Here is a 230,686-nt window from a genome sequence, read left to right as displayed (position 1 = left end):
GGCGTGCTCTTGACGACGAGCTCGACCGGCGCCAGCTCGCCGACGACGGCGTCCGCGTCCGCCTGTCCGGCGCTCGCGGACGTCGTCTTGGTGTCCGCTTCCGTCGCGGCCACGGTGTCCGCCACGGTCGCGGTGTCCGCGTCCGTTGCGGTCACGGCGTCCGGGCGGGCGGCGAAAGCGACGTCCACGACGACGTGCGCGGCGGCCAGCGTCATGAACGGGAATATGCCGGCCAGCGCCGCGCCGACGGCACCCTGCCAGCTCTGCGGGCCCGCGTCCCAGGCGTGCGCGGCGTTGATCGCGGACGAGACCTGGTGAGCACCCACACGAGCGTCCACGCGGGCCGGGCGCTCTGTCCGCGGTGCGCGCGCGGGAGCGCGGCCCGGCCGAGGGCATCCCGGTGCGGGCGTGGATCACGCAGCGCTAGAGCGGCGAGGCGCGCGTCGACGGTGAGGCTGTCGCGTGGGCGGGCCGCCAGGTCCACGTGCGCTACCTGTTAGCGGCTATCGGCACTGTTTGCGCAGGTCAGGCAGCCGAGTGGAGCTCTGACGTTGCCCGTAGCGCCTGCTGCAGAGCCGGTCGGGTCGGGGTTTCCCGAGACAAGGATCACGGTCGGGCGTACTGTCCCAGGCACCAGCAGGGGCTGCAGGAGTTCGCGCACGCTCCCGATGAGAGAGGAGCGTAGAAATGAACGAATCGATCGCTTTGCGTACACGCAAGGGGTTGATCCCCCTTGCTGTGCTGGCAACAATCCTGGTTGCCCTACTCGTTGGCGCTCGCCCGGCAGCCGCAGCAGCGGCGTGCGCAGCTGCTGAGAACGCCCAGGCCGAGGTTGCCCAGCTTCACGTCGCCAGCGAGCTCCAGGGCATCGATGAGCGGAGCGCTGTCGACACCGATGACGGCGGGGTCATCGTCACGCCGCAGGTCATCACCTGGACGCCCTACGACGGTTTCCACATCACGTCGTCTGCGAACTGTCAGTCCCGTATGGCGTACCTGAAGAAGGTGGCACCGGACTTCAAGTCATGGAAGTGCCAGCGGTTCTACGTGCCGGGCTGCCCGACCGGGTACTACTACTGGATGGTCATGGTGGGGACGAACTACTGAGCGCCATCACCGTGATCGAAGGGCTGCAGCCGGGGTCACGAGTGGTGGCCGCCGGACTCCCCATTGTGGTCGAGGGCGAGACAGGCCTCGCCCTGGACCCGGAACATGCCCAGACTGCCCCTTACGACTCGCCATGGACGGTAAGGGCCACGTGGCCCGATTCACCCGAGCTCACCCTGCGGCCTAACGAGCTGCTGAAGGTGCACGGGATCTGGGACGGCTCCGGCATCGCAGTTTCGCGCGTCACGGTCACGCGCAAGGAGCGCAAGCCCCGCCAGCAAAGAGCCCCTGCCGGCAGACCGATCGAGCCATCGCGCTACGCCATCCTGCGAAAGGCGCTCGACGCGCTCACGGCCGCGGACCTGCTCGCCGCAGTGCACACCACGTCACGGAGCGACCTCGTCGGCAGCTTGTGTGTGTTCGACGCCCGCACCGCCCAACGCGTGCTGCGCGCGGAGGGCATATCAGTCACCCAGTTCCGGATCGTCCGGTGCCGGTGGAGCCGAACCGAGCTGGGGACGGCACGCGGCCTGTACGCGCACGTCCCCGACGAACTGCTCAGCGCCTTTGGCGAAGCGGTGACAGAGCAGGTGCAGCCGCAGGTCCTCCTCGAGGTGAAACTCGTGACACTAGACCTTGCGCGAGCGGTCTCTGATCTTCCAACGGGCCTTGTCAAGGTGACCCCGTACATCCGACCTGATGCCTGAGGGCACGGGCGTGGCACCGACGCATGAACCCGACGAGGACCATTTAGCCGGGGAATACGTCTCGCGCGAGGGGCGCGAGGGCTGCGCGTGGCTGTGAGCCGACGCCGTCGAGCGGCGCTGACCCGCGCGGGCAGACAGACGCGGGTCCGCCCGCGCGGGAGGTGTCCTACACGGCGAGCAGCACAGCGTCCGTGTCCGGCGTCCGGGTGTCCGTCCGCCCGGCCTGGACCGCGGACACCCGAGCGCAGACGCTCGTCCGGCCGAGGCCGAGCGCGTCCGCGATCGCGCGCCCGGACAGGTCCGTCGTCTGGGCGAGGCGGTCAATCTCGTCGAGGCGCTCGGCCACGCGTCTGCGCGCGGCAGTCCGGATCGACCGGACACCGTCCAGGTGTCCGCCGTCCGCCGCGGTGTCCGTCGCCTCGGTGTCCACGGCGCGCAGCGCAGGTGCGCGCTCGACGACGACCGCAACCGGCGCGAGCGCGCCGACCGCAGCGGGCGTCTCCGGCGCTCGCGGCGACCGTCGTGGTGTCCGCGTCGGTCGCGGCCTCGGTGTCCGTGTCCGTCGCGGGGGCGGTGTCCGTGAGCGGCCGAGGGCGACGCCGGCGACGACGTGGGCGGCGGCGAGCGTCATGAACGGGAACCCGGCGGCGAGGGCGGCGCCGACGATGCCCTGCCAGCCCTTGGGCCCGGCGTCCCAGGCGTGCGCGGCGTTTGATCGCGGACGACACGGTGGTCAGGGCCCACACGAGCGTCCAGGGCAGACGTGCGCTCTGGCCCCGGTGGGTGCGGACGAACGCGGCGATGACGTACCCGAGCATGGCGACCTCGAGCGCGACGGGCACGAGCCAGGCGAGGCGGACGGGGATCGCGGCCCAGGGCGCGGCCGCGGACAGGCCGGTGAACGAGAGCGTGAACGAGGCCGCGGCGACGGCGACGAGCACGACGAGCAGACCGGCGAGCACGAGGCGGTTGTCGGGGTTGATCCGGGCGGCCGTCGTCGGGCGGGGCGTGGCTGTGGTGGTCATGGCGGTGGTCCTCTCGTGCGTGTGGGCAGCGGGCGGTGCGCGCCAGGCGGCGGCGCGAGCGGCGGCGAGCGTCTCGGGCGACGGCGGTGCGGCCGCGTGGGCGGCGTCGTCCCTGGCGACGAGACCGCGGGTCGTTGTGACGGGGCGGTCGGCTGCCCGGGGCGCGGGCGGGGGCGTGGGGCCGGACTGCGCGAGCGCGGTGCGGCGGTAGCGGAGCAGGCCCGCGCCGCGGGCCCCGGTGAAGTTCTGGGCGGCGAGTTCGCGGGCGACGTCGTCGGGCGTCCACCCGGCGGCGCGCAGCTCGCGGGCGTGACGGCGGACCGCCGTGGCCGTCAGGCCGCGGGCGAGGGGGTGGGAGCGGATCTCCTCCACCACCCCGTTCAGCAGGGCGTCCCGCTCGCCTACGACTTCCTCGACGACGGCGAGCGACCTGGTGGGGGATGGGGCAGGGGATAGGACAGGGGATCCGGCACGCCTCGCGACACCCTTTCGTCGCGAGGCGACACGAGTTCGTCGCGAGACGACACCTGTCGCGGCGCTCACGGCTCGTGCTCCTGGTGCTCGACGACGTCGACGTCGTCAACCCGGTCGTCGTCGTGCTCGAGCTCGACGACGTCGGCGCCGGGCGTCGTGAGCGCGTAGCGGGTCGTGGAGCCGCGCACGCCGGTCGAAGTGAGGGCGAGCCACCCGGCGTCGCGCAGACGCCGCAGTGCGGCCGTCGTGGCGGTTCTGCCCAGGCTCGTGCGTGCCTGCAGGCGCTCGGCCGCGACCCACACCCGCAGCGGCCCGGTGGACGCGTGGTCGGCGTAGGCGAGGGCGACGAGCTTGTTCGTCGCGGAGAGGGTCGACGTCCACACCGCGTCGCGCCACGCGTTCACGTGGCGGCGCGCGGACGTCGTCGGGTCGGGCGCCACCGGCGCTACGGGAAGGGTGCTGATAGCGTGAGCGAGAGCCATCTCGGAGGGTCCGTTCCTCTGGTGGTGGTCAGGCCCCGCTCGGTGTTCCAGCACCGGTCGGGGCCGTTCTGTTGTGGGCCTACGGGGTCGCGGGCGATTTTGAGTTGGTGGACCGCGCGCGCGGCGCGTCGACGCCGTCGGGGTCGCCGAAGCGGCCCGCGGCGGCGGATGCCGCGCGAGGCGCCATGTGGTGGGGAGCGGGGCGCTTGCGGCGCAGAGCTGCAACGCATCTGCAACGCAAGGGCCAGAGCAGGGGAGGAGTGCCTGGCGTTCTTGCAGGTCAGATAGTGGGCCCCGTGGGGTTCGAACCCACAACCTACGGATTAAAAGTCCGCAGCTCTGCCGATTGAGCTAGAGGCCCTGGACGCCGGTGGCGTCCACGCACAGGCTACCCGCGCCCCGCCGTCGGCAGTCCCGACCGAGTTCGGCAGCCCCGACTCAGATCGGCACGTGCGACCGCCGAACGCGGCAGAAAGTGCCGACCCCGACAGCGGGTGCCGATCTCAGACCCCGACCCCCGCGGGCGCGCACCCTATGCGGCGCTCCGCGACGTGTCACCCGCGGTCTTGCTCCGTGAGAAATTCGGTGAGAACCGGGCGTTTCGCTTGCGACGGTCGCGGGTTCTTGTTTCGGTGGAGAAGACCGAGGAGCCCGCGGGAGGGTGCACCGACGGCAGGTCACGCCGGCCAGGCGTGGGCCGCACGGACGTGTCCCGCAGGTTCCGCCCGGCGACGAGAGGAGCTCTCGTGCTTACCCTGACCGACAACGCCCGTACCGCTGTCCACGACCTGCAGACCCAGGCCGGCGTCCCCGAGGGAGGCGGTCTGCGGATCGCCGAGTCCGCGGACCAGGCGGGCAGCTTCGAGCTCGCGCTCGTCCCCGCCCCGCAGCCCGACGACACGGTCGTGGAGAACGGCGAGGCGAAGGTGTTCGTGGAGTCCGCCACGGCCCCGACCCTCGCGAACCTCACGCTCGACACGGACCCGAACGCGCAGGGACCGGCGTTCGTCCTGACGCCGCAGGGCTGACGGGACGTTCCCGGCGCTCGCGCCGGACCATCTCGACGACGCGTCCTCCTCCTCCAGGCGCGTCCTCGGTCCCACGACGGGCCGCTCGCTCCGGCGGGCGGCCCGTCGTCGTCTCTCGACCGGCCTGCGAAGGCCGCTCGACCGGTGCGCGTCGGTCAGGCGGCGGGCCCGACGATCCACGACCCGCCGAGCACGGCGGCGCCGACCGTCACGACGAGGAACACCCCGACCCAGAACAGGCCGGGCAGGCGGGTGAGGCGCGCGAGGATGTCGGCGTCGGAGGTGCTCGCCCTGCCGCGCGACCGCTCGGACTGCAGCTCCAGCACCGGCCGCACGGCGCCCAGCAGCAGGAACCACGTCACGGCGTAGGCGACGGCGCTCTGCACGGGCGGCGTCGCCCACCACGACACCCCGACGAGCGCGGCGCCGGTGACGAGCACGGACCAGAGCCCGAACCAGTTGCGGATCTGCAGCAGCATGAGGGCGAGCAGCACGACGAGCAGCCACAGCAGCCCGACGGCATACCCCTGGCGGAGCAGCGCGGCCGCCCCCAGGCCGATGAGGCCGGGGCCGACGTACCCCATGAACGCGGTGAGGACCATGCCGAACCCGCGCGGGCGCCCGGACGACACGGTGAGCCCCGACGTGTCGGAGTGCAGGCGGATGCCCGCGAGCCGACGGCCCGTGAGCAGGGCCGCGATCGCGTGCGACGCCTCGTGCGCGATGGTCACAACGTGCCGGGCCACGCGCCACACGGGCGTGACGAGCACGACGACGAGCGCGAGGAGGCCCATCGCGACGACCACGGCGGCCGCCGGGGGAGGGACGGGCGTCGTCGCGGCCTCCCACACCTGCCCCACGACGTCCCCCACGGACGCGGCGACGTCACTGCCCGCGGTGGAGGCATCGTCGGGCGCTCCCGCGACCCCGCCGCGAGGGAGGGCGGGCAGGACGGTGAGGGCGTTCGCCAGGGCGTGCACGCGCGACATTCCACCACAGGGCCCTGTGCCCGAGAGTGCCGAGACGCACCTCACCCGGCCGCCCGTCGTCGGGCATGAGACACTGGACCTTCGAGGGCAGCGCGATCCCGCGCGCCCGGCGTCGTGGAGATCCCCCCGGATTGCGTGCGGCGGACCCCGACCTTGAGCCCCGAGAGGCCCATCACCTGTGACTTCCTTTGCCGACTTCGGCCTGCCCACCCCTGTCGTGCGCGAGCTCTCGCGCCAGGGCATCGACTCCCCGTTCCCCATCCAGACCGCCACGCTGCCCGACTCGCTGAAGGGCCGTGACGTCCTCGGCCGCGGCCGCACCGGCTCCGGCAAGACGCTCGCGTTCTCGCTGCCCACCGTCGCCCGCCTGTCGTGGGCGAAGTCGTCGCGCCACCCCCGCCGGCCCCGCGCGCTCGTGCTGTGCCCGACGCGCGAGCTCGCCAACCAGATCAACGCCACGATGGAGCCCGTCGCCAAGGCACTCGGGCTCGTGACGACGACGATCTTCGGCGGCGTCGCGCAGTCGCGCCAGGTCGCCGCGCTCGACAAGGGCGCCGACATCGTCATCGCGTGCCCGGGCCGCCTGGAGGACCTCCTCAACCAGCGCCTGCTCACGCTCGACGGCATCGAGATCACCGTGCTCGACGAGGCCGACCACATGGCCGACCTCGGGTTCCTGCCGGGCGTGAAGCGCATCATGGACAAGACGCCGAAGCAGGGGCAGCGCATGCTGTTCTCCGCGACGCTGGACAACGGCGTGGACCAGCTGGTCAAGCGCTACCTCAGCAACCCGGTGCGCCACTCGGTGGACGACGCCGCGGCCGCGCCCCCGCAGATGACGCACCACATCCTCGCGGTGCGCGACGCGGACGCGAAGAAGCAGATCGTGCACGAGCTCGCCTCGGGCACGGGCCGTCGCGTGCTGTTCATGCGCACCAAGCACCAGGCGAAGAAGCTCGCGAAGCAGCTCACCGCGGCGGGCGTGCCCGCCGTCGACCTGCACGGCAACCTCGGCCAGGGCGCGCGCGAGCGCAACCTCGAGGCGTTCTCGTCGGGCGCGGTCAAGGTGCTCGTCGCCACGGACATCGCGGCGCGCGGCATCCACGTCGACGACGTGGAGCTCGTCGTGCACGTCGACCCGCCGGCGGAGCACAAGGCGTACCTGCACCGCTCGGGCCGCACCGCCCGCGCCGGGTCGGAGGGCGTCGTCGTCACCGTCATGCTCCCGGAGCAGCGCGGCGACGTGCGCGACCTCACGCGCAAGGCGAAGATCACCGCGCAGCCGCAGCCGGTCGCGCCCGGCGACGCGACGATCAAGGGGCTCGTCGGCGAGGTCGCGGAGTACGTGCGCCCGTCCGACATCACGCCGCCGCAGACGCAGGCGAAGCGCGGCACGGGCTCGTCCAACGGCGGGTCGCGCGCGTCGCGCCGTGGCCGTGGCGGCCAGGGCGGCGCACGCCCGGCCGCGCAGCCCGCGGGCCAGGGCACGACGGCGTCCCGCGGCCAGGGCGGTCAGCGCCCCGCGCAGCGCGCGACGGGTGCGGGTCGCCCCGAGGGCGGCGCACGGGACGGCCGCGGCACCTCGGGCGCCGGGAACGGCGCAGCAGGCCAGGGCGGCGGCCGCCGCCGTGGCGGCCGCGGCCGTGCGCAGCGCCCCGCCGGCGGGTCGAGCACCGTCTACTCGACCTCCAGCCCGCGCTGACGCCCCCCACGCTGAGTGCAGGAAAGAGTCGCGGTCGAACCGGTTCGGCCGCGACTTTTTCTGCGCTCAGCGGGTGAGGCGGGGCGGGAACACGGGAGCGGTCGGCGTGGTTGGGACCGTCGGAGGTGGACCATGACCAGCCAGACCCACGAGAACCAGCCCTACGAGGTCGTGAAGACCGACGACGAGTGGCGCGCCGAGCTGTCCCCGCAGGAGTACGCCGTGCTGCGGCAGGCCGGGACCGAGCGCGCGTGGACGGGCGAGCTGCTCGACGAGAAGCGCGTCGGCGTCTACGCGTGTCGCGCGTGCGGCAACGAGCTGTTCCGCTCCGACACGAAGTTCGACTCGCACTGCGGGTGGCCGAGCTTCTTCAGCCCGCTCGCGGGTGACCGCGTCGAGCTGCTCACCGACCGCAGCCACGGCATGGTGCGCACCGAGGTGCGCTGCGCGCGCTGCGGCTCGCACCTGGGCCACGTGTTCGACGACGCGCCCCAGACCCCGACGGGCGACCGGTTCTGCATGAACTCGGTCAGCCTGACGTTCGAGGCCGGCGCGGAGTAGCCGACCGGGCGCCGACGCCCGCGTCGACCACGCACGCGAGCGCCACGCCCACCAGATAGCAGACCAGGTCCCGCACCGCGAACGTGCTGCCCAGCAGCCACGCCGCGGGCGGGACCGCGTCGTTCACGGCGGCGGCGACGCCCGTCGCCTGGAGCGCCTCGACCGCCCAGCACCACCCCAGCGCGACGGCGCCCGCCACGAGCGGGCGCACGCGCGGCGCCACGAGGACCACGAGGACGAAGGTCGCGACGGCGTAGAGCACGTCGCCGCCGACGTCGCCCCACGGGTCGGGGACGCGCGTCGCGACGACGAGGCCCGCCACCACGACCAGCGCGAGGACGAGCGCGACGACGGGCTGCCGTCGGACCCGGGCCGCCCCGCGACCGCGCGGGGCGACGTGGGGCGGGCGGGCGCCGTCGGGCACGGTCATGCTGCGCCGGGGGCCAGGGTCACCGGTTGGCGGCCCAGCGCACGACGTCCTCGGAGTACCGGTGCAGGAGCGTCGCGAGCGTCGCGACGTCGCGTTGGTCCCAGCCCTCCAGCGCCTCGGTGATCGACGTGACCCGCCCGCTGTGCGCGGCGTGGAGCCGCGCCTCGCCGTCGGGCGTCAGGGTGATGAGCTGGCCGCGCGAGTCGTCGGGGTCGACCTCGCGCGCGACGAGGCCGAGGTCGTGCAGGCGGCTGAGCTGGCGCGAGATCGTCGCGCGCCCCACGCCGAACTGCGCCGCGAGCTCCGAGCCGCGGACCCCGGGGTGGTCGGCGATGTGGGCGAGCAGCGGGTACGCGCTCGCCTCGAGGTCGGGGTGGATACGACGGGCCATGCCCGTGGCGACCGCGCCGGCGCGGCGCAGCAGGATCCGCAGCTCGCGTTCGAGGTCGACGTACGCGTCGTCGTCGACGTGCGCGGTGTCGGGAGCGGGGCGGGCCGGAGCGGTCTCGGGGGGCACAGGGCCATCATGGCGCGAAGGGCACGGCCCGGTCACCTTCCTCCCCGGAACCTCACCCGCACGGGGCGACGGGAGCTCCCCGCGCACGACCGAGGGGGCGGTCCCGGACGGTCCGGGACCACCCCCTCGGGGTGTGTCGGCGGTGCCCCCGTGCGGCGGGGACGCCGACCTCAGCGCGACCGGCGCGCGGTCGCCTCGTCGTCGACCACGCCCGCGGGCTCGTAGGCGCCGAGCAGCGTGGACTCCGTCTCCTCCGCGAGGGTCACGCGACCGGGGGTCGCGTCGACCGGGGCGTCCGTGCCGAGCAGGGCCGCCTCCTTCTCGAGGCGCTCCTGGAGGCCGGTCTTGGTGCCGAGCGGCACCTCCTTGAGGAACGACACGGCGATGAGCGCGACGAGCGCGAGGGGTACCGCGACGAGGAAGATCTCGGCGATCCCGTCGCCGTAGGACTTCTCCACGAGGTCCTTGATCGGCGCGGGCAGGGTCGAGACGTCGGGCACGGCGTTGCCGCCGCCCATCGAGCCGGCCGGGACGCCGAGCTGCGTGAGGCCGTCCTGGATCGACGTCGTGACCTTGTTCGCGAGCACCGCGCCGAGCACGGACACGCCGATCGCACCGCCGAGGCTGCGGAAGAACGCGACGGTCGAGGTCCCGGCGCCCATCTCCTCCACGGCGAGCGTGTTCTGCACGGCGAGCACGAGGTTCTGCATGAGCATGCCCATGCTCACGCCGAGGAAGAACAGGTAGACGCTGATCAGCGTGAAGCTCGTGTGGTAGTCGATCGTCGACAGCGCGAAGAGCGACGCGACGAGGACCGCGCCACCGGTGACCATGAAGGCCTTGTATCGGCCGTAGCGCGTGATGAGCTGGCCGAACAGTGTCGACGCGACGAAGGTGCCGACGATCATCGGGATCGTGAGGAGGCCGGACTCGGTCGGGGTCTTGCCGCGCGCGACCTGCATGTACTGGCTGAGGAACACCGCGGTCCCGAACATCGCGACGCCGACCGCGACGGACGCGACGACCGCGAGGACGAACGTGCGATTCTTGAACAGGTGCAGCGGGATGAGCGGCTCGGGCGTGACGCGCTCGACGAGCACGGCACCGACGAGCGCGACGACCGCGCCGCCGACCATCGCGAAGGTCTGCCACGAGAGCCACTCGAAGTTCTGCCCGGCGAACGTGACCCACAGCAGGAGCGAGGACACGCCGGCGCTGATGAGGATCGCGCCCCAGTAGTCGATCCGGACGACGCGCCGCGCGACCTTCGGCAGGTGCAGCGTGCGCTGGAGGACGACGATCGCGGCGATGGCGAACGGCAGGCCCACGAAGAAGTTGAGGCGCCAGCTCACGGCGTCGGTGAGGACGCCGCCGAGGAGCGGCCCGCCGATCTGGCTGACGGCCATGATGCCGCCCATGAGGCCCATGAACTTGCCGCGCTCGCGCGGCGAGATGATGTCGGTGATGAGCACCGTGGCGAGCGCCATGAGGCCACCGGCGCCGATGCCCTGGAACGCGCGCAGCGCGATGAGGGTGCCGACGTTCTGCGAGAGCCCCGCGAGCGCGGAGGACACGACCGCGACGACGAGCGCGATCTGGATGAGGACCTTGCGGTTGGTGAGGTCGGCGAGCTTGCCCCAGATGGGGGTCGAGATCGTCATGGCGAGGAGGGTCGAGGTGACGACCCACGTGTACGACGACTGCGAGCCGTCGAGGTCGCTGACGATCTTCGGGAGCGAGCTCGAGACGATCGAGCTCGCGAGGATCGCCACGAACATGCCGAGGAGGATCCCGGAGAGGGACTCCATGACCTCGCGGCGGGTCATCGGTGCGGGGGCGCCGGCGCTGCCGGGCGGTGCGGTGCGTTCTGCGGGGGTGGTGGTCATCAGGCGTTGGGTTCCTTGCTCACGAGGCCGGGGCGGGGCGCACGCGTCGGGGGGCGGTGTCAGGTGGTCGGAGGCCGGTCCGCGGTGCGGCCGGTGGTCGGGGCGCGTGCCCGACGGCGCAGGGCCGCCGGGCGCCGTCGGTCACCCGGTGGTGCGGGGGGAGTCGTGGACCGCGACGACCGCCGCGGCGACGCGCTCGATGTGGCGCGTGGCCTCGACGATCTCCTCGTCGCCCCAGTCCGCGAACGTCGTCGCGGCGAGGACGTCGATGTGCTCGGACGCCCGCACCAGGAGTGCGCGGCCCGCCTCGGTGAGCTCGACGGTCCGGGCCCGCCGGTCGTCGTCGTCCACCGTGCGGCGCACGAGGCCCGCGTCGACCAGGTGGCTCACCTGTCGGCTCGCGACGGAGAGGTCGACCCGGAGCTTCGCCGCGACGTCCCCGAGCTGGACGGGCCCGCAGTGCTGGAGCATCCGGAGCAGGCCGAACGACGCCCGCGGCATGTCGAGGTCGCGGGCGATCCGGACGGCGGACTCCCGCTGGGCGCGCGCGAGGTCGTCGAGCGCGCGGACGAGACCCGCCGCGGGTGACGGGTCGGGGGTGAGTCCGGGGTCCGCGACGTCGGTCGCGGGAAGGGCGGTCACAGGCACAGGCACTCCTTGGTTGCTGCAGGCAAGCATACTCCGCGAAGTTGCTTTCAGCAACCATTGTGTGAGGCAAGGAATTCCTGGCCCGGCAGAGCCGGTGGCGGGAACGACGGAGCCCGGGCCCGTCCCCGCCGTCGCAGCGGTGTAGGAGGACCCGGGCTCGGCGCGGACCCGGAGGGGGGATCAGCGCCCGGAGCGGCTCTTGGCCTGGTCGCCCATGTCCTCCAGCTCGACACCCTTCGTCTCCGGCACCTTGCTCAGGACGAAGACGAACGAGAGCGCCGCGAAGATCGCGTACATCAGGTAGGGGATCGAGGCGCCGAAGGCGGCGAGCATCGGCGGGAACGTCAGGGTGATGGCGAAGTTTGCCAGCCACTGCGCCATGGCCGCCACGCCCAGGGCGGCGGCCCGGATCCGGTTCGGGAACATCTCGCCCAGGAGGACCCAGACGAGCGGGCCCCACGACGCCCCGAAGAACACGACGAACGCGTTCGCGGCCACGAGGGCGATCGGGCCCCACGGGTCCGGCAGGCTGATGTTGTCCCCGCTCCCGCTGGCCTGTGTGAAGGCGAGCGCCATGATCCCGAGCGAGAGCGTCATCCCGGCGGAGCCGATGAGCAGGATCGGGCGTCGGCCCACCTTGTCGACGAGCGCGATCGCGATGAACGTCACCGCGACGTTCGTCACGGACGTGATCGTCGAGACGAGGAACGACTGGCTCTCGTCGAAGCCGACGGCCTGCCACAGCGTCGTCGAGTAGTAGAAGATCACGTTGATCCCGACGAACTGCTGGAACACCGAGAGCAGGATGCCGACCCACACGATCGGCTTGAGGCCCAGCGCCGAGCCCTTGAGCGTGCCCTCCTGCGCGTTCTTCTCGTCGACGGCGATCGAGCGGTGGATCTGCGCGATGCGGTCGTCGACGTCCTCGTCCGGGCCGAGCACGGACTCGAGCACGGCGCGCGCGTCGTCGTCCCGGCCCTTCGCCACCAGGTACCGGGGCGACTCGGGGATGCGCAGGGCGAGGATGCCGTAGACCGCCGCGGGGACGACGCAGACGAGGAACATCCAGCGCCACGCCTCCCACCCGAGCCACAGCTCGTTGGACGCGCCGCCCGCCGTCTCCGCGAGGAGCTGGTCGGAGAGCAGCGCGGCGAAGATACCGATCGTGATGGCGAGCTGCTGGAGCGAGCCCATGCGGCCGCGCAGCCGGGCCGGCGCGATCTCCGCGATGTACGCGGGCGCGATGACCGAGGCGATACCGATGCCGACGCCCGCCATGAACCGCCAGATGGCCAGGTCGAAGGCCGACCACGCGATCGCCGAGAGGATCGAGGAGACGAAGAACAGGACGGCGCCGAACACCATGACGCGCGTGCGGCCCCACCGGTCGGCGAGGCGGCCGCCCGACCACGCGCCGAGCGCGCACCCGAGGAGAGCGATCGCGACGACGAGGCCCGTCACCGCGGAGTCGAGGTCGAACTGGCCCTCGATCGCCGCGACGGCGCCGTTGATGACCGAGCTGTCGAACCCGAAGAGGAAGCCGCCGACCGCGGCCGCGACGGCGAGGCCGATCGCCTTCCGGTGGGCGCTCCGCTCGCTCACGGTCCTCTGACCTGCTGCGCCGCTGCTCGACATCTCGCCCTCCGCTCCGTCCCGGAGCCGGTGGCAGCTCCTGTCGTCCCTCTGTCGTCACTGTAGGGCGGGGTGCTGACCGTGGCGCGGCGAACGAGGTCCGGCCCCGAGCACCCCCCGGAGGCTGCGCGCGTCGCGGGCCCGGGTGGAGACTGGGCGGGTGCCAGACGACGTCCCCACCCCCGGAGCCCGGCCCGACCCTGGTCGGTCCGACCGCACGCAGCGACCCCGCCGCCCCGCCATGCTCGACCCGCGCGACGCCGACGAGCTGCCCGGCGAGCTCGACCCCGCGCTCCGCGACCGGGTCGCGCACACCACCGCGCACGCGATCGTGCACCGCGCCCGCGACACCGAGGACCCGGAGGTCGTCGAGCGGCTCGTCCACCTCGTCGAGACCGAGGGCCTCGACGTCGTGGCCGGCCTGTGGTCCGACGCCGCCCCCAACTCCCTGCCGGGGGCACTCTGGCGGCTCTACGTGCTGCGCGAGTGGGTGCGTCGCGACCCGCAGACCGTCACCCTCCGCTACCGGCTCGGCGTCGACGCGGCGCCCGTCCACGAGGCCATCGCGGGCGTGCCCCGGCCGCCGGGGCCGCAGGACGTGCGCGACCTCGCCGACGCGGTGCTGTCCGGCGTCTTCACGGGCGACCTCGCGGTCGCGCTCGAGCGCGCGGGGTCGTTCTGCCGCATCCTCGCCACCGGCGCCGCGTTCGACGCCGACGCGCGCGAGGTCGCCGACCCCGACGGCGCCCTGCGCACGACCCGGGGCGCGGGCTCGCTGCTGCGGACCGCCCAGGAGCTCGAGCACGCCGCCGAGCTCTGGCGCGCCGACCGCCTCGACTGAGCGCGCGTCCCTCCCGCCGCGGAGGCCCCGGTCGTCGCCGAGCAGGCGAACCTGGCGCGTCCGTGCCACCTGACGCGCCCGGACCGCCTGCTCGACCGACCGGGACCACCTGGTCGGGCCCGTCCGGACCCCGCGGGCGCGAGGGTGCGGGATCGACGGCGCGCCCGCACGGCGGGCGAAGGCGGTCTCGCGGAGCGCGAACACGGGTACCCCGAGCGGGGTGCGGCACGTACGATGGATCTCGACGCCGGGCCGCGGTAGCCCCGGGCTCCACACTCAGCCGCTACGAGCGGCCACGCGCCGAGAGGCGCTCCCGGTCCGGCGTCACTAACTTCCCCCTCGCGCCCACCGCGCACCGCCTCTCGTGCGGTGCGCGGGCGCGGTGGTCGCACCGGCGACGAGGCCGGGCGCAGGCTGTGGGCGTCCTGAGCATCCGGGACCTTGGGCCCGACGATTCCAGCATCGCTCCGCGCGTCGGCTACATTTGACGAGAGTTCGACGTGCGTTCACCGAGAGATCATCCGACCAGAGATCGTGACCACCCCGGCCGTCCGGTCCTCCCGGCGGTCGAGCGGCCCCCGCGGCCGACGCCAGCTCAGACCCCTACCCCGCGTCCCTTCCGGAGCCCCCCGTGCGCCTGCGCCTGACACCGCGCGACACCTCGTTCTTCGACCTCCTCGCCGCCTCGGCGCAGCACCTGGTCACAGGGTCCACGCTCCTCGCGGAGCTGCTGGGGGCGGACCGCCCCACGCGCAAGCAGCTCGCGAAGCAGCTGAGCGAGACCGAGCACCTCGCGGACGACGCGACGCACTCGATCATGCGACGCCTCAACCAGACGTTCGTCACGCCGTTCGACCGGGACGACATCTACGCTCTCGCGTCGGCGCTCGACGACTGCATGGACTACATGGAGGAGGCGGCCGACCTCATCGTCCTCTACAAGGTCGACGAGCTCCCGGCCCGCGTGTCCGAGCAGGTCCAGGTGCTCCAGCGGGCGTCGGAGCTCACGGCCGAGGCGATGCCGCGCCTGCGCTCGATGGACGACCTCCCCGAGTACTGGGTCGAGGTCAACCGCCTGGAGAACCAGGCGGACAAGGTCCACCGCAAGCTGCTCGCCGAGCTCTTCGACGACGTGTCCGACCCGGTCCTCCTCATGAAGCTCAAGGAGATCGTGGAGGTCCTCGAGCAGGCGGCCGACGCCTTCGAGAAGGTCGCCAACACGGTCGAGACCATCGCCCTCAAGGAGTCCTGAGCCCCGTGGAGGCAGTGCTCGTCGTCGTCGTCGTGGCCTTCGCCCTGGCGTTCGACTACACGAACGGGTTCCACGACGCCGCGAACGCCATCGCGACCTCGGTGTCGACCCGGGCCCTCACACCGCGCGCGGCGCTCCTCATGGCGGCGGTGTTCAACCTCATCGGCGCGCTGCTCGGCACGGCCGTGGCGCAGACCATCGCGGAGGACATCGTCGCCGTCGGCGACGTGCCACCCCACCAGGGTCTCGTCATCGTCCTGTGCGGGCTGGTCGGCGCGATCACGTGGAACCTCATCACGTGGTGGCTGGGCCTGCCGTCGTCGTCGACGCACGCGATCATCGGCGGCCTCGCGGGCGTCGGCCTCGCGTCCGGGATCACGGTGCACTGGGACGCGATCCTCGACAAGGTCGTGCTCCCCATGATCTTCTCGCCGCTGATCGGCTTCGGCCTCGCGTTCGCGCTCATGGTCCTGCTGCTGTGGGTGTTCCGGAACGCGGCGCCCGCCCGGGCGTTCCGCCGGTTCCGGATCGCGCAGACGGCCTCCGCCGCCGCGATGGCGCTGGGCCACGGCCTGCAGGACGCGCAGAAGACGATGGGCGTCATCGTGCTCGCCCTCGTGGCGGGCGGGTTCCAGGACGACAACACGATCCCGCTGTGGGTCAAGCTGTCGGCCGCGACGGCGATCTCGCTCGGCACCTACGCGGGCGGCTGGCGCATCATGCGCACGCTCGGCCGCAAGATCATCGAGCTCGACCCGGCGCGCGGCTTCGTCGCCGAGTCGGTGTCCGCCGTCGTGCTCTACGCCAACGCGTTCATCTTCCACGCGCCCGTCTCGACGACCCACACCATCACCTCGGCGATCATGGGTGTCGGCGCGACCAAGCGCCTGTCCGCGGTGCGCTGGGGCGTCGCCAAGAACATCGGCGCCGCGTGGGTGCTGACGATCCCCGCCGCCGCGCTCGTCGCGGCCGTCGTCTACTGGATCCTCAGCCCGATCCTGCTCTGACCCCAGGGCACCGGGGACGCCGGTCCCCCCGCACGACGACGGCGCCCCGTCGGAGGCCTCGCGGCCGCCGGCGGGGCGTCGTCGTGCGACCGGACGTCGCCCGCTGGGGGACGCCGGCGCGCGGGTCTCAGTGCAGCGGCGGGGCGACCTTCTCCGCCGCGACGACGCGCGGGCCCTTGGGCGTGCGTGCCACGTGGGCCACGATCATCTCGCCGGGATCGAGGAACGGGTCGTGCGCGGGCAGGGCGTTCGCGACCGGCCGCCGCGAGTGCTGGCCGAGGACGTCGAGCACCGTGGGCAGCACGGGCCGGTGCGTGCACAGCACCGACGACCGCTCGGCTTCGAGCAGCTCCCGGACCGTCCGCGCGACGCGCGCGGGCGAGCGCTCGTGCTGCGCCTCGGTGAGGTGGTCGATGCTGACCGTGGCGAGCCCGGAGGCGGTCGCGTACGGCGCGATCGTCTGGGCGCAGCGGTCCCACCGGCTCGTGACGATCGTCTCGACGCCGTAGGCCGCGAGCACCGGCACGAGCGCGACCCCTTGGGCGTGGCCCGCGGGCGTGAGCGGGCGGTCCTGCTCGTCGCCGTGCCACGCCGACCGCGCCACGGCCTTGCCGTGGCGCGCGATGACGACGACGTGCGTCGCGAGCCGGCCCTCGTCGCGCTCGCGCACGAGCGCCTCGAGCGGCGCCCGGTCGGCCTGCCGCGTGAGGCGCCGCGCGGCGTCGTCCGTGGAGAGCCACGCGGCGCGATCGATCTCCTGGGGCGACACCGGCGGGACGGGGGCGCGCGCGGCGAGCGCGCCGGCGTCGGACCGGCTCGACGCCCGGCGGGCGGCCCAGTAGTGCACGCGCTTCACGCGGCCCTCGGGCGTGAGGTACTGCAGCCCAGGGAGCGGGACGCCCAGCACGACCGGCTTGCCCGTCTCCTCGGCGACCTCGCGCGCCGCGGCCGCCTGGAACGTCTCGCCCGGGTCGAGCTTGCCCTTGGGCCACGACCAGTCGTCGTAGCGCGGCCGGTGGACGAGGCGCACCTGCAGCTCGTCGTCGCGCACGCGCCACACGAGGGCACCGGCCGACTCGATGACGGGCGCGTGCGACACGTGCGTCGGGCCGAGCGTGTCCACGAGCGGCACGCCGCCGCGGAGCGCGGAGGACGGCACTCCCATCCGCTACCGCCTCCCGACGAGCCGGCGGCGCTGTCGCTGGACGAGGCTGGCCTGGAGGTCGACGAGCGGCGAGCCGTCGGGCGCGGTGTCGGGGCGGTGCCACGTGCCGTCGGCGTCGAGGTGCCACGACGCGGTGCGCTCGGACATCGACGCGTCGAGCAGGTCGAGCAGCTCCATGACCTGGTCGGGGTCGGTGATGCGCACGAGGGCCTCGACGCGGCGGTCGAGGTTGCGGTGCATGAGGTCGGCCGACCCGATGAACACCTCCGGGCCGCTCTCCGGCCCCTCGCCGATGGCGGGGCCGGCGGAGTTGGCGAACGCGTAGATGCGCGAGTGCTCGAGGAAGCGCCCGAGGATCGAGCGCACGCGGATGTTCTCGCTCAGCCCGGGCACGCCCGGGCGGACGGCGCAGATGCCGCGCACCACGAGGTCGACCTTCACGCCGGCCTGCGACGCCCGGTAGAGCGCGTCGAGCGTCGTCTCGTCGACGACGGAGTTGACCTTGATCTTGACCCACGCCTCGTGGCCCTCGCGCGCGGCGACCGCCTCGCGGTCGATCCGCTCGACGAGGCCGGAGCGGACGGTGCGGGGCGCGACGAGCAGCCGGTGGAACCGCGACTGCGGCGCGTACCCGGAGAGCTGGTTGAACAGGCGCGTGAGGTCCTGCCCGACGTCGGGGTCGCACGTGAGCAGGCCGTGGTCGGTGTAGAGGCGCGCCGTCTTCGGGTGGTAGTTCCCGGTGCCGACGTGGCAGTAGCGGCGCAGGCCGTCCGACTCCTGGCGCACGACGAGCGAGAGCTTGCAGTGCGTCTTGAGCCCGACGATCCCGTACACGACGTGCACGCCCGCCTGCTCGAGCTTGCGTGCCCACGAGATGTTGGCCTGCTCGTCGAACCGGGCCTTGATCTCGACGAGCGCGAGCACCTGCTTGCCCGCCTCGGCCGCGTCGATGAGCGCGTCGACGATCGGCGAGTCGCCCGACGTCCGGTACAGCGTCTGCTTGATCGCGAGCACCGCCGGGTCGGCCGCCGCCTGCTCGAGGAAGGTCTGCACCGACGTCGAGAACGAGTCGTACGGGTGGTGCAGCAGGACGTCGCGCTCGCGGATCGCGGCGAACACGTCCGTCGGTGACGAGCTCTCCACCTCGGCGAGGAGGCGGTGCGTCGTCGGGACGAACGGCGGGAAGTGCAGGTCGGCGCGGTCGAGGTCGGCGATGACGTTGAGCCCGGTGAGGTCGAGCGGCTCCGGGATCTCGTACACCTCCTCCTCGACGACGCCGAGCTCGCGCACGAGCAGCGCGCGGATGCGCGGGCTGATGCCCGGCGTGAGCTCGAGGCGCACGGGCGGGCCGAACCGGCGGCGCAACAGCTCCTTCTCCATCGCCTGGAGCAGGTTCTCCGCGTCGTCCTCCTCGACCTCGACGTCCTCGTTGCGCGTGACGCGGAACAGGTGGTGCTCGCGCACCTCCATGCCGGGGAAGAGGTGGTCGAGGTGCTGCGCGATGACCTCCTCGATCGGCACGAACGACGTCGGCCCGCGGTCGGGCGACGCCGTCTGCGACGTCGGCGCGCTCGGGCGTCCTCGCGCGTCCACGGCGATGAACCGCGGCAGCAGCGGCGGCACCTTGACGCGCGCGAAGTGCTCCTTGCCGGTCGTCGGGTTCGCCACCACGACCGCGAGGTTGAGCGAGAGCCCCGAGATGTACGGGAACGGGTGCGCCGGGTCGACGGCGAGCGGCGTGAGCACGGGGAAGATCTGCTTGCGGAAGAACTTGTGCAGGCGCTCCTGCTCGCGCGTCTCCAGCTCGTCCCAGTGGACGAGCGTGATGCCCTCGGCGGCGAGCGCCGGCTGGACGTCGTCGGCGAAGACCCGCGCGTGCCGCGCCATGAGCTCGTGCGCGCGCTCGCTGATCGCGTCGAGCACCTGGCGCGGCGACAGCCCGGAGGCGGCCGTGACCGCGATGCCCGTCGCCATGCGGCGCTTGAGGCCGGCGACGCGGACCATGAAGAACTCGTCCAGGTTCGACGCGAAGATCGCGAGGAACCGCACGCGCTCCAGGAGCGGCTGGCTCGGGTCCTCCGCGAGCTCGAGCACGCGCTGGTTGAACGCGAGCCAGCTGAGCTCGCGGTCGGCGAACCGGTCGTCGGGCAGCGGACCGAGGTCGAGCTCCGCACCGACCGGTTCGATCTCGGGTTCCTCGGCGATGTGCTCCGCGATGTGCGCGGCGAGGTCCGGGTCGAGGGTGCGCTGCGTGGACGTGTCGGTCATGGGTTCATGGTGGCACCAGTTGATGAACGGTGCGTGACGCGGGTCACCGTTCGGCCGGTGCGGGGGTCAGCGGGCAGGTCGGGCGTACTGCACGTGCACGGCGCGCCGCACGAACCCCGCCCGCTCGTAGGTCCGCACCGCCGGCACGTTGTCGCCGTCCACGTACAGCACCGCCGTGCGTGCCCCGCGCGCTGCGAGGTGCGCGAGCCCGACGGCGGTCAGCAGCCGCCCGAGCCCCTCGCCCTGGGCGGACGGGACCACCCCGAGGACGTAGATCTCGCCCTCGCGCGCGGCGTCCGGCTGGCCCGTCGGGATCTTGGTCCAGACGAACCCGACGAGCTCGGGCGCACCGTCGCCGGGCGCCGGGTCGCGCTCGAGGAGCAGGAGCCCGGCGGCGTCGAACCAGTCCTCGCGCATCCGCGCGCGCAGGTCGTCGACCGTGAGCCGCCCCTGCTCCGGGTGGTGCGCGAACGCGAGCGCGTTCGCCCGCACCCACGCCGCGTCGTCGTCCCCGGGCACGAACGCGCGCAGCCGCAGACCCGCCGGGACGGCGGGGCGCGGGTGCTCCGCCGGGCCGCCCAGCGGGCGCTCGAGCACGAGCAGCTCGCGCACGACGCCGTACCCCGCCCGCGCGGCGAGGGCCTGCGCCGCGGGCAGGTCGCCGTGGGCCCACACGCGCAGCGGCGGGACGTCCCTGCCGGGGGAGGGCGCGCCGTCCGTCGCGGCCCCGTCCGGGCCGTGCTGGTCCGTGGTGCGCTCGGACGGGCGCGGCTCGACGGCACGGTCCGCGGCGCTGCCCAGGAGGTGGAACCCGAGGCCGTGGCCACGGTGCGCCGGGCGCACGACGAGCTCCGCGCTCGGCGCGTCGCCGCGCTTGTCCACCTGGGCGTAGCCCGCGAGCTCGCCCCCGCGCCACGTGAGGAGGTGCACGACGTCGTCGGTCGCCTCGCGCAGGTTGAGCAGCGGCTGCTCCGAGAGGGGAGCCACGCCGTCCTCCCGCTCCGCCGCCGCGGCGAGGTCGTGGACCTGCGCGATCTCGACGTCGTCGATGAGCGGCCCGGTGTGCCAGAGGATCGCGGTCTCCACCGGTCCATCTTGCCCCCGGCGCCCGCGCACGACCGAACGCGCGCCGCCGGCGCCCGCGGGACGCCGTCCTCGTGGCGGGAAGGTTCGGAACCGAGTGACGGTTGTCACGTCCGTGAGCGAGCGGCCGTGAGGCGCGGGACCCGGGGGGGCCGCGTCGGCCTGCCCGCCCCGCCGACCTCCGGCCGGTCGGACGGCAGCGAGGGGCCGGAGAGGCAGGGCGGCATGGGCGCGTGCGCGGTCGAGGAGGCGGCGGAGGCCGCAGCAGGGCGGGTCCCCGTCCCGGTGACGGTCCCGGCCCGGCCGGTCGGGGAACCGACGGAGCCGGCCGTCTGGTCGCGGGACTTCCGGTACTACTTCACCGCGCGCAGCGCGGGGCTGCTCAGCTGGGCGATACTCCCGGTCGCGGTCTCGGCCGGGCTGCTCGCGTCGGGCTACGGGCTCGCGGTCGCGGGGTACGCGATGGCGTTCCTCGTCGCGCCGTTCGCGGGGCTCGTGCTCTTCGGCGGCGTGCTCGCCGACCGGTTCACCGCGCGCCGGATGATGATCGTCGCCGACCTCGCGAACCTCGCCGCGCACGTGCTCCTCGCGGTGCTGTTCGTGCGGGGGATCGACCACCTCTGGCACCTCTACGCCCTCCTCGCGGTCGCCGGCACGGCCAACGCGCTGTTCCAGCCCGGCGCCGCGTCGACCGTGCCGCTCGTCGCGCGCGACGTCCAGGGGGCCAACGGCGTCCTGCGGACCTCCGAGGCGATCACCGGGCTCGGCGGCCCGGCGCTCGCGGGCGTCCTCGTCGGGTTCGGGTCGACCGGCGGGGTGATGATCCTCTCCGCCGTCGCCTATGCGACGAGCGCGCTGTGCCTGCTCGCGCTCCGGCTCGGCGTCGTGCCGGCGCCCCCGGCGGGCGCGGGCCTGTGGCGCAGCCTGGCGGTCGGGTGGCACGAGTTCCGCTCCCGCACGTGGCTGTGGGGCGTCGTCGTCATCTGGATGGTCTACGCGGTGCTCGCCTGGGGGCCGCAGCTCCCCCTGGCGGCGAGCGTCGTCGTGCCGACGCACGGGGCGACCGCGTTCGGCGTGCTCAACAGCGCGCTCGGGGTCGGGACCGTGGTCGGCGGGCTGCTCGCGATCCGCTACCGGCCGCGGCGGCCGCTCGCCGCGGGCGCCGTGGCGCTCGTGGCCTACCCGCTCTACCCGCTCGGCCTCGTGCTGGGCTGGCCGGTCTGGGCGCTCGCCGTCGCGCAGGTGCTCGTGGGCGTCGGGGTCGGGGTGTGGGGCGTCATGTGGGCGACGAGCGTCCAGACGCAGGTGCCGGGCGACGTGCTCAACCGGGTCCACGCCTACGAGGTCGCGGGGTCGGTCGGGATGTACCCGATCGGGGCCGCGCTGGCCGGTCCCGCCGTCGCCGCGTTCGGGACGGACCGGGTGCTCCTGGTGGGCGCGGTCGTGGGGACGCTCACGGTGGTGGCGCTCCTCGCCGTCCGGCCGATCCGCACGCTCGGGCGGGTCCCGGACCTCCCCTGAGCGCGGGCCGCACGCGCGGCGGCGCGAAGCCGAGCACGGGGTTGCCCGCCGTCGACCACGGGGTTGTCGTCGTGAAGAGTGCGATGACGACGGCAACCCCGTGTTCGGCACCTCACCTCGGGCCGGGGAAGGTTCTGTCGGGGCGGGTCGTTGTGGTCGGCGTGAGCGAGCGGAACCAGGGGCGAGAGACGGCGGCACCGGGCACGGCGGGCGCGGACCTGCTCGGCCCGGGCGGGGCTGTGCACGACGTCGTGGTCGTCGGTGCGGGCCAGGCCGGGCTGTCGGCGGCGTACCACCTGCGGCGCGCCGGGCTCGACCCGCTCGTGCTCGACGGCGGTCGCGGCCCGGGCGGCGCGTGGCAGGACCGCTGGGACTCGCTCACCATGGCCGAGACGCACGCGGTGCACGACCTCCCGGGCGTCCCGCTCCGGGCCGGCGACCCCGGCGAGCGCGCCAACGTCGCCGTCCCGCGCTACTACGCCGCGTACGAGCGGGAGAACGACCTGCGCGTGGTGCGGCCCGTCACGGTGCACGACGTGCGCGACGACCCCGACGACCCCGCGCTCCTGCTGGTCCGCGCCACGGTCGGCGCCGGGCCGGACGCGCGCGACGTCGTCGTCCGCACGCGCACGCTCGTCAACGCGACCGGCACGTGGACCCGCCCGTTCTGGCCGCGCTACCCCGGGATGGAGACGTTCCGCGGGCGCCAGCTCCACACGCACGACTTCCGCGCCGCCGAGGACTTCGCGGGGCAGCACGTGGTGGTCGTCGGCGGCGGGGCGTCGGCGACGCAGCTCCTGCTCCAGATCGCGCCGCACGCGTCGGGCACGACGTGGGTGACGCGCCGCGAGCCGGTGTGGGTCGAGGAGGAGTTCTCGCCCGAGCTGGGCCGGGCCGCCGTCGCGCGCGTTGCGGAGCGCACGGCCGCGGGGCTGCCGCCCGGGAGCGTCGTCTCGGTCACGGGCCTGCCGCTCACGCCCCGCTACCGCGCGGGGATCGCGAGCGGGGTGCTGCGGCGTCGGCCGATGTTCGAACGCGTCACGGCGACCGGCGTCGAGTGGGCACCCGGCGCGAACGACGACGGGCTCCTGCACCAGCCCGCCGACGTCCTCCTCTGGGCCACCGGGTTCCGGGCCGCGCTCGACCACCTCGCGCCCCTCGGCCTGCGCGCGCCCGGCGGCGGGATCGTGCTCGACGGCACGACGGCGGCGAGCGACCCGCGCGTCCAGCTCGTCGGCTACGGGCCGAGCGCCTCGACGATCGGGGCCAACCGGGCGGGACGCGAGGCGGCGCGCGGCGTGCTGCGGGCGCTCGGCCGACAGCCCGGTCGCAGCCCTGCGGCAGGATCTCGGCGGCCGGTGGCGGTGTGAGGGCTCGTCAGCGCCCGCCGCGGAGCCCTAGCGTGCACCCGTGAGCACCGAGTCCTCCCCGGCCCCCGACCCGCACCCCGCCCGCGGGCCCGCCCCGACCGCCGTCGACGCGCCCGCCCTCCCGACGCAGCGCCGCACCCTGACGACCCTCGCCGCGACCCAGGTGCTGTCCGGTGTCGGGGTCGCGAGCGGCATCGCCGTCGCACCCCTCGTGGCGTCGGCGCTGTCCGGGTCCGACGCGATCGCGGGGCTCACCTCGACCTCGGGCGTCGTCGGCGCGGCGCTCGTCGCGCTGCCGCTCGCCCAGGTCGCGGGCCGGCGCGGCCGGCGGCCGTCGCTCCTGCTCGGCTTCGGCCTCGCGACGGGCGGCGCGGTGCTCGCGACGGTCGCCGTCCTGCTGGGCTCGTGGCCGCTGCTCGTCGTGGCGATGCTGCTGTTCGGCTCCGGCACGGCTGCCGGTCTCGCCTCCCGCTTCGCCGCGACGGACCTCGCGACGCCGCAGCGCCGGGCCCGCGACCTGTCCGTCGTGGTCTGGGCGACGACCGTCGGGTCCGTCGTCGGGCCGACGCTCGCGGGCGTCGCCGACCGGGTCGCCGGGCCCGCCCTGCGCCTCGGGGACGCGCACGCCGAGCACGGGAGCGCTGCGGGGAGCACCGCCCCGAGCGCGGCCCCGTTCGTGCTCGCGACGCTCGCGTTCGCCCTCGCGGCGACCGTCGTCGCGGTGTGGCTGCGCCCGGACCCGCTGCTCGCGTCGCGCGCACCGTCGGGGGCGGGTGCGGCGGGGTCTGTCGCGGAGGGTCCCGGCGCGGCGGGCTCCGGTGCGGCCGGTGGCGACGGGGGTGCGCCGGGTGCGGGCGGTGCGCCGGGCCCGGCGTCGTGGCGCGACGGCCTGCGCGCCGGCTGGGCCGTCGTCGCGGCCAGCCCGACGGCGCGCCTCGCGCTCGGCGCGATCGTGCTGAGCCACCTCGTCATGGTCGGCCTCATGTCCATGACCCCGGTCCACATGAACCACGGCGGCGCGACGCTCCAGGTCGTGGGGCTCGTGATCAGCGCCCACATCGCGGGCATGTACGCGCTGAGCCCCGTCGTCGGGTGGCTCGCGGACCGGCTCGGGCACGCGCGCGTGCTGTACGCCGGGGGCGCGCTGCTCCTCGCGGCGGCGGTCGTCGTGGCGGGCGCGCCGGGCGAGGACTCCGCGCGCCTCACGGTCGGCCTGGTGCTGCTGGGGCTCGGGTGGTCGTGCGGGCTCGTCGCCGGGTCGGCGCTGCTCGTCGACGCGACGCCCGGGCCGTCGCGCACCGCCGTGCAGGGCCTGTCGGACCTCGCGATGAACACGGGCGGCGCCGTCGGCGGCATCCTCGCCGGGGCGATCATCGGGTTCTCGTCCTACGGCGCGCTCGCGTGGGGAGCGGCGGCGCTCGTCGTCGTGTGCGCGGTCGTGGCGGCCCCGCTCGCGCGGCGGGCCGCGCTCCGCTGACGACCGCCGCCGAGATCGGCACCCTGAGGTGGGATCGGCGGTCGCGACTGCCGATCCGGTCTCCCGGTGCCGATCTCGCGGGTGCGCGGCCGCGGGATGCGTCAGGCGAGCACGGCCGGGAGCGCCGTGCGCTCGTCCCGGCGGACGGCGCCGACCTGCGCCGGGGTGAGGAACAGCGCCCGGGAGAGGTCGGTGCCGCGGGCGTTGGCGCCCCGCAGGTCGGCGCCGAGCAGGTCGACGGCGTCGAGCCGGGCCCCGCGCAGGTCGGCACCGAGGAGCAGCGCGCCCCGCAGGTCCGACGCCGTGAGGTCCAGCCCGCGGAGGTCCGCGCCGACGAGGTCCGCCCCCGGCCGCAGCCGACGACGCACCCCCGCGCTCGGAGCCCGGAGTGCCGTCGGGGCGTCGGACCGGGCGGTGCCGTACGGCGACGCGGCGCCGCGGCGGCCGGCCCGGCGCTGGCCGTCGCGCGCCTGCCAGCCGTCGCGGGCCGCGTCGCGCACGAGCGCGCTCGCCCGGTCGACCAGCGGGCCGACGGCGCGACGGAGCTCCCCGACGTCGAGCGCGAGCAGGTCCGCCGCGGCGAGGTCGGCCAGGGGTGCGGTGCGGTCGAGCGACTGCCGGGCGTCGTCGTGCACGGCGGCGGCCGCGGGGAGCGCGAGCACCTCCGCGAGGTACCAGAGCAGCTCCTGGAGCTGCGTGACGACGGGCAGGGCGGCGAACGCGTCGCGCGCGGCGGCGGGGTCGTCGCGCCAGGTCGCGCCGTCGTGCGCCGCCCGGACGGCGGCCGTCACGCGCTGGCCCGCGCCCAGGCAGTCGTAGGCGACGCAGCCGGGGAAGCCGGACTCGGGCAGCCGGGCGTGGATGCCGCAGCCGAAGTCCGTGCGCAGGTTCGGGCAGGGCGTGCCGGCGGGCTTGTCGATCGCGAAGTCGGCGGACCGCACGAGGTGCAGGCCCACGCAGCACAGGCCCGTGCAGCGGGAGCAGTCGCTGCGCAGGTCGAGCTGCTCGACGAGGAGGGCGCGGCCGTCGGCCGCGGGGACGCGGGGCACGCCTCGACGCTACGCCGTCGCGGGGATGCCGGGCACGGGCATATCGCCGTGCGCAGCGGCCGGGCGGTCGGCGCACGAGAACGGGGCCGGTGCCGTCATCGCGCGGACGACGGCACCGACCCCGTGGTCGGCGAGCGGCGCGTCAGTCGTCCGACGACGACGGCTTCTGCAGGCCCGCCGAGATGAGCTCCATCACGGACGAGTCCGCGAGGGTCGTGGCGTCGCCCACCGTCCGGTTCTCCGCGACGTCCCGCAGGAGGCGGCGCATGATCTTGCCGGACCGCGTCTTCGGGAGCTCGGGCACCACGAGGATGCGCTTCGGCTTGGCGATCGGGCCGATCTCCTTCGCGACGTGGTTGCGCAGCTCGGTCTGCACGGCCGCCGCGCCGTCGGCGTCGGACGCCCGGCCGGCGTGCTCGCCGCGCAGGATGACGAACGCGACGACGGCCTGGCCCGTGAGGTCGTCGCTCGCGCCGACGACCGCGGCCTCCGCGACGATCTCGTGCGAGACGAGCGCCGACTCGATCTCCGTGGTGGACAGGCGGTGGCCCGAGACGTTCATGACGTCGTCGACCCGGCCGAGCAGCCAGATGTCGCCGTCCTCGTCCTTCTTGGCGCCGTCGCCCGCGAAGTAGATGCCCGGGAAGCGCGACCAGTACGTGTCCTTGAAGCGCTCGAGGTCGCCCCAGATGCCGCGCAGCATCGACGGCCACGGCTCGGACAGCACGAGGTACCCGCCGCCCCCGTTCGGCACGGAGCGCGCCTCGTCGTCGACGACGTCCGCCACGATGCCCGGCAGCGGCACCTGGGCGGAGCCCGGCTTGGCCGCCGTGACGCCCGGCAGCGGCGAGATCATGATCGCCCCCGTCTCCGTCTGCCACCACGTGTCGACGATGGGCGTGCGGTCGCCGCCGATGACGCGGCGGTACCACATCCAGGCCTCGGGGTTGATGGGCTCGCCCACCGACCCGAGCACGCGCAGCGACGACAGGTCGAACTTCGCGGGGATCTCCTCGCCCCACTTCATGCACGCACGGATCGCCGTCGGCGCGGTGTAGAGGATCGAGACCCGGTACTTCTCGACGATCTCCCACCAGCGGCCCTGGTGCGGGGAGTCCGGGGTGCCCTCGTAGATCACCTGCGTCGCGCCGTTGAGCAGCGGGCCGTAGACGACGTACGAGTGGCCCGTGACCCAGCCGATGTCGGCGGTGCACCAGTAGACGTCGGTGTCGGCCTTGAGGTCGAACACGTTGCGGTGCGTGTACGCGGCCTGCGTGAGGTAGCCGCCCGTGGTGTGGAGGATGCCCTTGGGCTTCCCCGTGGTGCCGGACGTGTAGAGGATGAACAGCGGGTGCTCCGCCTCGACCCACACCGGCGTGTGCGTCGTGTCGGCGGCCTCGAGCGCGTCGTGCCACCACACGTCGCGGCCCTCGGTCCACGCGGTGTCCTGGCCGGTGCGGCGCACGACGAGGACGTGCTCGACCGTCGTCGGCTCCGCGCCCTCCTTCGGCGCGAGCGCCTCGTCGACCGCGGGCTTGAGCGCGGAGGCCGCGCCGCGGCGGTAGCCGCCGTCGGCCGTGATGACGAGCTTCGCCTCGGCGTCGGCGATGCGGCTGCGCAGCGCGTCGGCGGAGAACCCGCCGAACACGACCGAGTGCGGGGCGCCGATGCGCGCGCACGCGAGCATCGCCACGACGGCCTCGACGACCATCGGGAGGTAGATGACGACGCGGTCGCCGGTCTCGACGCCGAGGGCCGCGAGCGCGTTGGCCGCGCGCGAGACGTCGCGCTGCAGCTCGGCGTACGTGACCGTCCGGGTGTCGCCCGGCTCGCCCTCGAAGTGGATCGCGACCCGGTCGCCCAGACCCGCCTCGACGTGGCGGTCCACCGCGTTGTACGCGGCGTTGAGCGTGCCGTCGGCGAACCAGCGCGCGACGGGCGCCTGCGACCAGTCGAGGGTCTCGGTGAACGGGGTCTGCCACGTGACGAGGTCGTTCGCCTGCCGCGCCCAGAACGCGAGCCGGTCGGCCCGCGCCTCCTCGTACAGCTCGGGCTGCGCGTTCGCCTGCGCGGCGAACTCGGGGCTCGGGGGGAAGCTCCGGGTCTCGTGGAGGAGGTTCTCCAGGCTGGACGTGGTGGCCGCTGCTGCGGCCTCGGGCTCGTTCTCTGGCACGCTGACCTCCGGTGCGCATCGACTCTGGTGCGGTCCCGCCGACCGCGGCGGCCGCCCGGGGGCGGCGTGACGGTACGACGGTACGACGGGGCGGACGGCCGCACGACCGGGGCCCCGACCTGGCGAGTGTAGACCTCCTGCGGTGAGCGCGGTCACATCCGTCCGGGATTCGGCGAGAGTGCTCGCAAAGGAACGGGCGAGCGCCCCGGACGGCGGGGGAGCGCGCCGTCGGGCGACCCGCCGGGCACCCCGGCGCGCTGTTGCCGCGCACGGGGTGGTGACCCACCATGGGCTCACGTTCCTCGCGGAGCGTGCGGCCTCACGGCGAGGCACAGGGGGCGGGTTGGCGTACGCGGCGGTGCGGGGCGCGCGGTCGCGCCCTGCCGCGCCCGCACGCCGGGACGACGGTGTCGACGTCGCGTCCCGGGACCGCGTGCTCGCCGTCGCCGTGGCCGCCGGGCTGCGCGCCGTCGGCCGCTGCGGGGCGCGCACGGTCCCCGAGGACGCCCTCCGGCCGGGGTCCGGCGGCCGCCGCGGGCTCGTGCTCGTGGCCGACGACGCCGGGTCCCTCCCCGGCCCGCCGCTGCTCGCGGTCCTGCGGCGCCCGGGCCCGGTCGTGGTCGTGGGCGGCGCGGTCGCCGCGGACCGGCTGCTCGTCGCCGCGCGCGCCGGCGCGCTGGTCGTCGCCGCGGAGCGCCCGTTCGGCGACCAGGTGCGGACGGTCGCCCGCATGCTCGCGGGGGACGTGCGCGCGGGCGACGCGCTGCTGGTGGACCAGCTCGTGGGGGTCGTGCGCGACCGCCGGGCGGTGGCGTCGCTCACGGGCCGGGAGACCGAGGTGCTGGAGCACCTCGCGGGCGGACGGTCGGTGGCCGAGATCGCTGCTGCGCTCGTGCTGTCGGTCGCGACCGTGCGCGCCCACGTCCGCTCGATCCTCGGCAAGCTCGGCGTCTCGTCGCAGCTCGCGGCCTCCGCCGCCCTGGCGCGGGCACGGGGCGGCCGTCCCGTCCGCGGATAGTCAGAACTGACGATGTGGGGCGGTCGGCGCCCGGCGGATCCTGGCGACGGACCCGGACGAAGGCACCGGGCCGACGGCGGGGCGACGCAGCCCCGCCGACGCACGAGAGGGGGCACGACATGCTGGTGGTCTGCACACAGGACGACGACATCCGCGAGGCCGTCGAGGAGCACGGTTCCGGGGCGGACGCGTGGGGCGAGGTCGTCCTGCTTCCGAAGGGCTCACGGGCCGCGGCGGAACGGGCGCTCGTCGCGGCGCTCGCGACGGCGCGGGGCCCGGTCTGCCTGTCCGCGCACGGCAACGACGAGGAGATCGGCGACGAGGGGAACGGCGCCGACGACTGGGGGTGGAACCGGCGGCAGGTCGCCCGGCTCCTCGCCCGGGCGCCCGGGCCGGTCGGCCCGGTGCTCGTGCACGCGTGCGCCGAGAACGTCTCCAACTTCTCGGCGGGGCTCGCCCTCGCGCTCGAGGAGGAGCGGGCGCTCGAGGGCGTCTGGGTCTACGGCTACAACCGGCCCGTCCCGGCGGACGCCCGCTACCCGCGGCCGGACGCGCTGAGCAGGCAGGTCGACCTGCAGGGCACGCAGGTCGTCTTCTGACCTCGCGCCACGGGGGCGGGGCGGTCGCCGCGCTCCGACACCGCACCACACGTCATCGGAGGAAGTCATGTCGCTCGTGAGAGACATCGTCAAGCAGTTCGACAACAGCGACGAGCTCGCGCAGACGCAGCGCGAGGTCGTGGAGTCGCTCGCCCGGCTCGGCGAGACGAAGGCCGAGCTGTTCGAGGCGAAGATCCAGGAGTCGCTCCGCGGGGCGGGAGGCACGAACTCGACCGTGCCCATCACGTCCATCCTCGCGTCCAAGAAGGAGGTGCACGCCTTCACGTCCACGTCGACGGAGCACCTCGCCGACACCGTGAAGTCGTCGCTCAAGTCGTTCGTCTCGGGGACGGCGGACAGCATCATCGACGGGGTGGGCGGCCTCATCTCCGAGGCCCTCACCGTGTTCCTCGGCGGCGCGTCGGCGTCGACCGGCACGATGGAGGAGTACTACGTCGTGACCGAGGGCCTGTCCATCGTCCGGGTCGACCTCAAGGCGTGGTACCTCAACGTCTCGGCCCGCGGCATCTACGAGAAGATGGAGCGCATCAGCGCGTTCGTCGCGGTCAAGTCCACGGTGGACCTGACGAAGATCGACTTCAACACGTTCCTGTACCTCTACCAGAACCAGCTGACCGCGGCTCACCTCGACAAGAACCAGGTCAAGCAGGCGCTGCAGGAGGCGAAGGAGATCTACCAGGAGTTCAACGGGGCCGGCCTGCGCACGCAGGCGGTGCACCACATCACCCGGGCCCCGGGCAGCACGGCGCCGCGCTCGTCCTGACGCGGGGACGACGGCGGGTGCGGCGCCCCCCGGGACGCCCCACCCGCCGTCGGGCGTGCGCCGACCGACGCCGTGCGTGCCGTCAGCGCGCCCGGCGCTGGCGCACGGCCTCGTACAGCACGACCGTCGTCGCGCTCGCGGCGTTGAGCGAGCTCGCCGAGCCGAGCATGGGGATGCTCACCATGACGTCGCACGCCTCGCGCCAGCCCGCGCTGAGGCCGGTGGTCTCGTTGCCCGTGACGACGAGCGTCGGTCCGGTGAGGTCGTGGTCGGCGAGCTCGACGTCGCCGTGCTCGTCGGTCCCGAGCAGGGTCAGCGGGACCCCGGAGGAGCGCTGCGCGGCGACCCAGTCGAGGACGTCGCGCCCCGCGGGGACGCGGACGGTCGGGACGGAGAAGATCGAGCCGGTGCTCGCGCGCACGGCGCGCGGGTCGTACGGGTCGGCCGCGTGCCCGGCGACGACGAGCCCGCTCCCGCCGAACGCGTCGAGCGACCGCGCGACGGTCCCCACGTTGCCCGGGCTCGTGGGTCGGTCGAGCACGACGCCGAGGAAGTCGGCGTCCACGGTGCCGCCGCCGATCCGGCCCAGGTCGTCGGGCGGCGTCGCGACGACGGCGAGGAGCTCGGGCGTCTCGTCCTCCTTGCCGCCGAGCTCGCGGAGGAGCGCGGACGACACGGCGAACCGCTGCGCGCGGACCCGGTCGAGCATCGCGTGGGCCCACGACGACAGCGACCGGTCGGCGTCGACGAGCCACGTCCGCACGGTCCACCCGGACTCGACGGCGAGCGTGATGGGCCGGACCCCCTGGACGACCATCTCGCCCGCCCGGTGCCGCTTCGTGCGGTTGGTGAGCAGGGCCTCCCACTGCTGGAACGCCGCGTTGCGGGTCGTGACGCGCTGCACGCTCAGGCCTCCGGGGCAGTGGTCGGGGCGGACGTCGTGGTCGCGACGCGCGTGAGGCCGCCGGTCAGCGCGGGAGGCTCGGCGACGCCGTCCTCGCGCGCGGCGCGCTCGACCGCCGCGGCGACGAGCGTCGTCACCTCCGGGTTGAACACGCTCGGGATGATGTAGGTCGGGTTGAGCTGGTCCTCGTGGATCGCGGACGCGAGCGCGCGGGCGGCGGCGAGCAGCATCGCGTCGGTGATCCGGTGCGACCGCGCGTCGAGCAGGCCGCGGAACACGCCCGGGAACGCGAGCACGTTGTTGATCTGGTTCGCGAAGTCGGAGCGCCCGGTGCCGACGATGGCCGCGTGCTCCGCCGCCTCGACCGGGTCGACCTCGGGCCGCGGGTTCGCCATCGCGAAGACGATGGCGTCGGGGGCCATGCGCGCGACGTCGTCGCCCGTCAGGACGTCGGGGGCGGAGACGCCGATGAACACGTCCGCGTCGACGACGGCCTCGCGCAGCGTGCCGGTGACGCGCCGCGGGTTCGTGTTGACCGCGGTCCACGCGAGGGACGGGGACAGGCCCGGGCGGCCCGGGTGCACGACGCCCTCGATGTCCGCGACGACGACGTCGTGCGCGCCCGCCGCGAGGAGCAGCTTGAGCACCGCGGTCCCGGCCGCACCCGCGCCCGAGAGGACGATGCGCACGTCGGGCAGCTGCTTGCCCACGACCTTGAGCGCGTTGGTCAGCGCGGCGAGCGCCACGATGGCCGTGCCGTGCTGGTCGTCGTGGAACACGGGGATGTCGAGCTCGGCCCGCAGCCGCGCCTCGATCTCGAAGCACCGGGGGGCCGAGATGTCCTCGAGGTTGATGCCCGCGAACACGGGCGCGATCGCCTTGACCGTCCGCACGATCTCGTCGACGTCGGTCGTGTCGAGCGCGATGGGGAACGCGTCGATGTCCGCGAACCGCTTGAACAGGGCCGCCTTGCCCTCCATGACGGGCAGTGACGCGAGCGGGCCGATGTCGCCCAGCCCGAGCACGGCCGACCCGTCGGTGACCACCGCGATGGTGTTGCGCTTGATCGTCAGGCGGCGGGCGTCGTCGGGCTTGGCGGCGATGGCCTCGCACACGCGCGCGACGCCCGGCGTGTAGATCATCGACAGGTCGTCGCGGTTGCGGATCGGCACCTTGGACTCGATCTTCAGCTTGCCGCCCAGGTGCAGCAGGAACGTGCGGTCGGAGACGCGGTCCACGACGACGCCCGGGAGCGCGCGCAGCGCCTCGACGATCTGCCCGGCGTGCTCCTCGCCGCGCGTCGCGACCGTGACGTCGACGGTGATGCGCTCGTGGCCCGACGCCGTCACGTCCAGGGCGGTGACGATGCCCCCGGTGTGCTCGATCGCCGTCGTCAGCTCGCTCACGGCGGTGGGGCGGGCCTCGACCTGGAGGCGGGCGGTGATGGAGGAGGAGACACTCGGCGCTGATGTCATGGGCCCCAGTATCGCCCGGCCGGCGGGCCGCGACGCGGGAACGGGGCGCGTGAGCCCGGACACGACGACGGCGCCCTCGCGGACGCCGTGGTCGCCAGCGGCGGCGGTGAACAGGCGCGCTCGCTCCAAGTCGCTGCAACGGGTCGGGGGCCGTCGTGGCCTGGTCCGCTCCGGTCAGCGCGTCCTTCGGTGGACTGCCCTGCGCGTGGGTACCGCCGCGGTGCTGTTGTCCTTCCATCACAGCCCGCCGGGGCGGCGGGCGCAAGCGCTCCGGGGGTTCTTCCACACCGTGTTCTAGCGGGGTTCGAACACGCCGGTGCGGTTGGTCCGGGAGGTCCGGATCGGGCCCTTCGGCGGTCGTCCGCGCGGGCCGGACGGGCGGCTCAGCCGCGCGGGCGGCGACGCTGAAGAGGGTCAGCCGCGCGAGCGTCGGCGCCAGGCCCGCCACACGAGCCACCCGACGACGCCGAGCCCGACGAGGCCCGCGGCGGCGAGCACCGGCGTCGGCGCCGCGAGCTGCGAGCGCAGGGCGACGGGCCGCGAGAACGTCAGCGCGCCCCACCCGTGCTCGGCGGCGAGACGACGCAGCGTCCGGTCGGGGTTGACGACGAACGCGTGGCCGACGGCGCTCAGCATCGGCGCGTCCGTCACGGAGTCCGAGTACGCGTAGCTCGCCGCGAGGTCGTAGCCCTCGCGCTCCGCGAGCTCGCGCAGCGCGACGGCCTTGTTCTCGCCGTACGCGTAGAAGTCGATCGCGCCGGTGTAGCGACCGCCCTCGACGGCCATCCGGGACGAGATGGCGTGGTCGGCACCGAGCACCGCGGCGATGGGCTCCACCACCTCGCTCCCCGAGGCGGAGACGATGACGACGTCGTGCCCGTGCTCGTGGTGCGACTCGATGAGCTCGACCGCCTCCGCGTACACGACCGGGTCGATGTGCTCGTGGAGCGTCTCCTCGACGATGCGGGAGACGGTCGCGACGTCCCAGCCGGTCACGAGGTTCGACAGGTGCGCACGCATGCGCTCCGTCTGGTCCGCGTCGGCCCCGCCCACCATGAACAGGAAGTGCGCGTACGCGCTGCGCAGCACGTCCCCGCGGTTGATGAGCCCGCCCGCGAAGAACGGCCGCGAGAACGCCGCGGCCGACGACGTCGCGATGATCGTCTTGTCCAGGTCGAAGAACGCGGCGACCCGGCCGGCGCGCGGCGGGTCCGTCGGGTCCGGGAGCGGGGTCACGGTCGCGAGCCTAGCGGCGGAACGTGGCCGTCCCCAGGAGCGCTCGCCGACCGGCCCGTCCCCAGGGCGGGTCGGGGGCCGACGGCGGCCCTCGCCCAGAGGGCACGGTGGTCCCCGGTCGACGGAGGGCGGGGGAGCGCGATGGACGGAGCGGTCGTGGCGGTGGTCGGTGCGCGCGGCGGGGCGGGGGCGAGCGTCGTCGCCGCGTCGTTGGCCCGGGCGGTCGCGCGGCGGCGGGCGCCGACGTGCCTGGTCGACCTCTCCCTCGTGGGCGGGGGCCTCGACGTCCTGCTCGGCGTCGAGCAGGACCCGGGCGTGCGCTGGCCGGACCTCGCCGACGCGCGGGGTCGGATCGACGGCGACGACCTCCTCGCGCGCCTGCCCCGCTGGGGCACCGTGCCGGTCGTCAGCACCGAGCGCGGCGGAGGCCCGGAGCAGGCGGCGCTCGCCGACGTCGTCGCCGCGCTCGCCGAGGCCACGGCGGCGAGGTCCGGGGTGCTCGTGCTCGACGCCGACCGCGCGGCCCTCGGGGCGGGTGCGGCCGGGGCGTCGCTGCTCGAGGCGTGCGACGAGGTGCTCCTCGTGACCCCGCTCGACGTCGCCGGGGTCGCGGGCGCCGCTGCGGTGCGCGACCGTCTGCCGGGCCGGGCCGCCCTCGTCGCGCGCGGCCCCGCACCCGGTCGGCTCTCGCCGCCCGAGGTGGCCGCCGCCGTCGGGCTCGACGTCGCCGCCACCGCCGGGTGGGACCGCGCGCTCGCCGGCGCGGTCGAGCGGGGGCACGGACCGTGCGTCGGGCGCGGGCCGGTCGTCCGGGCCGGTCGCGAGCTCGCCGCGCGCTACCTCGGGCCCGCCCGGTGAGCGGTCGGGAGGCGCGTGCGCCGCGCGGTGGGCGTGGTCGTGACGGGGGTGCCGCGGACGGGGCGCAGAGCCGAGGAGAGGTGCCGCCGCGTGCCGAGCGCGGCCGGGTCGCCCTGCTCGACGGGGTCCGGGACCGCCTCGTGCGGTCGGGCGACGAGCCGGGCGGCGCCACCGAGGCGCTCGGCGACGCGGCCGTCGCGGACGCGCTGCGGGCGTCGGGCCGGGTGCTCGGCACGACCGCGCTGCGCGAGCTGACCCGGACGGCCCACGCGGAGATCTTCGGGGCCGGGCCCCTCCAGCGGTACCTCGACGAGCCCGGCGTGACGGACGTGCTCGTCAACGGGCCCGACGACGTGTGGGTCGACCGCGGCGCCGGGCTCGAACGGGTCGAGGTCGCGCTCGGCGGCCCCGAGGCCGTGCGGGCGCTCGCGGTGCGCCTCGCCGCGGCGGGCGGGCAGCGGCTCGACGACGCGTCGCCCGTCGTCGACGCCCGCCTTCCGGACGGGACCCGGTTGCACGCCGTCGTCGCGCCCGTGTGCGCGACGGGGGCCGTCGTCTCGCTGCGCGTCCTGCGGACCCGGACGTTCCGGCTCGACGACCTCGTGGCGGGCGGCACCGTCCCGCACGCGTGGGAGCCGGTGCTGCGCGGCCTCGTCGCGCGGCGCGCGAACGTCCTCGTCTCCGGCGGCACCGGCACCGGCAAGACGACGCTCCTCGCCGCCCTCCTCGCGCTCGTCCCGCCCGACGAGCGGGTCGTCTGCGTCGAGGAGGCGCGCGAGCTCGACCCGGACCACCCCCACGTCGTCCCGCTCACCGCGAGGCGTCCCAACGTCGAGGGCGCGGGCGGCGTGGACCTCGCCGACCTCGTGCGCGCCGCGCTGCGCATGCGGCCCGACCGCATCGTGCTCGGCGAGTGCCGCGGGCCGGAGATCCGCGAGGTGCTCATGGCGCTCAACACGGGCCACGACGGCGGCCTCGCGACGATCCACGCCAACGACGTCGGGGTGGTCCCCGCCCGGCTGGAGGCGCTCGCAGCGCTCGCCGGGATGGACCGGGCCGCCGTCGCCGCGCAGGCCGCGGCTGGCCTCGATGTCGTGCTGCACCTGCGCCGCGTCCGCACGGCGGGCACGACCCGGCGCGTCCTCGCGCAGCTCGGCGTCGTGCGGCAGGACGAGCGCGGCGCCCTGCGCGTGGACGTCGCGGGGTCGTGGGACGGGACCGTCGTGCCGCCGGGCGCTGGGTCGCCGCGCGGCGGGTCGCCGGGCCTTGGGTCGACGGCAGGCGGGTCGCCGGGAGGCGGGTCGCCGGGCGGCGGGTCGCCGGGCGCGGCGGGGCCGGTCGCGGGACCGGCGTGGGACGAGCTCGTGGGGCGGTGGTCCGCATGACGCGATGGCGTGCCGGGGGCCTCGGCATCGGTGCGGCGCGGACGGTGCGCGGTAGGGGAGTACGCGCATGACGGTCGTCGTGGGTCTCCTCGTCGGTGCCGCGGTCTGGTGCGCCACGGCCCGGGGCGGCCGGTCGGCGCGCCAGGTCGTCGGACGGTCGGCGTCGCGGTCCGTGCGGTGGCCGGTCCTGCGCCGCCCCTCCCGACCCCAGGCGGTACCCGAGCTCGTGCGCGTCGTCGTGACGCAGGTCGGGGCGCTCCTGCGGTCCGGAGCCGCGCCGGGCGTCGCGTGGGGTCGTGCGGTCGGCGTCCGGGTCGACGGCGGGGGTGTCCCGCGGGTCGCGGACCTCGCGCCGCACGTCGGCGGCCCGGCGACGGCGCGTGCCCTCGTCGTGGCGTGCCGGCTGGCCGCGGAGCTCGGTGCGCCGCTCGCGACCGTGCTCGACGAGGTCGCCGCGTCCGTGGCCGCGGACGCCGAGGCGCGGGCCGAGCGGGAGGCGGCGCTCGCCGGACCGCGCGCGACCGCCCGCGTGCTGCTCTGGCTCCCGGTCGTCGGGGTCCTGCTCGGCTACGTGCTGGGCGCCGACCCGCTCGGCACGGCGACCGACGGCGGCCTCGGGACGGCAGGCGTGCTCCTCGGGGTCCTGCTGCTCGTCGCGGGCCGCACGTGGTCAGCTCGGCTCGTCGAGCGGGCGCGCACCGCGGGGGACGACCGGTGACCGCCCGGGGTGTGGCGCGGCCCGCCCGGGGAGGAGGTAGCCGATGACCCTCGTCCTCGTGGCGCTCTGCGTCCTGGCGGGCGTGGCGCCGTGGTGGTCCGCGCGCACGGAGGCCGGACGGCGCGCCGTCGCCGTCGGGCGGGCAGCGCCCGAGCCCGACGATCCCGCCGACGGCCCGGGCGGCCGACGGCGCCGGGGCGACGACCGCGAACCCGGCATCGAGACCGGGGTGCTCCTCGAGCTGCTCGCGGCCGCCGTCGGGTCGGGTGCGGCGATCCCGCGAGCGCTCGACGTCGTCGGGTCGTGCGTCGGGGGCCGCGACGGTGCGGGGTTGCGCGCCGCCGGCGCGGCGCTCCTCCTCGGGGCGTCGTGGGATGGCGCCTGGGCGGGTGCACCGCCGCGGCTCGGGGTCGTGCAGCGCGCGTTGCGGCCCGCGTGGCTGCACGGCGCTGCTCCGGCGTCGTCGCTGCGGGCGGCGGCCGGGGCGTCGCGCCAGGACCGGACCGGAGCGGCCAAGGCTGCCGCGGCGCGGCTCGCCGTGCACCTCGTGCTCCCGCTCGGTGCGTGCTTCCTGCCCGCGTTCGTGCTCGTCGGGCTGCTGCCCGTCCTCGTCTCCCTCGGGGCGGGTCTGCTCTCCGGATAGGCGTCGGAGGTCCGGAGGCAGAGGCGGGCGTCGGTGTTGTTTTCGGGCCGGGGCCGGGGCCGGGGCCGGGGCCGGTGTCGAGTCGGGTCGCTACGGTGGCCGCATGGACCCGTCCCCTGTCTCCGATGTGCCTGCTGCGCTCCGGGACGACGCCTGGCGGGACGTCGGGAGCGGCGAGTCCTCGGCCCGCGTGCTCGTCAGCGCGGACGGCGCACGGCACGCCAAGGTCGTGGGCCCGGACCAGGCGGCCGACCTGGCGGACGAGCGGGACCGCGCGCTCTGGGCGGCTGAGCGCGGGATCGTCGTCCCCGAGGTGCTGGCGTGGGAGGACACCGGGGAGCAGGCCGTCCTCGTGACGCGCACGGTGCCGGGCGTGCCCGCCGACACGGTCCGCCCCGACGAGGTCGACCGCGCCTGGACGAGCGTCCTCGCGGCGGCGCGGACCCTCCACGACCTCCCCGTGGTCGACTGCCCGTTCGACCGGAGCCTCGACGCCATGGTCGCCCTCGCCCGCGACGTGGTCGACGGCGGCCGCGTGCACCCGGAGTTCCTGCGGCCGGAGCAGGAGTCCCGTGACCCCGCGGACCTCCTCGCGGAGCTCATCGCCGAGCTGCCGTGGCGGCAGGAGCAGCAGGCGACGGACCTCGTGGTCTGCCACGGCGACCTGTGCCTGCCCAACGTCCTGCTCGACCCCGAGACGCTGGAGCTCCGCGGGTTCGTCGACGTCGGGCGGCTCGGGGTCGCCGACCGGCACGCGGACCTCTCCCTCCTCCTGGCGAACGCCCAGGACACCTGGCCGGAGCACGCGCGTGCCCTGGAGGAGTCGCTCGCGCCGCGCTACGGGTCCCCGGTCGACCCGGGCAGGCTCCGCTTCCACCTCGAGCTCGACCCGCTCACCTGGGGCTGACCGCGCCCCGGTTGGCTGGGGCTGGTCTATCGACCCGTCGCCGGGGGTGCTGCTCGCGCGACCTGACGACGGGTGCTGATCGTACGACGGGTTGCCGGTGGCTCGACCTTTCGACTGGGTGCTGATCGTGCGACGGAGTGCTGGTGGCTCGGCCCGTCGACGCGGGCGGAGGGCGCGCTGCCGTGCACAGGTCGTCGTCTTGAGAGCCCCGTCCACTGACGCCCCGCGGTGGGGTGCGTCAGGTCTGCAGGTCCCGGCAGGGTCTCCCCGACCGCCCGCACGACGCGGGCCACACGAGGGGAGCCGGAGATGACACGACAGCCGCGGCGCGCGCTCGCGCGCCTGACGGGGACGAGCACGGGGCAGGACGGCGAGGCGGGACTCGCGACGGCGGAGTACGCCATCGCGACGGTCGCGGCGGCGGGCTTCGCCGGGCTGCTCATCGTCGTGCTGAAGAGCGGCGAGGTGCGCGAGATGCTGCTCGGCATCGTGCGCAGCGCGCTCTCGCTGGGCTGAGCCCGTGCGACGGGACGCCGGGGCGGAGAGCCGCCGGCCGAGGGGTCGGGTCCGTGAGGGCGGCGAGCGCGGTGCGGTCACGGCCGAGCTCGCGGTCGCCCTGCCGGCGGTCGTCCTGGTTCTCGTCGTGGTCCTCACCCTCGCCGCGGCGGCGGGCGCCCAGATGCGCTCCGCCGACGCGGCGAGGGCCGCCGCCCGCGCGGTGGCCATCGGTGAGGACGACGCGACCGTGCGCGCGACCGCGCTCCGGGTCGCCGGAGCCGGCGCGACGGTCGGCGTGCAGCGCGGCGACCCGTGGGTCGAGGTGCACGTCACGACGCCCGTCGTGGGCGGGTGGCTCGCCGGGTCGCCGTTGCGCGCGAGCGGCGCGGCCGTCGCATGGGCCGAGCCGTGATCGCGGCGCGGCCTCCGGAGGGACGGTGCACCGAGACCGAGACCGAGACCGAGACCGAGACCGAGACCGAGACCGAGACCGAGACCGGGACCGGGACCGACGGACGACCGGGTGCGAGGCCGGCGGCGGCTGACCATCTCGACGTCGAGCACGGAGCAGGCACGGTGCTCGTGCTCGGGGTCGTCGCGGCGGTCCTCGTGCTGGCGCTCGCGCTCGCCGGGCTCGCGCAGGCGCAGGCGGCGCGTGGCACCGCTCAGACCGGAGCCGACCTCGCGGCGCTCGCGGCGGCGACGGCAGTCCGCGACGGGTGGGAACCCTGCGGCCGGGCGCGCGAGGCCGCGGCGCGCAACCGGGCCGTGGTCGTCGCGTGCACGGAGCAGGGCGCCGGGGTCGTCCGGGTGGACGTCGAGTCGAGAGCCGGCGTGACGTTCCTCGGCGCCACGCTCGGCCGCGCGACCGCCGCCGCACGGGCCGGCCCGGCGAGCGCGCGATGAACGGTCGCCACCGTCTGCTCCGGCTCGGCACACGCGAGAGGCCGGCGCTCCTGACACGGGCCGGCGAGGGCGCGACGAGGGTCCGCGACCGGCACGGTCAGCGGTCCGCCGGGTCGTGCGAGCGGAGCGTGACCTGGGGAGAGCGGCCCTTCGCGCGGCGGGAGCGACCGGACGGCACCAGGCCTCGACCTTGCGGAGGTGCCGTGCCCTATCGCGGGAGACCTGCGGTCCGTCCCGCAGTGTCGGCGTCGGCTTCAGCTGCCGTGGCCGGGGCGTGCGCCAGCACGGCATCGAGCAGCCGGACGGCGGCGGCCTTCTCGAGCGGGGCGTTGTACGACCCGCACTTGGGCGACTGCACGCACGCCGGGCAGCCGTCGTGGCACGGGCAGCGGGCGATGGCGTCGCGCGTCGCGCGGAGCCAGGTCGCGCCGAGCTCGAAACCGCGCTCGGCGAAGCCGGCCCCGCCGGGGTAGGCGTCGTGGACGAACACGGTGGCCTCGCCGGTGTCGGCGTGCAGCGCGGTCGACACGCCGCCGAGGTCCCAGCGGTCGCACGTCGCGAGGAGGGGGAGCAGACCGATCGACGCGTGCTCGGCGGCGTGCAGCGCACCGGGCAGCTCGTCGGCGTCGACGCCCGCCTCCTCGATCACGGAGGCGGGGACGGTCCACCAGACCGCCATCGTCGGCAGCGTGCGCTCGGGAAGGTCGAGGGTCTCCGTGCCGAGGACCTGCATGTCGAGGAGGCGGCGTCGCTGGAAGCTCACCACCTGGGAGCACACGTCGACCGGGCCGTAGCCCCAGCCGACCGGGCCCCAGCTGCGCTCGACGACCTCGCGGCCCGTCGCGACGTCCCCGTCCGTGGGCTCGTCGACGATCGTGATGGACGTGGTCGACCGGGACCACGTGCCGTGGTCGACGTCCTGCCGACGCACGAGCGCGACGTGGTCCGCGAGGTCGAGGTGCTCGACGACGTAGGTGCGGCCCTGGTGGACGTACACCGCGCCGTCGTGCACGGAGCCGTCCGCGGAGGCGGCGTCGACGGTCCCGAGCAGCCGGCCGGTGCGTGCCTCGGCGACCCGGACGGGCGCGCCGCCGGAGCCGCGCAGGTCGGTCATGCCCGACGCGGGCTGCGCGTGCGTCCAGTACCAGCCGGACGCCCGGCGGCGCAGGGCGCCGCGCGCGACGAGCACGTCGAGGAGGCCGCGCACGACGTCGGGCGTGCCGAACGCGGCGAGGTCCTCGGACCGCAGCGGCACCTCCGCCGCCGCCGCGCACAGGTGCGGCGCGAGGACGTAGGGGTTCGCGGGGTCGAACACGGTCGCCTCGAGCGGTGCGTCGAACACCGCCTCGGGGTGGTGCACGAGGAACGTGTCGAGCGGGTCCTCCCGGGCGACGAACGCGACGAGGCCGTCGGCGCCCGCCCTCCCGGCGCGGCCCGCCTGCTGCCACACCGACATGCGGGTGCCGGGCCAGCCGGCGATGAGGACGGCGTCGAGCCCCGAGATGTCGACGCCCAGCTCGAGCGCGTTGGTCGTCGCGAGGCCGAGCACGTCGCCGGTGCGCACCGCGTCCTCGAGCTCGCGCCGCTCCTCGGGCAGGTAGCCGCCGCGGTAGGCGGCGACGCGGCGCACGAGCCGGGGGTCGACGACGCGCACGCTGTCCTGCGTCTGGACCGCGACGGACTCCGCGCCGCGGCGCGAGCGCGTGAACGCGAGCGTGCGGGCGCCCGCGATGACGAGGTCGGCGAGCAGGTCGGCCGTCTCGGCGGTGGCGCTGCGGCGCGGGTGCTCCGGCCCCTCGGCGGGCGTCGCGACCGCCGGGTCGTCGTCGTGACCCTCCGCGGGGCCGTCGTCCGCGGACGCCTCGAAGCCCACCACGACGGGCGGCTCCCACAGGGCGAACGTCTTGCGCCCCGCGGGGGAGGTGTCGCGCGCGACGGTCACGACGTCGTCGGGCTCGACGCCGACGAGCCGCGCCGCGCTCGTGGCCGGGTCGGCGGTCGTCGCCGACGCGACGACGAACGTCGGAGGCGGGTCGTCCTCGCGCGCGTAGTGCGCCGCGAGCCGGCGCAGGCGCCGCAGGACGAGGGAGACGTGCGCGCCGAACACCCCCCGGTAGGCGTGCCCCTCGTCCACGACGACGTACCGCAGGTCCCGCAGCAGCCGCGTCCAGCCGCGGTGGTGCGGCAGGAGCGCGAAGTGCAGGAAGTCCGGGTTGGTGAGCACGACGTCGGCGTGCTCGCGCACCCACCGGCGCTCGTCCTGCCCGGTGTCGCCGTCGCACGTCGCGACCCGCACGTCGCGCGTCCCGGCGGCGTCGAGGAGGCGCTGGAGCCCGGAGAGCTGGTCGGCCGCGAGCGCCTTCGTGGGCGAGAGGTAGAGCACGGCGCCGCGCCGTGCGACCGACTCGATGCGGCCGGGGTCGAGCACGCGCGTCGCGGCGTCGGCGCGCACGGCCGTGAGCGCCGGGAGCCAGAACGCGAGCGACTTGCCCGAGCCCGTGGAGGTCGCGAGCGCGACGTGCCGGCCCGACCACGCGGCGTCGGCCGCCTCGACCTGGTGCTCCCAGGGGCGCTCCACGCCGAGCGCGCGGTACCCGGCGACGAGCGACGCGTCGGCCCACGCGGGCCACTCGCCCTGGGTGCCGGGGCGCGCGGGCAGCTCGCGCACGTGCCGCAGCCGCTCGTCGCGCCGTCCGCCCGCGCGCAGCACGTCGAGCAGCGTCGCGCTCGTCGGTCGCGGGGAGGTGGTGGGGGCGTGCAGCACGTCTCCGAGTGTCCCACCTCGGGCCCACGGTTCGGCCGAGGGCCGTGCTCGGGACCTCCGGCCCTCGCGCGGGGAGGGGCGCACGGCCGACGATCGACGCATGGCAGCGTGGCGTGGGATCCGGGTCCTGACGACGACGGCGCTCGCCGCCGGGGCGCTCCTGCTCACCCGGCGCATGACCCAGACGTGGGGCACCTGGGAGGGCGAGCACGAGTGCGTGCTCCCCGGCGACGACCTCGTCCCCGACGCGCGCGCCGTCGTCGCGACGCGGGCCGTGACGGTCGGCGCGCCGCCGGCCGACGTCTGGCCGTGGCTCGTCCAGCTCGGTCAGGGGCGCGGCGGCTTCTACTCCTACGACGCGCTCGAGAACCTGGTCGGCCTGGGCATCCGCAGCGCGGAGTCGATCGAGGAGCGCTGGCAGGGCCTCGCCGTGGGCGACGACGTCCACCTGGCCGACGAGGCCGTCCTCCGGGTGGCGGCGCTCGAGCCGGGCTCTCACCTCGTGCTGCTCGGCGCGCCGGGGCCAGGGCAGCCGGACACCATGCCGTTCCGGTTCTCGTGGGCGTTCGTCGTGCGACCGCTGCCGCCGGGGTCGGACGGCACCCCGCGGTCGCGCCTGCTCGTCCGCGAGCGGTATCTGCCGCTGGGCGCCGCGGGCCGCGCGGTCGTCGAGGCGGTACAGCCGGTGAGCTTCCTCATGACGCAGAAGATGCTGCGCGGCGTCCGCGCCCGCGCCGAGCGCCCCTGACTGGTCCCGACCAGGCGATCGCGGCTGCCCGACCAGGCGGTCTTGGTCCGTCCCGCGCCCAGGACGAACCAGAACCGCCTGCTCGGCCGGTGGGGTGGGCCCGGACCTCAGCCTTGGAAGATCTTGAGCACCGCGCGCGAGAGGTACCACGGGTCCACGACGGCGGTGAGCTCGCGCGCGGAGTGCATCGAGAGGATGGGGACCCCGACGTCGACCGTGCGGATGCCGAGGCGGGTCGCGGTGAGCGGCCCGATGGTCGAGCCGCACGGCACGGTGTTCTTCGAGACGAACTCCTGGCTCGGCACCCCGGCCCGGGCGCAGGCGCGCGCCCACGCCGCGGCGCCGTGCGCGTCGGTCGTGTAGCGCTGGTTCGCGTTGATCTTGAGGATCGGCCCGCCGCCGGCGAGCGGCCGGTTCGCGGGGTCGTGCCGCTCCGGATAGTTCGGGTGGACCGAGTGGCCGACGTCGCTCGACACGCACAGCGACCCCGCGAGCTGACGGTGCCGCTCCTCCTCCGTCGCGCCGAGGCCGGCCGCGACCCGGTCGAGCACGTCCGCGAGGAACGGGCCGGACGCGCCGGAGCGCGACTCCGACCCGATCTCCTCGTGGTCGAACGCGGCGAGTACGGGGATCGCAGCGCCCTCGACGGGCCGGTCGGGCGTGCCCGCGACCTCGAGCAGCGCGACGAGACCGGCGTGCACCGACAGCAGGTTGTCGAGCCGCCCGGACGCGAGGAACGCGTCGTGCGCGCCGAACACGCGGGGCGACTGGGTGTCGGCGACCACGACGTCGTACCCGGCGACCTCGCTCGCCCGCACGCCCGCGTGGTGCGCGAGCTCGGCGAGCACGTCCCCGCCGCTCGTCCCGTGCGGCGCGCCCGCGACGTCGGACCCGGCCGGACCCGACGCCGACGCGAGGCCCCACACGGGCTGCGTGTGCTGCTGCTTGTCGAGCGTGAGCCCGTCGTTCGCGGCGCGGTCGAGGTGGATCGCGAGCTGCGGGATGCGCAGCAGGGGGCCCGTGCGCACGAGGTGCTCCTCGCCGTCGGCCGTGACGAGGCGACCGGCGAGCTCGAGCTCGCGGTCGAGCCACGAGTTGAGCAGCGGGCCGCCGTAGATCTCCACGCCCGCCTGCCACCAGCCCTCGCGGCCGACGCTCGGGCGCGGCTTGAGCTTGAAGCCGGGCGAGTCGGTGTGGGCGCCGAGGATCGCGAACGGCGTGGTCGCCGTCGCGCCCGCGGGCACGGCCCAGGCGATCACCGCGCCGTCGCGCACGACGACGTACCGCCCGCCCGCGGGCCCGTCGCCCTCGGTCACCGACGGCCAGGCCGCGGTCTCGTCCAGGCGCTCGAAGCCGACGGCCTCGAGCCGGCGCGCGACCTCGTGCGCCGCGTGGTACGACGACGGGGACGCCTCGACGAACGTCGCGAGATCGTGCGCGTGGGCGAGGGCGCGGTCGTGGAGGGTCGGGTCGGTCACGGGGGTGCTGGGCGTCGACACAGGCTCCACCCTACGCACGCCCAGGAGCGCTCCGTAGGGTGGTCGCGCACCGCGAGAGAGGGAGTCCGCATGACCTGGGTCGTCCTGCCGGGCCTGGCGCTCACGCCCGAGGACTTCGCCCCGCTCGCGCGCGCCCTCGGCACCGCGTCCGGCACCGACGACGTCCGCGTCCTCGACGCGTGGCGCGTGCCCGTGACGGGACCGGTCGACGTGGTGCGGGAGGGCCTGGGCGTCGACGGGTCGCGGCCCGTGGACCTCGTGGGGCACTCCGTCGGCGGACTCACCGCGATCGAGTGGGCGCTGCGGCACCCGGACGAGGTCCGCCGGCTCGTGCTCCTCGACCCGACGAGCCCGTGGGAGGCCCATCTCCCGGCCCTGCACACGGGACGGGTCACGGCCCGGGCCGGCACCGCGGCGGCGGGCGTGCTCGCGACCGGGCTCGCCGTGACGGGCGCGAACCTGCGCCGCGTGGGCGTCCGGGTCGTCACGCGCGCCCCGGACCGCCTCCCGCACGACGTCGCGCACGCCCGCTACGGCTCGCGCGAGGCGTGGACTCTGCTCGCCCACCAGTGGTTCGCGAGCTGGGAGCAGGCGCCGCGCGTGCGCGACCTGCTCGACGACGGCCGCCGTCTGCCCGCGGGCGCCGAGCCGCTGCTCGTCACCGGGCTGCGGGCGAGCGCCCGGTTCCTGCGCGCGCAGCGCGAGCTGTCGGACCGGCTCGGGGTCCCGCGGGTCGGGCTCGCGGGGGAAGGCCACCTCTACCCGCTCACCCGGCCCGACGCCGTCGCGCGCCTCGCGCTCGGCACGACCGCTCCGTAACGGGCGCCGGTCGGGCGGGTCACCGCCGCGAGTGATCGACCCGTCGCGCACCGACGCCGCCGGCCCGACGCTCGCCGCGATGACGACAACCTCTCGTCTCCCGTGTCCGTGAGTGTCGTGTCGGCGAGCGACGTCGGGTCGTCAGCCGACATCCCCGCGCGAAGCGGGTGTCTCTGCAAGCCAGGGCGACCGGCCGCCGACGCCGTCGAGCGTCGCCCGACGGTCTGCCACCTCGATAGTGACGGGCCCCGCGAGGACGGGAATCTCGCCCGTCCCGGGCAGGAGCGTCGCCCGGGCGTACACGTCGTACGCGCCCGGTGCGAGGGGGCCGCCGGACTCGCACGAGACGAAGTGCACGCCGACCCGGGGACCGGAGGTGCCGTTCGCCTCGGCGGACTCCTGGGACGGGACGACCGCTTCGCCGGGAACGCCGACGACCTCCAGCCCTCGTGCGGCGACGAGGTCCACGTCGACGAGCCGCACCGTGTCGCCGGGGCGGCTGGACCCGCTCGTGACGCGGAGCATGCCGTTCCAGCGGGACCCGGCGGCGACCTGGGTGTCTCCGTCGAGGGCCACGGCGTAGGCGGGGATGAACGGGGGACTGTCGGGCCCAGCCTCCGGCAGGGGGTCGAGGTCCACGGTCGTGCCGCACGCGGCGGCGACCGGCGTCGGGGGCTCCGCAGGCAGCGGCCCGCGCGTGTCCCACGCGGGGAGCTGCGTCGCGCCGAGGGCGAGCAGGGCCACGACACCGAACGCCGCGGCGCCGAGCGCCGTCCTCTTCGCCGAGCGTCGCCGCCGCACGCGGGAGCGGACGGCGTCGAGCCGGACCGGGACGTCCGCCGAAGCTGCGGGTGCGTCATCGGCGATCGTGCGCAAGGCGCGCGCGAGAGCCTCCCCGTCTCCCGGGGGCGGGGGCGACTCCCGGTCGTCGCGCGCGTGGTGCGTGATCATCGTGCTCGCCTCTCAGCGGGGTGGTGATGCGGGTCGGGCGTTGGCGCGGTCGTCGTGCAGCGCGCCGTGCATCGCCGCCATGGCGTCGTGCAGGTGACGCTTGACGGTGCCCTCGGCGCTGCCGAGGGCGGCCGCGACCTGCGGCACGGTCAGGTCCTCGAAAAACCGCAGGACGACGCACGCGCGCTGTCGTGGTGTCAGCCCGGCGAGAGCCGCGGCGACGTCAGCACGCGCGGTGGCCGGGGCCTCGGGACCACGCGCGGCGTCGTCCGTCGCGACGAGGTGCCGCACGCCCGTCCACCTCCGTCGTCGCCGGTAGCCGTCGAGGTAGAGCGTGAGGATCGCGCTGCGCACGTACCCTTCGGTGCTGACGATCTCCGGCCGCCCCGGCGGGTCCGCGTCGAGGTCGACGGTCCGGACGGCGCCGGGCCGCCCCTTCAATGGTCTGCGCAGCTGCGAGAACACCTTGACGAGCGCATCCTGAACGAGGTCCTCCGCCTGCTGCGCGTCGCCGCACAACAGGTAGGCGTAGCCGTTCAGCGCACGACCACGCCGGGCCACCAGGTCGCCCAGCTCGTCGTCCCACCGTGCCACGCCCGTGCTCCCTCGCCGTCCTCGACCCGTCTGCCCGATCATGACGTCCGCCGGACCGGAACCGTTGGGGGGCGACCGCGAGCGGTCGACGGAGCGCGGTTCTCCCCAGTGCTCTGAGCGGTCAGGAGATCGTGAGCCGGACCGGCGCGGACACGAGCCAGCCCTTGTGGGGGCTGCCATCCGTGGTCTCGGCGCCCCAGGAGCCGTCGAGCTGCTGGAGGGCGTACGACGTGACGACCCAGGGGTGCACCGCCTGCACTGTGTATTCGCCGGGCGGGAGCGAGTTCCCCGAGGGCAGTCCCCACTCGCAGGCCACCGTAGCCCCGACAGCATGATCAAGCTGCTCGGTCGCGCCCGGCTCGAGGACCGTGTACGCCTCGGAGTCGGTGGCCGGTGCGGTCGAGCTGACGATCACGCCGTCCCGAGAGACGACGTACGCGCGGACCCAGCGGAAGTCGACCGTCTCGGTGCGCGCCGTGGGCAGCCCGGCGAGCCGCACGGGCAGGGTGCTTTCGGTCCCGGTCACCACCGAGAGAGCCTCCGCGGTCTCGAGCCGTGCGAGGAGCTCGTCGCCCGTCGGGGCCGGCGCGGGCATGCCGCACCGGAGGTCCTCGTACGACAGCGCTGCGGGGAACGTCGTCGTCGGGCCGGGGAACGCGCCGGGCACCGGGTCGGTGGCCGGCGGTGCCTCCATGTACGGATCGGGCGCGACCGTGAACGGCACTGTCGCGGACACGAGCCAGCCGTCAAACAGCGGTTCGCCGCCGGGGGAGGTGACGGGCTCGCCCCAGGCACCGTCGTGCTCGAGAGCGTACGACGACACGAGCCAGGGGACGACCACCGCGAGCTCGTAGTCGCCCGGCGGGAGCGACGGCGAGTGATCCGTGACGCCGGTGGGGTCGCAGGAGGCGAACGAGTCGATCGACGCGGCGAGGTCGAGCACGTCGCCCTCGGCGAGATCGACCTGCGGCGCCCCGTCCAGGTTCGAGGGCGTCAGGGACGACGCGATGAGCCCGTCCTGGACGACGACGTACCCGACGAGCCCGGCCGGGTCCAGGGCGCTGACCCGCGCGCTGGCGTCGACGGAGACGCGGGCCGTGACCTCGACGAGGTCGGGGGACGTCACGGAGACCGCGGCCGGGGCGACCGACGCCGTCGCGAGCAGGTCCGTGCCCGTCGCCGCCGGTGCGGGCGCGCCGCACTGGAGCGCGTCGGTCGTGACGGGCGAGGGGAACGTGGCCCGGTGCGTGGGTGTCGGGCTCGGCGTGGGCTCCGGGCTCGGCGCCGGAGCGGGCATGACGGGGCGCGGATCGTCGTCGAGCAGGGCGCTCGCGCCGACGCCCACGACGGCGACCGTCAACACGGCGGCGGTGCCGACGACGAGCCCGGCGCGGCGGCGGCGGACACGCCGTACCGCGCTGTGCAGGCGCTGACCGGCGACCGCGTCGTCGGTCGTGGGCTGCACCGCGTCCGCGGCGGAGCGCAGCGCCCGCTCGAGGTCGAAGGGCTCGTCGGTGATGGGCCGGTTCATCGCGCACCTCGCAGGTTCTTCACGGTCAGGTCGTCGTCGTCGGTCGCTCGGACCGGCCCGAGCCGGGCCGCGAGCTTGGTGGTCGCGTCGCTGAGGTACCGCTTGGCGGTCCCTTCGGTGATCCCGAGCTGCGCGGCGACGTCGCGGACGGGCAGGTCGCTGAAGTACCGCAGGACGACGCACGCGCGCTCCCGCGGCGAGAGCGTGGTCAGCGCCTCCAGGATGTCGAGGCGCACCTCGGGAAGGGCCGGCCCGTCCACCTCGGGGCGCGGGCCGAGGAGGTGGCGCACGCCGTCCCACCGCTTGCGACGGCGGGTCCCGTCGACGTATGCCGTGAGGATCGTCCGGCGGACGTAGCTCTCGGCGAGCTGGAAGTCCGTCGCCGCCCGCCCGCGGCGAAAGGTCCGGAACAGAGCTTCCTGGACGAGGTCCTCCGCCTCTGCGGCGTGCCCCGTGAGCAGGAAGGCGTACCCCACGAGCGCCCTCCGCCGGGTGCGGACGATCTCGTCCAGCACCGTTTCCCAACGCGCCATCGCGCATGCCTCCTGCCTGTCGTGAACACCGTCGCCCCTCTCAACGCCCGCCGCGAGAGTTCGGTTGGGGCCACATCCTGACTTTCACCCGACCGCTCGCCGGAGTCGGGCGAAAGACGCGCTCGTGACGTCCTGCACGAGTGGTCGTGACGTACGACACACGTGCGTAGACTCACCCCCATCGCTCCGGCAGGGGACCGGCGCGACGGTCGCGCGGTTCGTCAAGGAGGACGGATGCTCACGCTCGGTACGGAAAGTCTCACCATCGTCGCGGTCATCGCGGCGATCGCCCTCGTGGCCCTCGCCTTCGCGGTCGTGCTGCGCAGACAGGTCCTCGCCGCGGACGAGGGCACGGCGAAGATGCAGGACATCGCCCAGGCCGTGCAGGAGGGTGCCGGCGCGTACCTGAGCCGCCAGTTCCGCACGCTCGCGCTGTTCGCGGCGATCGTCTTCGGCCTCCTGTTCCTGCTGCCGGGCGACGGCGGCATCCGCGTGGGGCGCTCGGTCGCGTTCCTCGTGGGCGCCGGGTTCTCGGCCGCGATCGGCTACCTCGGGATGTGGCTCGCGGTGCGCGCGAACGTGCGCGTCGCGTCGGCCGCGACCCGGCCGGGCGGACGCTCGGAGGGCGCGCGCATCGCGTTCCGGACGGGCGGCGTCGTCGGCATGTCGGTCGTCGGCCTCGGCCTGCTCGGCGCCGCGGGCGTCGTGCTCGTCTACAAGGGCGACGCCCCGGCGGTGCTCGAGGGCTTCGGGTTCGGCGCCGCGCTGCTCGCGATGTTCATGCGCGTCGGCGGCGGCATCTTCACCAAGGCGGCGGACGTCGGCGCGGACCTCGTCGGCAAGGTCGAGCAGGGCATCCCCGAGGACGACCCGCGCAACGCCGCGACCATCGCGGACAACGTGGGCGACAACGTCGGCGACTGCGCGGGCATGGCGGCCGACCTGTTCGAGTCGTACGCGGTGACGCTCGTGGCGGCGCTCATCCTCGGCAAGGCGGCGATGGGCGAGGAGGGCCTGGTGTTCCCGCTCGTCGTGACGGCGCTGGGCGCGCTCGTCGCGGTGCTCGGCGTGTTCATCACGCGCGTGCGCGGCCAGGAGAACGGCCTCAAGGCCATCTACCGCGGGTTCTACCTCTCGGCGCTCATCGGCGCGGTGCTCGCCGCCGTCGCCGCGTTCGTCTACCTGCCGTCGTCGTTCGCCGCGCTCGACGGCACGGCCGACCTCGGCGACCTGTCCGGGATCGCGGCCGACCCGCGCGTCGTCGCGAGCCTCGCCGTCGTCATCGGGATCGTCCTCGCGGGCATCATCCTGTGGATCACGGGCTACTTCACCGGCACGACGTCGAAGCCCACCCTGCACGTGGCGGCCACCTCGCGCACGGGCGCGGCGACGGTCGTGCTGTCGGGCATCGGGGTCGGGTTCGAGTCGGCCGTGTACACGGCGGGCGTGATCGCCGCGGCGATCTGCGGGCTGTTCCTCCTCGCGGGCGGGTCGGTGTGGCTCGCGCTGTTCCTCGTCGCCCTCGCCGGGTGCGGCCTGCTGACGACGGTCGGCGTCATCGTCGCGATGGACACGTTCGGTCCCGTCTCCGACAACGCCCAGGGCATCTACGAGATGTCGGTCGGCGAGTCGGGCGACGGCGACGCAGAGGCCGCGCAGATCCTCACGGACCTCGACGCGGTGGGCAACACGACGAAGGCGATCACCAAGGGCATCGCGATCACGACGGCCGTCCTCGCGGCGACCGCCCTGTTCGGGTCGTACGCCGACGCCGTGAGTCACGCGCTCGCGGACGTGCAGGGCGTCGGGAGCGGTCTCGTCACGGCGATGCTCGACTACCAGATCATCTCGCCCATCACGCTCGTGGGCGTGATCCTCGGTGCCGCGACGGTGTTCCTCTTCTCAGGTCTCGCGATCGACGCGGTGACCCGGGCCGCGGGCGCGATCGTGTTCGAGGTGCGCCGCCAGTTCCGCGAGCACCCCGGGATCATGACGTTCCAGGAGCGTCCCGAGTACGGCCGGGTCGTCGACATCTGCACGCGCGACTCGCTGCGCGAGCTCGCGACCCCCGGTCTGCTCGCCGCGTTCGCGCCCATCGCCGTCGGCTTCGGCCTGGGCGTCGGGCCGCTGGCCGGCTTCCTCGCCGGTGCGATCGGCGCGGGCGTGCTCATGGCCGTGTTCCTCGCCAACTCGGGCGGCGCGTGGGACAACGCGAAGAAGATCGTCGAGGACGGCGCGTACGGGGGCAAGGGCTCGGAGGCGCACGCCGCGACGGTCATCGGCGACACGGTCGGCGACCCGTTCAAGGACACCGCCGGCCCGGCGATCAACCCGCTCATCAAGGTGATGAACCTCGTGTCGGTGCTCATCGCGCCCGCGGTCGTGCTCATGAGCGTGCCCGAGGACGCGAACCACGTCCTGCGCATCGCGATCGCGGTCGTCGCGGCCGCCATCGCGTTCGGCGCCGTGATCATGTCGCGGCTGCGTGCGGCGCGCGTCGACCGCGAGGAGTCCGCCGTCGAGCGGGAGCGCGTCGCGACGGGCGCCTGAGGCCCGGCCGCCGCAGACGACGGAGGGCGCCCGGGTCGACCCGGGCGCCCTCCGTCGTGCGCGGGACTAGCCCGCGACGGTGAACGACGCGCGCAGGAGCGCGTCCTCGCGCGACGACGGTCCGACGCGCAGCTCGAACGCGCCCGGCTCGACGACGCGGCGCCCGCGCGCGTCGACGAGCGTGCAGTCCACCACGGGCACCTCGAGGCCGACGGTCGCCGACTCGCCCGGCGCGAGGTCCACCTTGCGGTAGGCCTTGAGCTCCTTCTCGGCCCACGTCACCGACGTGACGGTGTCGCTCACGTAGACCTGAACGGTCTCGCGCACGGGACGAGGCCCGGTGTTCGTCAGCGTGACCTCGGCGCGCACGACGTCGTCGGGCCCGTGCTCGGTGCCGAGCACCCGCAGGTCGGCGTACTCGACGGTGGTGTAGCTCAGGCCCTCGCCGAACGCGAACGCGGGGCTCTGCGTGAGGTCGGCGTAGCGGACGCCGTGCTGGCCGCGCACCACGTTGTAGTGGGTGGGCTGCTGGCCGGCGTGGCGTGCGAACGAGATCGGGAGCCGGCCCTCGGGCTCGATCAGCCCGAGCACGAGCTCGGCGACGGCCTGGCCGCCGCGCATCCCGGGGTTGGCCGCCCAGACGACCGCCGCCGCCGCGTGCGCCGACGGCGGCAGGACGAGCGGCTTCGACGCGACGACGACCACGACCACGGGGGTGCCGGTGGCGACGAGGGCGTCGAGCAGCGCGACCTGGCCGCCGACGAGCTCGAGCGTCGCGGTCGAGCGCCCCTCGCCCACGAGCTCGATGCGGTCGCCCACCACGGCGACGGCGAGGTCGGCGTCGCGCGCGGCGGCGACGGCCTCGGCGATCAGCGCGTCGTCGGGCGCGGCCGGGACGACGACCTGCGGCCGCGGCTGCCCGTCGGGGAACAGCTCGCCCTCGGGGTCGGGCGCGAGCGTGAGGATGTCGGCGCCGCGCGCGTGGGTCACGGCCCAGCCCTCCGGGGCGAGCGCGCGGAAGCCGTCGAGCACGGTCGTCGTCATCTCGCGCGGGTGGCCGTCGGGCAGCCAGTCGGCCTGGCCCGACGCGCCCGCCCAGTCGCCGAGCTGCGTGTGGTCGTCGTCCGCGTTCGGGCCGACGACGGCGATCCTCCGGGCGGGCGCCCCGGCCGGGGCGAGGGCCCGGCCGTCGGGCGTCCCGGCGTCGTGGTCGAGCCCGCCCGCGAACGGGAGGGTGCCGTCGTTGGCGAGGAGCACGAGGGAGCGGCGCGCGACCTCGAGGTTCACCGCGGCGTGCTCGGCCGACGCGATGACCGCCTGCTGGCGCGCGACGTCCGGGCGACGCGGGTCCTCGAACAGGCCGAGGCGGAACTTGAGCGTGAGGATGCGCCGGACGGCGGCGTCGATCGCCGCCTCCTCGACGAGGCCGCGGTCCACCGCCTCGAGCGCGCCCTCGAAGAAACGCGGAGTCGTCATGACCATGTCGTTGCCGGCGCGCACGGCCGCGGCGGACGCGTGCACGTAGTCGGGCTGGATGTGCTGCTCCCAGACCATGCGGCCCACGTTGTCCCAGTCGGTGACGAGCGTGCCGGTGTACCCCCACTCGCCGCGCAGGACGTCGTCGAGCAGCCAGCCGTTCACGGTGACGGGCACGCCGTCCATGGACTGGTAGCCGAGCATGAACGTGGCGCAGCCCTCGCGCGCGACCCGCTCGAACGGGGGCAGGAACCAGGACCGGAGCTTGCGCTGCGAGATGTCGGCCTCGCTCGCGTCGCGCCCGCCCTGCGTCTCGGAGTAGCCCGCGAAGTGCTTCGCCGTAGCGAGGACGCCCGTCGGGTCGGACAGCCCGTCGCCCTGGTAGCCGCGGACCATCGCGGACGCGAGCTCGCCGATGAGGAACGGGTCCTCGCCGAACGTCTCGTCGACGCGGCCCCAGCGCAGGTCGCGGGCGATGCAGAGCACGGGGGAGAAGGTCCAGTGGACGCCGGTCGCGGCGACCTCGACCGCGGTCGCGCGCGCGACCTGCTCCACGAGCGCGGGGTCCCACGTCGCGGCCATGCCGAGCTGCGTGGGGAAGATCGTCGCGCCGACCCAGAACGAGTGGCCGTGGATGCAGTCCTCGGCGATCAGCAGGGGGATGCGCAGCCGCGTCCGCCCGGTGAGCTCGTGCGCGGCGAGGACGTTCTCCGGCGACGTGTGCAGCAGCGAGCCCGCGTGCTTCTCCAGCACCGCGGGGCCGACGCCGTCGCGCGCGTCGAGCTGGAGCATCTGTCCGACCTTCTCGGGCAGCGTCATGCGGGCGAGGAGGTCCTCGACGCGGTCGGCCACGGGCACGGCGGGGTCGAGGTAGGGCAGGGTGCTCAAGGACGGTCCTTCCACGGCGGCGGCGACGGCACCCGGCGGCGCCGCGGGTGCGGGCACGGCGTCGGCGGACCGGGCGCCGTCACTCTACCGGAAACCAAGTAACTGGTCAGTAAGTTTGCGCCGTCAGTGCCAGTGGTCGAGGAAGCGGGCGACGGTCCGCGTCGCGTGGTCGAGCACGTGGCCGTCCTCCGCGGCGGCCCCCGAGAGAAGCGCCGCGTCCACGACGTGCGCGACGAGGTCGGTGTCGGTCACGTGCCCGTGGCCCGACGCGTCGAGCACCGTCCGTGCAGCCGCAAGCAGGCGCGGGCGCGACGCGCGCATGATCGGCCGCAGCGCCGGGTCCCGCATGGCCGTGAGCATGGGGTCGAGGCGCACGTCGACCACCGAGTCGTCCACGTGCGGGGCGTACAGCGTCTCGATGAGCTCGCGCGCCGTCGCGGCGCTCGAGCGACGCCGGTGGGCGAGGGTGTCGGCGTGCTCCTGCGCGGACGTCGCGCGCACGTCCTCCGCGGCCTCGACGGCGGCGGCGACGAGCGAGGCGCTCGTCGGGAAGTAGTACGACGCCGACCCCTGCGGCACGCCCGCGGCGCGGGCGACCTGCCGGTGGGTCACGGCGGCGAAGCCCTGGTCGATGAGCAGGTGCGCGGCGGCGTCGACCATCGCGCGCTGTCGCTCCGCGCTGCGCCCCTGCACCGTGGTGCGCGCGCCCCGCGCGCCGCTCGTCGCCGACCGGTCCCGGGCACCCGCAGCGTCGTCCACGCGGCCATCGTAGTGAGGAATAACCTATACGTGCGTATGGTTATCGCCCTCGGACCGCGAGCGCGGCCCGTGGAACGAACGAGGAGTGGAGAAGGATGGTCGCCGCCGAGGGGCTCGTCATCGACTGGGCACAGATGCCCACCTACAACACCGTGATGTCCGTCGCCGTCGGCGCCGGGCTGATCCTGCTGGTCATGCTCGGCCGCGAGCTGCTGCGGGCGCCCGGGAAGATCGTCGTGGAGGGCTGGTCGCTCGCGTTCGGCGTGCTGGGCACGATCCTCACGGCGACCGGGCTGCACATGACGCTCACGTGGCCGCTCGCCGCGGGCGGCTTCCCGTTCGACAACATCATCTTCGGCGAGACGAGCCTCGCGTTCGGCGTGCTGCTCCTCGCCGCCGCGTTCTACCTCTGGACGCGCGGCCGCGCCGCGCTCGAGCGGGCCGACGCCACCGAGCACCTGCAGGCCGTCGCGCGCCCCGTGTCGGTGTTCGTGCTCGGCATGGGCCTCGGCCTCGTCGCCATCGCGATCGCCGGCGTGACGTACCAGCTCTTCGCCGCGCCGCCGGAGGAGCCGATCTCCGGCGCGTTCGCCGCCTACCCGCTCGTCGAGGCGATCTTCATGTCCGGGCTCATCGCGCTCGTGGGCGTCGGCGCGATCCTCTTCCCGTTCGCGGTCCGCTCCGGGCGGCGCGTCGTGCGGGTCGTCATCGGGTGGGCCTGGGGCCTGTCCGGCGTCGCGTTCCTGCTGTTCGGCGCGATGAACTTCTTCACCCACATCGGCCTCATCGTCAACACGATGGGCTGACGCCGCGGCGACCCCGAGGACCCCGCCGGCCGACCAGGCCCGCGGGGTTCTTCGCGCCCGCGGGAGGCGTCATCATAGGGGCCATGCAATCACCGGTGCGCGCCGTGGCCCACGCCGCGGTCCTCGCCGTCGTCGCCGGGCTGTGCCTCGCCGTCGTCGCGAGCGGGGCGTTCGACGTCGTTGCCCTCCCGGGCGCAGCACCCGCCGCCGCACCGCCCCCGCCCGCCGCCCCCGCGGCGTGGTCCCCGGGTGCCGGGGACGGCGCGGACGACGGCGCGGCACCCGCCGACGGCACGGACCCCGACACGTCGGACCCCACCGCGCCCGACGACGGCACGGACCCGGGGGCGGGCGCCGTCGACCCGGCGTGCCGGGAGGCGGAGGTCGCGTGGGGCGCGGCGGCCAAGGCGCAGGTCAACCTCACGGTCGACCACCCCGAGGCCCTCGTCGAGGGGTTCACCACCGCCCGCGACACGCTCGCCGGGACCACCCCGCCCGTGGCGGTCGCGCGCGACTGGGCCGTCGTCACGACCTACCTCACGATGATCGCGGACGAGGTCGAGGCCACCGGCACGCGGGACACGGGCGAGCTGTCGCGGGCGATCGACCGTGTGGGGCGCCGGATCGACACGGCGGCGCTCACGTCGTCGTCCCGGGCGGTCACCGAGTACTTCCGGGCCGGCTGCGCGCGCTGACCGGCACGCGCCGGAACTTCACCCCGTGGCGATGGCCACATGGGGAGCGGTCCCCACTTCGACGTTTTGAGGGCGCGCGACGCGCGTCCGTGGGAAACCATGGGCGTCATGCGCACCCGACTGACGATCACCAAGACCACGACCGCCCTCGCGACGAGCGCCCTCCTCGTGCTCGGCCTGGCCGCCTGCGGTGGCTCCGGCGACGACGCGAGCACCGACTCGGAGACCACGCCGGCGGAGGAGACCAGCACGTCGGCCGAGGAGGAGACCACCCCGTCCGAGGAGCCCACCGAGGAGGAGTCCGCCGACACCGAGGCGTCGGGCGACTTCTGCACCGCCTACGACGCCCTGCTCGACGCCCAGACGACCCTGAGCTCGATCGACACGAGCGACCCGGCCGCCGCCGTGACGCAGTTCGAGACGTTCACGGCGTCGCTCGAGGCCGCCGAGGCCCCGGCCGAGATCAGCACCGACTGGGACAACGTCACGGGCGTCTTCCGCCAGCTCACGGACACGCTCGAGACCGCGGTCGCCGACCCGGCGAACGCGGACATCTCCTCGATCACGTCGCTCATGACGGACGAGACCTTCCAGACCTCGGCGCAGAACGTCGCGGTCTACGGCACGCAGAACTGCTGACGACGACCTCCCCCACGGACCCTCGGCACGCCTCGGCGAGCCGGGGGTCCGTCGCGTCCGGGGCGGCGCGGGCCCTCGGCAGCCGCGCGCGGATCGGTGAGGATGGAGCCATGCCTCCCGCCTCCAGCACCCCGAGCCCGTCGTCGCGCACCGTCGCGGACGGGCCCGGCCCCGTCCCGCCCGGCGCCGGCCTCGCCCCCGCCGACCTCGCGGCCGCCGCGGCGACGCTGCGCGAGGACCTCGCGGCGGCGGACTTCACGGTCGACGGCGTCGAGCGCGTGCTCGGTCCCGTCGCGTCCGCCGCGCTGCACCGCGAGCAGGCCGTCCCGGCGCGGCGCGCGCTGCGCGACCGCGGTCGGGAGGAGGCCGACCCCACGGCCGCTCTCGCCGCCCTCTTCCTCCTCGGCGACGACGTGCCCCGGCGCGCCCTCGACGCGGCGCTCGGGCGGACGGGGGTCGACGGCGCACGGCGGCTGGGCCTCGTCGAGACGGCGGGCGCGGGCGACGACGACGCGGTGCGCGCGCTCGTCGACCTGCGGCCGTACGCGGCGACCGACGCCGCGGGCCCCGTCACGTGGTGGCTGTCGTCGGACCTGGGCGAGCTCGCGACGGGCCGCCGGCTCGCCCCGGACCACGTGCTCGGCGCGGGCGGCGCGTCCCTGACGCTCGCCCAGGTGACGGTCCGGACGCCGGTCGGGCGCGTGCTGGACCTCGGGACGGGTTGCGGCATCCAGGCCCTGCACGCCGCGCGGCACGCGCGCGCTGTCGTCGGCACGGACATCTCGCGCCGGGCGCTCGGCTTCGCCGCGTTCAACGCTGCCTTCAACGCCGCGTTCGACGAGGACTCCGGCGACTCCTCGGCGGCCAGGCCCGGAGGCGCCGCACCGGCCGGGCGGGTCGAGCTGCGCGAGGGCTCGATGCTGGAGCCGGTCGCGGGCGAGCGGTTCGACCTCGTCGTGTCGAACCCGCCGTTCGTCATCACCCCGCGCGCCGCCGGTGGTGCGCTCCCGGACTACGAGTACCGCGACGGCGGCCGGTCGGGCGACGACCTCGTGCGCGACCTCGTGACCGGGGTCGGCGCCGTGCTCGAGCCCGGCGGCGTGGCCCAGCTCCTCGGCAACTGGGAGCACCGCCGCGGCGTGCCGTGGGACGAGCGCGTCGGCGCGTGGCTCGACGAGGCCGGCCTCGACGGCTGGGTGGTCCAGCGCGAGGTGCTCGACCCCGCGGAGTACGCCGAGACCTGGATCCGCGACGGCGGCACGACCCCCGAGCGCGAGCCCGCGGCGTGGGCGGCTGCGTACGGCGCGTGGCTCGACGACTTCGCCGCGCGCGACGTGGAGGCCGTCGGCTTCGGCATCGTCACGCTGCGCCGTCCGCTCGCGGGCGCCCGCCCGACGCTGCGGCGGCTCGAGGAGCACACCGGGTCGGTGCGCCAGCCGCTCGGCGCGCACCTCGCGGCGTCGCTCGCGGCGCACGACTGGCTCGCGGCGCGCGACGACGCGGCCCTCGCGGGCGAGCGGCTCGCCGTCGCGCCCGACGTCACGGAGGAGCGGTTCCACACGCCCGGCGCGCCGGACCCCACGGTCGTCCTGCTGCGCCAGGGCGACGGTCTGGGCCGCGCCGTGCGGGCGACGACGGGGCTCGCCGCGCTCGTCGGCGCGAGCGACGGCGAGCTGACGGTCGGCCAGCTCGTGGGAGCGATCGCCGCGCTGTTCGAGGTCGGCGCCGAGGACCTCGCGGGCGAGCTCCTGCCCGACGTGCGCGGGCTCGTGCGCGACGGCTTCCTCGCACCCGTGGGCTGACGCGCGCGACACGCCCCGGCCGCACCGATACGTTGGGGCGGCATGGACCTCGAGGTGCGGCACCTGCGCATGATCGTGACGGTGGCCGAGACGGGCAGCGTGACCAAGGCGGCGGCGTCGCTGGGCCTCGCGCAGCCCGCCCTCACCGCCCAGCTCAACCGGATCGACCGTACGCTCGGCGGGTGCGTCTTCACGCGCGACCGGCAGGGCGCGCGCCCCACGGAGCTCGGCGAGCTCGTGCTGCGGCACGCGCGCGTCGTGCTGCCCGCCATGTCCGCGCTGGTCGACGACGCCCGGCGGCTCACGAGCGAGCACGGCACGGTCGGCCGCGTGCACGTGGGGACGGTGAGCTCCGCGATCGGCGGCCTGTTCGCGAGCCGGCTGCACACCGCGCTGCCCGGAGCGCTGGGGGTCGACGACCTGCTCGTCACGACGGCGACGTCGTGGTCCGTCGAGGAGACCGCGGACCGGCTCGCGAGCGGCACGCTCGACGTCGCGCTCGTCGGGATGTGCGGCGACGCGTCCCCGCCCGCCGCCGGGGGCCTGGTGTGGACGGCGGTGTCCACCGACCCGGTGTTCGTGCTCGTCGACGAGTACCACCCCGTCGCCGGGCGCGACGCCGTCGGGCTGGGCGAGCTCGCCGACGCGCTGTGGCTCACGGCCCCCGGGAGCGGGTGCTTCGAGCGCTGCTTCGTGGGGGCGTGCGCGCGGGCGGGCTTCACGCCGCGCGCGATGGGGGAGTCGGACCGCACGTCGTGCATCGACCAGGTGCGCGGCGGGCACGCCGTCGCGCTCGTCCAGCCCGTGCTCCTCGACGCCCCCGGCGTGCGGACCGTCGCGCTCGAGGGCGCCCCGCTGCGCTGGACGCACCACGTGGGGTGGCGGCGCGACGCCGTCGACCGCCTCCCGGTCGACGCGGTCCTGCGGGCCGCGACGGGCGCGCACCGCGACGCCGTGCAGCGCTCGCCCCGCTACCGGCGGTGGCGCGCCGAGCACCCGGTGGAGACCGCGTAGGGGCGAGCCCGCACATAGCGCCCGCGTATGACCTGATCGTGATCTGGGCGCGCCCTGGACGCGTCCCTAGCGTGGCCTCGACCGGGCCACCCGGGCCCGGCGAAGGGAATGGACGACATGACACGACCACTCCGCAGGAGGCTCGCCGCGGTCACCGCCGCGGCGACGCTCCTGGCGGGCGGGGCCGCGACGCACGCCGTCGCCGCCACGCCCGCACCCGACGACCAGCGCGCGACGGTGCGCGCGGTCCCCAAGACGGTCCCCGGCCTGGAGCGCGCGCTGGAGCGCGACCTGGGCCTCAGCGCGCGGGACGCACGGACGCGCCTCGCCTTCCAGTCCGACGCGGCGGGCACCGAGGCCGCGCTCGAGCAGCGCCTCGGCGCCGACTACGCGGGCGCGTGGGTCGACGACGCCGCGAACGTCCTCTACGTCGGCGTCACCGACGCCGCCGACGCGCGCACGGTGCGCGCCGAGGGCGCCACCGCGGTCGACGTCGACCACACGCTCGCCGACCTCGAGACCTGGCGCGCGACGCTCGACGGCGCGCTCGCCGACGACCCGGCGGCGCTGCCGGGCTGGTACGTCGACGTGACGCGCAACCGCGTCGTCGTCTCGGTGCGCGAGGGCGGCCAGGCCGACGTCGCCGCCCAGGTCGCCGCCGCGGGCGTGCCCGCCGACGCGGTCGCGTACGAGGAGACGACGGAGTCCCCGCGGCCGCTGATCGACGTCGTGGGCGGCAACGCGTACACGATCGGCGGCGGCAGCCGGTGCTCGGTCGGGTTCGCGGTCCAGGGCGGGTTCGTCACCGCCGGGCACTGCGGCTCGACCGGTGCGCGCACGTCCGGGCCGGCGGGCACGTTCCGCGGGTCGAGCTTCCCGGGCAACGACTACGCGTGGGTCCAGGTCGACGCGGGCAACACGCCCGTCGGCGCGGTGAACAACTACGCCGGGGGCCGCGTCGCGGTCGCGGGCGCGACGCAGGCGCCGGTCGGGGCCTCCGTCTGCCGCTCGGGCTCGACCACCGGCTGGCACTGCGGCACCGTCCAGGCGTACAACGCGTCCGTCACCTACCCGCAGGGGACCGTCACCGGCCTCATCCGCACGACGGTGTGCGCCGAGCCCGGTGACTCCGGCGGCTCGCTCCTCGCGGGCAACCAGGCGCAGGGCGTCACGTCCGGCGGGTCCGGGAACTGCAGCTCCGGCGGGACGACGTACTTCCAGCCGGTGGGCGAGATCCTCTCGGCGTACGGCCTGACGCTCCTCACGAGCGACGGCGGGGGCGGCACGCCGCAGCCGCCGACGGGCTGCAGCGGCTACGCCCGCACGTACTCCGGGTCGCTCGCCGCGGGCACGACGGCGGTCCAGCCCGACGGGTCGTACTACACGGCCGGGGCCGCCGGGACGCACCGCGCGTGCGTGAGCGGTCCGAGCGGTGCCGACTTCGACCTCTTCCTCCAGCGCTGGAACGGGTCGACGTGGACGACGGTCGCGCAGTCGACCTCTCCGGGCGCGAACGAGTCCGTCTCCTACTCGGGGGCCGCGGGCTACTACCGGTTCGTCGTCCAGGCGTACTCCGGCTCGGGCGCCTACACGCTGGGGGCGACGACGCCCTGACCCGCCCGCCGCGCGCCGAGCACGAGGTCGCCGTCGTTCCCGTCCGCTTCCCTGGAGCAGCCTCGTGCTCGGCCGCGTGGGCCGTCAGGCCAGCAGCGCCGGGCCGTACTTGAGCAGCACGAGGGCGGCGAGGCCCACGAGCCACGCCGCGACGAGGTAGCCGTACGCGCCCGACCGCACGAACCCGAGCAGGCGCGCCTGGGCGCCGCGCGGCAGGTAGAGGTTGTCCTCCAGGACGTTCCAGTGCAGGAGCGACGCGAACACGAGCGTCGTGGAGACCGTGATGAGCAGGCACCACGGGCACAGCGCCCCGATGACGAACATCGACTGGTAGAAGAGCCAGTACGCGAACACGACCCCGAGCAGGTAGACGCACTGCGCGGCGAAGAGGAACCACCGGGGGAAGCGGGTCCCGCCGAGCGCCGCGACCGCCGTCGTGATGACGATCGGCTCCGCGATCAGCCCGAGGAACGCGTTGGGGAAGCCGAACACCTGCGCCTGCCACGACTGCGCGACCGTCCCGCACGACAGCACGGTGTTGACGTCGCACGACAGCACCGCGCCGGGGTCCCCGGCGAGGAGGACCGCGTCGTACGACAGCACGAACGCCGCGGTGAGGCTCAGCAGCCCGAACAGCAGCATCTCGCCGAAGAGCACGCCACGGGAGTGGGTCCAGCCGGTGGGCCGGGCGAAGGGGTCGAAGCCCGCGTCCGGCGTCGGGCCCGACGCCGTCGGGCCGGGCGAGCGGGCGTCGTCCGCGAGCGCGGTGGTCGTTCCGGTCACGGGCGGTCCTCGGGTCCGCGGGGCCCCGCCGGAGAGGTCCGGCGGGCGGGGCAGAAGGTGGCGCCGGCCGGCAGGGTGGGCGCGCTGCCGGCCCGGCGCCGCACCCAGCGTACGAACGTGCGCCGCGGGGCCGACAGGGACCATGGTCCCGGATCCGGGGCGCTTCTCGGGCGGTCCCGGGCGACCGGTCGGACGCCCGCCGAGCCCGTCGGGAGGGCAGCCTCGCGGTGGGTCGTGGGGGCGGTGCGGGCGGTCCGCCCTAAGATCTGGGGGCGCCCCCTCGCGTGGCGCGCCCTGGCCGCCGCGCCGGGCACCGACCCGCCCCGCCCGAGAGGACCTGCGTGCAGCACGACGACGTCGACTCCCTGCGACGGTCGAGCGCGGCGTGGCGGCTCCTGCGCGCGGACACGGCGCCGCTCGTGCTCTCGTTCCTCGGCACGCTGTTCGTCGAGGACAACGTGCGCGCCATCCCGGAGAGCGAGCTCGTCGCGCGCCTCGACGACCACCTGTGGGCCGTCGACGGCCGGGCCGCGCGCGCCTCCGGCACGGAGCCGCGGTACCCGCGCGCCCCGCAGGCGTACGTGGACCACTGGACGCACCCGGACCAGGGCTGGCTGCGCGCCTGGTACCCGCCCGGCTCGGCGGAGCCGCACTACGACGCGACGCCCGCCGTCGAGCAGGCCGTGCGCTGGGTCGCGTCGCTGCGCGGGCGCGGGTTCGTCGGCACCGAGTCGCGGCTCAACACCGTCTTCGAGCTGCTGCGCCAGCTCGCCGTCGGCACGCAGACGGACCCGGCGGAGCGCCTGCGCGAGCTCGAGGAGCGCCGTGCCGCGATCGACGACGAGATCGCCCAGGTCCGCGCGGGGCGCGTCGCCGTCCTCGACGCGGCGGCGCAGCGCGACCGCTACCAGCAGCTCACCCAGACGGCGGCCGACCTGCTCTCCGACTTCCGCGAGGTCGAGGCGAACTTCCGCTCCCTCGACCGGGAGCTGCGCGAGCGCATCACGGGCTGGGACGGCGCGAAGGGCGAGCTGCTCGAGGAGGTCGTGCGGTCGCGCACGGCCATCGCGGAGTCGGACCAGGGGCGGTCGTTCCACGCGTTCTACGACTTCCTCCTCGACCGGCGTCGCCAGGAGGAGTTCGCCGCGCTCGTCGAGCGCGTGCAGTCACTCGACGCGATCGCGCCCGACGTCGTCCGGCCGGCCCCCGGGACGCCCGGCCCGGCCGTGGACGCCGCCGCGCAGGCCGCGGCCCGGGAGCAGGAGCACCGCCGCCTGCGCCGCGTCCACTACGACTGGCTCGACGCCGGCGAGCGCACCCAGGCGACCGTGCGGACCCTCTCCGAGCAGCTCCGCCGCTTCCTCGACGACCAGGTCTGGCTCGAGAACCGGCGGGTCATGGACATCCTGCGCGGCGTCGAGGCGAAGGCGCTCGCCGCGCGCGACGTCGCCCGCGCGGCAGGCCGCGCCGGCGCCCCGCCGGGGATGCCGGTCGACGCCGTCGCCCCCGAGGTCGTGCTGCCGACGGAGCGGCCGCTCTTCACGCCGCGGCCCACGGCCCGCCTGGACTCCGACCACGTCGAGGTCGGCGACGACGACTTCGAGGTCGACGCGCTGTACGACCAGGTGCACGTCGACCCGGAGCGCCTCGCGCGCACGGTCCGCGCGACGCTCTCGCGGCCCGGCGGCCCGGGGGAGGTCGCGCTCGCGGACCTGCTCGCCGACGCGCCGCTCGAGCACGGGCTGGCCGAGCTCGTGACGTACCTGTCGCTCGAGGACCCGCGGTTCGTCGTCGTGCACGACGACGAGCGCACCGACGAGGTGCGCTGGGAAGGCGAGGCCCCGGCGGGGCCCGTCGCCGAGGACGGCGCGCCGGACCCGGTGGTGCGCGTCGCGCGCCTGCCCCGCGTCACGTACGCGCGGCGGACGAGCGGCTCCCCGCCCGGCGGGCCCCCCGCCCCGCACCCCGCCGTGCTCGACGCACGACCCGACGCACGACCCGACGCCGTCCCGGAGGAGACCCCGTGAGCACGACCCGCACCGCGCGCGACCCGGAGCTGTCCGTCGTCGTGACGTCGCTGCTCAAGGGCGTCGTCTACCGCGAGTCCGGCGAGGCGCTGTGGCGCGACCTGCTCGCCCGCGAGGCGCAGGTGCGCGACGCCGTCGCGATGCTCGGGCTGCAGGTCGTCGTCGACGAGGGCGACGGCTACGCCTACCTGCGCTCCCAGCCCGAGCACGAGCGCGACGAGCGCGTGCCGCGGCTGATCCCGCGCCGCGAGCTGCCGTTCGACGTCAGCCTGCTGCTCGCCCTGCTGCGCAAGCGGCTCGCGCAGGCGGACTCGGAGGGCGGCGAGACGCGCCTCGTGCTCACGCGCTCGGAGATCGTCGACCTGCTGCGGGTCTTCCTCACCCAGGACGCGGGCGCCGCGGCGAACGAGGCGCGGCTCGTGGACCGGGTGGACGCGCTCGTGCGGCGCGTCGTGGAGCTCGGCTTCCTGCGCCCGGCGGGGCGCCCGGACCCGGACGGGCCCGACGCCGCCGCGGCGGGGGACCCCGGTGACCCGGCCGACGCCGAGACCCGGCGGTACGAGGTGCGCCGCATCCTCAAGGCGTTCGTCGACGCGCAGTGGCTCGCGGACTTCGACGCGCGCCTCGCGCAGTACCTGGAGCTCGCCGCCGAGGGCGGTGGCCCGGGGGCGGGGACGCGCACGGGGGCGGCGGGCGCGGGGACTGGCCCGGCGACGGGCACGGCGACGACGACGAGGACGGTGGCGTGATGGAGGGCCTGTTCAGCGCGGTCGAGCTGCACGACCCGGCGGCCGACCTCGACGCGCGCGCCGGGTTCCGGCTCGAACGGCTCGAGGTGCTCAACTGGGGCACGTTCGACCAGCGCGTGTGGGCGTTCGACCTCGACGGCCGCAACGCGCTGCTGACCGGCGACATCGGCTCGGGCAAGTCGACCATCGTCGACGCGGTGACGACGCTGCTCGTGCCGTCGCACCGGATCTCGTACAACAAGGCCGCCGGGGCGGGGGCGCGCGAACGGTCGCTGCGCTCGTACGTCGCGGGGCACTACAAGTCCGAGCGCGACGAGGCGACGGGCACGACGCGCCACGTGGGCCTGCGCGAGCGCGGCACGTACTCGGTCGTGCTGGGGCGGTTCTCGAACCGCGGGTTCGACCAGGAGGTCACGCTCGCGCAGGTGTTCTGGCTCGCCCCGGGCCAGGCGGGCCAGCCGGACCGCTTCTTCGTCACGGCGGACCGCCCGCTGACGATCACCGAGGACTTCGCGGGCTTCGGCGGCGACGTCACGGCGCTGCGCCGCCGCCTGCGCGAGTCCGGCGCACAGGTGCGCGACCACTTCCCCGACTACGGGCGGGACTTCCGCCGCCTGCTCGGCATCCCGTCGGAGCAGGCGATGGACCTGTTCCACCAGACGGTGTCGATGAAGTCGGTCGGCGACCTCGGCGAGTTCGTGCGCGAGCACATGCTCGAGCCGTTCGACGCCGACCGCTGGACGGACCGGCTCGTCGCGCACTTCGACGACCTGACGAGCGCCCACGACGCCGTCGTGCGGGCGACCGCGCAGATCGAGCGGCTCGCGCCCCTGCTCGCGGACTGCGACGCGCACGACGCGCTCGGGGAGCGGGCCGAGGCGCTCGTCGCGCGCCGCGACGCCCTGCGCGCGTTCACCGCGTCGCGCCGCGTGGCAGACCTCGACGGTCTCACCGCCGCCCTCGACGAGCGCGTGGCCGACGGCGAGGCCCGCCGCCGCCGCGTCGTCGACGAGCTGGGGCTGCTCGGCGCCGAGCGCCAGCGGCTCGAGCTCGAGCGCGCGGGCCACGGCGGCGACCGGCTCGCCGCGATCGAGGGCGAGGTCGCGCGCCGCGAGGTCGAGCGCGCCGCGCGCGAGCGCCGCGTCGCCCAGCTCGCCGGCTACGCGGCGGCGGCCGGCCTGACGCTCGGCGCCCCGGACGGCGCCGACGCCGCGGCGGGGGACCCCGTCCCGGCGGGGCCGGGGCAGGGCGCCACGGCGGGCGCGGTGGCCGCCGCGCTCGTCGACGCCGAGGCGTTCGCGGCGCTCCGTCGCGCCGCCGACGACGCCGCCGTGCGCGTGCGCGACGACCTCGCCCGGGCCGAGGAGCAGGTGAGCGAGGTCGCGGCGCAGGTGCGCGCCGTCGAGCAGGAGACCGCCGACGTCAAGGCCGAGCTCGCGAGCCTCGCCGACCGCCGGTCCAACCTGCCGCGCACTCACCTGGAGGTCCGGGACCGGCTGTGCGACGGCGTCGGGCTCGCGCCGGGCGACGTCCCCTTCGTGGGCGAGCTGCTCGCCGTCCGCCCCGAGCACGCCGACTGGGAGGGTGCGGCCGAGCGCGTGCTGCGCGGCTTCGCGCTCTCGCTCCTCGTGCCGGCGGTGCACTACGACGCGGTGTCCGCGTGGGTCGACCGTGAGCACCTCGGGCTGCGGCTCGTCTACCACCGGGTGCCCGAGCGCGTCCCCGCCGCCCGGCCGGCGCCGCGCGAGGACGGCGTCCCGCTCCTCGCCGACCTGCTCGACGTGCGGCGTCTCGACGACGCGCCGACCCTCACGGCGTGGGTCGAGGCCGAGCTCGAGCGCCGCGCCGACCACGCGTGCGCGCCGGACCTCGACGCGTTCCGCCGGCTCCCGCGCGCGATCACGCGGGCCGGCCAGGTCAAGCACTCGCCCGACCACCACGAGAAGAACGACACGCGCGCGGTCGACGACCGCCGGGGCTACGTGCTGGGCTGGTCGACCCAGGCGAAGATCGACGCGCTGCTCGAGCAGGCCGCCGAGGTCACGGCGCGTCGCGACGCGCTCGCACGGCGTCGGGACGAGGCGGCCGCCACGCGCGAGGCGCTCCAGGCCCGTTCCGCCGCGCTCGGGCGGCTCGACGTCTACCGCGACTGGGACGAGCTCGACCGCGGGGCCGAGACGGCGCGCATCGCCGAGCTCGCCGAGGAGAAGCGGCGGCTCGAGCAGGCGAGCGACGAGCTCGGCCGCCTCGCGGCGCTCCTCGACGACAACGCGCGCCGCCAGGCGGAGCTCGAGGCGGAGCGCGACCGCGTCGTCGCGACGCTCGGCGCCGACCGGCACGCGCTCGACGAGGCGCGGACGGCGCGGGAGCGGGCGCGCGCCGTGCTCGACGGCGCGGGCGACACGCTCGACGAGGAGACGACGGCGGCCCTCGCCGCGGAGTTCGACCGGGAGCTCGCGGGGTTCGGCGCGACGGGCCCGGGCGGCGCCGCCGACGGCCCGACGCGCGCGGCCGACCTCGACGCGGTCGAGAACGCGGTGCGCTCGCGGCTCACCGCCGAGGCCGAGCAGGCGCAGCGCGAGCGCGCGGACCTCGGGACGCGGATCGCGGGGCAGATGGCCTCGTTCCGGTCGGCGTACCCGGTCGAGACGGCGGAGCTCGACGCGGACGTGCGGTCGGCCGACGGCTACCGCGAGATCCACGACCGGCTCGTGCGCGACGACCTCCCGCGGTTCGAGGCCGACTTCAAGGCGTACCTCAACACGAACGCGATCCGCGACATCGCGGGTTTCGCGGCCGAGCTCGCCAAGCAGGCCGACGTCATCCGCGACCGGATCGACACGATCAACGACTCGCTCCGCGCGATCGACTACAACCCGGGCCGGTACATCCGTCTGGAGATGTCGCGCACGCCCAACCTCGAGGTGCGCGAGTTCCAGCAGGACCTGCGCGCGTGCACCGACGGCGACGGGATCCTCGCCGAGGACGACCGCGCGCTCGCCGAGGGCGACGGGTCGCTCGCCGACGGCGCGCTGTCGTACTCGGAGGACCGGTTCCTGCGGGTCAAGGCGCTCGTCGAGCGGTTCCGCGGCCGCGAGGGCATGACGGACCTCGACGAGGCGTGGCGCCGCCGCGTGACCGACGTGCGCAACTGGTTCGTGCTCTCCGCGTCCGAGCGGTCCCGCGCCGACGACTCCGAGCACGAGCACTACTCCGACTCCGGCGGCAAGTCCGGCGGCCAGAAGGAGAAGCTCGCGTACACCGTGCTCGCGGCGTCGCTCGCCTACCAGTTCAAGCTCGACTGGGGCGCGGTGCGGTCGACGGCGTTCCGGTTCGTCGTCATCGACGAGGCGTTCGGGCGGGGGTCGGACGAGTCGACGCGCTTCGCGCTCGAGCTGTTCCGCCGCCTCGGGCTGCAGCTGCTCATCGTCACGCCGCTGCAGAAGATCCACGTCATCGAGCCCTACATCTCGGCCGTCGGGTTCGTCGACAACCCCACCGGCCGGTCGTCGCGCCTGCGGACGCTGTCCATCGCCGCGTACCGCGAGGGCCGCCGGGAGGGCGACGCCGCGCCGTCGGACGGCGGTGCCGAGCCCGCGGCCGAGCCGGTGCCCGATCCCGTGCCAGAGAGCGTGGCGACGTAGCGCGTCAGGCGAGCGGGCGGGGGCGGCGGGCGCCCGCCAGGGTCGCGGCGAGGACGGCCTCGATCGCGAACGCGGTCGCCTCCGCGAGGTCGACGGCGGCGGGGTCGAGGAGCCACTGGGTCTGGAGGCCGTCCATCGCGGCGATGATCGTCGAGGCGGCGAGGTCGAGCGCACGGTCGTCCGGCACGGCGGCCGTCTCGTCGCCCGCGGCCCGCCGCTCCTCGACGACCTCGCGGAGCGCACCGGCGACGTCGGCGCGCAGCCCGGCGAAGCGCGCGGTGACCCACGCGCGGGCGGGATGGTCGTCCGTGACGGCCTCGCCGGCGAGAACCGTGTAGGTCTGCACGATCCCGGGGCGCTCGGCGTTCGCGGCGGCGGTCGCGACGAGGTGCCGGAACAGGTCGAGCCCGCCCGGCATGTGCTGCCCCTCCAGGTGCGCGACGCCGTCGCGGTCGCGGGACGCGAGGACCTCGGTGAGCAGGCGCTCCTTGGACCCGAAGTGGTGCAGCACGCCGGCGTGCGTGATGCCCACCTGCTCGGCGACCTCGGCGAGCGACCCCTGGTGGTAGCCCCGCGACCCGAAGACGCGCATCGCCGCGCGCAGGATCTCCTCCCTCCGCTCGGCGGTCCCGGGGCGCGGGCGCCGGGGCCGCGGGCTCCGGGAGGACGGCGAGTCGCTCGGCGCGGAGGAGGCGTCGGTCATGCCGTCACCCTACTGGCGGCCCGTGACGCCGTGCCCGGGCCACTCGGCCCGGACGGGCGGGCGCTGCCCCGGACCGGTCCGGGGCAGCGCCCGCAGCTCTTCCCGCCGTCTTCCCCGAATGCGCACACGCGTCCTCTACGGTGGTGGGATGCCTTCCGACCACGCCCCGACCCGGCCGCTGCCGACCAGCGGCGGGGCGGGTACGCGGCCGCTCCCGGCGACGCAGCCGATGCCGCCCACGCCCGGACCGGCGGCCGCGCCGCCGCCCGCCGCAGCGCCTTCCGCCGGGAACCCGTACCCGCCCGTCCCGCAGGCCGCCGCGGGCGGTCCCTCCGCCCCGGCGCCGCGCCGGGCGCCGCACGCGCACGCCGTCCCGGGTCCCGACGGACCGAGCACCGGCTCGCGCGTGGTCGCGGCCGTCGTCGCGCTGCTCGCGGTCGCGGGGGCGTGGCTCGTGTGGCGGTTCTTCGTGGACACGTTCGCCGGGCAGATGCTCGAGCGGGCCGCGTTCGACGGCGCCGTGACCGGCCAGGGAGAGCTCTGGGCGGTCGCCGAACCCGTGCTCGACACGGTCTCGGTCGCGTTCGTGGTCGGCGGCCTGGGCGCCGCGATGGGCATCGCGCTCCTGCGCCGCCGCTGGGGGCTCGCGGTGCAGGTCGCGTTCCTCGTCGTCGGCGCGAACGTCACGACGCAGCTCGTCAAGCACTCCCTCCTCGGCCGCGAGGAGCTCATCGGCGGCTGGCACTGGGAGAACTCGCTGCCCAGCGGCCACACCACCGTCGCGGGGTCGGTCGCGGCCGCGCTGCTGCTCGTCGTGCCGCGCGGCGCCCGGGCGCTGGTCGCCGTCCTCGGGGGCGCGTACACCGCGGCCACCGGGGTCTCGACCCTGGTCGGCCAGTGGCACCGCCCGAGCGACGTCGTCGCCGCCGTCCTCGTCGTCCTCGCGTGGGCCGCGCTCGTGTGCGTCTTCACGCCGAGGTCGTCGCTCGACCCGGGCGCCGGGCCCACGCCCGGCTCCACCGTCACGGCGGTGCTCCTCCTGCTCGGCGCAGCCGCGGCGGGCGTCGGGGCGCTGCTCGCGCTGCGCGCGACGCCCGCGACGTGGGGCACGACGGCGGCGCAGGAGATGACGGCCTACGCGGGCGGCGTCGCGGGCGTGCTGGCGGTGACGGCCGCGGCGTTCGCGGTCCTGCTCCTCGTCCGTCAGTCCACAGCCCGCCCCGACCGTCGTCCCGTTCGGGGGTAGGGTGCGTGCGGCTGGCGCGACGGGAGTAACGTCGTAGGCTGCCACGGCGGGCGACCGGACGGTCGTCCGGGTCGCCGGGGCCCCGGCGGGGCCCGCCGCCGTCGGGCAGGGAGCGCCCGCCACGGACACGTACGCACGGACGAAAGCAGGATCGGATGCCACGCAAGCTCGTGATCGTCGAGTCGCCCGCCAAGGCTCGCAAGATCCAGGGCTACCTCGGCGACGACTACGAGGTCGAGGCGAGCGTCGGGCACATCCGCGACCTGCCGCAGCCGTCCGAGCTGCCCGCGGACATGAAGAAGGGCCCGTACGGGAAGTTCGCGGTCGACGTCGACCACGGCTTCGACCCGTACTACGAGGTCTACGCGGACAAGAAGAAGAAGGTCGCCGAGCTCAAGCGCGCGCTCAAGGACGCCGACGAGCTCTACCTCGCGACCGATGAGGACCGCGAGGGCGAGGCCATCGCGTGGCACCTCCTCGAGGCGCTCAAGCCCAAGGTCCCGGTCAAGCGCATGGTCTTCCACGAGATCACGCGCGAGGCCATCCAGCGGGCGCTGCAGAACACGCGCGACCTCGACGAGCACCTCGTCGACGCGCAGGAGACCCGCCGCATCCTCGACCGCCTCTACGGCTACGAGGTCTCGCCCGTGCTGTGGCGCAAGATCGCCCAGGGGCTCTCGGCCGGCCGCGTGCAGTCGGTCGCGACGCGCCTCGTCGTCGAGCGCGAGCGCGAGCGCATGGCGTTCGTCCCCGCCGAGTACTGGGACGTCACGGGCACCTTCGAGCACGCGGACGCGTCGGCACCGGACGCGGGCAAGGCCTTCGGCGCCCGGCTCGTGCAGCTCGGCGACGCGCGCGTCGCCTCGGGCCGCGACTTCGACGACCGCGGGCAGCTCAAGCCTGCGGCGGCGCGCGACGGCGTCGCGCACCTCGACGAGACGACGGCGCGCGCCGTCGTGACCGGCCTCGCGGACGCGGCGTTCGCGGTGCGCTCGCTCGAGACCAAGCCGTACACGCGCCGTCCCGCGGCGCCGTTCACGACGTCGACCCTCCAGCAGGAGGCGAGCCGCAAGCTGCGCATGTCGTCGCGCCAGGCCATGCGCACCGCGCAGTCGCTGTACGAGAACGGCTACATCACCTACATGCGTACGGACTCGCCGTCGCTGTCGGCCGAGGCCACGACGGCGGCCCGCCGCCAGGCGGCCGAGCTGTACGGCCCCGAGTTCGTCCCGGAGAAGCCGCGCGTCTACGCCGCGAAGAACCAGGGCGCGCAGGAGGCGCACGAGGCGATCCGCCCCGCGGGCGACTCGTTCCGCACGCCCGCGCAGGTCAAGCGCGAGCTGAGCGACGACCAGTTCAAGCTCTACGAGCTCGTGTGGAAGCGCACCGTCGCGTCGCAGATGGCGGACGCGAAGGGGTCGACGGCGTCCGTCCGCCTCGGCGCGACCCTCTCGGCCGCCGCGGGCGACGTCGCGGGCCGCGACGCGGTGTTCGCCGCGTCGGGCACCGTCATCACGTTCCGCGGCTTCCTCGCCGCGTACGAGGAGAGCTCGGACGTCGACCGCTACGCCGAGGACGCGCCCGTCGTCGGGGCCAAGGGCGGTGACGAGGCGCGCCTGCCGCAGATGAGCGAGGGCGACGCCCTGCGCGCCGACGACCTCACCGCCGACGGGCACTCCACGTCCGCGCCGCCCCGGTACACCGAGGCCAGCCTCGTCAAGGCGCTCGAGGAGCTCGGGATCGGGCGGCCGTCGACGTACGCCTCGACGATCTCGACGATCCAGGACCGCGGGTACGTGCTCTCGCGCGGGCAGGCGCTCGTGCCGAGCTGGCTCGCGTTCGCCGTCGTGCGGCTGCTCGAGGAGCACTTCGACCGGCTCGTCGACTACGACTTCACCGCGCGCATGGAGGCCGATCTCGACGAGATCGCCGCCGGTCGCCGCGACCGCGTCGCGTGGCTCACCGAGTTCTACTTCGGCGACGCCGCGAAGGGCGAGGACGCCGAGGGCCTGCGCGACCTCGTCGCGAACCTCGGCGACATCGACGCGCGCGGCATCAACTCGGTGCCGATCGGCGAGGGCATCCAGCTCCGCGTCGGGCGCTACGGGCCCTACGTGGAGGACCTCTCCGTCCCCGTCAAGGAGGGCGAGAACCCGCCGCGCGCGTCCGTGCCCGACGACGTCGCCCCCGACGAGCTGACCGTCGCCAAGGCGCGCGAGCTGCTCGCCGCGGGCGCCGACGACGGCAAGGTGCTCGGCACCGACCCGGTGTCCGGCAACGAGATCATCGCGAAGGCCGGCCGCTACGGCCCGTACGTGACCGAGGTGCTCGACCTCCCGCCGATCGACACGAGCCTCTCGGCCGCCGCGCAGAAGAAGGCGAAGGCCGCGCAGCCCAAGCCGCGCACGGCGTCGCTGCTCAAGACGCAGTCGCTCGACACGATCACGATCGACGACGCGCTGCGCCTGCTGTCGCTGCCGCGCGTCGTGGGGACGGACCCGGAGTCCGGCGAGGAGATCACCGCGCAGAACGGCCGCTACGGCCCGTACCTCAAGAAGGGCACCGACTCGCGGTCGCTGCCCGACGAGGAGTCGATGTTCACCGTCACCCTCGACGAGGCGCTCGAGCTGTACAAGCAGCCCAAGCGCGGGCGCGGCCAGCGTGCCGCGACGCCGCCGTTGCGCGAGCTCGGTGACGACCCGAACAGCGGCAAGCCGATCGTCGTCAAGGACGGCCGGTTCGGCGCGTACGTCACCGACGGCGAGACGAACCGCACCCTGCCCCGCGACGTCACGCCCGAGTCGATCACGCCCGAGCAGGCGATCGAGCTCCTCGCGGAGAAGCGCGCGCAGGGCCCGGCGAAGAAGCGCACCACGGCCCGCAAGCCGGCCGCGAAGAAGGCCCCTGCCAAGAAGACGGCCGCCAAGAAGTAGCCGCGGTCAGCCCCGTCAGCCGTCGGCCGACCAGGTGATCGTGGCGCGTCCGGGCTGCCGGACGCGCCAGGTCGACCTGCTCGAGGGGGTGGGACCGCCTGGTCGGCCCATCCCGGGCCGGGCCCCTCCGGCGACGGCGGGGCCCGGGGCGGTGGGAACGGTCAGTGCGCGGTGTGCTTGACCGGCTCGGGGAGGCCCGCCTCGGCGCGGACGCGGCGGGAGAAGCCCTCGATGGAGCGCAGGGCGTCGACGAGCTCCGGCACGCGCACGGGGAACGGCATGGCGTGGATCGTCTCGCCCTCCGCGGTGGCGGCCTCCGCGACGCGCGTGAGGTCGTGCACGTCGTCGGCGGTCAGGCCGATCTCGGTGAGCGTGTTCGGCAGGCCGACGCGCGTGGTGAAGCGCACGAACTCCTCGATCTCCTCGGTCGGCGCGCCCTCCAGGACGAGCTGCGTCACGGAGCCGATGTTCACCTTCTGGCCGTGCGTGAGGCCGTGCGTCTGGGGCGCGGCGGTGAGGCCGTTGTGGATCGCGTGCGCCGCGGCGAGGCCGCCGGACTCGAAGCCCAGCCCGGACAGCAGCGTGTTCGCCTCGACGACCTTCTCGACCGCGGGCGTCACGAGGTGGTCCTTCACCGCGTCGATCGCGGGCAGCGCGTTCTCCCAGAGGATGTCCCACGAGAGCTGCGCGAGCGCCGTGCCCGTGACGAGGGGGAGGCCGCCGGCCATGGTCGACGCGTTCGCCTCGGCGACGGCGCGCGCCTCGATCCACGTCGCGAGCGCGTCGCCGACGCCGGCGACGAGGAACTTGACGGGCGCGTTCGCGACGAGGCCCGTGTCGACGAGCACGAGGTCCGGGTTGTGCGGGAAGAACCGGTACTCCTCGAACGCGCCGTCCTCGGTGTAGATCACGGACAGGGCGGAGCACGGGGCGTCGGTGGACGCGACGGTCGGCACGGACACCCAGCGGATGCCGCGCAGGTGGCCCGCAGCCTTCACCGCGTCGATGGTCGAGCCGCCGCCGATGCCGACGACCACGTCGGCGCCGAGCTCGTCGATCTCGCGCGCGAGCCGGTCGACCTCCGCGGCGGTGGCGTAGGTGCCGAACCCGGTGCGGTGGCGGGGGAGGTCCTGCTCCTGGAAGGACACCGCGACGGTGTCCTGGACGATGCCCCACACGACGTCGTCGGCGACGAGCAGCGGCTTCGTGCCGATCGGTCGGACGAACTCGCCGAGCCGCGTGAGCGCACCGCGGGCCTGGACGTAGCGCAGCGGGCTGATGAGCGTGCGGACGGGAACCTCGGACATCGTGGCCTCCTGTGGGGTCGGTGGGTCGCCGTCGGGCGCGCCGCAGCCGTGCGAGGCCGGTGCCCGCCGGCCATCCCCACCGTGTCACGCGTCCCCGGCGACCACCACCGGGACGCCGGGTCGCGTGACCTAGGTCCCCTCCGGGCTCAGCGGACGAGCACCGTGACCGTCCCGAGCACCAGCGTCACCGCGGGCAGGAGCAGCACGCCCCAGCGCCCGGTGCGGTCGGTGCGGGCTTGCGGTGCGTCGTCGAGAGGGTCGACGACGGGGTCGCCCGAGCCCTGCTCGCGCAGGCCCCAGACGGTCCCCACGACGAGCGCGACGGCGGCCGCGACCAGGACCGGGACCGCGGGGAGGCTCGCGACCGGGGAGCGCAGCGTGACCGCGACGGCCACGAGGGCAGCCGTCACGACCATGTTCCCGAGGACGGTCAGCACGGGGTGGGCGAGCGCGGCACGCAGCAGCCGGTCGCCGGCGCGCCACAGCCCGACGAAGCCTGCGAGCGCGGCGACGAGGACGAGCAGCATCCCGGCCGGGACGACGAGGGCGCCGCCGTCGAGGGCGGGTCGCAGCGACCACAGCACGCCGAGCATCCCGACCGTCTGCACGGCGGAGGCGGCGACCGTCCGCCCGATCGAGGAGCTCGACTGCGCGGGGTCCTCGGGCAGGTCGAGCGAGCGCGCGTACGCCACAGGGTCGCCGAACGCCTCCTGCGCGGTCTCGCCGGAGTCGACGACGTGCGCGTCCACCTCGGCGAGCACCGCGCCGATGCGCGCTCCGGCGACGCCCTGGAGCCGCAGCTCCAGCAGGAGCGCCTCGGCCCAGCGCGGGTCGACGTGCGGCGCGTGGCGGCGCTCGATCGTGTAGCGGGTCGTGTCGCTCATCGGGGGGTCCTTGTCGGGGTGGGATCGGGAGGGGGTGCGTCGGCCGGGATCGCGCCGTCCGGCGAGGGCGCGCCGGACGCGCCGGCGACGAGGGTGGTCGCCGCCGTCGTCACGGCGTCCCAGCGGGAGGTCGCGGCGGTGAGTGCGACGCGACCCTGGTCCGTGACGGCGTAGTACCGACGGCTCGGCCCGCGCTCGCCCTGGTGCCAGGAGGTCGTGACGAGGCCGTCGTCCTCCAGCCGCTGCAGGAGCGGGTAGAGCGTGCCGCCCTTCACGGTGCCGAGGCCCGCGTCGGCGAGCGACCGCGTGATCGCGTAGCCGTAGGTGGGGCCGTGGGTCGCGACGACCGCGAGCACGCACAGCGGCAGCACGCCGCGCAGGAGCTCGCGGTCGAGCCGCTCGTCGAACGTCATGGGCTAGACAGTACGGCTATCTAGTTAGGGAGGCAACCTAGTCGTTCTCGGGCAGCCAACCGACGATCGCATGAGTGCTGTTATAACAGTGCTATGACTTCTTTGGACCCGACCACGGTCCCCGGCCGGTGGGACTCCCTGCACGCCGTGCTCCGACGCCTCGACGACGAGATCGAGACCGTCTACGCCGACCGCGGGATCGTGGGGGTGCGCCCGCGGTTCGTCTACCCGCTCATCCGGCTCGCGCACACCGGCCCCCTGACCATCCGAGAGCTCGCCGCCTCGCTCGGCCGCACGCACTCGGCGATGAGCCAGACGGTCACCGCGATGCGGCGCGAGGGCCTCGTCGAGACCGCGCCGGGCGCGGACGCCCGCACGCGCCGCGTCGCGCTCACGGCGCGGTCGCGCGAGCTCGTCCCGCTCCTCGAGGCGGAGTGGCGGGCGACCGAGGAGTCCGTCGCCGAGATCGACGACGAGCTGCCGCACGCCCTGAGCGCGGTCGTCGTCGAGCTGGAGCGCGTGCTCGCCCGTCGCTCGCTGCGCGAGCGGCTCGTCGAGCGCCTCGACGCGGCCGGCCACCCGACGCCGCGGGAGCGCTGAGGTGCGCGACCACGTCCTCGACCTGCGGCCGTTGCGCGCGAGCCGCGCGTATCGGGACCTGTGGGCCGGGTCCGCCGTGGGCGGCCTCGGGTTCCAGATCGCGAACGTCGCGGTGCTGCTCCAGGTCTGGGAGCTCACCCGCAGCCCGCTGTGGACGGGCACGATCGGCCTGGCCACGGCGGTCCCGCTCCTGACGCTCGGCCTGGTGGGCGGGCACCTCGCCGACGTCCACGACCGGCGCACCCTCATGCGCCTCGCCGCGGTCGGGCAGGTGCTCTCCGCTGCTGGTCTGGCCGCGCAGGCGCTCGCGGGGAACCGGTCGGTGTGGCTCCTGCTCGGGCTCGTCGCCGCCGGCGCGGCGTGCAACGCGCTCGGCTCGCCGGCGCGCCGGACGGTGCCGCCCCGGCTGCTGCCGCCCGACCAGGTCGCCGCGGGTCTCGCGCTGCAGAACCTCGCGTTCCAGGTGGCCATGCTGGTCGGGCCCGCGCTCGCCGGCCTGGTCCTGGCGCGCTGGGACCTGCCCGCGGCCTACGGCCTCCAGGCGGTGGCCGCCGTCGTCGCGCTGCTCGGGCTCGTGCGCCTCCCGCCCCTGCCCCCGATCCCCGTCGGTCCCTCGGCCACGACGGGCCCGGCCGCCGCACCGCCCGGGCCCGCGCCGCGCCGTCGGGCGGCCGCGGGCGGGTGGTGGATCGTGTGGCGCAAGCCGACGCTGCGCGGCGCGTTCGCGACGGACGTCGCGGCGACCGTGCTCGCCATGCCGATCTCGCTGTTCCCGCTCGTCAACGAGATCCGGTTCGACGGCGACCCCCGCACCCTCGGCCTGTTCCTCTCGGCGGTCGCGGTGGGAGGGATCGGCGCGGGCCTGCTCTCCGGGGCCGTGACGCGGGCGACGCGCTCGGGCGCGCTGCAGCTCGCCGCGGCGGCGACGTGGGGCGTCGCGCTCGCCGGGTTCGGGCTCGCGGGGCCGCTGTGGCTCGCCCTCGCGTGCCTGGCGGTCGCCGGTGCGGCGGACACCGTCTCGGTCGTGACGCGCGGCGCGCTGGTGCAGCTCGAGACGCCCGACGAGTTCCGCGGCCGCGTGTCCTCGGTCGAGCACGTGGTGGGCGTCGCCGGCCCGGAGGTCGGGAACTTCCGCGGGGGAGTGCTCGCGTCGCTGACGTCGGCGCCCGTCGCGCTGGTGGCGGGCGGGCTGGTGGCGAGCGCCGTCGTCGGGCTCGTCGCGTGGCGCAACGCCCCGCTGCGCCGCTACCGCACCCCGGCCCCGGCCCCCCTCCCGGTCCCGTGAGTGCGTGAAACAGTCGCGCCGGGGCCTCCGGGACGCGACGAATTCACGCACTCAGCGGGAGACGGGGTGTCAGTCGACGGTCACCGCGTCGAGGACCGGGAGGCGGGCGGCGCGGATCGCGGGCCAGACGCTCGCGACGAGCCCGATGACGACCGCGACGCCGAGGATCGCGAGCACCTGGCCCCACGGCACGGCGAGCGTGCTCAGCCCCTCGTCGGCGAGCACGCCCGGGAGGGCGGCGCCGATGCCGATGCCCGTCGCGACGCCGAGCACCGTCCCGTAGACGGCGGTGAGCACCGACTCGATCGCGATGACCCCAGCGAGCTGGAGGCGTCCCAGACCGACGGCGCGCAGCAGCCCGATCTCGCGCGTGCGCTCGATGATCGACAGCGCGAGCGTGTTGACGATGCCGAGCAGCGCGATGACGATCGACAGCGCGAGCAGGGCGTAGAGGATGACGAGCACCTGGTTCACCTGGTCGGCGAACGCGGACGCGGTCTGCTCCCGGTCGAGCACCGTGACGACGAGGAACGGCTCGACCGCCGACGTCAGGGCGGTGCGCAGCTCCTCGACGTCGGCCGGGCTCGCGCCGTCGGCCGCCGACACGTAGACGATCCGCACGCTCGCCTGGGCGGCCGGAACGACGGCGTCGAACACGTCGTCGCGCACCAGGACGCCGGTCCCCACGAGCTGGCTGTCGATCACCGCGCCCACGCGCGCCTCGACGGCGGAGTCGCCCTCGCCGAGCCGCAGCGTGTCGCCCACCTCCCAGCCGCGCTCGCGCGCGGTGCGCCGGTGCACGACGACGTCCCCGTCCTCGAGCGTGGCCGTCGGGTCCCCGGCGAGCGTCACGGGTTCGAGCGCGGTGTCGAAGAACCCGGCGGGCACGCCCGCGACGTCGGTCCCGCGCGGTCCGTCGTCCGTGCCGCCGACCGTGGCGACCGACGCCGACCCGAGCCGCACCGTGTCCACGACCGCGGCGCCCGGCGTCGCGGTGACGGCCTCGACCGCGCCCTCGGGCACGACGAGCGTCGCGGAGTCGACCACCAGGTCGGCCCGCACCTCGTTCTCGACGATGCTCCGCACCGACGCCTGGGTCGAGGCGGCGATGACGCCCGTGACCGAGACGAGCGCCATGCCGATGAGCAGGGCTCCCGCGGTGCTCGCGGTGCGGCGGGGGTTGCGCGTGACGTTGCCGCGCGCGAGGCGGCCGAGCGGGCGCAGCGCGACGACGAGAGGCCACGCGAGCACCGCGAGCACGCCGCGCGCGACGGCCGGCGACCCGACGAGCACGCCCACGAGCACGAGCCCGGCCCCGACGCCGAGGAGCAGGCGGGGGCTCAGGTCGTCGACCCAGGCCCAGCCGGTCGGCGCGTCCACGACGGAGGACCCCAGGTACGCGGCGAGCCACAGCACACCGGCGCCCGCCGCGACGACGACCACCCCGCCCACCGCCCGCAGCCCGGTGCCGCGGTCGGGCGCGACGTCGTCGCGCATCGCCTGCACGGGCGGGATCGCGGCGGCCCGCCGCGCGGGCAGCACGGCCGCGAGGACGCTGACGACCGCCCCGAGCGCGACGGCGGCCACGACCTGCGAGGTCCCGAGCGGGACCCGGCCGGAGAACTCGAAGCCGGCGAGCGCGAGCCCCCACCGGATGACCCGCACCAGCCCGGCCCCGGCGAGCACGCCGAGCCCACCACCCACGAGCCCGACGACGAGCGCCTGGACGAGGACCGACGCGAACACCTGGCCCGGCGACGCGCCGAGCGCGCGCAGGAGCGCGAGCTCGCGCAGGCGCTCGCGCACCGACATCGCGAACGTGTTGGCGATGATGAACGCGCCGACGAACAGCGCGATGGCGGCGAACACGAGCAGGAAGGTCTCGACGAACCCGAGCACCTCCTCGACCGCCTCGCTCGCCTCGGCGCGCGCCTGCTCGCCCGTGACGGCCTCCGCGCCGGACGGGAGGACCGACGCGACGCGGTCCGCGAGGGCGTCCTCGTCCACCGGTCCGCTCGCGTCCGCCCAGACCGCGATCTGGGGCACCAGCCCGTCGGGCGCGTAGACCTCGCGCGCCGTGTCGCCGTCGATCCCGACGAGGACCGCACCCGCGGCGGCGGCCTCGATGCCGAACACGCCGGACACGGTCACGGGGCGCGGCTCCCCGCCGAGCACGACCGTGGTCTCGTCGCCCGTGGCGAGGTCAGCGGTCTCGGCCGCGCTCTGCTCCAGGACGATCTCGCCCGGGCCGGGCCACGCGCCGTCGAGCAACGTGAGGCTCGGGTCCTCCGGGTCGACGGAGAACGCCGTGCTCGGCGGGCCCGTGGTCACGACGGCGGTGCCGTCGGCCGCGACGAGCACGACGGGGCCGGACACGTCCGCCACGGCCCGCTCGACGCCGTCGACCCCCTCGACCTCCGTCGCGAGGTCGGCCGGGACGAGCGTGCGGTCGCCCGCGAACCCGCCCCCGCCGGCGGCGCCGCCGCCACCGGGCCCGGACGCGTCGCTCTCGACCTCCTGCGCGCCGCGCACGTAGACGTCGGCCGTGAGCGTCGTCGCGATGATGTCGTCGAACGTGGAGGAGAGCATGCCGCGGAACGCGAACGTGCCGACGACGAACGCGACGCCGAGCGTCACGGCGAGCACCGACAGGACGAACCGCACGACGTGCGCGCGCACGCCCCGCAGCGCGACGCGGATCATGCGCCGTCGTCCGCGGCGAGCGCGAGCGCGTCGAGGATGTCCTGCTGCGTGGGGTCGTGCAGCTCGCCCGCGAGGCGCCCGTCCGCGAGGAAGACGACGCGGTGCGCGTACGACGCCGCGCGCGGGTCGTGCGTGACCATGACGACCGTCTGGTCGAGCTCGTCGACGGAGCGGCGCAGGAACGTGAGGACCTCGCCCGCGGAGCGCGAGTCGAGGTTGCCGGTCGGCTCGTCGGCGAACACGATCGAGGGCCGCGACACGAGCGCCCGCGCGCACGCCACGCGCTGCTGCTGCCCACCGGACAGCTCGGAGGGGCGGTGGTGCAGGCGGTCGGTGAGCCCGACGGCGGTCGTCACCTCGTCGAACCAGTCGCGGTCCACGCGGGTGCGCGCGATGTCGAGCGGGAGCGTGATGTTCTCCGCGGCCGTGAGCGTCGGGACGAGGTTGTACGCCTGGAAGACGAACCCGACGCGCGTGCGGCGCAGAGCCGTGAGCCGCCGCTGCGACATCCGGCTGATCTCCTGCCCGTCGATCACCACGCTGCCGGAGGTCGGGGAGTCCAGCCCGGCGAGGCAGTGCATGAGCGTCGACTTGCCGGACCCGGACGGCCCCATGATCGCCGTGAGCCGGCCGCGCGCGAAGTCGACGTCGACGCCGTCGAGCGCGCGGACGGCCGTCGGGCCGGATCCGTAGACCTTGACGAGGTCGCGCGCGCTCGCCCGTGCCTCGGGCTCGGGTCCGGCGTCGGTCGGCGTGCCGGTCCGGGGCGCGGGGGTCGTCATGCCCCCATCGTGACGTGCCGCGCGGCGGCGCGCACCACCCGTGCGGGGGAGGGTGGCTCGCGCGCCCGACGCGCGGCCTGTGGACGAGCGGCGGCGAGGCCCGCGCAGGGCGATAGCGTGGGCCGCATGAGCACCGTCGCCCCGCCGCCCGCCGCGCACCCCGACGAGACCCCGGCCGCCACCGGCGTCCACCCGTTCCCCGACCTGTCCGCCGAGGTGACGGGCACGGTCCCCGACCCGCGCAGCGCGCCCCCGATCCGCTGGGGCATCCTCGGCGCGGGCGGCATCGCGTCGTCGTTCGCGGAGGCGGTGCGCCTGTACACGCAGGGTCGCGTCGCCTCGGTCGGCTCGCGCGACCGCGTGCGCGCCGAGCGCTTCGCGACCGCGCACGGCGTCCCCACGACGCACCACGGCTACGACGAGCTCGTCGAGGACCCGCAGGTGGACGTCGTGTACGTCGCGACGCCGCACTCGCACCACCACGAGCACGCCCTGCTCGCGATCCGCGCGGGCAAGCACGTCCTCGTCGAGAAGGCGTTCACGCGCAACGAGGCCGAGGCGGTCGAGGTGCTCGACGCCGCGCGCGAGGCGGGCGTGTTCGTCATGGAAGCCATGTGGACGCGGTTCCTGCCGCACGTCGCCGCGCTGCGCGGCGTGATCGCGCGCGGCGAGATCGGCGACGTCGTGAACCTCAGCGCGGACCACGGCCAGTGGTTCCCGTTCGACCCCGAGCACCGGCTCTACGCGCCGGAGCTGGCGGGCGGCGCGCTGCTCGACCTGGGCGTCTACCCGGTGTCGTTCGCGCACGACCTGCTGGGCGCGCCGTCGACCGTGACGGCCGTCGGTGCACTCACGGAGACGGGCGTGGACGGGCAGGTGAGCATCGTGCTCGGCTACGGCGACACGCAGGCGACGCTCTCGACCACGCTGTGGTCGCGCACCGCGAACACGGCGGTGATCTCGGGCACGGCGGGCCGCATCGAGGTCGAGGGCACGTTCTACGCGCCGACGTCGTTCCGGGTCGTCCGGCACGACGGCGCGTCCTGGTACTACGACGGCTTCTCCGGCGAGGGCAAGCAGTACCAGGCCGCCGAGGTCGCGCGCCGCGTCGCCGCGGGCGAGACGCAGAGCCCGCGCATGTCGTGGGACTCGACGCTCGAGGTCATGCGCACGCTCGACGAGGTGCGTCGCCAGGTCGGGGTCGTCTACCCCGGGGAGTGACGCCCGCGGGCGGGCGTCGCGTCAGTCGGTGTGCTCGACGACGTAGCTGCGGCCGTCGGGGCCGGTGACCCGCTCGAAGCGGGTGCGCAGCTCCTGGTCGCGCTCGCGCTCGGCGTCGGACACGCCGCGGCCGTCGGCCTCCTGTCGCCCCAGCTGTGCCGGGCCGAAGATCGGCAGGAAGCCCTCGGTGATGCGCATGCCGAGCGTGCGCTTGTCGTTCTTGCGCGCCACGGTGTCCTCCGCTGGTGTCGCGTCGCCGGCCCGGGGGCCGGTGGCTGGTGCTCGTCCGCTGATGGTTGGTGCACCAATGATTGGCGTACCAAGAATAGCGCGATCCTCGGTAGCATGGCGCCATGACGAGCGAGGAGAACGGCGGGGCGTCCGCACCGGGCGCGGCGACGCTGTTCGCGGACCCGCTCGCGCTCGAGGCGCAGGTCTGCTTCGCGCTCTCGGCGGGCGCGCGCGGCATGGTCGCCCTGTACCGGCCGCTGCTCGAGCCCCTGGGCATCACCCACCCGCAGTACCTCGTGCTGCTCGCGCTGTGGCAGGACGACGCGGCAGGCACGACGTCGACCGTCGGCGACCTCGCGGCGCGGCTGCACCTCGACGCCGGGACGCTCTCGCCGCTCCTCAAGCGGCTCGAGAGCCTCGGCTACGTGCGCCGTTCTCGCTCGCCCGACGACGGCCGCCAGGTCCGCGTGACGCTCACGCCCGAGGGGCGGGCGCGGCGTCGTGACGCGGAGCGCATCCCGCCCGCGATCGTCGCCGCCACGGGCCTCACCCTCGACGAGCTGGCGGAGATCCACGCCGCCGCGTCGAAGGTCGTCGCGGCCGCCCAGCGAGCGTCCGTCTACTGAGTATCAGCCCGCTGCAGCCCGCCGAGCAGGGGGGTTGGCCCGTCAGGGGAGGAGGACGGGAGACGACCGCAGGGTCGGCGGGGTGGTCAGGCGTCCGTGATCCGGATGCCGTCCGGGCCTGCGGCGAAGCGCACCGCCGCCAGACCCGCCGCCAGCGCGTCGGGTGCAGGGGACGCGGACGCCAGCTCGTCGGCCGTGTGCGTGCCCGTCACGACGAGCACGGCGCACCCCGCGGCGCGGGCGGACGCGACCCCGGCCGGGGCGTCCTCGACGACGAGGCACCGCGCCGGGTCCACGCCCAGGCGCTCCGCGCCGAGGAGGAACGGGTCCGGGTCGGGCTTGCCGTGGGCGACGTCGTCCGCGGTGACGACCACCGACGGCGCGACGAGGCCCGACGCGGCCATGCGCGCCGCCGCGAGGGGGCGGGTGCACGACGTGACGATCGCCTGCCGCTCCGGGGGCAGGGCGGCGAGCGCGTCGCGCGTCCCCGGCAGGATCGTCACGCCCTCGTTGTCCTCGAGCTCCAGCTCGTGGATGCGGTCGTACGCGGGCTCGACCTGGTCGGCCGGCAGGAGCGTCGCGATGAGCGTGCGCGCGGGGGTGCCGTGCTGGATCTGGAAGTCCTCGGCGTCGGGCAGCCCGTGCTCCGCGGCCCAGCGACGCCAGTTCCGGTCCACCGCCGGGACCGAGTCGATGAGGGTGCCGTCCATGTCGAACAGCACGGCGTCGAACGTCCGCCCGGCGAACGCGACGCCGGGGGTGGGCAGAGGAGCGGGCGCGGGGTCCGTCGCGGGGGTGGTCACGGGATCGGGCATGGCCCGAGGCTATCCCGCGCGTCCGGCGCCTGCGGCCGTCCCGCACGACCGGCGGCCGGGGGACCGGCCCGTGTCCGACGTCGCGACTAGGGTGGTCGCCGTGAGCGCACCCGGGTACTTCATCTCCTTCGAGGGCGGCGACGGCGTCGGCAAGTCGACGCAGGCGCGCCTGCTCGGGCAGTGGCTCGGCGAGCTCACGGGGCGCGAGGTCGTGCTGACGCGCGAGCCGGGCGGCACGGAGCTCGGCAAGGAGCTGCGCGCCGCGGTGCTCCACGGGCAGGACATGGACCCCCGCACGGAGGCGCTCATCTACGCCGCGGACCGCGCGCACCACGTCGCGAGCCTCGTGCGCCCCGCGCTCGAGCGCGGCGCGATCGTCGTCACGGACCGCTACCTCGACTCGTCGGTCGCCTACCAGGCGGGCGGGCGCGAGCTCGGTGCGGACGAGGTCGAGCTCATCTCCCGCTGGGCCGTGCAGGACCTCCTGCCCGACGTGACGATCCTGCTCGACCTCGACCCGGCGGTCGCCGCCGGTCGCATCCGCCGCCAGCACGACCGCCTCGAGCGCGCGGGGGCGGAGTTCCACCGCCGCACGCGCGAGGCGTTCCTCACGCGCGCGGCGTCGGACCCGGACCGCTGGGTCGTCCTCGACGCCGCGGGCTCGGTCGACGACCTCCAGGCGCAGATCCGGGTCGACGTCGCCGCGCGGCTCGAGCTCACGCCCGTCGTCGAGGAGGCCGAGGACACGGTCGCCGCGCTGCCCGACGACGGCTTCGACGACACGGACAGCGCGATCGGCTACGCGCCGGGCACGGACCTCCTCCCGGGCGCCCCGGCGCGGCCTGCCGGGGACGCGCGCGCATGAGCGTCTGGGACGACGTCGTCGGGCAGGAGCAGTCCGTCGCGACGCTCCGTGCCGCGGCCACCGACCCCGCCGCGATGACCCACGCGTGGCTGCTCACCGGCCCGCCCGGGTCCGGCCGCTCGAACGCCGCGCGCGCGTTCGCGGCCGCGCTCCAGTGCGAGCAGGGCGGCTGCGGGCGCTGCCAGGCGTGCCGCACGACCCTCGCCGGGACGCACCCGGACGTGACGCTCGTCGCGACCGAGCTCGTGACCATCAAGATCGACGACGTGCGCGACCTGGTGACGGTCGCGAGTCGCAGCCCGTCGCAGGGTCGGCGTCGGGTCATCGTCGTCGAGGACGCCGACCGCATGGCGGAGCGCACCACGAACGTCCTCCTCAAGGCGATCGAGGAGCCCGCCCCGCACACGGTGTGGATCCTCTGCGCCCCGAGCCCGCAGGACGTGCTCGTGACGATCCGCTCGCGGTGCCGCGGGGTCGTGCTGCGGGTGCCGCCGGTCGAGGCCGTCGCGGGCTTGCTCGTGCAGCGCGACGGCGTCGACGAGCACGTCGCACTCGTCGCGGCGCGCGCGGCCCAGAGCCACATCGGCCTCGCCCGGCGCCTCGCGCGGGACGCGGGCGCGCGCGAGCGCCGCACGTCCGTGCTGTCGCTCGCCCGGCGGGTCCGCGGGGTGGGCGACGCCGTGCTCGCGGCGGGAGAGCTCGTGGATCTCGCGCAGGCCGAGGCGAAGGCGGCGACGGAGGAGCGCGACGCCGCGGAGAAGGCCGAGCTCCTGCGTGCGCTCGGCGTCGCGGACGGCGAGACGCTCCCGCCGCGGCTGCGCTCCCAGCTCCGCGACCTCGAGGCCGACCAGAAGCGGCGTGCGACGCGCCACCAGCGCGACGTGCTCGACCGCGCGATGGTCGACCTGCTCTCGCTGTACCGCGACGTGCTCGTGGTCCAGCTCGGGGCGCAGGTCGAGCTCGTCAACACCGAGCTCGCCGAGACGGTGAGCGCGCTCGCGCAGGACTCGACGCCCGAGCAGACGGTGCGGCGCATGGACGCGATCGGCGTCGCGCGCGAGCGGCTCGAGGGCAACGTCGCGCCGCTGCTGGCCGTGGAGGCGATGGTCGTCGCGCTGCGGCCCCAGGGCTGACGGCCGCTAGCTCGACGGCGCCGCCGCGCGGAGCTTCTCCAGGAGCGGCCCGGCCGCGGTCTCGAGGAACTCGCGCTGCCCGACCTCGCCCACCTGGACGAGCGCGAGGTCGGTGAACCCCGCCTCCCACCACGCGGACGCCGCCTCGACGACCGCATCCAGGTCGGGGCCGCACGGGATGGACGCGGCCACGTCCTCGGGCCGCACGAACGCCGTCGCCGCCTCGAACGCCTCGGTCGTCGGCAGGTCCGCGTTGACGCGCCAACCGCCGCCGAACCACCGGAACTGCTCGTGCGCGCGCGCCACGGCGGTCTCCTCGTCCGGGTCCCAGCAGATCGGCATCTGCCCCACGACGCGCGACGGCGCGAGCTCGGCGCGCTCGCGGACCGAGGACCACCGCTGCACGACGCCGGCCTCGGGCTCGGTCGTGACGAGGTGGTCGGCCAGCGGGGCGAACCGCTCGATCGACTGCGGGCCGGAGACCGCCACGCCGATCTCGACCGTCTCGTCGGGCAGGTCCCAGAGCTTGGCGGAGTCGACGCGGTAGTGGACGCCGTCGAACGTGAGGCGCTCGCCGTCGAGCAGCGAGCGGATGATCTCCACCGCCTCCTCGAGCATGTCGTGCCGCTCGCCGACGGCGGGCCAGCGCTCGCCCGCCACGTGCTCGTTGAGGTTCTCCCCGGCGCCGAGCCCGAGGGTGAAGCGGTCGTCGGACAGGAGCGCCACGGTCGCGGCCTTCTGCGCCACGACCGCGGGGTGGTAGCGCAGGAGGGGGCAGGTCACGTACGTCATGAGGCCGACGCGCTCGGTCGCCTGGGCGACCGCCCCGAGCACGGACCACGCGTACGGGGCGTGGCCCTGGGCGTCGAGCCAGGGGAAGTAGTGGTCGCTCATCACCTCGAAGTCGAAGCCGACGCGCTCCGCGTCGACCGCGTGCTCCACGAGCGCACGAGGGCCGGACTGCTCGGTCATGAGGGTGTAGCCGAAGCGGGTCATGTCTCGATCGTGGGACGGGCCGGGCGCACCCGCACGCGGGTACGCCCGGCCCGGGGGAGGGAGGGGTCGGTCAGGCGAGCGCCTTCGCCTTGAGCTGCGCGAACTCCTCGGGGGTGATGGCGCCCGAGTCGAGGAGCGACTTGGCGTGGGAGATCTGCTCGGCCGGCGACGTCGTCGCGACCTGGCGGATGTAGGCGTCCGTGTCGTGCTTCGCCTGGACGACGGCCGCGGCCTGTCGCTCCGCCATGCCGCGCCCCCGCGCGATGAGGTAGACGAGCGACGTCAGTACGGGCAGGAAGATGAGGAAGATGATCCAGACTGCCTTCCACCACCCGGAGAGCTCCCGGTCACGGAACAGGTCCGCGATGATCTGGAAGAGCACGATGAGGTACGCGATGAAGAAGAAGCTCCACACGAGGAGCCAGAAGAAGTCCCAGAAGTCCACGGTCACGCCCTTTCTCGACGGGTCCCGCGACGCGACGGCCTGCTGCCCCGCGCCATCAGGGCGAACGTAGCGACGTCGCGACGATCGCGCCCGGCGAGGCGCGCGGTGCCGCGGCTCACGACGTCCCGGCCGGTGGCCCGGGCGGAGGCCCCGCGGGCGCGCCCGGCCCGTCCGACGGCCCGTCCGACAGCGCGCCCGACGGTGGGATCGGGACCCGCCGCGCGCGGACGACGTCGCCCACGATGACCGCCAGCAGGACGCCGTCCGTCACCCAGTTGAGCGCGAGCGGCGAGAGCCACGCGTGGACGGCGAAGAGCACGCCGACCGCGACGGCGCCCAGCACGTGCGGGAGCGACCAGCGCCCGCCCGTCGCGCGCCGGAACAGCGCGTTCCCCACGAGGTACGTCGCCGCCGCCCCGCACACGAGGCCGGCGGTCCAGGCGTCGGCGTGACCGCCGTCGTGCCCGAGCGGGTGCAGGAGCACGAGCTCGTCGGCGACGGCGGTGAGCACGATCCCGGCGACGATGACGAACGGGACGTACGTGTACGCCGTCTGGGCGACCATCCCGCGCTCGGCGCGCGACGTGAAGTACTCGGTGGCACGCCGCTCGGACCGGTCGAAGAACAGCAGCCACATGAGCACGGTGCTCGCGAACGCGGAGCAGAACGCGGAGACGGTCGTGAGGTCGAGGGGGAGCTCGGCGAACGCGGCGCCCGTGACGATGATCGACTCGCCCAGGCAGATGATGACGAACAGGCTGACCCGTTCGGCCATGTGCTCCCCGCGGACCACCCACGTGCTCGCGCGCGACGCCCCGAGCCCCGGGAGCCAGAACATCGCGCGCGGCCCGGCGACGTCGATCGCGGCCGCGACCGCCCACAGCAGCAGGCGGTGCTCCTCGACGAGACCGCCCCCGACCCACAGCGCGCCCGACGCCGCGAGCCACGTCGTGATGCGGACGAAGTTCACCGCGTTCTCGGGCCAGACGCGGCCCATCGCGACCATCGTGAAGAGGCTGCGCCCCACCTGCATCGCGACGAGCATGACGGCGAACAGCAGGCCCTTGTCGCCGAACGCCTCCGGGATCGCGCTCGCGAGGACGAGGCCCAGCAGCATGAGCACCACGAGCAGGCCTCGCACCGGCAGGCGCTCGGGGTCGAGCCAGTTCGTCACCCACATCGTGTCGACCCACACCCACCAGACGGCGACGCCGAGCAGGAGAGTGTGCCCGAGCGCCTCGACGCCGGGGTGCGCGATGAGCCCGTGCGAGAGCTGGGTGACCGCGAACACGAACACCAGGTCGAAGAACAGCTCCACGTAGCCGACCCGGCTCGAGTCGCCGCCGTCGCCGTGCCGCAGGAGGTCGGTGCGCAGGCCCCAGGGGAGCGGGGGCCGCTCGGTGCCGCGGGTCGGGTGCGGTGCGTCCATGCGGGGATGCTCCCACCCCGGGTCACCGTCGGGTCACGATCCCGCGGCGCGTCGGCGGTTCGGCGCGCGCGAGGTCCCGGCGCGGACCACGATGGTCGCGCACCCGTCGCCGACCGAGGAGTTCCCATGGTCCCCGCCCGTCGTCCCGCCGCCCGCACCGCGCGCCTCACCGCGGCGCTCGCGCTCACGGCCACGGTCGCCCTGCTCGGGGCGTGCGCGTCCGGAACCGACGAGGGCGGTGACGGCACGAGCGCCACCGAGGAGACCACGGAGCCCGACGGCGACCCCTCGACGGAGCCCTCCACGGAGCCGACCGACGACGCCACCGACGAGCAGCAGGGCCTGCCTGACGCCGCGACGATGGACGTCGTCGCGGGCGCGCACGGCAAGGGCCTGCCGCCCGGCGCGGACGCGCCGACCGAGGGCGGCACCGGCGCCGCGTGGAGCGCCGAGCCGGGCCTCCTGCTCGTCGTGACGTTCGGGTCCAGCACGTGCCCGCTGCTCGCCGAGGACGACGCCGCGGTCGAGGGGAGCGACGTCGTGGTGTCGTTCGTCGACATCCCCGCCGACACCGCGTGCACCATGGACTACGTCCCCGCGACGTCCGTCGTCGCGGTGCCCGACGGCGTGGACACCAGCGCCGACGTGAGCGTCGTGCTCGGGGACCGCGGGACCGTCGTCGTGCCGCCGCCGGCCGAGGGCGCGGCCGGCGAGTTCGCCTGGACCGCGGGGTGACGACCCCCGTGGTGAAGAGCGCGTGAAAGGACGGGCCGCCGCCGGTGGGCCGTCTCCCGCGCGACGGGCGAGCGGCTACCGTGTCCGGGTGACGACGTCCCCCTCCTCCCGCCCCGCTCGCCGCGCCCTGGCCTGCGCCGCGACCCTCGTGCTGGCTCTCGTCGCGGGCGCGTGCTCGGCGCCCCCGAAGCAGCAGATCCCGGTCGAGGACGTCCCGACCGCGTCGTCGACCGGCACGGGCGAGACGGGACCGGAGGGCTTCGAGGAGTTCTACGGGCAGACCCTCGCGTGGGAGGACTGCGGAGCCGGCTGGGAGTGCACGACGGCGCGCGCCCCCCTCTCGTGGCAGGACCCGGCGGCGGGCGAGATCGAGCTCGCGGTCAAGCGCCAGCCCGCGACCGGCGAGCGCATCGGCTCGCTCCTCACCAACCCCGGCGGGCCCGGCGCGTCGGGCGTCGACTTCGTCGCGTCGCTCGCGCCGACCGTCGGCGAGAGCGTCACCGCGGCCTACGACCTCGTGGGCTTCGACCCCCGCGGCGTCGGGCAGTCCTCGCCCGTCGTGTGCCTCGACGACGCCGCGAAGGACGAGTCCCTGTCGCGCGACTTCGACACGGACGAGGCGGGGCTCGAGGCGCTCGCGGAGGACCGTCGCGCCTGGGCCGAGGCGTGCGCCGACAACACGGGCGAGCTCCTCGGGCAGGTCGACACCCAGAGCGCGGCCCGCGACATGGACATGCTGCGCGCCGTCCTCGGTGACGAGAAGCTCGCGTACCTCGGCTACTCCTACGGCACGCAGCTCGGGGCCACGTACGCCGGGCTGTTCCCGGACAAGGTCGGCCGCATGGTGCTCGACGGGGCGATCGACACCTCGCTCGACCCGGACGAGATCTCCGAGCAGCAGGCCGTCGGCTTCGAGAACGCCCTGCGCGCGTACGTCGAGGACTGCCAGGCCGGAGCCGGGTGCCCCCTGAAGGGCGACACGGACGCGGGGATGCGCCAGATCCGCTCGCTCCTCGACGCCGCGAAGGCGAACCCGCTCCCGACGGACTCGGGTCGCAGCGTCACGCAGACCCTCGGTTTCTACGGCGTCGCCGTCACGCTGTACAACGACCAGAGCTGGCCCGTGCTCACGCAGGCGCTCACCGAGGCGTTCGAGGAGGGCACCGGCAACGGCCTGCTCTACCTCGCCGACTTCTACAACGACCGGAACGCCGACGGCACGTACTCGTCGAACTCGGCCGAGGCGTTCCGGGCCGTGAACTGTCTCGACGGGCGCCAGGACGACGACCCGGCCGCGATGCAGGCCCAGCTCGAGCGGCTCGAGGAGGAGGCCCCGACGATGGGCTACTTCTTCGCGTTCGGTGGGCTCACGTGCGAGGGCTGGGCGTACCCCGTCGTCGACCAGGAGTTCGACCTCGCCGCGAAGGGCGCCGCGCCGATCCTCGTCATCGGCACGACCAACGACCCGGCCACCCCGTACGTGTGGGCCGAGGGTCTCGCCGACACGCTCGACTCCGCCGTCCTGGTCACCTGGGAGGGCGAGGGGCACACCGCGTACGGGCGCGCGAACGACTGCCTGAGCGACGCCGTGGACGCCTACCTCGTGGACGGGACAGTCCCCGAGGACGGGCTCCGCTGCTGACGCGGAGGGCGCCCGACAGCGGCCCTCGGGCCCGCTTTGGAATCTGGCCCGGTCGTTGGGTACAGTAGGCGCTCGTTGCCACCGGTTCGCCGAGCGGACCGGGACGTAGCACGCCGCCTTAGCTCAGTCGGCAGAGCGATTCACTCGTAATGAATAGGTCAAGGGTTCGATTCCCTTAGGCGGCTCGGTGACGAAGGCCCGGAACCCACGGTTCCGGGCCTTCGTCGTGCTCAGGGGGCGGCGCGGAGCGGTGCGACACTCGAGCACCGACTCGTGGCGGCCGGACGGCGCACGGGCCGCACGATGCACGTCGGCCGCACGACCCGACCCCGAGGAGCGAGATGTCCCGCAGCGTCGCAGTCACCCTGATGGGCCTCGGCCTCGTGCTGGTGGTCGCCGGCGTCGTCACCGGTTACACCGTGGGCGTCATCTCCGACAACCCGCTGGCGGAAGACGGCGTGCCGCGCGTGCACGTGACCCTTCTCCTGGGTTGTGCAGCCACGACAGCGGCCGCCGGAGGGATCGTCGCCGTGCTCGGGCTCCTCGGGCTCTTCGCCCGGCCGGTCCCGCACGCCGAGGTCCGTGCGCAGCCGCGAGACCCGGGACCACAGGACAGCGGCCTGAGCGGCTGAGCAGCGCCGCGCGCTCCCGGTGCGCGCGGGCCAGCGGGGAGCGCCGGTCCGGCTGGACGACGGCGGGCACCGCCCGCCGCTGAGGCCTCAGCCCACGCGGCGCACGAGCAGGATCACGCCGCCGGCCGCGGCGGCGACGAGCCCGCCGATGCCTACCGCGGCGAAGGTCGGGAAGGTCTCGCCCGCGGGCGGGGGCGGCGCCGTGCGGTCGACGGACGCGAGCGGGACGCGCGCCGGCTCGGGGCCCGCGGTCGTGGGCGCGGCGGTCGGCGTCGGCTCGACGGGGGCGGCCGTGGTCGGTTCCTCCGTCGGCTCGACGGTCGGCTCCTCCGTGACGTCGGGCTCCGGCGCGTCCGGCGTCTCGACGGGCGCCTCCACGACCGCCGCGGCCGGCGGCGCCTCGGCCGTCGGGGCCGAGGTCGCGGGGGCGTCGGGGGTCGGCGCCGGGGGCGCCGTCGTGGGGGAGGGCTCGGCCTGCGCCGTCGTGCAGACGGGGTCGTCCCCGTTCCACCGCGCGTGCTGTGCCCGCAGGCCGGACACCTGGGCCCACGTGACGCAGTAGCCGTCGGGGAACGTGCGCGACGGCACCGAGAAGGCCAGGAACCCGTCCGCGGAGTCGCGCGGGCCGTAGGAGTCGGAGTAGTACCGCTCGCGGCTCCCGTCCGGCGCGCTCACGGCGTAGGAGACCGCGCCCCACTCGGACCAGAGGCGCTCCGGGTCGAACGAGACGCCGTCGACGCTCACCTCGAGCCCGCTCTCGCCGTCCCGGCCGACTGCGGTCGCGGGTGCGGCGGCGACGGCCACCACGAGCAGCGCAAGCGGTGCGAGGGCGAGCAGGCGGCCAGCGGCGCGCATCAACACCTCCGGGTCGTTCGGGAGCGGTCCGCGGCACATCGTACGCAGTCGTGCGGGCGGGTCGGAACGTCGGGGCGGCGCCCTGCGGCGGGTCAGGCCTCGAGCGTCGCGAGCCACCGGACGACGGCCTCGCACACGGCCGCGTCCTGCCCCTTGAGGTCGTGGGCGCCGGGCAGCTCGACGCGCGTGACGGGCCCGGGGATCGCGGCGGTGTGCTCGGCGAGCTCGTCCGGCGTCGCGAACGGGTCGGTGCGCCCGGAGACGAGGAGGACCGGCACGTGGAGGTCCGGGAAGTGCTCGGTCCGCAGGCGCTCGGGCTTGCCCGGCGGGTGCAGCGGGTAGCTGACGAGGGCCAGCCCGGCGGCGGGGAGCCCCTCGGCGACGGCCATCGAGCACATGCGGCCGCCGTACGAGCGGCCTCCGAGCACGAGGTGGTCCGTCGTGGTGCCGAGCTCGGCGGCGAACGCCTCCGCCTCGGCGCGGACGTGCGCGATCGCGACGGGCGGCCGGTCGGGCATCCGCTTGCCGGCGATCCGGTAGGGGAAGTCGACGCGGCGCACGGGGACGGGCGGGTCGAGGGCGGCCAGCGCCTCGTCGATCGCGACGAGCGCGCGGTGGTCGCGGCTCGCGCCGGCGCCGGGCGTGAGGAGGACGCCGGCGACGGGCCGGTCGTCGGGGTGCGGCGTGGTCACCAGCCCAGTCTCGCAGCGCGCACGGGGTTCCTCACGGTCGAGCACGACCTTCCGCGCGGCCGACCACGAGGTTGCTGTCGCCCTGCGCGGCAGAACGACAGCAACCTCGTGGTCGAGGGGGTCTCGCGGCCCCGGTCACCGCGACGCGAGCCGGGCCGGGTCGAGGTCGGTGCGGCGCAGGAGCTGCGCGTTGAGCGCGACGATGACCGTCGACGCGGACATGAGGATCGCGCCCACCGCCATCGGCATGACGAACCCGACGGGCGCGAGCACGCCCGCGGCGAGGGGCACGGCCGCGATGTTGTAGCCCGCGGCCCACCACAGGTTCTGCTGCATCTTGCGGTACGACGCGTGCGACAGCTCGATGATCGACAGCACCGCCCGCGGGTCGGAGCTCGCGAGGATCACCCCGGCGGACGCGATCGCGACGTCGGTGCCCGCGCCGATCGCGATGCCGACGTCCGCCTGGGCGAGCGCCGGGGCGTCGTTGACGCCGTCGCCGACCATCGCGACGACGCGCCCGCCGTGCTGCAGCTCGGCGACCTTCGCGTCCTTGTCCTCGGGGCGCACGCCCGCGAAGACCTGGTCGATGCCGAGCTCGCGCCCGACCGCGCGGGCGACGGGCTCGGCGTCGCCGGTGATCATGACGACCCGGATGCCGCGCCGGTGCAGCGCGTCGACGGCCTCGCGCGACTCGGGACGGATCGCGTCCGCCAGGGCGAACGCGCCCACGACCTCGCCGGACCGCGCGTCCGACGCGGTGCCGGTGCGGGTGCCGGCCTCGTCCGAGACGACCACGTGCAGGACGGTCGACCCGTCCTCGGCCCACGCCGCGGCGTCGGGCAGGGGGTCGAGCCCGCGCTCGCGCAGGAGTGCCGGCCCGCCGACCGCGACGCGGCGCGCGCCGTCGGGGGTCGGGACGGTCGCCTCGACGCCGACGGCCGTGAGCGACCGGAAGTCGGTGGCGCGGGGGACGTCGTCGCCCCGCTCCTCGGCCGCCCGCACGATCGCGCGGGCGAGCGGGTGCTGGCTGTCCGCCTCGGCCGCCGCGGCGAGCGCGAGCAGCGCGGCCTCGGACGTGCCGCCCGCGGTCGCGAGGTGCACGACGACCGGCTCGCCCGCGGTGAGCGTCCCGGTCTTGTCGAACAGGACGGTGTCCACGGTGCGCATGCGCTCGAGCGCCAGACGGTCCTTGACGAGGACGCCCGCCTTCGCGGCGCGCTCCGTCGACAGCGAGACGACGAGCGGGATCGCGAGACCCAGCGCGTGGGGGCACGCGATGACGAGGACGGTGATCGCCCGGATCAGCGCCTGCTCGGGCGTGCCGAAGACGAGCCACAGGCCGATCGTCAGGGCAGCGGCCCCGAGCGCGTACCAGAACAGCCACCCGGCGGCACGGTCTGCGAGGCGCTGGGTCTTCGTCGACGACGCCTGCGCGTCTGCGACGAGCCGCTGGATGCCCGCGAGCGCGGTGTCCTCGCCGACGGCCGTGATCCGCACGCGCAGCGCGTCGTCCGTCGCGACGGTCCCCGCGACGACGGCGTCCCCGACGGTGCGGCGCACGGGGCGCGACTCGCCGGTGATCATCGACTCGTCGACGTCCGCGGACCCGGACGCGACCTCGCCGTCCGCGGGCACGCGCCCTCCCGGCCGGACGACGACCAGGTCGCCCACGCGCAGGTCCGTCGGCGCGACGGTCGCCACGGTCCCGTCCTCGGCGACCCGCTCCGCCTCGTCCGGGAGCAGCGCGGCGAGCGAGTCGAGCGCGGACGCGGTCTGCGCGAGCGAGCGCATCTCGAGCCAGTGGCCGAGCAGCATGATGACGACGAGGAGCGCGAGCTCCCACCAGACGTCGAGCTCGTGCGCGAGCAGGCCCAGGCTCGCTCCCAGCGAGGACACGAACGCGACCGTGATGGCGAGCGAGATGAGCGTCATCATCCCGGGCTTGCGGCTCCGCAGCTCGCTCACCGCACTGGTGAGGAACGGGCGCCCGCCCCAGGCGTAGATCACCGTGCCGAGGACGGGGGACACCCAGGGCACCCACGCGGCGTCGGGCAGGTCGTAGCCCAGGAGCATCGCGAACATGGCGTTCAGCGCGACCGTGGGGACCGCGAGGACGAGCATGATCCAGAACAGGCGGCGGAACTGCCCGACGTGGTCGCCGTGCCCCCCGTGACCCCCGTGACCCGCCATGTCGTGACCCTCATGCCCGGCCGTGCCGTGGCCCTCGTGCCCGGCCGTGCCGCCCTCGTGCCCGGCCATGCCGTAGCCCTCGTGCCCGGCCGTGCCGTGGCCCGCGGTGCCGTGACCCGCCGCGTGGTGGTCCTCGTGCCCCGCCGTGTCGTGGCCGCCGTGCGCGGCCGGGTCGTGCGTCGCGTGGTCGACGGCGGCGGTCGCCGCCGCGCCGGGGTGCCCGTGCGCCTCGGTGTGCGTGTGCGCCTCGTGGTGCCCGTGCTCGCCGTCCGCGCCGGTCCGACGCCCGGGGCCGTGCTCCGTGCGGTGGTCCACCGTGTCTCCTCTCGGCCGCTGATACCCCTAGGGGGTATCATTTCCTCCCGATCATGCCCCCGTGGGGCCGATCCGTCAACCGTTCTTGCTCGACCCGTCCGCGAGGGGCGGCGTCAGGGGCACGGGGTGGGCTCTCGCAGCACGACCGGGCACCGGACCACCACGCGCCGGGGTGCGTCGTCGCCCGGGCGACCGCGAGGCGCAGCGCCTGCTCGCCGACCGCGACGTCGCTCAGGGTGGGCCCGGGACCGGGCGCGGGACCCGGCGAGCGGGACGCGTCGCCGCCGGGTGGGCCGCCCCGCGAGCGGCTACGTTCGGGAGGACCCGGTCGACCGGGCCACCACCCCACCGCAGGAGGACCCCATGACGTCCCAGGACGCAGCCGCGCCGCGCGGCACGACGGCGGTGCTCGCCCGGGCCCTCGCGCTCGGCGTCGCCGCGGGCTCGCGCAGCAGCCTCGGGGTCGCGGCGCCGGTGCTGGCCGGCCTCGTGCGGCCCGGCGGGTCGGGCCGGTCGGGTCACGGACCCGGGCCGCTCGCGCGCGGTGCGGCGCTCCTGGGCGTCGTCGGCGAGCTGGTCGGCGACAAGCTGCCGCAGACGCCGAGCCGGCTCGCGCCGCCCGGCCCCGTCGTCCGCGTCGCGAGCGGCGCCGTGGGCGGGGTGCTCGTCGCCCGGCACCGGACCGGTCCGGTCGGGCTGGTCCTCGCCGCCGTCGTGGGAGCCGCGGGCGGGGCCGTCGGGACGTGGGGCGGTGCGGCGTGGCGACGCCTCGCCGTCGGCGAGCGGCCCGACTGGCCGGGCGCCGTCGCGGAGGACGTCACGGCGCTGGCCCTCGCGGCCTGGGCCGTCAGGGGCTGAGCGGCCGCCACGGCGACCCGGGCGCGACCTCCCGGGAGTGAACCTCCCGGGCGGGAGGGCGCCCTCGGTCAGCAGCCCGCCTGCTCGTAGCGGCACAGCAGCTCCCACGCGGCGCGGGTCTGCTCCGCGACCGTCTCGCGGGCCGCGCCCACGGTGCTCTCCCCGCCGTCGAGCGCGACGAGGGTGACCGCGGCACCGCGCCGCGTGGTCGCCAGGTAGGTGCCGAGCGCCGTGTCCAGGTCCCCGCTCCCGCCCGACCCGTAGTAGTCGGTGGCCAGGCCGCTGCCCTGGGCGCCGACGTCGAGCGGCTCGGCCGTGTACGTCGAGCCCTCCGCGCCGCCCTGCGCCGCGCACGCGGCGAGCAGGTCCGCGAGCCGCGCGGCCTCCGCGGTCGCGGCGTCGGCGTCGGCGAACACCGCGACCTGGTGGACCCCCACGGTGCCCTCGGCCGCGCCGTCGCCCTCGGTCGCGGTGCGCATCGCCGTGGCGTCCGCGGGGCCGCCGTCCGCGCACGCCTCCGGGAGGTGCCAGTCCGCGACCCCCTCCGCCTCCTCGCGTCCTCCCTCGCCGCCCCACGCCCCCGCGGGGAGGAGGACGTCGGCGGGCGCGTCCGTCGGGAGCGCCGCGGCGGGATCGCCGGGTGCCGGGGTCGCGGCAGAGGTCGAGGGAGCCGGGGCCGACGGTTCCGGGGTGCCCGGAGCGTCGCCGGGGGTCGCGGTGCAGGCCGCGAGGACCAGGGCGCTCGCGGCGAGGACGGTCGTCGTTGTCGAGGCTCTCATCCGCACCACCCTGGCAGCCGTGCGGGCGGTTCGCAGGAGCAGGCGCTCAGCTGCCCGGGACGCTCGTCACGGTCGTCAGGAGGAACGCCGCGTCCTCGACCGCGCTCACCGCGTGCCGCTCGTGCGTGAGCACGCGCAGCTCGCCTTCGCCCAGCTCCACGTCGCCCTCGCCGAGCGCTGTGACCCGGACCCGCCCGCGCAGCACCTGGATCGACGCCGCGGGCGGGGAGTTGTGCTCCCCGAGCTCGACGCCCGCGCGCAGCGCGAGGATCGTCTGGCGCAGCGGGCCGTCGTGCAGCACGACCTCGGCGCTGCGACCGTTCGGCGCGGTGCGGGCGGTCGTGAGGTGGGCTTCCGTGAGGAGGTCGACGTTCGTCATCGGGGCTCCGGCCTGTCGGGGAGCTCCATCATGCCGCGCCACGGACGTCGGTGCCGCCCATGCCGCGGCCGTGCGGCGCTGGTCGCCGCGACCGGCTCGGGCGGGCGGGGCGCGCCGGTGGCGCGTGCTGGTGGTCTGCCGTGCGGTCCGGAAGAGTGGCCGCCATGCAGGTGCTCTCCGGTCTCCTCGTCGGTCTGTTCGGCCTCGTCTTCACCGTCGGCATGCTGCTGCTCCTCGCCGCGACGGCGCGGCGCGTCATGGGCGCGCCGGTCGGCTGGATCCGCTCGGCGGTCGTGGCCCTCGCGATGCTGTCGGTCGCGTCCTGGGTGCTCACGGGCGGCCTGCTCGACGCCGGCTGGTCGCGCCCGGACGGGACGCTCACCGTCGCGCCGGGCGTCGCGCTCGTCGCGGTCGTGCTCGCGTTCGCGTGGGCGTTCGTGCTCGGGCTGTGCGTGCTCCTCGTGCTCGAGCTCCTCGTCCCGACGGGCTCCGTCCCTGGGCCGTGGCGCGCGCTCCGCGGGCTGCGCCAGGGCCGCCGCGAGACGCGGCGGTACGCCCAGATCCTGGGGATCGGCGTCCGGCACGGTCTCGGCGGGGCGCTCACGCGCGGGGCGCGGCAGCCGGACGGGTCGCGGCTGTCGCGCACCGACCAGCGGCGCCAGGCCGCCGCGCTGCGCGACGCCCTCAGCGACGCCGGCGTGACCTTCGTGAAGTTCGGCCAGGTGCTGTCCACGCGCCGCGACCTGCTCCCCGCCGCGTTCGCGGACGCGCTCGCCACGCTCCAGAGCGAGGTCCCGCCCGCGCCGTGGTCGCACGTGGAGGCGGCCGTCGCGGGTGCGCTCGGACGCCCGGTCGACGAGGCGTTCGCCGACTTCTCGCCGGAGCCCCTCGCCTCGGCGTCCGTGGGCCAGGTCCACGCGGCCCGCCTGCTCGACGGGCGCGACGTCGTGGTCAAGGTGCAGCGCCCGGGCGCCCGTGCCCAGGTCGAGACGGATCTCGCGATCCTCGGGCGGCTCGCGCGCCGCATCGAGCGCGACACCGCGTGGGGCCGCTCGCTCGGCGTCGTCGACCTCGCCGACGGCTTCGCCGCGTCGCTGCGCGAGGAGCTCGACTACACGGTCGAGCTGGAGAACACGCTCGCGCTGCGCGCCGCGCTCGCGCGGGGAGCGGCGGGGGACCGGCGCCCCGACGACGCCGCCGACCCGGGCGCAGGGCCGCGCGTCCGGGTCCCCGACGTCTACCCCGAGCTCTCCGGCACGACGTTGCTCGTCATGGAACGGCTCGACGGCGTTCCCCTCGGCCGCGCCGCGGACGTGCTCGCGGGCCTCGACGACGCCGTGCGCGCCGACCTCGCCTCCCGCCTCCTCACCGCGACGCTCGAGCAGGTGCTGGTCGCGGGCACCTTCCACGCCGACCTCCACCCCGGGAACGTGCTCGTCACCGCCGACGGCCGTCTCGGCCTGCTCGACATGGGCTCCGTCGGCCGGCTCGGCGAGCCCGACCGGCTCGCGCTCGCGGCGGTGCTGCTCGCGGTCGACGCCGACGACGCCGTCGCCGCGACCGACGCCCTCCTGGAGCTGCTCGACGCCCCGGTCGACCTCGACGTGCGCCGCCTGGAGCGCGCCGTCGGGCAGGTGATCGTGCGGTTCCGCGGCGCCGGCGCGAGCGGCGCGATGTTCACCGCGCTGTTCCGGCTCGTCACCGACGCGGGCCTCGCCGTCCCGTCGCAGGTCGCCGCCGCGTTCCGCACGTTCACGTCGCTGGAGGGCACGCTGCGCCTGCTCGACCCCGGGTTCGACCTCGTCGCCGGGGCCCGCGCGACCGCGCAGCCGCTCGTGCGGCGCGTCGTGACGCCGGAGGGCCTGCGCGAGCGGGCGACGAGCCTGTTCCTCGGCCTCGCGCCCGAGCTGGAACGGCTCCCGCGCCGGCTCGCGAAGATCACGAGCGACGTCGAGGCCGGGCGGCTCACCGTCAACGTCCGCTCGTTCGCGCACCCCGAGGACCGCGCGTTCCTCACCGGCCTCGTGCAGCAGGTCGTGTCCACCGTCATTGCTGCCGCGGCCGTCGTCGCGGCGGTCGTGCTGGTCTCCGCGGACTCCGGCCCCGAGCTCGTCGAGGGCCTGCGCCTGTTCGCCGTGCTCGGTGCGGCGCTCGGGTTCGTGGGCACCGTGCTCGCCGTGCGCGTCCTCGTGTTCGCGTTCCGGGGGACGGCCGCTCGGCGCGGGTGACCTCAGTCGTCGTGCGCGCCCGACGGGTGCGTCGCGTCCGCGGGTCGCACGACCGTGACCGGGCAGTGCGCGTACTCGACCGCGTGCCGGCTCACCGAGCCCAGGAGCAGCCGGTCGAACCCGCCGACGCCGCGGTTGCCGAGCACGAGCCGCTCCGCGCGCGACGACGCCTCGATGACCCCCTTCGCGGCGTGCACGTGCTGCACGCTGCGCACGAGGCGGTCGTCGGGCAGGTCGACCCCCGCCGCTTCGAGCGCGGCGTCGAGCTTCTGGGCGGCGAACTTCTCGTAGTCGTCGATGGGCGGCGTCCATCCCCACGAGTCGGGCAGGGGCGCGAGCGAGACGATCTGCCAGCAGAACAGGGCCTCGAGCGTCGCGCCCGTGCGCCGCGCGACGTCGGCGCCGTGCCGCAGCGCCTGGACCGACGTCGACGACCCGTCGACCCCGACGACGACGGGCCGCGCGTGGTCGTGGCGCACGTCGGGCGTCCCGCGCACCACGGTCACGGGGACGGTCGCGTGCTGCACGACGGCGGTCGGCACCGACCCGAGGACCATCCGGCCGAGGCGGCCCCGGCCGCAGCGGCCGAGGACGAGCAGGTCGGCGTCGTCGCCGTCGGCGGCGTCGGGCCGCACGTCGTCCTGGGCGGCCTGCGCGACGCGTGGCTGGGCGAGGGCGAGCAGGACGGCCGCGGGGCTGCCGCGCTCGGCGACGGCCGTCGCGGCGACCGCGTCCGGGCCGATCCCCGTGCGGGCGCGCGCGGCGTCGAGCCACTCCTGGACGAGCGCCCGCTTCTCCTCGGCCGCCGCGTCGGGGCCGTCGCCCGGCCCCTGCCGCGACTCGAACGCGAGCACGGCCGTCAGTGGCACCGCCCGGTCCGCCGCCTCGCGCAGCGCCCAGTCGAGCGCGCCGCCCGACTCCTCCGACCCGTCGACACCGACGATCACGCCGCGCATCTCGCCACCTCCGCCCGGTCGGCCGACCGCGTGCGCCGTCGGCGTGCTGTCCCCGACGCCGTCGGCGGCGCCGGTGCTGACTCGACCCTAGGCCGCGGGGCCGCGCCGCGCCCGGGACGGGCGTCCCGAGGTCGTGGACGAGAGTCCCGCGGCGCGGCGCGTGGAGCCGGTCAGAACCGCGGGTCGGGCTCGTCCTGGAGGATGTTGCGCAGGGGGCGGGTGACGACGTCGACCCGCGCGAGCAGGTCCGCCGGGCCCGAGACGACGAGCGCCCGGTCCCCGACCGGCACGTACGCCGCGGCGTGCTCCCGCACGGTGACGTACAGGCAGGGGCGGGTCTCGCCGTCGACCCGGAACGTGGTGCGCACGACGGGCGCGACGTCCACCTCCTCGACGATCGCGCGCATCGCGGCGCGGTACTCCTGGTAGGAGTCGAGGAAGTCGTCGTCGCCGGGGGTGTCCGAGTGCAGGGGCGCGGCGAGCGCCCCGCTGAGCGCGGTGCGGGCGATGTCCTCGGCCTGCTCGTCGTGCGCGGCCCGCACCCGCAGCGTCTCGACGTCGAGCGTCTCGCCCGTGAACGACACGTAGGAGCGCAGGAAGCGCTCCTCGGCCGGGTCGTGCGCCCCGTGGCCGGCACCCGTGAGCGTCTCCTCGTCGAGGTCGAGGCCCCAGGTGAGCGGGTCGTCGACCTCCGCGACGGCGCCGTGGAACCGCGCGACCACCTGCTCCCACGACGCGGCCGAGCCCGCGGGGCGTGCCTCTCGCTCGTCCGCGTCCGGTGCGGGGGTGTCCTCCGGCGGCTGGTCCGGTTGGTGCATCGCTCTCGCCACCCTTCTGGACGTCGTGCGGGGCGCACTCCCGAGCCTGCCCGTGGCGCGGGCCGCGGTCAACGCCCCCGGCGCGTGTCGGGCCGGGTGATCTCCGCCGTCGTGCACCCGCGACCGCCCGGCAGGTCACGGCGCGACCCCTCTTTCACGCCCCTGGCGAACAACGGCATACGGAGGGGGTGCGGCTCGTTCGAACCGCATAGAGTCAATGCGGTCAGGCTTGTACCCGTCGTCCGGCGGGCAGGTGTACGCCGCTCACGAGGAGCAGCACATGTTCGAGAGATTCACAGACCGAGCCCGTCGGGTCGTCGTCCTCGCCCAGGAAGAGGCGCGGATGCTCAACCACAACTACATCGGCACCGAGCACATCCTCCTCGGCCTCATCCACGAGGGCGAGGGTGTCGCGGCCAAGGCGCTGGAGTCCCTCGGGATCTCCCTCGACGGCGTCCGCACCCAGGTGACCGAGATCATCGGCGAGGGCCAGCAGGCCCCGAGCGGGCACATCCCGTTCACGCCGCGCGCCAAGAAGGTGCTCGAGCTGTCGCTGCGCGAGGCGCTCCAGCTCGGCCACAACTACATCGGCACCGAGCACATCCTGCTCGGCCTCATCCGCGAGGGCGAGGGCGTCGCCGCCCAGGTCCTGACGAAGATGGGCGCCGACCTCAACAAGGTGCGCCAGCAGGTCATCCAGCTCCTGTCCGGCTACCAGGGCAAGGAGCCGGTCGCCGCCGGCGGTCCCACCGAGGGCCAGCCGTCCGGCTCGGCCGTGCTCGACCAGTTCGGGCGCAACCTCACCCAGGCCGCGCGCGAGGGCAAGCTCGACCCGGTCATCGGGCGCAGCCTCGAGATCGAGCGCGTCATGCAGGTGCTGAGCCGCCGCACCAAGAACAACCCCGTCCTCATCGGCGAGCCCGGCGTCGGCAAGACGGCCGTCGTCGAGGGCCTCGCCCAGGACATCGTCCGCGGGGACGTTCCCGAGACGCTCAAGGACAAGCAGCTCTACACGCTCGACCTCGGCGCGCTCGTGGCCGGCTCGCGCTACCGCGGCGACTTCGAGGAGCGCCTGAAGAAGGTCCTCAAGGAGATCCGCACGCGCGGCGACATCATCCTGTTCATCGACGAGATCCACACCCTCGTCGGGGCGGGTGCCGCCGAGGGCGCGATCGACGCCGCGAGCATCCTCAAGCCGATGCTCGCGCGCGGCGAGCTGCAGACCATCGGCGCGACGACGCTCGACGAGTACCGCAAGCACGTCGAGAAGGACCCGGCCCTGGAGCGCCGCTTCCAGCCCATCCAGGTCGCCGAGCCGTCGCTCCCGCACGCCATCGAGATCCTCAAGGGCCTGCGCGACCGCTACGAGGCGCACCACCGCGTGTCCATCACGGACTCCGCGCTCGTCTCCGCGGCCACGCTCGCGGACCGGTACATCAACGACCGGTTCCTCCCGGACAAGGCGATCGACCTCATCGACGAGGCGGGCGCGCGCCTGCGCATCCGCCGCATGACGGCCCCGCCGGAGCTCAAGGAGCTCGACGAGGAGATCGCCGAGGCGCGCCGCGAGAAGGAGTCCGCGATCGACGCGCAGGACTTCGAGAAGGCCGCCGGCCTGCGCGACAAGGAGAAGCAGCTCACCGCGAAGCGCGCCGACAAGGAGAAGGCGTGGAAGTCCGGTGACCTGGACACCGTCGCGGAGGTGGACGAGGAGCTGATCGCCGAGGTCCTGGCCATGGCCACGGGCATCCCGGTCTTCAAGCTCACCGAGGAGGAGTCCAGCCGCCTGCTCAACATGGAGGACGAGCTGCACAAGCGCGTCGTCGGCCAGGAGGCCGCGATCAAGGCGCTGTCGCAGGCCATCCGCCGGACGCGTGCGGGCCTCAAGGACCCGAAGCGCCCCGGTGGGTCGTTCATCTTCGCCGGCCCCACGGGCGTCGGGAAGACGGAGCTGGCCAAGGCGCTCGCCGAGTTCCTCTTCGGGGACGAGGACGCGCTCATCCAGCTCGACATGTCGGAGTTCTCCGAGAAGCACACCGTCTCGCGGCTGTTCGGCTCGCCCCCCGGCTACGTCGGGTACGACGAGGGTGGCCAGCTCACCGAGAAGGTGCGGCGCAAGCCGTTCTCGGTCGTCCTGTTCGACGAGGTGGAGAAGGCCCACGCGGACATCTTCAACTCGCTCCTGCAGATCCTCGAGGACGGTCGCCTGACCGACTCGCAGGGCCGCGTCGTGGACTTCAAGAACACCGTCATCATCATGACGACCAACCTCGGCACGCGGGACATCGCCAAGGGCGTCCAGACCGGCTTCAACGCCGGCGGCGACCTGGTCACGTCCTACGAGCGCATGAAGGCGAAGGTCAACGACGAGCTCAAGCAGCACTTCCGGCCGGAGTTCCTCAACCGCGTCGACGACGTGGTGGTCTTCCCGCAGCTCTCGCAGGCCGAGATCATCCAGATCGTCGACCTGATGATCGCCCGTCTCGACGCCCGCCTGCGGGACAAGGACATGGGCATCGAGCTCACGCAGCCCGCGAAGCAGCTCCTCGCCGAGAAGGGCTACGACCCGGTCCTGGGTGCTCGTCCGCTGCGCCGCGCGATCCAGCGCGACATCGAGGACGTGCTCTCGGAGAAGATCCTGTTCGGCGAGCTCAAGGCCGGCGAGATCGTCCTGGTCGACGCCGAGGGCGAGGGCCTGCTCGGAGAGTTCACCTTCCGGGGTGTCTCGAAGGGCGAGCACGACCGCGGCCCGGTGAGCGTGGGCGCGGCCGCGGCGCTCGACGCCCCCACCGGCGTCTCGGTCCGCGACCTGCCCCCGACGGGCGAGCTGCAGGCCGGCGCGGAGTGACGCACTCCTGAACGCCTGACACACGGGCCCCGATCCTCCTCCGGGAGGGTCGGGGCCCGTCGTCGTCCCGGCGCCCCTCGCCCGCCGAGCAGGTGGTCGTGGCGCGTCCGGGACGACCGACGCACCACCATCGCCTGCTCGGCCGACACGGACCGCCTGGTCGGCGGGCGAGGGGCCGTTGCACGGCGTTACGTCTGCTCTTGTCGTGGGACGGGGGGCGACGGCCCTTTGCGGGGTCTGCGCACGCTGGCACAGTCGCCCGCATGCCGACGACACCGGGGGGCCTCGTCGCCCTCGCCGCCACCGACGCCGGGCACGTGCCCGGACTCGCGCGTCGTCGCGCCCTGCGTGCGCGCCTGCGCCGTCGGGCCACGTGTCGTCCGACCCCGTGCCGCTGAGCACCCCGACGCACTGACCGATGGCCGCCCCGGGCCGCCGTCGGGCCGTCCCACCACCCTCCCGCGCACGGCACCCGCGCGCCCTCGTGCGTCCCCGTGCGCTCTCCCTGAGAGGACCCGTCATGCCTGCTTCCCCGCTCCGTCCGTCCGCACCACCCGGCCGCCGGAGGGCGACGGCCGTCGCGCTCGGTCTCGTCGCGCTCCTCGCCGCCGGTGCGTGCAGCACCGCCGAGGCGTCCGGGGGAGGTGACCCGGCCGACGGCGGCACGCTCGCCCCGGACGCCGAGCTGCCCACCGAGGTGCCGGAGGGCACCGTCCTGCGGGTCGGCGACCCGACGACGCAGAAGGCGTTCGAGCTCGCGGGCGACGACCTGGACAGCGACTTCTCGTTCGAGATCGAGTGGGCCAACATCTCGGGCGGCCCGGCGACGACGGAGGCGTTCCGGGCCGGGTCGCTCGACGTCGGCGCCGTCGCGGAGATCCCGCCGATCCACGCGACGTGGACGGGCCTGGACGTGCAGGTCTACGCGTCCGTCTACCGGGAGAACTGGGAGGACGCGCCGGTCTACGAGTTCGCGGGGGCGCCGGGGGTCGAGCTCGACTCCCTCGAGGACTTCCGCGGTCACCGCATCGCGTTCAGCCCGGGCCAGGCGCAGGGCGCGATCGTCCTCAAGGCGCTGGAGGAGGCCGGGCTCACGCAGGACGACGTCGAGCTCGTCGAGCTCCCGAGCACGGGCGACGTCTACTCGACGGCCCTCGCGGCGGGCGAGGTCGACGTCGCGCCGCTCGGCGGCACGCAGCTCTTCCGGTACCTCGCGACGTACGAGGCCGACGGCGCGACGTCGGTCCAGCACCACCTGCGCGACGACGCGTCGCACCTCTACGGCCCGACCGAGGTCGTGCGCGACCCGGCCAGGGCGGCGGCGCTGCGGGAGTACGTCGCCGCGTGGGCGGCCGCGAAGATCTGGGTCGCGGAGCACCCCGAGGAGTGGAAGCAGGGCTACTACATCGAGGACCAGGGGCTGAGCGAGGAGGACGCGCAGTATCTCGTCGACCACGCGCCGGTCCCGGACGTCCCGTCCGACCTCACGGAGGGCATCGAGCGCACGCAGGCGACGGTCGACCTGCTCGCGGCGGAGCTCGACGAGCAGCCGCTCGACGCGGCGGACCTGTTCGACGTGCGCTTCGGCCCGGTCGCGGGCGAGGCGGCCGCCGCCGCGCGGGACGGGGGCGCGCAGTGAGCGCCGCGGTCGTCGAGCGGGTCGACGTCGCGGTCCCGCGGGACGACGCCGGGCCGTCGACCCTCGTGGACGTGCGACCGCGCGGCACGCGCCTCGGGCTCGGCCGGCCGGTCCCGCTCGCGGCGCTCGTCGGGGTCACGCTCCTCGCGGTCGTCTGGTCGGTGGGGTCCGCGACGGGGCTCGTCGACCCGCGCGTGCTGTCCGCGCCGTGGACGGTCGTCTCGACGGGCGCGGAGCTCGTCGCGAACGGCAAGCTCGGGGCGCACCTCGGCGTCTCCCTGACGCGCGCCGCGCTCGGGCTCGCGGCCGGCATCGTCGCGGGCGTCGTGCTCGCGCTGGCCGCTGGGCTGAGCCGGGTCGGCGACGCCGTGCTCGACGGCCCGATCCAGGTCAAGCGCGCCATCCCCAACCTCGCGCTCCTGCCGCTGCTCATCCTGTGGTTCGGCATCGGCGAGGAGATGAAGGTCATCACCATCGCGCTCGGCGTCTTCATCCCCATCTACCTGCACACGCACAACGGCCTGCGCGCGATCGACAGCCGCTACGTCGAGCTCGCCGAGACGGTGCAGCTCTCGCGGTGGCAGTTCGTGCGCCGCGTCATCCTGCCGGGCGCGCTGCCCGGTTTCTTCCTCGGCCTGCGGTTCGCGGTCACGGGGTCGATGCTCGCGCTCGTCGTCGTCGAGCAGGTCAACGCGACGGCCGGGATCGGCTACATGATGGAGCTCGCCCGGACGTACGGGCAGACGGAGATCATCCTCGTCGGCCTCGTGGTCTACGGCGTGCTGGGCTACTCCGCGGACCTCGCCGTCCGCCTCCTGCAGAGGAGGGTGCTCTCGTGGCGGCGCACGCTGGAGGACTGACCGCGCAGGAGGCCCGCCCGACGGCGCCGGGCGCGGCCGTGCGGGTCCGCTCGCTCGTCCGGTCGTACGGGGAGCAGCGCATCCTTGACCACCTCGACCTCACCGTGGACGACGGCGAGTTCGTCGCGATCCTGGGCCGGTCCGGCTCGGGCAAGAGCACGCTCCTGCGCGCGCTCGCCGCGCTCGACCACGGGGTCGCGGGCTCGGGCGAGGTCGTCGTGCCGGACCAGGTGTCCGTCGTCTTCCAGGACTCGCGGCTCCTCCCGTGGGCGCGCGTGCTGGACAACGTGGTGCTCGGTCTCGACGCCGGGGCGCGCGGGCGGAGCGCCGCGCGGGACGCCGGCCGCGCGAGCCTCGCGGAGGTCGGCCTGGCCGGGCGCGAGCGCGCGTGGCCGAACGAGCTCTCGGGCGGCGAGCAGCAGCGCGTGTCGCTCGCCCGTTCGCTCGTGCGCTCGCCGCGGCTCCTGCTCGCCGACGAGCCGTTCGGCGCGCTCGACGCCCTGACGCGCATCCGGATGCACGCCCTGCTGCGCGACCTGTGCGCGCGGCACCGCCCCGCGGTCCTGCTCGTCACGCACGACGTGGACGAGGCGATCGTGCTCGCGGACCGCGTCGTCGTGCTCGACGAGGGGCGGATCGCGGCCGAGCGCCGCGTCGACCGGAGCTACGGCCCCACCGAGGCCCGCGACCCCGCCGACCCCCGCTTCGCCCGGCTCCGCACCGAGCTGCTCGACGCGCTCGGCGTCGTCCGCGACGCCCCGACCACCCCCGACCGGAAGGACACCGCCGCATGACCCGCCACGCCTCCTCGGGCCACCGCCCCGGACGCCTGCACCTCAACGCGTTCCTCATGAGCACGGGCCACCACGAGGCGTCGTGGCGCCTGCCCGAGAGCGACCCGTCGTGGACCTCGACGAACATCGCGCACCTGCAGCGCCTCGCGCAGGTCGCGGAGGCGGGGAAGCTCGACTCGATCTTCTTCGCGGACGGCCCCGGGCTGCGGTCCGACGTCGGGCGCCGCCCGGCGGGCTCGCTCGACCCGCTCATCGTCCTGACGGCGATCGCGACCTTGACCGAGCGCATCGGCCTCATCGCGACGGCGTCGACGACGTACAACTCGCCCTACAACCTCGCGCGGCGCTTCGCGTCGATCGACCACGTCTCGGGCGGCCGCGCCGGGTGGAACGTCGTCACGACGGCCGGGCCGGAGATCGCGCGGAACTTCGGCCTCGACGACCAGCCGGCGCACGCCGTGCGGTACGAGCGCGCGGCCGAGTTCCTCGACGTCGCGTTCCGGCTCTGGGACTCGTGGGAGGACGACGCGGTGCTCGCCGACAAGGCCGCGGGCGTCTGGGCGGACCCGGCCAAGATCCACGGGCCCGCGCACGTCGGCACCCACTTCTCCGTGCACGGCGCGCTCACGACGCCGCGCTCGCCGCAGGCGCGCCCGCTCATCGTGCAGGCCGGGTCGTCCGAGGACGGCAAGGACCTCGCCGCGCGCTACGCCGAGGCGGTGTTCACCGCGCACCAGACGCTCGCCGACGCCCAGGCGTTCTACTCCGACCTCAAGGCCCGGGCGGTCGCGGTCGGGCGGGACCCGGACACGGTGAAGATCCTGCCCGGCATCGTCCCCGTCATCGGGTCCACGGAGGCGGAGGCGCTCGCGCGGGAGCGCGAGCTCGACGAGCTCATCGTCCCCGAGTACGCGCGCGCCCAGCTCGCGAAGACGCTGCGCCTCGCGCCCGAGGACCTGCCGCTCGACCGCGAGCTTCCCGACGGCCTGCCCACCGAGGACGAGATCGAGGGGGCCAAGAGCCGGTACACGCTGATCGTCGAGCTCGCGCGCCGCGAGCGGCTCACGGTGCGCCAGCTCATCGGGCGCCTCGGCGGCGGGCGGGGCCACCGCACGTTCGCCGGCACGCCCGAGCAGGTCGCCGACGCGATCCAGGACTGGTACGACGCCGAGGCCGCCGACGGGTTCAACATCATGCCTGCGGTGCTGCCGTCGGGGCTCGAGCAGTTCGTCGAGCACGTGCTGCCCGTGCTGCGCGAGCGCGGCCTGTTCCGCACCGAGTACGAGGGCCGGACGCTGCGCGAGCACTACGGGCTCGAACGGCCCGCCAACCGCTACACGGACGCGGCCCCCGCCGGGACGTCGTCCGACGGCGGGGCACGAGTCGTCGAGGGGGCCTTCGCATGAGCGCGGAGCACCTCTGGTACATCCCGAACCAGGTGCGGCCGGGGCACCGCGGCGACGACACCACCGAGGACCACAACAGCCTCGACACCCTGACGAGCCACGCGCACGCCCTGGAACGCCACGGGTTCGCGGGCGCGCTGCTCGGGACGAGCTGGGGGCGTCCCGACACGTTCACGGTCGCGACGGCGCTCGCCGCCCGCACCACGACGTTCGAGCCGCTCGTCGCGATCCGGCCCGGGTTCTGGCGGCCGGCCCACTTCGCGTCCGCCGCCGCGACCCTCGACCACCTCAGCGGCGGCCGGCTGCGCGTCAACGTCGTGTCCGGCACCGACGGGCAGGAGGCGTACGGCGACGGCGAGGCCGACCCGGCGCACCGCTACGCCCGCACGCGCGAGTTCCTGCAGATCGTCCGCAGGCTGTGGACGCAGGAGGAGGTCACGTACGCGGGCGAGCACTTCTCGGTGACGCGCTCGTCGCTGGGGCCGCGGCCCGTCGTCCGCGGCGACCGCGCCCACCCGCGGATCTACTTCGGCGGCGCCTCGGAGGCGGCGGAGCGCGTCGCGGCGACCGAGGCCGACGTACAGCTCTTCTGGGGCGAGCCGCTCGACGGGATCGCGGAGCGCATCGACCGGCTGAGGCGGCTGAGCGCCGAGCTCGGCCGTGAGCACGCACCGCTCGAGTTCGGGCTGCGCGTCACGACGTTCGTGCGGGACACGACGGAGGAGGCGTGGGCCGACGCCGAGGCGAAGGTCGCGCAGCTCGCGGCCCGGTCGCCGGAGCGCGAGGCGTGGTCGGCCCGCGACCGGGGGCGGAGCACCGCCGTCGGGCAGCAGCGCCTGCTCGACCTGGCCGAGCGGGGCGAGGTGCTCGACGACAACCTGTGGACCGCCCCGGGCCGGTTCGGCGGCGGGGGAGCGGGCACGACGTGGCTCGTCGGCTCGGCGGGCGACGTCGCGAAGTCGCTGCGGCGCTACCAGGACCTCGGCGTGACGCACTTCGTCCTGTCCGACACCCCGTACCTGCGCGAGATCGAGCGCCAGGGCACCCGGCTCCTCCCGCTCCTGCGCGACTGACGGTCAGCGTCGCCGGGATCGGTCGCCGGGATCGGTCGGCGGTCCCCGGGCGGCGATACCCGGAGTACCGTCCGGAGCGTGGACCAGAGCCGGCTCGACGACCTCACCGCCCGCCTGCGTGCCGCCGGGTGCGTCTTCGCGGAGGACGAGGCCGCGCTCCTCGCCGAGCGGGCCGACGACGCCGCGCACCTCGAGGCGCTCGTCGCGCGCCGGGTCTCGGGCGAGCCGCTCGAGCACGTCCTCGGGTACGTCGACTTCCACGGGCTGCGGGTCGCCGTCGACCCCGGGGTGTTCGTGCCGCGCCAGCGCACCACGCTGCTCGTCGACGAGGCGGTCGCGCTCGCGCGGCGGGCCGGGCGACCGGCCCGGCTGCCCGACGGCGGCCCGGGCAGCGGCCCCGGCGGTCGCCCCGAGGGCGGCTCAGACGGCCGGACGGTCGTCGTCGACCTGTGCTGCGGCGCCGGGGCGCTGGGGCTCGCGACCGCGGTGAGCCTCGGCGGCGACGAGACCGTCGCGCTGCACGCGAGCGACGTGGACCCGGCCGCCGTCGCGTGCGCGGCGCGCAACGTCGCGGCCGTCGGCGGGACCGCGTACGAGGGCGACCTCTTCGACCCTCTGCCCGCCGGTCTGCGCGGGCGGGTCGACCTCCTCCTCGCCAACGTGCCGTACGTGCCGTCGGGCGAGATCCCGCTGCTGCCGCGCGAGGCGCGCGACCACGAGGCGCACGTCGCCCTCGACGGCGGCGGCGACGGGCTGGACGTGCTGCGCCGCGTCGCGACCGAGGCGCCCGCCTGGCTCGCCCCCGGCGGTCACCTGCTCACCGAGTCCGGCGAGCGTCAGGCAGCGGGCGCCGTCGCGGTGCTCGGCCGCGCCGGGCTGGTCGCGCGCGTCGTCCGGGACGACGACATCGGCGCGACGATCGTCGTCGGGACGCTCCCCGCTGAGACGTGAGAAGTGGCCCCCGCGACGCGCGGGTCAGGGGCCCCTTCTCACGTCTCGGCAGGCTCGTCGAGGGGGGATGTGCGCCGTGGTGCAAGGCGCGGGCCGTCCGTGACACAGAGTGGACGAGGGCCCGACGGGCGGGCGGGCCGCGAGAGGGGACGTCGGTGAGCACCGCACGAGCGCGACGGCGCGCGCACGGCCTGGCCGGTGCGCTGCTCGTCGCCGTGCTCCCGGCGTGCAGCGGTCCGGGAGGTCTGGTCACCGCGTGCCCGGCGGTCGGGTACTCGGCTCGCCTGGAGGTCCGGCTCGACGACTCCTGGCCGGACCGCGACGCGTACGGTGTCACGGTGGCCTGCGTCGGCGCCGACCCCTGCGCGCTCGTGCGCGACGGTACGCTCCGGCCCGGCCCGGAGCCGGCCCCCACGACGATCCCGGTCGATCCGGTCGACCCGGTCCCGCCCCAGGCCGTCGAGACCTCGCCCGAGCCGAGCGGAGAGGCGCAGGACGCGCCGTCCGTCGGCGAGTGGACCGGGTCCGCGCTGAACGGTCCGGTCGGCACGGTCGTCGTCCGTGTCGTCGAGGTCGCCTCGGGCGACGTCGTCGTCGAGCGCGAGATCGACCCGACGTGGGAGAGCGCGGACGGTGCCGACTCGGAGTGCGGCGGACCGTCGGTCGCGACGATCGAGGTTGCCGCCCCGCCGGGGTGACGCCTACGCCGAGGTGGGCCGCAGCAGTGCGCGGATCTCCTTCTCGGCCTGCGCGGGCGTGAGCGCGCGGCAGCCGAGCGACTCCCAGTGCCGCACGAGCGCGGGCTCGGCGCGCAGCAGCGCCCACCCGCGCCGGAACAGGGTGAGCGGCGGCTTGCGCATCTCGGCGAGGTCGCGCAGCAGGCGGAACCAGAACGTCACGAGGCGCGGTCGGTAGAGGCAGATCGCGTCGGCCAGCACGTCCTGCGCGCGGCAGGCCGCGACGATCTCTGCCGCGAAGATGCCCTCCGCCAGGACGACGCGCGAGCCCGTGACGTCGACGTGGGTCGTGCCGGTGCGGCGCGACGTCGGGATGTCGTAGACCGGCACGTCGGCGTGGCCCGTGCGCGCGAGGTCGACGAGCGCCGCGACCGCGCCCTCGGCGTCCCACGAGCGGGGGTCGTCCCAGTCCACGATGCCGAACCGCTGCGGCAGGTCGGGGTGGTCGTGGTCGAGGTAGAAGTCGTCGAGCGCGACCACCGGGAGCCCGAGCCGGCGGGTGAGCGACGTCTTGCCCGAGCCCGACGCCCCGGTGAGCAGCACGATCCGCGTCGGGACCTCGCGCGACCCGGGCGGGAGGTCGAACAGCGCCGGGTCCCCGGCGGGTCCGGTCGGCACCGGGCCGGTCCGGGTGGCGGCGTCGGTGGGGCCGCCGTCGACATCGTGCTGAGGGTCGCTCACGGGACACCATTGTCGCAGCGTCCGGCGTGAGCCCCGAGGCGGGGCGTCGGGTGCGGCGCGTAGCCTTCCCCGGTGACCCCTCCGGACCCCGCCGCCCTGCTCGCCCGCGACGCCCTCGACCGCCTCGACCGCTGGGAGCCCGTGGATCCCCGCCAGAAGGCGCTCGCGGCGGAGTACCGCGCGTTCGTCCGCGGCGACGCCGGCCCGCGCGCCGAGGCGGTGCGGCGCGACGGCGGTCCGCAGCACCTCACGGCGAGCTGCTTCGTGCTCAGTCCCGGTCTCGACCGCGTGCTGCTGTGCTTCCACCGCAAGGGCCGGTTCTGGGTCCAGGTGGGCGGCCACACCGAGCCGGAGGACACGACGCTCGCCGGTGCGGCCTACCGCGAGGCGCGCGAGGAGAGCGGCATCGAGGACCTCGTCCCGTTCGACCCGGACCCCGAGCCGGGCGTCCCGCTCGACGCGGACCCCGAGCCGGGTGCGGAGTCCGTGGTCGGGGCGGGTGCCGCGCCGTCCGCCCCGGTGGACGTGCACCGGCACGACCTCGCCGCGGCGTTCGGCACCTGCCGGACGCACTGGGACGTCGGGTTCGTCGCGTTCGCGGACCCGGACGCGCGCACGGTCGTCAGCGACGAGAGCGAGGACGTCGCGTGGTTCCCGGTGGACGCGCTCCCGCCCGGCACGCCCGACGACTTCCCCGTCCGCCTGGCGACGGTCCTCGCGGAGGTGCGCCACCGCCGTCGGGCAGGACTCCCCGCGACGTAGAGCCCCGGTCGCGCGAGGTAGAGCCCTGGTCACGACCAGGGCTCTACCTCGGCGGACCGGGGCTCTACCTCGGCGGGGCGAGGACGACGTGGAGGGTGCGAGGGCCGTGCACGCCCTCGACGCGGGAGAGCTCGATGTCGCTCGTCGCGCTCGGGCCGCTGATCCAGGTCTGCGGGCGCCCGGGGTGCGCGGCGAGCAGGCGCACGGCCTCGGGCACGGTCTGCACCACCTGGTCCGTGCGCACGACGCACACGTGCAGGTCGGGGACGAGCGTGATCGCCCGGCGGCCCTGGTCGGGCTCGCCGTCGAGCACGATCGTCCCGGTGTCGCCCACCGCGACGCGCGCCGCCGTGACGACGGCGTCCGTGCGGTCGAGCTCGTCGGGCGTGCGCGGGTCGTCGCGCGCGTCCCGCACGACGGCGGTCCCGGCGCCCAGGCCCGCGAGCCACGCCTCGTCGAGACCGGCCGGCACGACGACGGACGTCGCGTCGGCGAGCAGGTCGCCGACGACCGTGGCCACGTCCGCCGACGTCTCGGCGCGGTGCACGTGCGCCCGGTAGTCGACGAGCCGGTCGACGAGCACGTCCACGACCTCGGGCGAGCCCGGGGCGAGCTCGCCGTGCTCGCGATAGGCGCGCGGCACGCTGCCCGACGCCGCGGGGCCGCCCGCCGCCGTCGACCGGCCGAGCGCGGTGCGCACGCGGGCGAGGACGTCGTCGCGCGCGCTCACCGGTCCTCACCTCCCTCGGTGCGGGGCTCGTCGGCCGGGCGGTCGCGCCACCAGTCGCGGAAGGTCTGCTTCGCGGGCGCCGGGAGGTCGCGCGAGCGGGTCCACGCGGACGCGGGCGGGGGGAGGGTCGAGATCCGGCCCTTCGGACCGGCGACCAGGCGCCCGACCCCCGCCGCCTTCTCCGCGAGCTCGAACCGGCGCGCGTCGGACATGACGAACGAGGCCGCCTTCATCGCTGCGCCCCACCCGGTGGGGCGGCCGCGGTCGGCGTCGACCTCGCGCGCCCGGAGCTCGACGAGGATCGACGGGATGTCGATCTTCACGGGGCACACCTCGTAGCACGCGCCGCACAGCGTCGAGGCGTAGGGGAGCGACGCGTTGGGGTCGTGGTGGCCGGAGAGGCCGCCGGAGGACTTCGTGAGCTGCGGCGTGAGGATCGCGCCGATCGGGCCGGGGTACACCGACCCGTACGCGTGGCCGCCCACCCGCTCGTACACCGGGCACACGTTGAGGCACGCGGAGCAGCGGATGCAGTGCAGCGCGGCCCGCCCGACCTCGTCGGCGAGGACGTCGGTCCGCCCGTTGTCGAGCAGCACGAGGTGGAACTCCTGCGGGCCGTCGCCGGGCGTGACGCCCGTCCACAGGGACGTGTAGGGGTTCATGCGCTCGCCCGTGGACGACCGCGGCAGGAGCTGGAGGAACACCTCCAGGTCGGTGTACGTGGGCACGACCTTCTCGATCCCCATGACCGTGATGAGGGTCTCGGGGAGCGTGAGGCACATGCGGCCGTTGCCCTCGGACTCGACGACGGTCAGCGTCCCCGTGTCCGCGACGCCGAAGTTCGCGCCGCTGATCGCGACCTTCGCCGAGAGGAACTTGCGGCGCAGGTGGGCGCGCGCGGCCATCGCGAGCTCGCGCGGGACGTCCGACAGGTCCGGCGGGGCGTCGCCCATGCGGGCGAGGAAGATCTCGCGGATCTCCGCCCGGTTGCGGTGGATCGCGGGCACGAGGATGTGCGACGGCATGTCGTCGGCGAGCTGCACGATGAGCTCCGCGAGGTCCGTCTCGTACGCCGCGATCCCCTCGGCGGCGAGCGCCTCGTTGAGCCCGGTCTCCTGCGTCGCCATGGACTTCACCTTGACGACCTCGTCGACCCCCTTCGCCTTGACGAGGTCCGCGACGATCCGGTTGGCCTCGTCCGCGTCGCGCGCCCAGTGCACGACGCCGCCGCGCGCCACGACGTTGCGCTCCAGCTCCTCGAGGAGCTCGGGCAGGCGCGCCATGACGTCGGTCTTGATCGCGGAGCCCGCGTCGCGCAGCGCCTCCCAGTCCGGCACCTCGCCGACGACGGCGGCGCGCTTGGCGCGGATGGTCGACGTCGCGTGCGCGAGGTTGCGCCGCAGCTGCGTGTTCTGGAGCGCCTCGCGCGCCGCGTCGGGGAACGACCCGCCCCAGCGCAGCGGGGCGTCCGGGTGCGGCACGTCGCCGAACGCGTCCGACGCCGCCCCCGCACCTGCCGAGGTGCCGTGCCCGCCCGGGCGCGCGACGTCGTCGGGCAGGGTGCGCGCGCCGCGCCGGACGGGCAGGCCGAGGAACGTGCGGCTCACCGGGCACCCCCGCGCGTCGTCGGGCCGACCCCGGCGGGGGCGGGCGTGTCCTTGGTGGACGCGAGGATCTCGGCGAGGTGCAGCGTGCGGACGCCCGCGCGGATGCGCGACAGGCCGCCGCCGATGTGCATGAGGCACGACGCGTCGCCCGCGGTGAGGACCTCGGCGCCCGTCGACTTCACGTGCGTCATCTTGTCGGCGAGCATCGCCGTCGAGGTCTCCGCGTTCTTCAGCGCGAACGTGCCGCCGAACCCGCAGCACTCCTCCGCCGCGGGCAGCTCGACGAGGTCGATGCCCTCGACCGCGCGCAGGAGGCGCAGCGGCTTGTCGCCGACGTGGAGCATGCGCAGCGAGTGGCACGTCGGGTGGTAGGTGACCCGGTGGGGGAAGTAGGCGCCGACGTCGGTCACGCCGAGCACGTCGACGAGCAGCTCGGACAGCTCGTACGTCTTCGCGGCGACCGCGTCGGCGGTGCGCGCGAGGTCGTCGAGTCCGGCGCGCCGGCAGACCATGCCCTGCTGGTGGCGCACGGACCCGGTGCACGACCCGGACGGGACGACGATCGCGTCCCACTCGCCGTCGAGCACGGGGGAGAACGCCTCGACGTGGTTGCGCACCACGGGGACCGCCTCGTCGAGGTACCCCGTGTTGACGTGCATCTGGCCGCAGCAGGCCTGGCGCTCGGGGAAGAACACCTCGTGGCCGAGGCGCTCGAGGAGGAGGGCGGTGGCGCGCGGTGCCTGGGGGAACATCACGTCGCCGATGCAGGTCGCGGTGAGGGCTATGCGCATCAGGGCTCCGGGGGAGGCGAGTCGGGTCCAGTCTCGCCGGGCCGCGTCGGTGCCGCCTGCCGAGACCGCCGCGGTGAGGCGCCGCGGCTGTGGTCTGACCACAGGCCGTCCACTGTAGACCACGAGGGCGGCGTGGTCTGACCACAGCGTGCCGGGGTCGCCTACCCTGAGCGGGTGCGCACCCACGAACGCGTCCTCGCCCGCATCGAGGCGGACCTCGCCGCGGGCCGCTGGGCGCTCGGTGAGCGCCTCCCCGCCGAGCGCGCGCTCGCGGAGGAGCTCGGCGTCTCGCGGCCCTCGGTGCGCGAGGCGCTCCGCGTGCTCGAGGCCATGGGCATCGTGCGCACCGCCGTGGGCTCCGGGCCCGACGCCGGCGCCACCGTCGTCGACCGGCCCGCCGCCGGGCTGGGCGCGGCCGTGCGCCTGCACGTCGCGTCCGGGACGCTCGCGGTGCGCGACGTCGTCGAGACGCGCGTGCTGCTCGAGACGTGGGCGGTCCGGGCCGCAGGGGAGCGGGTCGGCGCGGGAGACGACGAGGCCGCGGCGACGCTCCCGGAGGCCGGAGAGCTGCTCGACCGCATGGACGACCCGACGCTGCCCGCGGCCGACTTCCGCGAGCTCGACGCGACGTTCCACGTGCTGCTCGTGCGGCTCGCGGGCAACGCGCTCGTCGAGGCCGTCATGACCGGGCTGCGCGGCGCGATCGAGTCGTACGTCGCCGCGGGCAGCGCCGCGCTCCCGTCGTGGGAGCGGACCGCGGCGCGCCTGCGCGCCGAGCACCGCGCGGTGCTCGGCGCCGTCGCGGGCGGCGACGGCGAGCGCGCGGCCCGCGCGGTGCGCGCCCACATCGAGGGCTTCTACGCCGAGACGGGCCTCTGAGCGGACCGTCGCGCGCGCGTCCCGCGACGGGTCTCGCGGCGGCTAGGCCGGTCTCGCGCGGGGCAGGTCGGCCAGGCGGCGCTCCAGGAGGCGGCGGTCGCCCTCGCGGTCCACGAGCGTGAGGGCGCGGCGCAGGTCGACGGCAGCGTCCGCGGGGCGCCCGGCCCGCACGAGCAGCTCGGCGCGGACGGCGGGCAGCAGGTGGTAGCCCGCGAGCGCCTGCTCGTCCGCGAAGGCGTCGACAGCGGCAAGCCCCGCGTCCGCGCCGTGCACCTCCGCGACCGCGACCGCGCGGTTGAGCGCGACGACGGGCGAGCCGGTGAGGTCGAGCAGCACGTCGTAGAGACCGAGGATCTGCGACCAGTCGGTCGCGGCCGCGTCGGTCGCCTCGTCGTGGAGCGCCGCGACGGCGGCCTGCACCTGGTACGGCCCGGGCCGCCCGACGGCGAGCGCCGCGTCCAGCGCGGCCAGCCCCTCGGCGATCTCGTCGTGCCGCCAGCGCGCGCGGTCCTGCTCGGCCAGGGTCCGCGTGACGCCGTCGGGGCCCACGCGCTCGTCGCGGCGCGCGTGCTGGAGCAGCAGCAGGGCGGACAGCCCGCGGGCCTCGGGCTCGTCGTCGAGCAGGCGAGCGGTGAGCCGCGCGAGCCGGACGGCGACGTCGGCGAGCGCGCGCCGCTCGGCCGAGCCCTCGACGGCGTCGGCGGGCTCCGCCCAGGCGTCGTACCCCTCGGTGAACAGGACGTACAGCACCGCGAGGACGCCCTCGACGCGCTCGGCCCGCAGCGCGGCCGGCGGCACGCGGAAGGTCATGCCGGTGGCGCGGATACGGCGCTTGGCCCGGACCAGGCGCTGCGCCATCGTCGCCTCGGGGACGAGGAAGGCGCGCGCGACCTGGGCGGTCGTCATGCCGGTCAGCGACCGGATGGTGAGCGCGACCCGCGCCTCGGCGGGCAGCGCCGGGTGGCAGCACGTGAAGAGCAGGCGGACGAGGTCGCCGTCCGGGTCGTCGGCGTCCCAGGCGTCGTCGTCGAGGCCGCGCGCGACGTGGTCGAGCACGGGGTCCGCGGCTCGGCCCCCGCCCCGGGGACCCGGGTCGACGCGCTCGCCCAGGCGGCCCGCAGCCGCGACCCGCTCCGCCTCGACCCGACGACGGCGCAGGACGTCGATCGCGTGGCGGCGCGCGGTCGTCGTCAGCCAGGCGCCGGGACGCTCGGGCACGCCGTCGCGGCCCCACGTCCGCAGCGCCGCGGCGAACGCCTCCTGTGCGGACTCCTCGGCGAGGTCGAGGTCGCCCGTGCTGCGCGCGACGGCGCCGAGGACGCGTCCCCACTCGGTGCGGAACGCGTCCTCGACGGGGTCCGTCGCGGTCGGCAGGTCAGGACCCGTCGAGGTCCAGCGGCCACGCGGGGTGCAGCTCGATCGCGCCGCCGTACGCCATGGGGTGCTCGGACGCGATGGCGATCGCGGTGTCCAGGTCGGGTGCCTCGAGGACGTCGAAGCCCGCGATCGACTCCTTCGTCTCGGAGAACGGCCCGTCCGTGACGAGCACCTTGCCGCCCCGGACCCGCACGCCCACGGCGTCCTCCGGGGGGCGCAGCCTGTCGCCGACCACCGCGGCGCCGCTGCCGTAGTGCCGCCCGACCCACTCCCCGATCGGGGCCGCGGCCTCGGCCTCCTCGGGCGGCAGCCCCGGGTCGTCCGGGGTGCCGAGCACGAGCATGAGGTAGCGCATCAGAGGTCCTCCGCCCTCGTCGCCGCGGGCCGACGGAGCACCGTCGGCCCGGAGGACGCCCCGTCGGCGGCGGACGTCCCGTCCCCGGCGCTGCGTCGCCCGTCACGGTACCGCGCATGGTCCGGCGGGTGCTCGCGGTCCGCCGCGAGGATCGTCTCCAGGAACGTCGTCATCGTGCCTCCTCCTCCCGTACGGCCCGTGCGGCCGTACGGGAGGACGACGAAGCCCGGCCGCCGGGATCGACATCGCGGCGCTACCGGACCGGACCGCGCGGCGAGGGATAGGAAGCGCGGGGCAGGTGGTACGCGAGGTCGACGGCGGTCTCGACCGCCTCGTCCAGGTCGAGCCGGTGCTCGGCGACGAGGCGCGCGAGGAACCCGGCGTCGACGCGGCGCGCCAGATCGTGGCGCGCCGGGACGGAGCAGAACGCCCGGGTGTCGTCGACGAACCCGCTCGTGTTGTAGAAGCCGGCGGTGTCGGTGACGGCCTCACGGAACCGGCGCATGCCGTCGGGGCTGTCGAGGAACCACCAGGGGGCCCCGAGACGCAGCGCGGGGTACACGCCGGCGAGAGGCGCGAGCTCGCGGGAGTACGCGGTCTCGTCGACCGTGAACGCGATCATGCGGAACCCCGGGTGATGGCCGAACGCGTCGAGGACCGGTCGCAGCGCGCGCACGTACTCGGTGCGCTCCGGGACGTCGTACCCCCGGTCGGGTCCGTACGCCCGCGCCACGCCGGCGCAGTGGTCGCGCAGCACCCCGGGGTGGAGCTGCATCACCAGGCCGTCCTCGGCGGACATCGCCGCCATCTGGAAGAGCATGTGCGCCGCGAACGCCCGCGCCTCCGGCGCCGTCACGACCCCGCGCAGGGCGCGGTCGAGCACCCGGGCGGCGTCGGTCTCGTCCATCGGCGTCGTGTCGGCCGTGAGATGACCGTGGTCGGTCGCGCGCGCGCCCGCGGCGACGAACGCGGCGCGACGCTCGCGGAGGGCGTCGAGGTACGTCCCGTAGTCGACGACGTCCGTCCTCGCCGCGGAGCCGAGCTCGGCCACCTGCGCGCCCCAGTCGGCCCGGTCGACGTGCAGGAGCGGGTCGGGCCGAAAGGTGGGCACGACGCGCTCGCCCCAGCCGTCGGCCGCCAGGCGGGCGTGGTCGGCGAGCGCGGACTGGGCGGGGTCTGTGGTCGCGAGGGTCTCGATGCCGAACCGCTCGAACAGCGCCCGAGGGCGGAACTGCGGTCGTGAGAGCCGGTCGACGAGATGGTCGAACAGCTCGTCCGCCGTGGCGGCGGACGGCCGGACGGGAGCCTCGAAGACCTCGACCAACACGTGCTCGAGCCAGTAGCGCGTCGGAGTGCCGCGATAGACCCGCCACCCGGCGCAGAACCGCCGCCAGATCGTGCGGGGGTCGGTCTCCGCCGGTGCCGTGCCCGCGGGCGCCGACGCGAGGGGCGCCGCACCGAGGTCCTGCACACCGCGCACCCCGCGGGCGCCGTGCGGCGAGGTGCCCTGCGCGACGAGCAGGCGCACGAGGTAGTGGTCCGGGGTCACGAGGAGCGCGGCGGGGTCGCCGAACGCCGCGTCGTCGGCCAGGAGCGCCGCGTCCACGTGCCCGTGCATCGAGACGATCGGCAGGCCGCGCGTGGCGTCGTACACCTCCCGTGCGACGCGCCGCAGGGCAGGGTCCGCGGGCAGCGCGCGGTCGGGGTGCAGGACCCACGGTGCCGTCGTGGTCCCGGTCTCGTGGTGCGTCGTGCTCGTCACGGGTGTCCTCCAGTGGTGCGCGGTCGTCGTCCCTTCCTCCGGTGGTGACCGGAGGGCGTGGTCGTGCGCGCGGTGGTCGGTCTCGGGGTGGGTGCGCGGCGCGCCCACCGACGCGTCGGGCCCGGTGCCGCCGCCCGCGGACGGGTGGGCGGCATCCGGGCCCGACGGTGGAGCGTCAGCCGCAGGTCGGCAGGCCGTGCTCCGGTGTCGCGACGGTCTCCCGCTCGTCAGAGGTGTCGGACGGGCGAGCGGTGACGGTCACGGACCCTGCCGCCGGGGTCTCGTCGCCCCGGACGGCGAACGCCTGGTAGGCGTTCTTGCCGGGGGCGACGCCGGTGAACGCCTTGGAACCGAACGGCGTGTCGAGGACGACGTCCAACGGGACGGTGTCGTCGTTGAGCGCGCGGACCGCGACGTACGGCGTGCCCGCGAGGCAGCGGACCTCGGCGGTCGCGGTGACCGCCACCTCCGACGGGGCGGGCTCCTCCACGCTCGGGAGGCGCTCGATCCAGACGTTGCGGAACCGCGGGTTGAGGCCGGGGTCGCCGTGGTCCTGGAGCTTGATGTACCCCGACGTCGGGCCCTCGTCCTTGCCGTTGCCGGTCTTCCCGTCGACGGCGACGTCGTCGTGCACGAGCTGCCCGTTCCACACGAGCGTGATGCGGGCGTCCTCGGTCTTGGCGCCGTCGGGGCCGAACCGCGCGGCCCGGAACTCGAGGTCGTACGTCTGCCACGTGCCCATCGGGGTCGCCGCGTTCACGTCGGGCGCCTTCTTCAGGTAGATGGCCCCGGCGTCGTTGTTCTTCGGGGGGTCGATCCCGAACGACTCGAGCACCTGGACCTCGTAGCGCTCCTGGATGTAGACGCCGCTGTTGCCGCGGGCCTGGCCCGTGACCTCGGGCGCGTGCTCGGGCTGGTACCACTCGACGTGCATCCGGAAGTCGTCGAACTTCTCCTTCGTGCGGATGTCACCGCCGAAGGACTCGAACGAGCCGTCCGCGATCGGCCACGTGGCCGGGCCGCCGCCGTTGACCGCGGCCCACGCGTCGAGGTCGTCGCCGTCGAAGAGCGTGATGCGCTCGCTCGGGGTGACGGTGAGGCTGTCGAGGTTGACGTGCCCGAGGTCGTCGTCGTCGTGCCGGATCGTCACGGTGTTCGCACCCTCGCGCAGCGGCACGGTCTCGACCTGCGTCGCCCACGTCGACCAGCTCACGGTGCTGTCGAACCAGACCTGCTTGAGCTTCTCGCCGTTGACGTACAGGCTCAGGTTCCGTGGCGTCGGCCGCGGGTCGCTGTTCTGCCCGTTGGCGTAGCGGATCGCGAGGTCGTGGGGTCCGGCCTTCTCCGCGCGGACCGCGAAGGTCGTCTGCGCGCCCGGCTCCCAGTTGCGGTCCACGAACCCGCTGCCCGAGTAGCCGGCGTGGTTGCTGTTCCAGCCGGCGCCGCCGGAGATGTCGGCGGCCTCGGCCTCGTAGACGGGCGGCGCGACGGAGCCGTCCGGCAGGCGCGTGAGGGTGTACCACGCCTCGGTGCTCCACAGCTCCTGCCCGCTCTCGGACGCGAACGGGCGCGGGGAGTGGACGTTCACGACACGCCCGGGCTTCAGCCCGTCGATCTGCAGCGTGACGGTCCTCCGGTCCTCCGACACGGTCGCGGCGGCGACGTCCAGGACCTCCTCGTCGACCTTGGGGCCGCCGTACTGCGGGGTCGCGACGTAGCGCCACTGCGCGGCCGTGTACTTCGACGCGAGGTCCTGCGCCGTCTCCTCGGAGAGCGGCTGCGTGTACTCGATCTCGAAGCCGCCCTCGACGGCGCGCATCGCGAGCATGTCGAAGGCGTGGTTGCCGTCGTACGTGAGCTTCTGGAGACCGTACGAGAGCTTGCCCGCCTGGCCCCAGTTGCCCGACCAGCCGATGCCGCCGACGTAGATCGCGCCGTCCGGGCCGACGCTCGTCCGGCTCACTCCCGACTCGAGGCCCTGCGTCATGCGGAAGACGGCGCCCTGCTCCTGGCCCGCGACGTCCTCGAGGTACGCACGCTGGAGACCACCGTACGTGACGTCCCCGATCGCCAGCTGACCGGCGAACACGCCCTCGGTGAGCACGACGGGGTTGCTCGGCGAGTTCGAGATCTCGCTGTGCGGCATCCACAGGACCGGCTCGGTGACGGGCTGGTCGTCGTACGGGCCGTCGGGGTTGGTGAAGTGGTTGTAGAACGCGCCCTCCTCGACGCGCACGAGCTTGGAGGTGGGGATGCGGACGCCCTGGTTGTCGGTGACGTACATGCCGCCGTCGGCGCCCCAGCCGAGCCCGTTCGGCGTGCGCAGGCCGCCCGCGACGTACTCGACCTCCCCGGTGTCCTTGCTGATCTTCATGACCGAGCCGCGGTTCTCCGCGAGCTGCGGGTCGAGCGAGTTGCCGCCGGGCACCATCGCGATGCCGGTGGTGACGTAGAAGTAGCCGTCCTCGTAGAGGAGGCCGAACGCGAACTCGTGGTAGTTGCCGCCGAACGGCCAGGTCGCGATCGTGTCGTGCTCGTCGGCGACCTCGTCGCCGTCGGTGTCGACGAGCGCGGTCAGCCCGTCCTTCTCGGACACGTAGATCGTGCCGTCGACGTACTTCAGGCCCATCGGCTCCGTGAGGCCCTCGGCGACCTTCGTGTAGGTCACGTCGTCGGCGCCGGTGTCACCCTGGACGTGGTCGACGAGGTAGACCTCGCCGCGCTGCGTGAGCCGGTCGCCGCCCCAGGTGGAGATGGCCAGACGGCCGTCGGGCAGCCAGTCCATGCCCGTCACCTGGGGCTGGAAGCCCTCGGGGCGCAGGTCCGTGAGCGTGTAGTCGGGGTGCACCTCGGTGAGCGGCAGCCCGTCGCCCGGGGCCTCGGTGACGCCCTCGCACTCCTTGCGACCGGGCGACGTGACGCGCGTGACGTCGGCGTCGGTGCTCAGCACGGAGCTCGGGACGACGACGTAGCCCGACGCGCCCGGCGGGCGCCACTCGAGCTTGAGCCGCTGGTCGAACTCGCCGTCGAAGTGGTCGATGCGCAGCGCGCGGTAGCCCGCCTCGAGCTCGATCGACCCCTCCTTGGACGTCGCGCCGTGGCGTCCCGGGTGGTCGACCACGAGCTCGTCGTCGAGCAGCAGCCGTGCGCCGTCGTCGTTCGTGATCCGGAAGTCGTACGTGCCTGCTTCGGGGACGTTCAGGTACCCCGTCACCTCGGTGACGAACTTGTCCGTGAGACCGAAGTCGGCGGCCGTGGTCCAGTCGACGGTCGGCATGATCTTGTCGACGTTGGGCGTCTGCCCGGGCTTGAGCGTGCAGTAGTCGTCGAGGATGACCTGCACGTCGAAGACGCGCAGGGTCACGCCGGGCTCCTGGGGACGGATGTCGGCCTGGGTCGCGGCGGGGACGGCGACCGGTGCCGCTGCCTGGGCGGTCAGGACGCCGGAGGGGACGGCGAGCGCGGCGAGCGCCGCGACGACGGCGCGCCGTCGTCGACGCCGTGCCGCGCCGTGCGGAGGTGGTGCCAGGTTCGAGGGGTGGTCCATCAGCCTTGCCTCTCCATCGAGGGCCTTGCGTGTCCGGGACGGTGCGCGCGGCGCGCATCGGTGCGCGCCGTGCGGTCACTATCCGGGGACGCGCGGGACCGGGGCAACGAGTTGCCACTTGTTGCCCCTGCCCGACCGGCGCGGTGCGCCGAGCGCCGCTCAGGCGGGACGGGCGGTCGAGCCCCGTTCCACGAGCTTGGCGGGCAGGAGCGTCGGCCCGACGGCGGCCGGGGGCGACGAGCGCAGCTGGGCCAGGAGACGCTGGACGGCGAACGACCCGAAGTGACGCAGGGGTGCTGCGACGGTCGTGAGCGGGGGAGTGCAGAAGTCCGAGCCGAAGATGTTGTCGAAGCCGACGACGCTCATGTCCCGCGGCACCTCGACGCCGAGCCGGCGCATGCCGCGCATGGCACCGATCGCGATGAGGTCGTTGTAGGCGACGACCGCCGTCGCGGCGTGCGCGACGAGCGCCTTCGCCGCGGAGAGCCCGCCCGCGAGCGTGGGCGGGTACGGGCCGACCCGGCGGGCCTGCACGTCGACCTCGCGCGTCGCCTCGCGGAACGCGCGCCAGCGCATGCCGTCGGCCCAGGACGCCTCCGGCCCGGCGACGTAGGCGAGGCTCGTGTGCCCGAGTCCGGCGAGGTGCTCGACGGCGCTGCGCATGCCCTGGGCGTTGTCCGTCAGCACGCTCGGGACGTCGGTGACGTGGCGGTTCATGACGATCGTCGGTCGCTGCTTCGCCGCGACGCGGATCGAGGAGTCCGAGAGCCGCGACGTCGCGAGGATCATGCCCTCCACGAGGGGCAGGGTGCGGTCCAGGGCCCGGCGCTCCGCCTCGTCGGACTCGTGCGCGTCGACCATGAGCAGGGTGTACCCGGCGTCCTGGGCCGTCTTCTCGGCGCCGCGGAGGATCTCGAAGAAGAACGGGTTGGTCACGTCGGCGACGACGATCCCGAGCAGGGACGTCCGGCCGGTCGGCAGCCCGCGGGCGAGCGGGTTCGTCCGGTAGCCGAGCTCGCTGGCGACCTCACGGATACGTTCCGCGGTCTGGGCGTTGACGCGGCCGGGCCGTGAGAACGCGCGCGAGACGGTCGAGGGCGCGACGCCGGCCGCCTGGGCGACGTCGTAGATCGTCGGGCTGGCACCATTGCCGGCGGGGGTCATGCGGTCGGACTGTAACGTCGCTGACAGCGATGGACAACAACCGGTTGTCGTTGCCGTGTCGCGCGTGGAGGGTGCCGGAGGCAACCGACGGCAACTCCTTGACGACCACCGGAGGGCGCCGTCCAATGGCTCCGTGGAGCCGCGACCGACCCCGTCCTCGACCCTGCCCACGGCTCGGCGCAGACCCGGCGGCCGAGCGCCGGCCGCGACTGCGCCCGTGGCGGGGACCGCGCCCGTTGCCGCTCCGGAGGTCGGGTCCCACGGGTGCCGTCGATGAGGCGCACCGCGCCGTCGCCGGACGTGACCGGCCCGGCCCTGGCCCCGGTCGACCCCCGGGGCGCGGTCGAGGAGGCCGTGCAGGTGGAGACGGCCGAGAGCGAGCTGCGGCGGCTCGGGCTCGACGATCTGCGGGTCCACCACCACGGCGACCTGGCCCGCATCGAGGCGCCCTCTACCGACCTGCTCGCGGTGACGAGCGAGCCGCTCCGTGGCGAGGTGCTCCGGGCGGTCCGTTCGGCGGGCTTCCGCCTCGTCGCGCTCGACCTCGCCGGACCGCCCGACCCCGGCGCCTGACGACGGCCGGTGCCGACGGTGCCGACGGTGGCAACCGGTGGCAACCGGCGTCCGGGGCACCCGGTCGGGCGCACGCCCCGGCGAGCACCCGCGAAACCCGGGGGCCGTCGCGCGCAGGAGGGGCCGCGGCCGTCGGGGGGCAACAAGTGGCAACTCGTTGTCCACCCGCAGGCGCGCCCCTACTGTCCATGCCAGGCGCACCGAGAACGAGCTCCGTGCGCAGGACCTCGACACCGTCTCGTCGACCCGCCCCCACCTCCGTGCACCGCCCGTCCGGCGCCTCCCCGCGTCGGCGGCCGCCGGACGGTGGCCGCCGCGCCGTCGCCGGGAGACGACCAGAAGGGAGGACGCACGATGTGGACGCTCTCGGGCTTCGCGGACGAGATCTCGCCCGAGGTGGAGACGCAGTGCGTCGTCGCCTCCGAGCTCGGGCTGCGCTTCGTCGAGCTCCGCAGCGCGTGGGGCACGAACGTGCTCGACCTCGACGACGACCAGCGCGGGGAGGTCGTGCGCCTGCTGCACCGCCACGACCTCCGGGTCTCGAGCATCGGCTCGCCCGTGGGCAAGATCGCGGTCGACGAGGACTTCGACCCGCATCTCGACCGGATGCGGCACGCCGCGCGGCTCGCGCAGGAGCTCGACGCGCCGTACGTGCGGGTGTTCTCGTTCTTCGTGCGCCCGGGGACGGACCCGGCGACCGTGCGCGACGTCGTCGTGCGGCGCATGCGGGCGCTCGCGGAGGTCGCGCGTACGGCAGGCGTCGTGCTGGTCCACGAGAACGAGAAGGGCATCTACGGCGACACGCCCGAGCGGTGCCTCGACGTCGTCGAGTCGGTGGGGTCCGAGCACCTCGCGCTCGCGTGGGACTCGGCGAACTTCGTCCAGGTGGGCGTCCGGCCCTTCACCGACGGGTACGCGCTGCTGCGCCCGCACCTGGTGTACGTGCAGGTGAAGGACGCCGTCGCGGCGACGGGGGCCGTCGTACCCGCGGGCCGGGGCGACGGTGAGCTCGTGGAGACGGTCCGGGCCCTGCGCGACGACGGCTTCGACGGGTTCTTCTCGCTCGAGCCGCACCTGAGCGACGCCCACAGCCTCGGCGGGTTCTCCGGTCCTGAGCTGTTCACGGAGGCGTGGGAGGCCTTCACCACGATCCTCGACGCCGAGGGGGTGCCGTACCGATGACGAGCGCGCCGCCCCCGGACGTCCCGCGCAGCACCCGCACCACGACCATGGAGGACCGCACGATGACGACAGCCCAGGAAGTGCGACCGGTCCGCCCCGCGGCAGGCCCGCCCGTCACGGCACCCCGACGTGCGGGTACGGGCGGACGGCCCACGACGTCGCTCGGCGCGCGCTCGCTCGCCGTCGTGTCGGCGGCGTGGCGGCCGGCGCTCGTGCTCCTCGCCCTCCTCGCGGCGTGGTGGTTCGTCGCGTGGCGGGAGCTCGTCCCCGCGTACCTCGTCCCCTCGCCCGGCGCGGTCTGGGACACGATGGTCGCCGACTGGCCCATGCTGCTCGAGCACACGTGGGTCACGACGATGGAGACGGTCGTCGGGTTCGTCCTCGCCGCCGTGATCGGCGTCGCGACCGCGGTGCTGCTCGTGTACTCGCCGACCGCCGAGAAGTCGCTCTACCCGCTCATCCTGTTCGCGCAGGTCATCCCCAAGATCGCGATCGCCCCGATCCTCGTCGTGTGGTTCGGGTTCGGCGCGACGCCCAAGATCGTGCTCGCGGTGCTCATCGCGTTCTTCCCGGTCGTCGTCTCGGCCGTCGCCGGGCTGCGGTCGATCGACCCCGAGCTGCTGGAGATGTCCGCGACCATGGGCGCGTCGCGCTGGAGGACGTTCCGCAAGATCCGCTTCCCCGGGTCGCTGCCCCAGCTCATGTCCGGGCTCAAGGTCGCCGTGACGCTCGCGGTCGTCGGGGCGGTCGTCGGCGAGTTCGTCGGTGCCGACCGTGGCCTCGGGTACGTGCTCCTCCTGGCGAGCGGCAACCTCGACGCACCTCTGCTGTTCGCCGACCTCATCCTCATGTCGCTCATCGGCGTGGTGCTCTTCCTCCTGGTCGAGCTGCTCGAGCGGCTCCTCATCCCGTGGCACGCGTCGCGGCGCGGGAACCTCGTCCTCGCGGCGTCATGACCTCCCGGGCCGCCGGCGCCCGCCGGCGTCCGGGTCCAGCACACCCCGCCCCTCGACGACGAGGCGGCACGAGCAGAAGGGCTCTTCCCATGCGCGGTGGACAGTTCGCAGTGACGCTGGCGGTGGCCGGCGTCGTGGTGGCAGGGACGGCGGCCTGCGGGCAGTCCGACCCGTCGGAGGCCGGTGGCGGCGAGGGGAGCGACGGTCTCACCGAGGTCACCGTCACCCTCAACTGGGTCCCGTACGGCGAGCACGCGCCGTTCTACTACGGCGTCGACCAGGGGATCTTCGAGGAGGAGGGCATCGACCTCACCATCCAGCCGGGCAACGGGTCGGGGAACACGGTCCAGCAGGTGGCGCAGCGCAACACCGACTTCGGGTGGGCGGACACGCCTCCGCTGGCCAACGCGATCAGCTCGGGGATGCCCGTGCGCAGCGTGGGCGTCTTCCTGCAGACGGGACCGAGCTCCGTCGAGTTCTTCGCCGACCAGGGCATCGCCGAGCCGGCCGACCTCGTCGGCAAGACGGTCGGCGGCACGCCCGGCGACGCGATGTACGGCACGTTCCCCGCGTGGCTCGAGCTCAACGGCGTCGACCCGGCGGACGTGACGGTCGTCAACGTCGACGCCGCGGGCAAGATCGCCGCCCTCATCGAGGGCAAGGTCGACGCCATCCAGGGCTTCCACCACGACCAGGCGCCGACCATCGAGAACCAGACGGGCGAGGAGGTCGACGCGCTGCCCTTCGCCGACTTCGGGATGAACCTGCTCGGCACCGGACTCGTGGCCCACGAGCAGCTCATCGCCGACGACCCGGAGCTCGTCGAGGCGATGGTGCGCGCGACCTCGCGCGCCTTCCTCGCGGCGTCCGAGGACCCGGAGGGCGCGGTCACGGCGATGGCGGCCGGCGCCGAGCAGGCGCCCGACGACGCGGTGCTGGCGGCGCAGCTCGCGGCGACGGTCGAGCTGCTCGGGCTCGACGACGCCCCGGCACCGGGCGTCAACACCGAGGAGCAGTGGACGAGCACCCTGACGTTCCTCTCCGAGAACACCGACTTCGACGGCGGCACGACCCCGGCGGACTTCTGGGACGGCTCGTTCGGGGCGGACCTGTGACGGCGGCCCCGGAGCTCGCCGCTCCGGCCGCGGACGCCCGCGCCGAACCGGTCATCGAGGTCCGCGACCTCACGATGCGGTTCAGCTCGAAGCGGTCCGAGACGGTGGCGCTCGACGGCGTCTCGCTGACCGTCCGCGCGGGGGAGCTCGTGACGATCGTCGGGCCGTCCGGCTGCGGCAAGTCGACGCTGCTCAAGATCGTCGCGGGTCTCACCGCGTACACCGAGGGCGAGGTGCGCCTCAACGGGCAGGTCGTGACGCGCCCCCAGCGCGACATCGGCTTCGCGTTCCAGCGCTCGGCGCTGCTCGAGTGGCGTGGGGTGCGCAAGAACATCCTGCTCCAGGCGGAGATGCGCGGGATGGACCGGCGCCGCGCCCAGGAGCGCGCCGCCGTGCTCATCGAGCTCACGGGGCTCACCGGGTTCGAGAAGGCGCTGCCGCACGAGCTGTCCGGCGGCATGCAGCAACGCGTCGCCCTGTGCCGGGCGCTCCTGCACGAACCGCGGGTGCTCCTCATGGACGAGCCCTTCGGCGCCCTCGACGCCCTCACGCGCGAGCAGATGAACATCGAGATGAACCGCATCTGGCGGGAGACCGGGACGACGATCGTCCTCGTCACTCACTCCGTGCCGGAGGCCGTCTTCCTGGGCAGCCGGATCGTCGTCATGAGCCCTCGCCCGGGCCGGATCGTCGAGACGCTCGAACCGGGGCTGCCCGCCGAGCGCGACTACGGGACGACCCTCGTCGACCCGCGGTTCACGGGTGCCGCCGAGCGGCTGCGCGACCTGCTCGGCGCCAGCCACGTGGTCGAGTGAGCAGGGCGGTGGCCGGGGGGCCGGGTGCCGCGGGCGTCGTCGGGGTCGGCATCGTCGGGACGGGGAGCATCGGCGCGCTGCACGCCCGGGCGTTGCTCGACCTGCACCCACGGGCGCGCCTCGTCGCCTACAGCGGGCGCGGCCTGCCCGACGACGCGGCGAGCGGCGGCCCCGCGGTGCGCACCACGCCGGACGACGTGGTCCGTCGCCCGGACGTCGACGTCGTCGCGGTCTGCACGCCGAGCGGGAGCCACGCGCGGCTCGCGCTCGCCGCGCTCGAGGCCGGCAAGCACGTGGTCGTGGAGAAGCCGCTCGCGCTCACCGTGGAGGACGCGCTGCTCGTCGAACGGGTCGCGCGCGAGCGGGGGCGCGTCGTCTCGATGGTCTCGCAGCGCCGCTTCGAGCCGCAGCACCAGGAGCTGCGGCGCGCGCTCGACCGCGGCGCGCTGGGCGAGCTGCGGCTCGTCGCGACGCACGTCCCGTGGTTCCGCGACGACGACTACTACGCGGCAGCGCCGTGGCGGTCGGACGAGCGCGAGGGCGGCGGGTCGCTCGTCAACCAGGGCGTCCACAACGTCGACCTCCTGCGGTGGCTCTGCGGGCCGGTCGAGTCGGTGACCGCCCAGGCCGCGACGCTCGCGCGCCCGGCGGGCGCCGAGGACACCACGGTCGCGACCCTCCGCCTCGCGTCCGGCGCGCTCGGCGTCGTCACGACGACGACGGCGACCCCGCCCGGCTTCCCCGCGACGCTGACGCTCCACGGGTCGCTCGGCTCCGTCGAGCTCGCGCAGGACGAGGTGGTCCGGTGGAAGGTGCCCGGCGTCCCCGCCCCCGCCTCCGGCAGCGCGGCGGGCGGGGCGGCGGACCCGCTCGCGATCGGCCACGCCGGTCACCGCGCGCAGTGGGAGCGGGTGCTCGCGGCGCTCGACGGGACGGCACCGCCGCCGGTGGGGGCCGCCGACGCCGTGGAGACCGTCCGGCTCCTGTGCGCGATCCGGCAGGCGGCCGCGACCGGGTGCACCGTCCGTCCCGCCGACCTCGGTCGCGTCGGACCCCGGGAGGCCGCGTGACCGCGCGGCTGCACCGGGGAGGGCCGCCCTCGCTCCGGCCCGCGCCGGTCGACCCGGCGCACGTCGGCATCGTCCATCTCGGGATCGGCGCGTTCCACCGGGCGCACCAGGCGGTCGTCACGGAGGACGCCGCGCTCGCCACGGGCGAGGACCGCTGGGGGATCCTCGGCGTGACGCAACGCTCCGCGACCGTGCGGGACCAGCTCCGTCCGCAGGGTGGCGTCTACACCGTGCTGACGGTCGGCGCCCGCGGGGCGTCCGCACGCGTCGTGGGCTCGGTGACGGACGTGGCGTGGCCGGCCGAGGAGACGCCGCGGATCCTCGCGGCGCTCGCCGCGCCCACGACGCACGTGGTGACGCTCACCGTCACCGAGAAGGGCTACGCGCGCCGCGCCGACGGGCACCTGGACACGATCGCGGTGCGCGCCGACCTCGACCTGCTCGCCGCCGAGGAGACGCGGGAGGTCGCCGACGAGGACACCGGGGCGGCGACGACCGCCGTCGGGCTGCTGGTGCGCGGGCTCGCCGCGCGTCGTCGGGCCGGCGCAGCGCCGCTCACCGTGCTGAGCTGCGACAACCTCGCCGACAACGGCCGCGTGCTCGCGCGCCTCGTGCGCCAGGCGGTCGACGCCGCGCTCCCCGGGCCCGCGGGCGACGCCCTGCGCGGCTGGCTCGCGACGGCGGTGACGTTCCCGTGCAGCATGGTCGACCGGATCGTGCCCGCCACCACCTCGGCGCAGCGCGACGAGGTCGAGGCGCTCCTCGGCGCGCGCGACGAGGGCGTCGTCGTCGCGGAGCCGTTCCTCCAGTGGGTCGTCGAGGACCGCTTCGCCGGGCCCCGCCCGGCGTGGGAGCTCGGCGGCGCGACGCTCACGCGCGACGTCGCGCCGTACGAGCGCGCCAAGCTGCGCCTGCTCAACGGGGCCCACTCGTACCTCGCCTACGCCGGGTCGCTCGCGGGCCACGCCACGATCGCCGACGCCGTCGCCGACCCGGTGCTCGCGGCAGGGGCACGCGCGCTGCAGGCCGACGCGCTGGCGACGCTCGTCGCGCCGGACGGCGTCGACCTCCGCGCCTACGCCGAGGCCCTGCTGGACCGGTTCGCGAACCCCGCGACGGGACACGCCACCCGGCAGGTCGCCATGGACGGCACGTCGAAGATCCCGGTGCGGTGGGGCACGACGCTCGGGGACCTCCTCGCGGGCCGGCCCGGCGACGCGGCCGCGCCGGGTGTCGTGGGTGCCCTCGCCGCGTGGGCCGCGTTCGTCGTGGCAGAGGTGCGGGCCGGGCGCCCGCTGGACGACCCGCGCGGCGACGAGCTGCGCACGGTCGTGGAGGGAGCGCCCGACGACGCGGCGGCGGCCCGCGCGCTCGTCCGCCTCCCGGGACTGCTCCCGGGCGTGGTGGACCCCCGGCTGGACGAGGTCGCCGACGCCGTCGTCGGCGCGATCACGACGAGGGACGAGGTGGGTGCACGGTGAAGATGGGTTTCCGGTGGTACGGCGAGGGCAACGACACGGTCACGCTCGACCACGTCCGGCAGATCCCCGGGGTGGAGACGATCGTGTGGAGCCTCCACGGCAAGCAGGCGGGCGAGGTCTGGGAGCAGGCGGAGATCGACGCGGAGGTCGCGCGGATCACCGGGCTGTCCGCCGAGGCCCGTGCACGAGGGATCACCCGGACGTTCGACGCCGAGGTCGTCGAGTCGGTCAACGTGCACGAGTCGATCAAGCTCGGCAGGACGGTCCTCGGCATGGGCCGCGACGAGGCGATCGAGAACTACGTCACGACCGTCCGGCGCCTCGGGCGGGCCGGCGTCAAGGTCGTCTGCTACAACTTCATGCCCGTCCTCGACTGGCTGCGCACCGACCTTTGGCACCCGCTGCCGGACGGCTCGACCGCCCTCTTCTTCGAGCGCGCCGTGGTCGACGCCTGGTCGCCGCAGCGGCTCATCGCCGAGATGGAGACGAGCACGCACGGGCTGACGCTGCCCGGCTGGGAGCCCGAGCGGCTCGCGAGCTTCAGCGAGCTCGACGCCGCCTACGAGGGCGTGACCCACGACGACATGTACGCGCACTACCGGTACTTCCTCGACGCCGTGGTCCCCGCGTGCGAGGAGGCCGGGGTGCGGCTCGGCGTGCACCCGGACGACCCGCCGTTCGACGTCTTCGGCTGGCCGCGCGTCGTCTCGACCAAGGACGACCTGGCCCGCGTCCTCGCGCTCCACGACAGCCCTTACCACGGTCTGACGCTGTGCCTCGGCAGCTTCTCCGCGAACCCCGAGCAGGACGCCGTCGACGCGGTGCGCACGTTCATGGACCGCATCCACTTCACGCACGTGCGCAACATCAAGCACCTGGGGGGTGGGGACTTCACCGAGGTCGCGCACCGCGCGTGCGAGGGCAGCGTCGACACGACCGGCATCATGCGCGCCTACGCGGAGGCGGACTACCAGGGCTACGTCCGCCCCGACCACGGGCGTCACCTGTGGGACGAGAACACGACCAACAGGCCGCGCCCCGGCTACGGCCTGTACGACCGCGCGCTCGGGATCCAGTACCTGCTCGGCGCGTGGGACGCGTTCCGTCACGGCTCCTGACGGCCCCCCGGGCCCTGCGGCAGGTGCTACGCGTCGTCGCCGGCCTTCGCCTCGCCCCAGCCGTACCAGCGCTCGACCTCGACCCAGGCGCTGACGCGCGGGTCGGTCCGGTTCGCGTACTCGTGGCCGGTGTAGTGGCGCGAGATGCGGTCGATGTCGGCCAGGCCCTCGTCGGCGCGCAGCTCGACGACGCGACCGATGAGCGTCACATGGGTGTACCAGTTCTCGTCGAGCACGGTGAGCGAGACCCGGGGGTCGTTCCGCAGGTGCTTGAGCCGCACGCGGGACTCGTCGAGGTTGACCAGCACGCGACCGTCGTCCTCCCAGACGTACCAGGTCGCGGCGGTGACGGGCGCGCCGTCGGAGCGCACCGTCGCCATGACGGCGGCGTTCGGGCGGCGGAGCATCTCGACGAGACGGGAGGGCAGCGGCGGACGGGACACGACGGCTCCTTCGGTGGCACGACGGCGGACCTCCCGACGGTACGTCACGGGTGTGTCGCACGACCTCCCGGAGCGTTCTGACGACGAGCGGCCGCGTGACATGATCGTCCTCATGCTCACTCCCGCCACCGGCGCGGCCGGGTCGCGCATCGTCGGCCTCGGTCACTTCCAGCCCGAGAAGACGCTGACGAACGACGACATCGCGCAGCTCGTCGAGACCAACGACGAGTGGATCCGCTCGCGGACGGGCATCGTCACGCGGCACGTCGCGGACGACGACACGACCGTCGCCGACATGGCGACCGCGGCGGCCCGCCACGCGCTCGACGACGCGGGCGTCGACCCGGCCGAGGTCGACCTCGTCATCGTCGCCACGGCGACCGCGACGGACCGCTCGCCCAACACGGCTGGCCGCGTCGCGTACCACCTGCGCACGGGCGTCATGCCCGGGCGGTCGACGCCCGAGGAGGCGTCCGAGCTCGACCTGCGGGGCGTCGTCGGGCCGGCGGTGCTCGACGTGAACGTCGCGTGCTCCGGCTTCGCCCACTCCGTCGGCCTCGCCGACCAGGCGATCCGCGGCGGCTCGGCGCGCACGGCCGTCGTGATCGGCGCGGAGAAGCTCACGGCGTTCACCGACTGGACCGACCGCAGCACGTGCATCCTCACCGCCGACGGCGCGGGCGCGGCCGTGCTGCGCGCGACGGACGAGCCCGGCGTCGGCCCGGTGACCTGGGGCTCCGAGCCCGACCTCACCCCGGCCGTGCTCATCGAGGCGCCGCAGGAGAAGTTCGCCCAGGACGGCCGCGCCGTCTTCAAGTGGGCCATCACGCGCGCCGCCGAGCGTGCGCGCACCGTCGTGGAGCGCTCCGGCGTCTCGCTCGACGACATCGAGGTGCTCGTCGCGCACCAGGCCAACCTGCGCATCATCGAGCCGCTCGCGAAGGCGCTCGGGATGGAGTCGAAGGTCGTCGTCACGGACATCGTCGAGTCCGGCAACACGTCCGCGGCGTCCATCCCGCTCGGGCTGTCCAAGTGGTGGCACGCGGGCAAGATCCCCGCGGGCGTCCCGGCCCTGCTCTTCGGCTTCGGCGGCGGGTTCGCGTGGGCGGGGCAGGTCGTGGAGACCCCGACCCGCTGACGAGCGCTCGCCGTCGGCCCGGCTCCTGCGCCGGGCCGACGGCGATGCTGCCACCCGTCTACGGGTAGCTGACGACCTTCGCCGGGACGGTCTCGACGCCGCTGGCACGGGGACCGACGCCGTTGATGACGTGCTCGTACGTACCGACCCCGCCGAGCGAGACGGTCAGCAGCGAGTGCATCCGCACGCCCGGGGTGACCGGGACCTCGAACCCGTTGTCGGAGACGATCGACGCGTCGGACGTGAACACGCAGTAGGAGCCCAGGCCCCAGGCCTCGTGGTCGCGCACGTGGTCCGCGACCTTGTACGCGGCCCACCCCCGGACGCCGTCGTGGTTCCACGCGGCCTGGTTCGGCGGGTCGTACGGGAGCTCGTTCTGGTAGAAGATCGTGCGCCCCCGCTCGCCGTTCCACAGGGTGTTGTCCTTCTGGTAGTGCTCGACGAAGAGGCCGTAGCCGTCGACGTCGTCGCCGTTGACCACGAGGCCGTGGTCGGCGGTGTTCACGTCCCAGCCGATGCCCTCGCCGTGGTCGCCGCGCCAGGACCAGATGTGGTCCACGATCGTGTCGTCCGCGTTGATGACGATCGCGCTGTCCACCTTGCCCGCGTGCGCGCCGCCGACGCGCACGAACACGTCGTGGATCGAGATCGGGTCGCCGGCGTGGTCCGCGCTCGAGCCGTCCGTGCCCACGGTGAGCATGCTCGGGGACTCGGCCGCCCCGGCGTCGAACAGGACGCTCGCGACCCGGACGCCGTCGACGTCGCCGACCTGCATCGCCGTCTGCCCCGCGGTGGGCACGATCGTCGCGTAGCCGAGGCCGAGCACGACGGTGCCCGCGCGGTTCACCTCGATCGTCTCGTCGAGCTCGTAGACGCCGGGGGTGAGCAGGAGGTGGAGGCCCTGGTCGAGCGCCGCGTTGATGTGCTCGGCGGTGTCGCCGGGGTGCGCGACGTAGAAGTCGTCGAGCGGGATCGACGTGCCGGGCGTGGAGCCGTTCTTCCACGTCGCGCCGCGCGTCCCCTCGCGCAGCGACGGGACGAAGACGGCGTAGTCGTCGCCGTCGAGGTAGAGGTACGGCTTCTCGCGGATCGTGCCGGTGGTGTCGAGCGTGGTGACGGCGGGCTCGGGGAACGTCGTCGGCGGGGCGTTCTCGGTGCCGGAGAACACCATGTTCCACAGCGTGCCGTCCCAGCCGCCCGTGAGCGTCGAGTCGCGGGTGTACCACTGCTGCTGCGTGTAGGCCCGCACCTGGCCGTCGACGACGGAGTCGGCGGTGAAGCCGCCCGACGCCCACCCGTAGCGCGACGAGTGCAGCATGAGGTTGCCCTTGACGTGGACGCGACGCATGGGCGCTGCTTGCGAGACGGCCCAGCGCATGTCGCCGCCGGTCGGGGTGACGGCGAGGTTCTCGATGGAGCGCCAGAAGTTCTGCGTGGCGTTCCCCTCGAACCACTCCGCGTCGGCCCAGACGCCGCCCGTGATGTTCACGTCGTCGGGGTTCTTGCCGAGGCCGTTGACCGCGGTGTTGAAGCCGACGTCGACGTGCACCGGGTACGTGCCGGGCTCGAAGAGGAACTGGTCGCGGCGCAGGCCGAACTGGCTCTCCTCCTGCGCCGCGTACGCCGCGTCGACGGCGGCCTGGATCTGCTCGACCGGGGTGCCGGGGCCGAACACGTGCACGTTCGGCCCGAGGTCCCCGCCGCCCTCGATCGGCTCGCCCGTCCCGGGGTTCGGTGTCCCGTCAGCCGTGGTCAGCACGCGCAGCTCCCAGATCGAGTAGCCCCAGCCGGTCCCGCGCTCGGTGCCGACGAGCCGGACGTAGCGACCGGACCCGGTGACGTCGAGGACCTGCTTGCCGCCGGTCCCGTCGGTGACCGTGCGCAGGGTGCGCCACAGGGCGCCGTCGTCGGAGGTCTCGACCCTGAATCCCTTGCCGTAGGCGCCCTCCCAGTCGATCTCGATCCCGCAGACCGGTTCGATCGCACCCAGGTCGACCTGGAGCCACTGCGCGGCGGAGAACTCGCTGCTCCAGCGCGTGTCGGCCTTGCCGTCCACCGCGAGGCCCGCGGCGTGCGCGCCCTCCGTGGACGACGCCGTCGCTGCCTTCCCGAGCGCGGCGTTCGTCGTGCAGTCGTCGACCGGGCCGACCGGGCCGCCGTCGGTCCCGGGCGTGCCGAACACCTGGAGCTCCCACAGCGAGTAGCCGTAGCCGGTGCCGCGCTCGGTGCCGAGCAGGCGCACGTAGCGCCCGGTCCCGGACACGGGCAGCGTCTGCCGCCCGCCGGCACCGTCGGTGACGGTGCGCAGCGTGCGCCAGGTCGTGCCGTCGTCGGACGCCTCGATGCGGAAGCCCTTGCCGTAGGCGCCCTCCCAGCTCAGGGCGACGGACGAGAGCGTCGAGACCTGGCCGAGGTCGACCTGGAGCCACTGGCCCTCGGCGAACTCGCTGCCCCAGCGGGTGCTCAGGTCGCCGTCGACCGCCCGAGCGGCGGCGTAGTCGCCCTGCACGCTCGATGCTGTCGCGGGCTTGCCCTGGGAGAGGTTGACGGGTTCCGCCGCGGTCGCGACGGGCGCTGCGGCCGCCACGAGCGGGGCCGCGACGCACGCCGCGGTCAGCCCCGCGGCGAGGGAGGCCAGGCGGAGCCTGGCCGTGGGTCGGAGATGCATGGTCCTGCCTTCTTCGGGTCGGGGGGCCGTGCCACGGGCACGACCGTGCCCCGGACGCGGCGCCGTCGTGCTCGACGACGCCGCGCCCGTCGGGCGGTGGGGTGTCAGCCGACGAGCTGGTAGTTCTCGTCGAGGACGGTGCCGCGGTGCGGCTTGTAGAGGTCGTACCCGCGCGGGTTGCACTGGAGCCCGCCGTTGATGCAGTGCTCCACGAGGCGCTCCAGCACCTCGGGCTCCCAGCCGTTGATGAAGTCGTAGTGCCACGACTGGTCGGAGCCGCTCACGAGCCGCACGTCGGACATGTCACCGCTCACGGGCCACGCGATCTTGAACTCGATCATCGGGACCGCGATCGGGTGCGTCATGGGGCACTGCCCGTCCACGGGGTACGCCATGTGCGTGCCGTGACCCATGTGGGCCGAGGCGTCGGGGGACAGGTGCATGCCGTCCCAGCAGCTCGGCGCCTGGTAACGGATGTTCAGCTCGGTGCCCTCCGGGCAGTGGGCGGGGATGTCCCAGCTCTTGGAGATGTCGCCGCACTCCCAGCCCTCGACGGCGCCCGGGGCGGTCCTGAACTCGTCGTACGTCGCCATCATGTCGCCCGCGACGAACCGCAGGCCCGGCGGGAAGGGCCTGACCTTGGTGTAGTCGTCGATCCCCGACTTGTAGTAGATCGTCAGCGGGATGTCGGGTTCGATCGGGACGCCGTTCTTCTCGATCGCCGGGAACCAGTACGACGAGTGGTCCTGCGGGACCGTGCAGGTCGAGCCGGTGTTCTCGAACAGGTCCTCGGGCACCGTGAACGCGTCCGTCACGCGGTTGCCGACGAACGTGTGCAGGTGCGACTTCCCTGGCTGGCCGGGGAAGACGATCGGGTCGTCGGGCAGGAAGTGCGAGAACGAGCAGTTGGCCTGGAACTCGTGGTGGGTGACCTCGTCGTCCCACTCCGGCGGGTTCTCGGGGTCCGGCGCGTCGCCGTCGCCGAACACCTGGAGCTCGTGCAGCGAGTAGCCGTACCGCGTGCCGCGCTCCGTCCCGACGACCTGGACGTAGCGACCCGTCACGTCGACGTCGAACGACTGCGTGCCGCCCGTCCCGTCGACGACGGTCGCGACGGTCGTCCAGGACCGGCCGTCCTGGGACACCTGGACCGTGAAGTCCTTGCCGTAGGCCGCCTCCCAGTCGAGGACGACGCGGTCGAGGTCGTGCGCCTCGCCGAGGTCGACGCGGATCCACTGGTCGTCGCTCGGCTGGCTCGCCCAGCGGGTGGCCCGGTCGCCGTCGACCGCGAACCGGGGGCCCAGGCCACCGGACTCGGAGCTCGACGCCGCCGTGAGCGCGCCCTGGGAGAGCAGGGTGTCCGGGGCGGCGGCGGCGCTCGTCGTGACGACCACCGAGGTCGACGCGACGAGGACGCCGGTCATCGTCGCGGCGAGCCGGCGTCGCCGCGTCCCGGTGCGGCGTCTGCCGTGCCGGGGAGGCGATAGCGTGGTGGTGCGTGTCGTGCCGTGCATGCTTCCTCCTTCGAGGTCGTCGCGCGCTGCGGAGCCTCTCGGGCAGGAGCGCGCGACGCTGCGCGGATGATGGGCACGCCCGGCGTCTGTCACCGGGCGCCGTGCCGGGTGGGGGCGGTTGCCGCCGCCCCCACCCGGACGTCTGCGGGTGTCAGCGCTGGTACACGCCGAGCTCGAAGAGCGAGTAGCCCCACTCGGTGCCGCGCGCGTCGAGCTGGAGCCGCACGTAGCGGCCGTTGCCCGCGACGTCGAGGCTGTCGACCCCGCCGTCGCCGTCCGTCACCGTGCGGACCGTGGTCCACGACTGCCCGTCGTTCGACGTCTGGATCCGGTAGGCCTTGCCGAACGCGGTCTCCCAGACGAGCTGGACGTGCTGGAACGCCTGGACGGATCCGAGGTCGACCGTCAGCCACTCGTCGTCGTTCCAGCTGCTCGCCCAGCGGGTGCCCTGGTCGCCGTCGGTCGCCTGGCCGGGGGACCAGTTCCCGTTCCAGGGATCGAAGCTCGACGCCGTCGTGGTCCTGCCCTGGGCGATGTTCGTCCCCGCGACCGGCGGTGCGACGACGCGGAACGAGCGCGTCTCGACCCCGACGTTCCCCTTCCCGTCCTCGGCCCAGACGTAGAGCTTCCACACGCCGAGCCGCGACGGTGCGGTGACCGAGAACTTCCCCTGGCCCTTGCTCGTCAGCTCGGTCCAGGCGAGGCCGCCGGCGCCGTCGACGTACTTGCTGTTGAAGAACGCGACGTAGTTGATCGGGTCGCCGTCGGGGTCGGTCGCGGTGAGGTCGACGTCCAGCGTGGCGCCGGCGGTCACCGACGTCGAGCCCGGGATCGTCATGCCGGTGATCCGCGGGGCCGTGTTCACGCCCGCGAGGTCGACGCCCCACGTCTTGGCGATCGCGTGGTAGCCGAGGCGCTTGTTGTTGCCGGGCGTGACGTTGAACCACACGCCGCCGAAGTCGCCCTCGACGCCGTAGTGGAAGAACGTCGCGCCGAGCGCCTTGCCCTCGTGCTCCATGAGGCACTTCCAGGACAGGGGCAGCGCGCGGCTCTTCTCGATGTCGGTGGGCTCGTCCGGGACGCCGTTCACGTCGTCCGGCACCTCCCACTCGCCGGCCGCGCCGCCCTCGGTGAGCACGTACGGCTTGCCGTAGTTCCCGGCCTCCCACGCGCTCGCGATGCTGCACACGTCGCCGTACGCGTTGATGGAGAGCAGGTCCAGGTCGGGAGCGTGGTCGCGGATGTACGGCCACGCGCCCGTCCACGCGTCGGTGTTCGACGTCGGGTGGTGGGGGTCGATCGCGTGGATCGCGACGCTCACCTCGTTGACGAACGACGCGTAGGCGGTGCGGATCTCCTCGAGGTCCGTGCCGGAGTAGCAGTTCTGGAGGCCGAGGATCGCCTCGTTGCCGATGTTCCACATGAGGACGGCCGGGTGGTTCTTGTACTCCTGCACCCAGCGCAGGATGTCGGCCTTGGTGTCGTCCTTGTACGTCGTGTCGGTGCGGTAGTCGATGCAGCCGCCCGATCCCGGGCCGCCGCCGGGCATGAGCCAGAAGCCCGCGATGACACGGACGTCGTGCTCGGCCGCGGCGTCGAAGATCGCGCGCGAGTCGGCGCCCGTGCCCCAGGTGCGGGTCGTGTTGCCGTTGATGTCGGCGAGACCCTGCATGCGCGGGCCGGTCTCCTCGGCGCTCGTGCCACCCCACGTGAACCCGCGCACCGTGTAGGGCTGCCCGTCCACCTGGAGCTCCCACTCGCCGTCGCCGCCGACGACCTCGACCACGCTCGGGCCGGAGTCCTTGACCGGGACCGTCGGGTGGCCCGGGTGCACGTAGTCGGGGAACGGGTCGGTCGGGTCGCCGGGGTCCGTCGGGTGGACCGGCCCCGAGCCGCCGGCCTCGCCGAAGACGCGGAACTCGTAGAGCGAGTGGCCGTAGCCGCCCGGGCGGGCGGTCGAGAGCACGCGGACGTACCGACCCTCGCCGTCGACGTCGAGCACGTCCGTGCCACCGTCGCCCTGGGTGGTGGAGTAGAGCGTCCGCCACGCCGAGGCGTCGTCGGAGACCTGGACCTGGTACGCGGAGGAGTAGGCGCCCTCCCAGGCCAGCTCGACCCGGTCGATGCTCGCGCGCTCCTGCAGGTCGACCTGGAGCCACTGGGGATCGCTCCAGGCGCTGGACCAGCGCGTGCCGAGGTCGCCGTCGACCGCCTTGGCGGCGTCGTACCCGGACCAGTCGTCCTGGACCGACGACGCGGTGGCGGGCCTGCCCTGGGAAAGGAGCACGGGCTCGGCGCTCGCCGACGTCGCGGGCACGACGAGCGCGGCTCCCGCGAGCGCGCCGGTGGTCAGCACCGCGAGCGCGGCACGCGCTGCTCGGTGTCTGCGGGAGCGCGCGGGGGCGGTGGGGGATGGGGTGCGCATCGCGTTCTTCTACCTCTCCGTCCGCCCCGGGTCGGCATCGACCCGGGGCACAGTTCGTCATCGAGCCGTGCCTTCAGCCGCGGCGCCGCGGCTGAGGTGTGGTGCTGGGAGAGCGCTCTTACCGAGGCTGAGTTTTCACCCGGTCGGAGGGGCTGTCAAGCGATCGCACGGCCGCGGTGTCCGTCTATATCCGTCCATAACTGGGCAAAAAGGGCCCCTATTTCTAACGAACTAGTTAGTAAGTAGGGTCTCCCCGCGGCGCGGCGGCGCACTCCTCGCCGCCTCGGGAAAGCGCTCTTACCCCTGCTATCGTCGCCACGTGAGCGAGCACGTGGAGCATCGGGTGCCGACGCTCGACGACGTCGCGCGGGTGGCGGGGGTGTCGCGCGCGACGGTCTCGCGCGTCGTGAACGGGAAGCGCAAGGTCGCGCCCGCGGTCCAGGAGGTTGTCCTGCAGGCCGTCGCCACGACCGGGTACGTGCCGAACCGGGCGGCGCGCTCGCTCGTCACGCGCCGCACCGGGACCGTCGCGGTCGTCGTGTCCGGCGCCGAGCCGGGTCCCGACGACGGCCTGCACCTCCCGCGCCTGCTCGCCGACCCGTTCTTCGGCCGCGTCGTGGGGTCGTTCGTGCGGTCCCTGCGTCCGCACGACGTCCACCCGGTGCTCATGCTCGCCGACGGCGACGAGGCGCGGCAGCAGGTCGTCTCGTACCTCCGGTTCGGGAACGCCGACGGCGCGCTCGTCGTCTCGACCCGCGCCGACGACCCGCTGCCCGAGCAGCTCCTGGCCACGGGCAGGCCCACGGTGCTCTTCGCCCGGCCCCCGCGGCCCCTCCCGGTGAGCTATGTCGACGTCGCGAACGCCGACGGTGCGCGCCTCGCCGCGCACCACCTGCTGGACCGCGGCTGCCGGTCGGTGGGCGTCGTCTCGGGCCCCCTCGACGTGCTCGCGGCGCGCGACCGTCTCGAGGGGTTCCGCGACGCCATGGCCCGGCGCGGCCACGCGTACGTGCCGAGCGCGGAGGGCAACTTCACGGTCGAGAGCGGCGAGGCCGCGATGCTCGAGCTGCTGCGCGCGGCTCCCGGCCTGGACGGCGTCTTCGTGTCGAACGACGTCATGGCCCAGGGCGCGGTGCACGCGCTGCGCGAGCAGGGTCGCCGCGTCCCGGACGACGTCGCGGTCGTCGGGTTCGACGACAGCCCCGCCGGCACGCTGACGCGCCCGGCTCTCACGACGGTGCGGCAGCCCGTGGAGGAGATGGCCGCCGAGATGGCGCGCCTCCTGCTGGAGCAGGTCGAGACCGGCGAGCCGCGGGTCACGTCGCGGATCTTCGACCCCGTGCTCGTCGTGCGGGACTCGGCCTAGACCGGCGCGCAGCGACGCGTGGCCAACGCCGTGCGCCGGTCAGTCGAACGCGACGCCTGTCAGCTCCTCCGAGACGGACCAGAGGCGCGCGGCTTCCGAGGCATCACGCAACGGGGCCCAGAGCTTCTGCTCTCCGGGCGGTCCGCCGGCGTTGCCCGGCCACTGCGGTCCGTAGAAGGCACCACCCCTTGCGTCGGGGGACGTCGCGGCCATGAGAGCGGGCAGGGCTGCCGTCTGCGTCGTCCCGACGAGCAGTCCGTGCGAGGACAGCCACTCGATCATGCGTCGGCCTCGTGTCGCGGAGTCACGGGCGAGCTCGGGCCGTGCCGCGAGCAGGCTCGTCGGGGCGACACCGGGATGGGAGACGTTGCTCGTGATGCCCCAGTCCTGTGCCGTGCTGCGCCGGTCGAGCTCGAGCGCGAACAGCCCGACGGCGATCTTCGACTGCCGGTAGGCGCCCATCCCGTCGTAGCCCTGCTGCCACTGGAGGTCGTCCCAGCGGATCCTGCCGCTGCGGGCGGCAACGCTCGCCTGCGAGGTCACCCGGGCCTGCCCGGTCCGCAGGAGCGGGAGGAGGTGGCCGGTGAGGGCGAAGTGGCCGAGGTGGTTGGTCCCGAGCTGCAGCTCGAACTCGTCGGTGGTGACCTGACGCGTGGGCGGTGTCATGACGCCGGCGTTGTTGACGAGCAGGTGGATCGGCTGTCCCTCGTCGAGCAGCGTCTGCGAGAACGAGGACACGGAGGCGAGCGAGGACAGGTCCATCTCACGCAGCGTCAGGCGAGCTGCGGAGTGTCCGGCCCGGATCCGCGCCGCCGCGGCCTCGCCCTTGTGCGGGTTGCGGACCGGCATGACGACGTCGGCCCCGGCGGCGGCGAGTCGGGTCGCGATCTGGAGGCCGACGCCGTCGCTCGCGCCGGTGACGACGGCGCGCCGACCCGTGAGGTCGGGGACGGTGATCTCGTGGCTCGTGCGGGGCATGAGTACTCCTCGGTGCTGGACGCGGTCGGGCGCGCGGCGGACGGCCCATGCCAGGTTCAGCCAGGCGCAGCACGTTATCCACGGCCTGATGATCCGTGGCTCGGCAGTTCCAGGCACGTGACGATGGACCCATGATCGACAGAGCGGGGCTCGCCGACTTCCTGCGCGCTCGCCGCGCCGTGCTGCAGCCCGAGGACGTGGGTCTGCCGCGCGGATCGCGACGCCGCACCGAAGGGCTGCGGCGAGAGGAGGTCGCGAGCCTGTGCCACATGTCCACGGACTACTACTCCCGGCTCGAGCGAGAGCGTGGCCCGCAGCCCTCGGAGCAGATGGTCGCTTCGATCGCGCAGGGCCTGCACCTGTCGCGCGCGGAACGGGACCACCTGTTCCGGCTCGCCGGGCATCGTCCGCCCGAGCCCGGGGCGGCCGGCGATCACGTGGACCCCGGGCTGCTGCGGATCATCGAGCGCCTGGAAGACACACCGGCGGAGATCGTCACCGAGCTCGGCGAGACGCTGTGGCAGACGCCTCCCGGCGTCGCGCTCGTCGGTGACCTTCGCCGGTACACGGGCCCCTCGCGAAGCATCGGGTACCGCTGGTTCACCGACGCGTCGGTGCGCGACCTCTACTTTCCAGAAGACCACGCCTTCTACTCCCGGATGTACGCGTCGGGGCTGCGCGGGGTGCTCGCCCTGCGGGGGCCGCAGTCGCGCGCTGCCCACCTGGCCCGGCTTCTCCTCGACCGCAGCGAGGAGTTCCGCACGGTGTGGGACCGGCACGAGGTGGGCGTGCGACCACGCCAGGTCAAGCGGTACCTCCACCCGCTCGTCGGGCCGCTCGAGCTCAGCTGCCAGACCCTGCTCGATCCCGAGCAGTCGCACTCGCTGCTTGTCTACACCGCAGCACCTGGGAGCCGGTCCGCGGAACGCTTGCAGCTCCTCACCGTCCTCGGACCGGCCCGAGCCTGAGACGTGGTGCGAGACGACGGCTCGCCTGCTGGACGAGTCCGGGCACAGCTCCCAGGGCGCGGGGAGGCAGAATGGATCCATGCCTCTCGCCCCGCGCTACGTCGCTGCCGACGACCGCTACGACACCATGACCTACCGGCGGACGGGGCGCAGCGGCCTCGACCTGCCCGCGATCTCGCTCGGTCTGTGGCACAACTTCGGTGACGTGAACCCGTTCGAGACGCAGCGCGCGGTGCTGCGCCGCGCGTTCGACCTCGGGATCACGCACTTCGACCTGGCGAACAACTACGGCCCGCCCTACGGCTCGGCGGAGGAGAACTTCGGCCGCCACCTCGCGCAGGACCTCGGCGCGTACCGCGACGAGCTCGTCATCTCGTCGAAGGCCGGCTACGACATGTGGCCCGGCCCCTACGGCGACGGCGGCTCGCGCAAGTACCTGCTCTCCTCGCTCGACCAGTCGCTCCGCCGGATGGGCCTCGACTACGTCGACGTCTTCTACCACCACCGGCCGGACCCGAGCACGCCGCTCGAGGAGTCCATGCGCGCGCTGCACGACGCCGTCCAGCAGGGCAAGGCGCTGTACGTGGGCGTGTCCAACTACTCGCCCGCGCGCACGCGCGAGGCTGCGGCGATCCTGGCCGACCTCGGCACCCCGCTGCTCATCCACCAGCCGAGCTACTCGATGCTCAACCGCCACGTCGAGGACCCGGCGCACGAGGACGCGTACGACGGCGTGCAGACCGAGTCACTGCTCGACGTCGTGGGCGACCTCGGCGTCGGCACCATCGTGTTCTCGCCGCTGCAGCAGGGTCTGCTCACGGACCGCTACCTCTCCGGTTCGGCGCCCGAGGGGTCGCGCGCGGCCCGACCGGACTCGCCCTTCCTGTCGGAGAAGAACCTCGACGAGACGTACCTGGAGCGCGCGCGGGCGCTGAACGAGATCGCGGGTTCCCGCGGCCAGACTCTCGCGCAGCTCGCCCTCTCCTGGGTGCTGCGCGACGACCGCGTCACCTCCGCCCTCGTCGGGGCGAGCAGCGTCCGCCAGCTCGAGAACAACGTCGCGGCCCTCTCCGCGCCCCCGCTCACCCCGGAGGAGTCGGCCACCATCGAGTCCGTCCTCGCGAGGTAGGACCGCCGGTCGCGAGGTAGAGCCCGCGGCGTCCTACCTCGCGTTCGGAGCTTCTACCTCGCGGGTCAGCGGAAGCGCTGGACGGCGAGCGGGGCGGCCTCCGCGAGTCCGCGGACGGCCGGGTGGTCAGCGCCCGGGGCGGCGCCCGCGAACACGTCGCGCAGCGACCCCGACGCCACGAACGTGCCGTCGGCGAGCACGTGCACGATGGGGCACATCCGCTCGACGAGCTCGAGGTCGTGCGAGACCAGCAGCACGGCGGTGCCGAGGGCGGTCGTCGCGTCGGCGAGGCGGCGCACGACGTCGCCGCGCATCGCGGGGTCGACGGCGGTGAGCGGCTCGTCGAGGAGGAGCGCCCGGGGGCGCGTCGCGAGCGCGACGGCGAGCGCGACCCGCTGCTTCTCGCCGCCCGAGAGCGACTGCACGGTCCGCGGCGCGTAGCGGGGCTCGAGCGCGACGTCGCCGAGCAGGTCCTCGACGGAGCGTCCGCTCGGGCGGCCGGCACGCCGCGCGTCCTTGAGCGCCGCGGACAGCGTGCGGTCCACCGTCCAGCGGGGGTCGATGCCGATGCCGGCGAGGCCGTCCTGGGAGACGCGGCGCACGTCCGCCGTGAACTGCTTCTTGTCGCGGCGGGAGAGCTTGCCGACCGTCCGCTCGGCGTAGGTGACGTGGCCCGCCGTGGGGCGCACGAGGCCGACGAGCGCGCGCACGATCGTCGACTTCCCGGCGCCCGACTCCCCGACGATCCCGACCGGCGCGGTGCCGGGCGTCACGTCGAGGTCGATACCGTGCACGACGTCGGGGCCTCCGTAACCGGCCGCGAGGCCGCTGGCGCGCAGGAGGGGGGTCGTCGTCGTGCTCATGGGTCACCTTCTGGTCGTCGGGGTCCGGGCGGGCGGTCCGGGCTCCCGCTCGTCCGACGAACGACGCTACCGCGGAGTTCCGTGGCGTCGCTCACGCGGCTCACCCGCCGACCTCCACGGACGCGGCGCACGAACGGTCGGCGGGGCGCGGTAGCCTGAGGCACGCGTCTCCGGATCCTCGAGCCAAGGTGGTCCGCCGACCGTAGTACGGCAACCGTCCGCGGGACGTGATGCCCGGACGGAGGATCGTGACCAGGACGGTCGACGAGCCGGAGCTCCTCGCGCCCGGCGAGGCGGTGGACCTCGACAACTGTGCCCGCGAGCCCATCCACGTCCCCGGCATGATCCAGCCGCGCGGGGTCCTGCTGGTGGTCCGCGAGGCGGACGGCGTGCTGCTCCAGGCGTCGGCGAACGTGGAACGGCACCTCGGCGTCCCCGCGGAGGAGCTCGCGGGCCGGCCTCTCGCCGACGTGCTCGGCGAGGAACCTGCGCGTGACCTGCTCGCGCACGCGGCGGACGGCGCGGACCTCGCGACGCGCAACCCCGTGACCCTGCACCTCGACCGCTGGGACGGCAGGCCGCTCGACGTCGACGCCGTGCTCCACCGGCCGCCGCTGCCGGAGGAGGGCCCGGGCTCCGAGCCGGTGCTCGTCGTCGAGCTCGAGACCGCGGCGGGCGCGCGCCCGCTGACGTTCCCCAACACCTACCTCGCCGTCCGGCAGGCGCTGCGCGACCTCGAGCGCGCCGCGACGCTCGACGAGCTGTACGACGACGCGGCCCGGCACGTGCGCGAGCTCACGGGCTTCGACCGCGTGATGATCTACCGCTTCGACGCGGACTACAACGGGGAGGTCGTGGCCGAGGCGCGCCGGGACGACCTCAACGCGTTCCTCGGGCTGCACTACCCGGCGTCGGACATCCCGCCGCAGGCGCGCGCGCTGTACGAGAAGAACTGGATCCGGCTCATCGCGGACGTGGACTACGCGCCCCAGCCGATCGTCCCGACGCTGCTCCCCACGACGGGCGCGCCGCTCGACCTCACCTACTCGACGCTGCGCAGCGTCTCGCCGATCCACCTCGAGTACCTGCGCAACATGGGCGTGCGGGCGTCGATGTCGATCTCGCTCCTGCGCGACGGCCGGCTGTGGGGGCTCGTCGCGTGCCACCACTACTCCGGCCCGCACGAGCCACCCTTCGAGGTCCGCACCGCCGCGGAGTTCCTCGGGTCCGCGCTCTCCGTCCGGCTCGTCTCCCAGGCGGAGGACGAGCGCGAGACCGAGGTGCGGCGCGCCGAGGGCGTCCTCGCGCACCTGGCCGCGGACAGCCGCGACGAGAGCGTCCCCATCGGCATCGCCCTGACGCGCTCGGGCTGGCTGCGCCGCCTCGTGCGGGCCGACGGCGCGGTCGTCGTCGCGGAGGGCGGCCTCATCGCGGTCGGCAACGTGCCCGACGAGGACGGGTGCCGCGCGCTCGTCGCGTGGGTCCTCGGGCACGGCGAGGACCTGGTCATGTCCGACGCCCTGCACCGGGACGCGCCGGACGTCGCGGCGATCGTGCCCGACGTCGCGGGCGTCCTCGGGATCGTGCTGCCCGAGGGCCAGGTCGTGCTGTGGGTGCGCGACGAGGTCCTGCGGCACGTGGACTGGGGCGGCGACCCGTACAACAAGGAGATCGCGCGCGGCGAGGACGACTCGGTGCGGCTCAGCCCGCGCAAGTCGTTCGAGCGGTGGCGCGAGGTCGTGCGCGGGCACAGCGTGCCCTGGACGTCGGACCAGACGGACGTCGCGACGTCGCTGCGCGGCCACCTCGTCGAGGCCCTCTACCTGCGCGGCCGCAAGGCGGTGCGGGCGACGGAGGAGCTCCAGCGGAGCCTCCTGCCCGCGCTCCTGCCCGACGTCCCGGGGTGGACGCTGCAGTCGCGCTACGAGTCGGCCGGCACGGGTCTCGTGGGCGGCGACTGGTACGACGCGCTCGTGCTGCCGTCCGGGCGCCTCGCGCTCGTCGTGGGCGACGTGACGGGCCACGGGCTCCAGGCCGCGGCGACGATGGGCCAGCTCGGGACGACGCTGCGGGCCGCGCTCGTGAGCACGGGCTCCGCGGTCGAGGCGGTGACGCTGCTGGGGGAGGTCGCGCGCTGGACGCTCCCGGGCGAGGTCGCGACGATCGCCGTCGCGGTGCTGGACCCGGTGACCGGCGTCGTCGAGCACGTGTCCCTGGGGCACCCGCCGCTGCTCGTCGTCGCGCCCGACGGGACCACGAGCTGGACGGAGAGCGCGATCGTGCCGCCGCTCGGCCTCGTGGACCGCGTGCCGCCCGCGCAGCACGTCCAGGTGCCGCCCGGCGGCGCGCTCGTGCTGTACAGCGACGGGCTCGTGGAGCGGCGCGAGGAGTCGATCCTCGACGGCCTGCGGCGGCTCGCGGCGTTCTTCGCGGCGGAGCCGGGGACGGTCGACGTCGACGGCGTCGTGGCCGCCGCGCGCGACCCGCGCTCCGCGGACGACGCGACCCTGCTCCTGGTGCGGCGCGACGCCTGAGGCGCGCGCGCCGGGGCGCGAGCGTGCGGGGGGTCGAGCGTCGCGGCGGGGAAGCGGTGCGGCCGGGGTGTCAGCCGATCGGGAGGAGCGCGCTGCGCACGCCGGCCCCGCCACGGAAGACGGGGACGTCGAAGCGCGCCCAGACGTGCTTCTCGCCGGTGCCGGCGCGGAACCAGCCGACGGCCGTCGAGGCGCGCTGCGCGAGCACGAGCCCGAACCCGCCCGCGCCCGGCGAGCGCCGGCCCGCGATGACGGGGACGTCCGGCGAGTGGTCCACGACGTCGATGACGAGCTCGCGCCCGTCGCTGAGCAGGCGCACCTGCGTCGGGGGGAGGCCGTGGCGCAGCGCGTTCGTCGCGAGCTCGCTCGCGACGAGGACGACGCGCTCGGGCGTGGCCTCGAGCGCGCGGTCCGCGGGCAGCGGGGCGCCGGTGAGCATGCGGTGCAGGCCCTCCCGCAGGGTGGCGAGGTCCGCCAGCGTGCGCAGCGGCCAGGCACCGATCTCGACGAAGCCGGGCGGTACCGCCGCGTGGGCGAAGGTCACGCCTCGTCCTCGGCAGGTCCGGCGTCGTCGGTGAGCTCGAACAGCTCGGCGACACCGCTGAGCTCGAGCAGGTCGCGGACGCGGCGCGGGACGCGCTCCAGCACGGGTGCCCCCGAGCCGGCCGTGGCGGCGTGGTAGAGCAGGCGCAGGCCGCCCGAGTCCATGAAGGTGACCGCGCCGAGGTCGATGTGGATGCGCCCGTCCGCCGACTGCGCGAGCCGCAGCAGCTCGTCCTCGCGCCGGGCCTGGACCGCGGCGTCGATCTCGCCGCGCATGGTCCAGCGCGTGCCGCCGGCCGTCGTCAGGACGTCTCCGCTCGTGGTGGGGGTCACGGTGGTGGGCTCCTCCTCGGTCCCGGCACTGTACCGGGCACCCGGGATACGGTACGCGGCTCCGCCGACGCACGCGAGGCAGTGTCGCGGCGTGGCCGCGATCATCGGGTGACGTGCCTCTCCCGCGCCGCGCAGGGCGGCGCGGGGGAGCCACGACGAGGGCCGCACGGCGGGCCGGGACGGCGTCGCGGAGGACGCCGACCCGGCCCACCGTGCGGCCGGACGGCTCAGCAGGAGCGCGCGTCGAACCCGACCTCGAGCGGTGCGAACCCGTCGACCGTCACGACGGCCGTCCCGCCCGGGACGGACGCCGCGCGCGACGCGAACGACTGGTAGGCGCTCGCGCCCGGCGCCACGGCGGCGACCGTGCGCGTGCCGTACGGAGTCGCGAGGGTCACGTCGAGCGGCGCGTCGCCGTCGTTCGTGGCGCGGACCGCGACGTACACCTTGCCGGCCAGGCACCGCGTCTCGGCGGTGACCGTCACCGGCGCCGCGCCGGCGTCGGCCGTCCAGCGCAGGGCGTACTCCCGCTCCGTGCCGTCCTCTGCCGTCACGCGCACCGTCGTCGTGCCAGGGACGGCGTCGGCGGCCTCGACCGCGACCGTCGCCCAGGGGTCGTGCGCGACCGCCTCGACGGCGGGCACCCCGCCCGCGACGGGCACGTCGTACGCCGTGACGGCCGGGTCGAACCCGGCGAGGGGCTCGCCGGCCACCGTGATGCCCGACGCCGCGGCGTCGGTCCCCGTGCCGGGCACCTTGGCGAGCACCTCGATCTCGGAGACCACCAGGTGGGTGTTCGCCCGTGCCGTGAGGACGACGCGCACGGACGACGTCCGCACGTCCGCGGGGATCTCGACCGCGGGCGCGGGGCCGTCGGGCGAGGCGTCCACCGTGACTGGCGCGCCGACGTCGGTCCACGTGCCGCCCACGAGGGCCTGGAGCCGGACGGACTGCGCCCAGCTCGCGCTGGACCCGTCCTTCCAGAACCGCGTCACGACGCCCGTGACGTCCCGGTCCGCGGGGAGCGTGACGGTGAGCGTGTCGGAGGTGCGCTTGGTGCCCGACACCCAGTTCGACCACGCCTTGTCGGTGAGGTTGCCGTTCACGACGCCGCCGACGGCGTAGCCCGGCTCGGTGAACGTCGCGCTCGCTGTCGTGCCCGCGGCGAGCGCGCCGTTGGCGGACGCCGCCTCGGTCACCTGGACGCGGACGGTGGCCGGGAGCGTGGCGCCCGCCCCGGCGTCGGCCGTGCCCGTGAGCTCGACGACCCCGACGGCGTCGTACGCGTCCGCGGGGGCGTCGTCCCAGACCACCGGGCGCTGCACCTCCGCGCCGCCGGCAGCGACCGCCGTGACGGTCGCGGGCAGGGTCGGGGTGCCGCCCGCGTACGCCTTGGCGCGCGCGGGGAGCGTGGACGTGAGCTCGTCGACGACGACGGTCGCCGTCGCGGCGACCTCGCCGCCGGTCGGCGTGGCCACGGTGCCGGTCACCTCGACGGTGCCGGGCTCGGCCCACGCGTCGTCGGCCGGCACGTCCCACGTCACGGGGAGCGCGCCGCGCGCCCCGTCACGGTAGACCGGGGTGACGGTCGCGGGGAGCTCGGGCGCGGTGCCCGGCGTCGTGAACGCCTGGACGGGCTCGGTGCCGAGGACCGTCTCGTCGACCACGCGCCAGCGCTGGTTCACGCCGGAGTTCGCGAGGTACGTGCCCACGGGCGAGCCGTCCGCCGTGGCCTGGCCGCCGACCTCGAGGAGGGTCTTCGAGGACGCGTTGACGAGCGTGAAGGTGCCGTCGCCGGTCGTCGAGAGGATCCACTGCGCGGCGAGCGGGGTGTCCCCGACGTCGGCGGGCGCGTCCTGGAGGACGGCGGACGTGTCGGCCGCGACGGCGAGCTGGCGGCCCGTGGCCGCGTTCGTCACGGCGTAGCGCGTGCGGTGCGTGCCGGAGCCCTCGGGGGCGCCGAGCGCCGTGAGCTCCCACGCCTGCTCCGCGACCGGCGCGTCGGTGCGGATCACGACGCCCGTGCCCGACGCCGACGGCGCGAGAGAGCGGTCCGCCTGGACGCCGTCGAGACGGTAGGCGTGCCCGTCCTGCACGAGCGCGGCGTCGTCCGCGACGCCGGAGACGCCGTCGACGACGAACGTCGTCACGGACTCGGCCGGCACGACGAGCGTCGCGCTCGGACCGTCCGCACCCGTCTCGACGGCCACCGGCTCGCCCTCGACGAGGTAGCCGGCCGTGCTCGTGACCACGGGGGTGACGGTCGCATCGGACCCGACCGCACCGAACTTCGACAGGTCGAGCGTCACGGCGCGCTCGGCCTTCGTGGCGTTGACGTGGACGACCGTCGCGGACGTGCCGTCGGCCGACACCGCGGCCGTGCTGCTGGCGTCGTCCGAGCGGATCAGCGAGTCGCCCGGCTCGATGTAGTGCGTGAAGTTCTGGGTCGCCCAGTACTTCGTGTTCGTGTAGATCGGGCACGTCTCGAGCGTGTCCTCGGCGGTGCAGTCGAACGGGATCTGGATCTCGCCCCAGTTCATGCCGTTCGCGCTCTCGCCGCCGGGCGCCATGTTGGCGTAGTCCTCGACCGGCTGCCAGAACACCCACGCGCTCGGTTCGAGCTCGCGCAGGTCGTCGACGATGTGCTGCGCGCTGCCGAGGCCGGACTCCATGGTCTCGAAGTCCTGGCCCGTCGAGCTCCAGTTCCCGCCGACCTCGCTCATCCACAGCGGCTTGTCCTCGCCCTTGGCGATGTCGCGGACCGTCGTGCGCTGGCCCGTGCCGTAGGTGTGGACGTTGAGCTGCGACACCTGGTCGCGGACCGCCTGCGGGTACGCGTTCCAGTTGGTCGCGAACGTGCCGGGGTTGGTCTCGTCCATCGCCGAGACCACGGCGTCGGTCGAGGAGCCCTCGAGCGCCGCGGCGAGCGCCGGGACGACCTTCGCCTGGAGCGCGGGGCCCATGTGGGCGCCCTCCTGGCGGCCGCCGGTGGGGTTGCCGTCGGCGCCGAGCTGCGTGCCCCAGTAGTTGGTGTTGGGCTCGTTGAACGGGTCGATCGTGTCGACCTCGATGCCGTGCGCGTCCTCGAGGCGCTCGGTCACGCCGACCAGGTAGGCCGCGAAGTCGTCGATGCTGTCCGTCTTGAGCTGGTCCGCGGTCGAGCTGAACCCGCCCGAGACGTACCCGCTCACGGTCATGAACCACGGCGGGGAGTTGCTGAACGTCTCCCAGTGCGTGACGTCGTCCTTGATGCGGTCGACCCACCAGCGCTGCGTCGCGTCGGCGTCCTCGTCCCAGTGGTCCGGGTTCTCGGGGTCCCACCAGTCCACGTCGGTGCGCGTCGTGCCCTCGGGCGCCTTCCACCAGCCGTCGACGGCGCCGCCGGCGCGCAGGTAGTCCGGCACGTCGGGAGCGTTCCCGCCGCCGACGTTGTAGCGCGCGATGTTGAGGTTGAGGCCCTCGTCACCGAACACCATGTCCGCGAGCCGGTCGCGGATCTCGTCCGGGTAGCCGCCCGTGGCGTTGGCGAACCACACGAGGCTCGTGCCCCAGCCCTCGAACGGCGCGCCCGCGTACGACGGGTCGGGCGTCACGGTGACGCCCGCGACGTCGGCGGGGGCCGCCGTCGTCCCGGTCGCGGCGACCGCGCCCGCGGGCGAGGCCTGCGCGGGCAGGGCCGCGAGCGCGCAGCCGGCGACGAGCGCCCCGGCACCGAGGCCCGCGACGACGCGGGCCCCCGTCCGGCGGGCGGCCGCACCGCCCGGGCCCGTGCGGCGAGGACCGGGTGGTCCACCCCGCGTGGTCGTGTCGGTCTCGGTCGGGCTCATCCCTGAGCCACCTCCTTCGCGTCGCTGCGAACCGGCGGGGTGCACCGGGTGCGGGTCGTTCCCGCGGGGGTCTGTCGTGCCGAGGTAGAGCCCTGGTCCGCCGAGGTAGAGCCCCGGTCTGCCGAGGGAGAGGCGTGGTCTCGACGACGGCGACCACGGCCTCCACCTGGGCGGTACCAGGCCGCTACCTCGCGGGACCACGGCTCTACCTCGTGGAACCGGGGCGCTACCTCGCGGTGGCGGGGTTGTTCCTCGGCGGAGTCGGCGCGGCCGGGCGGCGGACGACGGCGACGCCGCGCGGCTCGAGCAGCAGCGCGCCTCCCGCCGTGCCCTCCACGGGGGCCTCCGCCGTGCCTTCCGCCGTGCCATCCGTCGTGACGGCCCTCGTGCCCGACGCCGTGAGGCGGCGCCCGGCGAGGACGTCGCCCGCGACGTCGGGCACCTCGACCGGGCGCGCCGTGCGGTTGACGAGGAACCAGAAGTCGTCCGTGCCGTCGGTGCGCACCGCGAGCTCGACGTCGCCGCGCACGGCGGCGGGCAGCTCGCTGCGCACGCCCGCGTCGTCGAGCAGGCGGGCGAGGACGGGGACGAGGCCCTGGCGGCCGAAGCGCGTGGAGACGTAGGCGGCGGAGCCCTCGCGGGCGCCCGCACCGTCCCCGGCGCGGACCGTCCGGCGCGTCACGGCGGCGCGGCCGGCCTGCTCGCCGGTCTTGTACCAGCCCAGCACCTCGACGTCGGGGTCGACGACGTCCACCGGCTCGGTCCACACCGTGCCCTCGAGCTGCTCGCCCGCGAGCTCGACCGTCGCGCTCTCGCCGTCCAGCAGCGGGGCGAACTCCTCGACCCGGATGCCGAGCAGGTCGCGCAGCGCGCCCGGGTAGCCGCCGAGCCACGCGTGGTCGTCCTGGTCGACGACGCCCGAGAAGTAGGTCGTGACGAGGTGGCCGCCCGCCTCGACGAACGCCGTGAGGCGGTCGCGCAGGCCGGCCGGGACGACGTGCAGCACCGGCGCCACGACGACGTCGTACGTCGCGAGGTCCGTCGCGGACGGTACGACGTCCGCGCGGACGCCGAGCGCGAGGAACGCCGAGTACCAGTCGAGCGCCTCCTGGCGGTAGCGCAGCCGGTCGGTGGGGTGGGAGTCGAGCTCGCTCGTCCACCACGAGTCCCAGTCGAAGACGATCGCGGCGCGCGCGGGCTTCTGCGTGCTGCCCGCGACGGGCGCGAGGTCGCGCAGCGTCGCGCCGAGCGCGACGACGTCGCGGAAGAGGCGCGAGCGCTCGCCCGCGTGCGGGACCATGCCCGAGTGGTACTTCTCCGCGCCGGCCGCGGACTGGCGCCACTGGAAGTAGCAGACCGCGTCGGCGCCGTGGGCGACGTGGGTGAGCGAGTCGCGCGCGAGCTCGCCCGGCTTCTTCGCGACGTTGACGGGCTGCCAGTTCACCGCGCTCGTCGAGTGCTCCATGAGGAACCACGGGCGGTGCCGGGCGATGCCGCCCGTGAGGTTCGCGGAGAACGACAGCTCGTCGAGCGCCTGCGGGCCGGGCAGCACGTAGTGGTCGTTGGAGACGAAGTCGAGCTCGTCCGCCCACGCGGCGTAGTCCATGCCCTTCGTCTCGCCCATGACCATGAAGTTCGTCGTCACGGGCACGTCCGGCGTGACGCGGCGCAGGATCTCCGCCTCGGCGCGCAGGTACTGGCGGAGCGCGTCGGACGAGAAGCGCTTGAAGTCGAGCTGCTGGGTCGGGTTCGGGTGCGACGCGGCGAGCCGCGGCGGGAGGACCTGCTCCCACGCGCTGTAGCGCTGCGACCAGAACGCGGTGCCCCACGCGGCGTTGAGCGCGTCGAGCGTCGTGTAGCGGTCGCGCAGCCACGTGCGGAAGGCCGCGGCCGCGTCGTCGGAGAAGTCGTAGACGTTGTGGCAGCCGAGCTCGTTCGACACGTGCCACGCGACGAGCGCCGGGTGGTCGCCGTACCGCTCGGCCATGCGCTCGACGAGGCGCAGCGCGTGCTCCCGGAAGACCGGCGACGTCGGGCGCCACTGCTGCCGCGCGCCCGGCCACAGGGTCTCGCCCGTGCGCGTCTGCGGCAGGACCTCCGGGTGCTTCGTCGTCAGCCACGGCGGCGGCGAGGCGGTCGCCGTCGCCAGGTCGACCGTGATGCCGTGCGCGTGGAGCAGGTCCATCGCGTCGTCCAGCCACGCGAAGTCCCACGTGTCCTCGGTCGGCTGGATGCGGGCCCACGAGAAGATCGCGAGCGAGACCACCGTCACGCCCGCCTCGCGCATGAGGCGCACGTCCTCGTCCCAGACCTCGCGCGGCCACTGGTCCGGGTTGTAGTCCGCGCCGTAGGACAGGCCCGACGGCGTGTACGCGCCGGGCTCGCCCGGCGGCGTGTGCGGCCCGGGACGGCGCAGCCAGCGGAACGGGGTGGGGGAAGACATGCAGGCTCCTCAGGTGCTCGCAGAGCGGTCGACGGCGGGGTGGGCCGTCGGCGGGGTGCCGCGTGGTCGCGCCGGGAGGCGCGACCACGCGGCCGACGGGGCAGGGCCGGGCGCGCCGGCGGGCGCCCGGCGGGGCCGGGTCACTCGGTGACGGTGAACCCCTGCTCGGTGCCGTACTTCGCGGACGCGTCCTGCCAGGCCTTCAGGCCGTCGGCGAGGGTCGTGCCCGAGACGTAGGCCTGGCCCACGGTGTCGTTGAAGATCGAGTTCGCGTAGACCTGGAACGGCAGGTACGACCAGCCCTCGACGACGTCGGACGCCGACTGCGCGAGGACCTCGTTGATCTTCTGGCCGCCGAAGTACTCGGACTCGAAGCCCTGGAACTCGTCGGACTCCAGCTCGGCCGTCGTGGCCGGGAACGCGCCGCCGTCCACGCGCGTCTGCACGCCGTCGCCCGCGTTCGCGTACTCGAGGAATCCGTAGGCGAGCGCCTGGTTCGAGCTCGCGGCCGGGACGGACAGCGCGGAGCCGCCGTTCTCGGCGCTCGCGGACGCGCCCTCCTCCCACTGGGGGAGCGGGGCGACGCGCCACTTGCCCGCGCCGTCGGGCACGCCCGACTCGAGGTTCGCGGGCATCCACGCGCCGATCGCGAGCGTCGCGATCGTGCCGTTGCCGAGGCCCTGGTACCACTCGTCGCTCCACGAGCCGACGGGCGCGAGGAGGTCCTCGTCGATGAGCGTCTGCCAGGTCTGCGCGAACTGCGTGCTGCCCTCGTCCGCGAGGTCGATCGTCACGTCCGTGCCGTCGACCTGGAACGGCTGGCCGCCGGCCTGCCAGATGAGCGAGGTCGTGAACCCTGCGTCGCCCGTGTCGTTGGTGATGTACACGTTCGGGTCGGCCGCGTGCAGGGCGCGCGCGGCCTCGACGAAGCCGTCCCACGTCGTCGGCACCTCGATGCCGTGCTGCGTGAAGACCTCCTCGTTGTAGAAGAGGGCCATGGGGCCGGAGTCCATGGGCAGGCCGTAGATGCCCTCGCCCTGCTGGACGGCGTTCCACGGCCCGGGGGTGAAGGTCCCGTCGAGCTCGTCGGCACCGAACGACGACAGGTCGGCGACGGCGTCCGACAGCGCGAACTGCGGGAGCGCGTAGTACTCGACCTGCGCGACGTCGGGCACGCCCTTGCCGGCGGCGATCGCGTTCTGGAGGGCGGTGTACTGGTCGTTGCCGGTGCCCGCGTTGACGAGCTCGACGTCGACGTTCGGGTACTCGGCCTCGAAGTCGCTGACGACCTGCTCGAGCGTGGGCTCCCAGGCCCACACCGTGAGGCTGCCACCCTCCTCGAGGGCCGCGGCGACGTCGTCGGCCGAGCCGGCGTCCCCGCCGGAGTCGTTGCCGCCGCCCGAGCTGCAGGCGGCCAGGGCCAGCGCGACGACGCCGGTGGCGGCGACGGCGCGCAGGGCGCGGGTGGTGCGGATGGACATGAGGGTTCCTCTCACTTCGTCGTCAGACGGATCGGGCGGGGTGGGTGCGGGGGTGGTGGGCCGGCCCGTGCGGCGGCGCGGGCGTCACTCCTTGACGGACCCGGCCGCGAGGCCGGACTGCCAGTAGCGCTGGAGCAGGAGGAAGGCCGCGACGAGCGGCAGGATCGTGAGGAGCGAGCCGGTGATCACAAGGTCGAAGATCGCCTCGCCGCCGGCGGTCGCGGCCTGCGCGTTCCACGCGTTGAGGCCGAGCGTCAGCGGGTACCAGTCGGGGTCCTTGAGCATGATCAGCGGCAGGAAGTAGTTGTTCCACGTCGCGACCATCGTGAAGAGCAGGACCGTGACGATCCCGGGCGCGAGCAGCGGCAGCGACACCTGGAAGAACGTGCGCGCCTCGCTCGACCCGTCCACGCGCGCGGCCTCGAGCAGCTCCGTCGGGATCGACTCGGCGGCGAACACCCACATGAGGTAGAGGCCGAACGGCGAGATGAGCGACGGGATGATGACGGCCCACGGCGTGTTCGTCAGCCCCATCTGGCTGAACATGAGGAACGTCGGGACGGCCAGGGCCGTGCCCGGCACCGCGACCGCGCCGATGACCGTCGCGAACACGCCGCGCTTGCCGGGGAAGTCGAACTTCGCGAGCGCGTACCCGCCGAGCACCGCGAGGAACGTCGCACCGCCGGCCCCGACCACCACGTACAGCAGCGTGTTCGCGAACCAGCGACCGAAGATGCCGCCGTCGTAGGTGAGCGTCCGGGCGATGTTGTCGAAGAGCGCGAAGTCGCCGCTGAACCACAGGCCGAACGAGGAGAACAGGCTCGACTGCGTCTTGGACGCGTTGACGACGAGCCAGAACAGCGGCACGAGCGCGTAGAGCAGGACGATCCCCGTGAGGACCGTCAGCAGGACGCTGCGGCGGGGGCGGGTGACGCCGTGCGGGGCGCGCGAGCGCAGGCGCACGGGCTTGCGGGTCGTGGCGCTCGTCGTCGTGCGGGACGCGGCGGGGACCGCCGGGGTCGAGGGGGTCGTGGCGGTCATCGTCAGGCCTCCTTGCGCATGCCGCGCAGCTGGACGACGTAGGCCACGATCATCGTGAGGACGCCCATGATGATGGCGACGGTCGCCGAGTAGTTGTACTGCTGGCCGGAGAACGACAGCGAGTACGCGTACAGGTTCGGGGTGAAGTACGTCGTGATCGCGTTGGGCGCGAGGCTCTGCAGGATGCTCGGCTCGTTGAAGAGCTGGAACGAGCCGATGATCGAGAAGATCGTCGCGATGACGAGCGAGCCGCGGATCGCGGGGATCTTGATCGCCCGGACGACCTGCCACTGGGACGCGCCGTCGAGCTCGGCGGCCTCGTAGAGCGAGGTCGGCACGACGCGCAGCGCCGAGTAGAAGATGAGCATGTTGTAGCCCACGAACTCCCAGGTCACGATGTTGCCGATCGACAGCAGCACCCAGTCGGGGGAGAGCGGGTTGGGGATCGTCGTGCCGAGCGCGTCGTTGATGTTCGCGACGAGCCCGAACCGCGTCCCGTACATGAAGCCCCACATGAGCGTCGCGACGACGGCCGGGACGGCGTAGGGGAGGAAGATCGAGATCCGGAAGAAGTTCCGCCCGTAGAGGCGACCGGAGTCGATCGCGAGCGCGACGAGCAGGGCGATGCCGAGCATGATCGGGACCTGGACCACGAGGAACAGCCCGACGCGAGACACGCCCGACCAGAACTGCGGGTCCGAGAACGCGCGGGAGTAGTTCTCGAACCCGACGAACTGCGTGCCGCCCACCATCTGGGTGCGGAACAGGCTGAGGTAGATCGAGTACGCGATCGGTGCGAGGAACACGAGCGCGAAGACCGCCATGAACGGCCCCACGAAGCCCCAGCCGGTCCACGAGCGCCGTCGGCGCCGCGCCGGGAGGGACGAAGGAGCGCCGACCGGTGGCCGGAGCGCTGCCACGGGTGGGGACGTCGTCGTCATGCTGTGGTCCTCGTCATCGGGGGACGGCGACGTCCGTCGTCGCCGTTGTTTGCGTAAACATGAGCATGGCACGAGGTTCGGTGTTTACGCAAACATCGCCTACTGTGGGTCCTGACCGGCCACGACACCGGTCCGGCACGGGTACTGTGCCGACACCACGAGGACGAGGACGCCATGACCGACGGGCTCGACGACGAGACCCCCGCCCTGACACGCACCGGGGGAGCTGCCGTCCGCACGGCACGGCGCGTCTCGATGGCCGACGTCGCGCGCGTCGCCGGGGTCTCCGCGCAGACCGTCTCCCGCGTCTCCAACGGGCACCCGGGCGTCGTCGAGAGCACGCGCTCGCGCGTCCTCGAGGCGATGACCGAGCTCGGCTACCGGCCCAACAGCGCGGCCCGCGCGCTGAAGAGCGGGTCGTTCCGCACGATCGGCGTCATCCTCTTCTCGCTCGCGACCACGGGCAACGTCCGCACGCTCGAGGCCATCGCGACCTCGGCCGCCGCCGAGGGCTACGCCATCACGGTCATCCCCGTCGCGGCGCCCACCCAGGACGGCGTCCACGGCGCCTTCACGCGCCTCGGCGAGCTCGCGGTCGACGCGATCATCCTGCTCATGGAGGTGCACCTCCTCGACGTCGCGCAGGTCAGCCTGCCGCCCGGCGTCCAGGTCGTCGTCGCGGACTCCGACGCGGGCGAGAGCTACGCCGTCGTCGACACGGACCAGGCCGACGGCACCCGCCAGGCCGTGCGGCACCTGCTCGACCTCGGGCACCGGACCGTGCACCACCTCGCGGGGCCCGCGCTCTCGTTCGCGGCCGAGCGCCGCACCTCCGCCTGGCGGGCGACCCTGGAAGAGGCGGGCCGCGAGGTCCCGCCGATCGAGCGGGGCGACTGGTCGCCGTCGTCGGGGTACGAGGCCGGGCTGCGCCTCGCGCGCCGCGACGACCTCACCGCCGTGTTCGTCGCCAACGACCAGATGGCCCTCGGGCTCGTCCGGGCCCTGCACGACTCCGGCCGCCGGGTCCCGCAGGACGTGAGCGTCGTCGGGTTCGACGACCTGCCCGAGTCCAGCGAGTTCCTGCCCCCGCTCACGACCGTCCACCAGGACTTCGCCGAGGTCGGGCGCCGGCTCGTCGCGCAGGTGCTCCGGCAGGTCCGCGAGGGCGTCCACGAGGCCGGCACCCGCCTCGTCCCGACCCGCCTCGTCGAGCGAGCGAGCACCGCCCCGCCCCCGGGATAGACCGCCGGTTCGGCGCGTCCCGGCCGCCGAGCAGGTGGTCCGGGCTCGTCCTGGTCGCGGGACGCGCGCGAACCACCTGCTCGGCCCGCCAGGATCACCTGGTCAGTCGTCGGCGACCCAGGCGCTCGGGTCCTCGACGACCCCGCGCAGCACCTCGCGCGCGCCGCCCGTGAGCGCGGCGTGGTCGCCGACGGGCGCGGGCAGCAGCACGACGTCGGTCCAGGGGGCGGCGAGGACGCGGGCCCGGAGCTCGGCCTCGGCGGCGGGGCGCAGGTAGGGCAGGAGCGCGGGGTAGATGCCGCCGAGCAGGACGGTGTCGATGTCGACGAGGTTGACGTAGTCGGCGAGCGCGCTGCCGAGCGCGGTCCCGGCGCGCTCGACCGCGGCGAGCGCGTCCGGCTCGCCGGCGTCGAGGGCGGCGACGAGCGTGCCGGTGGGCGCGTCGACGGGCAGGCCCGCGCCGCGCAGGAGCGCGTCCTTGCCCGCGTACTGCTCCAGGCAGCCCGTCGCGCCGCAGCGGCACCGGGGGCCGTGCGGGTCGACGACGACGTGCCCGACCTCGCCCGTCCAGCCGTGGCGGCCGTGGAACAGGCGGCGGTCGACGACGATCGCGGACCCGATGCCCACGTCGCCCGACACGTAGAGGTACGTCGAGGGCGCAGGCCCGGTCGCGTCGTCGGGCACGACGCCGTGGCTCGCCTGGGCGAGCGCGGCGAGCTTGGCCTCGTTCCCGATCTCGACGGCGACGTCGGGGCCGAGCCCGAGGAGGCGGACGGGGTCGAGGTGGGACCAGCCGAGGTTCGGTGCGACCTCGAGCCGGCCGGCGCGCGGGTCGACGAGGCCGGGCAGGGCGAGACGCGCGCCCGCGACGGTCATGCCGTCGGCGCGCACCTGGGCGAGGAGGTCGTGCGCGATGCGCCCGAGGCGGGCCAGCACCTCGGTGGGGTCGCTGTCGTGGAGGTCGTCGGGGTCGACCTGCTCGGCGACGACGGCGCCGGTGAGGTCGAGCACGCGCCCGCCGAGGTAGTCGACGTTCACCTCGAGCCCCAGACCCACGAGGGTGCGCGGCGCGGGGGCGAGCGGCACGGCGGGCCGCCCGGCGCGCTGCGGGGTGGCGGGCGGCAGCTCGGCGACGATGCCGGCGGCGACGAGGCGGTCGACGAGCGTCGAGACGGTGGCGCGCGTGAGCCCGCTCGCGCCGGCGATGTCGGCGCGCGAGCACGGGTGCGACGCCTCGAACACGGCCCGCGCGACCAGCGCGAGGTTGTGCTCGCGCAGCGTGGCCTGGCGGGCTGCTGGGGGACCCGTCCGGGTCGCGACGCTGCGGTTCACGGTCTTGACCTTACCGACCCGGACGGATAAGTTCAGCCGTACGACATAAATAGGCCGGGGTCGACCGACGTCGCTCCGGCCCTCTCGACGAGGAGACCACCGTGGCCGACGAGACCACCCAGGACATCAACTTCTCCTTCGGTCTGTGGACCGTGGGCTGGACCGCGCAGGACCAGTTCGGCAGCGCGAGCCGCCCGGCGCTCGACCCGGCCGAGTCGGTGCGTCGTCTGGCCGACCTCGGCGCGTGGGGCTTCACGTTCCACGACGACGACGTCGTCCCCTTCGGCGCGGACGACGCCGAGCGCACCAAGCGCCTCGACGCGGTGCGCCAGGCCGCCGAGGACACGGGCCTCGTCATCGAGATGGTGACGACCAACCTGTTCAGCCACCCCGTCTTCAAGGACGGCGGCCTCACGTCGAACGACCGCGGCGTGCGCCGCTACGCGCTGCGCAAGGTGCTGCGCAACGTCGACCTCACCGCCGAGCTCGGCGCCAAGACGTTCGTCATGTGGGGCGGCCGTGAGGGCACCGAGTACGACGGCGCGAAGGACCTGCACTCCGCGCACGAGCGCTACGCCGAGGGTCTCGACCTCACCGCGGCGTACATCAAGGAGAAGGGCTACGACCTCAAGATCGCGCTCGAGCCCAAGCCGAACGAGCCCCGCGGCGACATCTTCCTGCCGACCATCGGCCACGCGCTCGGCCTCATCGCGAAGCTCGACAACGGCGACATCGTGGGCCTCAACCCGGAGACGGGCCACGAGCAGATGGCGGGCCTCAACTACACGCACGGCCTCGCGCAGGCGCTGTGGGCGGGCAAGCTCTTCCACATCGACCTCAACGGCCAGCGCTCGATCAAGTTCGACCAGGACCTCGTGTTCGGCCACGGCGACCTGCTCTCCGCGTTCTTCACGGTCGACCTGCTCGAGAACGGCTTCCCGAACGGCGGCCCCACGTACACGGGCCCGCGCCACTTCGACTACAAGCCGTCGCGCACCGAGAACGAGGTCGGCGTGTGGGACTCCGCGCGCGCCAACATGGAGACCTACCGCCTGCTCGCGCGCAAGGCCGCGGCGTACCGCGCCGACAGCCGCGTCCAGGAGGCGTTCGCGCACTCCGGCGTGTTCGAGCTCGGCCAGTCCACGCTGGGCGAGGGCGAGTCCGTGGCCGACCTGCTCGCGGACCGCAGCGCGTACGAGGAGTTCGACGTCGACGCCGCGGCGAACCGCGACTTCGGCTTCGTGCGCCTCAACCAGCTCGCGCTCGAGCACCTCATCGGCTGAGGTGGCCGCCGACGCCAGGACGTCCGACGCCGGCGGCGAGCGCGTGCTCGTCGCCGGCGTCGACACGTCCACGCAGTCCTGCAAGGTCGTCGTGCGCGACGCCGCGACGGGCGCCCTCGTGCGCACCGGGTCGGCCAAGCACCCCGACGGCACCGAGGTCCACCCCGACGCGTGGTGGGACGCGTTCCGCGAGGCCGCGTCCGCTGCGGGCGGGCTCGACGACGTCGCGGCGCTCGCCGTGGGCGGCCAGCAGCACGGGCTCGTCGCGCTCGACGCGGACGGGAACGTGGTGCGCGACGCGCTCCTGTGGAACGACACGCGCTCGGCCGCGGCCGCGCGCGACCTGATCCGGGAGCTCGGCGAGGCCCGCCTCGCCGAGGGCGTCCCCGACGCCCACGACCGGGTCGAGTCCGCGACCGAGGCGGGCGCGCAGGCGTGGGCCGACGCGATCGGGTCCGTGCCGGTCGCGTCGCTCACGGTGACGAAGCTGCGCTGGCTGCGCGACGCCGAGCCGGAGAACGCGGCGCGCGTCGCCGCCGTCGCGCTGCCGCACGACTGGCTCACGTGGCGCATCGCGGGGTACGGGCCCGCGGGCGACGAGTCCGCGCCGCTCGGGCCGGACCTCGACGCGCTCGTCACCGACGCGTCCGACGCGTCCGGGACGGGGTACTACGACGCGACCCGGGACGACGGGGACGACGGCCGGGGCGCGTACCGCCTCGACCTGCTGGAGCTCGCGTTCGGTCGCGCCGACGTCGTGCTGCCGCGCGTCGTCGCGCCGTCGGCGACGGCCGGCGTCGCGCACCCCTCGGTGGCCGGCAGTGCGGTCGACGGCGGCACGCTGCTCGGCCCCGGCGCGGGCGACAACGCCGGTGCCGCGCTCGGCCTCGGCATGGTCGCGGGCGACGTCGCGGTGTCGATAGGGACGTCGGGCGTCGTGTCCGCCGTGACCGACGACCGCACGGCGGACGGCTCCGGCCTCGTCAACGGGTTCTCCGACGCGACGGGCCGGTACCTGCTGCTCGCGGTGACGCTCAACGCGAGCCGGGTGCTCGACGCCGCGCGCGCGGTGCTCGGGGTCGACCACGCGGGGCTGTCGCGGCTCGCGCTCCAGGCACCCCCCGGCGCTGACGGGCTCGTGCTCGTGCCGTACCTGGAGGGCGAGCGCATGCCCAACCGCCCCGACGCGTCGGGCACGCTGCACGGGATCCGGCTCGGCACGTCGACGCCGGAGCACCTCGCGCGCGCGTACGTCGAGGGCATGCTGTGCGGCCTCGCGGACGGGCTCGACGCGCTGCGGGCGCTCGGCGTCCGGGTCGAGCGCGTGCAGCTCATCGGCGGCGGCGCCCAGTCCGAGGCGGTCCGGCGCATCGCGCCGCAGGTCCTCGGCCTGCCCGTCACGGTCCCCGAGCCCGGCGAGTACGTGGCCGACGGCGCCGCACGCCAGGCGGCGTGGGTCCTCGCCGCGCACGAGGCGGGCGGCTCCGGTGCGGACGTCGCCCCGCCCACGTGGGCCGCGTCGTCGGCCACCGTGGTCGAGGCCGACCCGGTCCCGGCGATCCGCGAGCAGTACGCGGCGGTCCGCGACCTGGTCTAAGGAGGAGGGGAAGTTGTCCGCGGCCGCTCGGAACGACCCGCTCCTAGCGGCACGCGGACACCCCACCCGAGTGGGGCTCGGCTGGTACCTCTGGCGAGGATGCGTCCGCTCGCACATTTGGTTGGTGACGAAAACCGGCGCAGCGAATTCAATGCTTGCGCGTTGTTGACACTGGGCCTAGCATGAGTCGATCATCCAGACCATGCAGGGCGCACGACTTCATCACTGCCACACGAGAGCCTTATGCGTCGTATTCCTCAAGCGAAGTTCAAGAGCACCCGGAGATTTAACTCCTCGCGCACCAACCTGCATACGCGCGAGGACGCAAGTCCGCAAACGGCTTTTGTTCTTGTTCATGGACTGAACAGTGCTGGATACCGCGCTTGGGGCTCGCTACCTGAGCAACTCTTTGATCGCCCCCCGGCGGAATGTGCCGACATCGCAGTCTATGACTACGCCAACGGCCTTCGTGCATTGGGTCGGCGGAGTGACGGGCTCGACCAGTGGGCGGCCATGCTTGACCAAACGCTTGAGAGCCTCGCCGCCAATTACGAGAGCATCTACATCATCGCGCATAGTATGGGGGGCCTTGTCGCCCAACAGGCGGCAAGGACGTTTCTCGAAAGAAATTCGGAGGAAGTGCGCCGACGTCTTGCCGCCATTTGCTACATAGCGACACCGTTCGGAGGCTCAGCGCTCAGCGTACTTCTCAAACTTGCATTTGAGAAGGAAGAGGCCGTCCTGAGGCGAAATTCCCGCAGGATCGCCGAGAATGGCGACTTCTTTCGCGACCTCGTTGAAGTGCGGAATCTCCCTGAGACTTCACGCAAGTACCTTTTGCCGACCTATGCTGTTGTCGGAAACCGTGACAGGATCGTCTCGACGGTAAGCGCTAGCTTCGGTGCGCCTTCCGGACAGAGACATTACCTCGACTTCGGACATGTCGCCGCTCCAAAAGCAAACGAGCCAGATTCCGAAGTCGTACAGTATATCGAGCGAATCATTCGCGACCGGGAGGAAGCGCGCCTTACTGAGCGGCGTACAAAACTCGCGCAGCGGCCGAGTCGCGTACGCTCCTTTCGTGAGAACATCTATATTACCGATTTCGAAACCAACTTGCCAGACGCGTACGATTGGCATGAAGCGTACTTGGAAGCCATCAGTAGCGCCGCCGCAACCGGGAATGTCGATGTTCGAGACCGCATCCACGTCGCAGCTGACGCAAGCGTCGATCTGGCCGTAATTGCTACCAGGGTGGATGCGAATGAGCCCCTCCTCCTGGAAACGGTGACGAAGAGCATTGTCAGTGGCGTGCGTGACCGAAGCATCCTGGAGGCGGTGGTGTACGTACTATGACAAGGCGTACCGCCGCAACCAGTGCAGGTGGGCGAGCTGACCAAGCATGTCCACACACGAAACGTGTTGGGCATTGATGAATTCCGTAGTGCTCTCTCAAAGTGGTTAGCGCTCTCACTAGGGCAGCGCCGCGGTCCGTACTCGGCGATCGAAGAAGTTGGATCAAAGGAGCAGTGACGTGAACGCCATCTGGATCGCGGTAGTTCTCGATTCCCGCGCCGTGTCTCCGCACCCAAACTACTCAAAGGACCCAGTCGGGACGACAACTGCTGGTCAGGTTGCAGCCACCGTGATTGGCGGCGCCTGGGCGCGAGCTGCTCAGCGGGTTCGTGGCCACGATGTGGATACGCCTTTGCTCGAAGAAGTTTCCGGCACGTTTGTTGCTTCTCGATTGGACGAGTCGGCGGAGGCGCTACTCCGGAGGGTCGAAACGGGGAGGGTGGAGTCCGCTTCCCAAGCGGCGGCATTGACCGTGATTGCTGTTTCAGCGTTAACTGAGCGAGATCGGTACACCGACTCCTTCCGCGCACTTGAATTGGCGATGCAGATTGCGGACGAGGAAGCCACAGCGGAGGCAAAGCTGGCAAAGGTTCTTCTTGCAACCCAGTACGTGCTACGCCTGCGGGACTATGGGCGCGAATACATCGCCGTCGCGAGCCGCGCCGCGCGCCTTCTTTCCGAGGTCCAGGAGTCACTCGATCAAATCCCGCAGTTCCCGACAAGCATGGCCTACCGCACCAGTTATCAGGAGGTTTTACTCCGTATTGTCAAGTCACTGCGTGCGAGTCTCGCGAGCCACTTCGGATTTGGAGCGAATGATGCCCGGGCGGCTGCTGGTCTGCCAAGCAGGCTCGAACTTATCGCAGAGAGCGACCCGCGACCGCTGTCGGAGTATTTTAGTTCCACCAGTTCGGAATACTCACGTGCAATTGAGTCGGCGTACAAGGACAGGTTCGGATCTCGCTCGGTGACGTTCGGGGCGATTTCTCCAGATCTCTTCCATCCTCTCCTAAGACTAGAGTTGTCCGGGCACGCGCTCGTATATGAGGCGCGGAAGGACTTGGCAGTGTTCCGCTTGGTAATGGCGCCGAGAGACGATGTTGATGTCGCAGACGCTCTTCGGCTGCTTCGGCACGCTGGCGCTGACCCTGACCTGGCCCTTGCGTTGCGGCGGTTCCGCGAGGAGGGGCCTTTGGCGGAGTTGGGTCGCGACGCTCGGTCAATTCTCGTGAATCGCGCAGAGGCGTCGTCCATGCGTGTTGTTGAGGTCCGAGTTCTTGGCGCCGCTGCGGATGTACTTTCTGCGAGCGAGGCATCTACGGCTCTCGACTTCGTGCTGGCGAGCCTAAGCGCGAACGGACCAGCGGATGTGCCGATCGCGGCAAAGGTTGATGTCCTTCGCCGCGAGATTGGCTGGGCGGCCGCGCTGTCGCTGGCGATCGTATGCGGCAGGTCTACGGAGGTTGCGGGTCGACTGCTACGAGAGTTCCAGAGCGTAGAATTGGGCGACGCCCTGGTGGATCAGTCACTTGGTCGGGTGGCATCGCAGCTCGAGGCCTCGCGTCTAGATCCGTCGGTAGCCGATTCGTTCCGGAGGTTGATCGCTTCCGGTGAAGGGCTCGGGTCGTCGATTCGATCGGGGTTGGAGTCCGCCTTTGGTGAGTCTTTGGTTCAGCCGGCACGGCGTGGCCTTCTAGACGAGGCGATCATGTTCGCCAACAAGACGCTACGTGGTGATTCGCTCGGGTCCGGCGTCGGTAGGGTTTCGCCGTATCTTGAGTCAGAGCTTGAGCGTATCCAGCAGGAGGCTCACGATGGCGTATTTGCCCGTGGCGGCCCTGATATCGGTGAACTCGCGGCGCTCCTGGCGTTTGCGCCGGGAAACGGTTCCTTGCGGGACCGCCTGTTCGAGTTCCTTGTCGATACTGTGATCCCGCGATCGTACAAAGCGCGCGCATTGGAAAGGCTCGGCAATCGGGTGCAAGGAGGAGAGCTAAGCGTCAAACTACTCCGGGGGCCGCGCTGGATTTCTGTTCTGGACACAGTTGTCGGGGATGCGTTTCTTGACGGCATTAGTATTGAGCCGTTTCCCGAAGGTCTGCGCTTTTTGGCGGTGACCGGAGTTCTCCCGTCGGAGGAGGTCTTGAGGGTCCTACGTGAGTGGGCTGCCAGCGACAGTGGCAGTGCCCGTGAGGAGGCAGCGTTGAGCGCACCGTTCGTTCATGACGTGGACCCCATTGAGTTGATTTCCCTCCTGCTAGTGCTCTCAAGTGACCGTGACCCGCGTGTCCGCGGACGGGCCGGTGTTGCACTTCTCGGAATGAGGGCTTCCGCTCAGTCTCTGATTGCGGCTATGGATCGCCGGGTGGACGAGTTGCTGCAAGAGGACGGCTTGTTGGTACCCATTCAGCTGTGCTACGCGCTGGAGAGTTCGAGTTCTGCCTCCGTGTACCGAGATCGCTTGCGTTCATTGGCGGCCGAGCACGTTGCGTTTCGTGTTCGAGAGGTCGCCGAACGGGCATTGGTGCGAGAATGAAGGATCGTGGTGATCCCTAGGGGCTGAGGCGTTTCGTTACGGTTTAAAATTGAATTGAATTTGCCGCCACGCCTCGTAGACGGCGATCGACGCCGCGTTGGTGAGGTTGAGCGAGCGGCGCCCGGGCAGCATGGGGATCTTGAGCTGGTCGGTGATCCGCTCGTGGGCGAGCACGTCGTCGGGCAGGCCCGTCGGCTCGGGGCCGAACAGCAGGACGTCGTCGGGCCGGTAGGTCACGTCGGTGAACGACGTCGTCGCGCGCGTCGTGAAGGCGAACACCCGGCCCGGGAGGGTCGCCAGCGCGGCGCCCAGGTCCGCGTGCACCTCGACGGCCGCGAGGTCGTGGTAGTCCAGGCCCGCGCGGCGCAGCTTGGGCTCGTCCAGGTCGAACCCGAGCGGCTCGACGAGGTGCAGGCGCGCGCCGGTCACCGCCGCGAGGCGGATCGCGTTGCCCGTGTTGCCGGGGATGCGCGGCTCGTAGAACACGACGTGGGGCAGGGTCGACGGCGGTCGGGCGGCCGGGTCGGCGACGTGCGGTCGCCAGTCGGTGCCGGGGTCGGGGGTCTCGCTCACCCCACGATTCTCGCAGCGTCGAGGGAGGGGTAGCGTCGGACGGGTCGACGACGACCGACGGAGGAGGACCCGTGCCCGAGAGCGAACAGCGCGTGGCCGTGGCGGCCTGGGTCGCGGCGTACGAGGAGGCGTGGCGCGCGAGCGACACGGGCGCCGTCGAGCGGCTGTTCACCCCGGACGCGACGTACCTGCGCTCGCCCTACGACGACGAGCCGCTGCGCGGTCACGACGCGATCCGCGGCTTCTGGACCGCGGACCAGGGCGCGACCTTCACCGTGACCGCGGAGCCCGTCGCGGTCGAGGGCCCGGATGCCGTCGTGCGTCTCGAGGTCCGCTACCTCGCGCCCGAGATGCAGGAGTACCGCGACCTGTGGGTGCTCCGGTTCGCCCCGGACGGGCGCGTCGACCGCTTCGAGGAGTGGCCGTACTGGCCGGGCAGGTCGTACACGGCGTCCGACGGGTCGTAGCGCCTCACGCGCTCACGGGCGTCGACGAGCCGAGCGGGCCGCTCCGCGGTGCGGCGAGTCTCGCTCGTGGGACCGCGAGATCGACGCGCGCGCCCGCGACGTCGCGCAGCGTGTCGAGGACGACCCGGGCCGGGGGCGTGCCCACGACGGCGTCGCGCAGCACGGCGTGGATTGAGCGCTCCGGCGCCGGCCGGACGACGGGGACGGCGACGAGGCCGGGCGGCAGGTGCGCGGCGCCGAGCGCCGGCAGGACCGTGAGGCCGACGCCCGCGCCGACGAACGCGATCGCCGTCGGGTAGTCGTGCGCCTCGACGTGGAACGGCGGGCTGAACCCGGCGGCCGTGCACGCCTCGACGAGGTTGCGGCGGCACCAGCCGCGTGCGAAGTCGTTGTCGACCCAGCGCTCGTCGCGCAGCGCGGCGAGCTCGACCTCGTCGCGGGCCGCCAGGTGGTGGTCGTCGCGCAGCACGACGACGTACGGGTCGTCGAGCAGGTGGTGCGCCCGGAAGCCGCCACCCGGGTCGAACCCGCGCGGGGCGACGACGAGCTGCACGTCCGCGCGCGCGTCGGGGTCGTCGGGGATGGTCTCGCGCAGCGACAGGTCGAGGCGGACACCCGGGAAGTCGGTCGTGAGCCGGCGCACGACGTGCGGCAGCCACGCGGCACCCACCGACGCGAAGTAGGCGAGCGAGAGCGAGCCCGTGCGGCCCGCCCGCAGGTCCGCGACGGCGGCCTCCGCCTCGCCGAGCCGCGCGAGCACGCCGTCGGCCTGGGCGGCGAGCGCGAGCCCCGCCGCGGTGGGCCGCACGCCGCGGCCCGCTCGTTCGAGGAGCGTCAGGCCGGTCTCGCGCTGGAGCGCGGCGACGTGCTGGCTCACGGCGGACGGCGTGTACCCGAGCGTGGCGGCGGCGGCCTGGACCGACCCGCTCGCGACGACGGAGCGGAAGATCCGGAGGCGATGGACGTCGAGCATCCCTCTACGCTACAGCGAGACTGAATCGAGAGGTAGGAAATCTCGCTGGTGCTGAACAGTGGGATGGGGCGACGATCGACGCGTGACCGCACCCGAGACCCCGACGACCACGCCCGTCGACGCCGCCCGGCCCGCCGCCCCAGCGGCGACCTCCGCCCGGTCGGGCCCGCCCCCCGCTCGCGGGTCGTCGGCCCGTCGTGCCGCGACGCCCGTCGTCCTCGCCGTGGCCGTGACCGTCCTGCTGTGGGCGTCGGCGTTCATCGGTGTCCGGGCCGCCGGCCACGACTACGAGCCCGGGTCCCTCGCGCTCGGCCGCCAGCTCGCCGGCAGCCTCGGCCTCACGGCGATCGTCGCCGTCCGGTGGCTGCGCAGCGGTGCGCGACCCGTCCTCCCGCGCGGTCGCGTGCTCGTCGCCGTCCTCGCGTGGGGCGTGGGGTGGTTCAGCCTCTACAACCTCGCGCTCAACGCCGCCGAGCAGCACCTCGACGCGGGGACGACGGCGCTGCTCGTCAACGTGGCGCCCGTCCTCGTCGCGGTCCTCGCGGGACTGCTGCTCGGGGAGGGCTTCCCGCGCCGCCTCCTCGTGGGCATGGCCGCGGCGTTCGCGGGCGTGGCCGTCATCGCCGCGGCGACGTCCTCGGGGGAGCGCGACGTCGTCGGGGTCGCGCTCGGGCTCGCCGCCGCCGTCCTCTACGCGGGTGCCGCGACGTCGCAGAAGCGGCTGCTCGCACGCGTCGACGCCCTGACGATGACGTGGGTCGGGTGCCTCGCGGGCACGGTCGCTCTCCTGCCGTTCGCCCCGGCGCTCGCCGCCGACGCGGGGTCGGCTCCCGCGTCGTCCACGTGGGCCGTGGTGCTCCTCGGGCTCGGCCCGACGGCGATCGCCTTCACGACGTGGGGGTACGCGCTCTCGCGCCTCAGCGCGGGTCGTGCGGCGGCGACCACGTATCTCGTCCCGCCGCTCGTGGTGGTGCTCTCCTGGCTCGTGCTCGCGGAGGTCCCGGCGCCGGTCACCCTCGCGGGCGGCGCGCTGTGCCTCGCCGGGGTCGCGGTCGCGACGCTCCCGCGGCGGCGGTTCGGCCCGGCGCCCCGGGTGCCGGACGCCGGAGCCTGACCCGCCCCGGTACGGCCCGCCCCGGCACGGTCCCCCGCGGGCTCAGCCCATGCGGTCGAGGTCGGCCTCGCGCACCTCGTGGACCAGCGGCTCCCCGGTGCGGAAGCGGGCGAGCTCGTCGACGACGATCGCGCCCTGCGCGAGCCGGCCCTGCACGGTCGCGGCGGCGTGGTGCGGCGTGAGGAGCACGTTCCGCAGGCGGCGCAGCGGGTGGTCCTCGGGCAGCGGCTCGGCGTCGTACACGTCGAGCGCGGCGCTGATCCGGCCGCTCGCCAGCTCGCGGACGAGGGCGTCCTCGTCCGTGAGCCACGACCGTGCGGTGTTGACGAGCCCGGCGTGGTCGGGCAGGAGCGCGAGCTCGCGCGCGCCGAGCAGGTGGTGGGTCTCGGGCAGCACGGGCGCGTGCAGCATCGTCACGCGGCTCGTCGCGAGCAGCTCGTCGAGCCCGACGAGGGTCGCGCCGAGCGCGGCGGCGTCGGCGGGGGAGAGGGTCGGGTCGGCGACCACGACCTCCGCGCCGAGCGCGCGCAGCATCGCGACCGCCGCGCGCCCGGTGCGCGACGCCCCGACGACGCCGACGCGCGTGCCCGCGATCTCGTACCGCGGGGGTGCGGCCTCCGCGTCGGCCCACGGGACGCCGTCGTGCAGGGCGTTGTGGAACGCGGGGACCTGGTGGAGCAGCGCGAGCGCGAACGTCACCGAGACCTCGGCCACCGGGCGTGCCATCGCCTGGCCCGCCTGCGTCACGCGGACCCCGCGCTCCCACAGCGCGGGCGTGACGAACGGCTTGACGGAGGCGCCCGTGTGCGCGACGAGCCGCAGGCGGGGGAGCCGGTCCAGGAGGTCCGCGTCCAGGGGCGGCGTGCCCCAGGAGACGACGAGCGCGTCGACGCGCTCGCGCGCCGCGGGGCTCAGCCGGTCGAGCGCGACGCCGAGCGCGCGCGGGTCGTCGACGACGTCGAACGGTCCCGCGCCCGCCAGGCGCTCCCAGACGTCGGGGGCGAACAGCTCGGTGCGCAGCCACGGCGCGACCGCGACGACCGCGCGCGCGGCCCCGGCACCCGGGCCGGGCCCCGCGGCGGTCCCCGGGTCGGGCGCGCCGGTCACCGCAGCCAGTCCTCGAGGTGCTCCGCGACGAGCGCATCGTCCGCGGCGGCGAGCCACGGGTACGACGCCGTCACGCGCGTCAGCTCGTCGGCCTGCCCGGGGGAGAGGGTCTCCTCCGGGTCGAGGCACCAGATGCCGTCGAGCAGGCCCTGGCGGCGCAGCACCTCGTGCACGCCCGCGATGACGCCCGCGAAGTCGTGCGCCGCGTCGAAGACGGCCGCGTTCGCGTCGGTGAGGCCGGCCGCGCGCGCGGTGAGCGTCGCGAGGGCGGCGGCGTCGGGCACGGTGGTGCCGCCGTCGGGGCCGATGCCGTGCGCGGCGTGCGCGAGGGCCAGCGTCTCGACCGCCCCCCGGGTCCAGACCGCCCACTGCCCGAGCAGGCCGCCCACGAACCGCGCCGTGAAGGTCGAGGCGCGGCCCTCGGCGTCGGTCACCGGGACGTCGAGGCGCTGCGTGAGGTCGGCGACGATCGCGTCGTCGTTGCCCGTGTACAGCGCGATCTCGTCGCCGCGACCCGAGGCGGCGACGCCGCGCAGCACGTCGAGCGTCCGGTAGCGGTGGAACGGCGCGGCCTTGATCGCGACGACTGCCTCGATCGACGCGTACTCGCGCCAGAAGCCGACGGACAGGCGCGGGCCGCCGATCGCCTCCTGGAGGTAGAACCCGATGACGGGCAGCACCTCGCCGACGGCGCGGGCGCGGTCGAGCAGCACGCGCTCAACCTCCTCGCGCGAGCCGGCGAGACCGGGCACGCGCGGCGCGAGCAGCACCGCGTCGTAGCCGAGCGACGCCGCGAGCTCCGCCTCCGCGACGGCCTGCCGCACGTCGCCGGCCGCGCCCGCGACCTGGACGAGCGGGCGGGGCCCGGTGTGCAGCGAGCCCGCGGGCGCGTCGCCCGCGGCCGTCGCGCGCGACACCTCGGCCGCGAGCTCGAGCACGGGCCGCAGGAGCCCGTGCTCGCGGATCTCGAACTGCGTCGTGTGGACCCCGACGGCGACGCCGCCCGCGCCCGCCGCGTGGTAGTACCGCGTGAGCGCGCGCTGGCGGCGCTCGTCGAGGCGGCGGTCCGCGTCGAGCGCGAGGGGCTGGGCCGGGATGACGGTCCCCGCGCGCAGGAGCGCGGCGACGTCGTCGGCGAGGCGCGGGGTGGCCGGCGCCGCGGCGGGGGTGGTGGGGGCCGTCATCAGAACGCCCCGTCGCGCACGGCGAACTTCGTCGGCTTGCCGCTCGTCGGCAGCCCGGCCGCGAGCCACTGCGCCTGCCAGTCCACGAGCGTGCGCAGCGGCACCTGCGGGTAGCCGAACAGCTCGTGGCAGCGCGTCGCGTCGTTGAGCAGCGCCGTCGGGGCGGGCTCGCCCGTGAACGACACCTCGCGGTCGAGGCCACGGCCGAGGAGCTCCGCGAGGCGCCGCACCGACGCCGTCTCCGGGCCGGTGAGGTTGATCGCCGTCGCGGGCGACGACGCGAGCGCGAGCGAGCGCAGCGCGACCTCGTTCGCGTACCCCTGCCACACGACGTTGACGTGCCCGGTGGTGAGGTCGACGGGCTCGCCCGCGAGGATCGGCGACGCGACGTCGAACAGGACGCCGTAGCGCAGGTCGACGGCGTAGTTGAGGCGGATCGTCACGACCTTCGTGCCGCGCGAGAGCGCGGCGTGCTGGAGCACGCGCTCGCGGCCGAGGCAGCTCATCGCGTACTCGCCGACCGGCCCCACGGGGTGCTCCTCGGAGCACCCGCCCGACTCGACGGGCACGAGCGGGTAGACGTTCCCGGTGGAGAACGCCGCGATGGTCGAGTCCGCGTAGCGGCGCGCGACGTCGTGCACGAGGGCCGCGTTCGCGGCCCACGCGAGCGACGGCGCGGACGACGTGCCGAACTTCGCGCCCACCATGTAGACGACGTCGGCGCCGTCGGGCAGGGCCGCGAGGTCCGCGTCCGGCGCGAGCAGGTCGGCCGCGACGACGTTCACCCCGGCGTCGCGCAGACGGTCGGCCTGCTCGGGGTCGGACCACCGCGAGACGGCGTGCACGGCGTCGCCCGTGCGCCCGGCCGCGTCGAGCGCCCGGCGGGCGAGGACGGTGAGGCTCGGGCCCATCTTGCCGCCCGCGCCGAGGATGACGAGGTCGCCCGAGCGGGCGGCCAGGTCCTCCACGAGGGCGGGCGACGGCGTCGTGAGCAGCTCCTCGAGCTCCGCGACGGACGTCGGGGCCTTGAGGGCGGTGGTGCTGGTCTGCGTGGTCATGTGGTGAGTCATCCCTTGATGCCGGACGAGGTGACGCCCTCGACGAAGAAGCGCTGGGCCACGAGGTACGAGGCGAAGATCGGAACGAACGAGATGGTGGCGCCCGCGAGCACCATGTTGAGCGGCACGTCCTGCTGCTGGAGCGAGGCGATGCCGACGGTCAGCGTCCAGTGGTCGGTGCCCTGGCCGATGATGAGCGGCCACAGGAAGTCGTTCCAGTGCCACAGGAAGACGAACGTGCCGAGCGTCGCGAGGATCGGCTTGCACAGCGGCAGCACGATGCGCAGGAAGATGCGCCACTCCGAGGCGCCGTCGAGCTTCGCGGCCTCGAACAGCTCGTCGGGCAGGTCGAGGATGAACTGCCGCATGAGGAACACGGCCTGCGCGTTCGCGAGCGTCGGCAGGATCAGGCCCCAGTACGTGTCGAGCCCGCCCGCCTGCGCGATGAGGATGAACGTCGGGATGAGCGTCACGTGGTACGGGACCATGACCATCGCGAGGAACGACCAGAACATCGCCTCGCGCCCGGGGAACTTCTTCTTCGCGAACGCGTAGCCGGCCATCGACGCGAGCAGCAGCACCGCGACGACGGAGACGACGGAGTACACGAGCGTGTTGACGAGCCAGGTGCCGATGTTGCCTGCGCCGAGCACGCGGCCGTAGGCCTCGGTCGTGAGGTTCGTCGGCAGGAGCGACGCGGGGAAGTCGATCGCGGCGGCCGGCTTCAGCGACAGCACGACCATCGCGTAGAACGGGAAGATCGTCACGACGGCGGCGAGCGAGAGCACGGCGTAGCGCAGCACCTTGCCGCGCAGCGACAGGTCGCTCGCGCCCTTGCGGCCGCGCCGGCGGCGGGTCGCGGTGGGGCGCACGGGCATCGCGGCGCCCTCGAGCACCCGCCCGGTGGTGGTGGGGTCGACGGCGGTCACTTGTCCCTCCCGATGGCATAGCGCTGGATCAGGGCGACGACCAGCGTGACGACGAACAGCGCGACGCCGAGCGCGCTCGCGTAGCCGAGGTCGAAGTACTTGAAGCCCTGGTCGTAGATGTAGAAGACGAGGTTGTAGCTCGCCCGTGCGGGCCCGCCCGCCGTCATCACGTAGACGAGGTCGAAGATCTGGAACGACGCCGTCGTCTCGATGACGGCGAGGAAGAAGAGGGTCGGCTTGAGCTGCGGCGCGATGATGTGCCAGAACCGCTTCCACGGCCCGGCGCCGTCGATCGCGGCGGCCTCCTCGAGCTCGCGCGGCAGGTCCTGCATGCGCGCGAGGAGGATGAGCATCCCGTAGCCGAAGCGCGACCAGATCGCGACCATCGCGAGCGCGGGCAGCACGAGCAGCGTGTCGCCCAGCCAGGAGTCGGTCGAGAACCCGAGCGCCCCCATGAGCTTCGACCACGGCCCGTTCGTGGAGAACACCCACGTGAACACGGTCGCGGCGAGCACGAGGCTGGTGACCACGGGCAGGAAGAACACCGAGCGGTAGAAGCCGGAGCCGCGGAACGAGCGGCGCACCATGAGCGCCATGAACGTCGAGATCGCGAGCGACACGGGGACGATGAGCACGCTCAGCACGACCGTGACGCGCAGCGCCGACCAGAAGATCGGGTCGTCGACCATGCGCCGGAAGTTCTCGACGCCCGTCCACTCGGCACCGACGCCGATGGTGTAGTCGAAGAAGCTCAGCGCGACGCCGGCGATCGCCGGGCCGAAGCGGAACAGCAGGAACAGCAGGAACGCGGGGAGGGCGAACAGCAGGCCGATCCTCGCCTCACGGCGCTCCAGGACACGGCGGGTCGTGCCGCGCGAGGGCCTCGACGGCGTCGGGCGCCGGTCGGGCCCGTCGGCGGTCAGCCCGTCCGAGGTGGGGGCGGTCGCGGTCATGGGTTCTCCTCTCGTACCGCGAGGTACCGCGGCGCGGGCAGCAGGGGGACGGCTGCCCGCGCCGCGGCGTCGGTCAGCCGAGCAGCGGGTTCGCCGCCGCGGCCGCGTCCTTCAGGGCCTGCTCGGGCGTCTTCTCGCCGATGAGCGCGGCCTGGAGCTCCGGGGCGAGCACGCCCATGACCTCACGGGACTTCTCGTTGACCTCGCCGGCCGTCGTGTACTGGAGCGTCTCCTCGAGCGCGGACAGCACCGGGTCGTCGGCGTAGAGGCCCGACTCGCTCTCGTACGGCGAGAACCAGCCGGCGGCCTGGGCGTACTCGGCGCTCACCTCGGGCGAGGTCGCGAATGCGGCCCACTTGCCCGCGGCGTCGAGGCTGTCGGCCGTCTTGAGCACGGACAGCGAGCCGACGGTGCCGAACGCGACCGCCTCGGCCTCCTTGAGCGGCGGCAGGACGACGACGTTCTCCTCGCCCCAGAAGCCCGCGACGTCCGCGGGGCCCTGCTGCCAGGTGCACGCGATCTTGCCCTTGGCGGTGTTCGTCTGCTCGAACGCGGGGATGGTCGTCAGCAGGTCCTTCTCGATGTACCCGCCCTCGGCGAGGTCGACCGCGAACTGCAGCGCCTCGACGCCCTCGGGGGAGTCGAACGCGACCGACGAGCCGTCCTCGGAGAAGACGGACCCGCCCGCCTGCCACAGCAGCGGGTAGAAGGACTCGTTGAGCGTCGCGTCGACCGAGCCCCAGTAGTTGGTGACGTCGTAGCCGGCGGCCTGGAACGTCGGCGCGAGCGCCATGAGGTCGTCCCACGTCTCCGGGTAGTTCCCCGCCTCGCCGACGGCCTCGAACGCCGCGGCGTTGCACACGAGCGGCTTGCTGTTCATGATCAGCGGCGAGCCGAGCATCGCGCCGTCGACCGTGACGGCCTTCGACGCGTTCTCGCGCAGGTCGCCGACCTGGTCCGTGACGTAGTTGTCCACGGCGGCGAGGGACTTGCCGTACTTCGGGATCTGGTCCGGGATGAGGTAGACGACGTCGGGGCCCTTGTTGCCCGCGATCGCGGTCGCGAGCGTCTCGTCGCGGCCGGCCCACGGGTAGATCTCGACCTTGACGTCGACGTCGGGGTTCTCCTCCTGGAACGCGGCGACCTGCTCGTCCCAGAAGGCCTTGTGGGCGGCCTCGTCGGCGATGACGGGGTACGTCCACATGGTGACGGAGCCGGACGCGGCGCCGTCCTCGGGCGTGGGGGTGGAGCTGCCGGCGCCGGCACCGCCGGCGCAGGCGCTCAGCGCGCCGAGCGTGCCGACCGCGAGCGCGGCGGTCCAGAGGCGCTTCGTCGTGCGCAGGGTCATCGACGTGTCTCCTTGGTGAGGTCCCGCCCGGGTGGGCGGGTGGGGATGGGGGTGCTGCTGGGCGGTGTGGTGCTGTGGTGGTGCGGTCGTCGGGCCCGGCGCGTCAGCGCGCCGGGACGTCGACGACGGTGCGCCGGTGGCGCGACTCCTCGGCCGCGAACACGGCGAGGTGGCTCTGCAGGGACTCGACGGCGCCTGACCGGACGTGGCTCGGGTCCCCCGTCGCGACGGCGCGCACGAACGCGTCCATCACCCCCGAGTCGCCGCCGCCGTGGTCGTCGGCGGCGTTCGTGGCGCCGTGGTGGCCGCCGTCGTGCACGGTGACGCTGCCGTCGCGGAAGTCGGTCACGCGGACCTTCTCCCCGTCGCCGTCGAGGCACCCGTGGGTGCCGAAGATCTGGGTCTTGCGGTGGTCCTGCTCGGAGAACGCGGTCATGGTGAACGTCGCCGCGCCGCCGCCCTCGAGCTCCATGGCGACGACCTGGTGGTCGACGACGTCGTTGTCCGAGGCGTAGACGCAGCGGCCGTAGTCGGTCGTGCGCAGCGCCTCGACGACGCCCGCCTCGTCGGTCGCGTCCGTGATGACGGAGACCGGCCAGATCGGGCCCTTCTCGCGCAGCGTCGAGAGGTACAGGCGCGGGGCCGAGTACGGGCACGTCGGCTCGAGCGGGCAGTCCAGGCAGCGGTCCGCCGCGCCCGCGGGCCGCTCCTCGGGCCGGAAGTGCTTCAGGGAGCCGAAGCTCGCGACCGTCGTGATCCGCTTGCCCGTGACGTAGCGGATCCAGTCGAGGTCGTGGCTCGACTTCGCGAGGAGCATCGGGCTCGACGTCTTCTCGGAGCGCCAGGGGCCGCGCACGTAGGAGTGGGCGTCGTGCCACCAGCCGACGGGCTCGAGGTGCTGGACGTTGACGATCTCGCCCAGGACGCCCGAGTCGACGACGGACTTCACGAGGTCCGTGTACGGCATGTAGCGCATCACGTGGCAGACGCCGAAGAGCACGCCCGACGCCTCGACCGCGTCGACGACGTCCCGGCACTCCTCCGGGCTCGGCGCGAGCGGCTTCTCGACGAGGATCGCGTACCCCTGCGGCGCGAGCGCGACGACGGGGTCGCGGTGCTCGCGGTCCTGCGTCGCGACGATCACCATGTCCGCGACCTGGCCCGTGCCCCCCGCGGCCCGGTCGGCGTCGCCCGCGGCGACGAGGTCCTGCCAGCCGGCGAACTCCGCGACCTGCGGGAGTGCCGCGCCCAGGCCGACGGCGGGCGCGGAGGTGTCGGCGGCGAGCGCGGCGGCGGTGGTGGCGGCCGGCGTGACGGCCGGGTCGGCGGGGCCGCCGGTCTGGGCCGCGGCGGCCTGGGCCGCGACGGCCTGGTCGACGACGAGCCCGCGCTGGTGCGCCCGAGGGTCGGCGACGGCGACCAGACGGGCGCGCTCCGGGTGCTCGGCGATCCAGCGCGCGTACGTCTGTCCGCGGTTCCCGGCGCCGACGAGGGCGACGGTGACAGGCTGGGGGGTGGGGGTCACGTGTGCGGTCCTTGCTCCGTTGCGATGGTCCTGCGGGGCGGGGGTCTCCCGGCCCTGGCAGGCCTCGTTTGCTATTTGCTATAGCAAGCCTGCCATGCCGATGTTACGCCAGATCGGCGCTCGTGTTAACTCGCGCACGACGCGATGCGGAGTTGTGACCTTTCGTGCCGCGGCTCGGGGTGCCGGCGCGGTGGTCGTCGTGGGCCGGGGCCGGGGGTGGTGAGTGCGGGTCTACCATCCGCGCTGCTCGTTCCTCGCGGCGCTCCCGCCAGGCCCGCCACGACCCGCACTCACCACCCCCGGCCCCTTCGTCGTCCCACCTCGCGCGCTGCTCCCGCGCCGGGGTGCGCCCGGCGGGGAGAGCGGCGTGGGTGCGGGCGCGTCAGACGACGAGGTTGCCCGTCGTGACGACGCGGTCGCCGTCGTCGGGGAACGCCGTGCGGGTGACGTCCTGCTCGACGTTGCCGCTGTGGAGGACGAACGAGTCGCCGCCCAGGGCGGACGGTGCGAGCGCCAGGGTGCCGCCCGCGAAGGTCGAGCCCGTGGCGGACCACGTGTTGATGCCGGCGTCGAGGTTCACGTGCCCAGTGTCGCCCGACGGCGCGGTGCTCCGGACGCCGTCCAGCGCCCAGGTGACCGGCTTGTCCGCCTTGGCCCTGCGCAGGAAGCTCCCGCCCGCCGGCTTGCCCTCGAGCCGGGCGCCGCCGTCGAGCCGGACGGTCTGCTCGGCCGCGCCCGCCGCGACGAGGGCGACGTTGCGCACGACGCCGCCGCGCACCGTGAGGTCGCCGCTCACCGTCACCGTGCCCTCGCCCTCGGCCGCCTCGAGCGTGCACGTGTCCAGCACGACGGCGCCCTTCCCGGCGAACGACGCGTTCTTCAGCCCGTTGAGGGTCGTGCGCACGAGGTGCACCGGGTTCGTGACGTTCGCCTGGGTGATCGCGGTGTCCGGCAGGACCGCGAAGCGCGACCCCTCGACGACGTTGGGCCGCTTCGACAGCGCCGAGGCCTGGGAGATGATCAGGGTGTCGTCGGCCTGGCAGCCGCGGAGCTGCACGCCGTCGGCATTGACCCACAGCATCCCCGAGCCCGCGAGGCCGTCCTTGCGGATGACCTGCACGTCCTCGAGCGTGAGGTCGGTGACCTTGACGCGCGCGACGAACCACGAGCACACGTGGCGCGTCACCGTGATGCGCTTGGCCGCGCCGCCCCAGGCCGCGCCCGAGTTGGCGAACGTCATGAGGCCCGAGTTCCCCACGTACGTGAGGTCGTGCTCGTACTGGCCGTGCGTGACGAACGGGCCCTGGTCGTCGCCGTCGCCGTGGCAGTTCTCCACGAGCCCGTACGACGACGCGGTCCAGTCGTTGAGGTGCCGCGCGTTGGTCGTGTGGCAGTCCACCACGTGCCCGTAGTTGCAGTAGATCTGCTGCGTCAGGTAGCCCGCGCCGCCCCACGTGACCGACGCCGGGTTGGTCAGCGAGCAGCCCGCCGTGCGGAAGAACGTGCTCCAGCGGCGCATGACGAGCGGCCAGAACGTCGCGACGCCGTGCACGTTCTCCACGTCGCAGCGCACCGCGTACTCGTAGGCGATCGGGTGCGAGCCCGTGTACTGGTCGCCGTCGGGCCGGCCGCGGAAGGCGAGGTTGCGCACGTGCACCTGCTCGACGGGCTCCACCCGCGTCCACGTGAGCGTGCGGCCCTTCGCGAGCGACCAGCCCGCCTTGTAGTTGACGCGCACGTGGGTGGCGTCGACGACCTGCGTGATCTGGACGAGGCGCTGGAGCTCGCGCTCCCACCGGCCGGCGAGCGCGTTGACCTCGACCGCGTACCACTGGCCCACCTCGAACTGCGAGGAATCCGCGACCTCGTAGTCGTCGCGCAGCTCCGGCATCGTCGCCGTGAGGGTGTTCTTCCGGACGTCCTCCGTGACCTTCCCGCGGAAGAACAGCACGGCCGCGAAGGGGTCGTCCTGCCCGGCGTCCTCGATGCCCTCGGTCGTCATGAGGTGGTTGCCGAAGTCGAGCTCGAGGTTCGAGCGCGTGAACGTGTGGCGCCGCGTGAAGTTGAGGTCCGTGTGCGCCTCGATGCGCGTGACGCTCGGGTCGTTCACGAGGGCGTCGAGCGCGTCGTCGGCGGGGTTCTCGGGGCCGAAGAGGCCGAACCAGCGGAAGTCTCCGGTGCCGGTGTGCAGGGTGTGCCAGCGGCCCTTGGCTCCTGCGTCGGTCGGGGCGAGGACGGTGCCGCCGTTGGCGGCGGCGGTGGACTTGGCGTCGTAGCGCAGGAGCCGGGCGGCGCCGTCGCCGGGGGTCGCGTGGCCGAGGAGCTGGGCGACGGTGCCGTCGTCGAGCTTCTTGGCCTTCCAGCCCGTGAGCTCGGCGACGGTAGCGGCGACGAGGACCTCGGCGTCGGGCTTGTCGTCCTTCTTCGCCGCGAGCGGCGCGCCGACGAGGGGCGCCCCGTGGGCGCTGCCGCTGCCGAGGGCGACGGCGCCCGCGGCGAGGGAGGCGATGCCGGCGACGCGCAGCAGGTTGCGCCGCGAGGGCGGCTGGGCGGCCTCGCCCGGCGCGGCCGGCGTCGGCTCGGTCGTGGTCTCGAGGGTCATGGGGGTGTCCTTTCGTCGGCCCGGCGCGACGGCGCGGGTGTCGGTGGGGAGGCGGTAGCAGGGTGCCCGGGCGTCGCCCGGGCGGGTCACACGGTGAGGTTCGCGTCGACGAGCACGCCGTCGCCCGCGGTCGGCAGGCCCGCGCGGTCGACGCCGGTCTCGACGTTGCGGGCATGGAGGACGCGCACGCCGTCGGGCAGGTCGAGTCGACCGCCCGTGAACCGCGACCCGGTCGCGGCGTAGCGGTCGCCGGGGCGCAGCGCGACGTGCGCGGTGCCGTCGGCGGCCCGCAGGTCGGCGCCGCGGAGCGTGACGTCCACGGCGCCCGCGCCGGTGCCGCGCGAGACGAGGGCCCCGGCCGTCGTCGTGCCGGCCGCCCGGACGGCGTCGAGCACGAGCCGCTGGTCGCGCGCGCCGCTGAGCCGCACGCCCACGCCCTGCCACGACCCGCCCGTGACGGTGACGTCCGCCGAGCCGAGGTCGACCGGCGCGGCCGGGGCCTCGTCCGTGCCGCCGACGAGCTCGCAGTCGGTGAACGTCACGGGACCGGCGCCGCGCAGGATCGTGCCGTCCACGCCGGTGATGCGCGTGCGCACGAAGTGCACGGGGGTCGTCACCGGCGTCTGGTGCAGCACCGACCCCGCGGGCAGCGCGAACGCGCAGTCCTCGACGACCGTCGGGCGCCGCGACAGCGACGACCGCTGCCCGACGGCGAAGAAGCCGGCCGTGCAGCCGCGCACCTGTGCGCCGTCGGCGTTGATCGTGAGCGTCGCCTGCGGGTCGAAGGTCGACCGTGCGACGACGTGCACGTCCTCGAGCGTGAGGTCCGTGATCTTGGTGCCCGCGACGAACCACGAGCACGTGTGGTGCTTGACCGTGATGCGCTTGGCCGCCGTGCCCCACTGGCCGCCCGAGTTGGCGATGTCCATGAGCCCGCTGTTGCCGACGAACACGAGGTCGTGCTCGTACTGGCCGTGGGTCGTGAAGGGGTTGCCGCCCTGGTCGTCCCCGTCGCCGTGGCAGTTCTCCACGAGGCAGTACGCCGACGCCGTGAGGTCGTTGAGGTGCCGCGCGTTGTGGCTCGTGCAGTCGGAGACCCGCCCGTACAGGCAGTAGATCTGCTGCGTGAGGTAGCCGGCGCCGCCGTAGAACACCGTCGGCGGGTTGGCGACCGAGCACCGCTCCGTGACGAAGTGGGTGTTCCAGCGCCGCATGATCACCGGCCACCACGTGCGGTGGCCGTGCACGTCCGAGACGTCGCAGCGCACCGCGTACTCGAACGCGACGGGGTGCGAGCCGGTCATCTCGCGGTCGTCGGGCAGCTCGCCGTTCGCCGGGCCGTCGAAGGGCCCGGACCCGTGGAACGTCATCGCGCGCACGTGCACCTGCTCGACGGGCTCGACGCGCGTCCAGGTGAGCACGCGCCCGGCGGGCAGCTCCCAGCCGTTCTTGTAGTCGACGCGGACGTGCGTCGCGTCGAGCACCTGCGTGACCTGGACCAGGCGCTGGAGCTCGCGCTCGTCCCCGCCACCGCCCGGGCGCTCGTCCGAGCGCAGCGCCCACCACTGCCCGACGGCGAACGCGCCCGCGTCCGCGACCTCGAAGACGTCCGTGAGGTCGGGGAGCGTCGTGGCGAGCGTGCGCTGCTGCGTCTCGTCGGTCACGCGACCCTGGAAGAACAGGACCGCGCCGAACGGGTTGTCGTGGGCGTTGCGCTCGATGCCCTCCGTCGTGACCGTGCGCCCGCCGAAGTCGAGCTCGAGGTTCGAGCGGGTGTAGGTGTGGCGTCGGGTGAAGTTGAGGTCGGTGCGGGCCTCGATGCGGGTGATGCTGGGGTCGTTCACGAGGGCGTCGAGGGCGTCGTCGGCGGGGTTCTCGGGGCCGAAGAGTCCGAACCAGCGGAAGTCCGCGGTGCCGGTGTGGACGGTGTGCCAGCGGCCGGTGGCACCGGCGTCGCTGGGGGCGAGGACGGTGCCGCCGTTCGGGGCCGCGGTGGACCGCGCGTCGTAGCGCAGGAGTCGGGCCGCGCCGTCGCCCGGGGTCGCGTGGCCGAGGAGCTGGGCGACGGCGCCGTCGTCGAGCTTCTTGGCCTTCCAGCCGGTGAGCTGCGCGACGGTGGCGGCGACGAGGACCTCGTCGTCGGGCTTGTCGTTCTTGCTCGCGGGGAGCGTGCCGGCGAGGGGCGCCGCGTGCGCGCTGCCGGTGCCGAGGGCGACGGCGCCCGCGGCGAGCGAGGCCATGCCGGCGACGCGCAGCAGGTGGCGGCGCGAGGGCGACGACGCCGCCTCGGCGGTCGTGGGGTCGGTCGCGCCGGAGCTGATGGGCGCGGGGCGGGTCTGGGATCGGGGAGTGGACAACGGGGGCACCCTTCGTGACGTCGGGAGGACGCCGTGCGGGCGGGCGACGCGGTGGCTCCGGCGGCCCGGGGCTGCGGGGTGTTCCGGGGGAGCGGTGCTGCGGGGGTCGTGCGGTTCCGGTGCTGGGTCGGGGGTCAGCGGGTTCGTGCGCGTCGTTGCGACGGTGAACCGGACTCTCGGAGAGTAGCGGGATGCTATGGCATCGTCAAGGGCAGATCGAAAGGCGTCGGCGCAGGTCAGAGCGGTTGTCGAGCAAGAACGATTGCCATAGCACTTGAACCGAGGCGGAGCTCGGCACGCAGGCGGCGCCGAGGTGTAGCCGTGGTCGCGCGAGGTAGAGCCGTGGTTGCGCGAGGTAGAACTCCGGTCGCGCGAGGTCGAACCGTGGTTGCGCGAGGTAGAGGTCTGGTCACGCGAGGTAGAGCCGCGGTGTGACCCGCGGCGCGCGCGGGCTTGGGTCGGCGCGCCGTCGGTCGGTCTGGCGGTCGTGGTCCGGGAGGCCCGGCTCGATCGCCTCTTCACTTCCATGCCCGCCCGCCACTCGGCGACCGCCGGGCCTTGGGGGATCCCCTGTGGCGGCCCGGTGCCTCGTCGACCAGGCCGTCCCGGCGGGTCGAGCAGGCGAAACGGGTGCGTGAGGCGACCTGGACGCGCCCGAACCGCCTGATCGACGTAGCGGTGCCATGCTGCGACACGGAAATGTCGCATGCGTGGACAGCGACGACCTGGACCGATCCCACCGTCCTGAGCACGCGCCGTCGGGCACCAGAGCGGGGTTCTCCGTTTCGGCCCACCATGGCTCTACCTCGGCGAACTGCTGCTCTACCTCGTTGACCTGCGGCTCTACCTCGGCGGACCGGGGCTCTACCTCGAGGGGTGGGTCAGCCGGTCACAGGTAGTCGCCGGGCCAGTGGAAGGCCACCCCGGCCGCGGCGGCGTCGCGGAGGTGCGCGACGACGTCGGCCGCCGCGCGGACGGGCCGGAGCATGCCGGTCGTGTCGGTCGCGGCGACGGGCGCGTCGAGCACCGCGGCGGCGAAGCGGTCGGTCAGGGCGTGCGCGGGGAGGCGCACCTCGACGGTGGGGGCGCCGTGCAGGTGTGCGCGGTGGAGCGTGGTGCGCGCGAGGGCGTCGATGACGTCGGGCGCGCGGTCCGACGTCGGGTCGAGTCCGAGCTCGCGCACCTTCAGCACGTCCGACTCGGGCTCCAGGACGAGGTAGCCCACGACCTCCCCGTCGGCTGCCCGTGCGGTGAACACCTCGGCGCCGGAGTACCAGAGCGGGATGCGGTGCTCCCAGTGCTCGGCGGTGCGTCGGGTGGCGAGGGGGCGCGGCCCGCCCGCCACGGTGTCGAACGCGTCGTGCAGCGCGGCGAGCTGCTCCCACCGCAGCGCGACCGACCACGCGGGCCACGGGACGCCGGGCAGGCGGTCGGTGCGGGTCCGCACGGGGGCGTCGCCCACGAGGTCCGACGGCGCGGCGTCCGTCGGGAGCCCGTCGTCGTCGAGGTCGTCGTGCCCGGGGTCCGGCTCGTCGACCGGACGCGGCGCGCCGCGCAGGAGCGGCACGTCGAACGTCTCGAAGCCGCTCGACCGGTAGACGTCCGGGGTGCCGGTGAACAGGAGCGCGACGTCCGCGCCGTCCTGCTCCATCTGCTCGACGGCCCGCGCGAGCAGCGCGCGGACGAGGCCCCGTCCCCGCGCCTCGGGGGCGGTCGCGACGTTCGCGACCCCGCCCGCCCGCAGGGCGCTGCCGTCGGGCCCGCCGAGCTCGCGCGGGGTCCAGTACACCGAGCCCACGACGCGGCCGGCGTCCGGGTCGACGGCGACGTGCGTGCGGTCGAGCCGGCCGTCGTCCGTCTCGTAGACCGGCACCATGAGCGGCGCGGCGAACGCTCGGCCCCACAGGGCGTAGAGCGCGGGGACGTCGTCGGGCGTGGCGGTGCGCAGGTGCATGGCAGTCCAGGGTCCGGGCCGGTGTTGACGGGATGCTATAGCAAAAGTAGGGTCGCGGGACGACCGTCGGCGTGCGACGCGACGGACCGTGCGGGCCGGGCTGGGCGCGCACGAACGCCCCGGATGGCGGCGGTGCCGCCATCCGGGCTGCTGCTCGCCCGACATCAGCCGAGCCGCTGGGCTGCCCGTCGGACGTACGGGCGTGAGTCGCCCGCGGCGAGCCTCGCGTACGTCGAGAACCGGGGTGAACCCACCTCGTGCAGGACGTGCAGCGCGGCGATCCGCTGGTACTCGAGGCCCGACTCCCAGGCTGCGACGGCGCACCGTTCCGCGGCCGGCGCCCGGAGCGTGCCGAGCGACAGTAGCGCGCGACGCCGGACGTACTCGTCGTCATCGGCGAAGAGCGTCAGGAGCAGCGGGGTCGCGTCAGGCCCGATGGCGGGAAGATAGGCCGCGATCTGCCACCGTGCGTCGGGCTCCGCGGACTCCGGCGCAGCGCAGACGTGCTCGGCGACGCCGGCCAGCGTCGCGGGGTGCTCGGAGAGCAAGTCGGCCAGGTCCTCGACCTCGTTGTCGCGCGCGAGGAGGTAGAGGAAGGAGGCCTTCTCCGTGTCGCTCCATCGCGTGAAAGGGCGTTCGCCGACGAGGTCCCGGGCGCAGGCGTACGTCGCGGGCCACTCCTCGTAGTCCGTCTCCCACTCCCCGAAGTCCTGGGGATGCGCCTGCGCCCAGGCGGCAAACTCTTCGGCGGCGCGCACGATGTCCATCCCGCGACCCTAGGCGGCCCGGGTTCGCGAGAGTCGCAGCACGGCGCGGACGCCGCGGCGGTCAGCCGTTCGCCGCGGCGGGCTCGGCGTCGTCGTCCGTGTGGCTCGCGAGGCGCGCGGCGGCCTCGCCGATGTGCTCGGCCATGACGCGCTGGGCCGTGCCCGGGTCGCCGCCCGCGATGGCGTCGACGATGAGGTCGTGCGTGCGTGCATGTGCGACGCGCGCCTCGGGTTCGAGCGCGGCGTTCGCGGCGCGCAGGAAGCCGGTGATGCGGCTGCGGAGCTGCGCGTTGAGCGTCATGAGCATGCGGTGGTCGGCCATCTCCCAGAGCTGCTCGTGGAAGCGCCGGTCGAGCTCGAAGACACGGGCGTTGCTGCCCTTCTCCGCCGCCTGGACCATCTGCTGGACCGTCTTGCGCAGCTTCGCCTCCTTCGCCGGGTCCCAGGCGTCCTGGACCCGGACGACGGCGAACTGCTCCAGCAGGGTGCGCAGGCTCGAGATCTCCTCGAGGTCGCGGCTCGTGAGCGCGGCGACGCGTGCGCCGCGGTGGGGGAGCCGCTCGACGAGGCCTTCCTGGGTCAGCCGCGTCAGTGCCTCGCGCACCGGGATGTGGCTCGTGCCGAGGCGTTCGGCGAGCTTGCGCTCGACAAGCCGCTCGCCCGGCGCGAGGTCGCCGCTGAAGATCGCCTCGCGCAGCTCGACCGTGACGCGGTCGGCGACGTTCTGGTCCGGCACGCTCTTGAGCGCCATGGTTTCTCCGTGGTGTCGTGGGGGCGGCGGGCTCGGATCGTCGAGGGTGGGGCGCCGCTGAAGGATAGCGGCCACGGTGCCGTCCCGGGGGCGTCCCGACCGGACTACATGCTATAGCATCGGCACTCCCGAGCCCAGAGGAGGTGCGATGGTCGCCCTGCACACGCGGGCCCCCGTCCCCGCGTTCGTCGGCCTGGCTGGCGTCGCCGTCCGCGACGTGACGCCCGCCCCCGGCATCCGGGCCCGCAACTGGGGCCCGGCGGACTGGGACGTCTCCGAGGGCGCCCACCGCGCGATGACGCTGACCGCCGTGGCGCTCGCGGAGGAGCGCCCCGACCTCGGGGCCGCCGAGCCCCTCGTCCTCGTCACGATCGACGGCACGTGGTGGCGGCGGGTCGACGACGAGGCGACCTTGCGCGCGACCGTCCTCGACGCGACCGGGCTGCCCGTCGAGCGCCTGCTCGTCTCGCTCTCCCACACGCACGCCGGGCCGGTCCTGTGCTCGGGCGACGCCGACCTCGCGGGCGGCGACCGCGGCGTCACCTACCTGCACGACCTGGCGCGCGCCGCGGCCGACGCCGCCGTGGAGGCGATCAGGGCCCTCCGGCCCGCGACCCTCGAGTGGACGACCGGCCGCTGCGGCCTCGCGTCCAACCGCGAGGCGCTGCTCGACGGCTGCGCGGGCGGGCACGCGGGCACGACCGCGGGAGCCGCTGCGGAGAGCGCGCCGCCCCGGCCGCTCGTCGGCTTCAACCCCGACGCCGGCACCCCGCGCTCGCCCGGCGCCGACGCTGCGGACGACACGGTCGTCGTCGGGCGGCTCACGGCGCGCCCCGCGCCCGCCACGGACACCCGGCCCGACGGCGTGGCGCCCGCAGGCGAGGACGTCACCCTCGCGACGATCGTCAACTACGCGTGCCACCCGACGACGCTCGCCTGGCAGAACCGGCTCGTCTCGCCCGACTACGTGGGCGCGATGCGCGACGTCGTCGAGCGCGAGACGGGCGCTCCCGTCGCGTTCCTGCAGGGCGCGTCGGGCGAGCTCGCGCCGCGCGAGCAGTACACGGGCGACACCGCCGTCGCGGACCGGCACGGCACCTCCCTCGGCCATGCCGTGCTCGCGGCGCTCGCCGAGCTCCCGCCGCCGGGCACGGAGCTGGAGCTGACCCACGTCGTCGAGTCCGGCGCGCCGCTCGCGGTCTGGGAGCCCGCGCCGTCGGCCGCGCTCGCGGGCATCGGGACCGGCCCCGGCACCGGCACCGATGCCCGGCCCGACGCACGGACGCTCGCCGCCGTGGCGGAGCCCGTCACGCTCGACCTGCGCGACCTCCCGACGTGGGACGAGCTCGAGGCCGAGTGGGCCGACATCGACCCGCGTTCGCGCGAGGAGCGCCTGCGCCGCGCGCGGAACCTGCGCGACGGCTACGTCACCGGCCCGACCGTCCAGCACCCCACGTGGGTGTGGCGCGTCGGTGAGGCGCTGCTCGTCGCGCACCCGGGCGAGGCGTACTCGCGCCTCCAGCGCACGGTGCGCGCCCATGCCGAGACGCGGCCGGTCGTCGTCGCGAACCTCACCAACGGGCCCGGCTTCGTCTACCTGCCCACCCTCGAGGCGTACGACGTCGGCGCCTACCAGGCGTGGCAGTCGCCGCTCGCGCCGGGCTCGCTCGAACGCCTGGAGCGGCACGCGTGCGCCGTCGTCGACGACGTGCTCGCCGACACCGCCGCCTGGCCGCCCGGCGTCGCCGCACCCGCCGCACCGCCACCCGCCGCACCGCCACCCGCCGCACCGACGTCCGCCGCACCCCCGACCCGTCCCGTCCCCGAGGAGGACCAGTGACCACCCCCGCCCTCGACGCCCCTCGCGTCCCGCTCGCCGTCGTCACCGGGGGAGCGGCCGGCATCGGCCGGGCCGTCGCCGAGCGTCTCGCGACCGACGGGTTCCGGGTCGTGTGCGCGGACGTCGTGCAGCACGACCTCCCCGCGCTCGACCTCGGCGCCGTCCCCGACGCGCCCGGGCTCGTGTGGGCCCCGCTCGACGTCACCGACCACGCCGCCGTGCGTGCCGCGTTCGACGGCCTCGCCGCGGCGTTCGGCGGGATCGACGCGCTCGTCAACAACGCGGGCATCCAGCGCCACCGCGCGCTCGAGGACCTCACGTGGGACGAGTGGTCGGCCGTCGTGGACGTCAACCTGCACGGCGTCTTCGCGTGCCTCCAGGCCGCGGGTCGCCACATGCTCGCGGCGGGCCGGGGCGCCGTCGTCAACATCTCGTCCGTCTCGGCCCGCGGCTCCGCCGGCCGGGCCCCGTACTCCACGACCAAGGCCGCCGTCATCGGGCTCACCGCGACCGCGGGCGCCGAGTGGGCCGCGCGCGGCGTGCGGGTCAACGCCGTCGCGCCCGGGTACATCGACACGGGCGTGTTCCGCCAGGGCGTCGCGCAGGGCACGCTCTCGGAGGAGACGATCCTCGCGCGCATCCCCGCGCGCCGGCTCGCCCAGCCGGAGGAGATCGGCAACGCGGTGAGCTGGCTCGTGTCCGACCAGGCCGCGTACATGGTCGGGCAGACCGTGTACGTCGACGGCGGGTTCCTCGTCGACTACGGCGTGCCGCTCGCCAAGAAGCCGGAGTGAGCGTGGGGTCCGCCGCGCGCGTCGTCGCCGTCCGCACCGCGACGACGGTCGTCCCGCTGCCGCAGCCGCTGCGCCTCGGCGCGATGACGGTCGAGCGCCGCGAGTACGTCGGCGTGCGCGTCGTCGCCGAGACGGACGACGGCCGCACCGTCGCCGGGGAGTCGTACGCGCTCACGCGCGAGGCACCCATGGCCGAGCTCGTGGACCGGCTCGTCGCCCCGCACGTGGTGGGCCAGGAGGTCGTCGCGTCCGACGGCGTCGCAGCACGTCAGAGCGTCGGCGCCGCCTGGGACGCGGCCCTGCGCGGGTCCGCGATCGTCGGTCGCGTGGGCCTCGTGCGGCGCGCGATCGGCCTGGTCGACGTCGCGCTGTGGGACCTCGCGGGCCGCCTCGCCGGTCGTCCCGTGTGGTCCCTGCTCGACGACGGCCCGCACCTCGCGGGGTCCGCGGAGCCGGGTGTCGGCGGCGACGACCGGGACGTTCCGGCACGTGCCGTCGCCGGGAGTCCCCGCGACGTCTCATCCGGGGCGGCCGTCGCAGCGCCACGCCCCGCGATCCTCGTCGCCGCCTACCCGACGCCCGGCCGCACCGCACGCGACGTCGCGGACGAGGTGCTCGCGCACGCGCGCGCCGGGTGGCCGCTCCTGAAGATCTCGCGCTCGCCCGACCGCCTGCTCATGCGCGACCTGCTCGCGATCCTGCGCGCCGAGCTGCCCCACGTCACCGGTCGCCCGACCGTCGCAGGCCGCAGCGGCGTCGTCGTCGACGTGGGCTTCGGCTGGCGCGACGCCGACGAGGCGCTCGCGGACCTCGACGCGTGGGGCGTCACGGGTGCGGCGGGGGAGAGCGCGCCCGCGCTCGCGTGGCTCGAGGACCCGCTGCTGCCCGAGGACGCGGCCGGCGCGGCGCGCGTCCGCGACGCGTCCGGGCTGCCGCTCTCCGTGGGCGACGAGGTCACCGACCCTGAGGTCTTCGCGCGGCTCGACGCGCTGGGCGCGCTCGACGTGCCGCGCGTCGACGTCGTCGCGATCGGCGGCATCACGGCCGCCGACCCGCTCGTGCGCGCGTGGGCGGCGCGGGGGAAGGCCGTGTCCAGCCACGTGTACCCGGAGGTGAGCGTGCACCTGGGCGGAGCGGCGGGCATCGGCGTCGAGACGTTCGACCGCTCGCCCGCGGGCAACCCCTACGACCCCGCGCCGCTGCTCGTGCGTAGCGGTCCCGTGTTCGACGGCGGCCACGCCACCCCGCCCGACGCGCCCGGCCTGGGCTTCACGCTCGACCCCGACCGCTTCGACCTGGAGGCGACCCCGTGACCGGACCCACGGACGGACCCGCGAGCAAGCACCGCAGCGTCGTCGTCACCGGCAGCGGCAAGGGCATCGGCCGCGCCGTGGCCGCGCGCCTCACCGCCGACGGGTGGACCGTCGTCGGGCTGGAGCGCACCCCGGGCTCGGGGACGGTCGAGGAGGGGGTGTGCGCCGCCGTCGTGCTGGGGGACTCGCGCGACCGCGAGGCCCACCGCGAGGCCGCGCGGACCGCGCGCGACCTCGCGCCGCTCGCCGGATGGGTGAACAACGCGGGCATCACCGTCCGCACGCCGCTGCACGCGCTCGCCGACCCGGAGCGGGCAGCGCGGGTCGAGCAGGACGCGCGCGACGTCGTCGAGATCAACGGCCTCGGCTACCTCTGGGGCTGCGCCGCCGCCGTCGAGGCGTTCACCGACCAGGTGAGCGGCGGGTCGATCGTCAACATCGGCTCGATCCACGGCCGCGCGGCGTTCGCCGACCACGCCGCCTACGAGCTGACCAAGGGCGGCATCGACGCGCTCGCGCGCTCCGTCGCCGTGACGTACGGGCGGTACGGCATCCGCGCCAACACCGTCGCGCCGGGCGGGGTGCGCACCCCGCACCTCGACGCGCAGATCGCCCGCGCGGCCGACCCGGCCGCCGAGGAGCGCGCCCTCGCCGAGGGCCCGCCGCTCGGCCGCATCGCCGAGTCCGCGGAGATCGCCGCCCTCGTCGCGTTCCTGCTGTCCGACGAGGGCGGCTACGTGTCCGGCCAGTCGATCGCCGCCGACGGCGCCTGGACCGCATCGTTCGGCGACCCGCCCCACGACCCCGACCTCGACGCGCGGTACGGCCTCACCTGAGGCTCTTCGCATCGGCCGCGCCACGGACCTGTCGCGCCCGGGGCGTGGCCGGTCAGCGGATCGACGGGTCGACGGCCGCTCGTGACTGCGGCGGGTGCTGGTAGTCCGGGGGGAGTGCCTCCCAGGGGCTCCACCCGTCGTCGTCCTGTCGACTCCGGAACCACCGAGCGTCTCCGGCCGCGAGCTCGCTCGGGACGCGTGGCGGCGGCTTCGCCGGCGTCCAGCGCGCCTGGATCTGTCGCTTGTGGAAACCCGCCTCGCTGACGCGTCGTCTCGCGTGGTCCGCGTCGACGGCGTGGCACAGGTACATGCCCGTCCACGAGTCGGCTCCCGCGTCGAGCACCGAGACGCCGTACACCCCGGCGCCCTCTGGGCGGTGCCGTGCCCTGATCTCGGCGCGTGTCGGTCCTGACCTGGTCATGACCAGGAGTCTGCCAGGGGCGCGACGTCAGCCCTTGACCATGCTCGCGCGGGTGATGAGCCCGTCGCGGACCTCGAACGTCGCGACGGTCTCGCCGGTGCCGTTCGACGTCGTGACGAGCTCGCGCGCGACGAGCCAGCGGTCGCCGAACGTCACGGACGCGTCGATGACGCAGTGCAGCGCGGTGTCCTCGAACCGGCTCGCGTAGAACGCGCGCAGGGCGTCGCGGCCGACGATCGGCTCGGGGGTCACGCCGCTCACGACGGCGTCGGGCGCGTAGGTCGCGCAGAAGCCGTCGAGGTCACGGACGTTGAAGGCGTCGACCTGGGCGGTGACGACGGCGGACGGGGACGTGCTCATGGGTGCCTCCTCGTGCAGGGGGTGGGCGAGTGGTGCGGCGGACCGGCGGTCAGTCGATCCGGACGCCGCCGTTGACGTCGTACGTCGCGCCCGTGACGAACCCGGCGCGCGGGGAGGCGAGGGACGCGACGACCCAGGCGACGTCGTCGGGCGTGCCGAAGTCCCCGAGGGGGATGGACGCGGTGAGCCCGGCGCGCGCGTCGGGGGCGAGCTGGTCGGTGATCGCGCTCGTCACGGGGCCGGGCGTCACGGCGTTCACGCGGATGCCCTCGCTCGCGAGGATGCGCGCGAACGAACGCGTGATCGCGAGGATCGCGGCCTTGCTCGCGGCGTAGTGCACGCCGGTCTTGAGCGCGCCCTGCTCGCCCGCGATGGACGAGAGGTTGACAATGGCGCGGTCGCGCGCGGTCCGCTCGTCGGGCGTGACCGTGGCCCCGGCGGGTGACGGACGGTCCGCGCGCAGCAGGGGGAGCGCGGCGCGCGACAGCACGAACGTGCCGCGCGCGTTCGTCTCCATGACGAGGTCCCACTCGTCGAGCTCGATGTCGTCGAGCGCGCGATACGGGCACACGCCGCCGTTGTTGACGAGCACGTCGAGGCGTCCCCAGGCGTCGGTGACCTCGGCGACGAGCGCCTCGACGGACGCGGTGTCGCGCAGGTCGAGGCGCGAGACGCGCGTCGCGGCGCCCTCCTCCTCGCACCGGGCGGCGGTGGCGCGCGCACCGGCCTCGCCGCCGGTGTACGTGAGCCAGACGTCGTGCCCGTCGCGCGCGAGCTGGAGGGCGGTGGCGGCGCCGATGCCGGAGCTGGCGCCGGTGACGAGGGCGAGGCGGCGGCGGGCGCCGTCCGGGGCAAGGGTCATGAGCCCACGCTATAGCATCCGACCGGCCCGAGGGTTGGTCGAGGGTGCTATTTGCTATAGCATTCCTCGTATGACAGCCGACACCGTCGTCATCACCGACTGCGACCTGCCCGGGACCGCGTGCGAGGACACCCTGACCACCGCCGGGCTGCGGGCCGTGCGCGCCGCCGCGCGCACCGAGGACGAGGTGATCGCCGCCGTCGAGGAGGCCGCCGCGAGCGGGTCCGCGCCCTCCGCGCTCGTCGTGCAGTGGGCCCCCATCACGGCCCGCGTGCTCGACGCCGTCGCCGGCCCGGGCGGGGTGCGCATGGTCTCGCGCATGGGCATCGGCTACGACATGGTCGACGTCGCGGCCGCTACCGAGCGCGGCGTCGCCGTCGCGAACACCCCGACCTACTGCATCGAGGAGGTCGCGAGCCACACGGTCGCGATGATCCTCACGCTCGACCGCGGCCTCGTCGCCTACGACCGCGCGGTGCGCGCCGGCACGTGGGCCCCGACGGCGCAGCACGCCGCGCGCCTGTCCAGCACCGTCGTCGCCGTCATCGGCTACGGGCGGATCGGCTCCGAGGTAGCGCGCTCCGCCCGCGCGCTCGGCTACCGCGTGCTCGTGCACGACCCGTTCGTCGATCCGCAGGCCGTGGCGTCCGACGGGCACGAGGCCGTGGGGATCGACGAGGCCGTCGCGCGCGCCGACGTCATCACGCTGCACGCGCCGCTCACCGAGTCGACGCGCCACCTGCTCGACGCCCGCACGCTCGCCGCCGCGAAGCCGGGCGTGCGGGTCGTCAACACGTGCCGCGGGCCGCTCATCGACGAGGACGCTCTCGCCGACGCGCTCGCGTCCGGCCACGTGGGCTCGGCCGCGCTAGACGTCTACGCGACCGAGCCGCTGCCCGCCGACTCGCGCCTGCGCACGCTGGACAACGTGCTGCTCACCCCGCACGCCGCGTGGTTCTCGCCCGAGGCCATGCAGGACCTCCCCGTGCACACCGCGCGCAACGCCGTCGACTTCCTCGCGGGCCGCCCCGTGCCGTCGATCGTCAACCCGGACCACGCGCGCGCCCTCGCCTGAGGAACCGCGCCACCCGCCCCGACCTAGGAGACCCACCCGTGCAGCTCGTCCGACTCGGCCCCCTCGGCCAGGAGCGTCCCGCCGTCCGCGAGGACGGGGTCGTGTACTCCCTCGACCCGCTCACCCGCGACATCGACGGCGCGTTCCTCGCGGCCGACGGCGTCGGCCGGGTCCGCGCGGCGCTCGCCGCGGGCGCACTGCCCGTGCTCGACGGCGCCGACGAGCTGCGCGTCGGCGCGCCCGTCGCCCGGCCGACGGCCGTCGTCTGCATCGGGATGAACTACGCGGAGCACGCCGCCGAGTCCGGCTCGACGCCGCCCGACGTCCCGATCGTCTTCTGGAAGCACTCGAACACGGTCGTCGGCCCGCACGACGACGTGCTCGTGCCGCCCGGGGCGACGACGGTCGACTGGGAGGTCGAGCTCGGCGTCGTGATCGGCCGCCGGGCGCGCTACCTGTCGTCCCCGGAGGAGGCGCTCGAGCACGTCGCGGGCTACGTCCTGTCCCACGACGTCTCCGAGCGCGACTACCAGATGAAGGTCTCCGGCGGTCAGTGGTCGAAGGGCAAGAGCTGCGAGACGTTCAACCCGCTCGGCCCGTGGCTCGTCCCCGCCGACGAGGTGGACGTCCAGAACCTCGGGCTCCGGTCCTGGGTCAACGGCGAGCCCCGCCAGGACTCGACGACGGCCGACATGATCTTCGACGTCGCGTACCTCGTGCACCACCTGTCGCAGTACATGGTCCTCGAGCCGGGCGACCTCATCAACACCGGCACCCCGCAGGGCGTCGCCCTGTCCGGGCGCTTCCCCTACCTGCGCGCGGGCGACGTCGTCACCCTCGAGATCGACGGCCTGGGCCGCGCCGAGCAGCGCGTGCGCGACGCCGTCCGCTGACGACCGCGGGGACGCTCAGCCCGCGAACGGCAGGGCCGGGAGCCCCCGGACCCCCGGGTCCGCCACGAACAGCGACCCCGACGCGGCCTCGTCCGCGTCGGGGTCGTCCAGCCCTTGGCGCGAGGTCGTGACGAACAGCCGGTCGAGGTCGTCGCCGCCGAACGTGCACGCGCTCACCTGCGACACCGGGAGCGGGACGACGGCGTCGAGCGTGCCGTCGGGGGAGTAGCGCCGGACGGCCCCGCCGCCCCACAGCGCCACCCAGACGCCGCCCTCGGCGTCGACCGTGAGGCCGTCCGGCATGCCGTCGTCGGGGTCGATCTCCACGAACGGCCGGCGCCGCACGAGACCGCGCGAGTCCTCCGCGGCGGGCACGACGTCGAGCACGTCGATCCGCCGCGTCGCGGAGTCGACGTAGTAGGCCCGCGACCCGTCGGGCGAGAACCCGAGCCCGTTCGACACCTCGACGCCGTCGAGCGCGACGCGCGACGACCCGTCCGACTCCACCCGGTACAGCGCGCTCGGCCGCTCGCCCTCGGCCTGGCCGCCCACGTAGAACGCGCCGTCGGGCGCCGCCGCCCCCTCGTTGAGGCGGACCGTCGGGTCGTCGACGAGCGTCGCGAGCGTGCGGACGGGGGCGCCGTCGCCGTCCGCCACCGCGACCGACCGCGCGAGCCCGACGACGAACCCGCCCCCGGTCCGCGGCCGCACCACGGCCGCGTGGTCGCCCACGTGGAGGCGGTCGACGCCGCCGTCGGGCCGGAGCGTGAGGAGGTCGCCCGCGAGCATGTCCACGTACCGCAGGCCGCCCCAGCCCGGCCACCACACCGGGCCCTCCGCGTGGTAGGCGACGGGACCGGTGACGTTCTCGACGGAGATCTCAGGCATCCGACCATTCTCGCCGAGGGCCGTCGCCCCGCGCGGCGGGCGTAAGGTGGACGCATGATCACGCAGAGCTGGTGGTGGCTGCCTCCGCAGCCGTGACCAGTCCTGCCCACGTCCCGAGCTGCGCGCCGCAGCCGGGACGTCGTCATGTCCGGGCCGGTCCGGTCCTCGACCGGGCGTGGTGCGTGGCTCCCCACCGAAGGAGAGCACCATGACCACGACCCTCGACCCCGCGCCGTCGGCCCTCCCGTCCGCGACGCCGTCCGGGCTGTCTGCGTCGACCGCGTCCGTCGCGGCGGCCCGCGAGCGGTCCGCGCAGATCGAGGCCCGGCTCGCGACCGACCCGTCCGGCTTCCGCGTCCTCACCGGCGACCGCCCGACGGGCGCGCTGCACCTCGGGCACTACCTCGGCACCCTCGCGAACCGCGTCCGGCTGCAGGACGACGGCGTCGAGGTCGTGCTCGTCGTCGCCGACTACCAGGTCATCACCGACCGCGACGACGCCGGAGACCTGCGCGCCACCGTGCGCGAGGTCGTCCTCGACTACCTCGCGGCCGGGATCGACCCCGCCCGCACGACGGTCTTCGCGCACTCCGCCGTCCCCGCGCTCAACCAGCTCCTGCTGCCGTTCCTCAGCCTCGTCACGACCGCCGAGATCGAGCGGAACCCGACCGTCAAGGCCGAGGCCGTCGCGGCCGCCGCACGGCAGGGCCGCCCCATGAGCGGCCTGCTGTTCACCTACCCGGTGCACCAGGCCGCCGACATCCTGTTCTGCCACGGCAACCTCGTGCCCGGCGGGCAGGACCAGCTCCCGCACGTCGAGCTCACGCGCACCGTCGCACGACGCTTCAACCAGCGCTACGCCGCCGCGCAGCCGTACTTCCCCGAGCCCGACGTCCTGCTCGCCCCCGCGCCCACCGTGCTCGGCACCGACGGGCACAAGATGAGCAAGTCCGCGGGCAACGCGCTCGAGCTGCGCGACGACGAGGACGCCACCGCGCGCTTCGTCCGCCGCCACCGCACCGACTCCGAGCGGCACGTCACCTACGAGCCCGAGCGCCGGCCCGAGGTCGCGAACCTCCTCACGCTGGGCGCGTTCGCCGCCGGGACGACGCCCGAGGCCCTCGCGGACGAGGTCGGCGCCGCCGGGGCGGGCCGCCTCAAGCAGGTGGTGACCGAGGCGCTCGTCGAGCACCTGCGCCCCCTGCGGGCCCGCCGTCGTGCCCTCGCCGCGGGGGACGGGCCCGACCCGCTCGACGTGCTGCGCGAGGGCAACGCCCGCGCGAACGCGACCGCCGAGCGCACCCTCGCCGAGGTCCGCGAGCTCATGGGCACCGCGTACTGACGCCAGGACGTCGCTCGCGCGGTGGGCCGCCGGCAGAGTGGCGCCTCGCGCGAGCGTCGTCCCGGCGGGACCGTGGCGCAGGACTCTCGCCGTGCGCTATGGTCCGTGCACCTTCGCTGGTTGTGAGCTCGCTGAGAACCAGGCTGGGGCCTGCCCGCAGGGGGTGTGGGCTTCGGTTTCCGGTGCGCGCTGGTGCGTGCCGTGACAGATCGGGCTGGTTCGCGATGGCGTTCTTGGTGTCGTTCTCTGGTGTTCCTGGTGCGTGGCGGGCGTCGATCGCCGCCCTCGCGGGGGCGGTCGCGCTGAGCGTGGGAGTGGTCTCGCTCCCTGCGCCGGCGGTCGCCGCGTCCCTCCCGGCGGAGGCCGCCGCCGAACCCGCGGCGGTGGACCCGGCACTCGTGCCGCGGACCGCCCCGGACTCCGGGTCCGCGATGGTGAACGCGCGACTTGCCGGCGCGCCCGTGGAGGACCTGTCCCAGCGCACGGAGTCCGGTTCGGTGTGGGCGTTGCCGAACGGGCAGTGGACGGCGCAGCAGGGGTCGGGCCCGGTGTGGGTGCAGACCGGCGGTGACGGCACCGCGGAGGAGGACTGGGCGCAGGTCGACCTCACGCTCGAGGCCGGCGAGGACGGGGTGGTGCGCCCGGTCGCCGCGGTTTCGGGGCTGGAGATCTCCGGTGCCGTCGAGGTCGCTGACGACGCTCCGGTCGAGCTGGCCTCGGTGACGGACACCGAGACCGGTGTGGTCTCCGCGATGCACTGGACGGGCGCGTTGCCGGAACCGGTGCTGGAAGGCCGGCGGGCGACGTACGAGGGCGTCTCTGAGGGCCTGGACCTGGTCGTCGAGGCGACGAACAGCGGGTTCGAGCAGTTCTTCGTCGCGCACGACGCGGAGGCGGCGCGAGCGGCGATCGAGGATCCGCTGGTCGTGACGGCCGAGGGCGGCACGGTGGCGGCGACCGCTGACGGTGGGTTCGAGGTGAGCGCGCCGTCGGGCGAGGTCGTGGGCGTGGGGGCGACGCCGTTGGCCTGGGACGCGCAGGTGGAGGAGCACCGTCCGGACTCCCTGCTCGAGCCCGCGGTGTCGATCGACCCGGAGGCGCCGCGGTTGGCGCCGCTGCCCGAGCTGGACGTGCTGTACGGCAAGGAGGCCGAGGGCGGGCAGGCGCCCGCGGCGAAGACGCCTGCCGGGACGCCGACCGCCGGTGGCAGCGGCCCCGTGGTCCCCGTGGAGGCCGACCCGTTGTCGGAAGCGGTGACCCTGGAGGAGTCGGTGACGATCGCCGACGCCTCGACCGCGCAGGTAGAGCTGTCCGGGGTGGAGGCCCTGATCACGGATGCGGGGACGCAGTTCCCCGTGGTGATCGACCCACAGGTCAACCTGAACAAGGGGCTCGACCTGTACGTGCAGACGGACACGACGGTCGACACGTCGGCGCGCACGTACATGCAGATGGGCACCTACAACGGCGGTGCGGTGAAGGCGCGCGGGATCATCAACTTCCCGACGTCGGCGATCGCCGGCAAGGTCGTGTCTGCGGCGACGATGGAGCTGTGGAACTTCCACTCCTACTCGTGCCAGGCACGGAACTGGGAGCTGTGGCACACCGGGGGGATCTCGACCGCGACACGGTGGTCGAACCAGCCCGGGTGGTTGACGCGGCAGCTGACGACGTCGCAGACCAAGGGGTACGCCGACTCGTGCGGTGACGGCTGGGTCACGATGGACGTCAAGGGTGCGATGACCTACGCCGCGAACCGGGGGGACTCCCAGATCACGCTCGGGGTGAAGGCGGAGAACGAGTCCGACACCTACGGGTGGAAGAAGTTCAACTCCGCCGACGCAGGTTCCTACGTCCCTTCCATCTGGGTCACGTACAACTCCTACCCGAACGTGTCCACGAACTCGGGGCACAGCGCGGGGGAGTACGCGTGGTGGCCGAGCTCGACCGCTGCGAACCGCGTGCTCTACGTCAAGGTCGCCAAGCCCAAGTTCTACTCGGTGGTGACCGACCCCGACGGCGGCAACGTCAAGGGCTTGTTCTCCGTGCTCAACCCTGCCGGGACCGCGGTCTGGAACCAGCTGCCCGGATCGAGCGTCGCGTCGGGCGGGCGGTCGCAGTTCGTGCCCGCCACGTCGACCCCCGCCCTCGTCAACGGGACCGCGTACACCACACGAGTGTGGTCGAGCGACGGTGCGCTGACCTCGAAGACCTACTCCAGCTGGGGTTTCACCGTCGACACGAGCGCGCCGACGGCTCCGACGATCACCGCGTCGGGATACACGAACGGCCAGTGGAAGGACACGCCGCCGTCGTCGAACGCCTTCACGTTGAAGTCGACCTCGACGGACGTCGTCCGGTTCGAGTACTCCCTGGACGGCGGGGCATGGACCTCGATCGCCGCGACGGGCACGACACCGACGGCGACGATCAGCTGGAACCCCGTGAACGGGGCGCACACGCTGAAGGTGCGTGCGATCGACAAGGCCGCGTGGACCTCGGCCGAGACGACGTTCGGGTTCGGCTCCGGTGGCGCGGCGCTGGCGTCGCCGGTCACGGGGCTCAAGTCGACGGACACCTTCCAGGTCAAGGCCAGCAGTCCTTCGACCGCGTCGGGAACGGTGACGCCGTCGATCTGGTGGCGGGCCGCGGGCACGGCGGAGCCGGCCAACTACGACGCCTCGAAGGGCTCGACCACCGGGTGGACGAAGGCGACAGATCTGCCCGCCGTCGCAGCGAACGCCGCGGTGGCGGTGAACAAGCAGTGGTCGGCGGCGGAGGCAGCGGAAGCCCTGGGGAAGTCGCGGGTCCCGGTCCTGCTGGACGTCCAGGTGTGCTTCACCTACTCCGCCTCCGGGATCGTGCGCTGCACCTGGAACCAGGACACGACGTCGCGCTCGTCCGTGGTGCGCGTACCGCACGCGTTCGGTGACAACTACCCGGTCGCTGACGCCGGCCCGGGGCAGGTCGCGCTGTGGACGGGGGAGTTCAACACCTCCGCGACGGACGTCTCCGTGCCCGGGTACGTGGGTGACCTGTCGGTCTCGCGGTCGTACTCCTCCCAGGCCGGTACCGACGACACGTCGGTGTTCGGGCCGGGGTGGAAGGCGTCGTTCGACGGCACCGACATCGGGATCGCCGGGTTCGAGGTCGTGGACTCCACCGACGTGGACGGCACGATCTCCCTGATCGACGACGAGGGTGGCGCACTCGTGTTCCGTCAGCCCGACGGCACGAAGATCGCGATGAAGCCGGGCCAGTACACCGCGGTCGACGAGGACACCGCCACGGTCGGCGCCAAGCTCAGCCTGACCGGCACCGGCACCGCGGCCACGCTCGACTTCACCGAGGAAGACGGCACCGTCACCCGGTTCACCTACTCCCACACCGCGGGAGGTGACCGGGTGTGGCTGCCTGCATCGGTGACGGAACCGGGCACTGCCGGAGCGACGTCGTTCACGCGTGACGCCACGACGAAGAAGATCACCCGCATCCTCGCCCCCGTTCCCCCCGGGGTCACGTGCCCGGCCACGGGCGCGCTGAACCCGGGATGCCGGGCTGTCGACATCACCTACGCCGCCACCACCGCGGGCACCGATGTCGCCGGGCAGGTCAAGCAGATCTCCTACACCGCCTACGACCCGGACAAGGCCGGGGGCGCAGGCATGAGCACCGTCGTCGTGGCGACCTACGAGTACGACTCCGCGAAGCGCCTGGCGAAGGTCACCGACCCGCGAGTGGGGCTGTCCACGAGCTACGCCTACGGCGGTCCCTCGACGTCCGGGCAGCCTCTGCTGACCACCGTCATCCCGTCCGGCCTCGCTCCCTACACCCTCGCCTACGGTGCCTCGTCCCAGGACGCGAAGTCCCTGCTGACGGTCGAGCGGGCGCCCGCCACGACGGGCGGGGCCGCGGCACGGCTGTCCCGGTTCGTGTACGGGATCGACCCGGCGACGACGAGCACGGCGCTGCCCGACCTCAAGGCCGCCGCCACGACCACCTGGGGCCAGGAGACGCCTCCGTCGTACGGGGCCGCGGTGTTCTCCGCTGACAGGCAGCAGGTCTCCGGCTCCGGACCTGGTGACGTTACTGCGGCCGACTGGCCGTACGCGGACCTGCAGTACACCGACGCCGAGGGTCGCGTGGTCAACACCGCCGCTTTCGGGGCCGGGGACTGGCAGGTCACCGCGACCCGGTACGACTCCGGCGGACGCACCGTGCACGAGCTCGACCAGAAGGCCACCGCCCAGCTGCGCGCCCTGACCGCAGCCCAGGGCCAGCTCGCGACCGAGGTCATCGACTCCTACGCCACCATCACCCGTTACAACGCCGACATCACCGCAGCCACCGCGATCACCCACGACGGCGGCACCATCGCGGCCGGGACCGTGCTGACCCCCGCCGGGACCGTCGTCACCGACGTGTGGGAACCTGCGCGGGAGACCAGCAACGGGCTGCTGCGCAAGCACACCCGCACCGACTACGACCAGGGCGCGCCCAACGGCGGGGTGAACCCCAAGACGGGGATCGCCTACCGCCTGCCCACGGCCGTCACGGTCACCGAGGCGGACGCGCTCACCGGCAGCAGCGACACCAGCGTGCCGGTAGCGACCGGTGAGACGGTCGTGTCGCAGGCGCTCTCCGGGTACGACGCCATCGACGGAGCCCCGCACACCGACAAGACCTCCGGCTGGTTCCTCGGGCAGGCCACGACGTCGACCACGGTGATGGACGACCCTGCGCAGAACATCGTCACGAAGACCCGGTACGACGTCGAGGGCAAGGTGGTCGAGTCCCGCAAGCCCGGCGCCACCGGCAGCGATGCCGCGACGACGCGCAACGGCTACTACACCGCGGCTGCCCAGACCGGCGTCTTCGCCGCGTGCGGGAGCAAGCCCGAGTGGGCGGGTCTCGCCTGCTCCACCCGCACCGGCGAGTCCACGCCCACCCTGCCCGTCGAGACGACGACGAAGTACTCCTACTACCTGGCACCGCGCGAGTCCGTGGAGTCGCTCGGTGCGACGACGCGGACCACCACCACGACGTACGACGCCGCCGGGCGCACCGTCCGGGTCGGCACCGTGGCGACGGGTCTCGCCGGGTCGACCCCGGTCCCGGCGACGCGCACGGACTACGACGCCGCGACCGGACAGGTCGCCGCGACCGTGACCCTCGGTGCGACGGGGGCCGAGACCGGGCGCATCTCCACGCGATACGACGCCTGGGGGCGCCAGACGACGTACACCGACTCCGACGGCGCCGTCACCACCACGACCTACGACGCTGCGGGGCGGGTCGCGAAGGTCACCGACCCGATCCGGTCGGTCGAGTACGGGTACGACGCCGAGGGCGAGCGCCGCGGTCTGCCCACCCTGGTCAAGATCCCTGGCACCGGGCAGTTCACCGCCACCTACGACGCCACCGGCGCGATGACGAGCCAGTCTCTGCTCGGTGGCCGCGTCACCCAGCGGCTGACGTACGACCGTGCCGGCGAGCTCACCGAGCTCGCCTACACGGGTGCCGCCATGCCGGGCGACCCCGAGCAGGACCTGCTCGCCTGGTCGATCGATTCCGACGTCCTCGGGCGGACCACCACCCTCACGTCGACGGCGGGGACGGGCGACACCGGTATCGCCCGCACGCAGTCCTTCACCTACGACAAGGGCGAACGCCTCACCGCGGTCTCCGACACCACCGGCGGGACCTGCACCACCCGGACCTACGGGTTCGACGTGCGTGGCAACCGCCTCGCGCAGAACGCGACCGCGTACGACACCGACTGCGCCAGCGTTCCGGCGAGCACCGTCGGCAAGGCCTGGAACTACGACGGCGCCGACCGCGTCCAGAAGGGGGCGAACGGGGCGGGGAGCTACGTCTACGACCTCCTCGGACGCCAGACCACGCTGCCCGGTGCCGACACCCCCGCAGGAGCCGGGGCCGGTGACCTGACGGTCGGTTACTACGACACCGACGCCGCGCGGAGCCTGACCCAGAACGGCACCACCACCACCTACACGCTCGACCCCGCCGGGCGCCGCCACACCGCGTCCACGGTCAGCGGCACGACCACGACCAGCACGGTGCGGCACTACACCGACACCAGCGACAACCCCGGCTACGCGACCAAGACCGGGACCGGCAGCCCGGTCACCACCTGGTACGGCGCCTCGATCGCCGGCGACCTCGGCCTGGAGATCACCGGCACCACCGCCACCCTGTCCCTCATCGATCCGATCGGCTCCATCGCCACGACCGTCGCTCTGCCCGCGGTCGACCAGCCGCTCCAGCTGGGCGCACTCGGCACCTGGGACGAGTACGGCAACCCGATCACCACCCCGACGCAGACCGGCGCGATCACCTACGGCTGGCTCGGCGGCAAGGAACGTGCCCGCGACACCACCGGGCTTACTCTCATGGGTGCTCGGCTGTACAACCCCACGACCGGCCTCTTCACCAGCACCGACCCTGTTTCGGGCGGTAACACCACCGCTTATACGTATCCTCAGGACCCAATCAATCAGCATGATCTTGACGGTCAAGTAAAGTGGAAGAAGATCTGGAGCAAGGCGAAGAGGTTTGGCCGGTCGGTTGGGAACCACTTTCGTAAGAACTGGAGAACGTACGCTCAAGCGGGGATCGTGATCGCAGGAGCGATCGCTGCCGGCGCGTGCGCCGCCGCAACTGCTGGCGTGTGCGCCGGCGCCGGTGGCCTCATCATGTCAGCGGCGATCGGCGCTGCCACTGGGGTTGGGGCCTACCATGTGGGGACCCCTAAGAACAAGAGGACGAGAAGCGGGTACCTGCAGGCTGCGGGGTGGGGAGCGCTGCCGGGACCTGTAGGCAAATGGTTGGGCATGCGACAGATGGGCAGAGTTGTCCAGCCCCGATGGCTCACTAGCCGGTTGTTTGGGACGAACGGTGGCAAGCACACCCGGCCCATCCTCAACCGGTGGTCAGGCGCGAGGAGATAACGGTGAGGCCCAAGTCCTATCTGGCGTACATGGCTCGGTTAGTTGTGGCCGGAATCGCCTTTTTCGTGGTGGGGGTATCGAACATGTTGGACTTGGGTGGCCCGTTGCGTTGGGCTCTGACGGGCTGCCTGGGTTGCGCCTTTGCGATCTGCCTTTCACAAACGCCGCTGTCAGGCACACTTGATGATCGGAGCGCCCGCGGTTCTGGCGAAGAGAATCCACCGTCCCAACTGCGTGGCGGAAAGCGTCACCCGTAAACTGGCCGGCTGGTACGGCCCCAGCCGCCCGAGGCTCGCTCTGGGGGTCACCGTCGAGAACCTCTTTCCCTGCGTACGAACGAAGGTCAGCACCGCTTTTGACGAGAGCAATCGCTGCGTTGCAAGCCGCTGCGACGTCCTACCGCATCAATGCGGGCTCGTGGCTCCCATTCAAACGGGACCGCCTCGCTCGGGCGGCTACCCCCGCCCGAGGCGGTCCCGCAGGCGCGCGAGCTGCGCCCAGAGCTCGTCGGGCACGCGGTTGCCGAAGGTGTCGAAGAACTCCGCGGTCAGCTCGGCCTCGGCGAGCCACTGCTCGGGCGAGACGTCGAACAGGGCGTCGAGGTCGGCGTCGTCCAGGTCGAGGCCGCCGAGCTCGAGCGCGCCGGGCGCGGGGAGCAGGCCGACGGGGCTCTTCACGGCGCCGCTGTCGGTGCGGGCGCCGCGCGAGCGGTCGACCTGTGCCGCGATCCACGCGACGACGCGCGCGTTCTCGCCGAACCCGGGCCAGAGGAACCGGCCGTCGGCGTCCTTGCGGAACCAGTTGACCTGGAAGATCTTGGGGCGCTTCTCGGGGTCGAGGGAGGCGCCGACGCGGAGCCAGTGCGCCCAGTGGTCGGCCATGTTGTAGCCGCAGAAGGGCAGCATCGCGAACGGGTCGCGGCGCAGCGCGCCGACGGTGCCCTCGGCGGCGGCGGTCTGCTCGGAGGAGATGGTGGCGCCCATGAAGACGCCGTGCTCCCAGCCGTACGCCTGCGCGACGAGCGGGACGTTGGTCGCGCGGCGTCCGCCGAAGACGATCGCGTCGATCGGGACGCCGTCGGGGTCTTCCCAGGAGTCGGCGATCGTCGGGCACTGCGCCGCGGAGACGGTGAACCGCGAGTTCGGGTGCGCGGCGGGGCGGCCGGCGTCGGGCGTCCAGTCCTGGCCGGTCCAGTCGATCAGGTGCGCCGGCGGCTCGGGGGTCAGGCCCTCCCACCAGACGTCGCCGTCGTCGGTGAGCGCGACGTTCGTGAAGATCGTGTCGCGCGCGAACGTCTCGACGGCGGCGGGGTTGGTCTCGACGCCGGTGCCGGGCGCGACGCCGAAGAAGCCGGCCTCGGGGTTGATCGCGCGCAGGCGGCCGTCGGGGCCGGGGCGCAGCCACGCGATGTCGTCGCCGATGGTCTCGACGGTCCAGCCGGGGATCGTCGGTCGCAGCATCGCGAGGTTGGTCTTGCCGCACGCGGACGGGAAGGCCGCGGCGAGGTGGTAGGCCCGGCCCTCGGGCGACGTCGCGCGGATGAGCAGCATGTGCTCGGCGAGCCAGCCCTCGTCGCGCGCCATCGCGGACGCGATGCGCAGCGCGAAGCACTTCTTGCCGAGGAGGGCGTTGCCGCCGTACCCGGAGCCGTACGACCAGATCTCGCGCGTCTCCGGGAAGTGGACGATGTACTTCGTGTCGTTGCACGGCCACGGCACGTCCTCGGAGACCGCCCCGGTGTCGTCGACGAGGGGCGCGCCCACCGAGTGCACGGCGGGCACGAACGCGGCACCGGCGTCGATGAGGTCCATGACGGCCGTCCCGACGCGCGTCATGATCCCCATGCTCACGACGACGTACGGCGAGTCGGTGACCTGGATGCCGACCTGGGAGATGGGGCCGCCCACCGGGCCCATCGAGAACGGCACGACGTACATCGTGCGGCCGCGCATCGAGCCCTCGAACACGTCGCGGAGCTCGGCGCGCATGGCCTCCGGCTCGCGCCAGTTGTTGGTCGGGCCGGCGTCGACCTCCTCGCGCGAGCAGATGAACGTGCGCGACTCGACGCGCGCGACGTCGCTCGGGTCGGAGCGCGCGAGGTAGCTCCCGGGGCGCAGCTCCGGGTCGAGGGGCAGGAGCGTCCCGGCGTCGACGAGGAGGTCGGTCAGGCGCTGCTTCTCCGCCGCGGAGCCGTCGCACCAGACGATCGCGTCCGGCTCGGTGAGGGTCGCGATCTCCCGCACCCAGGCGCGCGCGTCGCGCGGACGAGGGTCGGCCGTGCCGCCTCGCTGCCCCGGCGACCGGTCCGTCGACAGCCCGGCGAGGTCGGTCTCGACGTCGTCGAGCAGCGCGGCCTGGCGGGTGCGGCGGGTCTGGCGGGGGCCTGCGGCGGTGGTCATGGGTTCTCCTCGCTCGGCGGGTGGGCGGTGCTGTACCTCCAGCCTCACGCGGAACCGGCGTAGATTTCGTCTCAGAATACTGTGAAGATTCGTTGATCTTGACGTACTGTCAAGCCATGGCCAGCACGACGTCGTCCAGCCGCCCCGGGGACCGTCCCGAGGCTCAGCCCGCGGCCCAGGCGGACCTCATCACGCTCGGCCGGCGCGTGCGGCACTTCCGCACGGCGCGCGGCCTCACCCTCGACGCGCTCGGCGAGGCCGTGGGCACCGCGCCCAGCCTGCTGTCGATGATCGAGAACGGGCGCCGCGAGCCGCGGCTGTCGCTCCTCCAGCAGCTCGCCCAGGCGCTCGACGTCCCGGTCACGGACCTGCTCACGGACGAGCCGCCGTCGCGTCGCGCCGCGCTGGAGATAGCGCTCGACCGCGCCCAGCGCGGCCCCCTGTTCGCAGGCCTCGGGCTGCCCGCCGTGAAGGCGAGCCAGAAGCTGCCCCTGCCGGTGCTCGAGAACCTCGTCGGCCTGCACGCCGAGCTCCAGCGCCGCGCGACCGAGGCCGTCGCGACCCCCGAGGAGGCGCGCCGCGCCAACACCGAGCTCCGCCTCGAGCGACAGGCGCGCGACAACTACTACCCGGAGATCGAGGCGCTCGCCGAGGAGATGACGCGCAAGGCCGGCTACACGGTCGGCGCGCTCACCCACCGCACCGTCGCGCGCATGGCCGAGCAGCTCGGCTTCACCATCTGGCACGTCGACGACCTGCCGCACTCGACGCGCACCGTCACCGACCTGGAGAACGGGCGCATCTACCTGCCGCCCGCGTCGATCCCCGGCGGCCACGGGCTGCGCTCGCTCGCGCTCCAGGCCATAGCGCACCGCGTGCTCGGGCACGAGCGGCCGCGCTCGTACGCGGAGTTCCTGCGCCAGCGCGTCGAGATCACGTACTTCGCCGCGTGCTGCCTCATCCCGCAGACCGCGGCCGTCGACTTCCTGGAGCGGCGCAAGCGCGAGAAGGACCTCGCCGTGGAGGACCTGCGCGACGCGTTCGGCGTGACCCACGAGGCCGCCGCGCAGCGCTTCACGAACCTGGCGACCGTGCACCTCGGCATCCCGCTGCACTTCCTGCGCGTCGGCGACGACGGCGCGCTGTTCCGGGGCTACGAGAACGACGGCCTGCCCCTGCCCGCCGACGTCACGGGCTCGATCGAGGGCCAGATGGTGTGCCGCAAGTGGGCTGCCCGCGAGGCCTTCACGCGCCGCGACCGCGCGCAGGAGTCGTACCAGTACACGGACACGCCCGCGGGCACGTTCTGGTGCTCCACGCAGACCGGCACGACGACGTCCGGCCAGTTCTCCATCGCCGTCGGGGTGCCGTTCGCGTCGGCGAAATGGTTCCGCGGCCGGGACACGACGGTGCGGCGGCAGTCGTCGTGCCCGGACGAGTCGTGCTGCCGCCGCCCGGCCGCGGACGCGGCCGCGCGCTGGGAGGACGCGTCGTGGCCCAGCGCGCGCATGCACCAGCACGTGCTCTCCGCGCTCCCGAGCGGCGCGTTCCCCGGCGTCGACGCGACGGAGGTCTACGCGTTCCTCGCCAAGCACGCCCCGCGGGACGCCTGACCGGGCACCGGCGAGCGCGCCTCAGGCGACCGGCCGGCCCGAGAGCGCCGCGACCTGCCGGTGCACCTGCGCCGTCTCGATCTCCGACCGCAGCGCGACGCGGTCGAGCCCGACGGCGGCCGCCTGCGCGACCGGGCCGAGCACCATGCGCAGGTCCGCGACGGCGTCGAGCGCGGCCCGCCTCGTCGTCGCCCGCTCGGCGCTCGCGGTGACGAGCGACAGCGCGAGCCCGAGGTCCTCGGCGACGAGCTCGCGCGGCGAGAGCAGCGTCGACGCGATGCGCGCGAGCGTGCCGACCTGCCGGCCGAGCTCGCGCGCGGTCGCCCGGCCGCGCCCCAGGCGGGCGGCGCGCTCGCCGAGCTCGCGCGCCACGAGCGCCGACGACGCGTCGCGCAGGTCCTCGACGTAGGTCCGGGACTCGCCCGGCCCGGCGAGGGGCCGGTGCACCCGGTCGAGCGACCACGCCGGGTCGCGCCCCTCGGCGTGCAGGTGCCGGTCGAGGTCCACCGCGTCGAGCGCGGCGTCGTCCCCGCCGGCGAGCCACGCCTCGACCCGGGCGACGTCCGCCCGGTCGTCGACGTCGAGCCCGACGGTCGACAGCACGTCGAGCCACGTCCCGGTCGTCACGTCGAACAGCGGGACGAGGTCGTGGTCCTCCGGCCCGGCGGGGCGCACGAACCGGTCGTGCGCCGGGTCGTGCAGCAGGACCCACTCCTGCCCGTCGAGCGTCACCGGGCCCGCCTCGGTGAGCTCCAGCACGACGCGCAGCGCCCACTCGTCGTACGTCTCGCCCCACGTCTCGCCCGTCACCGGGTCGCGCAGGACCCGCGGCGTGCTCAGGCGCTCGGGCAGCCACAGGAGCGGGTGCCACATCGCCTCGGGGCGCACGGTGGTCCACCGCCGTCGGCCCGCGGGCACGGTCCACGGCAGGGGGAGCGGTGACGCGGACAGGGGCGAGAGCAGCACCTCGCCGTCGGCCAGGCCGGCGAACGCCTGCCAGCGGTGCAGGCGGGCCACCGTCTCGATCGCGGACGAGGGGAGCAGGAGGCCCGCTCCCGGTCCGGCGTCGAACGTCCGGCGTCTGTGCTCCACAGGGGTCCTCTCGTCGTGGTGGTCTCCACGCCTATGCGGCGGGGGCGCGCGCCAACCTGCGCGCGCCACCTCGAACGCCGCCCGCCATGGTGTGACGGACATCACAGCGCCGTGGGGCTGCGAGCGGCCGATTTTCGCGCGGGCGCCGCACACACCCTCGCCATGCACACCTCGACCGTCGCCACCGACGTCCCCGCCCCCCGCACCCACGACCGCGCGAGCGACGAGCTCGACCGCCTCACCACCGACCTCGCGCTGCGCGTGCGCGCCGGTGCGCTCCCCGAGCGCGAGGCCCGCATGGCGGTCTTCGAGGCCGTCTTCCGGACCGGGATCATCCCGTCCGAGACGCTGCGCTACTGCCACCGGCACGACGTCGCGCGGTTCCTGCACGACGACATGGTCGAGGCGGCCGTCGACTTCTACACCCGCAAGCTCCTCGACCTCCCGAGCGCCGACGGCGCGACCGGCGACTCGACCGGACGCAACGGCACCAAGTTCTTCGACCTCGAGGTGTTCGCCGACGGCGCGAGCGCGGCCGGCTCCATCCGCCAGGCGCTCGGCGACTACACGCTCATGCACCGCACGCTCCTGCGCACCGTGCGCAGCGCGCGCCGGGTGGGGCAGATCGTGTCGACCGACCTGCTGGAGGGCACGGTCGACGACGAGGGCCGGCTCGCGGGCCTCCTGCACGAGCTCCCGGTCGTCCCCGACCCCGCGACGGACGTCGTCGACGCGGGGCGCTCCGCGCAGCTCGAGCAGCTCTACGAGACGCACGTGAGCGCGGCCGCACGGCAGCGCGGCGTGCTCCGCACGCAGATCGACGCGGGCGCGATCCGCGAGGCGTTCGACCTGCCCGAGCTCGACCGCCCGCTCGACCCGGACGTGCGCGCCCGGATGCTCGGGTGGGTCGAGGAGGACGAGGGCCTCGCACTGCGCTCCGTCGTCGGGCTCCTCGCCCCGACCGACGAGCGCCGGGCGGTCCTGCTCGGCCGCCTCTGGGCCGCGTTCCACCGCGACCGGCTCTCGACCCTCGCCGACCACGAGTACGGCGCCCGGATCGCGGACCTGCTCGTCCGCGACGCGCTCGCCGACCGCGCGCGCCCCGGCCGGCCCGCCGTCTCCCGCACCCGCGTCGCCGTCAAGCAGGCCGTCGCGGGCTGCGGCGTGGACGCGGCCTGGGTCGCCGAGCTCACCGCCGTCTTCCTCGAGCACGAGCACGAGGCGCGCTCCGCGTGGGACCCCGACCGCGGGACCGGCGAGACGACGCGCGACGCGGCGCGCTACCTCGCCGCCCTGACGACGGCCGCGGCGCTGCCCGGCGCCCCGCTGGGCGCGACGCCGCTCGCCGTGCGCCGCGCGCTGGCGGACCTGGTGGCCGCGGCCCGCACGGGTGGCCAGAAGCGCTCGCTCGTCGCATAGGACCTCACGACCACCGACGCGCCTCGCCCGCGAGGCACCGAGAGGAGACCCCATGGCCGCCGTCCCGGCACGCCCGCGCACGACCATCGCCGAACGCTGCGCCCCGCTGAACAAGGAGCTCGCCCGGCGCCGGTCCGGCTCGCCGCTCAACCCGCGCGACGTCCACGAGCTCATCGCCTCGCTGGTCGAGGAGCTCGTCCTGCAGGGCATGACGCGCCCGGAGGCCGCGGGCCTCGTGAACCGCGCCGCGCAGAAGGCCACCGCCTGACACGACCCCGGACGACCCGCACCCCACGAGGCGGCAGCGCGTACCGAGAGTACGCCGTGACCGCCCGTGCCGAACGGGTCGGCCACCCGGGCACCCGCGGGGGTACCCGGGCCGCACGCCGGACACCGGCGACGAGACAGACACACGCCAGACATGGCGGGGAGGTACGGACGTGGACGAGATGGACGAGATCGTCCACGAGTTCCTGGTCGAGTCCTACGAGAACCTCGACCAGCTCGACCAGGACCTCGTGGCGCTCGAGAGCGACCCGTCGTCGCGCGCGCTGCTGAGCAGCATCTTCCGCACCGTGCACACCATCAAGGGCACGAGCGGCTTCCTCGGGTTCGCCAACCTCGAGCGCGTGTCCCACGTGGGCGAGTCGCTCCTGTCCGAGCTGCGCGACGGCGAGCGGGCGATGGACCAGCCGACGGCGGACGTGCTGCTCGCGCTCGTCGACACGCTGCGTGCCATCCTCGCGAAGGTCGAGGCCGGTGCCGGGGACGACCTCGACGTCGACCCGATGGTCGCGCGGATCGTCGCGGTCCAGGACGGCACGGCGGCGCCGGAGCCGGACGTCGCGCCCGCTGTCGCGAACGGCACCTCGCCCGACGCCGCGGCCGGCACCGAGTCCGCTCCCGAGCCGGAGCCGGAGCCCACGCCCGCGGCGGGCCCCGCACCCGAGCCGGCTCCCGCACCCGAGCCGGCTCCCGCGCCCCGGACCGCCCCGGTGCTCGCCGCCGAGCCGGAGCCCACGCCCGCCGTCGGACCGGCGCCCGCGCCCGAGCCGGCACCCGAGCCCGAGCCGCACACCCGCAACGCTGCGGACGGCTCGATCCGGGTGGACGTCGACCTCCTGGACACGCTCATGCGGCAGGTCGGGGAGCTCGTGTTGGTGCGCAACCAGATCGACCGGATCGCCGGCGCGGGCGAGGACCAGGAGACCAAGCGGTCCGCGCAGCGCCTCAGCCTCATCGCGTCCGAGCTGCAGGAGGGCGTCATGAAGACGCGCATGCAGCCGATCGAGCACGTGTGGTCCAAGATGCCGCGCGTCGTGCGCGACCTCGCGAAGATGCTGGGTCGCGACGTCCGGATCGAGATGACGGGCGGCGACACCGAGCTCGACCGCTCCCTGCTCGAGGCGGTCAAGGACCCGCTGACGCACCTGGTGCGCAACGCCGTCGACCACGGGATCGAGGCGCCCGAGGACCGGCGCCGGGCCGGCAAGCGGCCCCAGGGGCTCGTGACGCTGCGCGCGTACCACTCGAACGGCCAGGTCGTCGTGGAGATCACGGACGACGGCGCGGGCATCGACCCCGAGAAGGTCGGCCGCACCGCCGTGGCCAAGGGGCTGCGGACGGCGGGCGACGTCGCCGCGATGGCCCCGTCCGAGCTGCTCGACCTGCTGTTCCTGCCCGGCTTCTCGACGGCGGCGAAGGTCACGAACGTGTCCGGGCGCGGCGTCGGGATGGACGTCGTCCGCACGAACATCGAGGCCATCGGCGGCTCGGTCGACGTCGAGTCGACGGTCGGGACCGGGACGACGTGGCGCATGCGGATCCCGCTGACGCTCGCGATCATGCCCGCCCTCACGGTGATGTGCTGCGGCGCGGTCTACGCGATCCCGCAGGTCAGCCTCCTCGAGCTCGTCGCCCTCGGCGACCAGCACGGCGAGATCGAGCACGTCGGCACCGCCCCCGTCTTCCGGCTGCGGGGCACGCTGCTCCCGCTGCTGTCGCTCTCCGAGGTGCTCGGGCTCGACCCGGAGTCCGAGGGTCGCGTGATCGCGGTCGTCGAGGCCGACGACCAGCGCTTCGGCGTAATCGTCGACCGCGTCCTCAACATGGAGGAGATCGTCGTCAAGGCGCTCGCGAACCGCCTCAAGCAGATCGGCATGTACTCCGGGGCGACGGTGCTCGGCGACGGCGGGGTGGCGCTCATCCTCGACCTCCAGGCGATCGCCCGCAAGGTGCTCACGTCGGACGCCGCGGACATGGCCCGCGCGTACGCGCAGGACACGACGGAGAGCGCCACGACCGTCGAGCAGATGCTCGTCGTCGGGGCGGGCGACCGCCGCGTGGCGATCCCGCTCTCCGCGGTGACGCGGCTCGAACGGATCCGCGCCGCCACGATCGAGCAGGTCGGCTCGCGCGAGGTGCTCCAGTACCGCGGCGCGCTGCTGCCGCTCGTCCGGCTCGACCAGCTCCTGGGCGCGGCGGGCGGCCCGCCCGCGGACGAGCTCGACATCGTCGTGTACACCCGCGCGGGGCGCAGCATCGCGATAGCGGTCACGGAGATCTTCGACATCGTCGAGGACGACGCGCGCCGGCGCAGCGACATCGACGGCCACGGGCTCACCGGGTCGACCGTCCTCAAGGACCGCGTGACGGAGCTGCTCGACGTCCGCAGCGCTGTCCAGGCGGCGGACCCCGGCTTCTACGACGACCTCGACCCCTTCGACGACGCGACGGCCGAGAACGACCTGTCGCTGGCAGGTGCCCGATGACCACGCAGCAGCTCGTGACGTTCACGCTGGCCGACCGGCTCTGCGGGATCCCCGTCGACCGCGTCCAGGAGGTGCTGCCGGGCCGCGCCCGGACGCGCGTTCCGCTCGCGCCCGACGACGTCGGGGGCCTCGTCAACCTCCGTGGCCAGGTCGTGCTGTCGGTCGACCTGCGGCGACGCCTCGGCATGGCGGCCCACGAGGGCGACCAGATGATGGTCGTCGTCTTCGTCGGCGACGAGACGGTGAGCCTGCTCGTCGACACGATCGGCGACGTGCTCGAGGTCGACGCCGACCAGTTCGAGACGCCGCCCCAGACGCTCCCCGAGGAGCTGCGCGCCGTGATCCGCGGCGCGTACAAGCTCTCCGACCGGCTGCTGCTCGCGCTCGACGTCGACGCCGCGGCGTCCTGAGCCCGACCGGCTCGCCCCCTTCCTCTTCTCGTCCCCACGTCCCCAGGAGCTCCTCATGTCCACGCTCGAGACCCCGCGGCCCGCCGCGCGCCGGCGTCGCTTCGCCGACTTCTCCGTCCGCACGAAGATCCTCACCGCGCTCGGCGTGCTCGCCGTCGTGCTCGTCCTCGTCGTGGGGTTCGCCCTGCAGAGCCTGCGGTCGACGTCCGACGACACGGCGTCGGTCGCGAGCGTCGCGAGCTCGCTCCTGCGCAGCAACGCGGAGGTGGACCACGGTGCCCAGGAGGCGTGGCGGCTCACCTACCAGTACGACATCGTCCAGGGCGAGGCCCGCGAGCAGACCGTGGAGCAGATGGCCGCGACGGACGCCCTCGTCGAGGAGCAGATCGGCGTGATCGACGCGGTGCTGGCCGCCGACGGGGTGGACGAGCCGAACTGGAACGCGTTCAAGGCGAGCTGGGCCGAGTGGCTCGCCTTCCGCGACGCGACGCTCATGCCGGCCGTGGAGGCCAAGGCGGTGACGCCCGAGATCCAGGCGGCCAACGACGAGATCATCGAGTCCTACCGGACCTCGCTGGCGGCGTCCGGCGACGCGGTGTACGCCTACCTCGACACCGTCGCGGACGACGCCGCGGCGAAGGCCACGCGGGCCTTCCTCCTCATGATCGTCGTCGCCGCCGTCGGGCTCCTGCTCGCGGTCGTCGTGGGCGTGCGTGTCGCGAACGGCATCCGGCGCTCCGCCGGCACGGTCCAGCACGCCCTCGGCGCGCTCGCCTCGGGCGACCTCACCGTGCGCGCGCAGGTGGAGGCCCGTGACGAGCTGGGGCAGATGGCTGCGGCGTTGACGAGTGCGCAGGAGAACTTGCGGGGGATCATCGCGGAGGTGGCGGGGACGTCGGAGGCGGTGGCTGCGGCGACGGAGCAGCTGTCTGCGGCGGGTGCGCAGTTCTCGGCGTCGTCGGACGAGACGGCGGCGCAGTCGGGTGTGGTGGCGTCGGCGGCGGAGCAGGTGTCGCAGAACGTGCAGACGGTGGCTGCGGGTGCGGAGGAGATGGGGGCTTCGATCCGGGAGATCGCGCAGAACTCGAACGAGGCGGCGAAGGTGGCGAACAAGGCCACGGAGCGTGCTGCGGCGACGAACGAGACGGTGCAGAAGCTGGGGACGTCGTCGCAGGAGATCGGTGACGTGATCAAGGTGATCACGTCGATCGCGGAGCAGACGAACTTGTTGGCGTTGAACGCGACGATCGAGGCGGCTCGTGCGGGTGAGGCGGGCAAGGGGTTCGCGGTGGTGGCCAGCGAGGTGAAGGAGCTGGCGCAGGAGACGGCGAAGGCGACGGAGGACATCGCGCGTCGGGTGGAGGCGATCCAGGGGGACACGGTGGGTGCGGTGGAGGCGATCGGGGAGATCGCGGACATCATCGGGCGGATCAACGACTACCAGCTGACGATCGCGTCGGCGGTGGAGGAGCAGACGGCGACGACGAACGAGATGTCGCGGGGGGTGCAGGAGGCGGCGACGGGGTCGAGCGAGATCGCGGGCAACATCACCGGCATCGCCGCCGGCGCCTCGTCGACGGCCCAGGCCGTCGAGCAGATGAACGGGTCGATCGCCGAGCTCGCGCGCATGGCCGCCGAGCTGCGCGGACGCGCCTCCCGGTTCACCTACTGACCTGCTGACCCCCTGACACGCACGCACCCACGCAGAGAGACGACCACGATGACCACGAACCAGCAGCAGGACGCGCCTCGACGCCTGTGGGGGGACCGCCCCGTCCTCGTCAAGATCCTCACGTCGGTCCTCGTGATGGTGGTGGTGACCGCCGTCATCACGGCCGTCGCGCTCGTCTCGATGCGCGAGCTGCGCGCGGACGCCGACGAGATGTACCGCGGCAACGTCACGCCGCTGCAGCAGCTCACGGAGATCCAGCGCGCCTTCCAGGGCGACCGCGCCCGCGTGGTCCAGTACGGGATCGCGGACGCGGAGACCCGGGCGAGCCTCCTCGACGAGCTGGTGGAGCGCAAGGTCGACCTGGAGGCCCAGATCGAGGCGTACCGTCCGAACGCGGTGAGCCAGACCGACGTCGACGCGCTCGTCGCCGCCCTGGACGCGTACTACGCGGCGGCCGAGGGCGAGCTGTTCCCGCTGGCGGACGCGGGTGACACCGCAGGCTTCGCCGCGTACTTCGACGACACCGTCCGCCCCCTGACGACGGGGGTCCTGGACGCGATGCAGGTCGAGACGGTGTCCCAGGGCGAGCAGGCGGCGGAGCTCGCCGAGGAGACGGACACGCTCGCGGCACGGGCGCTGCTCGCCACGATCCTCGTCGCGGTGCTCGGCGCCCTCGCGGCGACCGCGCTGTCCTACGTCGTGGCGCGCGGCATCGCCGTCCGGATCGGTGCGGTGTCGAGGAGCCTGACCGCGCTGGGCGACGGCGACCTCACGGTGCGTGCGGAGGTGGTGGGTCGTGACGAGCTGGGGCAGATGGCTGCGGCGTTGACGAGTGCGCAGGAGAACTTGCGGGGGATCATCGCGGAGGTGGCGGGGACGTCGGAGGCGGTGGCTGCGGCGACGGAGCAGCTGTCTGCGGCGGGTGCGCAGTTCTCGGCGTCGTCGGACGAGACGGCGGCGCAGTCGGGTGTGGTGGCGTCGGCGGCGGAGCAGGTGTCGCAGAACGTGCAGACGGTGGCTGCGGGTGCGGAGGAGATGGGGGCTTCGATCCGGGAGATCGCGCAGAACTCGAACGAGGCGGCGAAGGTGGCGAACAAGGCCACGGAGCGTGCTGCGGCGACGAACGAGACGGTGCAGAAGCTGGGGACGTCGTCGCAGGAGATCGGTGACGTGATCAAGGTGATCACGTCGATCGCGGAGCAGACGAACTTGTTGGCGTTGAACGCGACGATCGAGGCGGCTCGTGCGGGTGAGGCGGGCAAGGGGTTCGCGGTGGTGGCCAGCGAGGTGAAGGAGCTGGCGCAGGAGACGGCGAAGGCGACGGAGGACATCGCGCGTCGGGTGGAGGCGATCCAGGGGGACACGGTGGGTGCGGTGGAGGCGATCGGGGAGATCGCGGACATCATCGGGCGGATCAACGACTACCAGCTGACGATCGCGTCGGCGGTGGAGGAGCAGACGGCGACGACGAACGAGATGTCGCGGGGGGTGCAGGAGGCGGCGACGGGGTCGAGCGAGATCGCGGGCAACATCACCGGCATCGCCGCCGGCGCGCAGGAGAGCGCCCGGTCGATGGAGCAGCTCAACGTCGCCGTCGGCGAGCTCGCCCACGTCTCCGAGCTGCTCGACGCCCAGGTCTCCCGGTTCCGGCTCTGAGACCGCCGGCCATGACGCCCACACCCCGCGCGGCCGGCGCGCGCCGCGCCCGAGGAGGTCGGCGATGATCCGCGTGCTCGTCGTCGACGACTCCGTCGTGATCCGTCGCCTCGTCGCGCAGACGCTCGACCGGGACCCCGAGATCACCGTCGTCGGCACGGCGGCCGACGGTCGCCTCGCCCTCGCGAAGGTCGAGCAGCTCGATCCCGACGTCGTCACGCTCGACATCGAGATGCCCGTCATGGACGGCATCGAGACGGTCCGGGCGCTCCGCGCGGCCGGCCGGCGCATGCCCGTCGTGATGTTCTCGACGCTCACCGAGCGCGGGGCGGCCGCGACGCTCGACGCCCTCACGGCCGGAGCCACGGACTACGTCACCAAGCCGAGCGGGAGCGGGTCGGTCCAGACCGCGCTCGAGCGCGTCGGCCTGGAGCTCACGCCGAAGATCAAGGCGCTCGTCCCGCGCGCGCCCGCCGCCCCGACGGCGCGGTCCGGTGGGACGACGACCGCGGTCCGGCGTCCCGCCCCGGCCCGACCGGTGCGCGCGGTCGTCGTCGGCTCCTCCACAGGCGGGCCGGAGGCGCTGCGGACCGTGCTGTCGTCCCTGACCACGCCGCTGCCCGTCCCGATGCTCGTGGTCCAGCACATGCCGCCGGTGTTCACGCGGCAGCTGGCCGAGCGCCTGGACCGCGCGGGGCCCACGACCGTGGTCGAGGCCGCCGGCGGCGAGGTGCTCCGTCCCGGTCACGCCTACCTGGCGCCCGGCGGCCGGCACCTCGAGCTCGGCCGCCAGGGCACGGGCCTGACGACCCTCGTCACGGACGGGCCGCCCGTCAACTTCACGCGCCCCGCCGTCGACGTCCTGTTCCGCTCCGCGGTCCGCACGCTCGGCGGCGACCTGCTCGCCGTCGTCCTCACGGGGATGGGCTCCGACGGCCGTGACGGTGCGGGGGAGATCGCCCGCGCCGGCGGCCACGTGCTCGCCCAGGACGAGCAGAGCTCGGTCGTCTGGGGCATGCCGGGCGCCGTCACGACCGCGGGGCACGCCCACGCGGTCCTTCCCCTCGACCAGGTCGCCCGCGCCATCGTCGGTGCGGCCGAAGGAGCGCACGCATGACCGTCTCGACCCAGTCGTTCGCCTACGTGAGCGACCTGGTCCGCAAGCACAGCGCGATCCAGCTCGCGCCGGGCAAGGAGTACCTCGTCGAGGCCCGGCTCGGGCCGCTCGCGCGCGAGAAGGGCCTGCAGGGCCCCGACGCCGTCGACAGCTACGTCCGCCGCTACCTGCGGGGCGGCTCCCCGACGGAGACCGTGCGCGTCGTCGAGGCCATGACGACCAACGAGACGTCCTGGTTCCGCGACACCTCGCCGTTCACCGCCCTGCGCCGGGCGATCCTGCCGGAGCTCGCGGGCGCGGACCTCAGCATCTGGTCCGCGGCGTGCTCGACCGGCCAGGAGCCGTACAGCATCGCGATGGTCCTGCGCGAGGAGCGGGTGCGGAGCTACCGGATCCTCGCGACGGACATCAACGCGCAGGTCGTCGAGCGGGCCCGGACGGGCCGCTACAGCCAGCTCGAGATCAACCGCGGCCTGCCCGCGCCCATGCTCGTGCGCAACTTCCGGCGCGTGGGCGCCGAGTGGGAGGTCGACCCGGCGCTGCGGGAGAACCTCACGTTCCAGCAGCACAACCTGCTCACGGCGCCGCCCGGGCCGCGGATGTTCGACATCGTCTTCCTGCGCAACGTGCTCATCTACTTCGACATGCCGACCAAGCAGTCGATCCTCGCCCGGCTCCGCAGCCGGGTGCGGCCGGGCGGCTTCCTCCTGCTGGGGGCCGCCGAGACCACCGTCGGCGTCGATCCCGCGTGGGAACGGGTCGACGTCACGCAGGGCTCCATCTACCGACTCCGAGGAGGCAGCGCATGAGAGCGCTGATCATCGACGACGCCCGCGTGATGCGCCGCATCGTCGCCACGACGCTGAGGGATCTCGGCTTCGAGACCGCCGAGGCGGGTGACGGACGCCAGGCGCTCGACCTGCTCGAGGCGGGCGAGCGCTTCGACCTCGCGTGCGTCGACTGGAACATGCCGGTGATGGACGGGCTGCAGTTCGTGCAGGCCGTCCGCGCGCGCCGCGAGTGGCGCGACCTCACGCTCATGATGATCACCACGGAGTCCGAGCAGTCGCGCATCGTGCGCGCGCTCGCCGCCGGTGCCCACGAGTACCTCATCAAGCCGTTCACGCCGGACGCACTCATGGGCAAGCTCGACATGCTCGGGCTCCTGCCGACCAAGGAGCTCGCATGATCGACACCCGGGACACGCTCACCCAGAGCGTCCTGCCCATCGCCCAGGACCTCTTCGCCGCCATGGTCGACGGCGAGCCGGGCCTGCTCGAGCCCGTCGACGCCCTCGGGGCGCCGATCCCCGACCCCGTGCACGCGTGGGTCGACATCGTCGGCCCGACCTCGTGGCGCACGCTCGTCGTGACCGCCCGCCCGACCGCGGACCGCATCGCGCGCGCGCTCCTCCAGCTGGACGACGACGAGACCGTGGGCCTCGACGACGTGCGCGACGCGCTCGGCGAGGTCGCCAACGTCGTCGGCGGGAACCTCAAGGGCATGCTCGACGGCGGCTCCTCGCTCACCCTGCCCGTGGTCGATACCACGGGCCCGGCGGTCGCGCGGGCGGCCGACCACGCGCAGGCGCTGCTGTGGCGCGGCGAACCCCTCGTCATCTCGTTGTGGACCTCGAAGGACGGAGAACAGCTGTGAGAGTCGTCGTCGCGGACGACAGCCGCGTGATGCGGCAGATCGTCGTCCGGACCCTGCGCCAGGCCGGGTTCAAGGACTGGGAGATCCTGCAGGCCGGGGACGGCGCCGAGGCGCTCGCCCTCACCCAGGCGGAGCAGCCGGACCTCGTGCTGTCCGACTGGAACATGCCGGAGATGAACGGCATCGACGTCCTGCGCGCGCTGCGCGCCGCGGGGTCGAGCGTGCCGTTCGGCTTCGTCACGTCGGAGGGCTCGCCGCAGATGCGCGAGCTCGCGGACGCCGAGGGCGCCCTGTTCCTCATCGCCAAGCCGTTCGACGCGGACACGTTCGAGGACGTCCTGCGTCCCCACGTCCGTTGACCCGACGCACGTCCCTCCGGAGGAGCCCCCTGTGACCACGACCCCCCTGCCCGAGCTCAAGGAGATCCGCGACCTGTACGCGGGACTGGTCGGCCGCGGGTGCACGGCCGTGCGCGCGAGCGCGCTCCTGACGCCCGAGACGCGGCCGGGCGTCATCGCCGCGACCTACGTCAGCCACCGGGCGCAGGTCGAGGCGGTCGTCGCCGTCGACGTCCCGCTCGGCGCCCACCTCGGCGCCTCGATCGGCCTCGTGCCGCCCGGCCCCGCCCAGGACGCGGCGGCCGAGGGCACGCTGAGCGACGTCCTGCTCGAGAACCTGTCCGAGGTCCTCAACGTCACGGCCGCCCTCTTCAACGCGGAGGACGCGCCGCACCTCAAGCTCGCCGAGGTGTTCGACTCGACGCGCGGGCCGCTGCCCGGTGCGCCCGTGTCGTTCCTGCGCAGCACCGGTCGCCGGCTCGACGCGGAGATCGAGATCGCCGGCTACGGCGGCGGGGCGCTGACGGTGGTCCTCGCCTGACGGCGACCGGGACCGACCCGTGCGGAGGCCGGGCCAGGGGCGTACGCCCCGGGCCCGGCCTCTCGTCGTCCCCGGCCCGGTGCTCGTCCCCGGTGCCCGTCCCGGTGCGCGTCCCGGCACCGCACCGCACGGCACGACGACGGACAGCCACCCCGGTGCCGTGAGCGGCGCCGGGGTGGCTGTGGTGGGGGTGGGGACGCGGTCGTCCGCGACGTCAGGCGGTGACGAGGGTCCGTCGCAGGTCGAGCCCCTGGCCGTCGAGGACGGACTGGACCGCGGCGCCCGTGTCGGGGTGCACGAGCACCGGCGCCATGAGGTTCGCGTGCACGCCGCCGGCGCGCACGCTCGCGACGACGAGCACGAGCGGGTCGGTGTCCTCGGCCCCGATGCGCGCGAGGTCGGACGACGGGATCGCGGGGGAGTAGCCGGGCACCCAGCGGCCGGGGTCGAGGACGAGCATCTCGACGCCCGGGGTGTCGAGCGCGGACAGCGTGTAGACGCCGTCGCCCTGCTCGGTGAGCAGCTCGAACCGGCGGGCCGCGAGGCCGGGAGGCGGGGTGACGAAGGTGAGCGTGGTCATCAGCGGAGGTAGTCCAGGAGGGAGGGCTGCAGGAGGGTGGCGCCGATGCTCAGGGTCGCCTGGTAGGCGACCTGCTTGAGCTGGAGGTCGATCGCGAGCTCGGCGAGGTCGACGTCCTCGATGGCGCCGCGGCGCGTCTCGAGCGAGGTGCGGTTGCCGAGGTTGGTGTCGGCGGCGCGCTCGAGCTGGTTCTGGCGCGCGCCGACGGTCGTGTGCTGGGTGAGGACCGCGTCGAGCCGCGCGTCGACGGCGGCGAGATGGCTGCCGCTCCCGTTGCCGGCCCGCAGGTCGGCCGCCACGGTGTCCAGCAGCGCGAACACCGAGCCGGACCCGGTGCCGAAGACGGCGGCGCCGTCGATGTCGACGCGCACCGTCGAGTCGACGCCGATGCGGCGCTCGACGGACGCCCCGCCGCCCGTGAACGAGTAGTCGTCGCGGAACGCGACCCCCTCGTCCGAGGTCCCGGCGAAGACGGTGCGCCCGAGGTACGTCGAGTTCGACTGGCGCAGCAGCTCGTCGCGCAGCTCCACGAGCTCTGCGGCGACGGCCTCCCGGCCCTCCGTCGACGTCGTGTCCGACGCGCCCTGGAGGACGAGGTCGCGCACCCGCTGGACGATGTCGGTCACGGTGCCGAGCGTCGAGTCGAGCGTCGCGAGCCAGCCCTCGCCGTTCGCGATGTTGCGGTCGTACTGCTGCTCGGCCGCGAGGCGGCCGCGGATCGCGAGGGCGTCCGCCGCGGACGACGGGTCGCTCGAGGCGCGCGTGAGCTTGCGCCCCGAGGTGCCCTGCTCCTGGAGCTCGGCGATCCTCGCGAGGTTGGACTGCAGGCTCCTCGTGACGTACGAGGCCTGCATCTGGTTGGTGATGCGCACGGTTCTCCCCTTGCGGACCTGGTCGTGGGCTACAGCCCGACGCGGCCGGTGCGGTTGATGAGGTGGTCGAGCATCTCGTCGACGGCGGTGAGCACGCGGGCCGCGCCCTGGTAGGCGTGCTGGTACTGCATGAGGTTCACGGTCTCCTCGTCGAGCGAGACGGCGGAGTGCGAGAGCAGGTCGCTGAAGGCCGCCGTCGACGCCGTGGTCGCGAGCTTCGCGTCGTAGCCGGCGGAGCTCGACCTCACGGCGAGCTGCGTGACGTGCGTCGACCACACCGCGTCGGGACCGCCGCCGGCGCTCCCGAGCGCGGCGATGCGGTCGGCCACGGACCCGTCGAGGGATCCCGCCCCGACGGCGGCGGTCGCGACCTGGCCGGGCGCGGTCACCGCGACCCGCAGGCCGGCGCCCGCGGACCTGCCGGGCTCGATCGCGAAGAACGCGCCGCCCGGCGTGCCCGACGGCGTCAGGCCCGTCGTGTGCAGCGCGTTGACCTGCGTGACGAGCGCCGACGCGAGCGCGTCGTAGCCCGCCGCGGCCTGGGCGTAGATCCCGCCGGACGACACCGGCGCGAGGGCCGACAGGTGCCCGGCGAGCTCGCCGCCCTCGAGCCCGACGGCCGCGCCCGGGCGGTGCGACCACTCGAGCCGCACCGCGTCGTCGGCCGCGCCGTCGAGCGTCGAGGACCCGACGAGCCGGACCTCGTTCACGTGGTGGCCGTCGACGAGGAGGTTCCCGCCGAGGAGCACGTTGACGGTGCCGTCGGGGTTCGTGCTCGTCTGGGCGCCCGCGAGGCGCGCCAGGTCGGCGGCGAGCTGGTTGCGCTGGTCGACGAGCTCGTTGGCGGAGCCGTTCTGGCCGGAGGCGTCGAGGATGCGCGTGTTGAGCGCGGCGATCTTGTCGGCGACCGTGTTGATCTCGGCCACGAGCGAGCCCGCGCTCGTGCGCGCCTGGCCCCACGCGGCCTCCACGCGGGCGCGGCCGTCGACGATCCGGTCGACGACGGCGCCGGCCTCCTCGACCACGACCCAGGCCTGGGCGTCCTTGCCGGGGGAGTTCGCGGCGTCCTGCCACGCGCCCCAGAACGACTGCAGCGCGGCGGACAGCCCCGTGTCGGAGGGCTCGCCGTGGATGTCCTCGACGGCCGTGAACGCCGCGGCGCGCACGCTCGCGTACCCGTCGGCGGACGCCGTCTGGCGCACGCGCGACTCGAGGAAGAGGTTCCCGAGCCGGGCGACGCCGTCGATCGACACGCCCTGGCCGGACCGCGCGGACTGCGAGAGCCGCCCCAGGCCCATCTCGGTGAGCGGGGCCGTGGCCGACTGCTGCACGCGCTGGCGCGTGTAGCCCGGCGTGTTGACGTTGGCCACGTTCTGACCGGTGACGTCGATGCCCGCCTGGGCGGCGCTCATGCCCCGGAAGGCGGTGTTGAGGATGGAGAACGAGCTCATGGGCGGGACTCCTTACAGCACCGTGTCGAAGAGGCGGGCGACGTCGGACCGGTCCGTGGTGGCGCCGGTCGCGTCGTAGGTGCGGGGCTCGCCGCCGAGCGTCGCGAGCGTCTCCTGCGTCGAGCGCGACGCGTGGTTGACGAACTGCGTGTTCGTGTCGCGGACGGTCTTGATCCGCACCGTCAGCTCCGTGAGGCCCGTGAGGTGGCCCTCGAAGATCTCGCGCCAGGGCCCCGCGGCCGGGGCGGCCGCGGCGATCTCCCGCAGCGTGGCGTCGGGCGCCAGGCCCCACTCGGCCGCGACGGTCTCGGACGCGACGGTGCGCACGAGGGTCGCCTCGCGCACCTTCTCCATCACGGTCTCGACCTCGCGGTTCGCGTGGGCGAGCCAGCGGGTGCGGCCGGCGGTGAGGAGCAGCTGCTCCTCCTCGAGCTTGAACAGCAGCATCTCGAGCAGCTCGCGCTCTCGCCACAGCAGGGTCGACAGCTCCTGAGGGCCCAACGTGGCTCTCCCTTGTGTGCGCGGTGGTCGGTCGGGACGGCGGGCAGCGCCCGCTCGAGACCCACTGTCGGCACGCGCGGCGCGCATGTGGCGGCTGATCCCCGCGCCCGCTGCATGGGAGAGGTCAGGACGCGGTGCCACCGCGTGCCTCACCCGCGTCTCCCGGTGCCGTACCGGGCCCGCCCCAGCAGAAAGGTGCTTCGGCGTGAACCTCTCCGAGCGCAACGCTCTCGTCGTCGACAACCTTGCCCTCGTCGGCTTCCTCGTCTCCGACCTGTGCGCGCGGGCCGACCACCTCTCGCGCGAGGACCTCGCGTCGGTCGGCGCGGTCGCCCTCACCACGGCGGCCACGAGCTTCGACCCGACGCGCGGCGTGCCGTTCGGCGCGTACGCGCGGCGCCGCATCCTGGGGGCGCTCGCCGACGAGCTGCGCTCGCAGGACTGGGCCCCGCGCTCGGCGCGCCGCCGCATCAAGGCGCTGACGGCCGTGACGGCGTCGCTCACCGCGTCCCTCGGCCGCGAGCCGACCGACGCGCAGGTTGCCGAGGCGATGGGCGTCGCGGTCGCGGACGTGCGCGCGGCGCGGGACGACGCCGGCCGCTCGATCGTGGCGATGGAGGACACCACCTACGACCACGTCGCGCTCGAGGCGCCGACCCCGGAGGAGCAGGTCCTGTCCGTCGAGGAACGGCACGTGGTGCGCGAGGCGGTGGCCGCGCTGCCGGACCAGCTGCGGCACGTCGTCGAGCAGGTGTACTTCGCGGGGCGCAGCGTCGGCGAGCTCGCCGCCGAGCTGGGGATCAGCCACTCGACCGTCTCGCACGCGCGCATCGAGGCGGTCCGCCTGCTCCGCGAGGGGCTCGAGGCCCACTACTCGGGCCGCGAGGCGAAGGGCCCGGCCGCGCCGCTCACGGCCCGCCGGCGGGAGTACCTCGCCGCGATGGGCGAGCGCGTCGCGGGCGGTGCCACGCAGCGCTCCGCCTGGGCGGTGCCCGCGGCGTCGTGACCCGGGCCGCGACGGCGTCGACCGGCGTCGGTCGACGTCGGCCACCGTCGGGCCGCGGCGTCCGACAGTCCCCAGGAGCAGGCCGGTCGAGGTGACGGGCCGGTACCGGACGAGCCGGCCCGCCCGGGCCGCGCGGGACAGGAGCGCACGCATGGGTCTCTCGATCGTGACGAACGTGGCGGCGGCGACGACGTACCGCCGCCTCGCGACGACGCAGCGCGAGCAGGGCGCGTCGGCGGAGCGGCTCGCGTCCGGCCTGCGGATCACCACCGCCGCGGACGACTCCGCGGGCCTGACGACGGCCGAGGGCCTGCGGGCCCAGGCGAACGGGAGCGCCGTCGCGCAGCGCAACGCGGCGGACGCGGTCGCCATGCTCGAGACGGCGGACGGCGCGCTCGGCGGCATCCAGAGCATGCTCCAGCGCATGCGCGAGCTCGCGCTCCAGGCCGCGAACGACACGAACGGGCCGGACGCGCGCGCCGCGATGGAGGACGAGCTGTCGGCGCTCGCGCGCGAGGTGAGCCGGACCCACAACGAGTCGGCCTTCGCCGACCAGCTCCTCCTCGCGAGCGAGCCGACCGTGACCTTCCAGGTCGGTGCCGAGGGGGACGCCGCCTCGACGATCGCCGTCCAGCTCCCGCGCGTGACGTGGGCGGTGTCGTCGGTGCTCGTCGCGGGCGACGGCGACCTGCGCGTGAGCCTGACCGGCGCGGGGTACCCCGAGCTCGCGCACATGACCTCGCGTGCGGCGGTCGAGGCGATCGACCGCGCGATCTCGCGCGTCTCGGAGGAGCGCTCGCGCATGGGCGCGACGATCAACCGGCTCGACCACGCGGCGCGCGTCGCGGGCAGCACGGGGGAGAACCTGCGCGCGGCGGAGTCGCGGATCCGGGACGCCGACCTCGCCCAGGAGCTGCGCGACGGCGCCCGCCTGAACGTGCTGGCGCAGGCGGGGACGGCGATGCTCGCGCAGGCCAACCAGGCGCCGTCGTCGGTGCTGCAGCTCCTGGGCTGAGCCCCCGAGGCTCCCGAAAAGTGACACAGGTCACTGACCACGAGGGGGTGGTGGCTGCCGAGAGTGCTCGGTGACCGGCCCATGGATGGGCTGGGGGATCATCCACTCGCCCGTCTCACGGAGGACTCATCATGGGCTTCAGCGTCAACACGAACGT

At 74.3% G+C, this 230,686-nt stretch carries 193 protein-coding genes and 2 tRNA genes (1 of these 195 cut by a window edge); 101 read left to right on the top strand and 94 right to left on the bottom strand.

What is annotated here, in order from left to right; all coding sequences use genetic code 11:
• Positions 1–326: the 5' portion of a hypothetical protein gene (locus RDI86_RS04905; RefSeq protein ID WP_168944830.1), read on the bottom strand. It extends 280 nt beyond the left edge of the window; only the first 326 of its 606 coding nucleotides appear in the window; it begins with the start codon at positions 324–326; its stop codon lies off the left edge, out of view.
• Between the two features lie 361 nt (positions 327–687).
• Here RDI86_RS04905 and RDI86_RS04900 point away from each other — a divergent pair, with 361 nt between their 5' ends.
• Positions 688–1,107, top strand: a complete 420-nt coding sequence (locus RDI86_RS04900) for a hypothetical protein (RefSeq protein WP_076403504.1) — start codon at positions 688–690, stop codon at positions 1,105–1,107.
• 11 nt (positions 1,108–1,118) lie between these two features.
• Positions 1,119–1,814, top strand: coding sequence for a hypothetical protein (locus tag RDI86_RS04895; protein WP_308820849.1), 696 nt, complete (start codon positions 1,119–1,121; stop codon positions 1,812–1,814).
• Between the two features lie 166 nt (positions 1,815–1,980).
• On the opposite strand, the gene RDI86_RS04890 is transcribed toward RDI86_RS04895, so the two are convergent.
• The 4 genes from RDI86_RS04890 to RDI86_RS04880 form a co-directional block, all read right to left on the bottom strand.
• Positions 1,981–2,244, bottom strand: coding sequence for a hypothetical protein (locus tag RDI86_RS04890; protein WP_251176492.1), 264 nt, complete (start codon positions 2,242–2,244; stop codon positions 1,981–1,983).
• On the bottom strand, positions 2,135–2,839 hold the full coding sequence (locus tag RDI86_RS13850) for a DUF2637 domain-containing protein (RefSeq protein ID WP_374990520.1): 705 nt from the start codon (positions 2,837–2,839) through the stop codon (positions 2,135–2,137). The genes RDI86_RS04890 and RDI86_RS13850 overlap by 110 nt, the downstream gene beginning before the upstream one ends.
• 539 nt (positions 2,840–3,378) lie before the next feature.
• Positions 3,379–3,753 carry a hypothetical protein gene (locus RDI86_RS04885; protein WP_076403499.1) on the bottom strand — a complete coding sequence of 125 codons (375 nt, stop codon included), beginning with the start codon at positions 3,751–3,753 and terminating at the stop codon, positions 3,379–3,381.
• Positions 3,754–4,083: 330 nt separating this feature from the next.
• Positions 4,084–4,156, bottom strand: a tRNA-Lys gene (locus tag RDI86_RS04880).
• Positions 4,157–4,541: 385 nt separating this feature from the next.
• On the opposite strand from RDI86_RS04880, the gene RDI86_RS04875 reads away from it, so the two are divergent.
• Positions 4,542–4,823, top strand: a complete 282-nt coding sequence (locus RDI86_RS04875; RefSeq protein WP_021479822.1) for an iron-sulfur cluster assembly accessory protein — start codon at positions 4,542–4,544, stop codon at positions 4,821–4,823.
• A 155-nt stretch (positions 4,824–4,978) separates the two neighbouring features.
• On the opposite strand, the gene RDI86_RS04870 is transcribed toward RDI86_RS04875, so the two are convergent.
• Positions 4,979–5,695 carry a M50 family metallopeptidase gene (locus RDI86_RS04870; protein ID WP_308820952.1) on the bottom strand — a complete coding sequence of 239 codons (717 nt, stop codon included), beginning with the start codon at positions 5,693–5,695 and terminating at the stop codon, positions 4,979–4,981.
• 295 nt (positions 5,696–5,990) lie between these two features.
• Between RDI86_RS04870 and RDI86_RS04865 the strand changes: the two genes are divergently transcribed.
• Both RDI86_RS04865 and msrB read left to right on the top strand, forming a co-directional pair.
• Positions 5,991–7,514, top strand: coding sequence for a DEAD/DEAH box helicase (locus RDI86_RS04865; protein WP_308820848.1), 1,524 nt, complete (start codon positions 5,991–5,993; stop codon positions 7,512–7,514).
• 132 nt (positions 7,515–7,646) lie between these two features.
• A complete protein-coding gene (msrB, locus tag RDI86_RS04860) occupies positions 7,647–8,075 on the top strand; it encodes a peptide-methionine (R)-S-oxide reductase MsrB (RefSeq protein ID WP_034652513.1) in 429 nt (142 codons plus the stop codon).
• Here the strand turns inward: msrB and RDI86_RS04855 are convergent.
• The 5 genes from RDI86_RS04855 to RDI86_RS04835 form a co-directional block, all read right to left on the bottom strand.
• The gene (locus tag RDI86_RS04855) at positions 8,044–8,505 is read right to left on the bottom strand and encodes a DUF2809 domain-containing protein (protein ID WP_308820847.1); all 462 of its coding nucleotides are present in this window, start codon (positions 8,503–8,505) and stop codon (positions 8,044–8,046) included. The two genes, msrB and RDI86_RS04855, sit on opposite strands and share 32 nt — an antisense overlap.
• Before the next feature lie 19 nt (positions 8,506–8,524).
• Positions 8,525–9,022: a MarR family winged helix-turn-helix transcriptional regulator gene (locus RDI86_RS04850; RefSeq protein ID WP_034652516.1), complete on the bottom strand. Its 498-nt coding sequence runs from the start codon at positions 9,020–9,022 to the stop codon at positions 8,525–8,527.
• Positions 9,023–9,192: 170 nt separating this feature from the next.
• The gene (locus RDI86_RS04845) at positions 9,193–10,908 is read right to left on the bottom strand and encodes an MDR family MFS transporter (protein ID WP_163185888.1); all 1,716 of its coding nucleotides are present in this window, start codon (positions 10,906–10,908) and stop codon (positions 9,193–9,195) included.
• A 141-nt stretch (positions 10,909–11,049) separates the two neighbouring features.
• Complete coding sequence (locus RDI86_RS04840) at positions 11,050–11,550, bottom strand: MarR family winged helix-turn-helix transcriptional regulator (RefSeq protein WP_308820846.1); 501 nt, start codon at positions 11,548–11,550, stop codon at positions 11,050–11,052.
• Positions 11,551–11,736: 186 nt separating this feature from the next.
• Positions 11,737–13,191 (bottom strand): sugar porter family MFS transporter, encoded by a 1,455-nt coding sequence (locus RDI86_RS04835; RefSeq protein ID WP_076403463.1) that lies wholly within the window; start codon positions 13,189–13,191, stop codon positions 11,737–11,739.
• A gap of 238 nt (positions 13,192–13,429) precedes the next feature.
• Here RDI86_RS04835 and RDI86_RS04830 point away from each other — a divergent pair, with 238 nt between their 5' ends.
• The 3 genes from RDI86_RS04830 (at position 13,430) to RDI86_RS04820 (ending at position 16,288) form a co-directional block, all read left to right on the top strand.
• A complete protein-coding gene (locus RDI86_RS04830; RefSeq protein ID WP_043655142.1) occupies positions 13,430–14,029 on the top strand; it encodes a hypothetical protein in 600 nt (199 codons plus the stop codon).
• Positions 14,030–14,660: 631 nt separating this feature from the next.
• A complete protein-coding gene (locus RDI86_RS04825; RefSeq protein ID WP_021482999.1) occupies positions 14,661–15,281 on the top strand; it encodes a DUF47 domain-containing protein in 621 nt (206 codons plus the stop codon).
• Between the two features lie 5 nt (positions 15,282–15,286).
• Entirely contained in the window at positions 15,287–16,288 is a 1,002-nt protein-coding gene (locus RDI86_RS04820; RefSeq protein ID WP_021482998.1) for an inorganic phosphate transporter, read from the top strand.
• 127 nt (positions 16,289–16,415) lie between these two features.
• Here the strand turns inward: RDI86_RS04820 and RDI86_RS04815 are convergent, their stop codons facing one another.
• From RDI86_RS04815 to mshD, 3 genes are all read right to left on the bottom strand, one after another.
• Positions 16,416–17,453: an NUDIX domain-containing protein gene (locus RDI86_RS04815; RefSeq protein ID WP_308820845.1), complete on the bottom strand. Its 1,038-nt coding sequence runs from the start codon at positions 17,451–17,453 to the stop codon at positions 16,416–16,418.
• 3 nt (positions 17,454–17,456) lie between these two features.
• Positions 17,457–19,721: an RNA degradosome polyphosphate kinase gene (locus tag RDI86_RS04810; protein WP_076403461.1), complete on the bottom strand. Its 2,265-nt coding sequence runs from the start codon at positions 19,719–19,721 to the stop codon at positions 17,457–17,459.
• Positions 19,722–19,787: 66 nt separating this feature from the next.
• The gene (mshD, locus tag RDI86_RS04805) at positions 19,788–20,807 is read right to left on the bottom strand and encodes a mycothiol synthase (protein WP_308820843.1); all 1,020 of its coding nucleotides are present in this window, start codon (positions 20,805–20,807) and stop codon (positions 19,788–19,790) included.
• A gap of 222 nt (positions 20,808–21,029) precedes the next feature.
• Between mshD and RDI86_RS04800 the strand changes: the two genes are divergently transcribed.
• The 3 genes from RDI86_RS04800 to RDI86_RS04790 all read left to right on the top strand — a co-directional run bounded on the left by RDI86_RS04800 (position 21,030) and on the right by RDI86_RS04790 (position 25,172).
• Positions 21,030–22,325: an MFS transporter gene (locus tag RDI86_RS04800; protein WP_308820842.1), complete on the top strand. Its 1,296-nt coding sequence runs from the start codon at positions 21,030–21,032 to the stop codon at positions 22,323–22,325.
• A 161-nt stretch (positions 22,326–22,486) separates the two neighbouring features.
• Positions 22,487–23,695: an FAD-dependent oxidoreductase gene (locus tag RDI86_RS04795; protein ID WP_308820841.1), complete on the top strand. Its 1,209-nt coding sequence runs from the start codon at positions 22,487–22,489 to the stop codon at positions 23,693–23,695.
• 40 nt (positions 23,696–23,735) lie between these two features.
• Entirely contained in the window at positions 23,736–25,172 is a 1,437-nt protein-coding gene (locus tag RDI86_RS04790; RefSeq protein ID WP_308820840.1) for an MFS transporter, read from the top strand.
• Positions 25,173–25,273: 101 nt separating this feature from the next.
• On the opposite strand, the gene RDI86_RS04785 is transcribed toward RDI86_RS04790, so the two are convergent.
• Positions 25,274–26,221 carry a pentapeptide repeat-containing protein gene (locus RDI86_RS04785; protein WP_308820839.1) on the bottom strand — a complete coding sequence of 316 codons (948 nt, stop codon included), beginning with the start codon at positions 26,219–26,221 and terminating at the stop codon, positions 25,274–25,276.
• A 142-nt stretch (positions 26,222–26,363) separates the two neighbouring features.
• Positions 26,364–28,394, bottom strand: coding sequence for an acetate--CoA ligase (acs, locus tag RDI86_RS04780; RefSeq protein WP_021482659.1), 2,031 nt, complete (start codon positions 28,392–28,394; stop codon positions 26,364–26,366).
• A 433-nt stretch (positions 28,395–28,827) separates the two neighbouring features.
• On the opposite strand from acs, the gene RDI86_RS04775 reads away from it, so the two are divergent.
• The 3 genes from RDI86_RS04775 to RDI86_RS04765 all read left to right on the top strand — a co-directional run bounded on the left by RDI86_RS04775 (position 28,828) and on the right by RDI86_RS04765 (position 30,795).
• Positions 28,828–29,412: a LuxR C-terminal-related transcriptional regulator gene (locus RDI86_RS04775; RefSeq protein WP_308820838.1), complete on the top strand. Its 585-nt coding sequence runs from the start codon at positions 28,828–28,830 to the stop codon at positions 29,410–29,412.
• A gap of 125 nt (positions 29,413–29,537) precedes the next feature.
• Positions 29,538–30,011 (top strand): hypothetical protein, encoded by a 474-nt coding sequence (locus tag RDI86_RS04770; RefSeq protein WP_061266568.1) that lies wholly within the window; start codon positions 29,538–29,540, stop codon positions 30,009–30,011.
• Between the two features lie 67 nt (positions 30,012–30,078).
• Positions 30,079–30,795 (top strand): hypothetical protein, encoded by a 717-nt coding sequence (locus tag RDI86_RS04765; RefSeq protein ID WP_021483279.1) that lies wholly within the window; start codon positions 30,079–30,081, stop codon positions 30,793–30,795.
• Between the two features lie 82 nt (positions 30,796–30,877).
• On the opposite strand, the gene RDI86_RS04760 is transcribed toward RDI86_RS04765, so the two are convergent.
• The 3 genes from RDI86_RS04760 to RDI86_RS04750 form a co-directional block, all read right to left on the bottom strand.
• The gene (locus RDI86_RS04760; protein ID WP_308820837.1) at positions 30,878–31,699 is read right to left on the bottom strand and encodes an RNA methyltransferase; all 822 of its coding nucleotides are present in this window, start codon (positions 31,697–31,699) and stop codon (positions 30,878–30,880) included.
• Positions 31,700–31,701: 2 nt separating this feature from the next.
• A complete protein-coding gene (locus RDI86_RS04755) occupies positions 31,702–33,174 on the bottom strand; it encodes an NAD-dependent malic enzyme (protein ID WP_308820836.1) in 1,473 nt (490 codons plus the stop codon).
• Positions 33,175–33,588: 414 nt separating this feature from the next.
• Complete coding sequence (locus tag RDI86_RS04750) at positions 33,589–34,410, bottom strand: HAD family phosphatase (RefSeq protein ID WP_061266569.1); 822 nt, start codon at positions 34,408–34,410, stop codon at positions 33,589–33,591.
• 141 nt (positions 34,411–34,551) lie between these two features.
• On the opposite strand from RDI86_RS04750, the gene RDI86_RS04745 reads away from it, so the two are divergent.
• From RDI86_RS04745 to RDI86_RS04710, 8 genes are all read left to right on the top strand, one after another.
• Positions 34,552–35,268: a pilus assembly protein FlpE gene (locus RDI86_RS04745; RefSeq protein ID WP_308820835.1), complete on the top strand. Its 717-nt coding sequence runs from the start codon at positions 34,552–34,554 to the stop codon at positions 35,266–35,268.
• A gap of 80 nt (positions 35,269–35,348) precedes the next feature.
• Positions 35,349–36,653 carry a TadA family conjugal transfer-associated ATPase gene (locus RDI86_RS04740; RefSeq protein WP_374990516.1) on the top strand — a complete coding sequence of 435 codons (1,305 nt, stop codon included), beginning with the start codon at positions 35,349–35,351 and terminating at the stop codon, positions 36,651–36,653.
• 67 nt (positions 36,654–36,720) lie between these two features.
• Positions 36,721–37,371, top strand: coding sequence for a hypothetical protein (locus tag RDI86_RS04735; protein ID WP_076403451.1), 651 nt, complete (start codon positions 36,721–36,723; stop codon positions 37,369–37,371).
• Between the two features lie 43 nt (positions 37,372–37,414).
• Positions 37,415–38,014, top strand: a complete 600-nt coding sequence (locus RDI86_RS04730; RefSeq protein ID WP_308820834.1) for a secretion system protein — start codon at positions 37,415–37,417, stop codon at positions 38,012–38,014.
• 103 nt (positions 38,015–38,117) lie between these two features.
• Positions 38,118–38,921 (top strand): aminoglycoside 3'-phosphotransferase, encoded by an 804-nt coding sequence (locus tag RDI86_RS04725; protein WP_308820833.1) that lies wholly within the window; start codon positions 38,118–38,120, stop codon positions 38,919–38,921.
• Between the two features lie 309 nt (positions 38,922–39,230).
• Positions 39,231–39,437, top strand: coding sequence for a DUF4244 domain-containing protein (locus tag RDI86_RS04720; protein ID WP_021483237.1), 207 nt, complete (start codon positions 39,231–39,233; stop codon positions 39,435–39,437).
• Between the two features lie 4 nt (positions 39,438–39,441).
• Positions 39,442–39,831 carry a TadE family type IV pilus minor pilin gene (locus tag RDI86_RS04715; protein ID WP_076403449.1) on the top strand — a complete coding sequence of 130 codons (390 nt, stop codon included), beginning with the start codon at positions 39,442–39,444 and terminating at the stop codon, positions 39,829–39,831.
• Positions 39,816–40,325, top strand: coding sequence for an Rv3654c family TadE-like protein (locus RDI86_RS04710; protein ID WP_308820832.1), 510 nt, complete (start codon positions 39,816–39,818; stop codon positions 40,323–40,325). Before RDI86_RS04715 ends, RDI86_RS04710 begins: the two co-directional genes overlap by 16 nt.
• Before the next feature lie 208 nt (positions 40,326–40,533).
• Here RDI86_RS04710 and RDI86_RS04705 read toward each other — a convergent pair whose 3' ends face one another.
• A complete protein-coding gene (locus RDI86_RS04705; RefSeq protein WP_308820831.1) occupies positions 40,534–43,089 on the bottom strand; it encodes a DEAD/DEAH box helicase in 2,556 nt (851 codons plus the stop codon).
• A gap of 100 nt (positions 43,090–43,189) precedes the next feature.
• Between RDI86_RS04705 and RDI86_RS04700 the strand changes: the two genes are divergently transcribed.
• Positions 43,190–43,837 (top strand): hypothetical protein, encoded by a 648-nt coding sequence (locus RDI86_RS04700; protein WP_076403448.1) that lies wholly within the window; start codon positions 43,190–43,192, stop codon positions 43,835–43,837.
• A 107-nt stretch (positions 43,838–43,944) separates the two neighbouring features.
• Here RDI86_RS04700 and RDI86_RS04695 read toward each other — a convergent pair whose 3' ends face one another.
• On the bottom strand, positions 43,945–45,336 hold the full coding sequence (locus RDI86_RS04695; RefSeq protein ID WP_374990515.1) for a M18 family aminopeptidase: 1,392 nt from the start codon (positions 45,334–45,336) through the stop codon (positions 43,945–43,947).
• A gap of 69 nt (positions 45,337–45,405) precedes the next feature.
• Between RDI86_RS04695 and RDI86_RS04690 the strand changes: the two genes are divergently transcribed.
• Positions 45,406–46,155, top strand: a complete 750-nt coding sequence (locus tag RDI86_RS04690; RefSeq protein WP_308820830.1) for an alpha/beta hydrolase — start codon at positions 45,406–45,408, stop codon at positions 46,153–46,155.
• A 141-nt stretch (positions 46,156–46,296) separates the two neighbouring features.
• Here the strand turns inward: RDI86_RS04690 and RDI86_RS04685 are convergent, their stop codons facing one another.
• The 4 genes from RDI86_RS04685 to RDI86_RS04670 all read right to left on the bottom strand — a co-directional run bounded on the left by RDI86_RS04685 (position 46,297) and on the right by RDI86_RS04670 (position 49,764).
• Positions 46,297–47,106 carry a hypothetical protein gene (locus RDI86_RS04685; RefSeq protein WP_308820829.1) on the bottom strand — a complete coding sequence of 270 codons (810 nt, stop codon included), beginning with the start codon at positions 47,104–47,106 and terminating at the stop codon, positions 46,297–46,299.
• A gap of 12 nt (positions 47,107–47,118) precedes the next feature.
• A complete protein-coding gene (locus RDI86_RS04680; RefSeq protein ID WP_061266584.1) occupies positions 47,119–47,700 on the bottom strand; it encodes an RNA polymerase sigma factor in 582 nt (193 codons plus the stop codon).
• Positions 47,701–47,821: 121 nt separating this feature from the next.
• Entirely contained in the window at positions 47,822–49,231 is a 1,410-nt protein-coding gene (locus RDI86_RS04675; protein ID WP_308820828.1) for a hypothetical protein, read from the bottom strand.
• Positions 49,228–49,764, bottom strand: a complete 537-nt coding sequence (locus tag RDI86_RS04670) for a sigma-70 family RNA polymerase sigma factor (RefSeq protein ID WP_061266586.1) — start codon at positions 49,762–49,764, stop codon at positions 49,228–49,230. Before RDI86_RS04670 ends, RDI86_RS04675 begins: the two co-directional genes overlap by 4 nt.
• A gap of 234 nt (positions 49,765–49,998) precedes the next feature.
• Here RDI86_RS04670 and RDI86_RS04665 point away from each other — a divergent pair, with 234 nt between their 5' ends.
• Entirely contained in the window at positions 49,999–52,314 is a 2,316-nt protein-coding gene (locus tag RDI86_RS04665; RefSeq protein ID WP_114553775.1) for a sodium-translocating pyrophosphatase, read from the top strand.
• A gap of 66 nt (positions 52,315–52,380) precedes the next feature.
• On the opposite strand, the gene RDI86_RS04660 is transcribed toward RDI86_RS04665, so the two are convergent.
• Both RDI86_RS04660 and RDI86_RS04655 read right to left on the bottom strand, forming a co-directional pair.
• Positions 52,381–54,678, bottom strand: a complete 2,298-nt coding sequence (locus RDI86_RS04660) for a glycoside hydrolase family 3 N-terminal domain-containing protein (RefSeq protein ID WP_308820827.1) — start codon at positions 54,676–54,678, stop codon at positions 52,381–52,383.
• A gap of 123 nt (positions 54,679–54,801) precedes the next feature.
• Positions 54,802–55,437, bottom strand: coding sequence for a TetR family transcriptional regulator (locus RDI86_RS04655; protein WP_308820826.1), 636 nt, complete (start codon positions 55,435–55,437; stop codon positions 54,802–54,804).
• Positions 55,438–55,532: 95 nt separating this feature from the next.
• Here RDI86_RS04655 and RDI86_RS04650 point away from each other — a divergent pair, with 95 nt between their 5' ends.
• The 6 genes from RDI86_RS04650 to RDI86_RS04625 all read left to right on the top strand — a co-directional run bounded on the left by RDI86_RS04650 (position 55,533) and on the right by RDI86_RS04625 (position 62,007).
• Positions 55,533–56,243, top strand: a complete 711-nt coding sequence (locus RDI86_RS04650) for a DUF981 family protein (RefSeq protein WP_021482095.1) — start codon at positions 55,533–55,535, stop codon at positions 56,241–56,243.
• A gap of 83 nt (positions 56,244–56,326) precedes the next feature.
• Positions 56,327–56,938 carry a hypothetical protein gene (locus RDI86_RS04645; protein ID WP_308820825.1) on the top strand — a complete coding sequence of 204 codons (612 nt, stop codon included), beginning with the start codon at positions 56,327–56,329 and terminating at the stop codon, positions 56,936–56,938.
• A gap of 108 nt (positions 56,939–57,046) precedes the next feature.
• Entirely contained in the window at positions 57,047–57,577 is a 531-nt protein-coding gene (locus RDI86_RS04640; protein WP_128957560.1) for a hypothetical protein, read from the top strand.
• A 110-nt stretch (positions 57,578–57,687) separates the two neighbouring features.
• Positions 57,688–59,379 carry a methyltransferase gene (locus tag RDI86_RS04635; protein ID WP_308820824.1) on the top strand — a complete coding sequence of 564 codons (1,692 nt, stop codon included), beginning with the start codon at positions 57,688–57,690 and terminating at the stop codon, positions 59,377–59,379.
• A gap of 42 nt (positions 59,380–59,421) precedes the next feature.
• Positions 59,422–60,393 carry a LysR family transcriptional regulator gene (locus RDI86_RS04630; RefSeq protein WP_061266591.1) on the top strand — a complete coding sequence of 324 codons (972 nt, stop codon included), beginning with the start codon at positions 59,422–59,424 and terminating at the stop codon, positions 60,391–60,393.
• Between the two features lie 117 nt (positions 60,394–60,510).
• A complete protein-coding gene (locus tag RDI86_RS04625; RefSeq protein WP_076404043.1) occupies positions 60,511–62,007 on the top strand; it encodes a S1 family peptidase in 1,497 nt (498 codons plus the stop codon).
• Between the two features lie 84 nt (positions 62,008–62,091).
• On the opposite strand, the gene RDI86_RS04620 is transcribed toward RDI86_RS04625, so the two are convergent.
• Positions 62,092–62,790, bottom strand: a complete 699-nt coding sequence (locus tag RDI86_RS04620) for a vitamin K epoxide reductase family protein (protein ID WP_251176511.1) — start codon at positions 62,788–62,790, stop codon at positions 62,092–62,094.
• Positions 62,791–63,131: 341 nt separating this feature from the next.
• Between RDI86_RS04620 and RDI86_RS04615 the strand changes: the two genes are divergently transcribed.
• Genes RDI86_RS04615 through RDI86_RS04605 form a run of 3 tightly spaced genes read left to right on the top strand, consistent with a single transcriptional unit; the run spans position 63,132 to position 69,210 of the window.
• Complete coding sequence (locus tag RDI86_RS04615; RefSeq protein WP_308820823.1) at positions 63,132–64,817, top strand: DUF3375 domain-containing protein; 1,686 nt, start codon at positions 63,132–63,134, stop codon at positions 64,815–64,817.
• Entirely contained in the window at positions 64,814–65,566 is a 753-nt protein-coding gene (locus RDI86_RS04610; protein ID WP_308820822.1) for a DUF4194 domain-containing protein, read from the top strand. Before RDI86_RS04615 ends, RDI86_RS04610 begins: the two co-directional genes overlap by 4 nt.
• Positions 65,566–69,210 (top strand): ATP-binding protein, encoded by a 3,645-nt coding sequence (locus RDI86_RS04605; protein WP_308820821.1) that lies wholly within the window; start codon positions 65,566–65,568, stop codon positions 69,208–69,210. Before RDI86_RS04610 ends, RDI86_RS04605 begins: the two co-directional genes overlap by 1 nt.
• Before the next feature lie 4 nt (positions 69,211–69,214).
• Here the strand turns inward: RDI86_RS04605 and RDI86_RS04600 are convergent, their stop codons facing one another.
• The gene (locus RDI86_RS04600) at positions 69,215–69,913 is read right to left on the bottom strand and encodes a helix-turn-helix domain-containing protein (protein ID WP_308820820.1); all 699 of its coding nucleotides are present in this window, start codon (positions 69,911–69,913) and stop codon (positions 69,215–69,217) included.
• A gap of 148 nt (positions 69,914–70,061) precedes the next feature.
• On the opposite strand from RDI86_RS04600, the gene RDI86_RS04595 reads away from it, so the two are divergent.
• Both RDI86_RS04595 and topA read left to right on the top strand, forming a co-directional pair.
• A complete protein-coding gene (locus RDI86_RS04595; RefSeq protein WP_308820819.1) occupies positions 70,062–71,159 on the top strand; it encodes a phosphatase PAP2 family protein in 1,098 nt (365 codons plus the stop codon).
• Between the two features lie 155 nt (positions 71,160–71,314).
• Positions 71,315–74,092, top strand: a complete 2,778-nt coding sequence (gene topA, locus RDI86_RS04590) for a type I DNA topoisomerase (RefSeq protein WP_076403430.1) — start codon at positions 71,315–71,317, stop codon at positions 74,090–74,092.
• 161 nt (positions 74,093–74,253) lie between these two features.
• On the opposite strand, the gene RDI86_RS04585 is transcribed toward topA, so the two are convergent.
• The 3 genes from RDI86_RS04585 to RDI86_RS04575 all read right to left on the bottom strand — a co-directional run bounded on the left by RDI86_RS04585 (position 74,254) and on the right by RDI86_RS04575 (position 76,696).
• Positions 74,254–75,399, bottom strand: a complete 1,146-nt coding sequence (locus RDI86_RS04585; RefSeq protein ID WP_168945350.1) for a glycerol dehydrogenase — start codon at positions 75,397–75,399, stop codon at positions 74,254–74,256.
• Positions 75,400–75,545: 146 nt separating this feature from the next.
• Positions 75,546–76,283 (bottom strand): hypothetical protein, encoded by a 738-nt coding sequence (locus RDI86_RS04580; RefSeq protein ID WP_076403426.1) that lies wholly within the window; start codon positions 76,281–76,283, stop codon positions 75,546–75,548.
• Positions 76,280–76,696, bottom strand: a complete 417-nt coding sequence (locus RDI86_RS04575) for a PadR family transcriptional regulator (RefSeq protein WP_308820817.1) — start codon at positions 76,694–76,696, stop codon at positions 76,280–76,282. Before RDI86_RS04575 ends, RDI86_RS04580 begins: the two co-directional genes overlap by 4 nt.
• Positions 76,697–76,789: 93 nt before the next feature.
• Here RDI86_RS04575 and RDI86_RS04570 point away from each other — a divergent pair, with 93 nt between their 5' ends.
• A complete protein-coding gene (locus tag RDI86_RS04570; RefSeq protein ID WP_308820816.1) occupies positions 76,790–77,296 on the top strand; it encodes a MarR family winged helix-turn-helix transcriptional regulator in 507 nt (168 codons plus the stop codon).
• A 1-nt stretch (position 77,297) separates the two neighbouring features.
• Positions 77,298–78,581 (top strand): MFS transporter, encoded by a 1,284-nt coding sequence (locus RDI86_RS04565; protein ID WP_308820815.1) that lies wholly within the window; start codon positions 77,298–77,300, stop codon positions 78,579–78,581.
• A gap of 69 nt (positions 78,582–78,650) precedes the next feature.
• On the opposite strand, the gene RDI86_RS04560 is transcribed toward RDI86_RS04565, so the two are convergent.
• Together RDI86_RS04560 and RDI86_RS04555 are read right to left on the bottom strand one after the other, a co-directional pair.
• Positions 78,651–81,284, bottom strand: a complete 2,634-nt coding sequence (locus RDI86_RS04560) for an FtsX-like permease family protein (RefSeq protein WP_308820814.1) — start codon at positions 81,282–81,284, stop codon at positions 78,651–78,653.
• Positions 81,281–82,066 carry an ABC transporter ATP-binding protein gene (locus tag RDI86_RS04555; RefSeq protein WP_061266601.1) on the bottom strand — a complete coding sequence of 262 codons (786 nt, stop codon included), beginning with the start codon at positions 82,064–82,066 and terminating at the stop codon, positions 81,281–81,283. Before RDI86_RS04555 ends, RDI86_RS04560 begins: the two co-directional genes overlap by 4 nt.
• Positions 82,067–82,192: 126 nt before the next feature.
• On the opposite strand from RDI86_RS04555, the gene RDI86_RS04550 reads away from it, so the two are divergent.
• Entirely contained in the window at positions 82,193–83,287 is a 1,095-nt protein-coding gene (locus RDI86_RS04550; RefSeq protein WP_083711397.1) for a Gfo/Idh/MocA family protein, read from the top strand.
• A 21-nt stretch (positions 83,288–83,308) separates the two neighbouring features.
• Here the strand turns inward: RDI86_RS04550 and RDI86_RS04545 are convergent, their stop codons facing one another.
• Positions 83,309–83,518 (bottom strand): hypothetical protein, encoded by a 210-nt coding sequence (locus tag RDI86_RS04545; protein WP_021482922.1) that lies wholly within the window; start codon positions 83,516–83,518, stop codon positions 83,309–83,311.
• A 122-nt stretch (positions 83,519–83,640) separates the two neighbouring features.
• On the opposite strand from RDI86_RS04545, the gene RDI86_RS04540 reads away from it, so the two are divergent.
• Entirely contained in the window at positions 83,641–84,144 is a 504-nt protein-coding gene (locus tag RDI86_RS04540) for a MarR family winged helix-turn-helix transcriptional regulator (protein WP_051027593.1), read from the top strand.
• Positions 84,145–84,230: 86 nt separating this feature from the next.
• Here RDI86_RS04540 and RDI86_RS04535 read toward each other — a convergent pair whose 3' ends face one another.
• Positions 84,231–84,959, bottom strand: a complete 729-nt coding sequence (locus RDI86_RS04535; protein ID WP_308820812.1) for an HAD-IA family hydrolase — start codon at positions 84,957–84,959, stop codon at positions 84,231–84,233.
• Positions 84,960–85,059: 100 nt separating this feature from the next.
• Between RDI86_RS04535 and tmk the strand changes: the two genes are divergently transcribed.
• Both tmk and RDI86_RS04525 read left to right on the top strand, forming a co-directional pair.
• A complete protein-coding gene (gene tmk / locus RDI86_RS04530; RefSeq protein WP_083385458.1) occupies positions 85,060–85,824 on the top strand; it encodes a dTMP kinase in 765 nt (254 codons plus the stop codon).
• The gene (locus RDI86_RS04525) at positions 85,821–86,957 is read left to right on the top strand and encodes a DNA polymerase III subunit delta' (protein ID WP_308820811.1); all 1,137 of its coding nucleotides are present in this window, start codon (positions 85,821–85,823) and stop codon (positions 86,955–86,957) included. Before tmk ends, RDI86_RS04525 begins: the two co-directional genes overlap by 4 nt.
• Positions 86,958–86,963: 6 nt before the next feature.
• Here the strand turns inward: RDI86_RS04525 and RDI86_RS04520 are convergent, their stop codons facing one another.
• The 3 genes from RDI86_RS04520 to RDI86_RS04510 form a co-directional block, all read right to left on the bottom strand.
• Positions 86,964–87,953, bottom strand: a complete 990-nt coding sequence (locus RDI86_RS04520) for a TIGR03557 family F420-dependent LLM class oxidoreductase (protein WP_021483001.1) — start codon at positions 87,951–87,953, stop codon at positions 86,964–86,966.
• 70 nt (positions 87,954–88,023) lie between these two features.
• Positions 88,024–88,404, bottom strand: a complete 381-nt coding sequence (locus RDI86_RS04515; protein WP_051027601.1) for an SHOCT domain-containing protein — start codon at positions 88,402–88,404, stop codon at positions 88,024–88,026.
• Positions 88,405–88,513: 109 nt separating this feature from the next.
• Positions 88,514–89,827 carry a low temperature requirement protein A gene (locus RDI86_RS04510; protein WP_308820810.1) on the bottom strand — a complete coding sequence of 438 codons (1,314 nt, stop codon included), beginning with the start codon at positions 89,825–89,827 and terminating at the stop codon, positions 88,514–88,516.
• A gap of 126 nt (positions 89,828–89,953) precedes the next feature.
• Between RDI86_RS04510 and RDI86_RS04505 the strand changes: the two genes are divergently transcribed.
• The 4 genes from RDI86_RS04505 (at position 89,954) to RDI86_RS04490 (ending at position 92,836) form a co-directional block, all read left to right on the top strand.
• Entirely contained in the window at positions 89,954–90,562 is a 609-nt protein-coding gene (locus RDI86_RS04505; RefSeq protein WP_308820809.1) for a hypothetical protein, read from the top strand.
• An 88-nt stretch (positions 90,563–90,650) separates the two neighbouring features.
• Complete coding sequence (locus RDI86_RS04500) at positions 90,651–92,204, top strand: alpha/beta hydrolase (RefSeq protein ID WP_308820808.1); 1,554 nt, start codon at positions 90,651–90,653, stop codon at positions 92,202–92,204.
• 112 nt (positions 92,205–92,316) lie between these two features.
• A tRNA-Thr gene (locus RDI86_RS04495) sits at positions 92,317–92,389 on the top strand.
• Between the two features lie 156 nt (positions 92,390–92,545).
• On the top strand, positions 92,546–92,836 hold the full coding sequence (locus tag RDI86_RS04490; protein WP_168945378.1) for a hypothetical protein: 291 nt from the start codon (positions 92,546–92,548) through the stop codon (positions 92,834–92,836).
• Between the two features lie 87 nt (positions 92,837–92,923).
• Here RDI86_RS04490 and RDI86_RS04485 read toward each other — a convergent pair whose 3' ends face one another.
• The 3 genes from RDI86_RS04485 to RDI86_RS04475 all read right to left on the bottom strand — a co-directional run bounded on the left by RDI86_RS04485 (position 92,924) and on the right by RDI86_RS04475 (position 96,645).
• The gene (locus tag RDI86_RS04485) at positions 92,924–93,691 is read right to left on the bottom strand and encodes a hypothetical protein (protein WP_061266606.1); all 768 of its coding nucleotides are present in this window, start codon (positions 93,689–93,691) and stop codon (positions 92,924–92,926) included.
• Between the two features lie 92 nt (positions 93,692–93,783).
• Positions 93,784–94,383 (bottom strand): alpha/beta family hydrolase, encoded by a 600-nt coding sequence (locus RDI86_RS04480; RefSeq protein WP_308820807.1) that lies wholly within the window; start codon positions 94,381–94,383, stop codon positions 93,784–93,786.
• A 135-nt stretch (positions 94,384–94,518) separates the two neighbouring features.
• Positions 94,519–96,645 (bottom strand): heavy metal translocating P-type ATPase, encoded by a 2,127-nt coding sequence (locus RDI86_RS04475; RefSeq protein WP_308820949.1) that lies wholly within the window; start codon positions 96,643–96,645, stop codon positions 94,519–94,521.
• Between the two features lie 609 nt (positions 96,646–97,254).
• On the opposite strand from RDI86_RS04475, the gene RDI86_RS04470 reads away from it, so the two are divergent.
• The gene (locus RDI86_RS04470; RefSeq protein WP_308820806.1) at positions 97,255–97,749 is read left to right on the top strand and encodes a hypothetical protein; all 495 of its coding nucleotides are present in this window, start codon (positions 97,255–97,257) and stop codon (positions 97,747–97,749) included.
• 68 nt (positions 97,750–97,817) lie between these two features.
• Here RDI86_RS04470 and RDI86_RS04465 read toward each other — a convergent pair whose 3' ends face one another.
• Together RDI86_RS04465 and RDI86_RS04460 are read right to left on the bottom strand one after the other, a co-directional pair.
• Complete coding sequence (locus RDI86_RS04465; RefSeq protein WP_308820805.1) at positions 97,818–98,528, bottom strand: hypothetical protein; 711 nt, start codon at positions 98,526–98,528, stop codon at positions 97,818–97,820.
• Positions 98,529–98,574: 46 nt separating this feature from the next.
• On the bottom strand, positions 98,575–98,907 hold the full coding sequence (locus tag RDI86_RS04460; protein ID WP_076403395.1) for a cupin: 333 nt from the start codon (positions 98,905–98,907) through the stop codon (positions 98,575–98,577).
• Between the two features lie 164 nt (positions 98,908–99,071).
• On the opposite strand from RDI86_RS04460, the gene RDI86_RS04455 reads away from it, so the two are divergent.
• Positions 99,072–101,135, top strand: coding sequence for an AarF/UbiB family protein (locus tag RDI86_RS04455; protein ID WP_308820804.1), 2,064 nt, complete (start codon positions 99,072–99,074; stop codon positions 101,133–101,135).
• Positions 101,136–101,137: 2 nt separating this feature from the next.
• Here RDI86_RS04455 and RDI86_RS04450 read toward each other — a convergent pair whose 3' ends face one another.
• Together RDI86_RS04450 and RDI86_RS04445 are read right to left on the bottom strand one after the other, a co-directional pair.
• The gene (locus RDI86_RS04450) at positions 101,138–102,091 is read right to left on the bottom strand and encodes a universal stress protein (RefSeq protein WP_308820803.1); all 954 of its coding nucleotides are present in this window, start codon (positions 102,089–102,091) and stop codon (positions 101,138–101,140) included.
• A gap of 170 nt (positions 102,092–102,261) precedes the next feature.
• Positions 102,262–102,909, bottom strand: coding sequence for a hypothetical protein (locus RDI86_RS04445; protein WP_206154073.1), 648 nt, complete (start codon positions 102,907–102,909; stop codon positions 102,262–102,264).
• Positions 102,910–103,189: 280 nt separating this feature from the next.
• Here RDI86_RS04445 and RDI86_RS04440 point away from each other — a divergent pair, with 280 nt between their 5' ends.
• The 8 genes from RDI86_RS04440 (at position 103,190) to RDI86_RS04405 (ending at position 113,178) form a co-directional block, all read left to right on the top strand.
• Entirely contained in the window at positions 103,190–105,757 is a 2,568-nt protein-coding gene (locus tag RDI86_RS04440) for an ATP-dependent Clp protease ATP-binding subunit (protein WP_031315080.1), read from the top strand.
• A gap of 520 nt (positions 105,758–106,277) precedes the next feature.
• A complete protein-coding gene (locus RDI86_RS04435; protein ID WP_308820802.1) occupies positions 106,278–107,396 on the top strand; it encodes an ABC transporter substrate-binding protein in 1,119 nt (372 codons plus the stop codon).
• Entirely contained in the window at positions 107,393–108,256 is an 864-nt protein-coding gene (locus tag RDI86_RS04430) for an ABC transporter permease (protein WP_374990514.1), read from the top strand. The genes RDI86_RS04435 and RDI86_RS04430 overlap by 4 nt, the downstream gene beginning before the upstream one ends.
• On the top strand, positions 108,232–109,050 hold the full coding sequence (locus RDI86_RS04425) for an ABC transporter ATP-binding protein (RefSeq protein WP_061266614.1): 819 nt from the start codon (positions 108,232–108,234) through the stop codon (positions 109,048–109,050). Before RDI86_RS04430 ends, RDI86_RS04425 begins: the two co-directional genes overlap by 25 nt.
• Entirely contained in the window at positions 109,047–110,456 is a 1,410-nt protein-coding gene (locus tag RDI86_RS04420; protein ID WP_308820801.1) for an LLM class flavin-dependent oxidoreductase, read from the top strand. Before RDI86_RS04425 ends, RDI86_RS04420 begins: the two co-directional genes overlap by 4 nt.
• Positions 110,453–111,529 (top strand): LLM class flavin-dependent oxidoreductase, encoded by a 1,077-nt coding sequence (locus tag RDI86_RS04415; RefSeq protein ID WP_308820800.1) that lies wholly within the window; start codon positions 110,453–110,455, stop codon positions 111,527–111,529. Before RDI86_RS04420 ends, RDI86_RS04415 begins: the two co-directional genes overlap by 4 nt.
• A 78-nt stretch (positions 111,530–111,607) precedes the next feature.
• A complete protein-coding gene (locus tag RDI86_RS04410) occupies positions 111,608–112,480 on the top strand; it encodes a methyltransferase (RefSeq protein WP_076403386.1) in 873 nt (290 codons plus the stop codon).
• A gap of 155 nt (positions 112,481–112,635) precedes the next feature.
• Positions 112,636–113,178 carry a hypothetical protein gene (locus tag RDI86_RS04405; protein ID WP_076403385.1) on the top strand — a complete coding sequence of 181 codons (543 nt, stop codon included), beginning with the start codon at positions 112,636–112,638 and terminating at the stop codon, positions 113,176–113,178.
• 3 nt (positions 113,179–113,181) lie between these two features.
• Here RDI86_RS04405 and RDI86_RS04400 read toward each other — a convergent pair whose 3' ends face one another.
• Positions 113,182–113,898 (bottom strand): ATP-binding protein, encoded by a 717-nt coding sequence (locus RDI86_RS04400; protein ID WP_308820799.1) that lies wholly within the window; start codon positions 113,896–113,898, stop codon positions 113,182–113,184.
• A gap of 72 nt (positions 113,899–113,970) precedes the next feature.
• Between RDI86_RS04400 and RDI86_RS04395 the strand changes: the two genes are divergently transcribed.
• Positions 113,971–114,660: an NUDIX domain-containing protein gene (locus RDI86_RS04395; protein ID WP_308820798.1), complete on the top strand. Its 690-nt coding sequence runs from the start codon at positions 113,971–113,973 to the stop codon at positions 114,658–114,660.
• A gap of 64 nt (positions 114,661–114,724) precedes the next feature.
• Here the strand turns inward: RDI86_RS04395 and RDI86_RS04390 are convergent, their stop codons facing one another.
• The 3 genes from RDI86_RS04390 to RDI86_RS04380 are packed head-to-tail and all read right to left on the bottom strand — an operon-like array spanning position 114,725 to position 117,788.
• Entirely contained in the window at positions 114,725–115,390 is a 666-nt protein-coding gene (locus RDI86_RS04390) for an LUD domain-containing protein (protein ID WP_061266620.1), read from the bottom strand.
• Complete coding sequence (locus RDI86_RS04385) at positions 115,387–116,997, bottom strand: LutB/LldF family L-lactate oxidation iron-sulfur protein (protein ID WP_170963114.1); 1,611 nt, start codon at positions 116,995–116,997, stop codon at positions 115,387–115,389. The genes RDI86_RS04390 and RDI86_RS04385 overlap by 4 nt, the downstream gene beginning before the upstream one ends.
• Positions 116,994–117,788 carry a (Fe-S)-binding protein gene (locus tag RDI86_RS04380; protein ID WP_308820797.1) on the bottom strand — a complete coding sequence of 265 codons (795 nt, stop codon included), beginning with the start codon at positions 117,786–117,788 and terminating at the stop codon, positions 116,994–116,996. The genes RDI86_RS04385 and RDI86_RS04380 overlap by 4 nt, the downstream gene beginning before the upstream one ends.
• 174 nt (positions 117,789–117,962) lie before the next feature.
• On the opposite strand from RDI86_RS04380, the gene RDI86_RS04375 reads away from it, so the two are divergent.
• The gene (locus RDI86_RS04375) at positions 117,963–118,667 is read left to right on the top strand and encodes a GntR family transcriptional regulator (RefSeq protein WP_308820796.1); all 705 of its coding nucleotides are present in this window, start codon (positions 117,963–117,965) and stop codon (positions 118,665–118,667) included.
• 42 nt (positions 118,668–118,709) lie between these two features.
• On the opposite strand, the gene RDI86_RS04370 is transcribed toward RDI86_RS04375, so the two are convergent.
• From RDI86_RS04370 to RDI86_RS04345, 6 genes are all read right to left on the bottom strand, one after another.
• The gene (locus RDI86_RS04370) at positions 118,710–120,041 is read right to left on the bottom strand and encodes a DUF6596 domain-containing protein (protein ID WP_308820947.1); all 1,332 of its coding nucleotides are present in this window, start codon (positions 120,039–120,041) and stop codon (positions 118,710–118,712) included.
• A 1-nt stretch (position 120,042) separates the two neighbouring features.
• A complete protein-coding gene (locus tag RDI86_RS04365; RefSeq protein ID WP_009862891.1) occupies positions 120,043–120,399 on the bottom strand; it encodes a YciI family protein in 357 nt (118 codons plus the stop codon).
• Positions 120,399–120,572 carry a hypothetical protein gene (locus RDI86_RS04360; RefSeq protein ID WP_308820795.1) on the bottom strand — a complete coding sequence of 58 codons (174 nt, stop codon included), beginning with the start codon at positions 120,570–120,572 and terminating at the stop codon, positions 120,399–120,401. Before RDI86_RS04360 ends, RDI86_RS04365 begins: the two co-directional genes overlap by 1 nt.
• An 80-nt stretch (positions 120,573–120,652) precedes the next feature.
• The gene (gene uxaC, locus RDI86_RS04355) at positions 120,653–122,161 is read right to left on the bottom strand and encodes a glucuronate isomerase (protein WP_308820794.1); all 1,509 of its coding nucleotides are present in this window, start codon (positions 122,159–122,161) and stop codon (positions 120,653–120,655) included.
• Between the two features lie 175 nt (positions 122,162–122,336).
• Positions 122,337–125,708, bottom strand: coding sequence for a family 16 glycoside hydrolase (locus RDI86_RS04350; protein ID WP_308820793.1), 3,372 nt, complete (start codon positions 125,706–125,708; stop codon positions 122,337–122,339).
• Between the two features lie 159 nt (positions 125,709–125,867).
• A complete protein-coding gene (locus RDI86_RS04345) occupies positions 125,868–126,872 on the bottom strand; it encodes a LacI family DNA-binding transcriptional regulator (RefSeq protein ID WP_308820792.1) in 1,005 nt (334 codons plus the stop codon).
• A 273-nt stretch (positions 126,873–127,145) separates the two neighbouring features.
• Here RDI86_RS04345 and RDI86_RS04340 point away from each other — a divergent pair, with 273 nt between their 5' ends.
• The 8 genes from RDI86_RS04340 (at position 127,146) to RDI86_RS04305 (ending at position 135,182) form a co-directional block, all read left to right on the top strand.
• The gene (locus tag RDI86_RS04340; RefSeq protein WP_143317025.1) at positions 127,146–127,445 is read left to right on the top strand and encodes a hypothetical protein; all 300 of its coding nucleotides are present in this window, start codon (positions 127,146–127,148) and stop codon (positions 127,443–127,445) included.
• A 354-nt stretch (positions 127,446–127,799) separates the two neighbouring features.
• Entirely contained in the window at positions 127,800–128,627 is an 828-nt protein-coding gene (locus tag RDI86_RS04335) for a sugar phosphate isomerase/epimerase family protein (protein ID WP_308820791.1), read from the top strand.
• Positions 128,624–129,583: an ABC transporter permease gene (locus RDI86_RS04330; protein ID WP_308820790.1), complete on the top strand. Its 960-nt coding sequence runs from the start codon at positions 128,624–128,626 to the stop codon at positions 129,581–129,583. The genes RDI86_RS04335 and RDI86_RS04330 overlap by 4 nt, the downstream gene beginning before the upstream one ends.
• An 89-nt stretch (positions 129,584–129,672) precedes the next feature.
• Entirely contained in the window at positions 129,673–130,698 is a 1,026-nt protein-coding gene (locus RDI86_RS04325) for an ABC transporter substrate-binding protein (RefSeq protein WP_086149100.1), read from the top strand.
• Positions 130,695–131,513 carry an ABC transporter ATP-binding protein gene (locus RDI86_RS04320; RefSeq protein ID WP_308820789.1) on the top strand — a complete coding sequence of 273 codons (819 nt, stop codon included), beginning with the start codon at positions 130,695–130,697 and terminating at the stop codon, positions 131,511–131,513. Before RDI86_RS04325 ends, RDI86_RS04320 begins: the two co-directional genes overlap by 4 nt.
• A complete protein-coding gene (locus RDI86_RS04315; protein WP_308820788.1) occupies positions 131,510–132,583 on the top strand; it encodes a Gfo/Idh/MocA family oxidoreductase in 1,074 nt (357 codons plus the stop codon). Before RDI86_RS04320 ends, RDI86_RS04315 begins: the two co-directional genes overlap by 4 nt.
• Positions 132,580–134,064 carry a mannitol dehydrogenase family protein gene (locus RDI86_RS04310; protein ID WP_086149098.1) on the top strand — a complete coding sequence of 495 codons (1,485 nt, stop codon included), beginning with the start codon at positions 132,580–132,582 and terminating at the stop codon, positions 134,062–134,064. Before RDI86_RS04315 ends, RDI86_RS04310 begins: the two co-directional genes overlap by 4 nt.
• Positions 134,065–134,066: 2 nt before the next feature.
• Positions 134,067–135,182, top strand: a complete 1,116-nt coding sequence (locus tag RDI86_RS04305) for a mannonate dehydratase (protein WP_233139795.1) — start codon at positions 134,067–134,069, stop codon at positions 135,180–135,182.
• A gap of 26 nt (positions 135,183–135,208) precedes the next feature.
• On the opposite strand, the gene RDI86_RS04300 is transcribed toward RDI86_RS04305, so the two are convergent.
• On the bottom strand, positions 135,209–135,625 hold the full coding sequence (locus tag RDI86_RS04300) for a TIGR03618 family F420-dependent PPOX class oxidoreductase (RefSeq protein ID WP_061266625.1): 417 nt from the start codon (positions 135,623–135,625) through the stop codon (positions 135,209–135,211).
• Between the two features lie 112 nt (positions 135,626–135,737).
• Here RDI86_RS04300 and RDI86_RS04295 point away from each other — a divergent pair, with 112 nt between their 5' ends.
• Positions 135,738–136,763, top strand: coding sequence for a beta-ketoacyl-ACP synthase III (locus RDI86_RS04295; protein WP_308820787.1), 1,026 nt, complete (start codon positions 135,738–135,740; stop codon positions 136,761–136,763).
• 58 nt (positions 136,764–136,821) lie between these two features.
• On the opposite strand, the gene RDI86_RS04290 is transcribed toward RDI86_RS04295, so the two are convergent.
• The 3 genes from RDI86_RS04290 to RDI86_RS04280 all read right to left on the bottom strand — a co-directional run bounded on the left by RDI86_RS04290 (position 136,822) and on the right by RDI86_RS04280 (position 143,370).
• Positions 136,822–139,431, bottom strand: a complete 2,610-nt coding sequence (locus RDI86_RS04290) for a discoidin domain-containing protein (protein WP_308820786.1) — start codon at positions 139,429–139,431, stop codon at positions 136,822–136,824.
• 104 nt (positions 139,432–139,535) lie between these two features.
• The gene (locus RDI86_RS04285) at positions 139,536–140,855 is read right to left on the bottom strand and encodes a DUF1996 domain-containing protein (protein ID WP_076403374.1); all 1,320 of its coding nucleotides are present in this window, start codon (positions 140,853–140,855) and stop codon (positions 139,536–139,538) included.
• 241 nt (positions 140,856–141,096) lie between these two features.
• On the bottom strand, positions 141,097–143,370 hold the full coding sequence (locus RDI86_RS04280; RefSeq protein WP_308820785.1) for a discoidin domain-containing protein: 2,274 nt from the start codon (positions 143,368–143,370) through the stop codon (positions 141,097–141,099).
• Positions 143,371–143,689: 319 nt separating this feature from the next.
• On the opposite strand from RDI86_RS04280, the gene RDI86_RS04275 reads away from it, so the two are divergent.
• Positions 143,690–144,736 carry a LacI family DNA-binding transcriptional regulator gene (locus RDI86_RS04275; RefSeq protein WP_308820784.1) on the top strand — a complete coding sequence of 349 codons (1,047 nt, stop codon included), beginning with the start codon at positions 143,690–143,692 and terminating at the stop codon, positions 144,734–144,736.
• Positions 144,737–144,775: 39 nt separating this feature from the next.
• Here the strand turns inward: RDI86_RS04275 and RDI86_RS04270 are convergent, their stop codons facing one another.
• Entirely contained in the window at positions 144,776–145,714 is a 939-nt protein-coding gene (locus tag RDI86_RS04270; protein ID WP_308820783.1) for an SDR family oxidoreductase, read from the bottom strand.
• A 131-nt stretch (positions 145,715–145,845) separates the two neighbouring features.
• On the opposite strand from RDI86_RS04270, the gene RDI86_RS04265 reads away from it, so the two are divergent.
• Both RDI86_RS04265 and mgrA read left to right on the top strand, forming a co-directional pair.
• Entirely contained in the window at positions 145,846–146,682 is an 837-nt protein-coding gene (locus RDI86_RS04265; RefSeq protein WP_076403368.1) for a helix-turn-helix transcriptional regulator, read from the top strand.
• 79 nt (positions 146,683–146,761) lie between these two features.
• Positions 146,762–147,811 carry an L-glyceraldehyde 3-phosphate reductase gene (gene mgrA / locus RDI86_RS04260; RefSeq protein ID WP_076403366.1) on the top strand — a complete coding sequence of 350 codons (1,050 nt, stop codon included), beginning with the start codon at positions 146,762–146,764 and terminating at the stop codon, positions 147,809–147,811.
• Positions 147,812–147,876: 65 nt separating this feature from the next.
• On the opposite strand, the gene RDI86_RS04255 is transcribed toward mgrA, so the two are convergent.
• Entirely contained in the window at positions 147,877–148,674 is a 798-nt protein-coding gene (locus RDI86_RS04255) for an ATP-binding cassette domain-containing protein (protein WP_308820782.1), read from the bottom strand.
• A 248-nt stretch (positions 148,675–148,922) separates the two neighbouring features.
• Here RDI86_RS04255 and RDI86_RS04250 point away from each other — a divergent pair, with 248 nt between their 5' ends.
• Positions 148,923–151,208: a SpoIIE family protein phosphatase gene (locus tag RDI86_RS04250; protein ID WP_308820781.1), complete on the top strand. Its 2,286-nt coding sequence runs from the start codon at positions 148,923–148,925 to the stop codon at positions 151,206–151,208.
• 70 nt (positions 151,209–151,278) lie between these two features.
• Here RDI86_RS04250 and RDI86_RS04245 read toward each other — a convergent pair whose 3' ends face one another.
• From RDI86_RS04245 to RDI86_RS04215, 7 genes are all read right to left on the bottom strand, one after another.
• On the bottom strand, positions 151,279–151,752 hold the full coding sequence (locus RDI86_RS04245) for an ATP-binding protein (protein WP_061266630.1): 474 nt from the start codon (positions 151,750–151,752) through the stop codon (positions 151,279–151,281).
• Positions 151,749–152,084 (bottom strand): STAS domain-containing protein, encoded by a 336-nt coding sequence (locus tag RDI86_RS04240; RefSeq protein WP_228485224.1) that lies wholly within the window; start codon positions 152,082–152,084, stop codon positions 151,749–151,751. Before RDI86_RS04240 ends, RDI86_RS04245 begins: the two co-directional genes overlap by 4 nt.
• Before the next feature lie 227 nt (positions 152,085–152,311).
• Complete coding sequence (locus RDI86_RS04235) at positions 152,312–155,911, bottom strand: Ig-like domain-containing protein (RefSeq protein ID WP_308820780.1); 3,600 nt, start codon at positions 155,909–155,911, stop codon at positions 152,312–152,314.
• Positions 155,912–156,137: 226 nt separating this feature from the next.
• On the bottom strand, positions 156,138–158,354 hold the full coding sequence (locus RDI86_RS04230) for a beta-galactosidase (RefSeq protein ID WP_308820779.1): 2,217 nt from the start codon (positions 158,352–158,354) through the stop codon (positions 156,138–156,140).
• Positions 158,355–158,494: 140 nt separating this feature from the next.
• The gene (locus tag RDI86_RS04225) at positions 158,495–159,835 is read right to left on the bottom strand and encodes a sugar ABC transporter substrate-binding protein (RefSeq protein WP_308820778.1); all 1,341 of its coding nucleotides are present in this window, start codon (positions 159,833–159,835) and stop codon (positions 158,495–158,497) included.
• 84 nt (positions 159,836–159,919) lie between these two features.
• Positions 159,920–160,876 carry a carbohydrate ABC transporter permease gene (locus RDI86_RS04220; protein WP_076403360.1) on the bottom strand — a complete coding sequence of 319 codons (957 nt, stop codon included), beginning with the start codon at positions 160,874–160,876 and terminating at the stop codon, positions 159,920–159,922.
• 2 nt (positions 160,877–160,878) lie between these two features.
• Positions 160,879–161,817 (bottom strand): carbohydrate ABC transporter permease, encoded by a 939-nt coding sequence (locus tag RDI86_RS04215; protein ID WP_061266633.1) that lies wholly within the window; start codon positions 161,815–161,817, stop codon positions 160,879–160,881.
• A gap of 174 nt (positions 161,818–161,991) precedes the next feature.
• Between RDI86_RS04215 and RDI86_RS04210 the strand changes: the two genes are divergently transcribed.
• Complete coding sequence (locus tag RDI86_RS04210) at positions 161,992–163,059, top strand: LacI family DNA-binding transcriptional regulator (protein WP_076403359.1); 1,068 nt, start codon at positions 161,992–161,994, stop codon at positions 163,057–163,059.
• Between the two features lie 102 nt (positions 163,060–163,161).
• Here the strand turns inward: RDI86_RS04210 and RDI86_RS04205 are convergent, their stop codons facing one another.
• Positions 163,162–164,391, bottom strand: coding sequence for an ROK family transcriptional regulator (locus RDI86_RS04205; RefSeq protein WP_251176540.1), 1,230 nt, complete (start codon positions 164,389–164,391; stop codon positions 163,162–163,164).
• A 101-nt stretch (positions 164,392–164,492) separates the two neighbouring features.
• Between RDI86_RS04205 and xylA the strand changes: the two genes are divergently transcribed.
• From xylA to RDI86_RS04185, 4 genes are all read left to right on the top strand, one after another.
• Positions 164,493–165,674, top strand: a complete 1,182-nt coding sequence (gene xylA, locus RDI86_RS04200) for a xylose isomerase (protein ID WP_076403356.1) — start codon at positions 164,493–164,495, stop codon at positions 165,672–165,674.
• A gap of 1 nt (position 165,675) precedes the next feature.
• Positions 165,676–167,271, top strand: coding sequence for an FGGY family carbohydrate kinase (locus tag RDI86_RS04195; protein WP_308820777.1), 1,596 nt, complete (start codon positions 165,676–165,678; stop codon positions 167,269–167,271).
• A gap of 243 nt (positions 167,272–167,514) precedes the next feature.
• Positions 167,515–168,627: an alpha/beta hydrolase gene (locus RDI86_RS04190; protein ID WP_308820776.1), complete on the top strand. Its 1,113-nt coding sequence runs from the start codon at positions 167,515–167,517 to the stop codon at positions 168,625–168,627.
• Positions 168,628–168,805: 178 nt separating this feature from the next.
• A complete protein-coding gene (locus RDI86_RS04185; protein WP_308820775.1) occupies positions 168,806–171,163 on the top strand; it encodes a hypothetical protein in 2,358 nt (785 codons plus the stop codon).
• Between the two features lie 36 nt (positions 171,164–171,199).
• Here RDI86_RS04185 and RDI86_RS04180 read toward each other — a convergent pair whose 3' ends face one another.
• A complete protein-coding gene (locus tag RDI86_RS04180) occupies positions 171,200–171,661 on the bottom strand; it encodes a tRNA (cytidine(34)-2'-O)-methyltransferase (RefSeq protein ID WP_308820946.1) in 462 nt (153 codons plus the stop codon).
• A 146-nt stretch (positions 171,662–171,807) separates the two neighbouring features.
• Between RDI86_RS04180 and RDI86_RS04175 the strand changes: the two genes are divergently transcribed.
• The gene (locus RDI86_RS04175) at positions 171,808–172,203 is read left to right on the top strand and encodes a nuclear transport factor 2 family protein (RefSeq protein ID WP_308820774.1); all 396 of its coding nucleotides are present in this window, start codon (positions 171,808–171,810) and stop codon (positions 172,201–172,203) included.
• Between the two features lie 4 nt (positions 172,204–172,207).
• Here the strand turns inward: RDI86_RS04175 and RDI86_RS04170 are convergent, their stop codons facing one another.
• A complete protein-coding gene (locus RDI86_RS04170; protein WP_308820773.1) occupies positions 172,208–173,176 on the bottom strand; it encodes a LysR family transcriptional regulator in 969 nt (322 codons plus the stop codon).
• Positions 173,177–173,258: 82 nt separating this feature from the next.
• Between RDI86_RS04170 and RDI86_RS04165 the strand changes: the two genes are divergently transcribed.
• Positions 173,259–174,290: a DMT family transporter gene (locus RDI86_RS04165; RefSeq protein WP_308820772.1), complete on the top strand. Its 1,032-nt coding sequence runs from the start codon at positions 173,259–173,261 to the stop codon at positions 174,288–174,290.
• 42 nt (positions 174,291–174,332) lie between these two features.
• Here RDI86_RS04165 and RDI86_RS04160 read toward each other — a convergent pair whose 3' ends face one another.
• The 12 genes from RDI86_RS04160 to RDI86_RS04105 form a co-directional block, all read right to left on the bottom strand.
• Positions 174,333–175,397, bottom strand: a complete 1,065-nt coding sequence (locus RDI86_RS04160) for a hydroxyacid dehydrogenase (RefSeq protein WP_308820771.1) — start codon at positions 175,395–175,397, stop codon at positions 174,333–174,335.
• The gene (locus RDI86_RS04155) at positions 175,394–176,581 is read right to left on the bottom strand and encodes a dihydrodipicolinate synthase family protein (RefSeq protein ID WP_251176544.1); all 1,188 of its coding nucleotides are present in this window, start codon (positions 176,579–176,581) and stop codon (positions 175,394–175,396) included. The genes RDI86_RS04160 and RDI86_RS04155 overlap by 4 nt, the downstream gene beginning before the upstream one ends.
• Positions 176,581–177,639, bottom strand: a complete 1,059-nt coding sequence (locus RDI86_RS04150) for an NAD(P)-dependent oxidoreductase (RefSeq protein ID WP_034652423.1) — start codon at positions 177,637–177,639, stop codon at positions 176,581–176,583. The genes RDI86_RS04155 and RDI86_RS04150 overlap by 1 nt, the downstream gene beginning before the upstream one ends.
• An 8-nt stretch (positions 177,640–177,647) precedes the next feature.
• The gene (locus tag RDI86_RS04145; protein WP_228485232.1) at positions 177,648–178,568 is read right to left on the bottom strand and encodes a carbohydrate ABC transporter permease; all 921 of its coding nucleotides are present in this window, start codon (positions 178,566–178,568) and stop codon (positions 177,648–177,650) included.
• The gene (locus RDI86_RS04140; RefSeq protein ID WP_081895826.1) at positions 178,565–179,521 is read right to left on the bottom strand and encodes a carbohydrate ABC transporter permease; all 957 of its coding nucleotides are present in this window, start codon (positions 179,519–179,521) and stop codon (positions 178,565–178,567) included. Before RDI86_RS04140 ends, RDI86_RS04145 begins: the two co-directional genes overlap by 4 nt.
• Positions 179,522–179,594: 73 nt before the next feature.
• Positions 179,595–180,869: a sugar ABC transporter substrate-binding protein gene (locus RDI86_RS04135; protein WP_034655723.1), complete on the bottom strand. Its 1,275-nt coding sequence runs from the start codon at positions 180,867–180,869 to the stop codon at positions 179,595–179,597.
• Positions 180,870–180,972: 103 nt separating this feature from the next.
• Positions 180,973–182,394: a Gfo/Idh/MocA family oxidoreductase gene (locus tag RDI86_RS04130; protein WP_308820770.1), complete on the bottom strand. Its 1,422-nt coding sequence runs from the start codon at positions 182,392–182,394 to the stop codon at positions 180,973–180,975.
• A 382-nt stretch (positions 182,395–182,776) separates the two neighbouring features.
• Entirely contained in the window at positions 182,777–184,996 is a 2,220-nt protein-coding gene (locus RDI86_RS04125) for a peptidase C14 (RefSeq protein ID WP_308820769.1), read from the bottom strand.
• Positions 184,997–185,082: 86 nt separating this feature from the next.
• A complete protein-coding gene (locus RDI86_RS04120) occupies positions 185,083–187,353 on the bottom strand; it encodes a peptidase C14 (protein WP_308820768.1) in 2,271 nt (756 codons plus the stop codon).
• A gap of 889 nt (positions 187,354–188,242) precedes the next feature.
• Complete coding sequence (locus tag RDI86_RS04115; protein ID WP_308820767.1) at positions 188,243–189,307, bottom strand: GNAT family N-acetyltransferase; 1,065 nt, start codon at positions 189,305–189,307, stop codon at positions 188,243–188,245.
• A gap of 164 nt (positions 189,308–189,471) precedes the next feature.
• Positions 189,472–190,074 (bottom strand): HEAT repeat domain-containing protein, encoded by a 603-nt coding sequence (locus RDI86_RS04110; protein WP_308820766.1) that lies wholly within the window; start codon positions 190,072–190,074, stop codon positions 189,472–189,474.
• Between the two features lie 61 nt (positions 190,075–190,135).
• The gene (locus RDI86_RS04105; RefSeq protein ID WP_168945415.1) at positions 190,136–190,825 is read right to left on the bottom strand and encodes a GntR family transcriptional regulator; all 690 of its coding nucleotides are present in this window, start codon (positions 190,823–190,825) and stop codon (positions 190,136–190,138) included.
• A gap of 148 nt (positions 190,826–190,973) precedes the next feature.
• On the opposite strand from RDI86_RS04105, the gene RDI86_RS04100 reads away from it, so the two are divergent.
• From RDI86_RS04100 to RDI86_RS04085, 4 genes are read left to right on the top strand one after another with little or no spacing between them, the layout of a single operon-like run.
• Positions 190,974–192,665: a hypothetical protein gene (locus RDI86_RS04100; protein WP_308820765.1), complete on the top strand. Its 1,692-nt coding sequence runs from the start codon at positions 190,974–190,976 to the stop codon at positions 192,663–192,665.
• Positions 192,662–193,459, top strand: a complete 798-nt coding sequence (locus RDI86_RS04095) for an SDR family NAD(P)-dependent oxidoreductase (protein ID WP_061266643.1) — start codon at positions 192,662–192,664, stop codon at positions 193,457–193,459. The genes RDI86_RS04100 and RDI86_RS04095 overlap by 4 nt, the downstream gene beginning before the upstream one ends.
• Positions 193,456–194,772: an enolase C-terminal domain-like protein gene (locus RDI86_RS04090; protein ID WP_308820764.1), complete on the top strand. Its 1,317-nt coding sequence runs from the start codon at positions 193,456–193,458 to the stop codon at positions 194,770–194,772. The genes RDI86_RS04095 and RDI86_RS04090 overlap by 4 nt, the downstream gene beginning before the upstream one ends.
• Complete coding sequence (locus RDI86_RS04085; RefSeq protein WP_308820763.1) at positions 194,769–195,608, top strand: SDR family oxidoreductase; 840 nt, start codon at positions 194,769–194,771, stop codon at positions 195,606–195,608. The genes RDI86_RS04090 and RDI86_RS04085 overlap by 4 nt, the downstream gene beginning before the upstream one ends.
• A 52-nt stretch (positions 195,609–195,660) precedes the next feature.
• Here RDI86_RS04085 and RDI86_RS04080 read toward each other — a convergent pair whose 3' ends face one another.
• From RDI86_RS04080 to RDI86_RS04070, 3 genes are read right to left on the bottom strand one after another with little or no spacing between them, the layout of a single operon-like run.
• A complete protein-coding gene (locus tag RDI86_RS04080) occupies positions 195,661–196,029 on the bottom strand; it encodes a hypothetical protein (RefSeq protein ID WP_308820762.1) in 369 nt (122 codons plus the stop codon).
• 27 nt (positions 196,030–196,056) lie between these two features.
• Positions 196,057–196,389: a nuclear transport factor 2 family protein gene (locus tag RDI86_RS04075; protein ID WP_251176551.1), complete on the bottom strand. Its 333-nt coding sequence runs from the start codon at positions 196,387–196,389 to the stop codon at positions 196,057–196,059.
• A gap of 49 nt (positions 196,390–196,438) precedes the next feature.
• The gene (locus RDI86_RS04070) at positions 196,439–197,251 is read right to left on the bottom strand and encodes an SDR family NAD(P)-dependent oxidoreductase (RefSeq protein ID WP_043653776.1); all 813 of its coding nucleotides are present in this window, start codon (positions 197,249–197,251) and stop codon (positions 196,439–196,441) included.
• 70 nt (positions 197,252–197,321) lie between these two features.
• Here RDI86_RS04070 and RDI86_RS04065 point away from each other — a divergent pair, with 70 nt between their 5' ends.
• The gene (locus tag RDI86_RS04065; RefSeq protein WP_308820761.1) at positions 197,322–198,326 is read left to right on the top strand and encodes a C-terminal binding protein; all 1,005 of its coding nucleotides are present in this window, start codon (positions 197,322–197,324) and stop codon (positions 198,324–198,326) included.
• Between the two features lie 38 nt (positions 198,327–198,364).
• A complete protein-coding gene (locus RDI86_RS04060) occupies positions 198,365–199,219 on the top strand; it encodes a fumarylacetoacetate hydrolase family protein (RefSeq protein ID WP_076403326.1) in 855 nt (284 codons plus the stop codon).
• A gap of 15 nt (positions 199,220–199,234) precedes the next feature.
• Here the strand turns inward: RDI86_RS04060 and RDI86_RS04055 are convergent, their stop codons facing one another.
• Positions 199,235–200,107 carry an SMP-30/gluconolactonase/LRE family protein gene (locus RDI86_RS04055; protein ID WP_308820760.1) on the bottom strand — a complete coding sequence of 291 codons (873 nt, stop codon included), beginning with the start codon at positions 200,105–200,107 and terminating at the stop codon, positions 199,235–199,237.
• 208 nt (positions 200,108–200,315) lie between these two features.
• Here RDI86_RS04055 and trpS point away from each other — a divergent pair, with 208 nt between their 5' ends.
• Positions 200,316–201,449 (top strand): tryptophan--tRNA ligase, encoded by a 1,134-nt coding sequence (gene trpS / locus RDI86_RS04050; RefSeq protein ID WP_308820759.1) that lies wholly within the window; start codon positions 200,316–200,318, stop codon positions 201,447–201,449.
• 224 nt (positions 201,450–201,673) lie between these two features.
• Positions 201,674–208,420, top strand: a complete 6,747-nt coding sequence (locus RDI86_RS04045) for an RHS repeat-associated core domain-containing protein (protein WP_308820758.1) — start codon at positions 201,674–201,676, stop codon at positions 208,418–208,420.
• A 455-nt stretch (positions 208,421–208,875) separates the two neighbouring features.
• On the opposite strand, the gene RDI86_RS04040 is transcribed toward RDI86_RS04045, so the two are convergent.
• Entirely contained in the window at positions 208,876–210,819 is a 1,944-nt protein-coding gene (locus RDI86_RS04040; protein ID WP_308820757.1) for a phosphoenolpyruvate carboxykinase (GTP), read from the bottom strand.
• Between the two features lie 116 nt (positions 210,820–210,935).
• On the opposite strand from RDI86_RS04040, the gene RDI86_RS04035 reads away from it, so the two are divergent.
• Complete coding sequence (locus tag RDI86_RS04035) at positions 210,936–212,432, top strand: XRE family transcriptional regulator (protein WP_194522086.1); 1,497 nt, start codon at positions 210,936–210,938, stop codon at positions 212,430–212,432.
• 21 nt (positions 212,433–212,453) lie between these two features.
• Here RDI86_RS04035 and RDI86_RS04030 read toward each other — a convergent pair whose 3' ends face one another.
• Positions 212,454–213,524, bottom strand: a complete 1,071-nt coding sequence (locus tag RDI86_RS04030) for a hypothetical protein (protein WP_061266650.1) — start codon at positions 213,522–213,524, stop codon at positions 212,454–212,456.
• Positions 213,525–213,686: 162 nt separating this feature from the next.
• On the opposite strand from RDI86_RS04030, the gene RDI86_RS04025 reads away from it, so the two are divergent.
• The 12 genes from RDI86_RS04025 to RDI86_RS03970 all read left to right on the top strand — a co-directional run bounded on the left by RDI86_RS04025 (position 213,687) and on the right by RDI86_RS03970 (position 225,104).
• Positions 213,687–214,943 (top strand): hypothetical protein, encoded by a 1,257-nt coding sequence (locus RDI86_RS04025; RefSeq protein ID WP_076403322.1) that lies wholly within the window; start codon positions 213,687–213,689, stop codon positions 214,941–214,943.
• A gap of 52 nt (positions 214,944–214,995) precedes the next feature.
• Positions 214,996–215,211 (top strand): hypothetical protein, encoded by a 216-nt coding sequence (locus tag RDI86_RS04020; RefSeq protein WP_043653789.1) that lies wholly within the window; start codon positions 214,996–214,998, stop codon positions 215,209–215,211.
• 181 nt (positions 215,212–215,392) lie between these two features.
• Complete coding sequence (locus tag RDI86_RS04015; RefSeq protein WP_308820945.1) at positions 215,393–217,714, top strand: chemotaxis protein CheA; 2,322 nt, start codon at positions 215,393–215,395, stop codon at positions 217,712–217,714.
• Positions 217,711–218,124, top strand: a complete 414-nt coding sequence (locus RDI86_RS04010) for a chemotaxis protein CheW (RefSeq protein WP_144681705.1) — start codon at positions 217,711–217,713, stop codon at positions 218,122–218,124. Before RDI86_RS04015 ends, RDI86_RS04010 begins: the two co-directional genes overlap by 4 nt.
• Before the next feature lie 55 nt (positions 218,125–218,179).
• Positions 218,180–219,796 carry a methyl-accepting chemotaxis protein gene (locus RDI86_RS04005; RefSeq protein ID WP_076403317.1) on the top strand — a complete coding sequence of 539 codons (1,617 nt, stop codon included), beginning with the start codon at positions 218,180–218,182 and terminating at the stop codon, positions 219,794–219,796.
• Positions 219,797–219,844: 48 nt separating this feature from the next.
• On the top strand, positions 219,845–221,452 hold the full coding sequence (locus RDI86_RS04000; RefSeq protein WP_251176556.1) for a methyl-accepting chemotaxis protein: 1,608 nt from the start codon (positions 219,845–219,847) through the stop codon (positions 221,450–221,452).
• A gap of 64 nt (positions 221,453–221,516) precedes the next feature.
• Positions 221,517–222,569, top strand: a complete 1,053-nt coding sequence (locus tag RDI86_RS03995; protein ID WP_163188833.1) for a chemotaxis response regulator protein-glutamate methylesterase — start codon at positions 221,517–221,519, stop codon at positions 222,567–222,569.
• Entirely contained in the window at positions 222,566–223,378 is an 813-nt protein-coding gene (locus RDI86_RS03990) for a protein-glutamate O-methyltransferase CheR (RefSeq protein WP_043658116.1), read from the top strand. Before RDI86_RS03995 ends, RDI86_RS03990 begins: the two co-directional genes overlap by 4 nt.
• Entirely contained in the window at positions 223,375–223,758 is a 384-nt protein-coding gene (locus RDI86_RS03985; protein ID WP_021482437.1) for a response regulator, read from the top strand. Before RDI86_RS03990 ends, RDI86_RS03985 begins: the two co-directional genes overlap by 4 nt.
• On the top strand, positions 223,755–224,225 hold the full coding sequence (locus tag RDI86_RS03980) for a chemotaxis protein CheX (protein WP_021482436.1): 471 nt from the start codon (positions 223,755–223,757) through the stop codon (positions 224,223–224,225). Before RDI86_RS03985 ends, RDI86_RS03980 begins: the two co-directional genes overlap by 4 nt.
• Complete coding sequence (locus RDI86_RS03975) at positions 224,222–224,584, top strand: response regulator (protein ID WP_308820755.1); 363 nt, start codon at positions 224,222–224,224, stop codon at positions 224,582–224,584. Before RDI86_RS03980 ends, RDI86_RS03975 begins: the two co-directional genes overlap by 4 nt.
• Before the next feature lie 31 nt (positions 224,585–224,615).
• Entirely contained in the window at positions 224,616–225,104 is a 489-nt protein-coding gene (locus RDI86_RS03970) for a hypothetical protein (RefSeq protein ID WP_021482434.1), read from the top strand.
• Positions 225,105–225,318: 214 nt separating this feature from the next.
• On the opposite strand, the gene fliW is transcribed toward RDI86_RS03970, so the two are convergent.
• The 4 genes from fliW to RDI86_RS03950 are packed head-to-tail and all read right to left on the bottom strand — an operon-like array spanning position 225,319 to position 228,508.
• The gene (gene fliW / locus RDI86_RS03965; RefSeq protein WP_021483278.1) at positions 225,319–225,684 is read right to left on the bottom strand and encodes a flagellar assembly protein FliW; all 366 of its coding nucleotides are present in this window, start codon (positions 225,682–225,684) and stop codon (positions 225,319–225,321) included.
• Positions 225,684–226,556: a flagellar hook-associated protein FlgL gene (gene flgL / locus RDI86_RS03960; protein WP_241005902.1), complete on the bottom strand. Its 873-nt coding sequence runs from the start codon at positions 226,554–226,556 to the stop codon at positions 225,684–225,686. Before flgL ends, fliW begins: the two co-directional genes overlap by 1 nt.
• A 29-nt stretch (positions 226,557–226,585) precedes the next feature.
• Positions 226,586–228,007, bottom strand: coding sequence for a flagellar hook-associated protein FlgK (flgK, locus tag RDI86_RS03955; RefSeq protein ID WP_076403311.1), 1,422 nt, complete (start codon positions 228,005–228,007; stop codon positions 226,586–226,588).
• 12 nt (positions 228,008–228,019) lie between these two features.
• Positions 228,020–228,508, bottom strand: a complete 489-nt coding sequence (locus RDI86_RS03950; RefSeq protein ID WP_021483253.1) for a flagellar protein FlgN — start codon at positions 228,506–228,508, stop codon at positions 228,020–228,022.
• 205 nt (positions 228,509–228,713) lie between these two features.
• Here RDI86_RS03950 and RDI86_RS03945 point away from each other — a divergent pair, with 205 nt between their 5' ends.
• Both RDI86_RS03945 and RDI86_RS03940 read left to right on the top strand, forming a co-directional pair.
• Positions 228,714–229,514 carry a sigma-70 family RNA polymerase sigma factor gene (locus RDI86_RS03945; RefSeq protein WP_308820754.1) on the top strand — a complete coding sequence of 267 codons (801 nt, stop codon included), beginning with the start codon at positions 228,714–228,716 and terminating at the stop codon, positions 229,512–229,514.
• Between the two features lie 151 nt (positions 229,515–229,665).
• Complete coding sequence (locus tag RDI86_RS03940) at positions 229,666–230,529, top strand: flagellin (RefSeq protein ID WP_076403310.1); 864 nt, start codon at positions 229,666–229,668, stop codon at positions 230,527–230,529.
• The last annotated feature ends 157 nt before the right edge of the window (positions 230,530–230,686 follow it).

The sequence above is a fragment of the Cellulosimicrobium sp. XJ-DQ-B-000 genome, from assembly GCF_031119065.1.
In the GTDB taxonomy this organism is placed as follows: Bacteria; Actinomycetota; Actinomycetes; order Actinomycetales; family Cellulomonadaceae; genus Cellulosimicrobium; species Cellulosimicrobium funkei.
The sequence above is the reverse complement of the archived record's forward strand: the minus strand, read 5'-3'. Positions and strand labels throughout refer to the sequence as shown.

Coding starts and splice junctions, on each gene's coding strand:
- RDI86_RS04580 (WP_076403426.1), bottom strand. CDS start 76,283: ATGAGCGACACGACCCGCTACACGATCGAGCGCCGCCACGCGCCGCAC.
- RDI86_RS04800 (WP_308820842.1), top strand. CDS start 21,030: ATGGGCGCGTGCGCGGTCGAGGAGGCGGCGGAGGCCGCAGCAGGGCGG.
- RDI86_RS04235 (WP_308820780.1), bottom strand. CDS start 155,911: ATGAGCCCGACCGAGACCGACACGACCACGCGGGGTGGACCACCCGGT.
- flgK (WP_076403311.1), bottom strand. CDS start 228,007: ATGAGCTCGTTCTCCATCCTCAACACCGCCTTCCGGGGCATGAGCGCC.
- mgrA (WP_076403366.1), top strand. CDS start 146,762: ATGCCTCTCGCCCCGCGCTACGTCGCTGCCGACGACCGCTACGACACC.
- RDI86_RS04570 (WP_308820816.1), top strand. CDS start 76,790: ATGACTTCTTTGGACCCGACCACGGTCCCCGGCCGGTGGGACTCCCTG.
- RDI86_RS04625 (WP_076404043.1), top strand. CDS start 60,511: ATGACACGACCACTCCGCAGGAGGCTCGCCGCGGTCACCGCCGCGGCG.
- msrB (WP_034652513.1), top strand. CDS start 7,647: ATGACCAGCCAGACCCACGAGAACCAGCCCTACGAGGTCGTGAAGACC.
- RDI86_RS04025 (WP_076403322.1), top strand. CDS start 213,687: ATGCACACCTCGACCGTCGCCACCGACGTCCCCGCCCCCCGCACCCAC.
- RDI86_RS04190 (WP_308820776.1), top strand. CDS start 167,515: ATGCGTCGTATTCCTCAAGCGAAGTTCAAGAGCACCCGGAGATTTAAC.
- RDI86_RS04070 (WP_043653776.1), bottom strand. CDS start 197,251: ATGACCCTTGCCCCGGACGGCGCCCGCCGCCGCCTCGCCCTCGTCACC.
- RDI86_RS04325 (WP_086149100.1), top strand. CDS start 129,673: ATGCGCGGTGGACAGTTCGCAGTGACGCTGGCGGTGGCCGGCGTCGTG.
- RDI86_RS04015 (WP_308820945.1), top strand. CDS start 215,393: ATGGACGAGATCGTCCACGAGTTCCTGGTCGAGTCCTACGAGAACCTC.
- RDI86_RS03995 (WP_163188833.1), top strand. CDS start 221,517: ATGATCCGCGTGCTCGTCGTCGACGACTCCGTCGTGATCCGTCGCCTC.
- RDI86_RS04445 (WP_206154073.1), bottom strand. CDS start 102,909: ATGCACCAACCGGACCAGCCGCCGGAGGACACCCCCGCACCGGACGCG.
- RDI86_RS04450 (WP_308820803.1), bottom strand. CDS start 102,091: ATGCGCGGCGTGATCGTCGGTGTCGACGGGTCGGAGGAGTCGGGCGGC.
- RDI86_RS04745 (WP_308820835.1), top strand. CDS start 34,552: ATGGACGGAGCGGTCGTGGCGGTGGTCGGTGCGCGCGGCGGGGCGGGG.
- RDI86_RS04725 (WP_308820833.1), top strand. CDS start 38,118: ATGGACCCGTCCCCTGTCTCCGATGTGCCTGCTGCGCTCCGGGACGAC.
- RDI86_RS04150 (WP_034652423.1), bottom strand. CDS start 177,639: ATGACCACGCAGACCAGCACCACCGCCCTCAAGGCCCCGACGTCCGTC.
- RDI86_RS04055 (WP_308820760.1), bottom strand. CDS start 200,107: ATGCCTGAGATCTCCGTCGAGAACGTCACCGGTCCCGTCGCCTACCAC.
- RDI86_RS04470 (WP_308820806.1), top strand. CDS start 97,255: ATGACGTCCCAGGACGCAGCCGCGCCGCGCGGCACGACGGCGGTGCTC.
- RDI86_RS04535 (WP_308820812.1), bottom strand. CDS start 84,959: ATGCCCGATCCCGTGACCACCCCCGCGACGGACCCCGCGCCCGCTCCT.
- RDI86_RS04720 (WP_021483237.1), top strand. CDS start 39,231: ATGACACGACAGCCGCGGCGCGCGCTCGCGCGCCTGACGGGGACGAGC.
- RDI86_RS04110 (WP_308820766.1), bottom strand. CDS start 190,074: ATGGACATCGTGCGCGCCGCCGAAGAGTTTGCCGCCTGGGCGCAGGCG.
- RDI86_RS04685 (WP_308820829.1), bottom strand. CDS start 47,106: ATGATCACGCACCACGCGCGCGACGACCGGGAGTCGCCCCCGCCCCCG.
- RDI86_RS04735 (WP_076403451.1), top strand. CDS start 36,721: ATGACGGTCGTCGTGGGTCTCCTCGTCGGTGCCGCGGTCTGGTGCGCC.
- RDI86_RS04540 (WP_051027593.1), top strand. CDS start 83,641: ATGACGAGCGAGGAGAACGGCGGGGCGTCCGCACCGGGCGCGGCGACG.
- RDI86_RS04125 (WP_308820769.1), bottom strand. CDS start 184,996: ATGACCCTCGAGACCACGACCGAGCCGACGCCGGCCGCGCCGGGCGAG.
- RDI86_RS03985 (WP_021482437.1), top strand. CDS start 223,375: ATGAGAGCGCTGATCATCGACGACGCCCGCGTGATGCGCCGCATCGTC.
- RDI86_RS04555 (WP_061266601.1), bottom strand. CDS start 82,066: ATGACGACCCCCGCGCCCCGGACCGGCACGCCGACCGACGCCGGACCC.
- RDI86_RS04635 (WP_308820824.1), top strand. CDS start 57,688: ATGCCTCCCGCCTCCAGCACCCCGAGCCCGTCGTCGCGCACCGTCGCG.
- RDI86_RS04520 (WP_021483001.1), bottom strand. CDS start 87,953: ATGACCCGCTTCGGCTACACCCTCATGACCGAGCAGTCCGGCCCTCGT.
- RDI86_RS04035 (WP_194522086.1), top strand. CDS start 210,936: ATGGCCAGCACGACGTCGTCCAGCCGCCCCGGGGACCGTCCCGAGGCT.
- RDI86_RS04380 (WP_308820797.1), bottom strand. CDS start 117,788: ATGCGCATAGCCCTCACCGCGACCTGCATCGGCGACGTGATGTTCCCC.
- RDI86_RS04280 (WP_308820785.1), bottom strand. CDS start 143,370: ATGCGCACCCCATCCCCCACCGCCCCCGCGCGCTCCCGCAGACACCGA.
- RDI86_RS04440 (WP_031315080.1), top strand. CDS start 103,190: ATGTTCGAGAGATTCACAGACCGAGCCCGTCGGGTCGTCGTCCTCGCC.
- RDI86_RS04755 (WP_308820836.1), bottom strand. CDS start 33,174: ATGACATCAGCGCCGAGTGTCTCCTCCTCCATCACCGCCCGCCTCCAG.
- RDI86_RS04415 (WP_308820800.1), top strand. CDS start 110,453: ATGAGCGCGGAGCACCTCTGGTACATCCCGAACCAGGTGCGGCCGGGG.
- RDI86_RS04290 (WP_308820786.1), bottom strand. CDS start 139,431: ATGCATCTCCGACCCACGGCCAGGCTCCGCCTGGCCTCCCTCGCCGCG.
- RDI86_RS04435 (WP_308820802.1), top strand. CDS start 106,278: ATGCCTGCTTCCCCGCTCCGTCCGTCCGCACCACCCGGCCGCCGGAGG.
- RDI86_RS04340 (WP_143317025.1), top strand. CDS start 127,146: ATGAGGCGCACCGCGCCGTCGCCGGACGTGACCGGCCCGGCCCTGGCC.
- RDI86_RS04020 (WP_043653789.1), top strand. CDS start 214,996: ATGGCCGCCGTCCCGGCACGCCCGCGCACGACCATCGCCGAACGCTGC.
- trpS (WP_308820759.1), top strand. CDS start 200,316: ATGACCACGACCCTCGACCCCGCGCCGTCGGCCCTCCCGTCCGCGACG.
- RDI86_RS04710 (WP_308820832.1), top strand. CDS start 39,816: ATGGGCCGAGCCGTGATCGCGGCGCGGCCTCCGGAGGGACGGTGCACC.
- RDI86_RS04485 (WP_061266606.1), bottom strand. CDS start 93,691: ATGCGCGCCGCTGGCCGCCTGCTCGCCCTCGCACCGCTTGCGCTGCTC.
- RDI86_RS04135 (WP_034655723.1), bottom strand. CDS start 180,869: ATGACCCTGCGCACGACGAAGCGCCTCTGGACCGCCGCGCTCGCGGTC.
- RDI86_RS04525 (WP_308820811.1), top strand. CDS start 85,821: ATGAGCGTCTGGGACGACGTCGTCGGGCAGGAGCAGTCCGTCGCGACG.
- RDI86_RS04105 (WP_168945415.1), bottom strand. CDS start 190,825: ATGGCGCTCAAGAGCGTGCCGGACCAGAACGTCGCCGACCGCGTCACG.
- RDI86_RS04000 (WP_251176556.1), top strand. CDS start 219,845: ATGACCACGAACCAGCAGCAGGACGCGCCTCGACGCCTGTGGGGGGAC.
- RDI86_RS04265 (WP_076403368.1), top strand. CDS start 145,846: ATGATCGACAGAGCGGGGCTCGCCGACTTCCTGCGCGCTCGCCGCGCC.
- RDI86_RS04220 (WP_076403360.1), bottom strand. CDS start 160,876: ATGACCGCCACGACCCCCTCGACCCCGGCGGTCCCCGCCGCGTCCCGC.
- RDI86_RS04365 (WP_009862891.1), bottom strand. CDS start 120,399: ATGCGCTACCTCATGCTCGTGCTCGGCACCCCGGACGACCCGGGGCTG.
- topA (WP_076403430.1), top strand. CDS start 71,315: ATGCCACGCAAGCTCGTGATCGTCGAGTCGCCCGCCAAGGCTCGCAAG.
- RDI86_RS04100 (WP_308820765.1), top strand. CDS start 190,974: ATGGTCGCCCTGCACACGCGGGCCCCCGTCCCCGCGTTCGTCGGCCTG.
- RDI86_RS04350 (WP_308820793.1), bottom strand. CDS start 125,708: ATGGACCACCCCTCGAACCTGGCACCACCTCCGCACGGCGCGGCACGG.
- RDI86_RS04285 (WP_076403374.1), bottom strand. CDS start 140,855: ATGACCGGCGTCCTCGTCGCGTCGACCTCGGTGGTCGTCACGACGAGC.
- RDI86_RS04900 (WP_076403504.1), top strand. CDS start 688: ATGAACGAATCGATCGCTTTGCGTACACGCAAGGGGTTGATCCCCCTT.
- RDI86_RS04345 (WP_308820792.1), bottom strand. CDS start 126,872: ATGACCCCCGCCGGCAATGGTGCCAGCCCGACGATCTACGACGTCGCC.
- RDI86_RS04255 (WP_308820782.1), bottom strand. CDS start 148,674: ATGAGCACGACGACGACCCCCCTCCTGCGCGCCAGCGGCCTCGCGGCC.
- RDI86_RS04270 (WP_308820783.1), bottom strand. CDS start 145,714: ATGCCCCGCACGAGCCACGAGATCACCGTCCCCGACCTCACGGGTCGG.
- RDI86_RS04670 (WP_061266586.1), bottom strand. CDS start 49,764: ATGGCGCGTTGGGAAACGGTGCTGGACGAGATCGTCCGCACCCGGCGG.
- RDI86_RS04600 (WP_308820820.1), bottom strand. CDS start 69,913: ATGACCGACGCCTCCTCCGCGCCGAGCGACTCGCCGTCCTCCCGGAGC.
- RDI86_RS04575 (WP_308820817.1), bottom strand. CDS start 76,696: ATGACGTTCGACGAGCGGCTCGACCGCGAGCTCCTGCGCGGCGTGCTG.
- RDI86_RS04005 (WP_076403317.1), top strand. CDS start 218,180: ATGTCCACGCTCGAGACCCCGCGGCCCGCCGCGCGCCGGCGTCGCTTC.
- RDI86_RS13850 (WP_374990520.1), bottom strand. CDS start 2,839: ATGACCACCACAGCCACGCCCCGCCCGACGACGGCCGCCCGGATCAAC.
- RDI86_RS04730 (WP_308820834.1), top strand. CDS start 37,415: ATGACCCTCGTCCTCGTGGCGCTCTGCGTCCTGGCGGGCGTGGCGCCG.
- RDI86_RS04420 (WP_308820801.1), top strand. CDS start 109,047: ATGACCCGCCACGCCTCCTCGGGCCACCGCCCCGGACGCCTGCACCTC.
- RDI86_RS04490 (WP_168945378.1), top strand. CDS start 92,546: ATGTCCCGCAGCGTCGCAGTCACCCTGATGGGCCTCGGCCTCGTGCTG.
- RDI86_RS04645 (WP_308820825.1), top strand. CDS start 56,327: ATGCAATCACCGGTGCGCGCCGTGGCCCACGCCGCGGTCCTCGCCGTC.
- RDI86_RS04550 (WP_083711397.1), top strand. CDS start 82,193: ATGAGCACCGTCGCCCCGCCGCCCGCCGCGCACCCCGACGAGACCCCG.
- RDI86_RS04360 (WP_308820795.1), bottom strand. CDS start 120,572: ATGACGACGTTCCTGGAGACGATCCTCGCGGCGGACCGCGAGCACCCG.
- RDI86_RS04225 (WP_308820778.1), bottom strand. CDS start 159,835: ATGTCCATCCGCACCACCCGCGCCCTGCGCGCCGTCGCCGCCACCGGC.
- RDI86_RS04215 (WP_061266633.1), bottom strand. CDS start 161,817: ATGACGACGACGTCCCCACCCGTGGCAGCGCTCCGGCCACCGGTCGGC.
- RDI86_RS04700 (WP_076403448.1), top strand. CDS start 43,190: ATGGCAGCGTGGCGTGGGATCCGGGTCCTGACGACGACGGCGCTCGCC.
- RDI86_RS04855 (WP_308820847.1), bottom strand. CDS start 8,505: ATGACCGTGCCCGACGGCGCCCGCCCGCCCCACGTCGCCCCGCGCGGT.
- RDI86_RS04560 (WP_308820814.1), bottom strand. CDS start 81,284: ATGATCCGCGTCGCGCTGCGGGGCGTGCGCGCGCACGTCGTGCGGTTC.
- RDI86_RS03940 (WP_076403310.1), top strand. CDS start 229,666: ATGGGTCTCTCGATCGTGACGAACGTGGCGGCGGCGACGACGTACCGC.
- RDI86_RS04010 (WP_144681705.1), top strand. CDS start 217,711: ATGACCACGCAGCAGCTCGTGACGTTCACGCTGGCCGACCGGCTCTGC.
- RDI86_RS04065 (WP_308820761.1), top strand. CDS start 197,322: ATGACAGCCGACACCGTCGTCATCACCGACTGCGACCTGCCCGGGACC.
- RDI86_RS04845 (WP_163185888.1), bottom strand. CDS start 10,908: ATGACCACCACCCCCGCAGAACGCACCGCACCGCCCGGCAGCGCCGGC.
- RDI86_RS04305 (WP_233139795.1), top strand. CDS start 134,067: ATGGGTTTCCGGTGGTACGGCGAGGGCAACGACACGGTCACGCTCGAC.
- RDI86_RS04605 (WP_308820821.1), top strand. CDS start 65,566: ATGGAGGGCCTGTTCAGCGCGGTCGAGCTGCACGACCCGGCGGCCGAC.
- RDI86_RS04835 (WP_076403463.1), bottom strand. CDS start 13,191: ATGTCGAGCAGCGGCGCAGCAGGTCAGAGGACCGTGAGCGAGCGGAGC.
- RDI86_RS04295 (WP_308820787.1), top strand. CDS start 135,738: ATGCTCACTCCCGCCACCGGCGCGGCCGGGTCGCGCATCGTCGGCCTC.
- RDI86_RS04140 (WP_081895826.1), bottom strand. CDS start 179,521: ATGACCGCGACCGCCCCCACCTCGGACGGGCTGACCGCCGACGGGCCC.
- RDI86_RS04075 (WP_251176551.1), bottom strand. CDS start 196,389: ATGAGCACGTCCCCGTCCGCCGTCGTCACCGCCCAGGTCGACGCCTTC.
- RDI86_RS04335 (WP_308820791.1), top strand. CDS start 127,800: ATGTGGACGCTCTCGGGCTTCGCGGACGAGATCTCGCCCGAGGTGGAG.
- RDI86_RS04170 (WP_308820773.1), bottom strand. CDS start 173,176: ATGCTCGACGTCCATCGCCTCCGGATCTTCCGCTCCGTCGTCGCGAGC.
- RDI86_RS04650 (WP_021482095.1), top strand. CDS start 55,533: ATGGTCGCCGCCGAGGGGCTCGTCATCGACTGGGCACAGATGCCCACC.
- RDI86_RS04460 (WP_076403395.1), bottom strand. CDS start 98,907: ATGACGAACGTCGACCTCCTCACGGAAGCCCACCTCACGACCGCCCGC.
- RDI86_RS04510 (WP_308820810.1), bottom strand. CDS start 89,827: ATGGACGCACCGCACCCGACCCGCGGCACCGAGCGGCCCCCGCTCCCC.
- RDI86_RS04830 (WP_043655142.1), top strand. CDS start 13,430: ATGCTCGACCCGCGCGACGCCGACGAGCTGCCCGGCGAGCTCGACCCC.
- RDI86_RS04115 (WP_308820767.1), bottom strand. CDS start 189,307: ATGCACCTGCGCACCGCCACGCCCGACGACGTCCCCGCGCTCTACGCC.
- RDI86_RS04080 (WP_308820762.1), bottom strand. CDS start 196,029: ATGACCAGGTCAGGACCGACACGCGCCGAGATCAGGGCACGGCACCGC.
- RDI86_RS04455 (WP_308820804.1), top strand. CDS start 99,072: ATGCAGGTGCTCTCCGGTCTCCTCGTCGGTCTGTTCGGCCTCGTCTTC.
- RDI86_RS04045 (WP_308820758.1), top strand. CDS start 201,674: ATGGCGTTCTTGGTGTCGTTCTCTGGTGTTCCTGGTGCGTGGCGGGCG.
- RDI86_RS04465 (WP_308820805.1), bottom strand. CDS start 98,528: ATGAGAGCCTCGACAACGACGACCGTCCTCGCCGCGAGCGCCCTGGTC.
- RDI86_RS03980 (WP_021482436.1), top strand. CDS start 223,755: ATGATCGACACCCGGGACACGCTCACCCAGAGCGTCCTGCCCATCGCC.
- RDI86_RS04475 (WP_308820949.1), bottom strand. CDS start 96,645: ATGGCCGGGCACGAGGGCGGCACGGCCGGGCACGAGGGCCACGGCACG.
- RDI86_RS04815 (WP_308820845.1), bottom strand. CDS start 17,453: ATGGGAGTGCCGTCCTCCGCGCTCCGCGGCGGCGTGCCGCTCGTGGAC.
- RDI86_RS04690 (WP_308820830.1), top strand. CDS start 45,406: ATGACCTGGGTCGTCCTGCCGGGCCTGGCGCTCACGCCCGAGGACTTC.
- RDI86_RS04040 (WP_308820757.1), bottom strand. CDS start 210,819: ATGACCACCGCCGCAGGCCCCCGCCAGACCCGCCGCACCCGCCAGGCC.
- RDI86_RS04810 (WP_076403461.1), bottom strand. CDS start 19,721: ATGACCGACACGTCCACGCAGCGCACCCTCGACCCGGACCTCGCCGCG.
- RDI86_RS04505 (WP_308820809.1), top strand. CDS start 89,954: ATGGTCCCCGCCCGTCGTCCCGCCGCCCGCACCGCGCGCCTCACCGCG.
- RDI86_RS04595 (WP_308820819.1), top strand. CDS start 70,062: ATGCCTTCCGACCACGCCCCGACCCGGCCGCTGCCGACCAGCGGCGGG.
- RDI86_RS04640 (WP_128957560.1), top strand. CDS start 57,047: ATGCGCACCCGACTGACGATCACCAAGACCACGACCGCCCTCGCGACG.
- RDI86_RS04155 (WP_251176544.1), bottom strand. CDS start 176,581: ATGACGGCCCCCACCACCCCCGCCGCGGCGCCGGCCACCCCGCGCCTC.
- RDI86_RS04210 (WP_076403359.1), top strand. CDS start 161,992: ATGACCGACGGGCTCGACGACGAGACCCCCGCCCTGACACGCACCGGG.
- fliW (WP_021483278.1), bottom strand. CDS start 225,684: ATGACCACGCTCACCTTCGTCACCCCGCCTCCCGGCCTCGCGGCCCGC.
- RDI86_RS03990 (WP_043658116.1), top strand. CDS start 222,566: ATGACCGTCTCGACCCAGTCGTTCGCCTACGTGAGCGACCTGGTCCGC.
- RDI86_RS04765 (WP_021483279.1), top strand. CDS start 30,079: ATGTCGCTCGTGAGAGACATCGTCAAGCAGTTCGACAACAGCGACGAG.
- RDI86_RS04585 (WP_168945350.1), bottom strand. CDS start 75,399: ATGTCCGAGGTTCCCGTCCGCACGCTCATCAGCCCGCTGCGCTACGTC.
- RDI86_RS04230 (WP_308820779.1), bottom strand. CDS start 158,354: ATGTCTTCCCCCACCCCGTTCCGCTGGCTGCGCCGTCCCGGGCCGCAC.
- RDI86_RS04630 (WP_061266591.1), top strand. CDS start 59,422: ATGGACCTCGAGGTGCGGCACCTGCGCATGATCGTGACGGTGGCCGAG.
- RDI86_RS04330 (WP_308820790.1), top strand. CDS start 128,624: ATGACGAGCGCGCCGCCCCCGGACGTCCCGCGCAGCACCCGCACCACG.
- RDI86_RS04665 (WP_114553775.1), top strand. CDS start 49,999: ATGCTCACGCTCGGTACGGAAAGTCTCACCATCGTCGCGGTCATCGCG.
- RDI86_RS04675 (WP_308820828.1), bottom strand. CDS start 49,231: ATGAACCGGCCCATCACCGACGAGCCCTTCGACCTCGAGCGGGCGCTG.